The organism is Vallitalea guaymasensis, assembly GCF_018141425.1.
GTDB lineage: Bacteria > Bacillota > Clostridia > Lachnospirales > Vallitaleaceae > Vallitalea > Vallitalea guaymasensis.
This window is the reverse complement of the sequence record NZ_CP058561.1, coordinates 2018502-2249187: the sequence shown is the minus strand read 5'-3', so window position 1 is coordinate 2249187 and position 230686 is coordinate 2018502. Positions and strand designations below refer to the sequence as shown.

General features: G+C 30.9%; 177 protein-coding genes, 1 other RNA gene, 2 riboswitches and 1 other annotated feature (2 of these 181 only partly in view). Of the genes, 122 read left to right on the top strand and 56 right to left on the bottom strand.

Annotation, left to right across the window (positions count from 1 at the left end):
• Both HYG85_RS09970 and HYG85_RS09965 read left to right on the top strand, forming a co-directional pair.
• Positions 1–1342 carry the 3' portion of an ABC transporter transmembrane domain-containing protein gene (locus HYG85_RS09970; protein WP_212693334.1) on the top strand. The gene continues 248 nt to the left of window position 1, outside the view, so 1342 of the gene's 1590 nt are visible here — the last part of the coding sequence; its start codon lies off the left edge, out of view; its stop codon occupies positions 1340–1342.
• A gap of 62 nt (positions 1343–1404) precedes the next feature.
• Complete coding sequence (locus tag HYG85_RS09965; RefSeq protein WP_212693333.1) at positions 1405–2643, top strand: S41 family peptidase; 1239 nt, start codon at positions 1405–1407, stop codon at positions 2641–2643.
• Positions 2644–2885: 242 nt separating this feature from the next.
• On the opposite strand, the gene HYG85_RS09960 is transcribed toward HYG85_RS09965, so the two are convergent.
• The 5 genes from HYG85_RS09960 to HYG85_RS09940 form a co-directional block, all read right to left on the bottom strand.
• A complete protein-coding gene (locus tag HYG85_RS09960) occupies positions 2886–3446 on the bottom strand; it encodes a GNAT family N-acetyltransferase (RefSeq protein WP_212693332.1) in 561 nt (186 codons plus the stop codon).
• Between the two features lie 20 nt (positions 3447–3466).
• On the bottom strand, positions 3467–4249 hold the full coding sequence (locus HYG85_RS09955) for an ECF transporter S component (RefSeq protein WP_212693331.1): 783 nt from the start codon (positions 4247–4249) through the stop codon (positions 3467–3469).
• Between the two features lie 178 nt (positions 4250–4427).
• Positions 4428–4531: riboswitch (THF riboswitch) on the bottom strand.
• A gap of 49 nt (positions 4532–4580) precedes the next feature.
• Positions 4581–5753, bottom strand: a complete 1173-nt coding sequence (locus tag HYG85_RS09950) for a YibE/F family protein (protein WP_244971305.1) — start codon at positions 5751–5753, stop codon at positions 4581–4583.
• Between the two features lie 70 nt (positions 5754–5823).
• Positions 5824–7578 (bottom strand): 5'-nucleotidase C-terminal domain-containing protein, encoded by a 1755-nt coding sequence (locus tag HYG85_RS09945; protein WP_212693330.1) that lies wholly within the window; start codon positions 7576–7578, stop codon positions 5824–5826.
• Positions 7579–7755: 177 nt separating this feature from the next.
• Positions 7756–8061 carry a hypothetical protein gene (locus HYG85_RS09940; RefSeq protein ID WP_212693329.1) on the bottom strand — a complete coding sequence of 102 codons (306 nt, stop codon included), beginning with the start codon at positions 8059–8061 and terminating at the stop codon, positions 7756–7758.
• 368 nt (positions 8062–8429) lie between these two features.
• On the opposite strand from HYG85_RS09940, the gene HYG85_RS09935 reads away from it, so the two are divergent.
• The 3 genes from HYG85_RS09935 to HYG85_RS09925 all read left to right on the top strand — a co-directional run bounded on the left by HYG85_RS09935 (position 8430) and on the right by HYG85_RS09925 (position 17468).
• Positions 8430–11852, top strand: a complete 3423-nt coding sequence (locus tag HYG85_RS09935; protein ID WP_212693328.1) for a discoidin domain-containing protein — start codon at positions 8430–8432, stop codon at positions 11850–11852.
• 271 nt (positions 11853–12123) lie between these two features.
• The gene (locus tag HYG85_RS09930) at positions 12124–16398 is read left to right on the top strand and encodes an AAA domain-containing protein (RefSeq protein WP_212693327.1); all 4275 of its coding nucleotides are present in this window, start codon (positions 12124–12126) and stop codon (positions 16396–16398) included.
• Positions 16395–17468, top strand: coding sequence for a GNAT family N-acetyltransferase (locus HYG85_RS09925; protein WP_212693326.1), 1074 nt, complete (start codon positions 16395–16397; stop codon positions 17466–17468). The genes HYG85_RS09930 and HYG85_RS09925 overlap by 4 nt, the downstream gene beginning before the upstream one ends.
• Positions 17469–17535: 67 nt before the next feature.
• Here the strand turns inward: HYG85_RS09925 and HYG85_RS09920 are convergent, their stop codons facing one another.
• Genes HYG85_RS09920 through HYG85_RS09910 form a run of 3 tightly spaced genes read right to left on the bottom strand, consistent with a single transcriptional unit; the run spans position 17536 to position 19536 of the window.
• On the bottom strand, positions 17536–18396 hold the full coding sequence (locus tag HYG85_RS09920) for an AraC family transcriptional regulator (RefSeq protein WP_212693325.1): 861 nt from the start codon (positions 18394–18396) through the stop codon (positions 17536–17538).
• Entirely contained in the window at positions 18397–19089 is a 693-nt protein-coding gene (locus HYG85_RS09915; RefSeq protein WP_212693324.1) for an anaerobic ribonucleoside-triphosphate reductase activating protein, read from the bottom strand.
• Positions 19090–19110: 21 nt separating this feature from the next.
• Positions 19111–19536: a DivIVA domain-containing protein gene (locus tag HYG85_RS09910; protein WP_212693323.1), complete on the bottom strand. Its 426-nt coding sequence runs from the start codon at positions 19534–19536 to the stop codon at positions 19111–19113.
• A 169-nt stretch (positions 19537–19705) separates the two neighbouring features.
• Between HYG85_RS09910 and tadA the strand changes: the two genes are divergently transcribed.
• The 8 genes from tadA (at position 19706) to HYG85_RS09870 (ending at position 27416) form a co-directional block, all read left to right on the top strand.
• Complete coding sequence (gene tadA / locus HYG85_RS09905) at positions 19706–20173, top strand: tRNA adenosine(34) deaminase TadA (RefSeq protein ID WP_276515029.1); 468 nt, start codon at positions 19706–19708, stop codon at positions 20171–20173.
• A gap of 74 nt (positions 20174–20247) precedes the next feature.
• Positions 20248–21831 carry a beta-N-acetylhexosaminidase gene (locus HYG85_RS09900; RefSeq protein ID WP_212693322.1) on the top strand — a complete coding sequence of 528 codons (1584 nt, stop codon included), beginning with the start codon at positions 20248–20250 and terminating at the stop codon, positions 21829–21831.
• A 187-nt stretch (positions 21832–22018) separates the two neighbouring features.
• An RNA gene (gene ffs / locus HYG85_RS09895) (signal recognition particle sRNA large type) lies at positions 22019–22280 on the top strand.
• Between the two features lie 498 nt (positions 22281–22778).
• Positions 22779–24374: a DNA polymerase III subunit gamma/tau gene (dnaX, locus tag HYG85_RS09890; protein ID WP_212693321.1), complete on the top strand. Its 1596-nt coding sequence runs from the start codon at positions 22779–22781 to the stop codon at positions 24372–24374.
• Between the two features lie 89 nt (positions 24375–24463).
• Positions 24464–25531 (top strand): nicotinate-nucleotide--dimethylbenzimidazole phosphoribosyltransferase, encoded by a 1068-nt coding sequence (cobT, locus tag HYG85_RS09885; RefSeq protein ID WP_212693320.1) that lies wholly within the window; start codon positions 24464–24466, stop codon positions 25529–25531.
• A 364-nt stretch (positions 25532–25895) separates the two neighbouring features.
• Positions 25896–26240, top strand: a complete 345-nt coding sequence (locus HYG85_RS09880; RefSeq protein WP_113672807.1) for a YbaB/EbfC family nucleoid-associated protein — start codon at positions 25896–25898, stop codon at positions 26238–26240.
• Positions 26241–26252: 12 nt separating this feature from the next.
• Positions 26253–26852 (top strand): recombination mediator RecR, encoded by a 600-nt coding sequence (gene recR, locus HYG85_RS09875; protein WP_113672806.1) that lies wholly within the window; start codon positions 26253–26255, stop codon positions 26850–26852.
• 186 nt (positions 26853–27038) lie between these two features.
• Positions 27039–27416: a BlaI/MecI/CopY family transcriptional regulator gene (locus HYG85_RS09870; protein WP_113672805.1), complete on the top strand. Its 378-nt coding sequence runs from the start codon at positions 27039–27041 to the stop codon at positions 27414–27416.
• Positions 27417–27475: 59 nt separating this feature from the next.
• Here the strand turns inward: HYG85_RS09870 and HYG85_RS09865 are convergent, their stop codons facing one another.
• Together HYG85_RS09865 and HYG85_RS09860 are read right to left on the bottom strand one after the other, a co-directional pair.
• Positions 27476–28063, bottom strand: coding sequence for a hypothetical protein (locus HYG85_RS09865; RefSeq protein ID WP_212693319.1), 588 nt, complete (start codon positions 28061–28063; stop codon positions 27476–27478).
• A gap of 11 nt (positions 28064–28074) precedes the next feature.
• Positions 28075–29532, bottom strand: coding sequence for a M56 family metallopeptidase (locus HYG85_RS09860; protein WP_212693318.1), 1458 nt, complete (start codon positions 29530–29532; stop codon positions 28075–28077).
• A 696-nt stretch (positions 29533–30228) separates the two neighbouring features.
• Between HYG85_RS09860 and HYG85_RS09855 the strand changes: the two genes are divergently transcribed.
• The 5 genes from HYG85_RS09855 (at position 30229) to HYG85_RS09835 (ending at position 39302) form a co-directional block, all read left to right on the top strand.
• A complete protein-coding gene (locus tag HYG85_RS09855; RefSeq protein ID WP_212693317.1) occupies positions 30229–32280 on the top strand; it encodes a LysM peptidoglycan-binding domain-containing protein in 2052 nt (683 codons plus the stop codon).
• A gap of 168 nt (positions 32281–32448) precedes the next feature.
• Positions 32449–35841 (top strand): DUF6240 domain-containing protein, encoded by a 3393-nt coding sequence (locus HYG85_RS09850; RefSeq protein WP_212693316.1) that lies wholly within the window; start codon positions 32449–32451, stop codon positions 35839–35841.
• 412 nt (positions 35842–36253) lie between these two features.
• Entirely contained in the window at positions 36254–38026 is a 1773-nt protein-coding gene (locus HYG85_RS24510) for a flagellin N-terminal helical domain-containing protein (RefSeq protein ID WP_212693315.1), read from the top strand.
• A 52-nt stretch (positions 38027–38078) separates the two neighbouring features.
• Positions 38079–38555, top strand: a complete 477-nt coding sequence (locus HYG85_RS09840; RefSeq protein ID WP_212693314.1) for a flagellar export chaperone FliS — start codon at positions 38079–38081, stop codon at positions 38553–38555.
• Between the two features lie 168 nt (positions 38556–38723).
• Complete coding sequence (locus HYG85_RS09835; protein WP_212693313.1) at positions 38724–39302, top strand: MerR family transcriptional regulator; 579 nt, start codon at positions 38724–38726, stop codon at positions 39300–39302.
• A 62-nt stretch (positions 39303–39364) separates the two neighbouring features.
• Here the strand turns inward: HYG85_RS09835 and HYG85_RS09830 are convergent, their stop codons facing one another.
• The 3 genes from HYG85_RS09830 to pflB form a co-directional block, all read right to left on the bottom strand.
• A complete protein-coding gene (locus tag HYG85_RS09830; RefSeq protein ID WP_113672797.1) occupies positions 39365–39535 on the bottom strand; it encodes a DUF362 domain-containing protein in 171 nt (56 codons plus the stop codon).
• 144 nt (positions 39536–39679) lie between these two features.
• Positions 39680–40417, bottom strand: a complete 738-nt coding sequence (gene pflA, locus HYG85_RS09825; RefSeq protein WP_113672796.1) for a pyruvate formate-lyase-activating protein — start codon at positions 40415–40417, stop codon at positions 39680–39682.
• Between the two features lie 37 nt (positions 40418–40454).
• On the bottom strand, positions 40455–42686 hold the full coding sequence (gene pflB / locus HYG85_RS09820; protein WP_113672795.1) for a formate C-acetyltransferase: 2232 nt from the start codon (positions 42684–42686) through the stop codon (positions 40455–40457).
• 397 nt (positions 42687–43083) lie between these two features.
• Between pflB and HYG85_RS09815 the strand changes: the two genes are divergently transcribed.
• Both HYG85_RS09815 and HYG85_RS09810 read left to right on the top strand, forming a co-directional pair.
• Complete coding sequence (locus tag HYG85_RS09815; RefSeq protein ID WP_212693312.1) at positions 43084–43797, top strand: GntR family transcriptional regulator; 714 nt, start codon at positions 43084–43086, stop codon at positions 43795–43797.
• Between the two features lie 204 nt (positions 43798–44001).
• Positions 44002–44208: a DUF1858 domain-containing protein gene (locus HYG85_RS09810; RefSeq protein ID WP_113672793.1), complete on the top strand. Its 207-nt coding sequence runs from the start codon at positions 44002–44004 to the stop codon at positions 44206–44208.
• A 61-nt stretch (positions 44209–44269) separates the two neighbouring features.
• Here the strand turns inward: HYG85_RS09810 and HYG85_RS09805 are convergent, their stop codons facing one another.
• A complete protein-coding gene (locus HYG85_RS09805; protein WP_212693311.1) occupies positions 44270–44926 on the bottom strand; it encodes an adaptor protein MecA in 657 nt (218 codons plus the stop codon).
• A 653-nt stretch (positions 44927–45579) separates the two neighbouring features.
• Here HYG85_RS09805 and HYG85_RS09800 point away from each other — a divergent pair.
• Positions 45580–46854 (top strand): adenylosuccinate synthase, encoded by a 1275-nt coding sequence (locus HYG85_RS09800; protein WP_212693310.1) that lies wholly within the window; start codon positions 45580–45582, stop codon positions 46852–46854.
• Between the two features lie 87 nt (positions 46855–46941).
• Here HYG85_RS09800 and HYG85_RS09795 read toward each other — a convergent pair whose 3' ends face one another.
• The 3 genes from HYG85_RS09795 to HYG85_RS09785 form a co-directional block, all read right to left on the bottom strand.
• Complete coding sequence (locus HYG85_RS09795; protein ID WP_212693309.1) at positions 46942–52197, bottom strand: Athe_2463 domain-containing protein; 5256 nt, start codon at positions 52195–52197, stop codon at positions 46942–46944.
• Between the two features lie 234 nt (positions 52198–52431).
• A complete protein-coding gene (locus HYG85_RS09790) occupies positions 52432–53757 on the bottom strand; it encodes an S-layer homology domain-containing protein (protein WP_212693308.1) in 1326 nt (441 codons plus the stop codon).
• A gap of 52 nt (positions 53758–53809) precedes the next feature.
• Positions 53810–55522 carry an S-layer homology domain-containing protein gene (locus HYG85_RS09785; RefSeq protein ID WP_212693307.1) on the bottom strand — a complete coding sequence of 571 codons (1713 nt, stop codon included), beginning with the start codon at positions 55520–55522 and terminating at the stop codon, positions 53810–53812.
• A 489-nt stretch (positions 55523–56011) separates the two neighbouring features.
• Here HYG85_RS09785 and HYG85_RS09780 point away from each other — a divergent pair, with 489 nt between their 5' ends.
• The 17 genes from HYG85_RS09780 (at position 56012) to HYG85_RS09700 (ending at position 70652) form a co-directional block, all read left to right on the top strand.
• Positions 56012–57574, top strand: a complete 1563-nt coding sequence (locus tag HYG85_RS09780; protein ID WP_212693306.1) for a serine/threonine-protein kinase — start codon at positions 56012–56014, stop codon at positions 57572–57574.
• A gap of 34 nt (positions 57575–57608) precedes the next feature.
• Entirely contained in the window at positions 57609–58280 is a 672-nt protein-coding gene (locus HYG85_RS09775; RefSeq protein WP_212693305.1) for an SAF domain-containing protein, read from the top strand.
• A gap of 47 nt (positions 58281–58327) precedes the next feature.
• Positions 58328–59467: a P-loop NTPase family protein gene (locus tag HYG85_RS09770; protein ID WP_212693304.1), complete on the top strand. Its 1140-nt coding sequence runs from the start codon at positions 58328–58330 to the stop codon at positions 59465–59467.
• Between the two features lie 4 nt (positions 59468–59471).
• Complete coding sequence (locus HYG85_RS09765; RefSeq protein WP_212693303.1) at positions 59472–60959, top strand: ATPase, T2SS/T4P/T4SS family; 1488 nt, start codon at positions 59472–59474, stop codon at positions 60957–60959.
• Positions 60956–61900: a hypothetical protein gene (locus HYG85_RS09760; RefSeq protein WP_113672783.1), complete on the top strand. Its 945-nt coding sequence runs from the start codon at positions 60956–60958 to the stop codon at positions 61898–61900. Before HYG85_RS09765 ends, HYG85_RS09760 begins: the two co-directional genes overlap by 4 nt.
• 24 nt (positions 61901–61924) lie before the next feature.
• Positions 61925–62788, top strand: coding sequence for a hypothetical protein (locus HYG85_RS09755; RefSeq protein ID WP_212693302.1), 864 nt, complete (start codon positions 61925–61927; stop codon positions 62786–62788).
• A 56-nt stretch (positions 62789–62844) separates the two neighbouring features.
• Positions 62845–63024 (top strand): hypothetical protein, encoded by a 180-nt coding sequence (locus HYG85_RS09750; RefSeq protein WP_212693301.1) that lies wholly within the window; start codon positions 62845–62847, stop codon positions 63022–63024.
• A 19-nt stretch (positions 63025–63043) separates the two neighbouring features.
• Positions 63044–63205 (top strand): hypothetical protein, encoded by a 162-nt coding sequence (locus HYG85_RS09745; RefSeq protein WP_193774475.1) that lies wholly within the window; start codon positions 63044–63046, stop codon positions 63203–63205.
• A gap of 192 nt (positions 63206–63397) precedes the next feature.
• Complete coding sequence (locus tag HYG85_RS09740) at positions 63398–63808, top strand: hypothetical protein (RefSeq protein ID WP_212693300.1); 411 nt, start codon at positions 63398–63400, stop codon at positions 63806–63808.
• Positions 63808–64296, top strand: coding sequence for a hypothetical protein (locus tag HYG85_RS09735; protein WP_212693299.1), 489 nt, complete (start codon positions 63808–63810; stop codon positions 64294–64296). The genes HYG85_RS09740 and HYG85_RS09735 overlap by 1 nt, the downstream gene beginning before the upstream one ends.
• Before the next feature lie 171 nt (positions 64297–64467).
• Positions 64468–65046: a 2-oxoacid:acceptor oxidoreductase family protein gene (locus HYG85_RS09730; protein ID WP_113672778.1), complete on the top strand. Its 579-nt coding sequence runs from the start codon at positions 64468–64470 to the stop codon at positions 65044–65046.
• Positions 65043–65354: a 4Fe-4S binding protein gene (locus HYG85_RS09725; protein WP_113672777.1), complete on the top strand. Its 312-nt coding sequence runs from the start codon at positions 65043–65045 to the stop codon at positions 65352–65354. Before HYG85_RS09730 ends, HYG85_RS09725 begins: the two co-directional genes overlap by 4 nt.
• Before the next feature lie 22 nt (positions 65355–65376).
• On the top strand, positions 65377–66561 hold the full coding sequence (gene porA / locus HYG85_RS09720) for a pyruvate ferredoxin oxidoreductase (RefSeq protein WP_212693298.1): 1185 nt from the start codon (positions 65377–65379) through the stop codon (positions 66559–66561).
• A gap of 23 nt (positions 66562–66584) precedes the next feature.
• Entirely contained in the window at positions 66585–67517 is a 933-nt protein-coding gene (locus tag HYG85_RS09715) for a thiamine pyrophosphate-dependent enzyme (RefSeq protein WP_212693297.1), read from the top strand.
• A gap of 149 nt (positions 67518–67666) precedes the next feature.
• Positions 67667–68704, top strand: a complete 1038-nt coding sequence (locus HYG85_RS09710; protein WP_212693296.1) for a rhomboid family intramembrane serine protease — start codon at positions 67667–67669, stop codon at positions 68702–68704.
• Positions 68705–68803: 99 nt separating this feature from the next.
• Positions 68804–69562 (top strand): hypothetical protein, encoded by a 759-nt coding sequence (locus HYG85_RS09705; RefSeq protein WP_212693295.1) that lies wholly within the window; start codon positions 68804–68806, stop codon positions 69560–69562.
• A 55-nt stretch (positions 69563–69617) separates the two neighbouring features.
• The gene (locus HYG85_RS09700; RefSeq protein WP_212693294.1) at positions 69618–70652 is read left to right on the top strand and encodes an SCP2 sterol-binding domain-containing protein; all 1035 of its coding nucleotides are present in this window, start codon (positions 69618–69620) and stop codon (positions 70650–70652) included.
• Positions 70653–70789: 137 nt separating this feature from the next.
• Here HYG85_RS09700 and HYG85_RS09695 read toward each other — a convergent pair whose 3' ends face one another.
• Positions 70790–71536 carry a CAP domain-containing protein gene (locus HYG85_RS09695; RefSeq protein ID WP_212693293.1) on the bottom strand — a complete coding sequence of 249 codons (747 nt, stop codon included), beginning with the start codon at positions 71534–71536 and terminating at the stop codon, positions 70790–70792.
• Positions 71537–71766: 230 nt separating this feature from the next.
• Here HYG85_RS09695 and HYG85_RS09690 point away from each other — a divergent pair, with 230 nt between their 5' ends.
• Complete coding sequence (locus HYG85_RS09690) at positions 71767–72213, top strand: hypothetical protein (protein WP_212693292.1); 447 nt, start codon at positions 71767–71769, stop codon at positions 72211–72213.
• Here the strand turns inward: HYG85_RS09690 and HYG85_RS09685 are convergent.
• Complete coding sequence (locus tag HYG85_RS09685; protein ID WP_212693291.1) at positions 72160–72903, bottom strand: sensor histidine kinase; 744 nt, start codon at positions 72901–72903, stop codon at positions 72160–72162. The genes HYG85_RS09690 and HYG85_RS09685 overlap by 54 nt on opposite strands.
• A gap of 295 nt (positions 72904–73198) precedes the next feature.
• Between HYG85_RS09685 and HYG85_RS09680 the strand changes: the two genes are divergently transcribed.
• Positions 73199–73684 (top strand): HIT family protein, encoded by a 486-nt coding sequence (locus HYG85_RS09680; RefSeq protein ID WP_317133800.1) that lies wholly within the window; start codon positions 73199–73201, stop codon positions 73682–73684.
• A gap of 57 nt (positions 73685–73741) precedes the next feature.
• Here HYG85_RS09680 and HYG85_RS09675 read toward each other — a convergent pair whose 3' ends face one another.
• Positions 73742–74806, bottom strand: a complete 1065-nt coding sequence (locus HYG85_RS09675; protein ID WP_212693290.1) for an undecaprenyldiphospho-muramoylpentapeptide beta-N-acetylglucosaminyltransferase — start codon at positions 74804–74806, stop codon at positions 73742–73744.
• Positions 74807–75143: 337 nt separating this feature from the next.
• Between HYG85_RS09675 and HYG85_RS09670 the strand changes: the two genes are divergently transcribed.
• From HYG85_RS09670 to HYG85_RS09620, 11 genes are all read left to right on the top strand, one after another.
• Complete coding sequence (locus tag HYG85_RS09670) at positions 75144–75842, top strand: hypothetical protein (protein WP_212693289.1); 699 nt, start codon at positions 75144–75146, stop codon at positions 75840–75842.
• 261 nt (positions 75843–76103) lie between these two features.
• Entirely contained in the window at positions 76104–76493 is a 390-nt protein-coding gene (locus HYG85_RS09665) for a hypothetical protein (RefSeq protein ID WP_212693288.1), read from the top strand.
• Between the two features lie 136 nt (positions 76494–76629).
• Positions 76630–77664 (top strand): LacI family DNA-binding transcriptional regulator, encoded by a 1035-nt coding sequence (locus tag HYG85_RS09660; protein WP_212693287.1) that lies wholly within the window; start codon positions 76630–76632, stop codon positions 77662–77664.
• Between the two features lie 301 nt (positions 77665–77965).
• Complete coding sequence (locus HYG85_RS09655; RefSeq protein WP_212693286.1) at positions 77966–79126, top strand: galactokinase; 1161 nt, start codon at positions 77966–77968, stop codon at positions 79124–79126.
• A 39-nt stretch (positions 79127–79165) separates the two neighbouring features.
• Positions 79166–80158 carry a UDP-glucose 4-epimerase GalE gene (galE, locus tag HYG85_RS09650; RefSeq protein WP_212693285.1) on the top strand — a complete coding sequence of 331 codons (993 nt, stop codon included), beginning with the start codon at positions 79166–79168 and terminating at the stop codon, positions 80156–80158.
• 378 nt (positions 80159–80536) lie between these two features.
• Positions 80537–82057 (top strand): UDP-glucose--hexose-1-phosphate uridylyltransferase, encoded by a 1521-nt coding sequence (galT, locus tag HYG85_RS09645; RefSeq protein WP_212693284.1) that lies wholly within the window; start codon positions 80537–80539, stop codon positions 82055–82057.
• Between the two features lie 393 nt (positions 82058–82450).
• Positions 82451–86680 carry an Ig-like domain-containing protein gene (locus HYG85_RS09640; RefSeq protein WP_212693283.1) on the top strand — a complete coding sequence of 1410 codons (4230 nt, stop codon included), beginning with the start codon at positions 82451–82453 and terminating at the stop codon, positions 86678–86680.
• A gap of 91 nt (positions 86681–86771) precedes the next feature.
• Positions 86772–87599 carry a hypothetical protein gene (locus HYG85_RS09635; RefSeq protein ID WP_212693282.1) on the top strand — a complete coding sequence of 276 codons (828 nt, stop codon included), beginning with the start codon at positions 86772–86774 and terminating at the stop codon, positions 87597–87599.
• Positions 87600–87701: 102 nt separating this feature from the next.
• Entirely contained in the window at positions 87702–89954 is a 2253-nt protein-coding gene (locus HYG85_RS09630; RefSeq protein ID WP_212693281.1) for an S-layer homology domain-containing protein, read from the top strand.
• Between the two features lie 12 nt (positions 89955–89966).
• Positions 89967–92120: a hypothetical protein gene (locus HYG85_RS09625; RefSeq protein ID WP_212693280.1), complete on the top strand. Its 2154-nt coding sequence runs from the start codon at positions 89967–89969 to the stop codon at positions 92118–92120.
• Between the two features lie 154 nt (positions 92121–92274).
• A complete protein-coding gene (locus tag HYG85_RS09620) occupies positions 92275–94560 on the top strand; it encodes an S-layer homology domain-containing protein (protein ID WP_212693279.1) in 2286 nt (761 codons plus the stop codon).
• 130 nt (positions 94561–94690) lie between these two features.
• On the opposite strand, the gene HYG85_RS09615 is transcribed toward HYG85_RS09620, so the two are convergent.
• A complete protein-coding gene (locus HYG85_RS09615) occupies positions 94691–95623 on the bottom strand; it encodes a hypothetical protein (protein ID WP_212693278.1) in 933 nt (310 codons plus the stop codon).
• 316 nt (positions 95624–95939) lie between these two features.
• Positions 95940–96022, top strand: a riboswitch (cyclic di-GMP riboswitch).
• Between the two features lie 287 nt (positions 96023–96309).
• Between HYG85_RS09615 and HYG85_RS09610 the strand changes: the two genes are divergently transcribed.
• A complete protein-coding gene (locus HYG85_RS09610) occupies positions 96310–100671 on the top strand; it encodes an LPXTG cell wall anchor domain-containing protein (RefSeq protein ID WP_212693277.1) in 4362 nt (1453 codons plus the stop codon).
• Between the two features lie 89 nt (positions 100672–100760).
• Here the strand turns inward: HYG85_RS09610 and HYG85_RS09605 are convergent, their stop codons facing one another.
• Together HYG85_RS09605 and HYG85_RS09600 are read right to left on the bottom strand one after the other, a co-directional pair.
• Positions 100761–101585 carry a hypothetical protein gene (locus HYG85_RS09605; RefSeq protein WP_212693276.1) on the bottom strand — a complete coding sequence of 275 codons (825 nt, stop codon included), beginning with the start codon at positions 101583–101585 and terminating at the stop codon, positions 100761–100763.
• Positions 101586–101972: 387 nt separating this feature from the next.
• A complete protein-coding gene (locus tag HYG85_RS09600; RefSeq protein WP_212693275.1) occupies positions 101973–105374 on the bottom strand; it encodes a hypothetical protein in 3402 nt (1133 codons plus the stop codon).
• 573 nt (positions 105375–105947) lie between these two features.
• Here HYG85_RS09600 and HYG85_RS09595 point away from each other — a divergent pair.
• The 8 genes from HYG85_RS09595 (at position 105948) to rlmH (ending at position 115930) form a co-directional block, all read left to right on the top strand.
• A complete protein-coding gene (locus HYG85_RS09595) occupies positions 105948–107534 on the top strand; it encodes a peptidoglycan DD-metalloendopeptidase family protein (protein ID WP_212693274.1) in 1587 nt (528 codons plus the stop codon).
• 470 nt (positions 107535–108004) lie between these two features.
• The gene (gene yycF, locus HYG85_RS09590; protein ID WP_212693273.1) at positions 108005–108691 is read left to right on the top strand and encodes a response regulator YycF; all 687 of its coding nucleotides are present in this window, start codon (positions 108005–108007) and stop codon (positions 108689–108691) included.
• 24 nt (positions 108692–108715) lie between these two features.
• Positions 108716–110464, top strand: a complete 1749-nt coding sequence (locus tag HYG85_RS09585; protein ID WP_212693272.1) for an ATP-binding protein — start codon at positions 108716–108718, stop codon at positions 110462–110464.
• Positions 110465–110691: 227 nt separating this feature from the next.
• Positions 110692–111474 carry a hypothetical protein gene (locus tag HYG85_RS09580; protein ID WP_212693271.1) on the top strand — a complete coding sequence of 261 codons (783 nt, stop codon included), beginning with the start codon at positions 110692–110694 and terminating at the stop codon, positions 111472–111474.
• Positions 111475–111516: 42 nt separating this feature from the next.
• Positions 111517–112926, top strand: coding sequence for a hypothetical protein (locus tag HYG85_RS09575; RefSeq protein WP_212693270.1), 1410 nt, complete (start codon positions 111517–111519; stop codon positions 112924–112926).
• Between the two features lie 42 nt (positions 112927–112968).
• Entirely contained in the window at positions 112969–113871 is a 903-nt protein-coding gene (locus HYG85_RS09570) for a hypothetical protein (RefSeq protein WP_113672746.1), read from the top strand.
• A 195-nt stretch (positions 113872–114066) separates the two neighbouring features.
• The gene (locus HYG85_RS09565) at positions 114067–115353 is read left to right on the top strand and encodes a UDP-N-acetylglucosamine 1-carboxyvinyltransferase (protein ID WP_212693269.1); all 1287 of its coding nucleotides are present in this window, start codon (positions 114067–114069) and stop codon (positions 115351–115353) included.
• Positions 115354–115450: 97 nt separating this feature from the next.
• A complete protein-coding gene (gene rlmH, locus HYG85_RS09560; RefSeq protein ID WP_212693268.1) occupies positions 115451–115930 on the top strand; it encodes a 23S rRNA (pseudouridine(1915)-N(3))-methyltransferase RlmH in 480 nt (159 codons plus the stop codon).
• Positions 115931–116002: 72 nt separating this feature from the next.
• Here rlmH and HYG85_RS09555 read toward each other — a convergent pair whose 3' ends face one another.
• Positions 116003–116473 (bottom strand): hypothetical protein, encoded by a 471-nt coding sequence (locus HYG85_RS09555; RefSeq protein WP_212693267.1) that lies wholly within the window; start codon positions 116471–116473, stop codon positions 116003–116005.
• A gap of 185 nt (positions 116474–116658) precedes the next feature.
• Between HYG85_RS09555 and HYG85_RS09550 the strand changes: the two genes are divergently transcribed.
• The 8 genes from HYG85_RS09550 to HYG85_RS09515 all read left to right on the top strand — a co-directional run bounded on the left by HYG85_RS09550 (position 116659) and on the right by HYG85_RS09515 (position 124130).
• The gene (locus HYG85_RS09550) at positions 116659–117180 is read left to right on the top strand and encodes a TetR/AcrR family transcriptional regulator (RefSeq protein ID WP_212693266.1); all 522 of its coding nucleotides are present in this window, start codon (positions 116659–116661) and stop codon (positions 117178–117180) included.
• A 166-nt stretch (positions 117181–117346) separates the two neighbouring features.
• A complete protein-coding gene (locus HYG85_RS09545) occupies positions 117347–118378 on the top strand; it encodes a TRM11 family SAM-dependent methyltransferase (protein WP_212693265.1) in 1032 nt (343 codons plus the stop codon).
• A gap of 28 nt (positions 118379–118406) precedes the next feature.
• A complete protein-coding gene (locus HYG85_RS09540; RefSeq protein ID WP_212693264.1) occupies positions 118407–119597 on the top strand; it encodes a class I SAM-dependent rRNA methyltransferase in 1191 nt (396 codons plus the stop codon).
• A gap of 56 nt (positions 119598–119653) precedes the next feature.
• Positions 119654–120610, top strand: a complete 957-nt coding sequence (locus HYG85_RS09535) for a DUF4003 family protein (protein WP_212693263.1) — start codon at positions 119654–119656, stop codon at positions 120608–120610.
• 439 nt (positions 120611–121049) lie between these two features.
• A complete protein-coding gene (locus tag HYG85_RS09530) occupies positions 121050–121727 on the top strand; it encodes a response regulator transcription factor (protein WP_113672739.1) in 678 nt (225 codons plus the stop codon).
• Between the two features lie 155 nt (positions 121728–121882).
• On the top strand, positions 121883–123091 hold the full coding sequence (locus tag HYG85_RS09525; RefSeq protein WP_113672738.1) for an AI-2E family transporter: 1209 nt from the start codon (positions 121883–121885) through the stop codon (positions 123089–123091).
• Positions 123092–123217: 126 nt separating this feature from the next.
• Positions 123218–123922, top strand: a complete 705-nt coding sequence (locus tag HYG85_RS09520) for an HAD family hydrolase (protein WP_113672737.1) — start codon at positions 123218–123220, stop codon at positions 123920–123922.
• 28 nt (positions 123923–123950) lie between these two features.
• On the top strand, positions 123951–124130 hold the full coding sequence (locus tag HYG85_RS09515; protein WP_202975181.1) for a PspC domain-containing protein: 180 nt from the start codon (positions 123951–123953) through the stop codon (positions 124128–124130).
• 62 nt (positions 124131–124192) lie between these two features.
• Here HYG85_RS09515 and HYG85_RS09510 read toward each other — a convergent pair whose 3' ends face one another.
• From HYG85_RS09510 to HYG85_RS09375, 28 genes are all read right to left on the bottom strand, one after another.
• Positions 124193–124702, bottom strand: a complete 510-nt coding sequence (locus tag HYG85_RS09510) for a ferritin family protein (protein WP_113672736.1) — start codon at positions 124700–124702, stop codon at positions 124193–124195.
• Positions 124703–124836: 134 nt separating this feature from the next.
• The gene (locus HYG85_RS24360) at positions 124837–131565 is read right to left on the bottom strand and encodes a glycine-rich protein (RefSeq protein WP_244971304.1); all 6729 of its coding nucleotides are present in this window, start codon (positions 131563–131565) and stop codon (positions 124837–124839) included.
• A gap of 75 nt (positions 131566–131640) precedes the next feature.
• On the bottom strand, positions 131641–132783 hold the full coding sequence (locus HYG85_RS09500) for an S-layer homology domain-containing protein (RefSeq protein WP_212693262.1): 1143 nt from the start codon (positions 132781–132783) through the stop codon (positions 131641–131643).
• A 358-nt stretch (positions 132784–133141) separates the two neighbouring features.
• A complete protein-coding gene (locus HYG85_RS09495) occupies positions 133142–135148 on the bottom strand; it encodes a hypothetical protein (RefSeq protein WP_212693261.1) in 2007 nt (668 codons plus the stop codon).
• A gap of 79 nt (positions 135149–135227) precedes the next feature.
• Positions 135228–135581, bottom strand: coding sequence for a hypothetical protein (locus tag HYG85_RS09490; protein WP_113672731.1), 354 nt, complete (start codon positions 135579–135581; stop codon positions 135228–135230).
• A gap of 16 nt (positions 135582–135597) precedes the next feature.
• The gene (locus tag HYG85_RS09485) at positions 135598–135873 is read right to left on the bottom strand and encodes a hypothetical protein (RefSeq protein WP_212693260.1); all 276 of its coding nucleotides are present in this window, start codon (positions 135871–135873) and stop codon (positions 135598–135600) included.
• A 12-nt stretch (positions 135874–135885) separates the two neighbouring features.
• Positions 135886–136527, bottom strand: coding sequence for a hypothetical protein (locus HYG85_RS09480; RefSeq protein WP_113672729.1), 642 nt, complete (start codon positions 136525–136527; stop codon positions 135886–135888).
• Positions 136528–136575: 48 nt separating this feature from the next.
• Positions 136576–137523 carry a M23 family metallopeptidase gene (locus HYG85_RS09475; RefSeq protein ID WP_212693259.1) on the bottom strand — a complete coding sequence of 316 codons (948 nt, stop codon included), beginning with the start codon at positions 137521–137523 and terminating at the stop codon, positions 136576–136578.
• Between the two features lie 111 nt (positions 137524–137634).
• Positions 137635–144852 (bottom strand): glycine-rich protein, encoded by a 7218-nt coding sequence (locus tag HYG85_RS09470; RefSeq protein WP_212693258.1) that lies wholly within the window; start codon positions 144850–144852, stop codon positions 137635–137637.
• Between the two features lie 68 nt (positions 144853–144920).
• Positions 144921–146072, bottom strand: a complete 1152-nt coding sequence (locus tag HYG85_RS09465; protein WP_212693257.1) for an S-layer homology domain-containing protein — start codon at positions 146070–146072, stop codon at positions 144921–144923.
• Between the two features lie 210 nt (positions 146073–146282).
• Positions 146283–146798 (bottom strand): hypothetical protein, encoded by a 516-nt coding sequence (locus HYG85_RS09460; protein WP_212693256.1) that lies wholly within the window; start codon positions 146796–146798, stop codon positions 146283–146285.
• A 159-nt stretch (positions 146799–146957) separates the two neighbouring features.
• Positions 146958–147425: an S-layer homology domain-containing protein gene (locus HYG85_RS09455; protein WP_212693255.1), complete on the bottom strand. Its 468-nt coding sequence runs from the start codon at positions 147423–147425 to the stop codon at positions 146958–146960.
• Between the two features lie 217 nt (positions 147426–147642).
• Positions 147643–148791, bottom strand: coding sequence for an S-layer homology domain-containing protein (locus HYG85_RS09450; protein WP_212693254.1), 1149 nt, complete (start codon positions 148789–148791; stop codon positions 147643–147645).
• 77 nt (positions 148792–148868) lie between these two features.
• Complete coding sequence (locus HYG85_RS09445) at positions 148869–149828, bottom strand: hypothetical protein (RefSeq protein WP_212693253.1); 960 nt, start codon at positions 149826–149828, stop codon at positions 148869–148871.
• A 25-nt stretch (positions 149829–149853) separates the two neighbouring features.
• Positions 149854–150300 carry a hypothetical protein gene (locus tag HYG85_RS09440; RefSeq protein ID WP_212693252.1) on the bottom strand — a complete coding sequence of 149 codons (447 nt, stop codon included), beginning with the start codon at positions 150298–150300 and terminating at the stop codon, positions 149854–149856.
• Positions 150293–150700 carry a hypothetical protein gene (locus tag HYG85_RS09435; protein WP_212693251.1) on the bottom strand — a complete coding sequence of 136 codons (408 nt, stop codon included), beginning with the start codon at positions 150698–150700 and terminating at the stop codon, positions 150293–150295. The genes HYG85_RS09440 and HYG85_RS09435 overlap by 8 nt, the downstream gene beginning before the upstream one ends.
• Before the next feature lie 11 nt (positions 150701–150711).
• Complete coding sequence (locus HYG85_RS09430) at positions 150712–151086, bottom strand: hypothetical protein (RefSeq protein ID WP_212693250.1); 375 nt, start codon at positions 151084–151086, stop codon at positions 150712–150714.
• A complete protein-coding gene (locus HYG85_RS09425) occupies positions 151076–151522 on the bottom strand; it encodes a hypothetical protein (RefSeq protein ID WP_113672717.1) in 447 nt (148 codons plus the stop codon). The genes HYG85_RS09430 and HYG85_RS09425 overlap by 11 nt, the downstream gene beginning before the upstream one ends.
• A 64-nt stretch (positions 151523–151586) precedes the next feature.
• Positions 151587–152132 (bottom strand): hypothetical protein, encoded by a 546-nt coding sequence (locus tag HYG85_RS09420; RefSeq protein WP_113672716.1) that lies wholly within the window; start codon positions 152130–152132, stop codon positions 151587–151589.
• An 89-nt stretch (positions 152133–152221) separates the two neighbouring features.
• Positions 152222–152773: a hypothetical protein gene (locus tag HYG85_RS09415; RefSeq protein WP_212693249.1), complete on the bottom strand. Its 552-nt coding sequence runs from the start codon at positions 152771–152773 to the stop codon at positions 152222–152224.
• An 18-nt stretch (positions 152774–152791) separates the two neighbouring features.
• The gene (locus HYG85_RS09410) at positions 152792–154768 is read right to left on the bottom strand and encodes a hypothetical protein (protein WP_212693248.1); all 1977 of its coding nucleotides are present in this window, start codon (positions 154766–154768) and stop codon (positions 152792–152794) included.
• A gap of 5 nt (positions 154769–154773) precedes the next feature.
• Entirely contained in the window at positions 154774–156594 is a 1821-nt protein-coding gene (locus HYG85_RS09405) for an ATPase, T2SS/T4P/T4SS family (protein ID WP_212693247.1), read from the bottom strand.
• Complete coding sequence (locus tag HYG85_RS09400; protein WP_212693246.1) at positions 156591–157373, bottom strand: hypothetical protein; 783 nt, start codon at positions 157371–157373, stop codon at positions 156591–156593. The genes HYG85_RS09405 and HYG85_RS09400 overlap by 4 nt, the downstream gene beginning before the upstream one ends.
• Positions 157370–157948, bottom strand: a complete 579-nt coding sequence (locus HYG85_RS09395; RefSeq protein WP_113672711.1) for a hypothetical protein — start codon at positions 157946–157948, stop codon at positions 157370–157372. The genes HYG85_RS09400 and HYG85_RS09395 overlap by 4 nt, the downstream gene beginning before the upstream one ends.
• Entirely contained in the window at positions 157948–158934 is a 987-nt protein-coding gene (locus tag HYG85_RS09390; protein ID WP_212693245.1) for an SAF domain-containing protein, read from the bottom strand. The genes HYG85_RS09395 and HYG85_RS09390 overlap by 1 nt, the downstream gene beginning before the upstream one ends.
• A gap of 45 nt (positions 158935–158979) precedes the next feature.
• On the bottom strand, positions 158980–159510 hold the full coding sequence (locus HYG85_RS09385; RefSeq protein ID WP_212693244.1) for a hypothetical protein: 531 nt from the start codon (positions 159508–159510) through the stop codon (positions 158980–158982).
• Between the two features lie 3 nt (positions 159511–159513).
• Complete coding sequence (locus tag HYG85_RS09380) at positions 159514–160065, bottom strand: HD-GYP domain-containing protein (protein ID WP_330619283.1); 552 nt, start codon at positions 160063–160065, stop codon at positions 159514–159516.
• Between the two features lie 449 nt (positions 160066–160514).
• Entirely contained in the window at positions 160515–160937 is a 423-nt protein-coding gene (locus tag HYG85_RS09375; protein WP_212693243.1) for a sigma-70 family RNA polymerase sigma factor, read from the bottom strand.
• Between the two features lie 351 nt (positions 160938–161288).
• Between HYG85_RS09375 and HYG85_RS09370 the strand changes: the two genes are divergently transcribed.
• From HYG85_RS09370 to HYG85_RS09290, 17 genes are all read left to right on the top strand, one after another.
• Positions 161289–162629, top strand: coding sequence for a hypothetical protein (locus HYG85_RS09370; protein ID WP_212693242.1), 1341 nt, complete (start codon positions 161289–161291; stop codon positions 162627–162629).
• Positions 162630–162915: 286 nt separating this feature from the next.
• Positions 162916–167484: a type VII secretion protein EssC gene (gene essC / locus HYG85_RS09365; protein ID WP_212693241.1), complete on the top strand. Its 4569-nt coding sequence runs from the start codon at positions 162916–162918 to the stop codon at positions 167482–167484.
• A gap of 15 nt (positions 167485–167499) precedes the next feature.
• Positions 167500–168225: a response regulator transcription factor gene (locus tag HYG85_RS09360; protein WP_212693240.1), complete on the top strand. Its 726-nt coding sequence runs from the start codon at positions 167500–167502 to the stop codon at positions 168223–168225.
• Positions 168226–168243: 18 nt separating this feature from the next.
• Complete coding sequence (locus tag HYG85_RS09355; protein ID WP_212693239.1) at positions 168244–169059, top strand: hypothetical protein; 816 nt, start codon at positions 168244–168246, stop codon at positions 169057–169059.
• 20 nt (positions 169060–169079) lie between these two features.
• Entirely contained in the window at positions 169080–169328 is a 249-nt protein-coding gene (locus HYG85_RS09350; protein WP_212693238.1) for a hypothetical protein, read from the top strand.
• A 90-nt stretch (positions 169329–169418) separates the two neighbouring features.
• Positions 169419–171266, top strand: coding sequence for an autotransporter outer membrane beta-barrel domain-containing protein (locus tag HYG85_RS09345; protein WP_212693237.1), 1848 nt, complete (start codon positions 169419–169421; stop codon positions 171264–171266).
• Positions 171267–171294: 28 nt separating this feature from the next.
• Positions 171295–171936 (top strand): hypothetical protein, encoded by a 642-nt coding sequence (locus tag HYG85_RS09340; protein ID WP_212693236.1) that lies wholly within the window; start codon positions 171295–171297, stop codon positions 171934–171936.
• Between the two features lie 414 nt (positions 171937–172350).
• Complete coding sequence (locus HYG85_RS09335) at positions 172351–172677, top strand: WXG100 family type VII secretion target (RefSeq protein WP_212693235.1); 327 nt, start codon at positions 172351–172353, stop codon at positions 172675–172677.
• Positions 172678–172724: 47 nt separating this feature from the next.
• The gene (locus HYG85_RS09330) at positions 172725–173027 is read left to right on the top strand and encodes a WXG100 family type VII secretion target (protein ID WP_212693234.1); all 303 of its coding nucleotides are present in this window, start codon (positions 172725–172727) and stop codon (positions 173025–173027) included.
• Between the two features lie 38 nt (positions 173028–173065).
• Positions 173066–173365, top strand: a complete 300-nt coding sequence (locus HYG85_RS09325; protein WP_212693233.1) for a WXG100 family type VII secretion target — start codon at positions 173066–173068, stop codon at positions 173363–173365.
• 224 nt (positions 173366–173589) lie between these two features.
• Positions 173590–174078 carry a hypothetical protein gene (locus tag HYG85_RS09320; RefSeq protein ID WP_212693232.1) on the top strand — a complete coding sequence of 163 codons (489 nt, stop codon included), beginning with the start codon at positions 173590–173592 and terminating at the stop codon, positions 174076–174078.
• Between the two features lie 33 nt (positions 174079–174111).
• Entirely contained in the window at positions 174112–176232 is a 2121-nt protein-coding gene (locus tag HYG85_RS09315; RefSeq protein WP_244971330.1) for a CdiA family toxin C-terminal domain-containing protein, read from the top strand.
• A 14-nt stretch (positions 176233–176246) separates the two neighbouring features.
• A complete protein-coding gene (gene cdiI / locus HYG85_RS09310; RefSeq protein ID WP_212693230.1) occupies positions 176247–176609 on the top strand; it encodes a ribonuclease toxin immunity protein CdiI in 363 nt (120 codons plus the stop codon).
• Between the two features lie 145 nt (positions 176610–176754).
• On the top strand, positions 176755–177012 hold the full coding sequence (locus HYG85_RS09305) for a hypothetical protein (RefSeq protein WP_212693229.1): 258 nt from the start codon (positions 176755–176757) through the stop codon (positions 177010–177012).
• Positions 177013–177259: 247 nt separating this feature from the next.
• The gene (locus HYG85_RS09300; RefSeq protein ID WP_212693228.1) at positions 177260–177652 is read left to right on the top strand and encodes an immunoglobulin domain-containing family protein; all 393 of its coding nucleotides are present in this window, start codon (positions 177260–177262) and stop codon (positions 177650–177652) included.
• Positions 177653–177739: 87 nt separating this feature from the next.
• Positions 177740–179764 (top strand): peptidoglycan-binding protein, encoded by a 2025-nt coding sequence (locus HYG85_RS09295; protein ID WP_212693227.1) that lies wholly within the window; start codon positions 177740–177742, stop codon positions 179762–179764.
• 20 nt (positions 179765–179784) lie between these two features.
• The gene (locus HYG85_RS09290) at positions 179785–181038 is read left to right on the top strand and encodes a hypothetical protein (protein WP_212693226.1); all 1254 of its coding nucleotides are present in this window, start codon (positions 179785–179787) and stop codon (positions 181036–181038) included.
• 173 nt (positions 181039–181211) lie between these two features.
• Here HYG85_RS09290 and proS read toward each other — a convergent pair whose 3' ends face one another.
• The 3 genes from proS to HYG85_RS09275 all read right to left on the bottom strand — a co-directional run bounded on the left by proS (position 181212) and on the right by HYG85_RS09275 (position 185512).
• Positions 181212–182648 (bottom strand): proline--tRNA ligase, encoded by a 1437-nt coding sequence (gene proS / locus HYG85_RS09285; protein WP_212693225.1) that lies wholly within the window; start codon positions 182646–182648, stop codon positions 181212–181214.
• 46 nt (positions 182649–182694) lie between these two features.
• Positions 182695–182905, bottom strand: a binding site (T-box leader).
• Positions 182906–183223: 318 nt separating this feature from the next.
• Positions 183224–184312, bottom strand: coding sequence for a hypothetical protein (locus HYG85_RS09280; RefSeq protein WP_212693224.1), 1089 nt, complete (start codon positions 184310–184312; stop codon positions 183224–183226).
• 87 nt (positions 184313–184399) lie between these two features.
• Positions 184400–185512 (bottom strand): uroporphyrinogen decarboxylase family protein, encoded by a 1113-nt coding sequence (locus tag HYG85_RS09275; RefSeq protein ID WP_212693223.1) that lies wholly within the window; start codon positions 185510–185512, stop codon positions 184400–184402.
• Positions 185513–185627: 115 nt separating this feature from the next.
• On the opposite strand from HYG85_RS09275, the gene HYG85_RS09270 reads away from it, so the two are divergent.
• The 13 genes from HYG85_RS09270 (at position 185628) to HYG85_RS09210 (ending at position 199849) form a co-directional block, all read left to right on the top strand.
• Positions 185628–186461, top strand: a complete 834-nt coding sequence (locus HYG85_RS09270; RefSeq protein ID WP_212693222.1) for an AraC family transcriptional regulator — start codon at positions 185628–185630, stop codon at positions 186459–186461.
• 159 nt (positions 186462–186620) lie between these two features.
• Complete coding sequence (locus HYG85_RS09265) at positions 186621–187166, top strand: hypothetical protein (RefSeq protein WP_212693221.1); 546 nt, start codon at positions 186621–186623, stop codon at positions 187164–187166.
• A gap of 78 nt (positions 187167–187244) precedes the next feature.
• The gene (locus tag HYG85_RS09260; RefSeq protein WP_212693220.1) at positions 187245–187658 is read left to right on the top strand and encodes an acyl-CoA thioesterase; all 414 of its coding nucleotides are present in this window, start codon (positions 187245–187247) and stop codon (positions 187656–187658) included.
• A gap of 119 nt (positions 187659–187777) precedes the next feature.
• Positions 187778–189886, top strand: coding sequence for a glycan biosynthesis hexose transferase WsfD (gene wsfD, locus HYG85_RS09255; protein ID WP_212693219.1), 2109 nt, complete (start codon positions 187778–187780; stop codon positions 189884–189886).
• A 133-nt stretch (positions 189887–190019) separates the two neighbouring features.
• Positions 190020–190967 carry a glycosyltransferase family 2 protein gene (locus HYG85_RS09250; RefSeq protein WP_212693218.1) on the top strand — a complete coding sequence of 316 codons (948 nt, stop codon included), beginning with the start codon at positions 190020–190022 and terminating at the stop codon, positions 190965–190967.
• Complete coding sequence (locus HYG85_RS09245; RefSeq protein ID WP_212693217.1) at positions 190964–191392, top strand: GtrA family protein; 429 nt, start codon at positions 190964–190966, stop codon at positions 191390–191392. The genes HYG85_RS09250 and HYG85_RS09245 overlap by 4 nt, the downstream gene beginning before the upstream one ends.
• 24 nt (positions 191393–191416) lie before the next feature.
• A complete protein-coding gene (locus tag HYG85_RS09240; protein ID WP_212693216.1) occupies positions 191417–193063 on the top strand; it encodes a DUF6056 family protein in 1647 nt (548 codons plus the stop codon).
• 72 nt (positions 193064–193135) lie between these two features.
• On the top strand, positions 193136–193342 hold the full coding sequence (locus HYG85_RS09235; RefSeq protein ID WP_212693215.1) for a hypothetical protein: 207 nt from the start codon (positions 193136–193138) through the stop codon (positions 193340–193342).
• A 39-nt stretch (positions 193343–193381) separates the two neighbouring features.
• Positions 193382–194587 carry a peptidoglycan-binding protein gene (locus HYG85_RS09230; protein ID WP_212693214.1) on the top strand — a complete coding sequence of 402 codons (1206 nt, stop codon included), beginning with the start codon at positions 193382–193384 and terminating at the stop codon, positions 194585–194587.
• A 281-nt stretch (positions 194588–194868) separates the two neighbouring features.
• Positions 194869–195801, top strand: coding sequence for a glycosyltransferase family 2 protein (locus tag HYG85_RS09225; protein WP_212693213.1), 933 nt, complete (start codon positions 194869–194871; stop codon positions 195799–195801).
• Positions 195802–195824: 23 nt separating this feature from the next.
• Complete coding sequence (locus HYG85_RS09220; protein ID WP_212693212.1) at positions 195825–197231, top strand: ArnT family glycosyltransferase; 1407 nt, start codon at positions 195825–195827, stop codon at positions 197229–197231.
• Positions 197232–197263: 32 nt separating this feature from the next.
• The gene (locus tag HYG85_RS09215) at positions 197264–198379 is read left to right on the top strand and encodes a Card1-like endonuclease domain-containing protein (protein WP_212693211.1); all 1116 of its coding nucleotides are present in this window, start codon (positions 197264–197266) and stop codon (positions 198377–198379) included.
• A 192-nt stretch (positions 198380–198571) separates the two neighbouring features.
• Positions 198572–199849, top strand: a complete 1278-nt coding sequence (locus HYG85_RS09210) for an L-cysteine desulfidase family protein (RefSeq protein ID WP_212693210.1) — start codon at positions 198572–198574, stop codon at positions 199847–199849.
• Positions 199850–200065: 216 nt separating this feature from the next.
• On the opposite strand, the gene HYG85_RS09205 is transcribed toward HYG85_RS09210, so the two are convergent.
• The gene (locus HYG85_RS09205; protein ID WP_212693209.1) at positions 200066–201187 is read right to left on the bottom strand and encodes a GNAT family N-acetyltransferase; all 1122 of its coding nucleotides are present in this window, start codon (positions 201185–201187) and stop codon (positions 200066–200068) included.
• Positions 201188–201621: 434 nt separating this feature from the next.
• Between HYG85_RS09205 and HYG85_RS09200 the strand changes: the two genes are divergently transcribed.
• The 24 genes from HYG85_RS09200 to ispE form a co-directional block, all read left to right on the top strand.
• Positions 201622–202395: an ABC transporter ATP-binding protein gene (locus HYG85_RS09200; RefSeq protein ID WP_113672668.1), complete on the top strand. Its 774-nt coding sequence runs from the start codon at positions 201622–201624 to the stop codon at positions 202393–202395.
• 48 nt (positions 202396–202443) lie between these two features.
• Positions 202444–203661: an ABC transporter permease gene (locus tag HYG85_RS09195; protein ID WP_212693208.1), complete on the top strand. Its 1218-nt coding sequence runs from the start codon at positions 202444–202446 to the stop codon at positions 203659–203661.
• 587 nt (positions 203662–204248) lie between these two features.
• The gene (locus tag HYG85_RS09190) at positions 204249–205577 is read left to right on the top strand and encodes an IS4 family transposase (RefSeq protein ID WP_212691219.1); all 1329 of its coding nucleotides are present in this window, start codon (positions 204249–204251) and stop codon (positions 205575–205577) included.
• 470 nt (positions 205578–206047) lie between these two features.
• The gene (locus HYG85_RS09185) at positions 206048–206710 is read left to right on the top strand and encodes a polysaccharide deacetylase family protein (RefSeq protein WP_212693207.1); all 663 of its coding nucleotides are present in this window, start codon (positions 206048–206050) and stop codon (positions 206708–206710) included.
• An 86-nt stretch (positions 206711–206796) separates the two neighbouring features.
• The gene (gene manA / locus HYG85_RS09180) at positions 206797–207846 is read left to right on the top strand and encodes a mannose-6-phosphate isomerase, class I (protein ID WP_212693206.1); all 1050 of its coding nucleotides are present in this window, start codon (positions 206797–206799) and stop codon (positions 207844–207846) included.
• Between the two features lie 26 nt (positions 207847–207872).
• Positions 207873–209213, top strand: coding sequence for a CCA tRNA nucleotidyltransferase (locus HYG85_RS09175; protein ID WP_212693205.1), 1341 nt, complete (start codon positions 207873–207875; stop codon positions 209211–209213).
• 232 nt (positions 209214–209445) lie between these two features.
• Positions 209446–210447: a CotS family spore coat protein gene (locus tag HYG85_RS09170; RefSeq protein WP_212693204.1), complete on the top strand. Its 1002-nt coding sequence runs from the start codon at positions 209446–209448 to the stop codon at positions 210445–210447.
• A gap of 83 nt (positions 210448–210530) precedes the next feature.
• Positions 210531–211994, top strand: coding sequence for a spore germination protein (locus tag HYG85_RS09165; protein WP_212693203.1), 1464 nt, complete (start codon positions 210531–210533; stop codon positions 211992–211994).
• Positions 211991–213073 (top strand): GerAB/ArcD/ProY family transporter, encoded by a 1083-nt coding sequence (locus tag HYG85_RS09160; protein WP_212693202.1) that lies wholly within the window; start codon positions 211991–211993, stop codon positions 213071–213073. The genes HYG85_RS09165 and HYG85_RS09160 overlap by 4 nt, the downstream gene beginning before the upstream one ends.
• Entirely contained in the window at positions 213060–214226 is a 1167-nt protein-coding gene (locus HYG85_RS09155; RefSeq protein WP_212693201.1) for a Ger(x)C family spore germination protein, read from the top strand. The genes HYG85_RS09160 and HYG85_RS09155 overlap by 14 nt, the downstream gene beginning before the upstream one ends.
• A 226-nt stretch (positions 214227–214452) precedes the next feature.
• A complete protein-coding gene (locus tag HYG85_RS09150; protein ID WP_113672658.1) occupies positions 214453–215544 on the top strand; it encodes an ABC transporter substrate-binding protein in 1092 nt (363 codons plus the stop codon).
• Between the two features lie 139 nt (positions 215545–215683).
• Positions 215684–216763 carry an ABC transporter ATP-binding protein gene (locus HYG85_RS09145; protein ID WP_212693200.1) on the top strand — a complete coding sequence of 360 codons (1080 nt, stop codon included), beginning with the start codon at positions 215684–215686 and terminating at the stop codon, positions 216761–216763.
• Positions 216763–218415 (top strand): ABC transporter permease, encoded by a 1653-nt coding sequence (locus HYG85_RS09140; RefSeq protein ID WP_212693199.1) that lies wholly within the window; start codon positions 216763–216765, stop codon positions 218413–218415. Before HYG85_RS09145 ends, HYG85_RS09140 begins: the two co-directional genes overlap by 1 nt.
• A 244-nt stretch (positions 218416–218659) precedes the next feature.
• Positions 218660–219400, top strand: a complete 741-nt coding sequence (locus HYG85_RS09135; protein WP_212693198.1) for a PHP domain-containing protein — start codon at positions 218660–218662, stop codon at positions 219398–219400.
• A gap of 314 nt (positions 219401–219714) precedes the next feature.
• The gene (locus tag HYG85_RS09130) at positions 219715–221457 is read left to right on the top strand and encodes a sensor histidine kinase (RefSeq protein WP_212693197.1); all 1743 of its coding nucleotides are present in this window, start codon (positions 219715–219717) and stop codon (positions 221455–221457) included.
• 22 nt (positions 221458–221479) lie between these two features.
• On the top strand, positions 221480–222256 hold the full coding sequence (locus HYG85_RS09125) for a response regulator transcription factor (RefSeq protein WP_212693196.1): 777 nt from the start codon (positions 221480–221482) through the stop codon (positions 222254–222256).
• Between the two features lie 98 nt (positions 222257–222354).
• Positions 222355–224058 carry an O-antigen ligase family protein gene (locus HYG85_RS09120; RefSeq protein ID WP_212693195.1) on the top strand — a complete coding sequence of 568 codons (1704 nt, stop codon included), beginning with the start codon at positions 222355–222357 and terminating at the stop codon, positions 224056–224058.
• A 66-nt stretch (positions 224059–224124) separates the two neighbouring features.
• On the top strand, positions 224125–225552 hold the full coding sequence (locus HYG85_RS09115; protein WP_212693194.1) for a PEGA domain-containing protein: 1428 nt from the start codon (positions 224125–224127) through the stop codon (positions 225550–225552).
• A gap of 36 nt (positions 225553–225588) precedes the next feature.
• A complete protein-coding gene (locus tag HYG85_RS09110) occupies positions 225589–227289 on the top strand; it encodes a phospho-sugar mutase (protein ID WP_276515028.1) in 1701 nt (566 codons plus the stop codon).
• A 63-nt stretch (positions 227290–227352) separates the two neighbouring features.
• Complete coding sequence (locus tag HYG85_RS09105; RefSeq protein WP_113672649.1) at positions 227353–227766, top strand: protease complex subunit PrcB family protein; 414 nt, start codon at positions 227353–227355, stop codon at positions 227764–227766.
• 170 nt (positions 227767–227936) lie between these two features.
• The gene (lepB, locus tag HYG85_RS09100) at positions 227937–228422 is read left to right on the top strand and encodes a signal peptidase I (RefSeq protein WP_212693193.1); all 486 of its coding nucleotides are present in this window, start codon (positions 227937–227939) and stop codon (positions 228420–228422) included.
• 135 nt (positions 228423–228557) lie between these two features.
• A complete protein-coding gene (locus HYG85_RS09095; protein ID WP_242986416.1) occupies positions 228558–228821 on the top strand; it encodes a Veg family protein in 264 nt (87 codons plus the stop codon).
• 107 nt (positions 228822–228928) lie between these two features.
• Positions 228929–230506: a DUF3794 and LysM peptidoglycan-binding domain-containing protein gene (locus HYG85_RS09090; RefSeq protein WP_212693192.1), complete on the top strand. Its 1578-nt coding sequence runs from the start codon at positions 228929–228931 to the stop codon at positions 230504–230506.
• A gap of 118 nt (positions 230507–230624) precedes the next feature.
• Positions 230625–230686, top strand: the beginning of a protein-coding gene (ispE, locus tag HYG85_RS09085) for a 4-(cytidine 5'-diphospho)-2-C-methyl-D-erythritol kinase (protein WP_212693191.1). Its footprint extends 805 nt past the window's final position; the window shows 62 of its 867 coding nt (coding positions 1–62); it begins with the start codon at positions 230625–230627; the stop codon falls past the right edge of the window.

Genomic DNA, 230686 nt, shown 5'->3' with positions numbered 1-230686 from the left:
TGTAAATTTAAAAAAAGATATTTTTCTTCATCTTTTTAGGACCTCGAAAAGAGCTATTGATACTGGCAAATCCTCATATTATACAAAAAGAATTGATGAAGATACTAAACAAATAATTAATTTCTTGTTTAATGATACAATGACAATGTTTATAAATTTAATAAAGTTATTTATAATAATTATCTACCTATATAGGATAAATAGAAATATTACACTAATATTACTCGTATTAAGTATATTAAATATATGTGTTCATTATATTTTTAAAGATAAAATCTCAAAAAAATATCTTGTAAGCATAGAAAGTGAGAATGAGTTTTATTCTTTTCAAAATAAAAGTTTAGATAATAAAAATTCCATTTTAAGAAAATCATTGTTCACTGGTTTTACTAATAAATATCAAGAATTATTCAATTCTAATTTAAAAAATATGCTGGATTACGTAAGTGTAAGTACTTTGTATAATTCTTTATGTCAAGTTGTTAGATTTGTATGTTTAATAGTAATAATAATTATAGGAGGAGTAGAAATAATTAATGGTACTATGAGTATAGGAAATTTTACATTATTTAATAATTACTATAATAGACTATTAGATACTATAGCTTTTTTTACTGGTTATTTAAAAAGATATCAAGATTACAAAGTTTCATATACACGATTAAAAGAGATTTTGAAAATTCCTGAGTTACATAATGGAAATACCAAAATTAAAAACATTGATACTATAGATGTTATTAATTTATCAATGAAAATAAATGAAAAGAGATTATTTTATAATTTAAATCTTAGATTTAAAAAAGGTAATATTTATGTTATAAAAGGAAAGAATGGTATAGGTAAGAGTACATTTTTTGATGTTTTGTTAGGCATAGAACAAGATTATGAAGGTAATATATGTTATAATAATAAAGATATATCTACAATTGATTTATATGAGTTTAGAAAAAACAATGTTAGTTTTTGTGAGCAAAATCAAGATTTAATAATTGATAATATTTTAAAATATGATAATAATAATTTTGTTAGTAATTTTATTGACAGTGGAATAATCAATAAGATTATTAAAAACAATGAATTGATTGAAAAAGGCACAATCATTTCAGGTGGAGAAAAGCAAAAATTATCACTTCTGCAAGCAATATTAAAAGATTTAGATATACTTTTACTAGATGAACCTACTAATGCATTGGATAATAAGAGCATATCTTTATTAAAAAAACAACTTATTAAAATTAAGAATAATAAGATAGTTATTATTATATCACACAATAATGATTTGCTTGATATATGTGATTATACAATTAATTTTGACGACATTAATGAATTGAAATATTCTTGAGATAATTAGTGTTTAATTATAAAAAATATATTTATATGTTTGGTAAATAAATAGGTGGAAAAATGAAGAGAAAATACAGTATATTAATTATAGCAATAATAATTTTGATATTAGTGTATAAAGTTATTAATAATGAGAATTACATAGAGAAAGATAAAATGAGTAATGATTTAATGACTCTAAAAGAAACAATTATTGCTAATCATCCTTCTATGCAAGAAACAGACCAAATTAAATCGTATGTAAAATTTATTGATAAATTAATTAAAGAACTGCCTAGTAAACAAAAAATAAATCAATTTTATTTTATTGTAAGCAAAGCACTTGCATATTTAAATGATGGCCACACTACTATTGATTATTATCAAGATGATGGTGACTTCTTAGATTTAGATATAATATGGATTGGTGAGGATTTATATATTAATAAATCTACAGATATATTGCATAAAGGAGATAAAATAATTAAAATTGGTAACTATAATTGTAAAGATTTATTGAATAAAATGAAAGACATTATTCCTGCTGATAATAAAGGTTGGCTTAAATATAGGATAGAACAATTGTTGCCACAAAAAAAATACTTACAATATTTAGGGTTAATAGATCAAAATAATCAAATAGACTTGGTGATAAATCGTAAAAATAATACAATGGAAAAAGTATCAGTTAAATTAGATGTTATTGAAAGAAAATCTAAAGAATTTAAGAATTATTATACTATTGATTCTGAAAATAGTACTGCTATTATGTATTTGTATTATCTAGAGCATAATGATGAAACTAGAGAATTTTTAGAGGCTTTTTTTACACAAGTAAAAGATAATAATATTAACAAAGTTATACTGGATTTAAGAGAAAGTCCAGGGGGAGATTCGTTTTTTATCTCCGATTTAATTAAATATTATGATGTTGAATCGTATGTGGATTTGAATTATATTATGATGACTAATAAGAAAAAAGAAGAATTATTATTTATAGGAGATACATACATATTAATATCTAAGAAGACATTTAGCTCATCTTCAGCATTAGCAGCTGTTTACAAATATAATAAATTAGGTATTATAGTAGGAGAGCCTACAGGAACAAAAGTACATTCTTTTGGTAATTCTAAAAGTTATATGTTGTCCAATTCAAAGATAATATATAAAGTAGCTACAATGCCCGTGAAAAATCCATTATCTCAAAATAATCAGTTTAATGATGCTATTTATCCTGATATATATATAACACTAAGAAAAGAAGATTTGATTAATGAAACTGATTTTATTCTTGAAAGAATACTAAACAATGAGTAATTTAAAAAATGTTATAGTGCCTATATTGATAAATTAGGAATATAATGTTACAACAAAAAAAGCATTGATCCGAGGATTTAATCAATGCTTTTTTATTATATAAAGAATGAGGGGGGAGTTTCTTATGTAAGAGTTTTTTCTTACAATACCATCATAGTATATAATTGTGTATAATTCATGTTTCAAATGTAAATAATGTGTTAACATTTCTTATTATAAGATATATTTCTACATTTATTTTTCTATTCCATGTCTTCATTAAGCAATACCATATGATAGTGATCCTCCCATATATCATTGATCTTAAGATATTTCTTTGATAGTCCTTCGTTAGTGAATCCTAATTTTTTAACTAGATTAATTGAAGCTTCATTCCTAGGTATTATGTTAGCTTCTATGCGGTGAAGCTTATAGTCATGAAACATTACTTCTATTCCTTTTTCAAGAGCTTCTGACATATAACCTTTATTAATTTCATCTTTATCAAGCTTATATCCTAAGAAACATGATTGAAAACAGCCTCTAACAATGTTGGAGAAGGCTAAGGTTCCTATAATTCTTTCAAAACCAGTATCCTCTTTCTTGAAAATCCAAAGCCTGAGCATAGATAGATTATTAATTAGATCTTGTTCTCTTCGTAAAGTTTTTCTATGTGTCATAGGCTTATAAAAGTTTTGTTCACGTTTTGGTTCCCAAGGCATCAGAAAATCTTTGTTACGTGTATAATAGTCTAATACCCTTCTAGTGAAGGATGTATCAATAGTTCGTAGTACCAATCTATTTGTTGAATATATCTTCTTCATTTATCCATACCTCTAAGTGATTATTTGTTTTTAAATAAATTATTATATAAATATAGCAATAGCGACAACATATATGATATATAAACTGTTATGAATAACTCTTCTACAAGTCTAGGCAGTAGAAAAGCAATAAAGGCTTTTTTGGATAACACAGGAATAAACATTCTAAGAAGTTGAGTATTAATCGTAGTTACTAATAATCCTGGTATACCCACGGATATAATTAATTTCAAGAAATTATTATATATTTTAAGTTGATTATATCTTTTTTGGATTATGCGGTCTATCAACAGCAGTAAGAATCCTACTAGTGAAGTAGCTATTAATAAAACAGTTGCAAAAGTAGTGGTTTTGCCAATAGATGATATATATTTAGCCCAAGTACCAGTTTCATAGTAAGTAAGTTGAATATGATTAAATATACCAAGTAGACCGATTGCTGAAAAAACAATTATACATATAGTTTGCAGTTTTTTGATCTCAATATTCTTTAATCCTTTCCAGATGAGAGGAGTAAGAATACCACCTAATATAGCTGTTACGCCTAACCAAGGAATATAAGGTCCTTGAGGTTTAATAAGATAACCTATAATATCAGATAGACCAGCACTAATACCACCCACAACAGGACCAAACAAGATACCAGGCATTTTGGTAAAAGGACCTGAGAAACTAATTCTAATTGCTGGTGCTCCTGCAAAATAGATGTAAGTACTGAACATCTTAACAATCTGGGCGATTGCGATAAGTAGACCTGTCTGTACAATTACTTTTATATAATAACTTGATTTTGATTTATTCATTTATGTGCCTCCTATAATTTTATTGGATTATTAATTGTATTATTCCGAAAATAATCATAAAAGCATCACATAAACGGTTTTTGTATTATTTTGCATAAACAAAAAACCCCCTTTCTTTTTACATAGTATCTGTTACATAAAAAGAAAAAAGGTATTATCATACACTTATTCTCTATGTAACAGCGGAAACAATATCACACCGCAAACCTAACACCATGTAGGTTTTTCGTTTAGAGGAAACTTCCCATCCTCTAACACTTAACGCGTAATATCTGCTCTGCTACAGTACAAGTATATTATATAGAATAAAGTATTGGTTGTCTACAAAAACTTAATTTTTTCTTCCTATTGTGCCACCTATCCATGTAGTTAATGGAATAGCCGAAATGAGACCTATACTGCCTGCTACTGCCCTTACGATTTCTGAGGCAATCATATCCATATTCAAGATTTCAATTATAGTTATGTCATAAGCGATAAACAACAACAAGAGATGTATTGAACCGCCAACATAAGCTAATATCAACGTATTGGACATAGAACCCATTATATCTTTACCAATATTCATGCCTGATTTTATTAATCTTTTAGTCGATATCTTAGGTGTATTGTCTTCGATTTCCCACATAGCTGAAGCTATTGATAGTGAAACATCCATAACAGCTCCTAGAGCACCTATTATAATACCAGATAATAAGATTCCTTTAAAATCCAAGTGCCTATTTTGAGGAATATATGCTAACATTCTAGCCTGTTCATCACCAAGTCCAGTGAGCATGGCAACTCCACTGACAAGACCAGCAGCAAGAGCTGCTACTAGAACCCCGCCTACAGTACCTAAAATTGCTGTTCTTGTCTTTTTGTTCCACCCACTTATTATAAGCAATGTAAAGGTTGTAGTTATAGATATGATTCCCACTGTTACTACCAAAGGATTAAAACCTCTTAGAATAAGTGGTAACATAACAAAGGCTATGAGTATTATGGTGAAAGTAAGGGTAATTACTGATTTTAGTCCTTTGAATCCTCCTACGACAACTAATAGTATCAAGAAAGCTATCACAATGATAAAGATTGCACTGTCTCTACAGCGTTCATATATATGTATATTTCCAACTGTGCCTTTATCGGTTTCATAAACATAGATGTACATTTTATCTCCTGTCTTAAAAACCAGTCTATATGGATTGACCATCTCAACTGTGTTCCTGACAGAGTATTCTTCGCCTTTATGCTTACCTTGCAATAACCTAATATAAAGATGCTGATATCTAATGTCTTGTTCAATTGGAATGTCAGGACGATCAAGAGTAGTATCATCTCTATCTACTCTAATAACTTTTGCTTTGACCACGTCATATTCAGGTTTTTCCATATCTTCTTCATAATATGTAGCAAGACCACCATATTTTTCATCTTTAGTAATATCACCTTCAGGGTTGGAATTACAAGAGGTCAAGAACAATGAAGTAAGTATAATCAAAACTAATAATCTACATTTCATGTCATTTTTCTCCTTGTTCAGGGTTAAGAAAAGGGACTGTATCATGATACAGCCCCTTACTAAATACTAATTAGTTAGCGGGTACTAATAATGTTTTTCCGGTGTATATTTTATGAGGATTCTTTAAGTTGTTTAACTTAGCTAGTTCTTGATAGGTAGTATTATATACCTTAGCTATTTTCCATAAAACATCACCAGCTTTTATTTCATAAGTACCTATAGTTGACATTACGTCTACGGTAGGAGCTACTACTGTACCTTCTGCTTTTATTGCTTTAACAAGTTCATCTCTTATTGGAACAAATGTGTCTACAACATTTTCAGCACCTTCAAAGTTGTACTTATCTCCACCAGTAGCTACAAAATCATTAGTTACCAATGTATATTTTTTATCCATATCTAAAGGAGTACCATCTTCTAATGTAATGCTGACTACTCTTTTTTCATATTCTGCATTAGGGTCATATATAACCTTCAATCCAGCAAATTGACCGTCACCCATGTCAGCTGCATCAATTCCATGATCTACTAATGATTGAAGTAATGAACCAGATACTTCCATAGTGACTAAAGTATTATCAAAAGGTATTACCTCGTATAAATCGCCCATAGTAATATCGCCTTCTTCAAGACTTCTTCTAAGACCGCCACCATTAGTTAATCCTATTTGAGCATTAGCGGATTTTCTCATGATATCTGTAACATAATAGCCTAGTGGAGTAACGTTATTGGTATCATGTGCTAAACGTCCTTTTAACTGTCCTACCACTTCGTCAGCTATTGGAGCAAAATCTTCTTTGTATTTATCATATATTTCTTTGGTTTCTGAATCTTCAAGTAGGTCTTTAGAATTTTTATAAACAGAATCTACAGATGGAGTAATGGATTTTACTGTACCATCTTCATTTAGTTCTATAGATATTTTACCAACTGCTCTACCATATTTATATGCTTGAACAACAGGTTTATCATTGATATAACCAGCAACAGTTTTATGTGAATGACCTGTTATAACTGCGTCAAGTCCTTCAACTTGACATAGAGCATTGATTTCATCACCAGTTATAGGAGTTTCAGGATTTTCTCCATAGTTATCCTGCCATGTAGGAACATGAGTTAGGGCGATAATTATATCTGGAGTTCCTTCTTCAGCTTTACCAGCTTGTAGATAATCTACCCAAATCTTAGCAGCCTCGTCAGCTGATTTGAATTCTAGAGTAGCTACATTATCTACTTTAGTTTTATGAGCAGTTTCTATTGTTGATATACCAATAAATGCAATTTTTTTATTTGCTATTTCATGAATTAAATAAGGCTTGGCCCAAGTTACAGGTTCATTAGTTGTTTTATCGTAGATATTAGAAGCAAGGAAAGTAAAATTCCCATCTTTTGCCCATTGTTCAATTCTATCTACACCCCAGTCAAATTCATGGTTTCCTACTGCTGATGCAAGAACATCCATTCCTTTGAACATTTCATTAACAGGAGCACCATATGTTAGATTAGAAAGAGCTGTTCCTTGGTAGTTATCTCCACCAGAAACAACAATGGTATTAGGATTTACAGCTTTTTGTTCATTAATATAACGAACCATTTTAGACATTCCTATGTTTTTACCACTTTCTTTTACATTTCCGTGGAAGTCGTTGACAGTTAATATGTCAATTACATTTTCTAGCTGATTGACTGCTGGTAAGGTTGTGTCAGTAGTTGTTGGTGTTGAAGTGATAGTATCGTCACCTGCATACATGAATATAGTATGTAGATTAAATACTACGGTTAGAACTAGTAACATGCTTAATAACTTTCTTACTCTGTTTTTCATAACAATCCTCCCAATAATATTTAATTTTAGATACTTGAATATATTAAAAGCTATAAATTATAATATGTCCAAGTACTATAATTATAGTATAATTCCCGATTTCAGTCAATGGACATGAGTCCTTTATGGGGAAATAAAACGGGGCTGAAATTTAATGATTAAGCCCCTTGGTATATATTATTCATTGGTATTTTTTGAAAACAGTTTTCCAGGAGATTTATGATAATCAGTATGCTCATTTCCTATATAATTCAACTGAGCTTCTATCTCAATCATATTACTGGCTTCATGGTCATATATCTTGATGTCATGGGCTTCACCGTCATCATCTCTATGTTGTAGATAATCATTAATAATCTCAGTGGCATGTTGTTCATTGATATCATTTCCATATATGACTGTGTATTCTTCTTTTGGTATGGTCAATGAGATATGGTAACCTTCATCTAATCTTGTACGTGTTTCATAGATACTATTTAACATGATATGCTCCTTTCTAATATGTTATCAATATCTAGTTTAACCATATTATCTGTGAATATTACTTAGTATTATAGTGTAACTTATTCTCAAACAAATAATATTTAATAATAACAGATAAGTACTATATGTTGGGAATATCATATATCAAATATATACAATAATTAATATATATTATTTAATAAATTAAGCTATATTATTATAAAATATATTGTTTAAATGTGTTTAATCAGTAAATTTTACCAAAGAATTATTAATAATAATCATATATTTATATTTTTTGTGATATTTTATTATTGTTTGTTTGATTTAATCAAATATAATAAATATTGAGATTAACAATATTTTTAAGAAGGAGGATTTTTATTATTATGGGGATAAAAAAATATTCGCGTTTATTAATTGTCACAGTATTATGTTTTTATGTATTTACTAATCTATTTAATTTATCATTTAGTTATTTAACGGTACATGCAGAAGCGGTGAGTGAAAATTATGCATTAGGGAAAAATGTAGAGGCATCTTCATCTTACCCAGAGTATCCAGCAAGTGCTATTGTTGACGGAAGGAAAGACAGGGCATCAGTAGATGGTGTGGCAACATTTTGGGCACCATTTGAAGAGAACTATGTAGAACCTTATTGGGCAATTGTAGATTTGGGGCAGGAGAGATCCATAAATAAAGTGTTATTATACTTTAACAAGAATTCTAACAATGTTAATTTCGAGTGTGCACCAGTCCATATAAAATTAGAAGTAAGTAATGATAAAACAAACTGGACAACAGTATATGACCAGGATACGGGAATAGATCCGCCAAGTGCAAGTGGTATAAATAATAGTCCTGCATATTATGAGCCATATGAATGCAGCATATCCTATGACAGTACTGTACGTTATATTAAATTAACACCAAGTGATGATTGGGTACATATTGTTGAAATGGAAGTCTATGGAGAACCCATCAAGCTGACAAGCATAAGAAGTATTGATGATATAGTAGTGACAGAAGGAATAGCAAATGACAATCTTCCATTGCCACATCAAGCTATGTATGCAACACAAGAGAAGAATGACATTAGGGGTAGGATAGATATATATCCGTCAACAGACCCTAATAAAAGTTGGAAAGAAGACATAAACAATCCTTTTAATCCTAATCAGCCAGGTATCTATCATTTCACAGGAACTATTAATAATAATCTATTTACTTCACCACCTTATTTTTATAATCCTGACAATTTACAACCAGAAGTTGATGTGGTTGTTCAAAAAGCCGGTATAAAATCATTTGTTGTACCAAATCAGATAGGTTCAACTAGCATAGATTATACTAATCAGCAGATTAATATAAAAGTATTTAATGATACAGATCTAACTAAAGTCTATCCGATAATAACAACTACAGACTATACAACTTGTTCACCTGATAATAATCAAGCTATGGATTTTAGCAATGGATCTGTAGAATATACAGTCACTGCAAAAAATGGTAATAGCTATAAGTGGAACGTAACCATAACAAAACAAGATAATTATCAAGCTGAGTTATACGTATCACCCGATGGGAATGACAATAATCCTGGGACTATAGAAGCACCATTAAAAACTATTGCAGGAGCAAGAGATTTTGTAAGAACCATAAACAGCAATATGACAGGTGATATAATTGTATATCTTAGGGGGGGAACATATTTCATTGATGAACCTATAATACTAAACAAAACTGATTCAGGAACAAACGGGTACAATGTATTATATAAAGCATACCCTAACGAGACACCAGTAATCAGTGGTGGGAAAAAAGTTGAAGGATGGGAAGCGGCTCCAGATAAAGCAGGTGCTTATAGAGCTTTAGCACCTTCGGATGTAGACTATTCCAGAGAAATATATGTTAATGGAAGAAGAGCAGTAATCGCAAGAAATACAGGAACAGGAATCAATGGATGGAGTGGTTATGATAATCCAAATATGACATGGTACGATAATTCAGTTGATGGTTTCCCAAAATATTATGAAGATACTGCAAGAGATAGAACTCTAACTGTTCATCAAGGATATACAACAGACTCTTCTTATGAGTTCAATAATATGAATAATTGGAGAAATGTATCAGATATTGAAATGGTATACCTTGTAGGATGGACATTTCATATTATACCAGTTAAGAGTGCACTAACTAATTCTTCTGGTGGATTGAACATAGAAATGAAACCACAAGCTTTCTATGATGTACAAACTGGAATAGGAGGACCTCTTGCTATCCAAGACCCTAACTATGTACAAAATGCTTTTGAACTACTGGATGAACCAGGCGAAAGTTATTTTGACAGAAGTTCCAAGTATATCTATTATATACCAAGAAATGGTGAAGATATGCAGAGTGCCCAAGTTTATGTACCAAAAGTGGAAGATTTGATTTTAGGTTCTGGAGAAAGCAATGACCACATTAAGAATATTTCATTTACAGGAATCTCATTTGAATGTACAGGTTATAATAGTCCCAATAGCGAAGAAGGGGCTGTTACAGGACAGGCATCATTTTTGAAACGTAACGGTAACTGGACTAAAATGCCAGGGGCAATCAGATTTGATTATTCTAGTAACATTAGATTTGATGATTGTAAGTTCAAGATGATAGGTAAAGCTGGTGTTGATTTCCATAGAGAAAGCCAGAATAATACCGTAATTGGGAGTGAATTTGATGGTATAGGCTCTTCAGGAATTCAAATAGGACCTGAAAATACAGAAGAATCTAATTATGCTGCAGATACAAATGTCGTAAAAAATAACAAAATACTAGCCAATAAAATATATAACATCGGAGAAAGTTATAATGGAGCTATAGGTGTATGGTTAGGACTAACAAAAGGAACAATTGTAAGTTATAATGACCTTGATCACGTATCTTATACAGGAATAAGCAGTGGATGGAGCTGGGGATACGATTGTCCAACTATAGCTGGACAAAATGTAATAGAATACAATCATATAAGAAACTGCCTTGAAAAGCTGCATGATGGTGGTGGAATCTATATGCTTGGATATCAGCCTGGATCAAGAATAAAGGGTAATCATGTTCATGATAATGTTGTAGGAGCACCGGGAGGTATATATTTAGATGAAGGAAGTTCAGGATATACGGATATAAGCAGAAATGTAGTCTATAGAGTAGCATCATCACAGCCAGATACATTTTTCTTTAACCGCAATGTAGGTTACTGGTCGGAAATGTCAGATAGAGATATTATGGTTGGACATATGGATGCAGTAATGACAGAGAATTACCCTCATAATCATTTTACATATCCAGGTTCATCATCTAGACCTAACCCATCAGAACCAGATATGAGTATACCATATGTTGTTGATACAATCTCAAAAGCTGGAAATCATAAATCCTACAGTTATATTATTGATGATAATGATATAGAAAATATATATCAAGGTACATGGGTACAGTATACTCAAGATCCCAATAATTATTTAGATACGGAGCATTATAGTAATACACAGGATAGTTATATAGAATATGAATTCATTGGAACTGGGGTAGACTGGATAGGTGCAAAAAATTCTAATCTAGGTTATGCTGATATATATTTGGATGGACAGCTGGTACAAGAAAACCTAGATTGTTATGAATCATCTTCTAAACAGCATCAACAAGTTTTATACAGCGTAAGGGGGCTTGCCAATAATAAACATACAATAAAAATAGTTGTAAGTGGTGATAAGAATGCCAGTTCATCCAATACGTATATAGTACATGATGCGTTTAAAATTTGGCAATAAAGCCAATAATAATAGGAATATTAGAATAGAAAAATCTATAAGTTAACTCATTAATAATGGTAAAAGCGATGGTAGCGATATTTGATACTATCGCTTTTTATTATTGAATTATATTTATGATAGCTGAAAACTATTCTCAGAAAACAAAAGAAGAGACATCTTGGGGATAAAAATATATAAAATATTTGTAATAAGCTATAATTTTGATATAATAAAACCATTAGTAAGCAGTAAATATCAATTTATCTACTTTAGCAGGGGGTAATATTCGGTGAAAGATATTCTAAAAACATATAAAGATAGGTTAATTAACCTAAGCGGAAGAAATAGAAGTCTGGTTCTTAAGAAAATACATAAAAAAAGATCATTCGATATATCAAGGTTGATTGAATTAGATAAAAACATAAATGAAGAACTTACCAATTTTTTGATAAACAGGGAAAAAGGAAAGAAAATAATCATTGACGACCCTTATAAGATAAGAAATGAGGATTTAAAAGCTTCAGAAAAGCAAATTGCCAATAATAGAAAACAGGAATTATTAGCTCTCGAAGAGACAATAAAAGAATTGAATGATGTATCTGAAGAAGAAAAACTAGTACTCACTAAAAGAAAACAAGAAATCAATGATAAATATGATATGGAATTAGTTGCTGACAAGAATAAGATAGACGATAAGATTGAAAAGATGATAGGTTACTCTAACAACATCAACTATTTGCTTAGAGAGATTGATGCAGTAGAAAAAGAAACAGGAAAATATGAATTATATCTAAGCTATCCATTTGTTGAGGGAAGATTCAATGACTCAACCTTCGTTAGAGCTCCTCTTTTTATGTTCCCTGTAAAACTAGAAAAAGTTAGTAATAAATGGCAGATTTCCAATATTATCGACCAAGAGATATTAATAAATAAGGTATTCATATTTGCCTATTGCAAATTCAATGAATCCAAGATAACAGAATTAGAGATGGAATTCTCATCACTAGAACAATTCTCAGATGATGCAATCTCTGGACTAATAAAATATCTTGGTGAGAATAAAATCAATATACAAGATACTAATAAAAGAGATATTGAAAGATTTGTTGATTACACTAATGCAAAGTTGCCTAGCTATGAAGCAGGAGAATTGATATTGAAAAACTATATGGTATTAGGACAATTTCCATTATCTAACTCCATATATACTGACTATCAATATCTAGAGCAGGAAGAATTATACAACGAAGTACTTGAACTGTTATTGATGAATAAAGAAGACGAAAATGTATCTGATGAAATTGTTGAAAAGTCAGATGAAAAAGCAAAGCAGTTATCAGAAAAAGAAGTCTACTTCTTATCTTCACTAGATAATAGTCAAGAGAATGCAGTATTAAGTACTAATGAAAAAAGCAATCTTGTTATATATGGACCACCAGGAACAGGTAAATCCCAAACCATAGCAAATATCATATGTGATTCTCTAGCCAAAGGGAAAAAAGTATTGATGGTATCTCAAAAAAGAGCTGCCCTAGATGTAATATATAATAGATTAGCGGATATTAATCAAAAGATTGCCCTAGTACATGATGCCAACAAGAATAAGAGGGATTTCTATAGAAAAGTATGTGAATGTATTAGTACAGAAGCAATGGATTTCGATAATTCCCTTAATCTCAAGATTGATGATGATGCATCTGCAATTGACGAAAAGATAAGCTATCTGACTAATATGGCAGAAATACTTCATGAAGAAAGAGAATACGGTATAACTCTTCATGACATGTATGTCTGCTCAGAAGCTATAACCTCAACAGAAGATATAAGATATGAAAGCTATAGGAGTTTTCGTAAGGACAACCCTTTTGAAAATTATAAATATCAAGAGCTAAGAGAAGCTATGGATGGTATAGAATCCAATGACATCATTGCGCAAACTTATATTAGCTACAAAGAAATGTGTAAAGAAAACCCTATGATTGATACTTTTGTAAGGAAACTGGATTTTATTGAAATACAAGAATTACAAGATATCATCATTAGGATTACTGATAAAATCAACAGTGAAATACCAAAAATAGAGCTGGAGAATTTAGAAAAAGTAGGGAGATTGTATGCTGAAAATGATTTTGGGGTAACTAAACAGCAAGTAATCAATCATGCTCATATGATAAATCAACAGGCTAATGGTCAGTTGATAGAGCAGAGTGAAGACAATAAATGGTGGAGTCCCAACCATTGGTTAAAACATAAAAGTAAAAAAGAAGAATATGAAAAGAATATGCTGACTTTTGAAGAGAAAAAGACTGATCTTGAGAAGTTATTCATTAGGTATGGCATAATAATCAATGAAGTAATAGCTATGTTAAAAGAATTGAAACCAGTAATAAGAGAAGATATGTTCAACTCGTTATGTGAAAAATTCGTACTGGAATTTGACATTATCAGTGACTTGGAAAAAATAAAAGATGCAGCTGATAATATAGAAGTATTTTATGGATTAAAAAACAGAATAGACAACTTGTCCAATCTTCAAGTAAAAATACTGGATTATGCTGTAAATGCAGTAAAAGACCATGATGATATTAATGAAGTACTAAGCAATATTATTCCTTTTACAACCTTAATACATATTAATGATATAGAAAAAACAAAAGAATACAACGATTTCTACCTTCATTTTTCAATGTACCAAGAGACTATCCAAGAAATTGATAATCTCATGAAGGAAAAGAATGGTCTTACAGCTGACCTGATAAAAAGCAAATGGAATGATAAGTTGCAGCTGTTTGTTGATACACCTCTTTTCAAAGAGTTCAAGAGACAAGCTGAGAAAAAACGTAAGACATGGCCAATCAGAAAATATGTCATTGAATTTAGTGAACTTTTATTGACTGTTTTTCCATGCTGGCTTCTCAGTCCAGAAACTGTTTCTGATATATTGCCTCTAAAAGAGGGTATGTTCGATATGATAATATTTGATGAAGCGTCTCAAATGTACGTTGAAAATGCAATACCGACTATATATAGAGGAAAACAAGTTGTAGTAACTGGGGATGATAAGCAGTTAAAACCAAGCTCTACATTCATGGCAAGATATGATGATTTTGACGAAGAATTAGCAACAATAGAAACTGCAGCAGCATTTGAAGAAGAAAGTCTTCTAGACCTTGCTAAGATTAATTATCCTTCAGTACACCTTAACTATCACTATCGTTCCAGATATGAGGAACTCATTAACTTTTCTAACTATGCTTTTTATGGTGGTAATCTTAATATATCCCCTAACATAGTTAACATAAGAGGCAGTAAGCCTTCTCCAATAGAAAGAATAAAAGTCGATGGTAAGTGGATAGAGAGGAAAAATAATGCAGAAGCAAGTAAAGTAGTGGACTTGGTAGATTCAATATTGAAAACAAGAAAAAATAATGAGACTATAGGGATTATAACATTCAACGTAACCCAAAAAGATCTAATCAGTGATTTATTGGATACCAGAGGAAACTATGACAAAGAATTCAAGAAGCTATATAACCATGAAAAGAATCGTAAAAACGGAAATGAAGATGTAAGTATATTCGTTAAAAATATTGAAAATGTCCAAGGGGATGAAAGAGATATAGTCATATTCTCAATAGGTTATGCTCCTAATGAATCTGACAGAGTATCTGTGAATTTCGGTGCTCTATCACAAGATGGGGGAGAGAATAGACTTAACGTTGCTATTAGCCGTGCTAAGGAAAAAATATATGTGATAACTTCTATTGAACCAGAAGAATTGAAAGTAGAAGGAACAAAGAATATCGGAGCAAAATTATTTAAAAACTATCTTCAGTATGCTAGAGAAGTGTCCTCCAAAGAAAATGCTGAAGCAGAAAATGTCCTAAGAGAGTTGGTATACACAAAAGACAGGGATAAAAAAGCAGATGATATGGATGATATCGCATCCAAGTTATATGTCAGATTAAAAGACAAAGGCTATCTTGTAGAGAAAAACGTAGGAGTCTCAGATTATAAAATCGACTTGGCAGTATATGACAAAGATAGTTCTAGATATTTACTTGGAATTGAATGTGACGGTTATTCTTATTATAACCAGCCTTCTACAAGAGAACGTGATATCCATAGAAAGAGATTCTTAGAATCAAGAGGTTGGAATCTATATAGGATATGGAGCTTAGATTGGTGGAAGGATTCTGAGAAGGTTGTCAATGATGTCATTGATAGAATTGAATTCATCAAAGGTGAAATGAAAGATAATGATAGTGAACAAGTTATAGTTGAAAATGATGAACAAAAAGAAGAAAATGTTGAATTGCAAGGAGACTTCCATCCAGATCAGACAGTATGGTTTGGAGACAGAGTATATGTACAAGATAATATGTCCAAGGAAGTATTTGAAATAGATATTGAGTCCAACCCATATAATAAAAACACCATGAACGATTTCAGCAAAGATCTATTACAGAGGGGAATAGAGGAAAGATTCGTGTATCAAGATTTTGAATATAAAATAGTGGGAATAGACAAGAAAAATGATAATACCAGGAGGGTTAATGGATGAACAATAATTTAGATAAAAGCTTTGAAAAGTGTACACCTAAGGACTATGAAGAATTGTTATTGGTTATTAATGAGGCATTTATGAAAGAAGAGGATAATTGGTTTGTTAAACATCTTCCTCATATTTTTCCAGAGGTAGAACATGCTACCAGTAGGGAGATTGCTAATAATAGAATTCTTAAGATAGACAACAAGATAGTAGGCTGTATAGGAATATACCCTCTAGAGTTAGAAACTGCATACCAAGGAAGTAAAGTAAATCTAACTGTTGGTGGGATTGGAACTGTATGCATATTGAAAGATTACAGGAACAAAGGATTAATGTCTTTTATGTTAAAAGAAACAATAAAGATGATGTATGATGAAGGTTATGATATCTCATGGTTGATTGGTGACAGACTTCGTTACAAGAATTATGGATGGGATTATAGTGGTAGAACATGTAAGTTTGAAATAGAGTACAGACAGTTAGTTAAATTGGTTGATGATACAGAGAAAGATATCCATTTAGCTACTATCCAAGATATACCTATGTTAAGCTCATTATATGATAACTATGAAAACAGAGCATCAAGGTCTACAGATAATTGGGAGATAAATCTGGAAAGATCCAATATTGCTATCAAATGCTGTAATGATGATAGTAGCAAAGGTTATATGATATATGAAAAAGAAAATCCTAAATGTATATTGGAGATACAAGGTGATAGTGAACATATAGAGAGCTTATTGATGAAGCATATGCTAGATAATGAGTTAAAACAGATTACAGTTTTACATCCTTATGAAAATAGTGAAGTTCTAAGCTGTCTTAATAGGTTGGCTAGTAATCTATCAATCAATCACTGCGACCAGATGAATATAATTAATCCTGAAAAATTATGGGACAAATTATATCCTATGATAAAAGAACAATGTGATAAGCAAAACATAGATATTGCTAATTACGAAGAAAATGATAAAAGGCAATTGCTTGAGAAAATATTTGCATTTGATTTCTTTGATAGAAAAGATGGGGATATAAGGTTGGAGCCTATTAATTGGTGGATGTCATGTATTGATAAAGTATAGAAAATTACTGAATATGAATTCTGTAAAGATAAAGAAGGGGGGCTGTTTAATTCTACAGCCCCCTTCTTTATTCTTCTGTATCCTGTAATATCTTCCTGAATTGAGAAGGACTTATTCCAACAAATTCCTTGAAAGCTTTGCTGAAATATAATGCATTCTTGAATCCAACCATGGTTCCGATATCCCCAATATTAAGATTCGATTCTACAAGCATTTTCTTTGCATTTTCCATACGTATTCGTAATAAATATTTTTGTGGTGAATAACCAGACACTTTTTTGAATTTTCGTATAAAATAATAGGGAGATAGATTACACTTATTCGCCAGTTCTTCTATTGTATGTTGATGGTGGTAACTCTCATTCAGATAATTCATGATTTTATGTAATTCAGATTCACTGGCATGGGTATTGCCATGACAATTCTTTTTACATCTAGAGATAGATGTTAACAATTCAACAAGGTATCCACTACATATTATGATATATGATTTGCTTTTTATTTGAAGTTCTTTTATTATATTCATAAATAGGTTATCAATAACTGGACAATCTTCAACATAATAGATTTTTTCGCAAATTAGATTTAGTTGCTGTAATACATCAGTAACTCCATAGCCAGTAAAATTAACCCAAAAGACTTCGTGATATACTTTATCCGAATAATATATTTCATGGGATATGTCAGGATCTATAATAATTACTTCACCTTTATTAATCTTATATGGAGTACGATTGATATTACATGATAGAACACCTTTTTTAACATAGATTAGATAATAATCTTTTCTTCCGCTAAATCTTCTCTGCCAAAAACTAGTATTATAAAACTTGTCATTACCACAACTGTTGACAATGAAAAATTGATCATCAGATATGTAACCTAAAGGTTCTTGATTATTCTCAGAATAACCAGAATTACTAACCATCTAATCAACTCCTCGAATAGATACTGATTCAAAATAAGGTTCAACATGATTTTTGAAATTCATTAATGTTTCATGACTATGAGCATGAAAACCTTGTTTTATTTGTTTATCACTTTCAACATACTGTTGAATAAAAAATCTCTTACTACCATTCAACCATTCACCAATACTAACTATATCGTGGGTAGTATGGAATTCTTTTATGACAGTGGTTCGAAATTCATAATCTATACCACAGGTTTTTATATAATCTACAGATTCTTCAATATCATTAATGTTGATTTTTCTATCAACTGTAAGAGCATATTTGTCCTTACTATTTTTTATATCCATGGCTATGTAATCTATTAAATCCTTTTCGTAAGCTGATTTGATTAAACTAGGATTGGTTCCATTGGTATCAAGCTTTATTTTTATTGGATATTCTTTGATTTTCTGTAGAAAACTAATTAAATCCGGTTGTAATGTTGGCTCTCCGCCACTTATGCATATGTAGTTAATTATACCACAACGTTTTTTGATATGAGCAAGTATACGCTTCTCAGTAATATTATCCATGTCCTTATGAGCAGTAACTAAATCCCCATTATGACAATAGGGACAATTAAAATTACATCCACCAGTAAATATAGTGGATGCAATATGACCAGGATAATCTAATAGAGTTGTTTTTGTAAACCCTTTTATATTCATATATAAACTCCTAATCTTTAATTAAACTGCAGAGTCAATTACATCTTCATTAGGTTCTTCATTTCCAGATTGACTTACTTCCAAAGATGTATATATGGAATCTAAACTTGTAAGTAATTTATTAAGTTCATTTTCATTAAAGGAGGCTTCAAATCTCTTAGTAAAGTTTGCATATTCCTCTTCGAATTGATAAATCTTTTCCTTTGACTTTTCAATCTTTTCTTTAATGTGTTCAAGTTTGTGTTTTGCATCCTCTTCAATCTGTATTGCTTGGTCCTTAGCTTGTTCAACTACATTTTTGGCAGAAACTTGTGCTTCAACTAGAGCTCTTGAAATAAATTCTTCCTTATCTTTGTAAGTTGCTAATTCTTTTTCTAATAGTTGTATGTATTCTTGTACTTCTTTAGGGTCGTAACCTTTTTTAACCGTATTGAATGAAGTAGACATAATAACCTCCCTAGAATTAACCTTATTTTATGTTAAAATATTATAATAAAATGTTAAATTATATTATTGTTTTAATCGCACTGTTATTTTATAATAATGGTAGCATTATCTAAGGGAAAATGCAAGAAAATGTTTCAATAAATCAGGCAGAAGAAATGTAGGTGAGAGTGTGCAAAATAATAAAGACATAGAATATATGAATGAAGCACTTGAACAAGCCAAAAAGGCATTTGATATAGATGAAGTTCCTATAGGTGCAATAATAGTTAAAAATGATGAAATAATAGCAAAAGCTTTTAATAGAAGAAACACGGATAAAAATACTCTGGCTCATGCAGAGATATTAGCTATAAATGAAGCTTCCAAGGTAGTAGGAGATTGGAGACTGGATGATTGCACAATGTATATAACATTGGAGCCTTGTCCTATGTGTGCTGGAGCTATAGTACAAGCTAGGATACCAAGAGTTGTATTAGCAGCCAATAACAAAAAAGCTGGATGCGCAGGGTCAATAATAAATTTATTGGAAGAGGAAAGATTCAATCATCAAGTCCATGTAACTAGAGAAGTACTGGAAGAGAAAAGTAGTAAGTTATTAAAAGATTTTTTTAGGGAACTTAGAGAGAAGAACAAATAATTTTTTATAGGACTACTTAATACATCTTAAGGACAGACCCGAATTTATAATAATATAGAAAGAAGGAATTAGAAATGAGTATTAATATTATACCAAAACCTAATCATATTATTTTAAAAGATGGGGTATTCAACCTTAACAAGTCTACCAAGATATGCTTTGAAGATGAGATCAAACCTGTTATAAGATTTTTAAAACAATATTTAAATGAAGCAAGTAATCTGGAGTTACAGGTTATAAATGAACCAGTAGAGAATAATGTAATAAGATTAAGTCTTAATAATGCTCTGGAGAATCTAGGTAAGGAAGGTTATAAGCTTAGTATCGCTCATAGTAGAATACAGATGGAAGCTATGACTCTTCAGGGTATGTTCTATGGGATACAGACTCTTAGGCAGATAATTAATGATTATCCTAATGAGTTGCCATGTGTAGAGATTGAAGATAAACCAAGGTATGAATATAGGGGTTACATGCTTGACGTGTGCAGACACTTTTTTGATAAAAAAGTTGTTAAGCGAATGATTGACCTAGCAGCTCTCCATAAACTGAATATATTCCATTGGCATTTGACAGAAGACCAAGGTTTTAGAGTGGAGATAGAAAAATATAAGAAGTTAACGGAGATTGGTTCTAAGAGAAAAGAGACTATAATAGGTGGTAAGTCAGATAATACGCCTCATGGAGGTTATTATACAGCTAGTGATATAAAAGAAATTGTAGATTATGCCAATGAAAGATATATAACTATCATACCAGAATTTGATATGCCAGGTCATTTCTTGGCTGTTTTAGCATCCTATCCAGAATTAAGTTGCAGTGGCAAACAATTAGAGGTAGGTACTAAATTTGGTGTTATAAAAGATATTGCTTGTGCAGGTAAGGAAAGTACTTATGAATTCATATTTGATGTTCTAGGAGAAATAATAGGGTTATTCCCAGGAGAACTAATACATATCGGTGGAGATGAGGTTCCAAAGGAACAATGGATAGAATGTCCTCATTGTCAAAACAAAATAAATGAAGAAAAACTTAAGAATGAAGAAGAGTTACAAGGCTATTTTACTAATAGGATAGCTAAGTTTCTTAAGGAGAGAAATAAAAGAGCTATAACATGGAACGATGCATTGAAATCAGGTAATCTTGATGAATCAGTAGTTGTGCAACATTGGTTGGATGGAGATAATCATAAGAATACTGTAAAGGCTATTAATGAGAACAGAAAAGTTATTATGTCTGATGTTCATCATGTTTATCTGGATTATCCATATGGTCTTACTCCTTTAAAGAAAACCTATGAGTATAAACTTGTTTCTGCGGGTATACAAAAGGATAAAGAAAAAAATATATTAGGAGTAGAAGCGCCTTTATGGACAGAATATGTCAAGGATCTTGATAGAATAGACTATTTGACATTTCCAAGATTGTCAGCTTTATCTGAATTAGGATGGACTGATGAAAAACACAAAAATTATGATGATTTTACTACTAGATTAAAATCACTTAATAAGTTATTAGATAAATTAGATGTTAATTATGCAACTAAATCTCAAGCAGATGTCAAGGGTTTAAAGGCAAAGATAGAAGTCTATAAGCATGTTAAACAAGTTGATAATCTATTGAGTGTAATACGTCAACTTTTTATCAACAACAAGTAATGGACCAAACATAAGATTAAAATTTGATGAATTATATAATATTCCAGTTGACATATGAGCAAAAAACATATATACTATTCGATACAATATAAAGTATAATATTAACCTATTAGTTTATACTTATATTATAAAAGTGAATTATCATATTAGGGTCTTATAGGATTTTAGTATGAATAATATAAAGTTTCCGTGCAGCCGGGGAGTTAGCGGTGCCCTATACCTGCAATCCGCTATAGCAGGGGTGTTGCCAATCGGAGGCATTTATTTTGTAAGGCTGCCCTTTAAAAGTGGCGATGATGATTGGGTCTTACGCAACAGGAATCTATGAACCGTGTCAGGTCTGGAAGGAAGCAGCACTAAGTAGAACCTCCTGTGTGCCGTAAGGTTGCCTGATTTGAGCTAACTATAGAGGTAACGCTTATGAATATTTGTCGATGTGCGGTGCACGGTTTAATTATGTAATTTATGAGGCTGACTAGTAATTATTAGTAGCCTTTTTTGAATATTAAAAAATTGTAGTACAAGTAAGTCGGAAAAAGTGTTTTGTTCTGACGTGGTATTTGCAAAAGAGTATATGTATATGTTACGCCAGCTACTTGCTCGTCCTGAGCTCAATAAATAATAAAGGACATCGAGTCCATTATTATTTCTGACAGTCCAGTAGGGCTGTCAGATTAAATGCTGGGTTCGGCGTCCTGCCTCACTACTCCACATATACATATACTCTTTTGCACGAAGCAATCTTCAATATAGATCACAAAAAACTTTTTCTTCTGTTAATGCAACTACTGAATATTTTATTATGTTCTATAAAATTTAGAGAATCCTAAATTGTGTATTTGTTTAACAAGTGTGTTTTTTGTGATATAATTTAATATAAGTGTGCAGGTTGTTAAAAAAGTATTGATGAGAAATAATCTCTTAGATGTATAGAAGGAAGTGTAAGCATGTCATATACGGCTCTTTATAGGAAATGGCGTCCAAAAGGTTTTGAGGGCGTGATGGGACAAGAACATATAGTTAAGACATTGAGCAATCAGATAATGGCAAATAGGATAGCACATGCCTATTTATTTTGTGGTACAAGGGGTACTGGTAAGACTTCTACTGCTAAAATATTTGCGAAGGCTGTCAATTGTGAGACACCTGTAGAGGGAAGCCCTTGTAATGAATGTTCAGTTTGTAGAACCATCAATGAGAATCGAAGTATGAATATTATTGAAATAGATGCGGCTTCTAATAATGGTGTAGATAATATTAGAGAGATCAGAGAAGAAGTAAAATATACACCTACAGAAGGTAAATACAAAGTATATATCATTGATGAGGTCCATATGCTTTCAACTGGGGCATTCAATGCGCTTTTAAAGACACTGGAAGAACCTCCAGAGCATGTTATATTCATACTCGCAACAACAGAACCTCACAAGATACCTGCAACAATTCTATCAAGGTGTCAAAGATATGATTTCAAGAGAATATCCATACAGACAATATCAGATACACTTAATTTCTATATGAATGAAGAACATATTGATATAGAGGAAAAAGCAATCAGATATATAGCAAAGGTAGCAGATGGTTCCATGCGTGATGCACTGAGTATACTTGATCAATGTATAGCTTTCTATCTAGGACAGGAAATAACCATAGAAAAAGTATTAGAAGTTCTTGGAGCAGTTGATACAAGCATTTTCATAAACATGATAGATGCGGTAAAAACCAAAGATGCCAAGAAATGCATGGAATTGACTGAATCCGTAATAATGCAGGGAAGAGATATTAATCAGTTCATTATGGATTTGATTAATCACTTGAGAAACATATTAGTCTTGAAATCGGTAAAAGACGGTATGCAGATATTGGATATGTCCAAGGAGAATATAGATGAAATTAAGGTTCAGGCAGATAGAATTACAGAGGATGAGTTGATATACTATATAAAAGTATTCTCTGAACTAGAAGTGAAGATTAAATATTCATCTAGAAAAAGAATTCTATTGGAAGTTGAACTAATGAAGTTATGTCAACCTTCTATGGATAATTCGGCAATGGGCTTATTAGAACGTATCAAGGATCTGGAAGAGAAAATGGAAAAAGGTGTACAGATTGTACAGACACAGAGTACAGTAACTTCCAAGGGACCAGAGGAAAAGAATGTGCCTAAGATGAAACCTCTATCCAAGGCTGTTCCAGAAGATATTAAGAAGGCAATTAAAAACTGGGATAAATTCGTAGGACATTTTAGTGGTATTGGAAAAGCATTGATTCGTGATGCAAAACCTACATATATGGATGACGGACTATTATATATTGTTTGTAAAGATGATGTAGGTAAGAAGTACTTATCCCAAGATGAGATCATGAGTAAAATAAATGATGCGTTGCAGTCTATAGGTAATAAACAATTTGATCTTAAGATAATAGATGCAGATGAATATAAGATGTTAAGTGGTGGTGCTTCCGCTGTTAAAGAGGAAAAAGTAGAAAACGATTATGGGGAAATTGTAGCAAAAGTTAATTTGAATGTTGAGATTGTTTAAAAACAATAAGTAAAATGGACATAATAAATAGGGCTATTTCACATTAAAGTGGGTTAATGAGTTAGCCTTTCTACGAGGAGTGATAGGTGATGGAACTAAAACAAATGATGGAGTCTATTAATACGTTGGATAAAAAAGCTCTTAATAAAGCTCAAATAAGGGTGAATAGTCTGGCAAAACCTTTGGGGAGTTTAGGAAAACTTGAAGATATAGCTATACAAATAGCCGGTATCACAGGGGATATTAATAATGTAATAAAAAAGAAATGTACCATTGTCATGTCTGCAGATAACGGTATTGTTGAAGAAGGTGTAAGTTCAACGCCTCAGAATGTGACAGCTTTGCAAACCATAAATATGTTAGACGGGTTAACGGGTATTAGTGTGTTGAGTAAACAAGCTGGTGCAGAAATTAGAGTCATTGACGTAGGAATAAAAGCAGATCTAGAACATCCAAGACTCATCCAAAAAAAGATAATGTATGGAACACATAATTTTGCAAAAGGTCCTGCAATGGATAGAGAACAAGCAATGGAAGCTATTAGTATTGGTATAGAAACCGTGAAGCAATTAGTAGACCAAGGCTATAACCTGTTAGGTACAGGGGAAATGGGTATAGGCAATACCAGTACAAGCAGTGCTGTTCTCATGTCACTTACAGGGTGCAATGAGGACATAGCTGTTGGTAAAGGAGGGGGATTAACAGATGAGGCTTTGGAGAATAAAAAAAGAGTTATTCGTGAAGCCGTTGACTATCATAAGCCTAATCCGAATGACCCTATAGATGTATTAACAAAAGTTGGTGGTTTGGATATAGCTGGTCTTGTAGGCTGTTATATTGGAGCGGCATATTATCGTGTACCAATTGTAATAGATGGGTTTATATCGGCGGCGGCAGCATTACTTGCCTATAAATTGAATCCAGTGGTGAAAGAATATATGATACCTTCCCATTACTCTCTAGAACCTGGATATAAGTCTATGATGGATACTATAGGATTAGTACCATATTTACATATGAACATGCGATTAGGAGAGGGAACAGGTTGTCCTTTGATGTTTAATATAATTGAATCAGCCCTTGCTATGATGAATAATATGATTACCTTTGAATCAGCAAAGATAGATACGGATTACTTGGTTGATATACGTGCATAAGCATTTGTCAATGAATTTTAGTTTGATATATATTATATAACTTCTTTTTAGCAATTTTTTATGGATTATGTTTAGTTTTTTGTGATATAATTTAATAGATGATTGTTATTGGATTGAATTTTAAATAAGATATAATTCCCAGTTTTAGATGGAGTGTTATATATATTGTCTATGTTGATGATGTTATTAAAAAGTACTTGTCATAAGACGCTTTTATTAGTAAAATATACATTGGATTAGAAATCGTTAATGAGAACTATGAAGAAATTACGTCAAAAGATAACTTTGATGTTAAGATTCTATAAATCAAAATAAGAAATTATCAATTATTATTGAATTATCAATTTAAGGAGGATTTTTCACTATGGCAAAAAGAGGCGGTTTTGGAGGCGGAATGCCTAATAATATGAACAATCTAATGAAACAAGCACAAAAGATGCAAAAGAAAATGCAGGAAATGCAAGAAGACCTGGATAATCAAGTGTTTGAAGCTTCAGCAGGTGGTGGAGCAGTAAAAGTAACAGTAACTGGTAAGAAAGAAGTTACAAAAGTAAGCATTAACCCTGAAGTAGTTGATGAAGACGATGTAGAGATGTTAGAAGATCTAATTCTAGCTGCTGTTAACGAAGCTATGCGTACAGCTGATGAGAAGGTTAACCAGCAAATGTCAAAAGTTACTGGTGGATTAAACATGCCAGGAATATTCTAGAAGGATGATATAATGGACTATTTTGGAAATCAAATAGGAAAGTTAATAGAAGAACTATCAAGATTACCTGGTATTGGAAGTAAGACAGCTCAGAGATTAGCTTTTCATATAATAAATATGCCAGCAGAACAAGCAGAAAGATTATCAAGTGCAATAGTTGATGCTAAGAAACATGTTAAGTACTGCAGCAAGTGTTGTACAATTACAGATGCAGAGTTATGTCCTATTTGTAGCAGTCCAAAAAGAGATTTAGATACTATAATGGTAGTAGAAGATTCTAGGGATATGGCTGCCTATGAAAGAACAAAACAATACAAAGGAGTATATCATATACTTCATGGAGCAATTTCTCCTATGATTGGAATAGGACCATCGGACCTCAAGATCAAAGAACTGTTGACAAGACTGTCTTCTGATACTGTTAAAGAAGTTATACTTGCTACCAACTCAACAGTTGAAGGAGAAGCTACTGCAATGTATCTAAGCAAATTAATAAAACCCTTACAGATAAAGGTATCTAGAATCGCTAATGGCGTTCCTATTGGTGGAGACTTGGAATATGTTGATGAAGTAACTTTATCAAGGGCATTAGAAGGAAGAATAGAATTATAATAATATGTTTATATATGAAAATCATAGTTAAAAATTGTTTTAATTATGATTTTTGTTTTTATTAATACCAAAGTACTACTTTCTATTACACTTAAAATCTTATATGATGAAGTTAGTTATTAATATGAAAATAGTGTATAATAGTAACATAACTTAGTAAGATAAAATTAAAAGGGATGATAAATAATGAAAACAGACAATAGAATATCCGACGCCGAATGGGAAGTAATGGAGATAGTATGGGATAATAAGAAGATAAGAGCATATGACATCATCAAAAAATTAGAGATGAAGACTTCTTGGAGTGACAAGACAGTAAGGACTCTAATAAGAAGATTAGTGGATAAAAATGTATTAGGCGTTGAAAAGGAAAAATTCAATATGTACTATCCTCTATTATCAAAAGAGGAATGTGTCAAAGAAGCAACTAATAAATTTATCAATAAAGTATACAAAGGTTCAATAGGACTTTTAGTATCTAATTTCGTTAAGAACAATAAGCTGACACAGAAGGATATAGATGTATTGAAAGATCTACTCAATGAGGATGAAAATAAAAAATAAAACCCTATTTACGAGTTTTATTCTGCTTTATAATGTTATTCAAAATAAGGAAATGTTTATTAACTTATTATTGATAGGTAATTATGGAAGAAACGGGTATCATTACCATTTTTCATGAATAAAAAGGAACCTAAATCAGACGCGTATTGAATGTATATTGAATTACCTTGTGCTTCTTTTGGAATTAGTTGTTTGGTGGATACTCTTTTATCTAAACCTACCCATTTTTTATTATAAAATAGAATTGGTTCATTATCGGGATCATCATCTTTATAATAATACATTCTAATAATATATTTATTGTTGGAAACCCATTCACTAGTTTTTTGCAGTTTTGATTCAAACTCAATATGTACGTTATCTTTATTTTTTAACAATGCATGGTTGCTTGGAATTTTTATGGTTACATAGAAATTTTTATAATTAGCATCAGTATACATTCCAGTAGATATAGTACTCTTGGTTATTAAAGCATTATAAGAATCAACTACAAAGGGAGTTATATTTTCAAATAGATTATCACCTGATCTTTGATCCAATGGATTATCCTCATATTGTATGTGTATATCTTTTACCACGAAAATGTAAAATAATACGGATGCGTTTAAAAACAATAATATAATTAAAACCTTTTTCCTTAATCTCATCTTATTCCACCTTAATATAAAGTTATACTATACACTTTCTCATTATTCGAGTTAATGAGTATCATTACGTTACAGTCTGCGCCTTCATAAAAATATTTATGAAATGAATTGGTAAAATCTTTATTTATCAGTTTCATATTATTAACTTGGGCTATTTCAAGTGCTTTGGATTTAGACATACCCTGTTTTATATCCTTATATCCAGTAGTTGTTATTTCCAGTGTTTTTCTGGATGAACCATTTCCGTCAGTACCATCAAACCAAAATTGTACTTTTTCTCCAAGCACATTATAATAAACAATATAGTAAGGAATATCATTGGTCTTCAATAAAAAAGTATGTACAGGCTGAATACCATAACTTACGCAAACATCGTGTTCAGATACTTGTAAGTAAGTATATAAATCTTGTTTATGATAAGTAATTGAAGGTCTTGTACAAGTATCGTCATTAAGTCCTAGCAAGGCGATTATTAATATTATAATTGATGAAAAAATAATTACAGGTTTACTTTTTTGGTTAAAATTATTTATCTGAAGTATTCGTGCATTAGCTTCTGAACGATCATTTATAAGGGCTTTAGCTACAAGAGTGTTATTGATTTTTGTTGAAATAGTAAACTCCAGCATCTGTATCAGAGTAAGTCCGTAAGTTTTATGTTCATGTCTACCTAGATATTTCAATACGCTTTCATCACATGCCAATTCACAATCTTTTTTACTTCTAAAGAATACATACCACACTAAAGGATTAAACCAATGTAAGATACATACCAGCATACCTAAGATATTAAATAATACATCATATCTTTTTATATGAACCATTTCGTGAAGAAATATGAATTTTAACTCATTGTAGTCTAAACTAGTAATGATATTTTGTGGTACAATTATTTTGGGAAACATGATTCCATAAGTCATAGGTGAAGATATATTTGAAGAAACATATAGTTTAATATTTTTCTTTGTATTTATCTGAGACTTGCATTCTTTCATAATATTTAGCATATTTTCGTTGGCACATAAATTGGAATTTTTGAAAAGCATTGTTATGTTTATATTGATATAAATAAAAATCAACAAGAAAAATAGAATGCCTATTATCCATATGATTGCAAACAGATGTTTCCAATTCATGGAAAAAGCACTATTAACAAATGAGTCTACAGGTATGTTATCTCCAATAAACTCAAAGTTATCATAAGAAGTACCTAATCTACCTAACAAAACATTACCTTTATCAAAGCTTAATCTTTTGACTATTCCTAAGTTATAAAGAGATAATACATTTTCAAGAGGGCTGGTGGGTATCAGTAATCTAACTATAAGTACTGACCATAGAGTATAGACCCATCTAGATGTAAAGTTTCTCTTGAATATATGTTGCAGTGTTAGAATAATGAGAATAAGAATAATACCTTTGATTGAGGTTATCATACATACATTAAATAAATAATCTAGATTCAGCATACTAATCACCAATATATATTATATAAGAAATAGCTGAAGAATCAATAGGTTTGGAATAAATTGTTATAAAAATATGTATAAGGTATTCAAGTAAGTCAGAAAAAGAGTTTTGTTCTGACTTGGTTTTTGCAAAATAGTATATGTATATGTTACGCCAGCTACTTGCTCGTCCTGAGTTCAACAAATAATAATGGACATCGAGTCCATTATTATTTCTGACAGTCCAGTAGGGCTGTCAGATTAAAAGCTGGGTTCGGCGTCCTGCCTCACTACTTCACATATACATATACTATTTTGCTAAGAATACCCTTCAATATCATCACAAAACTCTTTTTCTTCTGAGTGAGCTGACTATTGGCTATTAATAGATATAATTTAAAACAGTATTTACATCTTTAACTATTTATGGTAGTATTTATAGGTAACTGAACATTTATTAAAGTCATAGTGACTACAAATGTAAGATGAATTCATTAAAAATAGATATTTGCTTTAATAATAATTTAGAAATCAATCTACCCAATAATTAATAAAAGATAGGATTCAGTATATCCATGGTTATTACAAATGTAATCACTTTTAAACAACAATAGCAAAATTTTGTTTTAGAATAAGAAATTTATTAATTGATATATTGTGATTAGTATAACTTCTTATTTTAAAATGTTATTTATAATTATCTAGAGGAGGAAATTTATGAAAAAGACTAAAAAAGTAATCAAGAAATCAGTTTCAGTAATGTTATTAACGACTCTATTACTATCTCAAAGTGTATCAGTACATGCTGGATTTTGGGATAAAGTAAAGGATACAGTAAAAGATACTGTAGAGGATGTAAAAGATACGGTAGAGGATACTGTAGATGATGCAAAGGATTGGACAGAAAACGCAATAGACGATGCAACAGACTGGACAGAGAACGCAGTAGATGATGCGACAGACTGGACAGAGAATGCAATAGATGATGCGACAGACTGGACAGAGAACGCAATAGATGATGCGACAGACTGGACAGAAAACGCAATAGATGATGCAACTGATTGGACAAAGAATGCAATATATGATGTATCAGAATTTATGGATGACGTATTAAAGGACAATCCTGAATTGAGTGAGCTTGATTTATTACCAGTATTGAATATGGATGTAACTACAGCAACAAATGTACTTACTTCAGAAACTGGGACTTTTACATACGGAGATAATGTTAAAGAAAAGAAATTACCATTTGAAGCAGAAAAGAATCTTAAGAAGGCTTTAAAAGATATAGGTCTTACTGAATATTGGAGTAAATTTGTAATCACAGAGGTTTCTGAAACATCAGGAGATATTAATATAGGTGAATATGTAGCTAATCTACTTCCTTATTCATTTATCTATGGGGATAAAGTAGCAGATGCTATCAATGATGAATTAAAAGAGTATACATTAGTTGATATAGACCCTTACAAAGATGGTATTGTACCAAGTGATACAGTGGATGGAATGAATTTTACATACACTATCAAAGGTGACAAAGCTAATCTACAAGGAAATTACATGTTAGTAATAACTGGACTAAAATATGGTGTTAGAGATGATTTTACTGTTACATTAAAACTTGGAGATAAAGAAATTCCTACAGAAAAAAGAGCTCTTAATAAAGAAGAAGTGGCATTTGTAGCTACTATCAACAATACAGATGCTAATGAACTTAAAGTAATTTATAAAAATGAATTTGAGAAACCAGCAGATATTGCTTTTGAGATTGCAGATGGAATACAAGATGGAATAAATTCATTAGTACCATTTGGAGATCCAATAAGTAATAGTTTTAGAGATAAGATAAAAGATAGCATCAATGATATTGTATTCTATATGGAAGATACAAAAAAAGATAAGAATGGTAATACAAAAACAAATAAAGACGGTTCAGAGAAAAAAGAAGTTAATGAAGTATCAATTAATGATGTTTTGGGTGATGGTGATGTTGGAGTAATTATCACTGATATGATTTATAAAATACCTGGACTAGGCAGTATTCTAAAGCCTATTTTGAAAATATCAGGTGGAGATGATAAGTTAGCTGAAATAATCAGAGATGCTATTGGTCAAGCTGAAGTTAAATCTTTTGCTAATCTGAAGGATGGAAAGATATATATCAAAACTTTTGATACTGTTGAAGCAATGGAAACAGAGATTCAAAACAGTACTTCAAAGTCAAATGTTGATTTACAAGATTATAAAAAAGAAGATACAGAGAATGTTGAAGTAGATGAAGGTATTGTTGATACTTTACCTCAAGATAATGAAGCTGATGAAAATACAGATGCTGATAATACAGGTTCAGATAAAGTTGAAGATGCAGATATGGAAACAGAACAACCTGTTGAAGAAAAGGTAATGCCGACTTCTCTTGTAATCAAGCAATATGACACAGTAGGTAATATCTCATTAAGATATTATGGAGATTATTCAATGAAACAAGCAATCTATAATGCTAATAAAGATTACTTCAAAAAAACAGGAAATAAACTGAATGTTGGTGACACATTAGTTCTTCCAGAACCAGCAAAATGCTTACCACCTATTGAAGACGAAGATACAAAAGTATATGTAGTCAAAGTAGGAGATACTTTAGCTAAGATAGCTAAACAATTCTACAAAGATGCCAGTGCTTTCGATAAGATAGTTGAAGCTAACCAAGATGTAATAAAGGATGTTAATAAAATATACGAAGGACAGGTATTAGCAATACCAGTAAAATAGTATTTCAGTACATTGCCATTAGGAGACAGAGAAATCTGTCTCTTTTACTTTTTTATATGAAAGTACAATTTTTTAAGCATATGAAATAGAATTTTTTTATCTCATTATTTGAGGATAAATGCCGATATATAAAATAACTATTGAATCAAAAACGGAGTTGATTAGGTTATGAATACTATATGGGATGTAACAAGTACTACCTTCAATATTGACGATTCTACCAAGAAAATGAACTATAATAAAGATAATGTTACAGGACTTGTGAAGGATAAAAATGAAGCTGGTACATTGATAGAAGTTATGGGTAGAGATATTATGGTTCCTAATAATATTGAGATAAAAGAAGATGTAGGTGAAACATGCAGCTTTCAGATAGAAGAAGCTAAAGGAGATAAGATTAGTTTGAAATATATTTCAAAAGAAAAAGAAATAACAAGAAGAAACAATAAAATGTCATCTTTTAGAGATATATGGAACAAAAATACGCCTATGAGCAAAGAAATGATGGATATAATCACATCCATGAAAAATAAAGATAAAAGTACCATAGATGAATACAAAGATATAATAAATAGTACTAAAAAACAACTAGAGATACTTCTATCAAAAGTTACTGATGATGATATAAAAGATATTATCAACAAAAGCTACAATCCGGAAAAAATGACTATAGATCTATTTGAAAAAATAGTATCCAAGAATAAATTGGCAGTTAAGAAAGATGATACAGAAAAAATAAAAAAAGAGGTTAATAAAGAAATTGAAAGATACGCCAAGATTTTTGGAAGCAAAGAAGAAATAAAATCAATAATAAATAAGCTAAAAGAAAAAAATCTTCCTGTTAATGAACACAATATAATGAAACTAAGAAGTGCACTCAATAAGTATGATGCCATCAAACAATTAAAAGAAGAAGCCATATTGAATGTCCTTAAAAACAATATAGAAATGACAGTTGAAAAGCTGTATGAGGCGAAATATACTAGCGGAAAATCTAATAGTGCTAATAGTTCATATGGTAATAACTCTAATAATCAAAGTGCACCTATTACAAATGATGAGTTAAAAGAATTAGAACCACAGATAAAAAATATACTTAAGAATAATGATATTGACCCTAATGAGAAAACTATTAAGGCTGCTAAAACCTTAATTCAAAATAATGTAGAAATAGATAAGGCGAATATAGAGAAATATCTATACCTAAAGGATATTGAAAATAATATTAAACCAGAACAGATTATAGATAAAGCTGTTGATAACATTATTAACAACAAGAAAATAGATGACATTGAATTGACCAACAATATAACCCAGCACAATAAGGTCATAAAAAATGATAAATCAGATAGATTAAAGGCTAAAAAAACCATAGACAATCTACCTAACATAAAAGATGAACATCTTAAGAAACTTATAATCAAGGGTAAAACAATTAACCTAGACAATCTAGAAAAAGAATATGAAGATAAGCCCATAAGTGAAGAAAGAGAAACTAACTTATCCGAAAATCAACAAGATAAATATATAACAGCAAAGAGACAGATTGAAGAGATTAGATTGAAGATGACCATAGAATCAGCCAACAGGATGCTTGATAATGGAATAAAAATTGATACAGCACCACTGAACCAACTTGTTGAAGAGCTTAAACAACTAGAAAGAGCTGACATAAAAAATGAACTGTCATCAGTAGGAGCTAAACCAACAGATTCTAATATTGATAAGATGAACAAAGTATTAGAGACAGTTGAGAAAGCAAGAAATACATCTACCAACATATTAGGACAAGTAATGAAAAAAGCAGTAGACTTTACGCTGAAAGCCATAACAAGCGATACCAATGATGTTACCAATAAGAGTAATATGCTACAGGAAATGTATGATAAATTGGGAACTAAGCCAAGAGCAGATCTGGGAGATAATATTAAAAAGACTTTTAATCAGTTAGAGAATATTCTAAAAGAGTTAAATATAGATATTAATACTGATAATATAAGGGCTGCTAAAATCTTGGTCCACAATGAAATGGAAATCTCAGAAAGTAATATTAATAATATAAAGCTTCTGGATCAACAAGTAAACATTGTGTTGAACAGACTTCATCCTAACATAGTTGCACATATGATAAAAGATAATCTGTCACCAGTAGAAATGAATATTAATGAAGTTATAGATTATATGCACAATTTTGATGAGCTAATAGGAGAAGACCTGACAGATAAAATTGCAGCATTCATAAATGAAATGGATAAAGACAATACTCTATCTGAAAAAGAGAGAAAAAGTATGATAGGTATATATAGAATGCTTCATACCATATCCAAATCAGAAGGAAGAGCAGTAGGATTCCTGGTAAAAAAAGATATGAAACTATCTCTCAACAACCTTATGGAAGCAGCAAAATATCTAAGAAAAACTGGTGGAAAACGTACAGATATCAATGTGAACATAGATGACAATTTTGGTGCATTAGAGAACTTGAAATATGATAGTGAATCCATTAGAAACCAAATACAAGAAGCATTTGAGAAAGCTGGTTTTGAGGTTAATAAAAGCAATATAAAGCTTATGGAAAGTATAGAAGAGTTTCAACTACAGATAACCAAAGATAATATAATTGATATGCAGTATCTTGAAAATAACATTAAAGAATTAATCAGAAAATCTTCTCCTGATAATCTAAAAAAATTATTAGAAAAAGATGGAATAATGGATAAACCCATTGAAGAAATATTAAATATGATAGATGAAAATGAAATACAAGAATTGGATACCCATAGAATAAGAGAACAGCTTAACCAAGTGAAGAATACATCCTCAGAATCAATTAAATTCTTACAAAAACTACAATTACCTGTTAACCTTAAAAATCTAACTACAATAAGTAATCTAATGCAGGATAACAATGAATTGAGTAATAAGCTGAAACACCTTATGGGAGAATTCAATGATACAGATATTAATAAGGAGATAACTAATACTTTTGGTGAAATACTTAATCGCCTTGCGGGTGGAGAAGAAATATCAAATATCTACAATGAAATACAAGAAGAATTAAAAGAGATCAAAGGAAAGTCATTTGAACTTAATCAAAATAAAAGACCTAATATAACTAATGATCTCACAGAGATAAATCGAATATTAGATATGAACAAAGAGATGGAAGACAAAGAAGATTATGTTCAAATACCTATTTTACTCAATGGAGAAATGACTCAACTTAATATATATTACATAGACAAAGACAAAACTGTTGATGAAAATTCAATGAAAGTGTTGTTATCTCTTAAAACCAAAAATCTTGGAATAGTCAATTCAATAGTAAAAATGAATGATAAAGATATTGAAATCGATATATCATCTACTAAGGTTAACGAGACAAAATATTTGATGGAATATAGTAAAGAACTAAAGTCGATGATAGAAGATATGGGTTATAATGTATCTTCAATTAAATATGATAATCCACAGATTGAAACACCACTGGATGTTAAACAGCAAGTGAATAACAATACATCCAATGATAATAAGATGGGTAATTTTGAAATGCTTATATAATAGTTTTACAAGAGGTATTAGGTAGTTAATGTTCAAAAAGGAGTGTTTATTATAGAAGATACAGGTGTGAATGAAAATAATAAGCAACAAGCTAAAAGTGACATTTATATATTGGCTAAGAAGCTAGCAGAATTTATAGGTAATTTAGATGAAAACAGGAATCATAGCAATGATGAATAATGCCTAAGGGTTTTATCGGGGTATGCCTAAATAAATTTTGAAATAAGTCGATAAAATATATGTAGTCTAGATAGATACAATAAAACAAAGGGCAGAGTTAATTATATAAAGTGTAGTAAATATAAATATTATATTAATTATTATAAGTAACAACAAGTAATAATAAGAACCATAAAAACTTTAGAAAAATGGAAAGTAGGACTTTCTTATATAATAAAAAAGGGGTGTCGCAATGAGAATTAATCACAACATACCAGCACTTAGAGCTTTACATCAATTAACAATGAACAATTCCAAATTAGATAAATCATTAGAGAGGTTATCATCAGGGCTTAGAATCAACCACTCTTCGGATGATGCGGCTGGACTTGCCATTACTCAAAAAATGGATACACAGGTAAGAGGATTGGAACAGGCAAAAAGAAATACCATGGACGGTATATCTCTTATACAAACTGCTGAGGGTGCACTAAATGAAGTACATTCCATGCTTCAAAGAATAAGAGAATTATCAGTACAAGCTTCTAATGGTACATATGATGACGAAGATAGAAAAGCTATTCAAGAAGAAGTAGGACAACTTCAAAAAGAGATTCAGAGAATATCTGAAAATATTGAATTCAATGAGAGAAAATTATTGAATGGTGAGATTGATAGAAGAGCGTTTCCAGACTTTGATAGTATTGCTAAGATAGTATCCTTATCAGATACTGTTGAACCAGGTGATTATAAGTTGAATATTATCTCTGATGCAACGAAAGCTAATATAACATCAACAGATACTTGTAAAGATATTACAAAGGATGGAATAATTAGTCTTAATGGGGAAGAAGTAAAAATATATTCGACCGATGATGCGGATATGGTATTTTCTAAGTTAAGAGGATTAGCTGAAAAAGTAGGAGTCAATCTGAAGTCAATAGATAGTTCGGGTGCTTCAACTGAATTTATGCTAAATGATACTGTAAAATTGCAATTTGAATCAAAACAATATGGTTCTGATTATAAATTAGATTTAAAAGGCTCGAATGATGTATTAGGCTTTCTTGGTTTAAGTTCACAGACTGTTACAGGGAAAGACGTAGAAGCTAGTATTGACAGTGACAATAGTGATTTTTCTCCAACAGCAACAGTATCTTGTAAAGGCAATATTGTAACTGTTAGTGATATTAATGGGTTTGAGATGAAATTTGAGGCTGTTGAAGGTAGAGTAGAAAATAATGAAGCATACAAAGCTGGCATAGGCGTTTCGGTAACAGGTGTAACGGCAGAGCAAAATGATATTTATGTAAAATCATTTATGAGTGCTTTAGGTAGTGGTAAGAGTTTAGCTGATGCACAGTCCTATGCTCATTCAATGAGTCTAATACCATCTACTAAGGATATGTCTAGTGTTAATGATGCAATATTAGCAAAAGCATGGGATGTTGCAGATAGTATATTAGGGTCTCCTGGATCAGATATTATCAAAAGTCATTTGGGTAAAACAGATAATGAAATTATTAATACTATAGCTACAGGAGCAATAACTACAAAAACTGCTAAAAAAGCATTAGATGCTTACAAAGCAGTATTATGTAATCAAACTAACATCAGCGTCCTAGACGCCGGTCCATTAGACCTCCAAATAGGTGCCAATGAAGGACAATTCATGGAAGTTAGAATACCTAACTTATCACCAAAAGCATTAGGAATACATACACTTAACCTCTCAACTGCTGATGGTGCACAGCTTGCAATAGGTACTGTAGATGATGCAATAAGCCAAGTATCAGGTATCAGAGCAAAACTTGGAGCTTATCAAAATAGATTAGAACATACTGTTAACAACTTAAGTGTAGCTTCAGAAAGTATGACAGAGGCTATGTCTCGTATTCAAGATGCAGATATGGCATTTGAGATGGCTCAATACACTCAAAGAAATGTTATAGCTCAAGCTGGAACTTCTATGTTAGCACAAGCTAACCAAAGACCACAATCTATCCTACAATTATTACAAGGATAAGAAAATAGATTATAGCAAATAGTTAATAATATATCCCGAAAGGAATGTTATAATGGTAGAAGATACAGTGAAAACATATCAGAATAAAATAATTAATGCAAATAGAGAACAACTGTTAATAATTACCTATGAACTATTTATGGGTGAGATTGATAATTCCATTGAAGCTATTAACAATGAGGATGAAGATACATTTAACCAATGTATGACCAAAGTTCACAAATTACATAGAGAATTAACGGATACTCTAGATATGTCCTATGAGATATCAAGGTATTTATTATCACTATATATTTACATGAATAAAAAGCTAATAGAAGCTTCAATCCAATTTAATATAGAACCTTTGACAGAAGTTAAGAAACTGGCTAATATACTATTAGAAGGTTTCAAAGAAGCCGCAAAAGGACAAAATAGTAAATCACTTATAAAAAATTCACAGAAATTATATGCTGGTCTTACATACGGAAAAGGTACTCTTAATGAAACAATAATAAATGAAGTTGAATCTAGAGGATTTAAAGCATAGAAATATAATAATAAAAGAGAGAAAGATGCTGACGTAATGGTTAAGTATCTTTTTTTTTTCTCAACCTATTAATATTATTTTCTTAAAATACCTAAAAGACTTGAACTATTGTAAATATATGGTATAATAGTAATCAAATGGAAATAATTTACAGATAGGAGGGGGAACATGGTGGAAGTACGTTATATTATATCGGATGCATCAAAACAATTAGATGTAGAACCCCATGTACTCAGATATTGGGAAGAAGAATTAGAGCTTAATATCCCTAGAAATGAACTTGGACATAGATACTTTCGAGCTGAGGACTTGAATATATTAAAAAGCGTTAAAAAACTAAAAGAACAAGGACTACAATTAAAAGCCATCAAAATGATGTTGCCAGGGATTCTTGAGGAGGACAAGCTGTGTGGGGAGGAAGATACCCCTAAACAGGAAATACAAGAAGTATCTAAAGCAGTTCCTATGGAAGTATCTAAATCGGGAAGCAGTAAGGTACAGCAATTCCAAGAGTTCCTCCAATGCGTTCTTGAAGATACATTAAAAGAGAATAACCAGATATTAAAAGAACAATTAACAAAAGAAGTATCAAGCGAAGTAAGATTCCTATTGGAAGAGCGTGAAGAGAAGGAAGAAAAAAGATATAAAAAGCTAGATGAAACTATAAGAGAAATGCAAAAAATGAGGCAAGAAACAGCAACTTCAACAAATAGAAGATTTTTTAGATCAAAAAAATCAAAGGGATAGGGTAGTATTTTAAATAAAAAAGGAGCAACAATTTGCTCCTTTTTAATATAAGTAATTATTTATTATTCTGGTTGTGGAGCGTCTACTGGACAGACACCTGCGCAAGCGCCACAATCAATACAAGTATCAGCGTCGATAACATATTTTGAATCGCCTTCTGAAATAGCGTCTACTGGACATTCTGATTCACAAGCCCCACATGAAATACACTCATCATTAATTACGTATGCCATATTAAAGCACCTCCTGATTTTATTTATAAAACTTACAGCTACATTTTAATATATTAATAGCTATAATACAAGCATTAAATTAAAAAATAACAATAATTTAATTTAATGCTTATTAACTTAATTAAATTACCAAAAAGTTATTAATCAACTTGTTACAACATTGAGATTATGTTCTTTTATAATACTCATTGCCTTAATAACTTCTTCCTTGGTAGGTTCTTTTGTGTCCCCAAGTTCATAAGTATAGCCTAATTCTTCCCATTTGAATTCACCCATTTTATGAAATGGTAGAAGTTCAATTCTTTCTATATTATTGAAATTACTCAAAAATATAGATAAGTTTTTGATATGTTCTTCATTATCACTTAGTCCTGGAACCAATACATACCTTATCCAGACAGGTTTATTAAGCTCACCTAGATAATTCATAAAGGATATAGTAGGGTCAAGGGACACACCTGTAATATACTTATATCTATCACTATCATAACACTTTATATCCAGAAGTACTAGATCAGTATAATCCAGTACTTCTTTTGTTGTGTCATTAAAGATATAACCGGAGGTATCAATTGCTGTGTGAATACCTTCTTCTTTACATCTTTTGAATAGTTCTTTAACGAATTTTCCTTGTAGGAGTGGTTCACCGCCTGTAACAGTGACCCCACCACCTGAAAATTTCATGTATGATTTATACTTTTTAATTTCTAGAATTAATTCTTCTACAGTCTTCTCTTCGCCATCACCTAGTTTCCAAGTGTCTGGATTATGGCAGTATTTACATCGCAAAGGGCAGCCTTGCATAAAGATCACGAATCTTATACCAGGTCCATCTACAGTACCACAAGTCTCAATAGAATGAATTTTCCCTATTACACTCATTGCAATAACCTCCTTAGGTATGGCTTAACACATTGTTTTACGCTCTTTCATGGAATGTTCTATGAATAACATCTAACTGTTGTTCTCTTGTTAATTTGATGAAGTTAACAGCATATCCAGAAACCCTTATTGTTAATTGTGGGTATTTTTCTGGATGATCCATAGCATCTATTAATGTTTCTCTATCAAATACGTTTACATTGATATGATGACCTTTATCATGGAAATAACCATCTAATAGACCTACTAAGTTACTTACTCTAGTTGTTTCATTCTTACCAAGTGCTTTTGGTACGATTGAGAAAGTATATGAAATACCATCTTCTGAATGCTCATATGGTAATTTGGCTACTGATGACATTGAAGCGATTGCTCCATTTTTGTCACGTCCATGCATTGGGTTAGCACCTGGAGCAAATGGATCTCCACCTTTTCTGCCATCTGGAGTGCTACCAGTTTTCTTACCATAAACAACATTGGAAGTAATTGTAAGGATTGACATAGTAGGAACTGAATCTCTATAAGTCTTATGTTTTCTTAGTTTGTTCATAAAGTTTTCAACTATTTCACTTGCAATATTGTCAACACGGTCATCGTTGTTACCGAATGCAGGATAGCTATCAGCTTCTACTTCGTAATCTATAGCTAGACCTTCTTCATTTCTGATAACTTTCACTTTTGAGTGTTTTATAGCTGATAATGAGTCGGCTACAACGGATAATCCAGCGATACCACAAGCAGAAGTTCTTAGTACATCTTTATCATGAAGTGCCATTTGTAATTTTTCATAGCAGTATTTATCATGCATATAGTGAATAATATTCAATGTATTAATATATAATTGAGCTAACCAATCAAGAATAGCATCAAATTTTCTTGTAACTTCATCATAATCAAGATACTCAGAAGTCACAGGAGCGAATTCTGGACCGATTTGGTCTCCAGATTTTTCATCTCTACCACCATTGATTGCATATAGTAATGCTTTTGCAAGGTTTGCTCTTGCTCCGAAGAACTGCATTTGCTTACCGATTTTCATAGCAGATACACAACAAGCAATACCGTAATCATCACCATACCATGCTCTCATCAAATCATCATTTTCATACTGGATTGAGCTTGTATCTATAGAAACTTTTGCACAGAATTTCTTGAAGTTCTCAGGTAATCTTTCAGACCATAAAACTGTTAAGTTAGGTTCTGGTGCTGGTCCTAGATTGTTTAATGTATGAAGAGTTCTGAAACTGTTTTTAGTTACTAGAGTTCTACCATCAATTCCCATTCCACCAATAACTTCTGTAACCCATGTTGGGTCTCCAGAGAATAATTCATTGTAAGAAGGAGTACGTAGGAATCTTACCATTCTAAGCTTCATTACAAACTGATCCATTAATTCTTGTGCTTCTTTTTCAGTTAGAACGCCTGTATTTAAGTCTCTCTCAATATATATATCTATGAAAGTAGAAACTCTACCTAATGACATTGCGGCTCCATCTTGTTCTTTTATAGCTCCAAGATATCCGTAATAAGTCCATTGAATAGCTTCTGCTGCATTAGAAGCAGGTTTGCTGATATCATGTCCATAAGTGGCAGCCATCTCTTTTAATTGTTTCAATGCAACGATTTGTTCTGAGATTTCTTCTCTAAGAACAATGACATTTGGTTCCATGAAATCCATTTCTAATTGCTTTTTCTCTTCTTGCTTACCAGCGATTAGAAAATCAGTACCATATAGAGCCACACGTCTATAGTCACCAATTATTCTACCTCTTCCGTAAGCATCTGGCAACCCTGTAATAATACCTGAATGTCTTGCTTGACGCATATTATCAGTATAAGCATCGAAAACTCCATCGTTATGAGTCTTTCTATACTTTGTGAAAATTTTATCAGTTTCTTTGTCAAGTTCATAGCCATAAGCATTTAAAGCGTTTCTTACAACTCTGATACCACCATTAGGCATTATACCTCTTTTTAAAGGCTTATCAGTTTGGAATCCAACAATTTTTTCTAAATCCTTGTTTACATAACCAGGACCGTGTGATGTCACTGATGAAGGAACTTTTGTTTCTGCATCTAAGATTCCTTTTTTATTTTCTTCTTTTGTTAGTTCGCATACTTCTTCCCAGAGTTTTTTTGTGTTTGCTGTAGGTCCCTCTAAGAAAGAATCGTCACCATCAAATGGTTTATAGTTTGTTTGGATAAAATCTCTTACATCAATATTTTTTTCCCAGTTTCCAGGTATAAAATTTTTCCAATAATCTTTCATGGTCAATGACCTCCTTCTAGATTTATATTAATATACAGTTACCAAAGTTATTAATTGCTATAGTTATTATTAGCTATATATATTGAACTTAAACATCTATAAAACCATATGGGTAAATTCAATATATCTCTTTTATAAGTTGAATAGCAAGATATAATTAGTAAATACATTTTTAAGTGATTTTATAACTAAGTGGTTAATAAATTATATTATGTAAAACATCATGTATAATTTATAGTTATATTATATATGGATACTGTATACACGTCAAGAGATTTTTACAAAATAATCATTCTTATTTAGTAAAAGATATTGATAAAAGATATTGAACTTAAAAAAATAGAATGTTAAAATGTATTATATAGTTTAAACATGAGAAGTAATAGGGGTGAAATTAATGGAGAAAATAGAAACTAAGTATCAAAAAATTAAAAAAGATATAGAAAATAAAATCAATACTGGAGAATTCAAATCAGGGGAAAAAATACCATCTGAGCGAAAATTATGTGAGTTGTATAATATAAGTAGGATGACAGCAAGGCAAGCCGTCAATGAACTGGTGAAAGACGGTATTGTCTATAGAGAAAAGGGAAGAGGTACGTTTGTTTCATCACCTAATTTTCTCCAAAGGAATGTTAAGAGTTTTACTGATACCTTAAGAGAAAGAGGATTTAATCCCAGCACTAATATCATTGAATTTTCAACGGTTTATAATCTTAGAGATATCAGTAATATAATGGAAGTACCCTATGAAACGAAATTCTATAAATTAAAGAGATTGAGATTAGGTAATGAACTTCCTATGGCGTTAGAAACAGTGTATATTCAAAAAGATAGATGTCTGGGACTCCACAAATATGATATCAGCAAATCCTTATACGAAGTCCTTGAAGAGCATTATGGCTATAAAGTGGAGAATATATCTTGTGATATTGATGCTTGTATTGCCAATAACATAATGATGAAAGTATTCAACATGAAAAAAGCTAGAGCATTACTCAAAATAACAGGTATAAGCTATACCAGTAATGGGGAAAAATTATTCTATGAAGAATCCTATTATAGACCAGACTTATATAAATATCGTGTTGACATTTTTAGAAGAACATAAATTATAACTACTAAATTGTTTTTTACCCAATGTATTATGATAACATGTGGAAAAGTTGGTTTAATTACAATAATTTTATTGTAAATAATTAGGATTTATATTATAATGAATTAAAATTTGATATTGTACTTCAAATTTTTAGCAACAAAATACTTCGGATTAGACGTTTATAACGACTAATACTATTAAAAGGAGGTAAATGCTATGGCAAAAGTAACTAAAGACATGATAATCGCTGATATTATTGCAGTAGATCAAAATATCATTCCTATTTTAATGGAAGCAGGTATGCATTGTATTGGGTGTCCATCTGCTCAAGGAGAAACATTAGAAGAAGCAGCATTTGTTCACGGAATGGATGTAGATGAATTAATTAACAAAATCAACACTTTTTTAGAAACTAAAGAATAAATAAAGATAGATATAAATTTAGGTACCCTCAACCGTATTAAGTAGGGTACCTTATTTTTGTTTATAAATTAGATAATATTTGAATTGCATTATTTTTTATGATAATTTCATGATGTTCTTCATAAAATATCTCCATTATATTGGTAGCTGGAACCTTATTTCCATATTCTGATAAGAAACCATTAAGACCTATAAATGCATCATTCTCATTATCGGATTTGTGAATAACAAGATAATACTCTTTTATAGTTTCGTCTTTATATAATGAATTAAGACCATCATAAAGTGGACTTATAATCTGGGTTACTTTAATCACTTCGTCAAGAGATTTAAAGGAATAAATAATCTGTTTTGTATTTAGATTGATTTCTTTGTTAACTGCTTGGTCATTATTATCTGCAACTTCTTTTTTCTTAAAATTACGTATGTTCTGCTGAGGAATAGAAGCTAATTTATCATCTAATTCATCAGGATTATCAACTTTAGTAATTATTAACATTATACTTTCTTTTGAAAGGGGTATTGCCTCAATCATTAAAGGTACATTATCTGCTTCAAAACCAAATTCAACAGAAGCTTGTGCCATCATATCTTTAAATAATTCTTGTGTCTTCTCGGTTCCATATGCGAGTTCGCTGATCTTTATCTGTCTTTTTGTCAAATCTGTTTTATTTAAAGTACATCTAATCTGAGCATTACTTATCTTTTCAATTTTCATATTATCACTTCCTTAATACTTGACCTATATATGCTTAAGTTTTAACCTAGCATATATCATTTAATCATTTATATATTGAATTTCATTAAACGGATAGTTATAAAACCCAATATATATTAATTGCCTGCCTACATATTAAAAAAGAAAGTTACAATTTGAGATTTCTTATGCAAATCACATATTACCTCTTATGTATAGTATAATAGAAAGTGGGGTAAAATGTAAAGAGGATATTGCTGTCATTTTATAAACGAATGTTTTTTAAAAAAAATAAATAAATGTTCGAAAAACTATTGATTTTATTTTCTTTTTCTGTTAAAATTTTAAAGGATTATGTTTATTTATTCCTATAAATTAGCTATATAAAATTTCCTTCTATTAAATATATGAAATATAACTATTTTCTTCTTATAGAAAAGTTCTATTAATTAATCATATGAAACAGAACCATTTTCATATGCGTTAATGGAAAAAATATTTTATAGAAGCTGATAGTATGGGTAATAATAGATATGATGTGATTGAATTAAAAGATGCCGTACCAGGTAATTTAATCTGGTACTTCCATATAGATTTATTATACGAGGTGAATTGAATTTTTATCACGTATAGAGTTAACTAACAATAATTCTCTCTAGAAAGGGGAAATAAATATGTCAGCAAAAGTAATTATAGGAGCCCAATGGGGCGATGAAGGAAAGGCTAAAATCATTGATATTCTATCAGAACAATCAGATGTAGTAGTACGTTCTCAAGGTGGAAACAATGCAGGTCATACAGTTACAGTTAATGGAGAAGTTTATAAATTTCATTTAGTGCCATCAGGTATTCTATACCCAGGAACTACATGTGTTGTTGGTAATGGTGTTGTTATTGACCCAAAAGGAATTCTAGAAGAAATAGCACTATTACATAACAAAGGTATTTCAACTGAAAATTTAAGAATAAGTCTTAGAGCTCATATCGTAATGCCTTATCACAAGACTCTTGATGGTATCAAAGAAGAGTATAGAGGTAATAGTGACATTGGAACTACCAAAAAAGGTATTGGACCATGTTATATGGATAAAGCAGAACGTTCAGGTATCAGAATGTGCGATTACCTTAATCCAGAAATATTCGAAGCAAAAGTTAGAGAAAATGTGGAATTAAAGAATTCTATTATAAAAAATGTATATAACGGTGACGTTCAATTTGATGCAGACCAAGTTTTAGAAGAATACAGAGGTTATTTAAAACAACTTGAACCATATTTTGCAGATACTACAGTTATCGTATATGATGCAATAAAAGAAGGTAAAAAAGTATTATTTGAAGGTGCTCAAGGTACATTACTTGATATAGACCTTGGAACATACCCATATGTTACTTCATCACACCCAGTTACTGGTGGTGTTTGTGTAGGAGCAGGAGTTGGACCTACTTTAATTGATGATTGTATCGGAGTTATGAAAGGTTATGTTACAAGAGTAGGAAAAGGACCTTTCCCAACAGAGTTATTCGACGAAATGGGAGAGCAAATCAGAAATGTTGGACATGAGTTTGGTACAACTACAGGAAGACCAAGAAGAACTGGATGGTTCGATGCTGTAATTGGTAAATTCGCAGTTAGAACAAGTGGACTTACAGCTATAGCACTTAATAAAATTGATGTATTAGCTGATATAGATAAAGTAAAGATTTGTGTTGCTTATAAAAAAGATGGCGAATTAGTAAAAGAATTCCCAGCAAGTCTTGAAGATTTAGCTAAATGTGAACCAGTATATGAAGAAATGGATGGTTGGGGAGATATCACTAACATTCGTTCATATAGTGAGTTACCAGAAACTGCAAAAGCTTATGTTAAGAGAGTTGAAGAGTTATGTGGTGCTAAGGTAACTATGGTTGGGGTAGGACCTAACAGAGATCAAAATATTTATGTAGATTAATTGTAATATTGCTATAACAATCCCATTATATTAGGCAGGAGATACTTGATTTGTAAGTATTTCCTGCCTAAATTTATTTGGGACTTATCACCATTTTCTATGATAGCGATAATAAGAATCTATATTATCCATTTTTACTTTTACATCATCTGTCTTGACAGTACCGTTGCTATAGTTAACTGTAAATCTGAAAGTGATGTAGATGGCTGCATCATTCCCCCATTTATTTATCATGGAATTGTCCCATAGTTCTCCATGCCAGTTGGTTTTATTGGCTGATTCTAGGTTCGTATCATAAGCTGTATCTAGAATTTCAGTTTCCACATTATCTGCAACAACATTACTATCCGCATGAATTACAGCTGTATCAGCACTTACAATAAAACGCTCCCCTGACCAATATGTATCGCTGTCTCTAGGATCATCATCAGTTTTTGACATTGCTCTATTGTATTTGACTCTATTTTCATCCCATTTCGGAGTATGATTCACATAGCCATCAATAGTTAATTCATACACTATAAATAGCATATTAGCATTTGCAACGCCTCCGTTACCATCATCTACATGTACTCTTATCTCATAATCACCAGATTCTATATTATTTATTAGATTCTGTTTGATTAAATCATAGGTTGTACCTTCAGGATTAGCTATTACTCTGTTACTGCTAAGTCGGTTACTACCCTTATATAAATCAATATCAAGTGTTAAAGTATCCAAATCAATATCATTAACTATAATATTAGCGAAGACATTATCTCCTTCGTATATATAACTTGGTTCAGTAGATTGAATACTTACTGTAGGTGGTGTATTATGAGTAAATTCAAAAATATTATCTTGGGTTTCCTGATTATTATTTGGTGTTCTAGCTGTAAATCTAGCTGTATAAAAATCATCTTCTATATATCTTCTTTCTTCTTTATAAGTCAAAGACCAATATTTCTTGTCACCTTCTGTTTTTATACAGGATAAATTTCTTGTGCGTTCATACATGGTATCCTTAAATAGGGTGATAGTGACAGTATTAACATATTTTGAGGTACTGGCTTCTATCAAAGTTTCCCTATCATAGGTTATTTTATCTTTTTGAATTGTTCCCTCTAGATCTACAGGAGTTTCCACTCTTACAGTAAAATCCTTACACCTTTTATTATTACTATTATTGCTATCAACTGCAAAAAGCTTGAATAGGTAATAGCCATCAGGTAATGTTGAAGGAATATTATAAGTGACATCATTCCAATTATAATCTTGGCCATTTTTAATTGCATATGATGTAATGGTTTTATTTGATGTTTTGATTGTGTTTCCATTGTACATAGCCATTTCTATGTGATGACTATATGGAAATCTAGTTTTTATATCATATGCTAAGAGATTTTCTGATGCAGGTATACTGTTAAGATTAAATTTATCTAGAACAGTTTTTAATTTTGCTTCTAATATCTGTGGTGGTGGAGCTGTCGGTAATGTAAATTCTTTTATACATGGTAAGCTCCATGTGTTTTCTAAGTCTTTTACAATGTATTCCACAGTATATGTTGCCCCTGGTTTCAGATTATCAGGAATTTTATAATATTTTTCTATAGGACGTGTTTTATCCCAATATACAATTTTACGTTCTATGATACCTTTTTGTGGATGGCTGTATTGATGGTCTAGATCATACGACCCGTCCTCCCATGTTGTTTCATATACTCTGGTAGCAGGATTGTATATCCAATCTAAGTTAAACTGTGCAATGGGTTTACGGTGTATATTGATTGAAGTCCTGAATATATTAGAATATAATTCATTATCTTCATAACCAGTAATACTGTCCTTTACCCTATGATAAATATCTAAGCGTCCAGTTTTATCAAGTATAGTTGGTTTGGTGGTTGTCCAATCTTCATCTTCATTAAATTCTGATTTACTGTAACTAAACATTCCTAGGGAGTTATCGTAGTAGTTTGGGTTGTGGATATATTGGAATCCGTTTTCTTTTAACTCGTCTCCTTCTGTTTCTAATTCTACCGTTTCAATGTTGACATTACTTCCTAGCTCTACTAAATAATCAGAAGAAAAAGGATTATCTTCAATAATATCATCTAAGGCTTTATTAATGCTATCTAAAATATCATCAGCACTATAGTAATGAGTGTACAAGCTGTACTGGCTCTTTATAGTACTGTTACCTATAAGTGTTACATTAAAATCATGCTCTTTAGCCAAGTCCTCAAATTCCTTAATTGGTGTTAACCTATTTTTATGTTCAGATGGTGAAGTTGTATTAATGCCATTTTCTGATACATAAATGATATACTTATCGGCTTCGCTCCTAAAATTTTCAACAGGCGGGTTTTGACGAACATATTTGTAGATATTACCACTGTAATATCCAGTATAATTATTAACTTTCCTGTTATCAGAATGCCATACATCAACGCTACTGCAAACATTCTTTGTACGTGTACGAAATTCAAAGTTTCCACAGTCCCAAGCACCGTACATTTCAACTAATTCATCATAAGAATAGTAATCACAGTGATAATATTTATATCGTTCAGTAACTGTATGGCATTCTTCCTCTGTAGTATAATAGCCAAAATCATGCCAATACCAGTTGTTAACTACATTAGTTTGGGTCAGTGTTCCTGAATAGCCACTACTAGAGTATGGTATAGAATTTTGAGGGTAAGTACTTCCAGTATTTCTACTGGTACTGGCAGGAGTAGAATATTCATAACATTTCATATCCCATATCTCAATAATAGGGTTAATACCTTGGGAACGTAAGTAATTGTTATAGTAAATTCTCTTGCTCTTAATATCAGCTTTTTTACTGTCTGTAAGATTCTTGTCTAAGGAAATAATAACGTCTACTTGGGGGAAGTTATAAGGTATATCTAAATGAACTTCGGTTAAAGGTCTTAGATTTTCTACAAAAAAATCTCTTATGACTTCATTAGTTCTTTTTTCTGTACCATCTAACCATTTAATAATGGTTTCTTCTCCGAAGCTTTCTTCGGCTGATATAATAGCTCTGTAGTGTCCAAGATCTGTTGGTGTATAACTAAAATCATCTGTTAAAGATGTGTTAAGTACCTCTTTTTCATAAGTACCATCTTTGTCCTGGTCTTTTAAAATCTTAATTCGCTTGTTAATTATGGTATCGCCATCTATAGATTCAGCACCAAACTCCATTGATAAAGCTTCACTTCTTGCTAGATAATTATTCCATATATCAAAATTCATAGCTGGTTTATGGTCTTTCATCACAACCAATGGAAGATTATAGGTACTGCTTCTACCTGACCTATTGGTAGCTGTACAACTAATCTGATAAACACCTTCCTTAGAACTTTGAAATATGTGATTTTCTCCTTGACGTTCATAATTTAACTTATCCATATCAGTATCATTCAAGGCTGTTATCTCATATGTATAGCTTGTAGGATAGTGTTGCAACAAGTAAGGATCATTAGCACTATCAGACGTGTTTAGTGTTTCAAATTTACGATTTTCTTTTTGTGTTCCTTGTAATGTAAGCTGTGCTTTGGGTTTAGTATTGTATACTGTTACCCACTTTTGAACATGACTTTCCACATCGTCCGAACTAGTTGCTGCTACTTCTATGAAGTGAACTTCTGTATTATTATCACTCTCTATTGCACCAAAAACAAAACCACCATTGAAAAAATCATTTACAGATACATTTATTGGTGTACCATCTATAGTCACCTTCAATAAGTTAATATCTTCTGCTTTCATATCACCTATGGTTGCACCATATGGTTCAATATCAAAAACCTTTCTTGGTAACTCTACATCAATCTCAACGGTCTTTTGGGGTGTGTATGCCTTCATAACATACACATTTTTATCATATTCAGCACTTCTATTACTATCATATACAGTTTGTTTTACATGTATTTTATATTTTTCTTTGTTTTTATCTTTTGCCATATCATATAACAGATTATTTATTGTTTGATTGTCTATAGAAGAATTATTATATTCTTTTACAACTTTTGTTCCATCTTCTCCAGTAAGTTCGAATTCGTATTTTTTAATGTCACCTAATGATAAGTCCTGATATTTGAAGTTATCAGCTTTTAAAGGGGTGGTATCATTCCAATTAACCACTGATGCCACACTGAATTTACATACTAAATCATCACTTTTATTGAACGGGATTACGAATTTATCAAGCTTGCTTTTATTAACTTTGTCGGTATCATTATCATAAGCATTGTCTGATTGTGGGTTTCTATAAGAAACGCTTGCTATTCCGCTAACCGTATAGTTTCCGTCATCAGAAATTATACTACGTGGTATATCAAGGGAAACAGTACCCTTATAGGTGTTGGTAGTGCTGTTTCCGTCAAATGTATATGTAGTGTCGTTTAATTGTAAATTGTAGTGACTAATATCCCTACGAGTATAATATATTTCACGTTCAATAACGTTATTGTAATAAGCTTCATCTTGTAAGGTTATTGTTACATCAACATTCACCTTGACTTCATCTTCTCCAGGATTAATGATGTACTTTCCTTTATCAAGTATATTAATATCTAACGTAATAGGAGTCTGCTTACGTCCTGTACGCTTTTTAAGGGTGAATGTCTGATACCAATAACCAGTACGGTTTTTGTGCCACATTTTGGCTTCACCATAGCTATACAAGGTGGAGGGTGTCAGCACGTTAGCGTAATCGTAGGCATTTTGACTTGATGGGTTGCTACCATTCTTTATTTCAAAGGGTAGTCCCTCATTAATCCATTCTTGGATTCCTTGCCTATTATTAATAATAGCTTCATCATTCCAACCACTTATCTCGCCATCTTGTTTTTTGGCTAAGATAGGATTCGCCCAGTAATGATACTGCCATGTCTTTTGCTCTGCCTTTCGGGTACTAGCTTCATCTACTGGAAAGGACTTGTTTGTATGACGGATGCCATCTACAGTGTATCCATGATAACGGTACTCTCCTTTTATTCCGTCCCTTGTATAGTAAGGTGTTGTAATACTTGGATCGGGATTTTCGGTGTAATTCTTAAAATCGTTGTCTGGTACATAACCATAGTGACCGTAAACACCAATATTTTTGTCAACCCATAATTCTGTATTAAACCATAGCTTTGTTTCTTTTCCACTTATATTGATTTTTATATAAGGTTTATTTTTATAATCAGGTGGCAAAGATAGGGTTTCAAAGGGTATTTGCCCCGACATATACTCATAACTCAATTGGTTGCTGTTCGTTATAGCGAATGTTTTATATCTAATACTTGTAAATAAGATACTAAATATAAAAATCATCAAGCCTATTTTTCTGAATGTATTTTTCAATTTCTTCACCTCTATTTATAGCTTTCAATTCTTTAGTGTGAAACTTGGCGATACAATCGTTAATACTTCAAATTTATTACTTGCATAGATAATTCATTGATTTTATCAAGTCCATTAACATAATGTAGACACCATAAAGACCAATACATTATATAAAGTTTTTTACCTTTAAAATCATCTAAATTAGATACTTTCCGTTTATATCTTACAATGAGAGTTTAAATGCTATTTATTTCACTTTTTTAGAAAATCAGGTGCATTTTCCTCTATAGGATAGAAATGCTCAACTTTTCCACCTTTTATTGTAATATCAAAGGATATTCTATGGTCTTTGTCAACTTCAATGTACATTTCTCTATCATTCATTTTTATGGTGTAACGGTATTTATCCACGTCCATATTTTCAGCTATTTGTAATATTTCCTTCATGGTGTCTTTCATGACTTGAAAGTTGTTTTCGTACAAGTAATAAAACATTGTATCAAACATTTTCTCGTATTTAGTAAAGCGTTCCATGTAGGTCATGTCATGTACTTTGTAATATAGTGAAATACCGTAAGCACTAGGGGTTTTATGTTTACTATGTTTGACACAAAAACCAACTTCTTTATTTTCTATAATGTCTATATCGTAATCGTCTACTGTTCTATCAACAGTATCTACGCAATCATAAATAATACCTAATGGGTGTTCATTTTTGCCTGATTGAGCCAAATATACATAACCTGTATTATCCTGATACACCTTATCCATTGCATACAATAGCTGTAGAGCTGTAACCTCCCCAGAAGGACATTCATAGACTCTATACTTATGCTTAACCTCTGTAGCTATACGCTCATCTTCATTTTTATAATCTCTATAACGTATTACATCAAAGTACATCTTTCCATCAGCATCTTTTTTAATATCCTTCTCTGTAATCATCGGTGGAATAAATATAGGCTTTCTACAAGATTCATCTAATAATCTTACTATAACCGTAACGGCTTCAGCTCTAGTAGCATTACCCTTAGGGTCAAAACCATTAGGTTTGCCAGTAATTAGACCAATACTATAACAGTCTACAACGTTCTGCTGATATTTATTGTCAATAATATTAAAGTCAAGAATACAACTTTTTATAAAATCCAAGTTTAGCTCTTTGTTTCCATTCTCCATTTCTTCAACCTGTCCAAGCGTCCTAGCAGTAATACTCGCCATTTCCTCACGACTAATAATTCTATTATAACTATCAAATTGTCCATACTGAATGATAGATAACTCCAATGCCTTATTTATATAATTAGTAGCCCAATAACCTTCTGCATTCTTAATATCCGTATAACCTAAACTAGTCACCACAAGTTTAATAAAAGCATCAACATTAATATTCTTATCTGGTTTAAAAGATCCATCTTCATACCCGTCAACAATACCTAATCCAACTAATTTTTCAATATTACCCTTAGCCCAATGACTATTAGGTACATCATTAAAAAAAACATCATCTACTGCTTTTACACACGTAGTATTTGAGATTATAAGTGCCATAGTAAGTACTAATATTACTTTTTTCATAAATTATCATCCTTTGTATGTTTGATTTTTTTATAACATAATTATTTATTTTTTACTCCATATTACTAAACGCTTTTATAATATTAGAGTTTGTTTCATGTCCTAAAACCCTTTTCACAATAAAACCATCTTTATTTATATAAACAGCAGTTGGATAAGCTGTTATATCATACGATTTAACAATTTCCCCATTTTCATCTAGTAGAACCGTCATGTTTTTATAATCTAAATTATTAAACCATGTTTTAAATTCTTCTTCCCTCTTTTCACCTTTATAGCCTGGAGAAACTATAGTTAATATTACAAAATCATTCTCTTTTTCCGATAATGTATCTATTTCATCAAGTCCATTTACACAGTGGGAACACCAAGATGACCAAAACTGAATAAAAACTTTTTTACCCTTATAATCTTTCAAATTATGAATCTTACCATTAATGTCTTTCAAAGAAAAATAAGGTGCTGGTTCACTTATTTGTTCATCATTAGTTGCATCATTTTCCTCAATATGCTCTATGTTTCCACCTTTAATTGTTACATCAATGGATACACTTTGCTCTTTATCAATGACAACGTACATTTCCCTATCATTTAGATTGATGATATAGCTGTATTTATCTACATCAATGTTATCTGCATAGGTCAATATCTCAAGAAATTTTTCTTTTATTACTGGAAACTTATCATCATATAGATATAAAAGCATGGTATCAAACATTTCTTGATATTTATAATATCTATCCATGTAAGACATAAGGTGTGTTTTATGATTCATAGAAATATTGTAAGAACTGATAGTATCATGTTTACTGTGTTTTATACAAAACTCAACTTCTGAATTATTAACCAAATCCACAAGGTCATAAGAGTTTTCAATTTCATCAATACAGTTATATTTGATTCCAATAGGATGTGAATCCTCTCCTAATTGTTGGAGATATACATAACCATCATTTTTCTGATAGACTTTATCCATAGCATACAATAGCTGTAATGCTGTAATTTCACCATTAGGACATTCTGATATTCTACAGATATCCTTTTTGCCCTTTTTACTAATTTTATAATTATTGTATCTAACAAAATCAAAATACATTTTATTGTTTTCGTCTTTCTTAATATCACTTTCAGCAATCACTGGCGGTATTAGAATCGGTCTACGAGACTCCTTATCCAACAATCGTAAAATTACTGTAACAGCATCAGCTCTGGTAGCATTGCTTTTAGGGTCAAATCCACTGGATTTTCCAGTAACTAATCCATAATAGTAACTTTCCACTACATCCTGTAAATACTTATCAGCTATATTATAAAAGTCGCGGATATTATTTTTAATGAACACAAAATCATTTTGAATATCATCTTTATCTTCAACGTATCCCAGTGCCTTGATTGTAATACTAGCCATTTCTTCCCTTGTTATACTTCGATCATAAGTGTCAAATTGTCCTTTATCAATAATCGATAACTCTAATGCTTTGTTTATGTAATTTGTTGCCCAATAACCATCAGCATTTTTAATATTTGAAAAACCAATAGCGGTAACAGTAAGTTTAATAAAAGCGTCAACATTGATATTATCCTTTGGTTTGAAAGTTCCGTCATTGAAGCCGTTTACAATACCTGATTCCACTAACTTTTCAATACTGTCTTTAGCCCAATAATCCTTAGGTACATCAGTAAATAATATCTGTTCTGTTGCCTTTGCATATGTATTGTTAACAAGCATAAATATTAATGTAATGAACAATACCGTTTTTTTCATATCCTTCATCCTTTGTCATTTTTTTATTTACTCCTTAATTAACTTCTGATTGATTAAACCTATTAATTATAAACTTGCAATTTTTTATGTTATTCATCATTATTAGACATAATGTACTGTTATTTTAATATATCTAACAAATCTTTTCAATGCAATATTTTAAAATTTTTAGAATTAGGCTAATAAAAACATATTGCAATGTACAAAAAGTAGTAAAAAGGCGAAAAAATACATTATTATTTAAAAAACACTAAAAATATATTGCAAAACTACATAATCTGATATATAATACCATTATGTTACAAAAGTATACAAAGAAATACAATTAATTTAATTAGTACAATAAATATAACTAATAAAATAAATAAAATACATAAATGTCATAGAGGGGAATATTTTATTTATTAGTAATAATGTCGTTGCAAATCTATTATATTTTAATATTGTGTCTATTGATCAATTATCTTTAAGATAAGGCAGGTAAATTATATGGTAGGAAGAATCTATTTTGACAAGTACCGTGTGATTAAAGAAATTGGCAAAGGCGGCATGAGCAATGTTTTCTTGGCAGAGAACATTAAGCTTGGTAATAGATGGGCTATTAAGAGAATCAAAAAAAGTGGTAGTCCCATTAATCTATTAGCTGAACCAAGCATATTAAAAGATCTAAATCATCCATTAATTCCACAAATAGTAGATATAGAGGAAGATACAGAGTATCTATATATTATTGAAGAATATGTAGAGGGTATTAATCTCCAAGAATATAAAAATCAGAATGGAGACATTAATGAAAACATTATTGTCGATTTTGCTGTCCAGATGTGTGACGTACTGGAATATCTACATTCAAGGAAACCTTACCCAATAATATATCGGGATATGAAACCAGGTAATATAATGCTTACTGAAGGAAACAAAATAAAATTTGTTGATTTCGGAATAGCCAGAGAATATAAATATAGCTCCAACACAGATACGGTATTAATAGGTACCAGGGGCTATGCAGCACCAGAACAATATGGATTGGGGCAGAGTGACATTCGAACTGACATCTATAGTTTTGGTGTAACGTTATATTATTTGATATCTGGTAATAACCTATCTTCGCCCTATAAAGTTTTATCTCTAAAAGAATACGGAAATTATTCAGATTCATTAGAAAATATAATTGAAAAATGTATAAGGATACAACCTGAAGAAAGGTATCAATCTGTCACTGAGATAAAAGATGAATTGGTTCACATGATAGATTCGAACAAATCACAGGTGCAAAGAGTATATTCAGTTATTAAGCAAAAGACTATAGGAGTTATGGCACTAACTAAAAGAGCAGGATCAACTTTTTTTGCAACTAACCTTGCAGCAGCATTAGGGGATAAAAATCTGCTTATATCACTAATAGAATTACCCTATGATAACCCTTATATATATGATCTGGTAGGAATTTCTAATTATAATGAATTAACATATTATTCTATTCTCAACGAAATTAATAACAATAAAAATGTTGAGAGGGATAGGATAACAACTATCAACAATATCATGTTTCTGGTAAGGGACCCTACTAGAGGTAAGATAGATAATTGGGACGATAACAAAACCATGAAGTTGATATATTCTGCAAAGGAATCCTTGATTTCCATAGTTGATATAGGTCATAACTATGACAAGATAGAAAGTCTTCTACCAGAATTTGATTTGATATATGTCATATATGATGCTATGCCACCAGACTTGATGGCTAACTATGGTGTACTGGAAAAGATAGAGACTCATAATAGAAAGTACAATAACATCAGGTATGTTCTTAATAATGACAATACTGGTATTAACAGAAGAAGTCTTAATAACTATCTTGGTATAAAACCTAATGTAACAATACCTAGATTACCAGCAGAATTAATGTATAGAAGTGCATATAAAAAGAAGTTTCCATATCAAGAGAAGAAACTCAAAAGTATATTTGATGATGAATTCGTATCAGTATATAGTGAACTGTTACCAAAAGAACTCAATAATAAAAAACATAGAAGAAAATTATTTGGGTAGTTATTAACTTACTTTTACTAGAAGGAGGACAGAAATGAAAAACTTTATGAAAGGTTTAATGGGGATTATTTTAATCGTAATTGCCATTGGCTCTATATTCTATTGGGAGGTGTATGGTAGAGAAAGTCTGTTATTCAAAGATATAGTAGTACTTACCAAAGATGTAAATAAGAATGAAGTAATAACAAAAGATATGGTTCAGATTCAAAAGAGAGAAGAAAATACGCTAATCGACAAAGTTATCTTAGACCCCAATAAAATAATAGGAAAAGCTGCAAACAATTATATTCCAAAAGGAGTTCAACTAGTAGAAAAATATTTTGAAAACCCTAACTTGGTTCTTGATGAAGATGAGTACATATTTAAGATTCCATTAGAATGGATAAAAGCTTTTCCTGATTCTCTTAGAAGGGGAGACGAGATTTATTTTTACGAAGTAGGTAAGGGAACTGAGAATTATAACTCTACTGAAGGAGAAATAGCTGTAAATAATAAAAAAGCTTTAGAAAAAGACCCTATAACTAATGCTACGGTTGCATATGTAAAAGACAGTGCTAACAGAGAGGTTATTACTCTTAGTGATGAAGAAAGATATAATGGGTCAAGCAAAATCAACGAGATAGAAATAATTACTGATCTAGAAACAGTTAATCTATTAAGGGATTCGGTTAATAATGATAAGGTATTCATTATTATGTACCAGTAGATTAGATTGTTCAATCTCTAATGTGTTACATAAAATGGGAGGCAGCTATGGCTACTAACAACTACAGAATACATTTAATATCCAACAACGAGAATTTACGAAGAAAATTATATAATGTCAATTACTTTGAAGAAGTATCTATGAGTACATCTCTAGATGAGATAGAGGAAGATATTGCTATCATAGACGATAGAATAATAGGTGTAAATGATCTACTAGAAGATAGAGGTAAGATATCCTCAAGATATATTTTCTACCAAGTATCAAATGACAACTTCAAGTTTTCAACCAAAAGCATTTTAGAGTCCAATGAGATTAAACTAATTCAGCCTTATATGACAGATGAGAATATAGTTGAATATGTATGCTCAGAAGTAATTAAAAAATATAGATTAACTGTTAATAAGAATATAGTTACTTTTTTTGGTGCTGATTCAAAAGTAGGAACAACTCAAATAGCTCAAAGTATATCAGAGAGGATAATAGATAAATCCTATGCAAGAGTTTGTCTTATATTTCTTGATGGAGAAGCAGGAACTGATTACATAGATATTAATTTCAGAAATAATATAGATACCATTAAGATAAAATTGATATCAGAGCTGGCAACAGTTGATGAGATATTTGATATTGCTGAAAAAGTAAAAAATAATCTATATATTATAGAAGGAACTAAATCCATATTGTACAGAAAAGAATATCAGCCAGAAAATATTTCCTACTTACTTAATATATTGTCATTAGCATGTGACCTTGTAGTAGTTGATGCAGGTAGCTGTATAGATAGAGCAATGCCAATAACTGCACTCACATCTACTAATCATAGATATCTAGTGACCACACAGCAGGCTAACAGTCTAAGGAGATATATGGAAAAGAAGCCTATTTTGGATAGATTATCCTTAGATGATTTCCAAGTCATAGTGAATAAGCATATGGCTGATGGTTCATTATTAACTACTTACGATGTTGCAAAAGCATATGGACACCCTTATCTGTCCAAGATCGAGTTCTCTAAGTATGCTTTGCAAGCTGAAAATGATAAGAAAGCTCTGATTCATTATAATGACAAAGAAGTCAACAAAGATTTTAATAAATTGGTTGATATCATTATAGAACAGCTTAATCTAAGTAAAAAGGAAACTCCTAGAAAAAGAAAATGGTTTGGCATGCAAGGAGTGGGATAACATTATGAATAGTTTAGTGACTGATAAGATAGATTTTTACAATAGAACACAAGTAAAAGAATTTGACTTAGAAGAATATATATATTCTGTTACAGGTGAAAAAAGAGAAGAGATAATAAATATTACCAGAGATGAATTAACAAGATTTCAAATACTATGTGATACAATCTTCGCATACTTTCATACAGGGTGGGAACGTGAAGGTTTAGAAACCAGTACTCTGATAAGACAGAAAAACGCTATTCTAGGTAAAGAACTGGAAGTTAAGTATTTTAAAGATAATATAGAGGATTATCTCAAGAGAAACAATAAACTCATGGAGTGGTATCCCAATTGGTATATGGACATAGTTGATGCCATTTATCAAGAATGTTGGGGATTAGGTGGTATCGCCCAGTGGAAATACAGTAAGAAATATGCTTTATCCCAATCTGCAAAAGTAATAGGCAACAAGATATATTTCATGGAAAATGGTAAGATGAAATTACAGCATCAGACCATATCAGACGATAGAAGAAAACAACTCATAAAAGCACTATTACTTAATGAAAAAAATATTCATTACAACGAAAAACATGCAGAAGTATCAATGCATGATGGAACCAGAATAACCATATACGGTGAGAAATTAGTCAAGGAAAATCTAGAAGTTATCATATTCAGAAAGTACATTATACCCAAGTTATCATTTGAAGAACAGGCTAAGAGAAATACTATACCTCATGAAGTCATACCTATGTTAAAAAATATGGTTGATATAGGATACAATGTAATATTTACTGGTGCTGTAAGAACTGGAAAAACAACTTTCTTAGAGACTTGGCAGATGTATGAAGATACTACTTTGGAAGGTGTTATGATTGAAACAGGAGCAGAGATTCCAGCACATAAGCTTCAACCCTACGCTCCAATCATTCAATTGATAGCAGATGATGATGAACTGGGAAGCATAATGAAGCAAGTACTTAGGTCTGATGCAGATTATATTATTTCAGCTGAAGCAAGGGATGGACGAGCTCTTAATGTATCAATGAGAGCAGCTAACAAGGGAACTAGAAGATGTAAGACTACATATCATACTACTGACCCGACTGATATCTGCTACGATATTGCAGATGAAATAGTCAAATTCTATGGTGGCGATCTGTATAATACCATATTTAAAGTAGCAAAATCTTTTCATTACGTTTTTCACTTCATCCAGTTAGCAGATAAAAGCAAAAAGAGATTAAAAGGTATATACGAAATAAGATTCAATCGTTATGACCATAAGATAAGCATTCATCAAATATGTAAATATGATTACAGCAGTGATAGCTGGCAGTTCAAATATGACATTGGCGATGATAAGAAAGAAATAGGTCATGAAGAAAATAAAAAGGCTTTAACTATTTTTGAAAATGAACTAAAAAAGATTGAACAAAAATATCCTTACAAAAACTATATGGTTTACGAACCTAGATATGACAGCTTAAGAGGTGTAGACAAATGATAAATACAGTGGTTACATTAATAAAAATATTTTTGTATTGTATGGTGATAGTGGGTATCTGGATGATCTCTTCTAATTATATACTGTATTTTCTCAAAGTAATCAAACCTAGAAAAACCTTTAGAAACAACACTCAGGTCTCTTCTTCCAATATGTACAAACATATTAAGAGACTTATATTAATCGTATATGGAAAAGATGATGATAAAAAAGTATCTACCTTCTATTTAATCAGTATACTATTGTTTTTCCTTACTTTTTTAGTGGTAATACAGAGAACATCACTAATCAGAAGCTTGGTTTTTGCAATTATTCTATCTCTTGTACCTTATCTATTTTTAAGATTGCAGTTAAAACAGATAAGGGTAGAAGGAAGTTATGAAGCAGATATATTGATTAATGAATTCTTGAATCAGTACAAATTGAATAATCAGAACATATATGATTCAATTGATGAAACAATCGTAAAAATGAAGGAAGCGCCGGTTATGAAACGACAACTCTTTATTATGTCGTTGAAGCTTAAGGAATACAGAAGAGATGAACAGTTGGAAGAGATAATAGAGAACTTCGTTTATGCTGTAGGAACAGAATGGATTATATTATTGGCGAACAATATATATATTGGCATAACCGATAACATTGATATTACTACAGGACTTGAAGATATTCAAAAAGAAATAAAACAAGCTATTGCTGATAAAGAAAGAGAAAAGAGAATAAATCTGGAAAGTGTCAGCATCGTAAGATATCTGACACCAGTATTATACATACTATCTATAATACTTGCTAACAGTGTATTCAATATTTCCTTTAGAGAGTTTTTGGATTATCAGATTAATACACGTACAGGTTTCAACTATTTCATGCTTATTGTAATAATGACTATATTCAATAGTAGTCTACTTATATTAATGAAGAAACAGAAATTTGATATATAAAAAGAACAGAGAATAGGAGCTAAAATGAAATTTAATATTACTATACTATATTATTGTTTTGTTCTTACCTTATTATATGTTGCTTGGATAGTATTTAAGAGTATGAGGAAAAAGAAGAATTACAACTATGCTTTTCGTCAACCTAAAATGAAATTTACCAAAAGCAATTATTCAAAAGAAGAAATAAATATCGCATTTACAGATGCTGGAATCAATATAACAACAGACAAATATAACAATTTGAGATTAATCATATTTTTGACCACTGTCATACTTACATGTATTTCTTATCATGGCAACAGATTGCCCATAGTCCTTGCATTATGGTTGACAGCCTATCTAATATCAGCACCAGTAATAAAGTTAGGGAAAAAAGACAGTCCATTTATGCTGGTCATCAAGATGATTAAAACTATGCAGAACAAGAAGAAGGATACAGAAATATACAGGATTCTTATTCAGCTAAAAAACATAGCCATAACTCAGCAAGATAAACCATATAGTGCTGACTATACTATCAATCAATTAATAAAATTTTCTAAGCTCACGAGAAATGCTTTAATAAATTTCTTGATGTACTATAACTTAGGAAAAGAAGATGAGGCTTATAAAAAGTTTACAAAAGATATAAATACCCAAATGGGAAATGATATAGGAATGATTCTATTGAAGTTGGATAAGCTCAACCCTACAGAGTTGGTAGAGCAGATAGATATTATAAAAGAAAGAAATAGGGAGAAACACATTACAGAAAAACATAGAAAGCAAAATGCCATATCAGATTTAATTTATCTTCCTATTATAATACCTGTATTTATATTATTTCTTAACTTTATAATGATAACCGTTTGGATTCCTAGGATAGAGAAAGTAATATTTTTGAATTAAATAAAATTCAACTTATATAAAAATGAAAATAAGTAATACGAAATGGAGGAAATATAATGAAAGATTTTTTGATCCTATGTGCAAAAGTAGCTTTAGGAATATTTATTGGATTTGTTTTGATATTTGGTGGAGCAAGTTCACTGAAAGATAAAGCAAATAGTGTTAATGGAGAAGCTGGTAAAGTAATTGATAGCATCTCACTTTCATCAACAACTACACCTAGTACTTCAGATTAATGAAAGGATTGTTAACTAATTGAAAGACTTCATAATAATGTGTGCCAAAATAGCCCTTGGAGTATTTATAGCTGGAGCATTGATATTAGGTACTATCAAAGGTTCTGCTAATAATAGTCTACTACACAAAACAAAGAATGTAATGCAACAGAATTTAGATTTCCAAAAGAATTACCCGTAAAAATAAATTAAGTAAAGATTATTGTATGAGTTATTATATTAACTCATACAATTACTATTATTATTAAAGAAAATAATATATAAACAACAGCTAATCATAATAAATATAAGAATAAATACTTAATAATTACTAATCATAAAAAAATAACCTATTAAATTACTAAAAATATGCAAAAAGGGGAAATGGATAAAAATGAAAGATTTTATAGTTTTGATTGCAGTTTTAATAATCCTATTACCATTCCCGCTGCAATACGCATTAGAAGAATATAACCATAATCAAAAATCAGAAATACAATCATATGTTTATACTGCAAAAGAAAAAGCTAAGCAAGAAGGGTATTTCACACCTGAGATAAAGGAACAATTAATTGATAACATTACTAAAACTTTCCATATAGAAGAAAGTGATGTACATATAACAACAGAGAAAGTACGTAAATATAGGCAAAGCAAATTCAATGAGGATAATCTTATATATTACAAAATTGAAGTGCCAATAAGAAAAATAATAGCTGTTCCTATACTATGGGGAATCGGTAATGACGAAAACAAAACAATGTATACCATAGAGGGGTATGCTGCGAGCGAGGCGATATTATAATGAAACCATTCATATTTACACTTGCCATGCTTATACTGTTTTCAATCTTTTTGACCTATCAAACGGATAATAATACCTACAACAGACAACTGGAAAAACTAAAGCAGGTAGCAGATGAATGTTCAGCGGCGGCAGGGCTTTTCTATGATGAAGAAGCTTTTTCAGCAGGATTAACCATCTATAATCAAGAAGAGGGCAAAAAAGCCATAGAGTATATAATAAAAAAGAATCTAGACTTAATAGATGAACACTCACCTTCAGACAAAAGTTATTGGAAAGATACTATTAATTATAAAGTAGTATTTTTTGACAACAGTAATACTGTTTTCCCACATTCCTATACAGATGACCTTAATAGATTCACCAAGCTTATAGCAGAACCTACTATAATAGTAGAGATAAATGCAGGAAAACCACCTTTTAGATTAAAATTCCTTCAATTAAGAAATGCTGTAAGATCATCTGCTTATGAATATTTGGAAAGGTGATTAATCGACAAAAAGGCTTATTAAGCTCTTTTATATTTGGTTAACATTGTTAAAAAAATAACCGTGCATACAATATACTTACTATTGACATTAGGTATATATTAGTGTTACACTAACAATGTTGAAAATTGTTTAAAAAAATTTAATTATATATAAGGAGGGAACTTGTCAATGGGTAATATGTTAGAAATTCGTTGGCATGGTCGAGGCGGACAAGGTGCTAAAACAGCATCATTATTGTTAGCTGAGGCTGCGTTCGACACAGGAAAATTCATCCAAGGCTTCCCAGAATACGGTCCAGAGCGTATGGGAGCACCTATCACTGCATACAATCGTATAAGTGATGAAAGATGTCCAATTCATTCAAACATTTATGAACCTGATTATGTAGTAGTTGTAGACGAAACATTAATCGATGTAGTTGATGTAACTGCAGGTCTAAAAGAAACTGGTGGTATCATCATTAATACATCAAAGACACCAGAAGAAGTAAAGTCCAAGTTAAAAGGTTACAAAGGTGGAGTATACACAATTGATGCTAGAGAAATTTCTATGGCAACTCTTGGAAGATATTTCCCTAATACACCTATGCTTGCAGCAGTAGTAAAAGTAGCAAAGATCATGGATGAAGATACATTGATTCAATCAATGGAAAAATCATTCCACCACAAATTTGCTAATAAGCCACATGTAATTGCTCCTAACATGGAAGCATTAAAGAAATCACTATCGGAGGTGAAAGGTGCATGAGTAAGAAATTCGAACATGATATAGTGCCAGCTTATACGCCTTGGCAAGATACAACTCCAGGTGGTGTAATAACTGAAGCAGGAAACGCTAATGAATTTAAAACAGGTGACTGGAGAGCTATGAAACCTATCTGGAATTCAGATAAATGTAAACAATGTTTACTATGTTTCCCAGTATGTCCAGATGCATCAATTATAGTTAAAGATAAAAAAATGACTGGAATAGATTACGATCATTGTAAAGGTTGCGGAGTTTGTGTTAAAACTTGTCCTTTCAATGCATTCGATTTTGTACCAGAAGGTGAATAATAGATAGGAGGGAAATGAAGATATGGCAATTCGTGATAAATTATCAGGTAACGAGGCTGTAGCCATTGCGATGAGACAAATTAATCCTGATGTAGTAGCAGCATTCCCAATTACTCCATCAACAGAAGTACCTCAATACTTCTCAGCATTTGTTGCAAATGGTCAAGTAGATACAGAATTCGTTCCTGTAGAATCAGAACATTCAGCTATGTCAGCTTGTATCGGAGCAGGAACTGCAGGTGCAAGAACAATGACAGCAACATCAGCCAATGGTTTAGCATTAATGTGGGAAATGTTATATATCGCTGCATCATGTAAATTACCAATGGTATTATCAGTAGTTAACCGTGCGTTATCAGGACCAATCAACATACATAATGATCATTCAGACTCTATGGGTGCTAGAGATTCAGGATGGATTCAAATATATGGAGAAAACAATCAAGAAGCATATGATAACTGTATCATGGCAGTTAGAATCAGTGAAGTAGAAGATGTTCAACTTCCTGTAATGAACTGTTATGATGGATTCATCACTTCTCATGCTGTTGAGAATATTGAACTTCTTGAAGATGAAAAAGTTAAAGATTTCGTTGGTAAATTTGAGCCAAAGAATTACTTATTAAACAAAGATGAAGCTATAGCTGTAGGTCCACTAGCTATTACAACTCATTACTTCGAGCACAAACGTCAACAAGCAGAAAGTATGAGAAATGCTAAGAAAGCTATCTTAGAAGTATCAGCTGACTTTGCTAAATTAACTGGTAGAGAGTATGGCTTATTCGAAGAATACAAAATGGAAGATGCTGAGAGAGCAATCGTTGTTATTGGTTCTACAGCAGGAACAGCTAAATTCGTAGTTGACGGACTTAGAGCTAAAGGCGAAAAAGTTGGTTTAATTAAGATTAGAGTATTCCGTCCATTCCCATCAGAAGAACTTGCAAAAGCTTTAGCAGGAGTTAAAGCAGTAGCTGTATTAGACAAATGTGATGGATTCAACGCTAAAGGTGCTCCATTATTCACTGAAACAGTTAGTGCATTATACTATGGTGAAGCAAAACCATTAGCAGTAAACTACATCTATGGTTTAGGTGGTCGTGACGTTAAGACTAATGATATAGATAAAGTATACGCTGATTTAACAGAAATCGTTAATGCTAACAAAGTAGACGATCCTTATCGTTACTTAGGCGTAGTAGAAGCTTAAAATAATTGGAGGTGAAATAGAAGATGGCATATAATTTAAAAGAAACAACACAAAAACCAGAAAGATTAACTGGTGGACATAGAATGTGTGCTGGATGTGGTGCTCCTGTAGTAGTACGTACTATCCTTAGAGCATTAAAAGAAGAAGATCATGCAGTAATTGGATCTGCAACAGGATGTTTAGAGGTTTCTACATTCCTTTATCCTTTTACAGCTTGGAAAGATTCTTTCATCCACTCAGCTTTTGAAAACGCTGGAGCAACAGTTGCCGGTGTAGAAGCTGCTTACACATCACTTAAAAAACAAGGTAAATTAGATGATACTTATAAATTCATAGCTTTTGGTGGAGACGGTGGAACATATGATATCGGAATCCAATCATTATCAGGTGCTATGGAAAGAGGTCATGACATGGTATACGTATGTTATGACAACGGAGCTTACATGAACACTGGTATTCAAAGATCATCAGCTACACCAAAATATGCTGATACAACAACTTCACCAGCAGGTACAGCAGTACCAGGTAAGCAACAATACAGAAAAGATTTAACTAGAGTTATGATTGCACATGGTATTCCATATGTAGCTCAATCAGCTCCTTTCAAAAATTTCAAAGATTTATATGAAAAAGCTGAAAAAGCTATCTATACTCCAGGTCCAGCATTCCTTAACGTATTAGCTCCATGTCCACGTGGATGGAGATACGAAAGTGAACGTTTAATGGAATTATGTGAAATCGCTGTAGATACTTGCTTCTGGCCATTATATGAAGTAATTAATGGTGAGTACAAGTTAACTTACAAGCCTAAAAACAAACGTCCAATCAGCGATTGGTTAGAAGCTCAAGGAAGATTCAAGCATGTAGCTAAGAATCCAGAAGTTGTAGCTGAAATCCAACAAGTTATTGACGAAAGATGGGAAACATTATTAAGACTTTGTGGAGAAGAAGCTTAATAGATTCTCTCTTATTATATAATTTAAGCACCAGTCATTTTATGGCTGGTGCTTTTAATATATATTTTATTAACAAATAATGGTTGACTTATTCTGTGTAATGGATACAATAATAATAAAAAACATAACTTTAAGGGTGGGCACATGAAATGAAGACTTTTACCAAAATATGTAATATTTTTGATAGCTATAATTATCAAATCATTCCAACAGACAGTAAAAAAGTTAAAATGTATGCAACATTCAATAATAGCAGCTTATATCTAGTGAACATAATATCTCTTGACAGTGCTTATACATTCAGTAAAGAAAAGTTTGAAGAGTATAAAGTCATAACTAAAGAGCAGTTTGGACATATGGATTCCAATAAGATCATTCTGCTGAATCTAATAATAACGGAAAATGCATTGGATATATATAAAGATGTCAATTATACGCCCGACTTTGATGAAGACCTTATAGATATTAATTGGATCATAGACGATAACGAAGGGAAGCTGATTATTCCCAATATGCAGGTTAACAATGTAATAGGTATTGAAAAAGACATAAGAAAATTATTAGAAGCTGATGATGAATCGTGGGGACCTAAGATTATACAAGAAAGCACAAGCATACCATATATTACTTATGGCCTTTTGGCAATCAATATTATTTTCTTCATATACATGGAGAAATCAGGAGGAACAACTAACATCCTCAATCTAGTAAAATTTGGAGCTATAGACTATTATTCCTTCTTTACAAAAGGTGAGTATTATAGAATAATCACCTCAATGTTTATCCATATTGGCGCACTTCATCTTTTATATAATATGTTTTCATTATTTATATTTGGAACCAGAATTGAAAGATATATGAAAAAATGGGAATATATATTACTATATGGATTATCTGGAATATCTGGAGGATTACTTAGCATAACAGTAGATTTAATCAACCAAAGACCAGTAATATCTGCTGGAGCTTCAGGTGCTATATATGGACTTATTGGAGCTATCTTAGTCTATTCAAGAGTTTATAAAAAACACATTGGTGGCCTTAACTCATATACGATACTAATAATGTTCATAGTTGGTATAGCTTTTGGTACTATGAATCCAGGAATAAGCAATCTGGCACATTTAGGCGGATTTATTGGTGGAGCACTTGTAGCTTATATACTAACACTTAGAAAGCAGGCCTAGTAACAGAATTATTTAATAATTAATCATAACACATGAATAAAACACCCACGCAAAGAGAAAAATAAATACTACAAAATAACTTTTTGCGGTGGTGAATTTATGTTTTTCAGTAAAGAAATTTTACAAAATGAAGCAAGCGTACTATATGATGACAAAGAAGTGCTTGAAGTACTAAATGACTATTATAACGACTCTTACAAATGGGAAGATAAGATAAATACTGATAGAGAACACGTATTTAAGATTATTACTAATTATTGTATGAAATTTTATAAAAACAGTCTTATATCAACTCTTGAAGAAGATTTTTACAATAAATTCATTCTATTGTTTATGCCAAGTTACAGCCTATCATTGACAGAACAAGAAATTAAACTCACTCTAACTGAACTTAGTAGATTCCTTGAATACATTAACAGCTGTCATGGAATCAATTTGCATAAAAGTTATAAGAAAAATTATACTACTAATCTTGATGAGATAACCAGAGTGTACTATATCTTAAGGAAAATACAGAAATATACAGAAGCACCGGTTCTTAGTTTTAACCCTATGATAATTGACATGAATTGTTACAAAAAGAGGAAGAAGCATGTAGAGGTATCTAAGAGAGAGATGTACGAACAAGGACACTTTGAGATTATAGACAAAATTGGTGGAATTATAATTTTGAAGAAAAGAAAATTGAAATCTAGCAATACTTATATTAAAATAAAAGTAGAAAGTTCTCTTGCATCTGACATGAGATGTGGGGATGTTATCAATATGAGAATCAAAAAAAGATTTTTCTACACGACTTGGGATATAATCGATGTAAAAGATTACTATTCAAGTAAGATAAGCAAATGTATTGAATAAAAGTAACCAAGGGGGCATTATATTTTTGTCCCCTTATCACTTAGAGGGAGGACATATGAAGATATTAATCATTTATGCGGGCAATGGGTTGGCTGATGATTTATCGTTGGCAGCAGTGAAACGAATACATACAGTACTTAATGAATTAGAAGTGAATGTAAAACAATGGAGTCTTGATTACCAAGATATAACAGAAGAGTTTTTAAGCGAATTATCAATAGCAGAAGGGGTTGTATTAGCAACAACCGTAGAATGGATTGGAATAGGGGGAAGAATGCAGACATTCCTTGATAGATGTTACCATTCTAATCAACAAGAGTTGTTTCAAGGGAAATACTTGATGTCTGTAGCATTTACTAAGACTAATGGGGATAGAGATGCTTCTAACTATCTTACAAAATGCTGGGATATGCTAGGAGGCTTAGAAGGTGTAAATGTCTGTGGTAGAATAGAAAACTCTGTAGAGCTTGAAACTAATGAAAGAACAATATCAATAATAGATAAAAAAACAGAGGATTTCTATAGGGTTCTTAATCAAAAACGTGATACGTTACCAACAGGTACTGGCTATTCACCAAAATATATATCTAATGAAATGGAACTTGATAGACCTGATACATTTACCAAGATGAATATCATTGATGAATATGTAGGAGAAAACAAAGCTAATAAAATTATCGAAGAAGACCCATTTATAGCCGAACAGAGAAAAGATATATTAGAGATATCCGATTTCTTGAAACAACAGTTGAATCAAAACGATAATTTATCAGGGAATAAATACATAGATAGATTTCTACAAACATTTATATGTGAAGACCCATCATTTAATTGTACATATAATATAATAATAACGGATCAAAAGAATAAAGACATAATCTTAAAGGTAAAAGATAAAAAATTAGCAGGATATATAGGAACTGACCCTTCAGCTGATGTTATAATCAATATTGATACTAATATCCTGGATGAGGTAATAAAGGGTAAGTTAACCATACAGAGAGGTTTTTTAACAGGTAAATTAAAAGCCAAGGGTAACTTTACATTACTATATGAATTTGATAATATATTCAAATTCACTGATTTCTGAGATTGATTCATAATAAGTAAACTAGTATCATTTATTATTGTTTTGTTGATTAATGGTTTTCAATAAATATGGTGAATTTCATTTAACTAAATTCTGTATATTAGAAACTAGTATAAAAGAAATTCACCATTTATATATTACTTCTGAATAAACATCTGAACGAACACTTTACCGTATCTTGAATCATTGTATATGCCTATACCCACATAATTAAAATTAGTACTGAGTATATTTGCTTTGTGGGATGGACTGCTCATAAGAGAATATTGAGCCGATTCTACAGTGCTATTACCAGCAATGTTTTCTCCAGCCATTTTATAATCCACAGAAAAATCCGAAAGCATTTTGAAAGGAGAACCGTAGATAGGCGAATCATGACTGAAATATTTGTTAGTTGATAGGTCCTCTGCTTTTATTCGGGCTACTCTCATAAGTTCCATATCTGGTTTATAGCCGGGGAGACCAGCACTCTTGCGTTCTGCATTTATTAAATTAATCATTAAGGTTTCTTCCGGTGTTAGATTACCGCTGTATTTATCAGGTTCTTTTGTAGTTGGAGGTGGATTATAATAAGAATGAACACGAGTATACGTGCTTGAAATCAGACCCACCGAACCATCTTTCATATGAATTACATACCAACTGCCAAGTGTGCCAAGAACATCTAGAACATCTCCACGAGATACTGCACCAATCTTCCTATATGAAGTACTTGGACCTATTCTGACATTAAGTCTATAGGCTGTAACTTCCACCTGTTTTACATTGGTCCATTTAAAAATCAGACCTTTTGCAGTAGATACATTGGTTGTAAAAAAACTAAGTAATAAGATAATAACTAACGATGCCATCATAATTTTAGGTTTATAGATTCGTCTTTTCATACTGTCACTTCCTTCCAATATTATTATGGAATGAACATAGAGAATATATACAACAGGGTGAGTGGAAATTTATTACAAAGCTAAAAAATTACTTGAATAAATAATATTTATGGAAAGTAATGAGTATATATATAAAATGAATTAAGTATTCAACTTATAAATTGGTTGGTTACACAATACAACAAAATATTTAATTCATCTTATATATAATAAAGGAAGATGGTATAGAAATGGATAAAAAAGCTTCAAGTGAATTTATAGAAAGAGAACAATTATTATTACTCTATGAAAATCTTATTGATGAAGGTTATAACTTATGTACTGGCTATAAAGCTATGCACAACAAAATTATCTCGCATATCAATAGAAATATCGTACAAGACATAATGAAATCTAAGATAAATCAATGTAATGAATTAATTAATCTATATGACAAATTGAGTTGCAGGAAATATGTAAACAAGAAGATGAATTATGATAAAAAATATAGGTTAGCTCAGATGTTCGCGAAAGAAAGTAATCATGGGGAAGTGCTTAATTACATATATGCCAATACTTTGGATTATGATATAAAACATATGATACAAAAAATTATCAATGATGAAAATCTAATCTTATTTAAATTATTGTACCTGCAAAGCTTGTTCGGTATTAATTGGGAGGCTGATAATAAATGAAGTGCCTTCGCCCTCTTTTGTTTCAACTTCAATAGTACCACAGTGCTGCTCAATTATTGATTTTACTATTGGTAATCCAAGACCTGTCCCATTTTCTTTATAGGTTACGAATGGCTTGAATATTTCATCTATCCTGTCTTCTCTGATACCTGAACCAGTATCGCTGACAGTAATCAATAAAAACGAATCCAAGTAATTGATGTCAACTGTAACAGTACCGTTTTCGTCAGTAGCCTCTATAGCATTCTTTATCAGATTCATAAAAGCCTCTTTTAGTCTTGTTTTATCACCTGATATGACAGGCAGATCTTTTGATTTGGTCATATATAAGTGGATATTCTTGCTATATGCTGACGAATAAAAGTATTTTGTCACAGAATCAAGTAAAGTAGATACATCAACACATGTCTTTTGTATATTGAATGAGTAATTCAAAGTATTAAAATCATTGAGCAATAAACAAATGTAATCAAGTTCTTCATATAAAGAACTCCAATGCATATTCTCTTTGACTTCTGGAGTCTGGACTTCAATAAGTTGTAAAGTACTTCTTATCAATGAAATCGGATTTTTGATTTCATGAACTATTTTTGCTATTATTTCAGGTTTTCTAGTTTGCTGATAGATATTTAACCAATCATCAAGTAGTACAGAAAAATTTTCAATAATACTTTTTTCATGATAATTCATTTATCCACCTCCTAACGTTTACTATTGTATCAAAGAAAATCGAATAATACAATGAATATTATATAAAAAAACGCAATATTTGATAAAATACTAACAAATAATATAATTTATACTAATTAAATATCATAATATTTATATATAATAATAACATAAAATTTGACCTTTATGATTATATATGCCTATAATAAATTATTACAAAATTATCCTTGAAAAAAATTAAAATATAGTTTAGTATAGTCTATACAGGCTTGGTATTTATTAACTTAGGTTTTTATCATCGAGGGATATATGTCTTATGAATAATATCTTAGATATAGGCGGATACTTAGATATTGAGAAAATAAGGCATTGGGAAGGAGAAATTATGATTAAACAAAATTGTTTATTCTGCAATGTTGCCAACGGTTCCATGGACTCAGCTACTATTTTCGAAAATAGTGAATTTAAAGTTGTACTTGATCCATATCCAGCAGCAAAAGGGCACACATTGATTATTCCAAAAGAACATATAGAAAACATATATGAACTAGATACTGAATCAGCATCAAGATTATTTGCTCTTGCAACACATATTGCAAAGGTATTGAAGAGTATCTACAATTGCGATGGACTAAACATATTACAGAATAATGGCGAGGCAGCTGGTCAAACAGTATTTCATTTTCATATGCATCTTATACCAAGATATAATAATGATAATGTAAAGATTAAATGGGAAACCATTAAGATTGAAAAAGAAGAGCTGGATGCTATTGCTAAAGAGATTGCAAGCAGGCTATAATATTACTAAGGGCATTTCTATAATAGAAATGCCCTTAATTTAACTAAAATATTATTTTTACTTCACTAATTCATTTATTAGAGTTAGAATATTTTCAATTCCGTTACTTGATTTACTATGGTTCATATGGTCAATATATTCATTCCTGTTGTTATATACAGAATCTATAGCTTTCATCACGTTCTTAGGAGTCATATCCTCTTCGTTCAGAACATAGCTATATCCGTGTTTCTCAAAAGAAGCAGCGTTAAGTATCTGGTCGCCTCTACTAGCATTAGCAGGTAATGGTACAAGTACATGAGGTTTCTTTAGAGCTAATAGTTCTGAGATTATGTTAGCACCAGATCTTGATATTACTACATCGCTCATTGCCAATATATCTGACATCTCTTCATTCACATATTCAAATTGTCTATAACCTTGTATCCCTACTAATTCTTCTTTTAGATTATTTTTACCACATAAATGCACTAGTTGATATTTTTCTAATATCATATCCAGAGATTCTCTAAGAACATCATTGATTCTCACAGCTCCTAGACTTCCACCTGTCATTAGTAATACAGGTTTTGAAGTACTGAATTCACATAGTGACAAACCTTTTGCTCTATCACCTTGTAATATCTCTTCTCTGATTGGTGTTCCAGTGAGAACTGCTTTATCTTCTGGAAGGTGTGTAAGGGTCTCCGCAAAAGTAGTACATACTTTTGTTGCGAAAGGGATACTTATTTTGTTGGCGAGTCCTGGAGTCATATCTGATTCGTGTATAATTGAAGGTACTCTATTTAACTTGGCACCTAGAATAACTGGAACTGTTACAAAACCACCTTTTGAAAATATTACGTCAGGTTTTAGTTTTCTTATTAATTTAGCTGCCTGACCCACGCCTTTTACAACTCTAAATGGGTCTGAAAGATTCTTAAGGTCAATATATCTTCTAAGCTTTCCAGATGAAATACCATGATATGGAATACCTTTTTTCTCTACTAATTCTTTTTCCATACCATTATAAGAACCTATATAATGAACATCGTAACCAAGTTTATCTAGATGGGGGATAAGGGCTAGATTAGGTGTTACATGTCCAGCGGTTCCTCCACCTGTTAATACAATTCGTTTCACTTTTTTTACCTCCAGTGTGAATCTAAGTCTGTTTGTATTATTATTATCCCTTTTGGTAAAATAAATGTCAATAGATTAATTATAAAACAATAATTAATTTCATTAACCGTTTTCTCTAATATACTTTACAAAATATGGTAATTAATGAAAAACAGCAAAAGAATATTAATTATATAAATTATTTGATAATTAAACAATATAAAATTAATAAAACCAAAAAATATTTTAATAAAACACAAAAATACATAATATGTATTGATAAATACTACCTAAACTATTAGAATATCCTATGTAGAAAATCAAATATAATAATAATTCAAAGGAGACGATGCAAGTTATGGAAAAAATTAGAAAAATTGGTTTAGGTTTTTTGGTGGCAGTACTTTTTTGTACTAATGTAGTTGCTTATGCTAGTACTAATGACTATGTAAAGACACGTATTTCAGACTTTAAGATTTTGAACGAAAACCAAGTACAGATTACATTTACTCGTGAGCTAGACAAAGAAATGGCTGAAGATATTACTAATTATTGTATTCATCCTTCTATTGGAGCAATATTTTATTATGTAGATATTATTTCAGCAGAACTAGATGAAACTAATACTGTTGTTACTCTTACTACTGGTGATATAAGTCATGATATGTTCATGCTTGGTATTAATAACAAAATCCAAGATGTAAATGGTGAAAATATTGATAATTGCTGGAGAGTATTTAGTTATGCTTCTAAAACTAATAATATCCATGTAAGAGTTGTTGGAGATAATAGACTAGAAGTTAATTTTAACCGTTTAGTAGATAAAGAAGCAGTTGAAAATGTCGCTAATTATAAAATAGCTGATGTATATTATCAATATGGATGCGAACTAAAAGGTAAAGTAGATGTTATTTCAGCAGAACTTGATGCTACTGGTACAAAAGCTATCCTTAATATTGGTGATCTAAGTACTGAATCTGTATATGCTATACTTATTGAAAATGTTATGGATATTGATGGTAATGGAATAAATGCTTCAATGTTATTTCAAAAATAGATTTACATATAAGCAATAATAAGTAATTAATAAATTAACATTTATAATTGAATAAGTAATAAATAAGGGTTATGTCTGTTAGGTATTAATGGATATAACTCTTTTTACGTAAATAAGTAAGTTTTTATATAAAGAATAATGTAATAACATATAAAACATTATATTAATAAAACATATTATTGACAATTATATAAAAAACGTTTAGAATAAAGTCGTAAAAAGTAGAAAAATATAGAAAAAGATATGGAGTGAGTTAAAATTATGAAAAGAATAAGTCTACTTAGTATGTGTTTTTTAATTACAGTTTTTTTATTTGGTGCTAACTATGTACATGCTAATGGTGATGATCAAGTAAAACCAGAAGTTGTTAAAGTTATAGCAGTCGGAGATAATATGGTAGAGATTACCTTTAACGAAGAGTTAGATGAAACTACAGCAGAAGATATATCTAATTATAGTATTGAGCAGCCATATGGTGCAAAGCTTAAATTAGATATTTATAGTGCAAAACTTAATGATGCTAAAAATAAAGTTATCATTACAACAAATGAACAGAATAATTATTCTGTATATATGCTTAGCATTAGTAATGTAGCAGATGTAGCTGGTAATGTTATAGATAATTGTCAATTTGCTTTTGTTGGTATGTAGTAAGAATATAAGAGGTATCCATTTTTTTGAATGGGTACTTTTTTTGTTTTTAAAATTAATATTAGTACTTGCAAATATTGATTATATATCATATAATGATTTTAGAAAACCTTTTCTATAATAGGAGGTGGGAGAAATGGATCAGCAAAAAAGAGCTACAATCGCTGATGTTGCTAAATTAGCAGGAGTTTCCATTACTACGGTATCAAGAGTAATGAATAAAAACTATCCAGTAAAAGAGGCAACGAGGAAAAAAGTTGAAAAAGCAATAGAAGAGCTTGAATTTAAGCCTAATTTACTGGCTAGAGGACTTATTCATAATAAGACACAGACTATAGGTATTCTTACGCCTAGCATAGAAAACCTTTTCTTTTCTGAGGTAGTTAAAGGTATTGATAGTGTTATTAAGAACAAGGGATATACTACGTTTTTATGTAATACAGAAGGAGACCCAGAGCAGGAAAAACTGATGATTGATAATATGAAGGATAGAAGCGTTGATGGTATTATTGCTATTAACCCTAGAACTAAGAATATAAAGTCTGGTTATTATGAGGGGATCAGTAAACAAATACCGTTGGTTATCATTAATGGATATAACAGGGGGATTCATTGTAATTATGTTCTTAATGATGGAGAGGTTGGAACTTATGAAGCGCTTAAGTATCTGTATGAGTTAGGTCATAGGGATATAGTTTTTCTAAGAGGGCGACATAGTTATTCTTATGATGTGAAAGAGGATATATATAGGAAGTTTTGTGAAGAGTTTAAGTTGGAGTTTGATGAAGATAATATATTGATTATTGAGGATGGTAATGGATTAGAAGCGGTTGAACAGTCAAAGGTGGTTGTTGAGAAGATAATTAGAGAGAATGATAAGGTTAGTTGTTTGTTTGCTTGTAATGATTGGATGGCTGTTGGGGCGTTGAAGGCGGCTAAGGCTCTTAGTATATCTGTGCCTGAGGAGTTTTCAATTATTGGGTTTGATAATACTATTATTAGTCAGATAACAGAACCTAGTCTTACAACGGTGGATCAGAATATGAGTGGACTTGGACAGATATCGGGTAATAGGATATGTGAGATTATTAAAGATAGGGATAAGGAGAATAAGAAGATTATTATTGAAACTAGGTTGATTCATAGGAATAGCGTAGCTGGTAGATTATAATTCTAGTGTGGCTACCGTAGGTAATATATATACAAAACAGCTTATGTTAAATAATTGAAGAAAAACTAAATTCGTTCCAATAAATATTACTAAACCTTGACAACTCCCGTTGGTCAAACAGTCAAGGTTCTTAACGTAATATTTATTTCCACTCATTAAGATTTTCTAACAAGTATTTAAAAATCGCTTTATTTGTATATATATTACCTACTGGGCTACGTTAAATATTGATAGAGATATATTAATTAGATAAATAAAAATAATATAAGAATTTAAAATTATAGAGAGGAATGAAATAGATATGGAGAGAGAGATTGTTGGTAAGTTTGTGGAGTTGTATGGTGGAGAAGTGAGTGGTGTAGATAAGTTTTTTGCGCCGGGGAGAGTTAATTTGATTGGGGAGCATATTGATTATAATGGTGGGTATGTTTTTCCTTGTGCTCTTGATTTTGGTACATATGCGGCTGCTAGGAAGAGGGATGATGGTAAGGTTAGGTTTGCTACTCTTAATTTTGATCTTAGGGTAGAGATTGATATTGAGGATATTAGGTATAGGAAAGAGGATGATTGGACTAATTATCCTAAGGGAGTTATTAAGGAGTTTATTGATATGGGTCATGAAGTTGGTGGTTTTGATATTTTGTATTATGGTAATATTCCTAATGGTTCGGGGTTATCTTCTTCTGCATCTCTTGAAGTGTTGACAGCTGTAGTTGTTAATGAGTTGTTTGATTGTAAGGAAGATATGGTTGAGATGGTTAAGATGAGTCAGAGAGCGGAGAACCAATTTGTAGGAGTTAATTGTGGTATTATGGATCAGTTTGCTTCTGGGATGGGTAAATTGAATCATGCAATATTGCTTGATTGTGAGACATTAGATTATGAGTATGCACCTCTTAAATTGGATGGGTATAAGATTGTTATAGGTAATACTAAGAAGAGAAGAGGGTTAGCAGATTCTAAGTATAATGAGAGACGTTCGGAGTGCCAATATGCTTTGGAGTGTATTCAGAAAGAGTTGGATATCAAGAATCTTTGTGAGATGGATGTAGAGACATTTGATAAATATAAGCATCTTATTGATAAGGATGTTCCTAGAGATAGGGCTAAGCATGCTGTTGAGGAAAATGTAAGGGTTAAGGAAGCGGTTGAGGCGCTTAATGAGGGAGATATTATTACTTTTGGTAAGTTGATGAATGCTTCTCATGAATCTTTGAGAGATTTGTATGAGGTTACAGGTGTTGAGCTTGATACTATGGTAGAGGAAGCTAGGAAGATAGAGGGGACTATTGGTTCACGTATGACTGGTGCTGGTTTTGGTGGTTGTACAGTTAGTATTGTGAAAGAGGATAGTGTTGATGAGTTTATTAGAGTAGTTGGTAAGAATTATGAGGATAGAATTGGGTTAGTGCCTGAGTTTTATGTGGCTAATGTTGGTGATGGAGCAGGAAGAATTAAATAGAAGAATTTGAAGAATCTTTAATAGAAGGGAGATATTAGTATGGCTATTTTAGTTTGTGGAGGAGCAGGATATATTGGGTCTCATACAGTGGCGAGACTTTTAGAGAAAGGTAAAGAGGTTATTGTATTTGATAATCTGCAAAAAGGACATAGAGAGGCAGTTCCAGAGAATGTCAAGTTATGTGTAGGTGATTTGAGGGATAAAGATGCGTTGGATAAAGTTTTTAGTGAGAATAAGATAGAAGCTATTATTGATTTTGCAGCTGATTCTCTTGTTGGTGAGAGTGTTACTGAGCCATTAAAGTATTATAACAACAATATGTATGGAACTATGTGTTTGTTGGAGAAGATGAAGGAGCATGGTATTAAGTATATTGTTTTTTCTTCTACTGCGGCTACTTATGGAGAGCCAGAGAGTATACCTATTATGGAAACAGATAGGACTATGCCTACTAATCCTTATGGGGAGACTAAGTTATCTGTTGAGAAGATGTTGAAGTGGTCTGATAATGCTTATGGGATTAAGTATACTGCACTTAGATATTTTAATGCGGCAGGAGCGCATATTGATGGACATATAGGGGAAGATCATAGTCCGGAGTCTCATCTTATTCCTATTATATTGGAAGTGGCACTTGGTAAGAGGGAGAAGATATTTATTTTTGGTAATGATTATCCTACAGAGGATGGAACTTGTGTTAGAGATTATATTCATGTAACTGATTTGGCTGATGCTCATATATTGGCTCTTGAGAGATTGCAAAATGGTGAAGAGAGTACTGTGTTTAATCTTGGTAATGGAAAGGGATTTTCTGTGAAAGAGGTTATTGAGGTGGCTAGAAAGGTTACTGGAAGGACTATTACTGTTGAGGAAGCTGAGAGGAGAGCAGGGGACCCTGCTGTGTTGATTGCTTCTTCTGAGAAGGCTGTTAAGGAATTGGGTTGGAAGCCTGAGTATAATTCTTTGGAAAGGATTATTGAGAGTGCTTGGAAGTGGCATGTTAATAATCCTGATGGATTTGGTGGTAAATAAGAAATAGTGCAGGAGGGCGCAGGGGTATATATATGTAAAACGCCTCTTGTTAAATTTCCCTAAGAAAAACTAAGTTCGTTCCAATAAATATTACTAAACCTTAACAACTCCCGTTGGTCAAACAGTTAAGGTTCTTAACGTAATATTTATTTCCACTCACTAAGATTTTCTAAGGGAAATTTAAAGGTCGGCTTATTTACATATATATACCCTGCTTGGCTCTTGAATGGTACTTAAGTTGTGTTTGGTGGTATAGGTTATATATTAATATTTAGTTGATAATTAAATGAAGTGCAAGATATAGAGAAATATTAGTTTGATAATATTATAGGATAGAAAGATGAATATTATTAGATAAACTGAGATGGAGGTAGACTAGTGGAGAGAGTTAAGATTAGTATCGAGAAGCTTATAAAGTTTGGTCTTAATAATAAAATGATAGAGAAGTGGGATGTTCAATTAGTGAGAAATTCCATTATGGATATATTGGAGATTTCGGAGCCTTATGAGGGAGAGTTGGATAGTTGTGGAGTGGATTCTCCTGTGGGGATATTGGAGAAATTATTACAGTATGCTGTGGATAATAATATAATAGAAGATACTGTTACATATAGAGATATGTTAGATGCTAGGATTATGGCTACACTTATGCCTAGACCTTCTGAGTTGGTTAATAGATTTTATGGGATTGCTGATGAAGAAGGTATAGAGAGTGCGACGGATTATTATTATAAGTTGTCTAAGGATTCTAATTATATAAGGATGGATAGGATAGCTAAGAATGAGTATTGGGTGGCTGATACTCAGGTAGGGGAATTGGAGATTACTATTAATCTTTCTAAACCGGAGAAAGATCCTAAGGAGATTGAGAAGGCTAGGAGTATGCCTAGCGCTAATTATCCTAAGTGTTTTCTTTGTATAGATAATGTTGGATATCCTGGGAGATTGAATCATCCGGCTAGGAATAATCATAGGGTGATTCCAGTTGAGTTAAGTAGTGAGAATTGGTATCTCCAGTATTCGCCTTATGTATATTATAATGAGCATTGCATAGTTTTCAATGAAAAGCATGTTCCTATGAAGATATCTAAGGATACTTTTGTTAGATTATTGTCATTTGTGGAGAAGTTTCCTCATTATTTTGTTGGATCTAATGCTGACCTGCCAATAGTTGGTGGCTCTATTCTTAGCCATGACCATTTTCAAGGTGGACATCATGTTTTCCCTATGGAAAAGGCATCTATTATTAAGGAGTTAAGGAAAGATGGTTATAAAGAGGTTAAGATAGGGTTGGTTAGATGGCCTTTATCAGTTGTCAGATTATCTTCTAGGGATAAGGATAAGTTAATTGAGCTTGCTGATAAGATTCTAGGTAAGTGGAGAGATTATTCCGATGAGAGTCTTGGTATATTGGCTTATACAGAGGAAGATGGTAAGAGAATTCCTCATAATACTATAACGCCTATAGCTAGGATTAATGGAGATGGAGATTATGAACTTGATTTAGTTCTTAGAAATAATAGAAGAAGTGAGGAACATCCAGATGGTATATTCCATCCTCATGCTCATCTGCATCATATTAAAAAAGAGAATATTGGACTTATTGAAGTTATGGGACTTGCTGTACTTCCTGCAAGACTTAAGAAAGAACTTTCTTTAATAGAAGATATTCTAGTAGGTAAGATAAAAGATAGAGCAGAATATGAAGAGTTAGAAAAGCATGGTGAGTGGATTAAGAGATTGGTTGAAGAGTATGGAACAGATATGAAGGCTGATGAAGCAAGAGAGTGTATAAGGAAAGAAGTAGGTAATATCTTTGCTCAGGTACTTGAGTGTGCTGGGGTTTATAAGATGGATGAGGAAGGTATTGCAGGGTTGGAGAGATTTATTAAGGCTTAAAAGAATATACTACACATTTATTGTCACCACGTTATTATAATAATGATGTGGTGATTTTTAATTTAGTGTATAAATTGAGGGTTTTATATATGATTTTAGTAGTATGATTTTATATACTTTTAATATAGTTGCAAAAAAATATTATTGTATATTACGGTAATATTACAATGTAGGAAAAAGCTTGTATTAATGGATAATAATGTTATATAATAGATTAAGTTACAGTATTATCCATATTATATAAGATTTTCATGTAAAAACTCTATTACAGATTTGTTACATATGAAGATATTATATTGACTGGAAAATAATGTAGTGCTATAATTTACCATGTGCTTGAAAGGTGGATAACCTTTCCAATTTAGAAGCAAATTAAAAGGAGGAGAAATATTAATGAAAAACTTAAAAAAAGTTTTTGCGTTAGTCCTTTCATTAGCAATGATCGTATCAACATTTACTGTATCATTTGCTGCTGAAGATACTAAGACTGATGCAGATATTTGTGAAGCCTTAGAATTAATCAAAGGCGATGGTGACGGAGTAACAGAAGAGTATCTTGGTACAGAAAGCCCAAGATGGAAACTTGCTCTTATGTCATTAAGATTAAGAGGATTAGAAGACGAAGCTTTAGCATTTGAAGGAACTGAAACATTTGCTGATGCAGAAGAAATGACTTGGGTTGCTGGAAGAGCAGCATTAGCTTATTTAAAAGCTAATCCAGAATTAGGATGGTTAGGTCGTGGAGAAGAATTTGATCCTAATGGTATGATGACAGTTCAAGAATATTACAAAGTAATGCTTGGAACATTAGGTTATACTCAAGGCGAAGACTTCGAATGGGAAGATGTTATGACATTCGCTGAAGAGAAAAACTTAGTAGCTGCAGCAGATGCTGAGAAATTAACTATGGCTGATGTAGCAGCAGTAACAGTTGAAACTTTAAAAGCTGAAACTAAAGATGGTGCTAAACTTATCCAAGTTTTAGTTGAAGATGGAGCAATTACTGATGTAGAAGTTGCTAAAGAATTAGGTTATGAAGAGCCTGTAATAGCTAATTTAGTTATTAAGTCAGCTCAAGCAATGAATGCTTCTTATGTAAAGTTAACTTTAAAAGAAGATACAGAAGTAGTTCCTGGTGTAGAAGCTTTTTCTATCGTAGATGAAAAAGATAATGCATTAGATATTGAAGACGTAGTTTTATATGGTGCAAAAGATGTTAGAATTAAAACAGCAGTTCATACTAAGAACTTAAAATATACTATCACATATGGTGATAAGAGTTTTGATTATGTTGGTTTAGCTGCAGATACAACTGCTCCAAAAGTTACAGCTACAGCTGTTGCTAAAGGATACAAAACTGCAGATATTTCTTTTGATGATGTAATGGATAAAGCTACAGCAGAAGTTGCTGCTAACTATACAATCAAAGATAGAAATAATAACGTTTTAGCTGTAGAAAATGCAGAATTAACTGCTGATAGTACAGTAAGACTTACAACTGCAGAGCAAAAAGCAGGAGAATTATATACAATAACAGTTTCTAATGTATATAACTTAGAAGGTTTAGCAGTAGGAACTAGTGATAATGTAGCTAGATTTGGTGGAGTTTCTAAATTAGCAGCAGCTAAAGTAACTCAAACAGCTATTGCTAAGTCAAATACTAAAGTTCAAGTATTATTTGACCAAGAATTAGATAAAGACACTGCAGAAGATATTTCTAACTATACTATTAAAGATAGAAGCGGAAATGCTTTAGTAGTACTTGAAGCAAAAGTTGTTACTAAAGATGAAGATGCTACTAACTATAACAAATCTGTATATTTAACAACTGCAGAGCAAAAAGCAGGAGAATTATATACAATAACAGTTGCAAATGTTAATAATATTGATGGTGTAGTTGTTGATTCTTCTAATAAAGAAGCTAAGTTCGGTGGAATGGCTAAAGATACAACTGCTCCTAAAGTTGAACAAACTGCAGTTGCTAAATCAAATTCTACTGTAGAAGTTATCTTTAAAGAAGAAATGGATGCAACTACAGCAAATGATGTAGCTAACTACACAATTAAAGATAGAGATGGAAAAGCTTTTACAGTTCTTGCTGCAGAATTACAAAAAGGTAACAAAATTGTAAGATTAACTACAGAAGCTCAAAAAGCAGGAATGTTATATACAATCACAATAACTAATGTAAAAGATATTTCAGGAAATACAATTGATTCAAGTTATGATGAAGCTAAATTCGGAGGTCTAGCTCTTGATACAGCTGCACCTAAAGTAGTAAGTTCATATGCTAAGATCGAAGATGGCGTTACTTATGTATATGTTGATTTTGATAAGAATGTAGATGCTGAAACTGCTACAGTTTTCGCTAATTACAAATTTGATAATGATTTAGGATATGGTTTATCAGCGGAAGTACAAACTGATGGAAGTATCGTAAAAGTTAAAACAAATGACCAAGGTTTCAACACTATGTACAAAGTTACCGTAACAGGTGTTAAATCAGCAGATGGTGTTGTTATTGGTTCAGATAACACAGCTTCATTTGCAGGTGTTGGTGCAGATGTTAAACCAGAAGTAAGCTATGCTGTTGCTACTAATATTAGAACAGTAGAAATATATTTAAATACTACAGTTGCGGATTCAGCTATTCAACCTAGTGATTTTACAATTGCTAAGAATACAAATTCATCAAGTACTGTAGCTGTAAATAGCGTAGTTCAAGATAAAAAAGCTAAAAAGTTAACTCTTTATTTAGGAACTGACTTAGTAAGTGGAACTCTATATGATGTAGAGATTTCAACAGCTTCTAATAACTTTACAAATGAAAGAGGAACAGCTCAAACAGATGCTAAAAAAGCTAAAACTCAATTTGCTGGTGTGACTACTTCTGCAGCATTCAAAGTAGATTATATTATGCCAATAGATAATAAAACTATTGATATTTATTTCAATGGTGTTTTAGCAGACCAAGCTAATCAAATAGTTACAGCAGCTAATGTAAGAATTACTGGTGGAACAGGTAGTGAATCATTTAATGCTTCAGCAGGAACTGCACCTGCAGGAACTCCTAGCTTGAGAGTATTACCAAATAATAAATCTGTATTAAGATTAACATTAGATTCAGATACATTAGTTGCAGGAAGAGTTTACCAATTATGGTTTAAAGATAATGCTCCAAAGAATGCTGGTAATGTAGCTATGGCATTAGTTGATGCTTCAAATAATATAGTTAAATCACAATTTGCAGGTAGCTCTGTAGCTCAAGGTAAACCATCTATTGACTATATCATGCCAAAAGATGATATGACTTTAACTGTTAAATTCAAGACTCCAGTTACTAATTTTGTTGGAACAGAATCAAGTACTAAACTTTCAACAACAACAACAGGAGATAATTTCTCTACAGCAACAGCAGTTCAATTAATTGAAGAAGTTAGCTCAGCTGATGGAAGTGAATATACAGTTTACTTAAATAAAGCTATGAAACAAGGTGTTGTTTATACACTTACTATTGCAAATGCAACAGCAAATGTAAGCAATGCTCAAGGCGCTCAAGATAATGATATCACTGCTACAGTTGCTGGAACTAATGCATCTCATGCAAAACCAGCTATTGCTACAGCAAGTGTTTCTAATGATAGAAAAGTTGTTACAGTTACAATGAATCAAGATATTGCTTCATTAACTACTACAACTCCAGTAGCTGATTTATCAGCAACAGCTGAATTAACTACAGCTCAGTTAGCAGAATTATTTGATATAGTTGGAATATTTGAAGATGGTTCTACATCAGCTAATATTGTTCAATTAACTTCAGGCGACTCAGAAGTTGTTGATGTTAAAACTATTAAATTTGAATTAAGTAAAGCTCTTAAGACAGCTACAACATTCAAAGTAAGAAGTAAAGATAACAAGTTTGTAGACAAAACTACTACAGCTAGTAAAGTATCATCAGAAGTAAAAGATTCAGATTATATCCAAGTATCAGTACCTAACGTTGATACAGCAGTAGCAACTCCAGGAGCAGGTTTAACTGCTAACGTAGTTGGTGTAAAAGCAACAAAGACTTTTGATTCTAATGGAATTACTGTAACAGCTAAAAATACTGGTACAGCTGGAAATAATATTCAGGTTGTATTTGAAGCTAATACTACTGATGATCTTGAGGTGTCAGAAGCTAATAATATAGTAACTATTAAATTAGCAAAAGATACTTCAAGCAAGAATACTGGTACTCTTATTGCAGGATTATCATATACATTAGTAGATGTTGTTGCTGCTGGTACTGGTAATACAGAGCTAGGTATTGCTAGTGCTGCTAATCTTGAAAATGGTGTTGATGCAGTATTAGGATCTATAGTACTAACATTTAACGAGCAAATGAATACAGCAAATGATACACTTGCTGAATTAGGGTTAGTTATTAAGTCTAATACAGACGCAACTCGTACTTTAAGTGGTACAACAATTTCTTGGAACTCTACAGGTACAGTATTAACTATTGGTTTAGATACTATTGCTAGTAGTGTAGTATCTACTGATAAAATTACTACATTAAATGTAAATGATTTAAATGGTAATGCTTTAGTAGTTCCAGCAGGTGGTATTGTACTACCATAATGCTCACACTCAATATAGCATGATTAATAACAGCCAATAAGTAATCTTATTGGCTGTTTTTTATAATAAAATGAATTAGGAGGATTGTGTAATGTATAAGAAAATTATACTAGTAATGTGTATTATTATTTTAAGTTTAATGCCCCAATATTCTTTTGCAACTGAAATAAATACAGATATAATGTGGTTAAGATTAATTAGGTTACAGGATGAAGCATTTAATTTTATAGGTACTGAAAATCTTAAAGATGATAAAGATGGATATGTAAAACCAGAATCCGATGATTATCTAAGAGTAATGCCAACTGCTGAGGTAAAAGAATATGATACAGTTGATATTACATTCAACATAGCTATAGACAAGATTTCAGCTGAAGTAAAGGATAACTATATTATTAAAGATATTAAAGGAAATTGCTTAGATGTAAAAGAAGTACATTTAATAACTGATAAGCTTGTAAGACTTATTACAGGACCACAAATATCAGGAGAGCTATATACTGTAACAGTAAAGGAAGTCCAGAGTATTGAAGGACTAGTAATCCAAGAGGGAAATAATATCACAAAATTTGGTGGTTTAGGAAGTGGAACTATAGTAAATAGATACGATTGTATACCAGTATCAAATACTAAAGTCCAAATTATTTTTAATGATGTACTAGATAAAGAAACAGCAGAAAACAACCAAAATTATATTATATATGATAGATTAGGTAATAATCTACAAGTATATGATGCTAAGGTAGTAAGTGTTGATGAAGATCAAGAGTACTATGATAAGTCAGTATATTTAATAACTAGTCAACAAACTCCAGGTGAGTTGTACACTATTTCAGCTACAAATGTGATGAATATTAATGGTGAGGATATAAGCTCTAATAAATCAATTATGTTCGGAGGAATCGGGAAAAAACGTTAAATTAATTAATTTTTTTGTATTAATTATGTAATATTATTATTGTATAAATATGGTATAATATTTGGTAAAGTATAATAAGCATTATTAAAAGGGGGAATAGAGTTGAAGAAAATAATAACAGTACTTTGTATAATGGTTTTATGTATTACTATTAATATACCAAGCTATTCACTTACAACAGTACAATCTAAAGCTGATTTACTAAATGAAATTAAGGTTATTAAAGGAAATAATTCAGGTTATAATCTTTCTGGAACCCTAACTAGGGCAGAAGCTACAACATTTATAGTAAGAATAATAGGTAAAGAGAATTTAGTATTAGATAATAATAAATCATACGTTAACACAGGCTTTTTAGATGTAAAACCAAAGGATTGGTATGCACCTTATGTAGGATATTGTGTTAAACAAGGAATAATTGATGGATTTAATGATGGAACATTTCGTCCAATGGAAGCAATAAGTGAAAGAGCATTTCTTAAACTCACTGCAGAGGCACTAGGGTATAAAAAGGATATTGATTTCACATGGAATAATCTATTTAATTTTGCATATAAAAAAGGTATTGTAATAGACATTTCATATAAAACTAAAACAAATGACAATACCAATTATAAACGAGAAGAAGTTGTCAATGTATTATACAATATATTAGATAAGAAAATAAAAGATGAAGATAGATCAGTGATAAAAAGATTAGTAGATAATAAAATAATTAGTGCAAATATAGCAGAGAAATATGGGTTTGTAATGGATACAAATCCTTCTATAATAACAGAAATAAATGTAATTTCTTCTACACAAATAGAGGTTATATTTAATGAAGAAATAACAGAAATAAAAGAAGAAAATATAATTATTTCAAAAACAACTGATAACGCAACTAGATTAAATTCTAACATAAAACAATTGGATAAAGATAAATTGATTCTTGATACAGATAAGCAAGAAAATAAGATATCATATAATATTATGATTAAAGATATAATTGATAAAGAAGGAAACATTAAAACAGTAGATAAAGATTTTGAAGGGTACAATTTAGTCGAATTTGAATCAGAGTATTTTCATTTAAGTAAGATTGTACCAATAAGTAAAAATCAGATAGACATATATTTTACACAACCTATTAATGCTGTTGCTACAATAGAAAATTATTATGCAATTAAACAAAATGGTAAAGTAATTATAAATGGAAGTCCTGTTAATATGGAAATAGCATTAAATCCAAAGGATAAAAAAAGTATATCTATGAGACTTAAAAATCATGAATTTGATTTAACTAAAAAATATGAACTCGTTGCAAAATCATCACTTTCTGATAGGATAGGAGCTCCCATCAATAATAGAAATAATGAAACACTAGAATTTTTTCCACTATTTAAAGAGAATAAAAAATTAGAATTTGTTTCAGCTACAGCTATAGATAAACAGACTATTGAAATTGTATTCAATAAACCATTAGATCGTGTTAGTGCAGAAGATATTACGAATTATTCTGTTAAAAGTCCAGAGGGGCATCCACAACCTATAATTAAAGCCAAATTATTAGGTGAACATGGAGGTAATATTGTTAGAATAGGAGTTCCTTTGCCTATGCGTGGAAATACAAATTATCCCATAAATATTAAAAACGTAAAAGATAGTTTAGGACAATATTCAATTAATGATACAGATTCATATGTTTATGTTATGGATGTGGAGCATCAAGAACTAACTGCAGATTTAGTATATCCACTTAATAATAGAGAAATTAGTGTATATTTTAATCAGCCAGTGGATGCTACAACTGCAATATTACCTTCTAATTATTTGATTGCTGGTGTAAATGACTTAGGATTTAATCCTATTCAACCTGTAGCTGTATATTTTAATGAAAAAGAAAATAATAGTATGGTAAAATTAATGTTACCAGTAGGTATTAAATATCAAAATGGATTTAAATATAGATTAACCCTTAATCAAAACATTAAAAGTGCTACATTTATTCCTAATACCAGTAGTAAAGATATAGAATTTGAAGGTATAGGATTTGATGGGTCGAAGCCAATGATAAATAACGCTAAAATGGTAACTGAGGACACGATTATTGTAGAATATAATACAGAAATAGCTAATGTAGCGCCTACAACAGTAGCTAGTAATTATATTTTAAGGCATAAAGAAGGTAGCAACGAAATTTCTCAAACACCTTCATCTGTTACTGTTATTGATAATAAATATGTTGTTTTATATTTTTCTAAGCTAAATAAATCCACTGTTTATACTATTGAAGCAAATACAATACAAGATTTTAGTAATATTGGTTATTCAGTATCTGGTGAAAAGACACAAGTAATAAATTACTACGAATAGGGAGTTAAAATAATGAAAAAACTAAAGAGAGTTATTGTTAGTATTATATCAATGACATTAATATTAACAAATATTACAACAGTATATGGAAAAGAAATTGATAAAGAAGTAGAGATAGCTGGAGAGTTAGGCATTTTAAAAGGTAGTACAGGTAAAATAACAGAAGATTATTTACAGCAACCTACAACAAGATTACAAGCAGCTATTGTTTTTTTAAGATTAAAAGGATTAGAGGAACAAGCTAAACAATTTTCTGGTGAAAAAACATTCTCTGATGCAAAACAGGTACACTGGATAGGTGGAAGAAATATATTAGCTTATCTTAAAGAAAATGGAGAATTAGGATGGATTGGCAATAATAATCAATTTAATCCTAATAAAACCATTAGCGCAAAAGAATATTATAAAGTATTACTTGAAACATTAGGATACGAAATTGGAAAAGACTATATGTGGGATAATGTATTAAGTTTTGCCAAAGAAAAAGGGTTAAGTAAAATATCTAATGTTAAGGAGCTTACAAATAAGGATATTGCTGTAGCAACAGTAGAAGCACTTGAATTGAAAACAAAAGAAGGTGTAGTATTAATTAATCTATTAGTTGAAAGTAATATTATTGATCCCATAAAAGCTGATAGAACAGGTTTATATAAAATATCTCCTAAAGGAAATATGATATCAGCAACATCTATAGATGCTACAACTATTTTGGTAGAATTTGATGAAGCTATTGAACCTATTGATAAAGATTTTAAATTAAATGGGTTAGATTCAAAAGAATATGATATTAAATCAATAGAGGTATTAAAAAGCGAAAAGTCAATTTTAATAAAAACTGAAGAACTTACATTAGGTAGTATATATACAATATCTTATAGAGATAAAAGTTTGGACATAGTACCTATAATGAAGAAACAAGAAATTAAACCCCAAATAGAATCAGCAACTGCTATAACAGGAGAAGTAGTTAGATTGGTATTTAATTCAAGAAATATTAGGAAAGATTCTTTAGTTCCTTCTAATTTTGAAATTAATAATATTGTAGATAATGATGTTGTTGTTACTAATGTTAGATTTGATGAATTTGAAATGAAGAAAAATGCTAATTATAGTAAAACTATAGTGTTACTTGATGTAACAGGAATCGACTCAGGATTAGTTTATACAGTTAAACCTTCAAATATTACATCATATACAGGAGCTGTTAATGACAATACCAAACAATCAACTTTTGCTGGTATTAGTACAGATACTAAAGCACCAAAGCTTAAAAGTGCTATATCTAAAGATGGGTATGGAATTGATGTAGTGTTTGAGGAAGATATGTTTTTAGATGAGACTACAGCTCTTGACTTAAATAATTATAAGATAACCCCTGAACTCAATATATTAAGCGCTAAAATTGAGAAGAACGAGTTGAACGATGACAATATTGTTCGTTTAACAACTACGAATCAAAAAGATATTATCTATACCATAGAGGTTAATAATATTTCTGATGGGAAAAATATTATGGTAAAATCTGAGGATACTGTAGTTGCTGGAATAGTAAAACCAGATAATCAAGTTGCAAAGGCAGTAAATTCTTTAACATCTACAACTATAGAAGTAATTTATAATTGTGAAGCTAATAGTACTGCATTAGATATTAGCAATTATAGTATTAATAATGGTCTTATGGTTGTTGATGCTGAATTTAAAATTAATGAGTTAAATAAAAAAGTTGACTATAGCAGAGTAATTCTGACAACTACACCTATGAAGTCTACTTCAATTTATGAAATAACGATTGATAAAAATGTACAAGATATATTAAATCAAGGTTTAAAAGAAACAACACATCTAGTATTTGCTGGTATCAGTGGAGATCAAGTTTTTGATAAAAATATATTAGCTTTAGCAATAGATACATATACAGTAAAGATAATCTTTAACGAAGAAGTAAATAAAGAATTAGCCACTGATATTAGGAATTATAATATAAAAGAATTAGGGTACCCAGCGAAAGCGATTTTAAATGATGACAATAAGACAGTCACACTAATAATTCCTGAACAAAAGGCAAGGGTATACAAATTAATCATTAATAATATTACAGACATATCAGGAAATATGATTGAAGCAAATACAGAGGTTATTTTTGGGGGAATAGCTAAACAAGAATAAAATTATATTTGTACATAAGTAGGGGAATATATAATTTTTTTGAAGGGAAGGGGAAAACATAGGGTAACCTATGTTTTTCTTTAGTATCTATTGTTGCAATTTCTAACTAATGTTATAATATTGCTAAAAATAATTAATTGAAAGGATGGTTATAATGAAATTAGGTAAAAGAATATGTACAGGATTTATTATTTTTTGTTTAATAATAGTTAATGTTAATTTTAGTTATGCACAAATGAGTAATACCAGTTTAAATACTAAAGCAAATATTTTAACTGAATTAAATATTTTAAAAGGTAATGGTGAAAGTTTGGATCTTGATGGGGAGTTATCAAGAAGTCAAGCTGCAGCATTTATTGTAAGATTATTATGTGAAGAAAAAGAAGTTCTAGATAACAAAGACAAGTATAATGACACTAATTTTTCAGATGTATCTAAAGGGGAATGGTTTACTCCATATATTAGTTATTGTGTTAAAAATAATATTATAGATGGATACTCTGATAATACATTTAGACCAAATGATAAATTAGGTGAGAAAGCCTTTTTGAAATTAGTTTTAACAGCATTAGGATATAAATATAATGAAGATTTTACTTGGAGTAATGTTTTCGAATTTGCTTATGGGGTTAATCTTGTTAAAGACATAAGTTATACATCAGGTCATAAAGAAGATACTAATTATACAAGAGGCAAAGTAGTAGATATATTATATACTTCACTACAATTGAAAAATACTAAAACTAAAACAAGAATGATACAAAAGTTTGTAGATAATATGATTATTACTAAAGAAAAAGCTCTAACTTATAATTTATTAGATGATAAACTGGAAACAGATATTACCAGTGTTGAGGCTACTAGTGAGATAACTATAGAAGTCACTTTTAATGAACCTGTTCAGAATTTAACACCAGAAAATATTTTATTATACGAGACAGTTAATGTTAAGACGTTAACTATTAATAATATTACAAGAAAAGAATCAACAAATACATATGTTATTCAAACATCTGAACCACAGAATATGGATGTAGAATATACGTTACTTATTGATAAAGTAATTGATAATAATGGAAATTCTTCTAATTCTTTTAATAGGACATTATTGGGATTTAGAGCTGATGAGGTAAAATCAGATTATTTTAAAATAAGTAAAATTGAACCTGTTAGTAAAAATATCGTTTATGTGTATTTCACACAGCCTATAAACGATAATGCATTACAAACATCTTTTTACACTATTTTACAAAATGATTCAAAATTAGTAGAAGGTAATAATAGTAATATGTTAATTAATAAACTATCTACATGCGATAATGGTATATCAATATATTTAAAAAACTATGTATTTTCGACACAAGAGTATTTTAAACTATCCATTGATGGAAATATGTCGAGTAATTACGGTGTTTTATTAAATGATGGCGAGGGGGATTCTGTTAAATTTAAATCTTCTGTGGAAGATAATGCAACTTTTGAGGCAGAGGGATGTATATCAATAAATAGCCGTACAATAGAATTAAAATTTAATAAAGAAGTTAATCCAGTTCTAGCAAAACAAATATATAATTATAGTATCACAGATGAGAATAAACGACAGATAAGAGTAACAAATGCAAATGTTATAAATGATGGTAATAATTCTGGAAGAGTAGTTCAATTAACAATAGATGAAAATTTAATGGTAAACAAGCAATACAATGTTTTGGTTAATTATCTTACTGACATAACTAGACAGTTTTCAATTATTGAGAAACAATACTCTTTTATATGTACTAATTATGGTAATAAAGATATAGATATTGATGCAGTTATTTCTACAGATGATAATACTTTAATCTTATATATCAGTGATCCAGTAGATCAACAATCAGCACAAATTGTATCTAATTACCAAATACAGGGTATTACTAATAGATCGTTTGTGGCAATACCATCTGGTGCATATTATAATAATATGGAAGACTCAAGTTTAATTAAGATTTATTTACCAAAAGATAAAAAATTAATTAAATCTCATATATATAACTTTAGAATATTAACATCCTTAAAAGATTCGATGGGGAATTATCAATCATCAATAAAAAATTATAGATTTACTCATAATGTATCTAAGTCAATGGATACTTATATATCAGAAGCAAAAGTTATTGGAGAAAATACTATTAAGTTAAGTTTTAATAGAGAGATTGCTTTTAATATTAATAATGTATTAAACACTAATTACTCATTAACATATACCGAAAATGGATTAGAATATAATAAAATACCTATTACAGCGAATTATATTGATCCAACTACAATTATATTGAAGTTTGATGTAATTGATAAAGAAAAAGAATATAATATAAGATATAAAAAATTAATTGATTATGGTAATAATGAAACAATAAATCTTAATAATAAATATTCTACTAAAGTTATATATGGAGAATAATAATATATTTTTATAGATTTAATTACTAATTTACATTTAGTAATTAAGCATACATTAAAAAAAAGACGGATAGTATTTTACTATCCGTTTTTGCTATATATGTTAATAACTATTTGTAGTTATTTATAGTTTATTCCGTACCAGCGAAGGCACATGTTATTGTACCATCATTACATATATTACTTATTACTAATTTATAAAGATGACCAGCATCTAGTCCAGAAGTTATCTTTAATATAATAGAGTTATCAACTTTATTATATTTAGCATTAAGTATCTCGGAAGGATTATCAATAATATAATAATTAGATATATTTTCTGCTTTTGAAATATCTAAATCACCTTCAAAAAATACTTTTAATTCAGTATTGGATAAAGCAATAGTTGAATTAACTGATACTTCCGGTTTACTAGTTGTACCAGCAAAATAATATGTTACGTTTCCTTCTGAACATATATTCTTTATATCAATTTTATATAACATACCTACTTCTAAATCAGTTACAGTGGTAATTAAAACAGCATTATCGTAGGTAATATATTTTATATTTGTGATACCTATATGGTCATTATTGTAAATATCATAGTTTGATAGATTTGTAACTGTATATTTATTAATATTTCCATCAAAGAAAATCATTACCTTATTTGTTGATATAGCAGTTACAGATTTTATTGATATTTCAGGTTTAGGTGCTATACCTGCAAAAATTTTAGTAACTGTATTTGAGCATATATTATTTACTTGAAGTTTATATAGTATACCAGCAGCAAAATCAGTTGATGTCTTTAATATAATTGCATTACCTTCTGAATTATATTTAGCATTTAATATGTCTATAGATGTATTAGAATTAAAGGGGTGTATGTCATAGTTAGCTATATCTTCAACACTATTTATATCTATAATACCATCAAAAAATACTTTTACTTCTGTACTAGATAGTGCTATGACTGATTTTATTGTTAAGTCAGTTGCATTTTGTTCTTCAGCTAAAACTGATAAACTAAAGATTGTTGTTAATGATGCGATTAATAAAATGATACTAATAAATTTTTTCATGTCATAATATCCTTTCTTTGAATAATTTTGAAATCTTGTGCACAGAAATTTCATTGATAATATAACATATATATTGAAAATAATTTGTCGAAAGTTGTCATTATATCCGTTTTTAATATTTTAATTTTTGTGTAACACAAACTAATAGAAGAAAAAATGTTATATAATACCTTAAATTTAGATTTAGATACTATTAATATAAATATTATATATAGATTAGTAAGTTGTATTTAACACATATGTTATAAAATTTTAATGTTATAAAAAAACATATATTGACTATTAATTTATTGCATGTTATTATTAATATATAAATTTTAATAAAAGGCAAACTTACTGAAAAGTAAGGACGCAAAGCTAGAGTCTAAAGTAAAATACTATGACAGTTCGGCTGCTTTGAATTACATATATATTCAAAGCAGCTTTTATTTTGCCAAAAACTAACAAATATATAATTTTATAATTATTAGATTCGGAAAATAATAAAGCAATATTGCTTTATTTGTAATATATTTTAATATTAACAACATAATAATAAATATCATCATGTTGACAATATTATATTCAAAATAAGACTGATAATGATTTTCCTAAGGTTAACCACGTTCCAAAAAAAACGAGGCTGAAAATAGAGAGCCTACCTCTATAAGAAAGAAGGACAGAAAACTATTATAAGAGGTGATTAGTTGAAAAAGAAGTTGTTAAAGAAATCGTTAGTGTTTTTGTTTGCCTTCATGTACTTAACGAGCAATTTAGTATATGCTCAAACAGAACAACAAGATTTAACTGGTAATATTATAATATCAGAAAATGAAACAGAAAATCCAGAAGAACCAGTGGAGAACCCAGGAGAGCCAGTGGAGAACCCAGGAGAGCCAGTGGAGAACCCAGGAGAACCAGTGGAGAACCCAGGAGAGCCAGTGGAGAACCCAGGAGAACCAGTGGAGAACCCAGGAGAGCCAGTGGAGAACCCAGGAGAACCAGTGGAGAATCCAGGAGAGCCAGTGGAGAATCCAGGAGAGCCAGTGGATAACCCAGAAGAGCCAGTAGAGAATCCAGGAGAGCCAGTGGATAACCCAGAAGAGCCAGTAGAGAATCCAGGAGAGCCAGTGGAGAATCCTGAAGAACCAGCTGAAAACCCAGAAGACCCAGGAGAAAATCCAAGTGAGTCAGAGGATAAACTAAAAGAATCCGAGAACTTAGATGAAATAGAAAGTGCTAGTAGAGATATGGATATGTTATCCACTATAATGCTAAATGAAAATGAGTATATTATTAGTTGGATAATTAATAAATCTGCTACATTAGCAGTAAATCAAGTAAGTGGTGCTGATGTCAGAGTTGAAAAAGAACAAAATTATAGATATAAGTTAACAGCTACAGCTAATGACGAAAGTCATAGAATTGTAGGTTGGAAAATAATAGACACTAGTAATGGTTCTAAATCAAGTTTTGGTAAAAGTGAAATACGTATAGGAAGAAGACCAACATTAATTAATACAGATGTTGATTATAAAGTTAACAAGAATAGAAGATATGAAGCTACTCCAATAGTTGAAACCATATATTCACTTAATGTAAATTATGATAATTCACTAGGAGAAGTATATATTGATGGTACCAAAGTAGATAATGGATATAGTGCAATATATGAAGAGGGTACTGCTGTTAATCTAAAGGCATATTCTTATCAAGGATATGAGCCACAAGATCAATTTAAAAATATGGATATTACTATTAACCAAAAAGAGATTATAGATGTTGTGTTTGAATCTAAAGATCAGGTATATGATAAAGACTACTATCCAGCCGATGGAAGTTTTGCAGGAATAGTAGGTCATGGACATGATCCGAAGGATAATCCATTAGATGCAGAGTTGAATATATCACCAAATAAAGATATGTATGAAGTAGGTGACAACGTTAATCTAGAATTCAGATACAATGTGATTAGTGGTGATAATGGCGGCAATAGTTTAAATGAGGTTAAGGTATATAGACATAATACTAATAGTCCATTATTTGCCGAGAATAATTTTCCTTCTACTGTTCAAGATATAATAACTATACCAAGTACTAAAACTGAGTTAGATAATAATTATGTATTTGATGTTAGTAGCAGAACTTATTCAAAAAATCTAGAGTTTGATTTAGTAGATCAATATAATGATGATCCTCAAACAATATTAGACTCGAATACACAAACCATAAAAGTGAGTGTGGCTAATGTATGGTTAGATGCTCCTGTACTTAATACAACAGATGTAACCATGAAGTCAGGAAAAGTATATTGGGAGAAATTAGCTAATGCAAATGATTATGATATAAAAGTATATGATGAGAATGGAGTTCTATTAAATCATAGTTTGGCTATTGAATTTGATGATGTAACTAATAGATATTATGTAATTGACAATAGTTTAACTCCAGGTACTAAATATATCTATAAAGTAACTGCAAGTAATTCATTTATGACTAGTGAAGAAGCTGAAACTGAATTAGTAACTAAAGAAGCTACTATAAAAGTATATCTTGATAATAACTTAGTTAATAGTACAGATGGAAATTATGATTTTGCTAAGATTATAACTTCAATAGTAGATGATAGATTTAATCTATCAGCTTACTCATATCGAGGATATGAATTTGACAGAATAGAAGGGGCAGCAAAAAATCACTTTGAAACAGGAATAGCAGATAATGTAAGTAGTGAAATATATTTTAATTCTAAAGAGGATATTTATGGCTATAAATTCTATTCACTAGATGGTACTGCTTATGGTGAAGAAGGAGAATTAATGGATGATGTAAGAACTGGTACTATTGAACTTGATAATCCTAGTACAGATGAAATTGATTACTCACATAGCCATACTATTACAGCAAAACCAGGTGAAAGTATCAATATTAATACTAGAATGACATGTATTGATGGAGATAATGAAGAGGCTAAATTATATGATTTATGGGTTTATGTTAATGGAGAAAAGTCAGATGATATAGGGCATATTGATATACCTTCAGATCCAGGTTTATCTGGCGTTCATACACTAACAATTCCTACATGGGATAAACTTACTGATCTAAATAATTTAACTTACAAATTTGACTTAATCGATATGCATAAATATACTTGGGCAGCAGGCTTAACAGATAGTTCAAGTCTAGAAGTAGAAATTGATATACCAGAATATCATAAGATTACTGTTGTTAAAAATAATGCTGTTGTTGGTATTTCTGGACAGAAAAAAGTTCCACAGATTATAGAAGATAATTATGGTACAGATTTATATTTAGCAGATAATGTACCAATCACATTTACTTCCAGTCCAATCAGTAGTGATTATGATAATCTAGTATGGACAGTTAATGGATTAAATGAAGACAATTATAGTATTAATGGAAATGTATTAACGATTAATACCTTTAATGCCGATGTTACAGTATTAGCATCATATAGCTTGAAACAATTTACTACAACAGTTAATTACACAGAAGGTGGTAATGCAGGTGTTGTTTCAGGTGATAACTTATTAGCTCAATTGACTAGTGATATTCATAGTAATATTACAATGAAAGCTGTACCAGAAAAAGATGGAACAGATGATATGTATTTAGTTAAATGGTATAGAGTAGTTGGTGAAAATAAAGAGTTTGTTTCAAACAATAAAGAAATAACAGTTTCAGTTACTAGCAATGAAACATACCTAGCTGAATTTAATATTAAGCAATTTAATATTGAGCCAAATTCCAAGATTAATAGTCTGCTTGGAGAGCTTCAAGTTGCGGTAATTCCACAAGAGTTATTAACAGATGAAATTAATAACACAATATCTTATATGAAGAAAAATAAAAACAATAAGATTACTGAGGAGTTAGCTAATAGGTGGCAGGAGTATGTTAATAACTTGGAAAGTAATTCACAAATTACTTTTGAAAAATGTGTAGTAGGAAATGATGTTAAATATGATTATGGTACTATAGTAGCGGTAAAAGGTGTACCTCATAATACATTTGATGAGTTTAAGAAATGGAATGTATTAACTAATTATCCTAACCCTAGGTTAGTTTATATGAATCAAAATAGGAGACCTTTACCTTTATTCGAAGATATAGTATCTTATATATTAACTGTAGATGTAGAGAATAATGGACACCTTAATGAATCCGAGTTATCTATTGATTCAGCAGTTAGTGGTAGATATACTGGTGAATTTATAGAAGACTATGTGACAACATTTAAAATTGTTCCCGATAAAGGATACTATCCAGTTGCTTATTTAGTTAATTCTTTAGAGAATACAAGTTCATCTATGGTAGAGTATCCTATTAGTGAAATAGATGGAGACTATTATGTAAATGTAGAAATGAATAACAATAAGAGTATGATTATAGAGTTTCGAAAAAGAGAATATAATATAAAAGCTGTGATAATGCCCGGTAAAGAAGATTGGGGTAGCATAAAACAAAATAGTGAATCATTTAAATATGTATATGGTGATAGTGTTGTGATAAAGGCTGAACAATCTAAAGATTATATTTTTGATGGTTGGTATATATTTAGTAAAGAAAATGGATATACAAGATTGAGTAGTGAACTAACTTATTCGTGTAATATGGAGTTTACTGCAGAAAGAAATTTAAATATATTTGCATCATTTTTATATGCACCTCCATATATACCAGGTAATCCAGAACCACAAGAACCAAAAAAAGATCCAGAGCCAGTAAAACCACAACCTATAGAATCAGAAGAACCTTCACCAGAAACACAACCTATAGAACAGCCAGCAACAGATGAGCCATTTATAGAAATACCAGAAGAACCAATTCCAGAAGGTAATTTAACTGATACTGATACAGATACAGATAATGACAAAGAAGAATTTATTGAGGGTGAAGAAATAATAGAAATTCTTGATGGAGACGTTCCTCTAGGAACAGCTAATAAACTCCCAAAAACAGGTGGAATACCAGCTCAGTTATTCTATTTATTTGGAACTACATTCATAGGGGCAGGTATTAAGGTTAAGAAAAAGAAAAAATAATATAACAACATACATTAAAAAAGGACATTTCTCTTAACGAGATTTGTCCTTTTTAATTATTTGTTTAGATTTTAACTCTAACAGTATAATTAATAATTTTGTATATAGTATTGTCTGTTGTTAGTACTGCTATCTGTACTAACTATTGCAACATAGTAGAGTCCATCTTTCACTGCATCATATTGAATGATATGTGATGATTGTCCATCACAGCTTATATTACCTTCATATATGTAATTTTGTCTAATAGCATCATATAAGAAAATAAAGTAATTTCCACTATTAAAAGGATGGAAAGCTAGTTTTGTAGTACCGCTTTTGTCAGGTGTAAAACGGAAATAATCGTGATCTTCTGAATTAGTGAATTTACCCATAACTAATGCAGTAGGGTTTTTTAAAATATTTGCGCATTCTAAATCACCATTAAATTCAACTTCTTGACCACTTATCCATACTGATTCTTTGATTCTTTCTCCGTATACAGCTAACTGATAAGGTAAGTTACTTCCACTGTTAGAGCTGACTTTCATAATATATTCATGGTTATATTGAAATTTAAATTCTTTTTGGTAAACACCACTAGTAGTAGCATAATCCACTATCTTATTGTTATCTGTTTTATCTAATATGTATAGATTGTAAGTGGTATTATTGTTATCTATAAAGATATAAGTTATTTTTTTGGTTTCATCTGGAGTATATGAAAAATAGTCTATATCATTACTGCTACTAACAGTGCCTTCAATAGGAGTTCCTAAAGTGATTACATTAGCGGTATCCCAAGTGTTATTACTTTCCTTTTCCTGACCAGTAATTTGTTCTCCAGCAGCATATACATTAAAATTACAAGAAATTACTACTAATAGCATTGCCAAACACAAACTTATTTTATTTTTTAATTTTGTTTTCATCATTTGTTAGATTCGCTCCTTATTTTTTATTTTAGTTATTTTATAGAGTTATACTCAATAACCGTATATGAATATTATTTTTATATTAAGCTGCAGCATTAATAACTATTTAATATATTTATGTAACTTTCATATGATAAGTAAAATTTGAACGTTTTTATGTTGCGTTTCGATAAAATAATAATAATATTATTCTTTTTACAATCAATTATACTCTTTAATATAAATATTTCAATTATTTTTTGCATTTTTTTAATATTTATTTTATATTGTAGCTATTAAACCTATTTTCAAACAATTTTCGCCAAAATACTACAAATAAAAAAAGGGCATCACGCCCTAGATTTTCATCTATGTGACGAGATGACCCTTTTAATTAAATGTATCTAATTATTTAGCAACAAACTTAACTGTTTCAGAAGTATTTACATTTCCAATACCAGCTTCGTCAGTGATTGAACCAGCTGATACAGAAACTGTAATCATATCACCAGTTTCAGTTGCTCCATGAGTTAAGATGAATGATTTACCATCTTCACAAGCTTCAACTTTAGTAACTGTTAATCCGCTAAGAGTGAACTCACCTGAAACATCTCCAACAGTTACACCAGCTACTATTTCACTAAATGTAACTTTTGTTTGAGTCTTAGAAAGTGCAACTGCACTAGCTAATTCTGGATCTTTGTTTTCAGTAGTTACTGTAGCAAATTTAGCACTATTGTCTGAAGAACTCATTACAGTACCATTTTTGTTTACAATTTTGCTATCTTCTAATTCTATATCATATACTTTGCTACTATCAAATGGAGTACCTGAGAAGAATACACGTAATTTGTTTCCTTCAGTTCCTTCTTCTCTAACTAGAGCGTCAGTTGCAGATACTACTTCATTATTGTACTTAATGATTATATCATCTGCATTAGATGATGATAAAGTAGATTCGATAACTTGGTCAAAGATTATGTCTATTGTATTTTCATCAACAGCGATTACACCAGAAATCTTAGGACTAGTTACATCACTATTAATTCCACCAAATACTGCTTCGTTTCTGTTATCAGTTGTATCTAGTGCATCAATATTAAGAGCATCTTTAATCTTATCAGCAGCAACAGTTACAGTATATAATTTGCCTGATTCAAAAGTATCACCAGTGTAGTATACTGTTACAGATTTTTTATCTGAGCTAACTACTACGTTATTTACTGTTCCAGTAAATTCTACATCACTATCAGATGGTTCGATACTGAAGTCACTGTTATCTAAGTCACCAGTTATAGTAAGTGCTTCACTGAAAGTAATTCTTAATGTTTGGTTATTGAATAATACAGCAGATGTTACTCTTGGAGCATCATTATCTACTGTAGTACCAGCAAATAATGCTGAGTCATTAGTACCAGTAATGATTGTATTACCAGTTGAATCATTAATATCAGCAGCAGTTACTTTGTAGATGACACCGGCTGACATAGTAGCTGTTGCAAATTGAAGAGTTACTGTTTTATTATCATCCGCTATAGATGCTTGTGTTGGATGAGCTGCGTCAGCTATTGTGTTGCTTGAACTTTCAGTACCTGATTCTACAGTGAAAGTAAAGTCACCAGGTTCAACTGTATCTTTATCAATTTCTTCGTTGAATTTAACAACAACAGTATTGTTATTAGTTGCTACAGCAGAGCTTAATTTTGGAGCAGTTCCGTCAGCAGAACCGATTCCTGCAAATTCAGCAGTATCATGGTCTTCGTCAACAACGTTTCCACTAAGATCATTTACGCCTGTAACATCAACAGTATATATTTTTGATGATTGAGCACCTGTTGTTAATACCCATACAGTACCATCAGTTACTACAGTATCTTTAACAACTTTTGTTGGGTAACCAAGTTCTGAACCAAAGTAGTAGTTGTATGGTAATTTTGCAGTAATTTCATCCATTGGCTCGTTGAATGTTACTTTAACAGTTTTGTTATCGATTGATACAGCACCTGATACTCTAGGAGCAGTAGTATCTTTTGCTAATCCAGCAAATAAGTACTCATCATGGTCTGAATCTATTTCATTATTTGATAAGTCTGTTACGTTATTTACTTTAACTTTGTATAACTTTCCAGCTTCATGCTCAGATGTTGTAATAACAACTTCATTCTCAGCAGTTTGTCTTTCTGCCTTAGTTATTACTAAACCTTCTACTTCATAGTTAGCTATATTTTCAGCAGTAACTTTTTCAACATCTTCGTTAAAAGTTAATTTAACAGAAGTGTTAGTTAAACTTACAGCAGAAGTTAATCTTGGGCTAGTTGTGTCTGGTGCAAGACCAGCGAATAAGAACTCATCATTATCAGAGTTAATCACATTACCAGAAACATCTTTAACGTTAGAAACAACAACTTTGTGGATAGTTCCAGAAGTTTGAGCTGTAGTTGTTAATATAACTTCGTTTTTAGCAGTTTGTCTCTCAGCTTTTAAGATGTTTATTCCTTCTATTTCATAGTTAGCTATGTTTTCAACAGATACTTCGTCCATATCTTCGTTAAAAGTTAATTTAACACTTGTATTAGATAAAGCAACAGCTGATTGTAATTCTGGTTTTGTTTCGTCAGGAGCTAAACCACCGAATTGGAAGCTATCATTGTCACTATCAACAACATTTCCTGATAAATCAGTTACGTTAGAAACTTCAACTTTGTAGATAGTTCCTTGAGTTTGTGAAGATGTAGTTAAAATCACAACTGTTTTGATTGGATTTTCATCTGCATCAACGTCATAAGCAGCTTTTAATACATTTAAGTCATTAATTTCGTAGTTAGATGTAATAAGAGCGTTAACATCTACTTCTTCATTAAAGTTTAATTTTACAGTAGTGTTTGTTAAAGCAACAGCTGATTGTAATTCTGGTTTTTCAGTATCAGCAGCTTTAGCAACGAATTTGTAAGATACACCATTATAAGTAAGAGTGTATAAAGCGTTCTCTTTTAATGGAGCAGTTGTAAGTCTTACCATTGTGTTATTAGCTCTTAATGAAGTACTAAGAACTTCAAAAGTTTCATTGTCTTCGTCAACTAGTGTAAATACATCAGTTGATGGAGCTATTGATATATCTTTGTTAAGAGATACATCTTGAGTAGTTGAATTCAATGATGAAACTGAGTTAATATCTAATGAAGTAGTAACAATAGGGTAACCAAGTTTTTCACCTAGTGTAACATTGTCACCTTTAGATACTAATGTTAATGAATCATAAGTAAGTGCTGCAAGGTTAAGAACGATGAATTCATCAGTTAAATTAATATCACTTGCAGAGTCTACCAAACCAATTTCTTCAGCTTTTGCAGCTACTGTTTCCCAAGTATAATCTTCAGGCTCAGTGTAGCTTAAAGCTTTTAATAAGATTTTTGCGTATTCTTGTGAGTTAACTTCTCTGTAAGGTCTGAAAGTTCCATCTGGATAACCAACAATACCTAACTCTGGAGTAGCTTTCACATATGCCATCAATCTTTGTTGATAACCATTTTGACCTTCTGCATCAGCAAAAGTGTCTTTTCCTTCGTAATCGAATGCTAACATTTCATCTTCAAGACCTAAAAGTCTAAGTAACATTACGATTGAACGATATCTAGTCATAGTTTTAGTACCGTCTATACCATGACCCTCACCTTTAATTACGTTTAGTTCTTCGAGTTTGTCCAGTTTCGCTTGATCAGAGATTGACGTAGCAGCAAAACTAGGAACAGTTGAAAATAATACGAATGCAGCAAGTGCAAACGCTATGACTTTTCTCATTGCTTTTTTCATTACTTCTTTTCCTCCTTATTAAATGAATTCTTAGTTTTATTGAATTTTTACTCTATAGTACCGATAGAGTTGTTCAGATTTTTTATCTTTGGTTTTATAAGTTGTTAGAGAGTAAAAAATGACAGTGCCATGTCATTAGATATGTACAACTTATATATGTGATTGCAAAAAAAATATACTTGCAATCTAAGTGTGGTTATTATGTAGACTGATTATGTTAACCATTACAATAATCATTGTATAAGACAAATTTTAAAATATCAACTCGCAAAATCTTCCAAAAAATATAAGAGGTGGTTAATATGGTTATAAATGAAATGTATTAAAACCATGTATTTATGGGAAAAATATAGGTTATGAGTGATAAAAAATGGAAAGGATTTGGTGATAATATTACAAAAATGTAATATAAGTTTTAATAATTAGAGCGATTTAGTTATACCAATATATGAGATATTTACCTAATTTTTATAAAAAGCTTTACATTTACCAATTTATTTGGTAAAATTAAATTACAAATATTACAGAAGTATTACAGGATGATTTAAAAAGTATTACTCGGAGGAAGTATTTATGAATGGAGCGTCAAAATATAAAGAAAATATTTTATTTAAATATAAAAAAGAAATAATATTGATATTTTGTTCCCTATTTATATTCTTTACAATAGGAAACGTATTTATTTCTAGTAAAATTGAAACTAAGGCAACAGCAACAGCTAATTCTTATAATGTTGTATATGATGGTAACAGTATGGGGATTGTATATGACAAATCTGTTGCAGATAGAGTTTATTCTATAGCCAAAGCCGAGATGAAAGATGCAAACGGCGAACATATGAAAGTTAATAAAGAACTCAAGTATTATCTTGAGTATGCTGACGATAAACAAATTACTGATGAAGATACATTACTTAATAATCTAAGAACTGCACTGGCAAATGATAAAGAATCATTCCAGATAAAAGGATATATTCTTAAGATAGGTGATGATTTTCAGGTAGCATTAAAAGATGAAGATGATGTTAAGGAAGTATTGAAAAGAGCACAGAGCATGTATATCAATGAAGCAGATAATTATGATATCGATTTAGTGCGTGTTCCTTATACAACTTCAGTTAGAATGCCTGTAATTACTAAGAACAATAATTATAATGAAATAGGAACAGCTGAAAGAATATTCAAGACAACTACTAATATAAGTGAAGAAAATGAATCTGATAAGAAGGATGCAGAAATTCCTATAGAAACTGTTGGTGTTTCTTTTGCAGAAGAGGTTCAGATAGTAAAAGGTTTTGTTGATAGAGCAGATATAGCTAATGTTGCTGATGCCACTGAACTTATTACAAAAGAGAACGAAGAAGAAAAAGTATATGCAGTTGCTAAAGGCGATACTTTATCAGAAATTGCTCAGAAAAATGATATGAAACTCTCTGAATTAATGAAACTTAATCCAGGGCTAGAGAAACAAAAATATATTAATATCGGACAGGAAATTACAGTAACTGTTCCAGAACCAGAATTATCAGTTGCTTGTGATGAAAAAATAATTTATACAAAGCCTATTCAATATACAGTTGAAAAGGTAGAGAATAAAAACAAATACAATGGTACAACTACAGTACTTGAGTATGGTGTTGAAGGTGAAATGCAAGTAACGGCTGTAGTAACAAAAGTTAATGGTTATGAGCAGTCAAGAACTGTAATAGATGAAAAAGTTATAAAAGAACCAAAAGCAAAAGTAATAGAAGTTGGTATAAAACCATTCCCATCAAAAGGTTCAACAGGTAATTTCATATATCCTGTTGTAGGAAGTATAATTACATCACCATTCGGATACAGACGTGGAGGTTTCCATCATGGTCTTGACCTAGGAGGTTTACCAGTAGGAACATCTATTAGAGCATCAGATGGTGGAACAGTAACTTTTGCAGGATGGAAAAGTTCAACTTATGGTTATACAGTAGATATCGACCATGGAAATGGCGTTATGACAAGATATGCTCATTGTAGCAAAGTAGTCGTGAAAAAAGGTCAAAAAGTATCTCAATATCAAGAGATAGCCAAACTAGGAAGTACCGGCAACAGCACCGGACCTCATGTACACTTTGAAATCAGATTCAACAATGTAGCAGCAAATCCAAAGAAATATCTTGATTAATAAATGATTATAATGTCTTAAATATGAAAACTCACCTTAGGGGTGAGTTTTTTGATGCAGAAATAGATGCGTTTACTTTATATGTAGCCGATAATTATTTAACTAAGAAGAAAAAGTGTTTTGTAAGAATATTGATGACCACTTCAAGCAAAATAGTATATGTATATGTGGAGTAGTGAGGCAGGACGCCGAACCCAGCATTTAATCTGACAGCCCTACTGGACTGTCAGGAATGATAATGGACTCGATGTCCATTATTATTCGTTGAGCTCAGGACGAGTAAGTAGCTGGCGTAACATATACATATACTATTTTGCAAAAACCAAGTCAGAACAAAACACTTTTTCTGACCGACTTGCACTAATAATACTTGCTTTTATTTACATCAACACTTTTATTTGATAGAATAATAGACATAGATAATTAATTAAATCGTAATTATGAAGGGAATATGTGAGAGGAGAGTTAACATGTCAAAAATACTTGTCGTAGACGACGAAAAAGCAATTGTTGATATTCTGAAATTTAATCTTCAAAGAGAGGGTTACAGTGTTATAACTGCATGTGATGGTGAAGAGGGATTACAGATATTTGAAAAAGAGAAACCAGACCTGGTTTTACTTGATATCATGATGCCTAAGGTGGATGGACTTCAAGTATGTAAGATGATAAGAAATAAATACGATACACCAATAATAATGTTGACAGCCAGAGCAGAAGAAGTAGACAAAGTTCTAGGACTTGAACTTGGGGCTGATGATTTTGTTACCAAACCATTTAGTGTAAGAGAACTAATGGCAAGAGTAAAAGCTAATCTAAGAAGAACTGTATTAGATAGTAAAGATACAAAAGATGTACATATAATGGCTTTTGATAATATGAGTATCAATACTGATCGCTATGAAGTTAAGATAGATGATGAAGCGATAGCTTTGACAGTAAGAGAATATGAATTACTAAAATTCTTAGCAACCAGAAAAGATCAAATATTCACGAGAGAACAACTCCTAGAAAAAGTATGGGGATATGAATATTATGGTGACGTAAGAACTGTAGATGTAACCATAAGAAGACTAAGAGAAAAAATAGAAGACGTACCTAGTAAACCAAAATTCATTTTGACAAAAAGAGGAATTGGGTACTATTTTAAAGGTTAATCTAGGGATTTAGGTGAGATGAGAATGAAAAGCTTAAAATGGAGAATGGTTACTATATATGTACTTCTTGTACTTATCGTAATGATAGCTTGTGGAACCATGATTGTTACACAAATTAGTAGTAATGCATATAGAGAGATAGAGAATAGCCTTAAAAAATCTATTTCAACAAGTATGGAAGCTATAGGTGAGAGCAGTACCAAAGAGGAAGCCATCACCAAATGGGAAAATGCTATCAAAGAATATAGAGACAGCGAAAGAAAATTATTTTTGCTTGATACCGATGGAAAAGTAATATATGCAGATAAAATAGTCCGAGAGACATATCTGACGCCTATGGTCATGGCAGCTATTGATGATAAGACCATGAAAGAATTTGATAAAGTATATGAGAAGAACAAAGATGATGACAAAGAATATCTAGGTTATGCAAGACCAATAAAAGTTAACGATGAAGTAGTAGCTGTTATCTATATGTTAGCACCTTCATGGCAGGTTAAAGTAAATTTATATAGTACAATCAAAATAATTATTTTAGCCATTTTCTTTGCCATAATCTTGTCCATTGCATTTGGATTCATGTTTTCCAATTTCTTGACAAAACCTATTATTGCTTTGTCCAACAAAGCTAGGGATATGTCAGAAGGAGAGTTAGATAATCCTATGGAAGTTCTATCTGATGATGAAATAGGAGAGCTAACCAAGAATTTTAATATTATGGCAAAAGAACTTAATCATAATATAACTGAGATATCCAGTGAAAAGAATAAACTAGAAACAGTTTTTGCTCATATGACAGACGGTATCCTGGTGTTTGATACTGATGGGCTACTGATACATAGTAATCCTGCAACTAGAAAGCTTATAGGATTAACAAACAAGAATACATTCTTAGAAATATTTGGAGATTATCTGGATACAACCTATGATAGACTTCTAACGCACATAAAGGGGGGAATAAGGCAGCATATCATAAGAATAAAGGAAAAGTATGTCAATCTGTGTTTTGCGCCTTATTTGGACCAGAATGAGAATATTATGGGTAGTATATGTGTTATCCAAGATATAACAAAACATAAGAAGCTGGAAGAAATGCAAAAAGAATTCGTGGCAAATGTTTCCCATGAGTTAAGGACTCCTCTTACAACTATTAAAAGCTATGCCGAAACATTAATCAATGGGGCATTAGATGATAGAGAGATAACAGTGGACTTTCTTAATGTAATTAATCATGAAAGTGATAGAATGACAGCTCTGGTACAAGACTTGTTAGAACTTTCAAGACTTGATAATAAGCAGACAAAATTCAGGATGCAGTCTATTAACCTATCACATATAGTAGAAGGAAGTATCAATAAATTCCAGATTCATGCTAAGAAGAAACATCAAACAATGGTCTATAATTCAACTGAAAGTGATTATAAGATTATTGGTGATGCCAATAGGATAGAACAGGTTATTAAGAATATCATATCAAATGCAGTAAAATATAGTAATGAAGGAGATTCTATAACAATAAATGTATTTGAAGAAAGTGATTACGTAGTAGTAATGATAGAAGATACAGGAATGGGTATTCCAAATGAAGATTTGACTAGGATATTTGACAGGTTCTATCGTGTTGATAAAGCTCGTTCTAGAGCTATGGGAGGAACTGGACTTGGACTTGCTATAGCAAAAGAGATTATGGATTATCATGGTGGACATATTAATGTTACCAGTGAAATCGGGGTTGGAACTTGCTTTTATCTATACTTTCCTTATGAAGGTTAGATGATTTTTAGAATATTGTTATGTAATAGTTAACTCATTGTAATAAAATTGTAATATTTATCTAGTATAATTGTATTAGATAATAGTTGGAATATAGTTCCTTGTGAGTATTCCTCTTATATTATCTATTATTAATTAGAGAAATGACCAATTATCTTTAATAATATAGGTTAATTAGAGATATAATTAATATAAGAAGAAATATTTTTGATGAAAGAGGTAAGCATATGTGTATGAAAACAATTAGAATAATTATAATAAGTGCATTTTTAGTTTTATGTATGCCCATAATTGCATGTGCAGCCCCAGATTTTAATGGAGAGAATACTCAAGAAACTGAAAAGTTAAGTTTCTTTGAAGAATTTCAATTAGATGAAGCTGAATTTATTTACAATGAAACTGAAGATAATATGGATAGTCATCCAATGACTGATTTATATATAGACCTTAATAAAGAAATTACCAATACTGACAAAGAAGATTCAGATGTAGTTAAGAAAGAGATAAATTCCTTTTCATATCTTAAGTTAAATAAGGGCTTTGATGTTAAGGACAGCCATGGAAATGCTTTAAAGTTAGATAGTAATTTCATTAATGTAGCACCAACATTTTCATCTACCAAAAAGATTTCTGGTAATGGTGAAGAAGGTGTAACTGTTGGTATCATGGTTTATGATAGTTGGACAGAAGAAGGAAAACTCAATATAACATATCAATCTGAATATCAGACAATAGGTCTTTCTAAGATATTTGATGAAACAATTGAACTTAATACTATAGGAATTAATTATATCTGTATTGCAGTTATGAAAGATGAGGATACAGAATATAGAGTTTATGTTCTTAATAGAAAAGAAGAAGAAACAAGAGAAAAACTTGAAAACATAGAAATTGAGTTTAAGGTTAATGATGATACGGAACAAGATTCTGATGAAAAAGTGGAAGAAGAATCTGTTGAAGATAGCGCATTTGATTTATTCAAGAATTTCAGTAGTGATTTAACTAATTAATAGGATTAAAGGATTATAGAAAAAAGTAATGGTGTGATTTCCATGAAAAATAATATGTTTAAAACAGTGATCTTAATAGCATTAATAGTGCTTAGTTTATATCAGACAACAAGGTTATGGTTTGATGATTTGTCGGACCTTAACCTTTTTTATGATATAATAAATTATAATACTCCTACAGAAGAAAGTAAAAAAGATAATGGATATTACTTTATTAAGCCTGATATAATGGCTTTATATTCACCTGAAGAAGAATATTCCCTTATTAAAAAAACCAATAAAAAATTCCAAGAACTGTTTAGTAATTCAATAAACTTCTTAAAAGTAATAGTAGCTTATGGAGAAATCGTAGAAGATGATATTCCTACGGATATCTTATGGAATAAAAGTAATCTGCTGTTAAAGTATCCATTCCTCATAAAATCTAATTTGTTGGTTAAAGACCTTAATATAAAGAATCTGGATTTTGAAAGTAATATTAATAATTTTAATGAGATTATTATTGTACCAACAGATGATTTGAATGAATATGTTTTCGTATATTTTATTAACGATAAATATTATAATGATATTCAGGCACTTAGAATAAAAAGAAAAGATATTGAAGTTGCTAATAATAGTCTTTCTCAATCAATGAAAGATATTGAAAAGAATCAAGTACTTCCTAGTTTTATGTCAACCAGAAATATGGGGCTAGATTTATTTACTAATAATGTATTACTGCCAGAAAAGGGTTCTCTATATACAGATGTAGTATATTTTAAAAAACCTTTCTATATTGAAGATAAGTTGGATAGTAATCTATTAGAAGACTATGTTAATGGCTTTTTCATGAACAATATTAAATGGAAATTAGCTAATGATGAAGATCCTGAGAAATTTACATATACAGATGAAAGTGTTTTTGTGTATTACGATACAAAAGGTGTAGTTGAATATATCAATAATGATATTCAAAACAGAAAAGATCTAACTATAATAGATTCCTACTACATAGCTGAAAAGTTTATAAATAAAAAAGACAAGATCATAAATAAACAAGAATATTCATTAACCAGTTATATCGTTTCAGGTAACGAAACTAAGTTTTATTTTTCCTATAAATATAATGATATTAATGTAAATGTTCCAAAAGATTATCTGGAAACACTTAATATGAATTATCCTATGGAGATAACTGTATTGGATGGACAAGTTATTAATTATAAGAGAATAATACTAGACTTGGATCTAGATGATTTTATAAAACCACCTGAAAAGTTCAGTGTAGATTATATTAGTGTTATAAATGGTATGTTGGAGAAGTACCCCCAAGAGCAAGGAAAGAAAATAAACAATATGTTTCTTGGTTATAAAATTAATTATTTGGAAGAAAACATGAAACTTAATTGGACAGTAATTACTGATAATATTATTTTTAACAATAGTGCAAGAACTGTTGACCAAGAGTAGTTATAAAAATCTTATACTATTTAGTAAGAAGTAGGTGTTGATATGAATTTTGGCAGGATACTTAATATTTTTATAATATTATTTCTGGTTGCTAACGTTGTGCTCTATGGAATGTATGAATATAAGAGTAAGAAAGATTATTCTATAACTGCTGAGAAAGAGGCACAACTTAGAGAAACATTAGGTGAGAATGATATTTACATATATTGTTTATTACCTGATTTTCGACCAAGGAAAAGAATAGAAGTAAAATTTCGGAATATAGATGAAGATAAAATAAGAAAACAATTATTTGGTAATGTAACTGTTACATATAAAAATCTAGATCATCGATATACCAAAGAAAATGAAGACCTCATTATATATCAAGGAACCAAGAAAGGTACTGTCTTTTATACTAACAGTTATGATAATCATTTAGCCGAGAATTTTGACAATTCTACAATAGAAAAGTATAGTAAGGATTTGATGAAAAAACTAACTATTGAAGGCAATATGAACTTGACCAGCTATCAGCCTGATGACAATTACAGTTATTACCAAATAGAGTATAATGACAGCTATAGAGATGAAACTATTTTCAGTAATACTGCAGGAATCATTTTTTATGAGAGCGGTAAAGTAATGGCAAGGGTAAAGAATCGTTATGAACCTATTAGATTTGTTGGTGATAGTGAAAGAATCTATCCCATAGATGAAGTTTTATATAAATTTATGCATAATATCAGGCAAAAGGATAATAATGAACTTATAAAAATAATGGGAATAGATATTGGTTATTATGTTGAAGAAGAAGATATTGCTGATGCAAACACTATCATGAAAGCAGAACCATGGTATAGAATAAGGCTTGGTAATAATGAAGTCCATTATATTAATGCGTATACCAATAAAGATACATTCTACACGAAGGGTATATTTGACCTAGAAGACGAAGAAAACTAGAGGTATCAAATTACTACTTTTACAAAATTAGTAAAGTGTGCTATAATTTATTTTGGTAAAAATAAAAATACGCAGATTAGACTAGATGGAATGAATTGTTGGTTCTATAACAATTATTTAATTCAACTTATATAGTAAGATAAATAATATTTTACCGCCCATTAGTGGGAAAGTTTACTTAAGAGAGGTGTAAAAGTGGAACAACTAGTGATAAAGGGCAATACGAGGTTAACTGGGGAAGTTTTTATTAGTGGTGCAAAGAATGCGGCTCTTGCAATATTACCAGCTGCGATTCTAGCAAATGATGTTTGTATAATTGAAAATGTACCATGTGTTAAAGACATTAAAGTTCTATTGCAGTCCATGGAACAACTAGGTGTACTAGTAGAATATATAGATGAGCATAAAATAAAAGTAGATACTAGAAATATTCACAATCTAAAAGTTGATTATGATTATATTAAGAAGATAAGAGCATCTTATTATTTATTAGGAGCTCTACTAGGTAAATATAGAGAAGCAGAAGTAGCACTACCAGGTGGATGTAATATTGGTAGTAGACCAATTGATCAGCATATCAAAGGTTTTGAAGCATTAGGAGCAAAAGTTGAGGTTAAGCATGGTATAATCGAAGCTTCAGCAGATGATTTAATAGGTACTAACATTTTCTTGGATATGAGTAGTGTTGGTGCTACAATAAATATAATGCTTGCAGCTGTTCTTGCAGAAGGAACAACTGTAATTGAGAATGCAGCAAAAGAGCCACACATTGTAGATGTAGCTAACTTTTTAAACAGTATGGGTGCTAAGATAAAAGGTGCTGGTACAGATGTGATTAAGATAGCTGGAGTAGATGAACTACATGGAACAGAATATATGATTATTCCAGATCAAATAGAAGCTGGAACATATATGATTGCGGGGGCTATAACTGGTGGAGATGTAACTGTAACTAATATAATACCTAAGCATATGGAAGCTATTTCAGCCAAGCTTATTGAAATGGGTGCAGTTATTGAAGAATATGATGAAGCTATACGTGTTACAGCTAATGAGCCATTAAAAAATATACATGTAAAAACACTGCCTTATCCAGGTTTTCCAACTGATATGCAGCCTCAAATGACTGCACTATTATCAAAGACATCTGGTACAAGTATTATGACAGAAAGTATATTTGAAAGTAGATTCTCCTACACTGACGAATTGAACAGAATGGGAGCTAATATAAAAGTAGAAGGAAATACTGCCGTTGTTGAAGGGGTCAAGCAATTGACTGGAGCAGAAGTTGCAGCACCTGATCTTCGTGCAGGAGCAGGACTTATCTTAGCCGCATTAGCAGCTAAAGGTGAAACAGTAATAACCAATGTTGAATATATTGATAGAGGTTATGAACATGTGGAACAGAAGTTAACCAACCTTGGTGCAGATATTTTTAGAGTAGCTGAGAAAACTGACAAATCAATGTTCAAGGTGGTATAGCAACTACTAAAATAATAATAAAAAAATGGACTTTTAATAAGTCCTTTTTTAAATTGTTTAAATAAATAATAATAAAACTTTATGAATGGATGATAGGATGAAAATAACTATAATTACTGTTGGAAAACTAAAAGAAAAATATCTTAAAATGGCAGTTGATGAATACAGTAAAAGATTAAGCAAATACTGTAAGTTAGAGATTATAGAAGTCATGGACGAAAAGACCCCAGATAAAATGTCTATTACCCAGGAAATATTAATAAAACAAAAAGAAGGACAAAAAATATTAAAGAATGTAAAAGATAGCTCTTATGTAATAGCTTTAGAGATTGAGGGGAAAATGTTAACCTCTGAGAAGATGGCAAAGAAAATAGGTAATCTAGGCTTAGAAGGAAAGAGTCATATTACATTTATTATCGGTGGTTCCATAGGTCTCTGGGAAAAGGTCTTAGATAGAGCTGATTATAGATTAAGTTTCTCTACAATGACTTTTCCACATCAATTGATGAGAGTTATATTGCTTGAGCAGATATATAGAAGTTTTAGAATCAATACTGGTGAACCATATCATAAATAACTTAAATTTTTTTGAAGTAACCCCCTTAACTAATGAATAGTTAAAGGGGCTTTTAAAAGTCTAGGTAGATTATCAGTCAATTCTTACTTTTGGTGTGAGTAATGAAAATATCAGCATAATAAGGCTTAACACAATAAGTGGTATATTACCTACTGCTCCTGGCGCTGTCCCAACTGTGGTAATGGGTTTAAACGCGGGAATATAAGTGGCGCGTACGAGATATTCAACAAACATAAGCAGATACATTAGTGGTATCAACGAACGATATCTTAAAGATGTAATTAGATATAGTATGCCAATAATTAATTGTGAAAGACCCCACAAGCTAAAAATACCTATTACAGTAGCTGCACCAGCTTTAGTAAAGGTGTCCAGAGGAATCGTAGCAATAGACTGTGCACCTCCATCTGCTGCAAACAAATGATGCTGACTTCGCCATAATGTCAAGGCTGTTAAGGCGTAAAAGAAATATTTCGCAAACTTGTAGCCAGTATAGTTATTATTGATGTTTCTTGGTAAAAGTTTATTCATTAATTTTTTCAAAATTGACATCCTTTCTTCAATAAAAAGTTATAAAATAATCTGAATCACGAAAGTTGAGTTTAGTAATGTAGATAAAATAATTTATTAAATGTTGCGTTGTAACTTTTGTGGTTATATTATATAATGTTGTAGAGCGATTTTCAATAGAAAGACATTATCTTATACACATGAAGGTGATATGTAACATGAAAAGAGAAAAACAGATTAAAGAATCAAAAGACATGATAAAAAATGCATTGTTTAGGTTATTGGAAGTTAAAGACCTAAAAGAAATTACTATGTCTGAAATTGCTGAAGAGGCTGGTTTGGTACGTATGACATTGTATCGGCATTTCAAGGAAAAGGAACAAATTATACTATATTGTTTTGAAACTTATTTGCAACAGGCTCTTATAGAGATTGGTAATCAAAAAGATCCAAGTGTTAATGATCTTCTAAGATTTCGCTTCAAGGTACTAAAAGAATCCCCATATACAAATCTGTTAATGAAATGCAATCAATTAGATAAGCTTTCTCAAAGAATCGGTAAGAAATTTTCAGATAATTTTAGAGATATAATGCCAAGTATAGATGATATATATGTAAAAGATTTTATTGGAGGAGGTATTGATGCCATAACAATACGATGGGTTGAAGGTGGCATGGAAGAGTCCTATGTAGTTATGGCAGACAAAGTAACTATGATACTACAATTATTATCTGATTAATATAATGGAGATAATAATGGTTAAAAACTATCTAGAATTAAGTAAAACAGAAAAAGTAATACATTAGCATATGCTATGTATAAGAGAAGAGGTTTTAAACAAAATAAATTGATTAGTGATTGGTTTGAATTAAAATAATAAGTACACGGAAGAAAGGATATTCTATATGAATAAATACGTAATACTTGCAAATCCAGGGCATAATCGTATTTATTTCGATTCAGCACTTAAAATTGCTGTTTCAGAGATTAAAGCGATTGCTGGAGCATATAATATGAAGATCAATAATATTGAAGAAGCAGACCTAGGGCTTCCAGCTTCAATAAGTTTTGCTACAGATAGAGAATTGACTGAGGAAGATTTTAGAGTTTTAGGATTTTCTTCTATTTATTACACTTTATTTGAACAAGTGGATGGTGGACTTTTAAGACCTATAAATGTTCCTGATTTCCATACTTTCCCTGAGAGTATGGTTCAGATTTTAAAATATAATGGAAAAACAAACGAACAATTTACAAGACTTATGGTTAATCTAGCTATTAGTTCATGTAATACAAACAGTAAAAGGATTACTTTGTTTGATCCTATGTGTGGTAAAGGGACCACTTTATATGAAGGACTCATCAGAGGTTATGATGTTAAAGGAATAGAGATAAATGGACAGTGGACGAAGGAAATTGAAACATATCTTGTCAGGTTCTTGAAAGAAGGAAGATATAAGCATAAGGTTATTAAGTCGAAGCAGTCAGATTCAAAAGGTAAAAAAATTGCAGATGTATTTACTCTTACATCAGCCGCTAATAAAGCAGATTATACTAATGGAAACACTCAAATGCTCCAATTATTTAATTCTGACACAACATTAGCTAATCTTCTTATAAAGAAAAAATCCTGTGATATTATCGTATCTGATTTACCTTATGGAGTTCAGCATGGAAGTAAAAACAATAAAGGTTCTAATATGTCAAGAAGCCCGCTAGAGCTTATTAAGACAGCTATACCTGCTTGGAATCATGCCTTGAAGACAAAAGGAAGTATGGTTTTATCTTATAATGAGTTTACAATGAAATATAGAGATATTTCAGAAGTATTACAGGAGAATGGATTTAAAGTGCTGGATGAATCACCTTATGATGATTACTTACATAGAGTTAATCAATCAATTAACAGAAACTTGATAGTTGCTGTCAAGGTATAATAAAATATATGAAGTTAGGATGAATCAGGTGAAAGAAACTACTATAAGACTAAAAAAGAATTTTATAAATAAGATAACTAAAGGATATCCACTAATTGAGAAAAATGCTGTAATTGATACTAATAAGCTCACTCATGAAGGAATGGTAATTAAACTTGTTGACAACAACAATAAGTTCATTGCAAAAGGATATTATGGTAAGCAGAATAAAGGCAATGGCTGGATATTAACGTATGATGAGCAAACCAAGATAGACTATGATTTCTTTAGAGATAGATTAAATAAGGCAATTAATCTAAGGAAGGAATTTTATAATAATCAGGATACAACAGCTTTTCGTATTTTCAATGGTGAAGGAGATAATATTGGTGGATTGACCATAGATTACTTTGATGGTTATTATTTAATCAATTGGTATAGTGAAGGAATCTACATGTTTAGAGAATACATCATCAAGGCGTTATCTGAGCTAACTGATTATAAAGGTATATATCAGAAAAAGAGATTTAATGATGGTGGTAAATATATAGATGATGATGATTTTGTGATTGGTGAAAGAGGTAATTTTCCTATTATTGTTAAAGAAAATGGAGTGAAATTTGCTGTATATCTTAATGAAGGGGCAATGGTAGGGTTCTTTATTGATCAGAGAGATGTTAGGAATATCATAAAAGAAAAATATGCAAAGAATAAAAATGTACTTAATACTTTTTCTTATACAGGTGCTTTTTCTGTTTTTGCTGCAAAAGGCGGAGCCAAGAAAACTACCAGTGTAGATTTAGCTAATAGAAGCAGAAAAAAAACTGTTGAGCAATTTGAGATTAATAACATAAATGCTGATGAGCAGGATATAATAGTAGAAGATGTTTTTAAATATTTTAAATATGCAGTTAAAAAACAGTTACTGTTCGATTTAGTTATTCTGGACCCACCTAGTTTTGCCAAATCTAAAAAGCATACCTTCAGTGCTTCAAAAGATTATACAAATTTATTAAAAGAAGCTATCTTAATAACTGAAAAAAGTGGTATAATAATAGCATCTACTAATTGTAGTTCTTTCGATATGAAAAGATTTAAAGAATTTGTAGATAAAGCATTCCATGAAACAAATACGCAATACAATATTGTAGAAGAATTTTATTTACCAACTGATTTTAAGATTAATACTAAATATAAAGAGAGTAACTATCTAAAAGTATTATTTATAAAAAAATCATAATATAATCTATAGAAACTAGGTAGCAGAATTATGATAATGGTAAGGGAGGATATAGTTTGAATACAAAAAATAAGAAGACAATAAATAATTATCTTAGTATCTATAATGAAATAAAATCTGAATTAGACAAAGATATATCTAATGAAACAATAAAAATAGTAGCTTTATTATATTCTATATCCAATAGACCTTTTCAATTAGAATTATTTGATGAAATGAGCGAGATGATTAAGAGCAAAGTTGGCTTTTCACCTCTTAGCGGTGAGTTAAGGTTCATAATTGCTACAATATTAATAATTAAATATGATTATCCATTTACTAAGATAAGCTTTTTATTAGATAATATCCAGCTGGTTAATGAATTTGATTTGTATTCCAAATATAGTTTGTTCATTGCATTCATTTTATTGGACGAGGATGATGTCAAGAAGCGTTTGGAGGCTTCAAGAGATATATTTTATGATATGCAGGACCATCATTCCTTCATTACTGGAGAAGAAGATTACACTTTCTCTGTACTTTTATCTGAAGCAGGAAAAGATACAGCAAAATTGATGGAAGAGATAGATTATTATTATAAGAATTTAGCTAAAGACTGTTTTAGAAGAGGTAACAATCTGCAATTACTATCTCATGTTCTTGCATTGGTTGTAACAGAAGACAAAAGGGATATAGTTATTGATAACTGTATTACTATCTATAAATCAATGAAACAAAAAGGAATGAAAATAAAAGGAGTCATTTTTGCACTTATAGGTTTGATGAGTGCTGTAGTCCTAGAAGATATTGAATTAGAGGTTATAGAAATAAACGAAGTATACCACCTATTGAATAGCACTAAGTACTTTAAGAAGAATAAAAATTTTAATTTGGTAGTATCAATTTTCACAGTCCTTGACCTGAAAGACAATAATAATCATACTCTATATTATATTGGTGATGACAAATTTCAGACCAATCTTCAGTATTCTTTATTGGTGGCTATTTTATCAAAAATTATTTCTACAGATTAATAGACTAGATTCAATAGTTTTTTTACCCTATAAATATCAATTATACAGTATTAATTATCTACCGAAAAATAATAAAATTTCCTTGATTTTTTCCTTCATATAATGTACAATTTTTGTGAAATAATAATTAAAATAACATATTTGATTTCATTTAAATTGCATATTACACACTATTGACCATGTAACGGATTTGATTTTGCAAAATTATAATGTATTTAACAAGTGGCTGAGTATAAATTTTTTGAAAGTTTGTATTGTAGCTGCTTATTTATGGACAAATTTATACTTGTGTTTATAATTTTCTTTAGTTGAAATATATTTTGATATAGTATATATTAGTATAAGTAAAAAATGACATAATTTATTTGATAATTAGAAAAATATAAATGAGATCCTAATTAAATGATTGATATATATTTCTTAAAAAGAAGGAGTAATTATGGAAAGAACTGTTTTAGTTATTGAAGACGAAATTATTATGAGAGATTTGATATCTGTTGCTTTCAGAGATAATGGATTTCAAGTATTACAAGCTGCTGATGGACAGGAGGCGCTAGAGATATTTGAAGAAAATTCTGTTGATCTGGTATTGCTTGATATTGTAATGCCCAAATTAGATGGTTGGTCGGTGTGTAGACGAATAAGGTCAAAATCTGATGTTGTAATTATAATGCTAACATCAAGAGACGATGATGAAGACCAATTATTAGGTTTTGAATTAGGGGTAGATGAGTATGTCATAAAACCCATCAATATTCAAGTTTTATTGGCTAGAAGTAAAAGATTATTGGATAGAGTTGCCAATAATGATGATAGATTAAAGAATATTATTGATAAATCAGGTATTACAATTGATAAAGCTGCATATTCTGTATTGTTGGATAATGAAAAGATAGAATTTGCCCCGAAGGAATATGAACTATTGGTATTTCTTATAGAAAATGAAGGAAGAGTACTTACGAGAGAAAAGATACTTGATACTATTTGGGGTTATGATTATTTTGGAGATTATAGAGTTGTAGATACTCATATCAAAAAAATCCGGAAAAAATTGAAATCAAAAGCGAAATACATACATACAGTTGTAAGGGTCGGATATAAATTCGATACTAATTAAGCCTAATTATATATAATACATAAAAATTCTTGTATAACAACTAAATATGTGAGATACTTTAATTAGTATGACTAAATAGGTTTAATTTGTAAAAAATATAATTAGTACTAACTTATTGGTTGTTATTATAATATGAAAGGATTGTATTAGATTAGATGAAGATTAAATTGGACCACGGTTATATGAAAAAGATCAAATACATAACGTTAGGTTTTGTAATCATTTATATCATTTATTTGGTCATGACTAATATTGGTGATGTGATAAATGGTGTTTCTGATGCATTTTCGTTTATTGTTAAGATACTTTCACCGTTTTTATGGGGATTGGTTATTGCTTATCTGCTGAATCCTATTGTAAGATATTTTGAAAAAATCATAAGTAAAATAAAAATAAACAAAAAATGGGAAAGAACTCATAGAAAACAAAAGAAAGCTATTGTAAGAGGTATAAGTCTTGTACTTACTCTTGTTTCTATAATCACTATACTAACGTTACTTGTTAATAGTGTTTTTGTTATGATAAATGGTAGTTTTAGAGATTTTAAGATTACTGAATTGATTAAAGAGATAACAGATACTTTTGAAAACTATTCCAAAGAATTAGGAGGAATAGAAGAATCCCTTAATAAAATGGGTATAGCTGCTAATATTACACAATTCTTAAAGGAATTATCTATAAGCATTATTAACCAAATAAAGGAAATTGCAACTTCTATTACAGCTAGAGTAACTACTATAGGTAGATATATAATTGACATTTCTTTTGGATTCGTATTTGCATTCAATTTTATAATGAACAAAGAATACTTCCATAATTTACTTGAAAATGCCCTTAGATTAACATTAAATGACAAGAGGAAAAACAGCCTAAAAGAAATCTTACATGAAATTAATATTGTATTCCTTAGTTTTATTCGTGGAAAAATCATTGACCTGACTTTATTAAGTTTTGTTACAGTTATTTCACTTATAATAATACAATTTGATTATGCATTTATTGTAGGTACATTCGCAGGATACACTAATATCATACCTTATCTGGGAACTTGGATCGGTATTATACCAGCAGTAATCATTGCATTGGTAAAAGACGGATGGCAGGAAGCTCTTTTTGTGGGAGCATATATCGTAATTATACAACAGGTATATTATGTCTTTGTAAGTCCTAAAATCCAAGGTAAGAGTATTGGTATGCACCCAGTTTTCATATTACTTGCAATGTTCGTATTTGGTAAGTTCTTTGGTTTGTTAGGTGTAATTTTATCTATACCTATGGGTGGAATTGTTAAGATATTCATTAACAGATGGACAAAAAGACGTCAAGACAAGAAAAATATAGTACTGATAGACCTAAAAAAATGACATTTGCATTTATTATAAAATAAAGGTAAAATGTATAAGTTGGGTAAAATAACATTCAACTTATGAAAACTAGGTAGTTATCATTTGCGATTATGTGTCGCTTCATTATTAGACGGAGGTCTTAAGATGTATAATAATTATGTTTTTAATTTATATGGTACTTTGATAGATATTGAAACCAATGAAGAGAAAGATGAGATTTGGGAAAAGTTTGCTATTTATTACGGTTATAATGGTGCTCATTATGAAAAGGAAGAACTTAAGGAAAAGTACCACAGTATAGTTAATAAACTCATTAAGATGAATAGTAAATATGAATGTCCAGATTATGAGATTGAAGATGTATTCTTCAAATTGTACAAGGATAAGGGAATAAAACCAAAGAAAAAAGCAAAACAAGCAGCTAAGACATTTAGATTATTATCAACAGAGTCAATTAGATTATACGATGGTGTTAAAGAGACTCTAGAAAGACTTGCTGCTGAAGATAAAAAAATATATTTATTGTCAAATGCACAGAAAGCATTTGCTAATTCAGAAATCAAATATCTAGGTATAAAAAAATACTTTGATGGTATATGTATATCGTCTGATGTAGGTATACGTAAACCTGATACCAAGTTCTACGAATACTTTTTAGAAAAAGAGCAACTAGAACCAAAAGATACTCTATTTATCGGTAATGATTATATTGACTTGAAAGGTGCCAATGACATGGGTATTGATTCCTTATATATACATTCTAATTTATCTAGTGAACAACCAGAAGATGTGACATCTAAATATAAGATTTTAGATGGTGATATACGTAAAATCTTTGATGTGATATAATAATAATATTACAGGGTAGGTGAGGATAATGAAGAAGCTTGTAAAATCTAGAAGAAATAGAAAAATTAATGGTGTCTGTGGAGGCATAGCGGAATATTTAGATGTGGATCCAACAATTATTAGATTATTATTTACTATTGGAATAATATTTGGTGGAGCTGGATTATGGGCTTACATTATTTGTGTATTCGTTATTCCAGACGAGTGATACCATATAAGCAAAGGGGACTGTAACACAATAAATTTATTGTGAACAGCCCCTTTTACTTTTTACAGGTGGGTTTTTATTCCAAAAGAAGTATCGTATTCTTTAATAGCGAAAGATAATTCTTCAAAATGTTCTTTTTCTTCATTTATGACTTCGTTGTATACTTCATATACATCTCTATATTTATTACTGGTTAGTACATATTCATATAAAATAACTGCTTCTAATTCTCCCTTAATATCGCTTCTTATAGAATTAGGTATGTTAATTCTTGTATCTGATTTCAATGAAAAACAGTTGCTGTAATCAATATTTACATGCCCTTTTGTCTCCTCAAACAGTTTTTGCTGCATAGGATCATATTTTCTAAGTAATTCAGAAAACATAGAAAAGTGACGTATCTCTTCATCCCTAATATGCATCCATAGTTTAACTAAGGATGGACAGGTACTATTATGTATATGATAATTATATTGGTTAATAGCAACAATCTCTGAAATCAATGACTCTCTTATACAATTGGTTAATTTATTGGCTATACCTTGAGGTTGACCTTCTGTTGTATAACTCATATAGTCACCTACTAATACTGTATTCTCTTAATTTTATTCATAGATGGTACAAATTATTCTAGTATTAAATAATTAATTATGATTCTTCTTTTATAATGATCACTGTGGATAGCTTTTTCTTTCTTTAATAATTATTAATGAGTTCCCGATGTATCCAAATCGTCAGAAGATGATTTTTCTGATGAGTAGACGGCGTATACATTGTATGGAATACTATCAAGGGAATGAGTTCTTCCAGCTAAGGTTATACTTCCATTTCCATTTGGGTGTTTGTACTCTAGAAAATAAGTATCTCCACCAACTATTATTTTAGCTGCGGCTATTATAACACTTCTATCGTTCATTATTATGTCCATGTTATCATTTGTAATCTTAGAACCATGAGGTATAAATATAGCTGATGATGGTAATTTAAATGAAAAATGCCATCTCTGAGCTTGCTGATTATAATCATACTCTCTTAGTATATCATCTGGATTTCTATTCATACCATAGGTATTGGAACTTCCTATAAATGTTCTATTTCTGCCAGTTAACAGCATTGATTGAGCATTACCAAAAGTATGATATTTTCCCAATGGTATAGGTAAAGGAATCTCATTTCCTTCTGTATCTACATTGTATGTATTGTCTCTAACAAATTCAGTGATATTTCGTTCTTGGGTATGATAATTTCTTCTTGGTGCTTCTTCTTCCCAATTTAGCGCTATAGGATAATCGTAAACAGGAGCTATATTACCATCTTTCTTAACATTATCAAATATATTGATGGGTTGATATTTATCATCAACATTCATATAAACATCAACAGGTGTTATTTTACCCGTAGTAATATCTAGTCCATAATAATAAGGGGTGATCTTCATTAGAGAGTAATAGTTCCCTATAGTTTGAATATCCATAAATATTGGATAGCCCACTCTTAGAGGTTGTCTTACTAAAGCCTCTATATTATTTTTTGAAGGAGAAAGAGGAAAACTTAAAGGTGATTTTTGTAAAAAATCAAGACAACCGTAAGTGTTGAGATAATTGGTCGTTGGTCCAACAGATTCCCCCCTTATGTCTATACTAGGTCCAAAATAGTTGTTTTGTTGATCTATTGATACTTTTGGAACTACGTTAGGTATATACCACTCTGTTGGAATAACAGATTGTTTGAATATATTAGAGAACCTAAAATCACCTGTATCCTCCATAACTAGATTACCTATTCTACCGATGATATCTATATTGTACATTTTGAAAGCAGAATGTTTAGCATTTCTATTAGGACCTCTTGGTTTATTAGTAGGGTATGAGTTATCTACTGTATTTCCATTATTTGCAATAGCATAAAATCTAGCACCTGCACTGATAGCTTCTTTGTTGGCTAGTGGAAGATAGAAATCATATGTATCTTCGTCTACAACAAGAGGTATTTCATAGCCAGCTGGATATAGTCTATTATTATAAATGACGTTATAATCAAATTTGGCTATTTTTTCTTTTGTCCATTCTGTAGTATTCATATAATCTTTAAAGCCCTTACCTCTTTGGTTAGTAGTTCTTGATAGACCGTGAGAACCATCACCATAGAAATCTCCTCTGTTAGGAAAATATACTTGAAAAGGATAATCAAGGGTTAAGTATTTACTTGCATGTATAATTTGATCATTAGGAAGTTTTATTTCAGAGGCAGGTATTTTAACAATAATTGTTTCATACCAGTCATCAGGTGGCTCAGCAATGGTTTTTGATATCTCTGAGGAGATAGTGATTTTCGGAGTACCTTTTGGAGGGATATATATTTTTTCTGGTTCACCATTACCAGGAATGTATACATCAGGTTCTGTAATTACAACAACACCATGACCACTATTACCTGTCTGATCTCCACCAGAATATTTTGGCATAGTTTGATTACCAGATTTCATCGAACCATTAGATACACCATCAGTATATCCAGAACCACCGCCACCACCAGAATCATCATTATCATTATAACGTGAATAATCATTACCTCCAGCACCGCCGCCATAGTAGCCACCGCCACCGCCACCGCCGCCGGAACTGGAACCACTGTTATTGGAACCGCCATAGCCAAGACCACCGCTATGACCACCATTGCTACCACCGGAACCGCCGCTAGACTGAGTACCTCCATAACCACGAGAACCACATCTGTCTCCGCCAGAACCACCTGAAGAACCACCGCCATATCCACCATAACCGCCGTTAGAGCCGCTATCTCTATCGCCTCGTCCGCCGCCACCGCCAGCGACTATAATACGATTATTTAATGCATTCCCATTTAATCTAATGTCTGAACCACCACCACCTACTTGGCTTGTACGTCCATGACCTGAGCCACCGCCATTCCATCCATTACTACCACCTGGATAGATATATAGTTGTTTATCTTTGGATAGAGTTATCTCTCCGTATGAATAACCCCCTTTACCACCAGAACCGTTTCCGCCTTCAGCTCCCCATACTTCTAACGTATATTTACCGTCAATAGGAACAGTATAAGTTGAATATGAACCATTATAAGTATAGATTTTACGCTCTCCATCATGTATAACAGGTGGTCTGTATTTGGGATTATCTACATAATGCCCTGGTACATAATCAGGATTATTGATTGAGGTTTCTTGGGAGATAGTATAGGATAGAGGTATCCACTCTGCAGAACTACCACCATTCATTGTCAGAGATAAGTCATCAGCAAAAATACAGTCTTTTAGGTTCGTAACGGAATTATGTGAAAGACCATTAACTATGGATACCTTTAATTTTTCAGTATCATTAGGTGTGGTAAAATTAATTGTTTTAGTAATGACAGAGCTATTATTGTGTTTGTCGGATGTCCACTTTCTTAATACATTTCCTAGATAGTCAAGTGCTTCAATTTCAAAATATCCCTCACATCTATGAGCACTTATTTTACCTGTAAAAGTATAATTAGTGTTTTCAATACCTGATGTTATAGTTACATATTTAGCTATTTTATTAGAGTTACCAGGGACGCTTATTTGAAAAGAACTTTTACCAGAAATAATATAAGATGGATGTATTGTTCTAGTAAATAAAATATCCTCGTTATAAGAGGGTTCACCTTTGAAATTTTGTAATGATCCATCGTTAGCTATTTTTTCAGCATCACCATTAACAATAAAATTCTGTTTTGGGTGATTATCTTTCAGTTTGGTTACATATTCTTCTATGTCTTTTTGAAGATTACCTCCCACGATAGATTCAGAAGTACGTTGGTCTGAAGCCTCTGAGGGGAGTACTACTGCATATTGTGCAGAAACAGGGTTGTGAATTACTATGTCATTAATTTTAGTATCTGATCTAGAGTAGGGAGCTGGTAAAACGTATCCACTAGCATTGAAATCATTATCGTAAGTATCAGTATATACCTGAGATTGACCTTTATGACTTAGTATGTTATCATATAAAACCTTTGCGTTACCAGTTAAGTATTCACCATTTTTTTTAGCATCTGGTATATCAAGGTTTTTTTGATATATTAGTAAATCAGATGGTCTTGGAGGTCTGGATATTGTTTTAGCAGGATCATTATCTAAAGCAGTAATTGTTTTATGTTTATCACCATTTCCTTTATATTTAGTCCTAGGATTGAAGAATTCACCGTTGTATGAGCCGATATTAACTTCTTCAGGAAGAATATGGCTGGCTGCTTCTGGGTTATCTTCCCACATTTCTTCAACAGTATTAACAACTTTTTCAAAGTTCTTTTGTGAGACTACAGGTTCTGAGTCTTTATCAAAGTATATGATTGATTGATCACCTGAAGAAGTCTGTAGAATTAAGAAATCAGATATAACAGTGGCGGTATTCTCTGTGTTACGTCGCTCATCAAATTTATTCCATTCAGGTGTTATTTTATCTTTAGCACCTGATTGAGATTTATGATAGTTTTCTATATTCTGATTTTTGTTATTAGTATAAAGGATACCATCTGCCCAATTATTGGCATGTCCACCTTTTGCGGGTGATTTACCACATCCATTATCTCCCATACCATTACATGCATTGGTTCTTACACCTTCATTCCATACTACGTTATCATGCTGTGTTGGTTCTAAAGAGTAGCGAAGTCTTCCAGCTTCTGATGATTCTTCAACAGCTATATTAAAGAAGATATTAGGATCTCCTTGTTTTACAGTCGCAGTTACTTCATCTGTATCAAGAAGTTTGACCATTCCGTCGGCAAATCCTCTTTCAATCTTCCATACATTTACTTGTTCTATTTTTTGAATATCATAGGTTATTTCTTGTGTCCAAGTATCTTCTATCCCAGGAAGCTCATGAGTACAACATGGACCGCATATTACATGTGGAGGATTACTCCATGTAACAGTTATAGTAAAATTACCAGGTCCTGATGGGGTGGCTGTTGCGGATGTAGGGTCAGCTACTTTTTTAGTAGTTTGATTTGGTGGAGTTCCAGATGTTTCTGTATGCCATGCTGAAGATTTTGCATCTGTAGTTTGTGGAAGTGTCTTAGAGGGAGATACAGATGCCCCCCAACTATTGAATTCTCTGATTTTTTTGTCGGAAACGGACTTGTGACTTACTGTTGTGTTATTTATATCCTCAGCAAAAGCTTCTGCTTCTTTTAAAGTAGCTTCATATTCTTTTAAATTAGGTTTAGCTGGGCATACAGCAGTTACATCACCTGAACCGTGTACAGTTACAGCTTTTGCATCATTAGGAATTGAACCTGTCCAAGTTTTGGAATAGTTTCCACCATCATGCATATTAGCTGATTGTTTTCCAACAGGTTTATTTGGAGCTGTATCACCAGCTTTGAATTCACAAGATGTACCTGAATACCAGCTTCTATAGTTTCTTGTTGCCTTTTGGTCTATGTAATATTTAGTTACGATATCGACTATAAATTCTGAACCACCAACAGCAAAGTACAGATCTCTTGTGGTAGGTGTGCCTGCCATTGCTTCAAAGTCTTCATGGTAAATCGAATCTTGTTTTAGTTCAGAAAAAGCTATAGGTTCTGATGTGAATTGTCTATACTCTTCAATTTTTATTTCTGGCACAATAAATATTTTTTTTGCTTTATTGTCTGGTATACCGTTTAACGTAATTAATCCTTGTTCATCATCGGATAATTTTATTTGTATATTAGCGGTATAATCAAATTCATATGTTGTTCCTGTTTCTATTTTAAAATCTGCTAGATTATGATTCCATTCAATGGAACCTCCTTTCAGGAACTTAAGTAATTTATTTTTATCAATAAATTCAAAATTTTTATTGCCTTTATATGGGTAACTTGTATCTAAAGAATAATTTGCTTCAGTGTCTGCTTGGCACGCTACTGCACCAGAAACAGACAAATCAATATTTATTTTTGGGAAGCCCGAACCAGCTTCTATGTTATCAAGTGCTTTCATCCAATCGGATTCTTCATCTCCTGATATTTTTCCTTTAATTGTCACAGTTACATTTTCTCCTAGAATTGTAGGCTTATATCTATCAATGGTAACTTTTTCAGTTGGGTTAGTCATTATTTCAAAGCCACCGGTAGGAGTGACTTCTTTACAAAAAACAACACCCGAAACACCAATAACAAAACCTCTAGCATCACCATAAAAGATTAATGATTCCATAATACCATTTTTAACTGAGGAATCTCTCCAATCAGGATAATTTCTATCTGTCAATAAATATTTATCTCCTGTAACTCCACCAAAACCCCAGGAGAATCCATTATTACGATAAGCATCTCCTCGTAAATCCGTGGTACGTTTACGATTAGGCATTTGATCTAAAGATTTTTGAACTAGATTACTTATTAGTTTGAAGGTATGATCTTTTTTGTAATTAGTACTGTTTAATACTTCAAATGCAGGAGCAGAGGGGTTATAGAAAGAGTTTTCTGGAGTAACTCCAGCAGCATACATAACATAATCGAATGATGGTAAAAAGATTCTTTGACTGGGGTATTTAGTATAATTAGGTGCAGATACTCTAACAACAGTATCTATTGCTATTAGGCTAGGGCATATTTCTTGTCCTTCAAATCGGATGAAACGTTCTATTTCATCATAATATATAGACTGCTGATTAGGTGGTGAAAGGTAATAAAGTGTCATAAGTAAATCAACATGTCCTGCCTCATTAGCCAATTTTTCAGCTAAAGTTATATTTGTTTTATAGGGTTCCACATAATTAGTATAATTTCTAATATTATCATCTATAGCTGTTCCGGTTCCATCCCAGTGTTCTAGAATATAATTCCAAACTTTTGTTGACTTTTCTTCCTTGTTTTCTATTGTATCTCCCAGTTCTTTCCATTTACCGTTTTTTAAAGGTTTTAGATCTTTTTTATCACCAATGCCTTCAATTAATTTTTTGTAAAAAATACCTGATGAAATTTTATTTGACTCTCCTTTTAAAAGTTTTCTATGTTTATAGGGCATATCAGCTTTATTTTCAATGTATTTTAGATCTCCTGAAGAGGCTTGATACCATCCAACTAAAGCTTTGCTAGGTTCTAACCACACACTTTTTTCATAGTCATTAGGATTATATGGAGAGAATATTATTGAATGTTTCATATTAGGCATATGGTTATAATAGTGAGCAATAATATCATTTTCGATATTTTCTTTATTTTCAAGAGATAGATCTAAAGGTTCATCAAATTTCTCTGATATGATACTTACCCTAAAAGAAGGAACGAGACTTATTCCTCCTGGTCCAGGTTTACCACCACAAGGAATAGACCCATTAGTACCAATCGTATCAGTTGCAAAAATTTCAGTTATAAATACTGATTGAAGTAGGATTGTGCAAATAAGTATTATAGTAAAAATTTTACGTTTAATCATTTTATAAACCTCCTTTATCATAATAAAAAAGACGCTTATAATTTTAGCGTCTTAAATGTTAATTTATGAAATTTATTAATTTTGTACACTTACTGTATATTGATTATCATCTCCATATAAAAGTCTTAGACCACCGCCACACATATAACCATAGCCATCTATTTTAGTTATAACAACAAGGTAATTATCAATATTGTGTTCTATAGTAAAGAGTTTATAATCATAAAAAGTCTGTTTGCCAGATAGAACTTTATCAAGATTCTCCTCTGTAGTCATATGACATCTTGCTAGACTAGGTTTTAGTAGAAGAGCTATTAATTGTTCTGTTGGATATTTATTAACATAATCTATTAAATTTGATTGAGTTCTCCAATATTCCTTTAGTTGACAGTATTTATAATCAAACCCAGTACTTTTCATTTTTATGGTATTTCCTTCTATATCGAAGCCAGAAAATAATGCATCCATACCAATTTCAACATAACCTCTCAATACTAGTTTATTAAGTATTTCTTTACCATCAATTCCTAGCCTTGATATAACTATTATGGCTTGTTCTCTGGTAAAAGTGGCTTTAGAATCAAAATGTCCTTTTTTTGTTACATTACCCCATTCATCTTCAATTGCTTTTACATTACCACGGAGATAACGGGCACCATAAGCTCTAGCCACGGCTTCTTTAGCCCATGGTGAAACAGAATCCAAATCATCTAAGTATTTAGGTGCTTCATTTGTATTATTTGAGTCAACAGTTTGAAAGTAATTGACAAACATGATAGCCGCTTGTTCTCTTGTGATAAGACCGTCTGGGTCAAATTTATTATCACCAATACCATTGACCATACCCAGTATATTAGCTACTTTTACATATTTATTATCAGTATCGGTAAATTTTTCTGTTGTTGATATTGCTTCTAAGAACATATCAATAGTTAATGTTGTAGTACCCCATGCTGCTTCTTCAGTCATGCCAGCATAACTTTGGATATATCTATTAAAATCCTTAAAAACAGCATTAACAAATAGTTCGGCAAATTCTTCTCGTGTAATAGGTTTTTGATAATTACTCTGTAATTGGGTTGGTACGTATTCATTTTTAATTGCAGATTCAACTTCTTCTTTTGCCCAAGAAGATGGTTCATCTGATAAAGCGAATATAGGTACATTGATACTAATAATAATTGTAAGAATCATCGTAAATGAGAATAATCTTTTCATTTGTATAACCTCCAATACTTTTATAAAATATATATATATAATAACATATAAAGTTATTATAATAAATATAATTTTCGGTCATATATAGTTAAAAAAATATATTTTAATTATTAGTGTAGATATATAGGTGTTTAGTTATAAGGGGTGATCTTCAAACAATAATCTATTAGTCATAGTGGTTACCATTAACATTGGATCTCAATGCTCATTGGTTGCCTTATTAAAGCCTCTATATTTTTTTGAAGGAGAAGAGGTAAACTTAAAGAAGATTTCTATGGAAATCAAGACAACCATAAGTATTGAGATAATTATTAGTTGGTCCGACAGATTCACCCCTTATATCTATATTTATTATTCTCTACCTAAAAGATTCTTCAAATATACTAGTAATGTCTCTATCATTAAATGGAGGTAGTGATTTTATACTACATGCTTTCATTTTAGACAGATGGGGTAGAGTAATAAGTTTAGTAACGAGAGGGTCCATGTTCAGTTCTTGTAATATAGACATTTCATCAGTTGGTGGATCAATGAGTACTATTTTTCTAGCAATGTTTTCAATAGTTATATTATCTATTGCATTTCCAAGTAATGTATTTCCTCTTGTAGTACAATCTGTAATATAGGTTACCGAAAGTGCATGTTCAGCTAGTGTTTTGATAAGAGAAGTTTGAGATGCCTCTAAAATTATATTTATATATGGATAATAATTAAGCCTTGTTTTAAGTTCTGCAATAACATCCTCTATTTTAGCTGAAGTTGAGAGTAAGTCACCTTCAACACATAAAAATTGTTCTTGGATTCTGTTATTAAGGAAATTTTCAAGGGTTACAGGTTCAATACCATATGACCTGAATTTGTTACTTCCAGTTAGATCAATGAGCAGTGAATTATGTCTTCTGGATAATATACCTGCCCATGTTATAGCTGTAGCTCTTGTACCTACTTCATATGGTCCTATATAAAGCCTTAAAGCATTTTTTAGTATTGTATCAACGATTACCACATCTTCTACATTATTTGCCTCAAGAAGCTTTATGAGCTTGTTTTGATGAAGTATAATGGTTTCATCTAATTCACATAGTTGAAATACCTTGGCTATGACTTCTTGAATGGTTTTTTCTAGAGCAGAAAGGGAGATTCTGTTTTTCTGAAGGTCACTCATTAATTTAGTTGCAAGCTGTGGTGCATTGATAGGGGTAAATATATTTTTTGAAGTTTTATATATCTCATTAATATATGTATTCTCAGAAGGTAATTCATTATCAAAGGATTTTATAATATCATTAACAGTTTCATCCATGGATTGATATACTGTAATTAGACTCTTAGATAGTTCATGCAGCTGAAATTGTAAGTCTAAGCGTTCTTTTATTAGTTTATCAAGTTTCTCTTTGTCTTCTTTATAGTATAATTTAGTATTAGAAGAGAATTTATCAAGTACAGAAGTTATTTCTCTTATACGAGAGTGGATAATTGACTCTGCCGATGTAGTCATGGTTGCTAATATGGACATTACTTTTTCTGTAATCATATTATTCCAAGAAGCTTTATAACCAGAGCGTTTTATTCCCAGTTCTCTAATTTCTTCAAATTTTTGCTCAGAAGTTTTGTTTTCATCTTTAAATATAGTTATAATTTCTTGTTCAACGTTACGGAGCATACTGATAGTTTCAGCAAATTGGTTATTCTCTGTCATTAAATCTCTTACAATGGTATCTTTATCTAATAAATTTTTGAATAGATTCCAATCTGAGAAGCTTGTACATTCTTTAATACGTTCTTCAAGAGTTTTGACTTTATGTAATTTTATAACTTCTACAGGTTCTTTTATAACGTCATCTTCAGGTTCTTGTATAGTTTCATCAGATGGAGTTGGTTCTTCTTTAGGTGTTTCTGGTTCAATTTGTGGTTCTTTTTTTATTTCTTTTTTACTGAGCTTTTTCTTTTTAGGTTTTTCTTCAGGTTCTTCAGTTTTCTTTTTCTTAACTTTAGTAATATCTTCTTTCTTTATTAATGCTTTATTTTCCAAAAGCTCTGTTACAGCTTCTTTGAAATTTTTAAGGTTAATTTTTCTATCTAATCTTTTGGCTATTATATTTTCACTTTCAAGATATTTAGCTTGTTTATCGTTGGTGTATAAATAGATTATGAGAATATCCTCATGTTTTTCTTTTAATGCAGATGTTAAAGCGTTCCTTGTTTGAGTTACAGAAAGGTCTTTTGGACCTAAAACTATGGTATCCATTCCTGTTATTTTGGGACTCAAGTGAATCTGCTCAATAATCTTATCCATCTTTGTTTGAAGTGTTTTATCTACAAATGTTTTTTTGCCAAAACCTGATAATGATGCTACATATATCATATTTTTTTACCTCCTAAGTTACAATCTGTTTTATTAAGGCTATTTCATAAAGTAGTTTAATCAATCAAAAATTAAGTGATTATCTTTTTAGAGTATGTTGTTCATGAATAGAATTTTTCCCATCTGTATTGTTTTGACCGTGTACTTCTTGTGTGTGACAAACTGTACCTTCTAAAGTACTATCTATATAATTAGCAGTGGTTTTCAAGAAATCAAGTAAATCTTCAAGTGATTGTTTGCTTGTCATAATAGATTCCATCAATTTCTCGTTTTCATCACTTTTTATATTGTGCATAAACATGGGGTCAGTGACTTTGTTGATTAGAACACGTATTTTATTTGATGTTTCTTCTGATTTACTTTTAAATTGTATACTTTCAATATAGAGACTTTCTAATAATTCAGGGTCTAATAATTTGGCTTTACCACCCATAGGTATATCTTCCTTTCTATTTGACTTCTGTATTTGGTTCTGGGTTATCAAGTTCAATAGGTATATTATTTCTTATATCTTTAAATTCTTGTTTCAATATTAGAGCGTCATGTTCTACTAATATTACTGAATCTAATAGACGTTTTAGAAATGCTAGTTCGACTTTATCGTATGTAGTTTCTATCTTGTTTCGAAAGCCTTTTGAAGAATCTATGATATCTCCTATAAGTTTGCTGATGGCTTCAAGAGTATTGTAGGCTTCTGTGTTAGTTGATAATAATTTTTCTGGCATATGATCCTCTCCTTATATATTCATATCATCAATTTGAAGAATGTTTCTTAGTTTCTCTTTTTCCATTTCCTTGGAAAATTCATCATCTACTTCTATGAGTTCATCAGTATTACTCTCAAAACCAGGAAGGGTAGTGTTTTCAATTTTTTCTTCAGAAGGGTTATTTATAAGCTCTTCTTGTATAGGTTGTGCTTGAGTATTGATTAGAGTATTTCTTTCTTCATATGGAATACTGGTCATAAAAAATCTTTCCCAAGCCATTTCATATTCTTCTTGGATATATAATGAAAATTCCAATGTCTTACGTAGTTCTGTATGTACCCTGGTAAAAGCCTTTACGTCTGTTGCAGCGGTTATTACATGTATAGCTCCAGTAAGTATTTCAATGTCTTCTGGTAAGCCTTCTACCACCAAACCTAGGAAAGGAGCTAGAATATTAATTGGAGCAGGAGAGTTTTCGTAAAAATAATGGATTGCTGATAAATTATTTTGGGGTTCTATGTTGCTGATGAGTTCATCTAGTGTAAAGCTATCATTTAATATGATAGCTTTGTCATAGACATCTCTATGGATATAGAAAAAATCATCATTTTTAGCTAAAACCAGAGTGTTGATAGTAGTAGGTAAATATCGTTTTTTTGAAGTTACTAGCATTTGATTGCCTCCTTATATATTTTTTGATGTGACTAATCTAAAAAGTAGTTATTTGAATACTTTACTAGGGTCAACAGCTTCACCGTTAATATAAAGCCCTAAGTGTAGATGAGGACCAGTACTTCTACTGCCAGAATTACCGGAACTTGCTATGACTTCATATTGGTTTACTTGTTGTCCTTGGCTTACGATATAATGATTTAGATGTCCGTATATAGTTCTAATTCCCTTACCATGATTGAGGATAATATAATAGCCTAGAGCATCACTATGTCCTGCTTTTTCAACAGTACCATTAAATAGAGCAGTTACTTCTGTTTTTAAAGCAGCTGATAAATCTATTCCATTATGAAACTGTATTTTATCTTTTTCTATAGGATCGGTTCTTGTACCAAATCCAGATGTAACATGGCTGGATTTATTCAAAGGATAATTAAGGTTATTTACATCTCCTAATTCGGGATATGTTATAGCTTTTTCATATGCCTTTTTTTGAGAGTTTAATTTACTCTTGAGTTGTTTAGATTTTTTTTCCATTTCCTGTGCATTTTTATTATCAAAAGATAATAATTCCAGTTGTTGTACTTGTATTTTTCTCTCCTTTAATAGATCTTGTATATGAAGTTGAATTGATTTGTATTCTGAATCTAACTCTAAAAGATACTCCACAGTGTTATTTCTGTTTTCATAAATAGTAGTTTTCAATTCTATTAATTGTTGTTTAAGGGTATTAATCTCAGAATCATATTCACTAAGGATGTTTTCATAATTGGTTGAATAAATATCTATAGCCTTTTCTACCATTTCATCTTTATTGATTTCTGTCTGCACACTATAATACTCTTTAGTTATGTCTTGTAACAATTTTTCTTCCGTTTCTACAGAAACTAGTTTTTCAATTCCATATAGATCCAACAGGGCAGAAGCATTTTCTGCATAGATTGATATAGGGCAGCAGATTATAAATATAATAACTGTAATAATTATTTTTTTCATATTTATGCCTCCTAAGCTATTTGATATGAATTAAAAAAGAGTAAATAGTATATATTTACTCTTTCTAAAATTTTATTATTCAAGATAATATTTTAAATAGCTTTTAGTTAGTTAATGGGTTCCAGAAGTACTTAAATCGTCTGATGAAGATTTTTCTGATGAATAAACAGCATATACACTATAAGGAATAGAATCTAAAGAATGTGTTTTACCAGCTAATGTTATGCTTCCATTGCCTCCATGATGTTTGTATTGTAAGCAGTAAGTATCTCCAATAGCTTTTATATTAGCAGCAGCTATAACAACTGTTGAATCATTCATCATCTGTTTTAAATTGCTGTTGGTTATTTTAGAGCCGTGAGGTACGAATATAGCTGATGATGGAAGCTTAAAGGTAAAATGCCACCTCTGAGCCTGTTGATTGTAGGCATAATCGGAGAGTAGATTACCTGGATTCCTATTCATACCATAAGTGTATGGAGTACCTATGAACGTTCTATTTCGTTCATTAAGCTGCATGAATTGTGCATTTCCGTATGTGTGGTATTTTCCTATAGGCATACCTATAGGTATTTCATTACCTTGTGAGTCAACATTATATGTATTGTCTCTAACAAATTCGGTAATATCTTGCTCTTCTTTAAGATAATTACGTCTAGCAGATTCTTCTTCCCAGTTAAGAGTAATTGGGTAGTCTAATATGGATTGCCCGCCACCAAATATATTAATAGGCTGATATTTTTTATCAACTTCCATATATACATCCAAAGGAGTTAATTCTCCTGTATTTAGATTGAGTCCATAATAATAAGGAATGATCTGCATATAGGAATAATAATTACCGATAGTTTGTATATCCATAAATATTGGATAACCTACTCTTAACGGTTGCCTTTTTAAAGCCTCTATATTATTTATTGAAGGTGATAGAGGAAAACTTAAAGGTGCTTTTTGAAGAAAATCAAGGCACCCGTAAGTATTAAGATAATTGGTAATTGGTGAAGCAGATTCGCCTCTTATATCTACTGAGTTACCTATATAATCGTTTTGTTGGTCTATTTGTACTTTTGGTACTACATTAGGTATATACCAATCAGTAGGAGTTACAGGTTTCTTGAATATATTCGAGAATCTAAAATCACCTGTGTCTTCAATAACAAGATTACCTATACGACCAACAATATCTATGTTATATTGCTTAAGTGCGGAATGTCTGGCATTTTTATTATTATACCTTTTTTTATTAGTTGGTTTAGTATTATCTATACCAGAACCGTTATTGGCAACGGCGTAGAATTTTACACCAGCACTTATGGCTTCTTTATTAGCTAATGGTAAATAAAAGTTATACCATTCTTGATCAATAGGGTATAATGAAATCTCAGAACCAGAAGGGTAGAGGACATCATTATATATTACATTGTAATCAAACTTAGCTATTTTTTCAGAAGTCCATTCAGTTGTATCCATATTGTCTATAAAACCTTTTCCTCTATATTCACTGGTTTCTGCAAGACCTAAAGCTCCATTTCCATAAAAATCGCCTTTATTAGGAAAATGTATTTTAAAAGGATAATCCAGCATTAACATATCTCCTGAAGAAGCATAATTACCATCTGGAAGTTGAACATTTGGATTAGCCGGTATCACTTCAAGTATGGTTTCATACCAGTCATCTGGAGGTTGGGATAAAGTCTTTTCAGTTTTAACAACGGATGTTAGTGTAGGGGACAGGTCAGGTATATATGGCGTTCCTTTTGCAGGCGTGATGACTCTAATTCCTGATGAAGTGGATATTATAACTTTACCGTGTCCAGTATTTCCTGTTGAATTAGATTGATTAGTTCCAGTATTATATGAACCACCGCCAAAGCCGCCGCCACTATCGTTACCGTTGCCACCATAGTAACCGCCACCGCCACCACCACCGTCAGAGCAACCACTTCCACCACCACCGAAACCACCGTGACTAGAATAACCGAAACCGCCGTTAGAGAAGCTGTTACCACCATAGGATAAATGAGCATTACCCATAAAACCACCGCCACCACCACCTTCTTCATTAGAGTGACCGTAATCATATGAACCACCATGAGTCTTGGTTACTGGTGCAACTGAGCAGGAGGCATCTTTTCCTTTATCATAAGGATTATCTCCAGCTCCGCCACCCCCGCCACCGGCAACTACTAGAGGTGTTTGGTCTATACTGGAAACTACATAAGTTCCACCACCACCACCAGCACCTTCGCCATGACGCTCACCTTGTTGCCCTACTAAGATTTCGATTATTTGACTTTTGGTAAGTTGAAAATCGCCTGTCATTATTGCACCTTTACCGCCTTCACGGGCACCAAAACCACCTTGTGCTCCATAAGCTGATATAGTGTATGTATTTGTAGTAGGTACTGTCCACAAATATTTACCACCGTTCATAGTAATAGTTTCATTTGATGTATTTATAGAATTATTTGTATTTGCCCCATAAGAACCAGTAGAAGTCGCGTTAAAAGTCATGTTACGAGTTTCATCAGTTACAACTGCGGGTTCATAGTTAGCATTATTTATTAGGATAGTAGGTTCTCCAACTGCAGGGATGGTAATATATTCTGGTTCTCCGTTTCCAGGCTGATTATAAGCAGGAACTGTAAAATAATTACTGCTAGAACCTGAGTAAGAGAAATTTGATAGAGCATAGTTAGAAACACTACCCCCATTATTTCTTGCTAATCTTTCTGCATCAGCACAAGAATCAGCACTACGTCCTGAGATAGTACCATATCTATAGCTTGCTATTATACTGTTGTTTTTATATAGATTAGTCCCATTCCATGATAAAATATCACCTGTATCTACGTATACGATACCATTTCCATATTGACTGTTAGTGTAATATTTTTCATGGTCTAAATGTTGATAGTAACCACCACCAGCACCATATAAATTAACTCTAACTGTTGCTGGATTTCTAAAAGTATAAGAACCTGAATAAATATTTTGTTGAGGTACGTTGATAGGTGGTACATAATTTGGATTATTTACTATCTTCTCAGGAATATATTCAGGGTTTGCAATAGTATATGGGTTTACATAATCAGGATTGTCCATTTCTCTTTCTTCATAGATTGTATATTTATTTGGTACCCATTCACATGTATCACCATTTTCTTTCGTAATGGAAAGATTATCAGCTATTACATATTCGTTGGTATTATCAGTGTTATTAGAGTTACCATTTATTATATTGACTTTTAATTTTGCAGTATTAGTTGGTGACCGGAAGGAGATATTCATAGTTTTAGTCTGTACATCTGAATAAGAGTCTGAGGACCATATATCCAAAATATTATCATTTGAATCAAGTGCTTCTATTAAAAATTTACCAAAGCAATTATGACATTTCATCATACCTGTAAAACTGTAATTAATGTTAGGTTCACCTAGAGATGTTGTAACATATTTTGCTACTCTATTAGATTTAGCCGGTACTTCAATATAATAAGAACCTTTTCCAGCTATTTTATCATTGCTTTCTATCCTTTTGAATGTTACACCATCTTTATTATTAACTTCACCTATCCAATTAACAATATTTCCATTAGGAGTAGTTTCTTCTGCATTACCATTATAAATAAAATTTTGATAAGGATGTATTTCTTTCAGTTTCGTAACATATTCAGTTATATCTGATTGTAGATTTCCGCCAATGTGATTATCATTGTCAAAAACACGTTGATCCATTGATGAATCTATAGGATATATTATGGCTGATTCAGCGGATACAGGATTATGTATAACTATATCATTTATCTTAGTGAAATTTTCTGAGTCTTGATATTTAGTTTCGTAAGTAAGACCTGATTCTCCATAATCAGGGTTATATTCATCTTTATAATGTGAGCTTTTTCCAGTGCTTAATATGTTTTTGTAGAATACTGAGGATGTACCTGTCATGTATTCACCATTACTTATAGTATCCTTAATGTCTAAACCTGTTTTTACAATACGTAGAGGTTGAGAAGGGCGGGTAGGTCGTATTATCGTATGAGCAGGATCATCATCTAATATGGTCATTGTTTTGTGTTTATCTCCTGTACCATTATATTTGGTCTTTGGTGAAAAGAATTCTCCATTATAAGATCCTACGTTAATTTCATAACCTAACCATTTAGCACATGATTCAGGATTATTAAGCCACATTTCATCAAAGGTGCTGGCTACTTTTTGAAACTGTTGTTGTGATTTTATTATCTCAGATTCTTTATCAAAATATAATAAGGATTGGTCTCCTGAAGATGTTTGCAATATAACAAAATCAGATATTACGGTAGCTTTGTTTTCCATATTTCTTCTGGAATCAAATTTATTATATTCTTCTGTTTGTTTGTCTATATTATCTGCATTTAACGTGTGATAATTTTCCTGAGTTGAATAACTATTATTGCTATAAAGAATACCTTTTGCATAATTTGAACCATGACCATTACCAGATACATATGGGCTAGAACCTCTTCCGTTACATTTATTGGTTCTTGTACCTTCATCCCATACGACTGTATCATGCTGCTGTGGTTCGAGACTGTATCTTATTCTTCCGTCTTTGGAGGATTCTGTTTTTGCTATGTTATAAAATATATTGGGATCTCCCTGAACGATGTCAGCAGTTACTTCATCCGTGCCTAGGAGAGTGATCATACCATTAACCATACTACGATGTATCTTCCATACATTAACATTAGTAATTTTTGCTGTATCATAAGTTAATTCTTGTTTCCATGTATCTTCTACAGCAGGTAATTCGTGAGTATGGCAAGGACCACATAGGATATGAGCAGGGATAGAACCAGTTACTGTTATTGTATAATTACCGGGACCTCCATCATGACCACTTGCTGCAACATAATCTTGACCATCATCACCACCTGTTGGTGGGTCTCCAGAAGGTGGAGTAGGGGCTATATATTCTTGTCCAGGGTCCGCATCACCAGATGGACCATCATTTCTACTATCTGTTGTTATATGTGCATTCCAGTTATTGAAGGTTCTTGTTTCTTTATTACTGGCAGCTGTATGAGATATTTCATAATTATTTATAGTAGATATCCAATCTTGAGCTTGAGATTTGGCGGCTTCGTAATTAGAGTAATCCCATGAGTTACTAACACTTGTGCCATGATCCCAGTAGGAGACCGAACCTGTCCAAGGTAGTGTACCTGTCCATGTTGCTGAAATAGTTAGATCTCCACCATGCACATTAACGCTAGTATCAGAACTGTTTGCACCTGATGGTGAAGGTACAGTATAGCTACCTGCTTGGTCTCCAGTCTGAAATTCGCAAGGAGTTCCAGAAAACTTTGATTTATAGGTTCTATTAACTTTCTGGTCTTTCAAATATTCAGAATGTATCTCAATAATAAATTCACTGCCTCCTGTTGCAAAATACAGGTCTCTTGTGGTTGGAGTACCAGCCATAGCTTCAAAAGTTTCTCCATAAGGATGACCTTGTTTTATTTCAGAAGCAAATGTAGGTATTGTGTTAATTACTGGTGTTGGACCATGGGTTTTAAATGTTTTCTCTGCAGTATTAGTGGGTATTGCATTTAAAGTAATTGATTTTTTCTTGGAACCTAATTGTACTTCAATGGACGATTTGTATTTAAAAGGATATAAAGAGAAAGGTTGAACTGGAAAATCCATAACTTCGTGAATATATTCCAAAGGAACTTTGCCTGTAATAAAATCCATTAAAACATCTTTATCTATATACTGCCAATTATTAGAGTAGGAACAGTTACTTGTCGTAGTCAATGGGTACTTAGAATTTAATATATCAGAGTAAGAACTATCTGATGGGTGCATAACCTCAAGACCTAGTTTGATTTTCGGGTATCCAGCTTCAAATTTATCATAACTCAACTGTTTGCTCCATGCAACCTGTTCTAGATTATTTAGGTTACCTTTTAAGGTTATTTTGATGACATCACCAATTACAGTGGCATTTTCTTCCTCTATGATTTCAGGTGAAGGTGTATCTGTTGTGATGGAATAACCTCCTGTTGGATTTTCATCAGGTGCAAAAGTTTGATATGCAGATACTAATACAAAGCCATAATGGGAATCTTTGAATTTTAGAGCTTCCATAATTCCTGTTATTTCATCCTGAGTTGTTTTCCATTTAGCTGAACCTGAACCGGTATATATTCTACTTGATTTACCAATGACACCAGCCTGACCCCAAGCAAAACCATTTTTTTCAAAAGCAGTACCATGGATATTAGTTATTCTTTTCCAGTTAGGGGCATTAATGATTGATTTATTGACTAAATTTTTAATTATCGTTCTTGTATGATCACTTCCATATTCCCATTCAGATTCAGGAGTATCAAAAGCTGGAGCAGTAGGGGATGTGAGATGATTGGTAGCTGTTACACCTGATACATACATCATATAATCTACAGATGGAACAAATACATATTTTGATGAGTAAGCAGGTACCGATACTCTTACGACAGTGTCTATTGCTACAAGTGGGGGATTTGAAAGAACATCATCCTTTCTAATATATCTTTCTATTTCGTCATATAAAATCCTTTTTCTATCAGGTGGGGATAATACATAAATTGACATAAGTAATTGAAGGTATCCTAGTTCATTTTTTAATTTATTATTATTATCAAGAGCTCCTTCTTGGAAGTGAATAAATGTATTCAGCTTATTATCTATAGATAATGGAGAATCATCTTCGACATTCCAGTCTTTTAGTAGATAATTCCATATTTTGATACAATTTAACTCAGAAGTTTCATCTAATACATCTAACCATTTACCACCTACTAGACTTTCAATTTTATTATCAATAACTATAGTTTTTAATTGATTATAAAATATATCACCTTCAATAATGTAATTTTTATCTATCTTTCTTAGCTTATATTCAATTAGTTTACTATCTACAGGATCAAGTGCTCCAGTGCTGGAATTATACCATTTAAGTAACGCATTATTCTTATCTTTGTAAACATTAGAAGGACAAAATACAATAGAATTGGACATTCTAGGAAAATGATTAATGTAATGGTGTTCTATCTGTTCGTTTATAGGCGTAGGATAATTATCATCATAATTTAATGGTTTTCTCAATTCTTCAGATATTATACCTATTCTAAAGCATGGTGTCCCACATATGCCGCCACCTTTACCAGGTGATCCACCTGCTGGAATAGAACCATTATCGCCAATTGTTCCACCATTATGAGTTGCATATACTCTAGAGGGAATAACTGTTGTTACTAAAGTTAATATAATAAAAAATGTTAATATTTTATGTTTCATTTTATGTTTATCTCCTTATAACTAAAAAAGTATAAGAAATTAATCTTATACTTTTTAATATTCTACAACTATTTAATAGATTGACATTTAATTAAAAAACTTTTACCGTTTAAATAATAGTATAAACTAAAACCTGTCCCAGCCCAATATCCATAACCTTCGTTTTTTCTAAATATAGCTAAAAAACTTGCTTCATTATATGTAACATTAAAGGTTGTATAGTCATAAGTAACTTCTTTACCTGATAGTACTCTCTCTATTTTTTCAATAGTATATATATTACGAAGAGAATCAGTTCCTAAAGGAAGTACGCTAAGGACATCAAGTTCTTCAGAATTATATTTATAAATATAGTTTTTTAAAGCATGTATATTTTTCAAATATTTCATTGTTAATGTAGATTTTGAGTTAAAACCAGATCTATTCATTTTAACGGTATTACCATCAATTTCAAAGCCAGACATTAGGTTATCCATTGATATATTTACATAACCTCTTAAGATTAAATGGTCTAATCTATTTGAACCTTTACCAATTCTATAAAGTATAATAATAGCTTGTTCTCTGGTTAGATTACCTTTTGTATCAAAGTAACCTTTATTAATAACTTCACCTGAATCGGTTAAAACTGGTTTTTTAGTTCCTTTTATATAGAATCTACTATATGCACAAATTACAGCTTCTCTTGCCCAACTTGAAGCTTCATCTAAATCAGATAATTGTTCAATTGCATCAGTTCTATTTCCACAACCTAAAGTGTGTAAATAATTCATAAACATCACAGCAGCCTGTTCTCTTGTTATTAGTTCATCAGGATGAAATTTATGATTACCATCACCATTAATTATACCAAGCATATTAGCAACTTTAATATAAGGATTATCTGTATCTGTAAAGTATTCAGTTGTAGTAACCTTGGAAAGAAAGGTTTCTGGAGTTAGTTTCTGAAAATCCCAGCTACTTTTAGTATCAAAGTAACAGCTACTATTTGAAATGTTTTTATCAGTAAAGATTGCAGTAACAAATAACTCAGCAAATTCTTCTCTAGTTATAGGTCTTTGATAATTACTTTGTAAATGTATAGGTACATAGTTACACTTTATCGCATCCATAACATCTTCTTTTGCCCAATCCGAGGGTTCATCTTCTGCTCCATATATCATTATATTAGTACTAAAAATCATACTAATAGTTAATAATAGCGACAATATTTTCTTCATATGTATCAATCTCCTTTGAAGTTTTGTATATTGCTAATAATATATCACACTAAATAGAATTTTACAAATTAAAAGATTTTATAATATAAGAATATAATGCAAAAGTTTTTAGTATTTAGTATATAAAATCATTTCGTTAGCTGTTTATATAATATCATTGATTTTATGAATATAAGAAAATAATCTTGTACTTTTTTGATGTTCTATTAATTATGTGATTGATTTACATTCAACTAAATGACTATCACCATTTAGATAATAGTATATACTGAAACCAGTTCCAGCCCAATATCCATAACCCTCTTTTTTTTCTAATACTGCCAGATAATTAGATTTGTTATATGTAACAGTAAAGATTTCATAATCATAAGTAACTTCTTTACCTGATAGTATTCTATCCATTTTTTCAATAGTATATATATTATGTAGAGAATCTGTTCCCAAAGGAAGTATACTAAGTACATCAAGTTCTTCAGAATTATAATTGTTAATGTATTTTTCTAATCCTTGACTCCTTAAATATTTCATACCTAATGTATATTTGGAGTCAAACCCAGACCTCTTCAATTTGATTGTGTTACCATCAATTTCAAACCCAGGCATTAAATCATCCATGGTTAAACGTAAATAACCTCTTATAAGTAAATTATTCAATAATAACCTGTCACCTATTCTTAAAATTATTGTAATAGCCTGTTCTCTACTTAGATTACTTTTTTGTATCAAAATAACCTTTCTCAATAACTATAGAATTATTTATTACTGGCTTTTTGGTACCTTTCATATAAAATCTACTGTAGGCACATATTACGGCTTCTCTTGCCCAACTTGAAGCCTCATCTAAGTCCGATAATTGTTCAACAGCATCATTTCTATTTGCACCATCTAATGAATGAAATAATTAAGGAACATCACAGCAGCCTGTTCTCTAGTTATAAGTTCATCAGGGTGGAATTTATGATTACCATCACCATTAATTATACCAAGTATATTAGCAACTCTTATATATGGGTTATCAGTATCGGTAAAGTATGCAGTAGTTGTTACTTTGGAAAGAACATTTTCAGGAGTCAACTTTTGAAAATCCCAGCCACTTTTAGTATCAAAGTGACAGCTATCAATTGATTCATTTCTATCAGTAAAAATAGCAGTAACAAATAACTCAGCAAATTCTTCTCTAGTTATAGGTTGTTGATAATTATTTTGTAGATGTTCGGGTACATACCCTCTATTGATAGCATCCATAACATCTTCTTTTGCCCAATCCGAGGGTTCATCTTCTGCTCCATATATCATTATATTAGTACTAAAAATCATACTAATAATTAATAATAGTGACAATATTTTCTTCATATGTATTAATCTCCTTTGAAGTTTTATATATTGCTAATAATATATCACACTAAATAAATTTTACAAATTAAAAACCTTTAATAGTATATTAATACCAAGACAGAGGTTTTTAGTATTTAGTATATAAAATTATTTCGTTAGCTGTATTTATAGAATCTCATTAATCTTGTTTTATAAACATAAGATGATAATCTTTAACGCTTTCAATATTTTTATATTATTTGATTGATTTGCATTCTAATAAATGCCATTTACCATTTGAATAATAATGTATACTAAAACCCGTTCCAGCCCAATATCCATAATGCTCGTTTTTTTCAAATACTGCCAGGTAACCCGATTTATTATATGTAATAGTAAAGATTTCATAATCATAAGTAACTTCTTTTCCAGAGAGTATTCTATCCATTTTTTCAATAGTATATATATTATGAAGAGAGTCAGTTCCCAAAGGAAGTACACTTAGTACATCAAGTTCTTGAGAGGTATATTGATTAATATAGTTTTCTAAACCTCGACTCCTTAAATATTTCATGCCCAATGTATATTTGGAGTCAAAGCCAGATTTTTTCATTTTTACTATATTACCATCAATTTCAAAACCAGACATAAGGTCATCCATAGTTATACGTACATAACCTCGCAGGAGTAAATCGTTCAATATATGTTTTTCGCTAATTCTTAATATTATTGTGATGGCTTGCTCTCTGCTTAGATTACTTTTGGTATCAAAGTATCCCTTTTCCATAACTTCCCATGAATCATCGAAGAATACTGGATTTTTAATGCCCTTTATATAGCATCTACCATAGGCACATATTACAGCTTCTCTAGCCCAGCTAGAGGCTTCATCTAAATCTGACAATTCTTCGACAGCATTCTTTCTATTTCCATTATCTAATGAGTGAAAATAATTCATAAACATAACAGCAGCCTGTTCTCTTGTTATTAATTCATCAGGGTGGAATTTATGGTTACCATCACCGTTAATTATACCAAGTATGTTAGCAACTCTTATATAAGGATTATCTGTATCTGTAAAATATTCAGTTGTAGTTACTTTGGAAAGAAAGTTTTCAGGAGTTAGTTTCTGAAAATCCCAGCCGCTTTTAGTATCAAAGTGAGCACTATCAATTGCATCTTGTCTAGCTGTAAAAATAGCAGTAACCATTATTTCGGCAAATTCTTCTCTAGTAATAGGCTGTTGATAATTATTCTGTAGATGTTCTGGTATATATCCTAAATCTATTGTTTTCATAACATCTTCTTTTGCCCAATCCGAGGGTTCATCTTCTGCTCCGTATATCATTATATTAGTACTAAAAATCATACTAATAGTTAATAATAGCGACAATATTTTCTTCATATGTATCAATCTCCTTTGAAGTTTTATGTATTGCTAATAATATATCACGCTAAATAGAATATTACAAATTAGAACTCTCATTCCATATACTTTATATCGCAATAATAACCTGCCCTAGCAGCTTCTTTTATAGTAGGGTACAGGTTTTCAGCATTAACAGAACTAGGTAATTTATCTGCATAGCAGTAATACTTTATTCCATCTCTTGTATAAGCTGCAACCATTCTAGCTTTTTGTATCTTAGAACCTGCGACACTAAAGGCGGAGATTGGTCTAGAAGTAGCTAAATCTACGTTTTGTACAAGAGCTAATACGGAAGGACCTTCAATACAATTAACACCGGTATAAGTAGTCAAATCTCTTGGAATGTAGAATGTATTAGCCCAGCGGGTATTTGTTTCATTCAATTTATTTATTGTGTAGGAGATATTAGAAGATATAATTCTACTGATTTCCCCTAGATTATCTTCTGTTGACGAGATACCAGGGGGTAATCCTTTATGTTTTGACAACATATTATTATTTAACTTTAAAGCATATTCACCACCCATATTAAGGGCATAGGTGGACCCATTATACTCATATTTATAAGGCAATTTTGGACCGAATTTCAGATCCCAGTCACCATCACTAAGTTCATTTTCTGGATAATTAGTTGCATTACTTATAAGTGTAGGGGTAGCCATATAGTAGCCATCGTACATAGCAACTACAAAAGCAGGAATAAAATTCATTTTTATGTGAGATTCATTTGTTTCATCAAAGTTCAAACCATAATTAGCTGAAAAAACATCTATAAAAGTTTCTAGAGCTAGATTAGGGTCAGCGCTTAGATAGTTGGTTTCTGAATAATCCATAGACAAATCTTTTGAATTAAGCAGCTCACATATAGCTGCATCAGAAGCATAGTCAACGGCAAAAGACAACTTTAGTTGTTCGAACTCTTGTATATCTTTTTGTATATAATTTGAAGAAAATACAATTAATCCTCCCAAATAGTATAGAGACACTAATAAAGCGATACCTGTTTTTTTCAAATAATAACCTCCTAACTATGAAAAATTATCGTATCATACCTGCAAGCTGAAAATCTAATTTAGGAGTAGAAACTTTGTTAAAGTATACAGCCAGTTTTTGAGCAGTAGTATGGTCAATAGCTTGTACATCAACTTCAATAATGTCACCTTGATCCCAATCAGTAATCTTATCAGTTAGGACGTAGGTACAATATGTGCTTCCATTTCCATCTGGATTAACAATTCTCATATAACGTTTGATTTTTATATCTACTACTGCACCATAAGAAGAACAGCCAACATAAAAATCAGTTTTATCTAGATCAGAGATATGACCAGTATCAGTAACTTTGTCAACAAAATTTGTCATTTCATTTAATATGGATCTTTTGATTGTTAAGTCTCTGCTTAGAGATTGAATAATAAGTGGTGCAATAACAAGTAGTATGAAAACTAAAAAAAGACCTATAATTCTATTAAAAAAATCACTCATTGGAAATCACCCATTTTCTTTGTATGTCTTTACCTACATATAATTGGATATTCATGTCCCTTACGGTAGGCATAGCTGCATAGGCAGATTGTAAAGCAGGAATTCTATTTGTAAAAAATACAGAATCTATGTTAATGACAGTGCCATTTATTTCAATAATCTTTGGTTCAGGGAAATACTCATCTGCTACAGCTAATAAAAGCATAGTATCATTAGAATTAAAATCTTTATTATTTGGTAATAACTCTCCCTGAGTTTTTAATGCGGTTTTTTCAATTTGTACACCAAAACCACCTAATTCATTTCTATAAAAAGGACGAGCAAGTGAAACTGTTATAGGTATCAAGATAGCTAATATTATTACTGTGGTGACAATATCAATCATATCATCAGTTTGCATGAGTCTACCTCCTATGGTTTTATTACGATATCATAAACTTCATTTTTTTTTGTTATATCACAGTTTATTTGGTATTTGAATAATAATTGTAGATCGTCAATGGAATTGATTCTAATTCCATGAGCCCCACCAGAAATACTTCTGATTGAATCACTATTTTTTAAGAGAGCTATGTAAATAGAAGAAGCAGGTAAGTCTTGTTGATAATCAATTATCGCTTCTATTTCTGAGGAGTAGGTACTAGATATACCATTAGTAATCATATTTGACATGGATCTATAGAGTTGTTGTCCACATGTTACAGTTATCCAGCATATACCTACAATAAAGGCTATAACTACTAATACTACTCCTTGTCTAAGAACGGAGTTAGCTTCATTTTCCATATGCAATCCTCCTGAATTCTATTCTATTAATATCTCCATTTATATTTTTTACTACAGTAGATTTATATCTTGATTTATAAGGCAGTATATTTTCTGATATATTTGTTAAATCCCACTTTGTGTCATTAGATGGAAGAGAAGTATTCCATTTATAATTGAATCCATCTTCATCTCCTATTGTTGTATCAACCCAGACCTCTGGATAACCTCTTGTTTCAAATATTATAGATATAATATCTTGAGGATATATTTTATCGTTTTCTTCATATCTAAAATATGTGCGAAATTCTTTTGTTATAGCTACTGCATCTATTTCACGCTGTTGAGCTCTGCCTGCCTCACCAGCCATTCTTACTAGTATAACTACGTTTACCAGTATAAGAGAAGCTATCATAAGTTCAACAAAAATCCATATGGCTTTACTCCATTCATCCAATATATATCGCCTCCTTAAGTATTAGAAAAAGTCCTTAGATAGTTATATCTAAGGACTTATGAAACTATTGTTGTGTAAAACAAATACCAACTATAGTTCCAGTTGTATCTTTCATAAGTTCTGCTAAGAATTTTGCAGTAGGTCGAATAAATGCATCTGTACCAGATTGCTTAGCTGGTAGGTAATTCATGTTATATGTCATTGTTCCATTAGCATCAGAGTCTAGATTCTTTACATACCATGAGTTATCACCAGTTTTTGTTAAAGCGTCTGAAACGAAATTCTCATCTGTGCCATCAAATTGAGCACCATAATTATGTCCGGTATCAGCAGATTTACCAATTTGTGCTTTTGTTCTTACTACTAGACCCACTGGTCTGCCTTCAAATAACTTTAATGCTGATAATACTTGAGTACCTGATTGTATTTGTTGGTCATAATCATCAAAAACAGCTAACTGCATTGATTCTAGTGAATTTTGAACTGTTGATATACCTTGATTAGTTGTGTTCCTTGTAAATCCTAAAATTGTGAATACTACTGATATTAGTACTCCTAAAACTATAAGTGCGATGGCAATTCTTGCACCAGTACCCATTTCGCCTTCCATGAGTTGTTTTCCTCCTTTAAGTTGGACTAAACTGTCCACTAGTTATTTTATTTTTACATATTTTGCTTTGTAAACTATGTGAGCTAGAATCAGCTGATTTTTAATTTATTATAAGCTTTATAAAAATCTACTTCTTCTACAAGTACTTCTAAAGTATTATGTTCTTTTTTGAATTTTCCTGTAACCTCGACGATATCACCTTTCTTCATTTTGGCGAGTTCTCTAGCTTTGGCTCCTTTTGCAACACAATGTGCTACATTGTAATTACCGTCATAAGATTTATATTTAACAATAAAAGGTAAAATTTCCATGCAGGTGTTATTCTTAATCAAGAGACCTTTTGTTTTTACAACATAGCCTCCAACTTGAATATAATTTCTTTCAGGTATATTGTTAATTACTTGTTTAGCAGTAATGATATACATAAAAGTAAACAGTTTATTATCAGCTGTTGTCTCTGAACGTAGATAATATTTTACCTCTACGCGTCCTTGCAGATTGCCTAGAATATATTCAGAACCAACGGCAGGTATCTCAATGCCTTCCACAATAACTTTAGAGACTAAGAAGTTTTCACCATTAACTTTTCTAAAGATCTCTCTGCTTGGAGTTAGTGTCACGATACTTGTGCTACATTTCATTTTTGTGCCTCCTTACAATTATAATTTCTGAAATTCTTGAATAGCGAAAAAGAATTCTTTCAATCCTAATATTCCCAATGGCATGATTATGTAACAGGCTGTAGTTAGTAGTAGGGGTGCCATTGATAATGGACTTACAAATGAACGCTTTTTCTTGAGTATTGATTGTTGTGTGATTTCTCTAATTCTTAATAAATGATCCCTCTCTGATATTAGATCGCTAAAAGCATCTGCTAGAGAAATCTGATGAATGGTTAATATTAATTTATCTACCATTCTTTTGAACTCTGGCAATGCAACTTTACTTTTCAATCTATGTAGTGCCAGTTCTGGGTCTGAGGGATATTCATGATAAGCATCAATAAGTATGTTTCTATGTACACGTGATTGACGTTGCAGCCAATATAATGTCTCCATAGTGTCTGCTGATGTATTCATCAATATGGTTATTATGGTCTGTAGTTGCAATACATCTTCTTCAGCTTCAGTTTTCAATAACCATATACGTGCTTTTAGCACTATTTCGGGAATTCTCCATGAGATAACTGCTATTATGTAACATATTAATAGCATCCACCATTTGAAATAAGTGTTATAGTAAGTTTTATATTTAGTTTGTAATCTATCTATTTGAGATTTCTTGTCAAATTCTTCTAAATGAGGTAGATAGGTATTAACAAAATCTTCTGTCCTATTACGAGTAAGCATAGGGTGAATATTCAAGTATATTTCATCCATCTGTTGTCTAGTTGCAATGTCTTCTGCATCAAGTTCTTCTCCGCCGACCAATGAGACTTCTCTGACATTGCTAAGAATAAAATCTTTCCCCAATTCAACTGAGAAATAAATAAAGAAAAGGCTTAAGGTAAAACCTAAGATGAAGCATATTACTTTATTTGCATATAAATAGACTATATCTTTACTGGACATAGACTTCTCTAAGTAATATTTTTTCTTTTTTATGACTCTAGGTTTTTTAGGTATTATATTCTTAATAAAACTCTCAAAGCTTTTATTGGAAACAAGCTTATTAATGAATGCATTTCTATCATCTTTTTTGACGACCATTGGGCTGTTAATTTTGGTAATAGTCATATATCCAACAATAGCTGATACAAAAATCACTACTTTGGATATATATCCAAGAGGACCATGATATATAATAGCAGTCCCTGGTATCTGTTTGATGAAAAAAGCTTCTATCAATCTAAGGGTTACAAGAGGTACAACCGGTAAGTATTCCAAAATACCAAACTTGGCTTTTTGTAACACCAATCTTTGTATCTCCATCTGTACTTCCGAGTGCATCATACCCATTGCTTGTATGAAGTTGGATGATCCATTTGATAATTTACTGTCACCTGCATTATTCAAAATAAAACAGACTCCAGAAAAAGTCTGTAAAAGTTTGAAAGGTGTAGAGGCATAGAATTCCTCAAGTCTTCTTTCGCCATCAACAGCTGTTAATATTAGATAGATATCTTCAAAAGCATGTTTCAACAAAGGACTTACTTCAGCTTCAGCGATTGCGTCAGGTATTACACCTAAACGAAGATAAGCTTGTCTTATAGAAGATAAAGCTTCTAGTAGCTGTTTTAGTAATTTGAAGTGAATCCTATCTATCTGTTTATCAACTAAAACATTCTTAGCCATATAGGCAAATATTAATAATAAAAGAGAGGTAAAGACATCTCTGAAAATTAGTATTCCAGCTATATTGATACCCCAAAAAGTACCAATGGATAGGGAATACAACTTAACAGCTGTAGCTTTTATCTCTCTTTTAGTATAAACAGATAGTCCTGCTATTCTATAATAAAGTTTTTCTATTCCATTTCTTGTCAAGAAAAAGTTATCATACTTCTGAAACATTTTGTTGTAATACTTATAATTCTTAGTTTTCTTGCTTCTGGATTTCTTGTCCTTTCGTATAACTATTATAATAGCTACTATACCAAGAACACATGTAAATATAAGAGGTAAAAACATCATCATAATAACTACACCTCCCAGTTTTCCTGGACAAATCTAGAAAAACTAATGCGTTTATCTTTTGGTATACAATTCATTATGTAATGAGTAAGTTCCGGAGTAAACCATTCTAGAGCCACATATGTATCAGTAGCCAAATCATATTTAAGAATATCTCTAGTAGTAAAAGTCTGTCTGTCAGTAATTCTTGTGTAATATTCTTTGGTTATTGCATTCATTGAATGTACTGGGTCCTGTTTTTTATAATTAGGATAGGGTACACCTTCATCCAATTTGACGATTTCTGAAATACGCTCAATATAACGCTTACCATCTGTAGTATAGTTCAAGTGAACATCAATACGTACAATGTCTATGACCTGTTGTTCAGCAGTAACCATAGAAGTAAATCCACCAGCATTAACGAGGGAGTTACGTAGAGCCCTAACTAAGTCAGGAGCTCTGTTGGCATGGTGGGAAAATATAGTGAATATAGAAGCAACTTGTCCCATTTGAATCATACGAGCAGCTATAGGGTCTGTTGCAACCTCACCAACTATGGATACGGCAGCGTCTGATTTCTTTAATGCATCTTGAAGTTCAGAAGCGCTAACAAATTCAGTTTCTTGTACCGATAGGATATTCCTTTCTGGATATAATTCACGAAGATACATCTCAGGAGCCATCTCTAGAACACGAATCGTATATTTGGGGTCAATGAATTCTATTAATGCAGTCATTAGAGTTGTTTTACCTGAACCTTGACGTCCGGTAACTCCGCATGTCACTTGTCCCATCATAAGATATTTTAGTAATTCAACCACTATTGAAGCATTATGTACATAAGGTTTCTCTATAAGACTTCGTAGAGATACATCATTAAGTGAAAATTTACGAACAAAAACTGCCCAGAATTCGGCAGCTGGTGGTCGTAAAGCAAGTACTCTAGATTTATCATACATTGTATTAACCAGATAACCTCTTTTTTCTGTAAGAGGTCCTGGATTATTGTATCTACAGATAAGCTGTATAACACGTCTTAGTTCTTGCTCAGTATTAAAAGTCATAAATCTTAGATGAATGTATTTACCTCTAAAATATAACCAAACTGATCTTGGGGCTTTTAAGACAGTATCATCTTTGTTTAGATTGGATAATATAGAACCAGATGTACCACAGTTAAAACCGTTTATATCCATTTCACGTAATGTATCAATGATACCAAAACCTTTGTATTTTTGATAAACTAGTACTGTAAGTAAATCAACAAGTACAGGGTAAGTCAATTTAAAATGCTTTGTTGCATATATCATATCTATATCTTCAGTAGTTATAGCATATGATGGTGAGGTCTTGCTTTCTATAATGTATCTTTCTCTATCTAGTTCGTATTCATCAATAAGTTTGGCTAAAGCTTCTTTTCCATATTTCTTTTTATAGAAGTACATTAGAACCTCGAATTTTATTCTAGTCTCTAGTGTTCTGGAATAAAAATCAAATACACCGTTGATATCAGAGATAGTAGGTAATTCATCCATGATAACGGAGCGTATCAAATCTTGGACAATAACTTTAGCGGAATCTATACCATAAACACAATTGTTCATAGCATCTTGAATACGTGCTTTCCTTTTGTAGAATGATTTAAAGTCTTCATCACTGAAGCCATTATAATTTTCTTCTTTTATAAGGTCTGCTAAAGTGTATTTTACGGTGTCAACAAGTTTTTCAAAAGTCATTACGTCTGAATGCTCAATATCGTGTTTTTCATGTTTACTCTTAAGATACCATATAACTAATACTATAAAACCCCCGAATAAGACAATCAGGGTTAAGGATAGATTGGTCATTTATTTTTCCCCCAATCTATCTTTATACCTAAATTGCTCATGACCAAATAGCATAGATCCCTTATATCTGCATGAAGATTGATTACCCTTATATCTTTGTTGTAAATATAGGGTAGAAGTTTATGTAAAGAACCAGTATTGGTCATTTTTTTTATGAATGGATTGGTAGTAATTTTCACTATTTTAGATGGCTTTATCCCCATTATCTTAGCCACGTCCCTTAATGCACTTACATTAGGGTCATAATAGTTCAATGCATATACTACCTTACTATAATCTGGAAATATGTCACTGTCTTTCCAATTCTTATATTTATTTATAACATCCATTCCTTGAGAAGCAAGTACTATGATAATATCAGCATTTGATAATATTTCTTTAGTACTTTCTTCATAAGGTTCAGAATTAATTTCTGTAATTATAAGATCATGTGTCAAGTTGTTCAATACGAATGTCAATAATTTGTCACTTTCTTCTGTAGTAATGTAATCGCTCGATGTCTGCATGATGTCCAGGTTATCAGTCAGAGGTGTAAGATAATCATTAATATCTTTACCAGTTATACTATTTGCTTCTAACATCCTTATGACTTGGGTAAGAGATTTTGTTCTATCTTCAACTTGATTTAGCCCAAGAGCAATATTGAAAGCATCTGATTCCGTTCCTGTATATGTTAAACATACTTTCATATTGGTTACTTGGGCTATTGCAGAACCAAGTAGAACGCTTAATGTTGTACAACCTTGTCTACGTACAGGTGAATAAACTACTACTTTCATGTCTGCCACCCCTTCTTAAGTATTTTTATAGCATCTTTCATTTTTATATCAATATTTGGTGATATAAGTTTTGCAATTGCTAGATTAATCTTTTTACTTGGTAGGGGTAATAGAAGGTTTTTGTTTTCTAAAACTTCAAGGGTTGAAATTAATTTCAAAGTGATAGGAATATTAATGGTGTCTTTTGATTTATCTTGTTTGCCATCATACATTAGCTTTATCTCTTTGTAATCATCAACGCATTCTAAAAATTCCTCTTCGCCATCTTCAAAATCGGACCCTTTTACATGAATATAGAATTGAATATCTTCATGTATTGTATCTCTTAAATCATATATGACATGGTCAAAATCATTTTGTTCCAATTCTATCTCTTCCCACACCTCATCAGGAGTAGCGTCTGTGACACAAATCATTATGTTACCTAGGTGACCCAATGAGGAATAATCTTCTATCAGCCTTTTGAAATGACGATCATCTGTTATGACTATTACATCTCCAGTAGCTTGTAGAAGTTTCATAAGTGGATAGAGTATAGGTCTTTTATCAGTAAAACCTAAAACACCTATTCTCACTATTTCATCATCCCCTTCTCCGAGTTTTGTCCATCTTGTGTATTTTGTTGCTCTTCATTTTTTTTCTGTTCATAGGCAGCTCTTTCAGCTTCTTTTTTTTCTTCTTCTAGTCGCTTTTCTAGAATTGTTTCATATTCTTTTCCAGCTCCGTTGATATCATTTACAATTTTACTTCTTCCACTAGATAGATTTGAAGAATCAAATTCTGATACTAGATTTATTCCTTTTTCGATGATATCACGTTTTTGGGTATTAAGATTAGTGTTGATTTTCTCAATTACGTTAGGATCTTCAGTTATTACTGAAAGGATATTATCAGGTACTGAATATGATACTTCAGAAGGCTTTTGTACTCCTGGTTCTACGTATTTTACTAGATTGACCGTAGCTCCATTCTCTTTTTGCAGGAAGTAATCAACTAATGCACCATTATATATATGACGTTGGACACTAGTCAAATAAGTTTTAATTGTTTTTTCGTTAATGGCTTCTACACGAATATGAGATAGAACTATATATTTTTCACCATATGGATAAGTGATTTCATAATCAATGTAATCGCCTATTTCTAAGCCTACTGACCATGTATCAGCTATAAGGTCTGTTTCTCTAATAGTATCATCCATTTCTTCTTTCATTAATAAATCATCGGTTATTAATGTACCAGGTGATATACTAACCTTATAGTATTTACCTAATAAATCTTCTGGTTCCTGGGCATAAGAGCCATTAATAATTGATTCTGGTACTTTAACTTTTACTAGATCCTCCAGGTTGATTTCTTTCCCTGGTTTCGTCTCTGTTCTAACAGAGTATACATATTTAAGTTTACCTATGTCTTCTAGGGTAGAGGATAGAATTTGTATTTCACTCTCATAGTCAGTTTTCATTTTGTCAATGTAGTGATTCCAAAAATACAACTGTCCACCATTTGTTAACAATGCTACAATAATAGTAACTATGAGATACTTAATCCAATTTCGCATTATTAAGCTCTCCTTTTTATACATAATTCTTGGTATTTATCATGTTTACTTATTTTCATTTATATATAACTGTGGGCTAGGCAATTCACCTCCTATTTCTTCAAAAATTTTTAGTTTATTTTCTAGAACTATTACTCTCATATACCTTTCATCTTTCTTAAAATACATATCTCTATATAGGTAATTAGCGTATTCAGCTACAATTGACCACCCATTTTTTTGTAATGCAAGTATATATTTTGCGGAAGATTCCAATGACATTTCATAAGTAAAGGGCGTTACTTCATCTTGCTTAATCAAATCTTCAGGATTTGGCAAATCAGTATTTTCATCAATTTCAGGTAATAAGAGAATTTCTTTTATTGTTTCTAAGCATTTCCTTAATACTTTTGTTGAATTATTTTTAACATCTTCATAATAAATATTTTTTCCATCTGTATAGATGGCATAATGTTCTTCTATAGTCCTTGCTTCTTTCATGACAATCTTTGTTGAGGTATCTTCTACTTCTTTGCTTTTACAACTGGTTAAAATCAGTATTGAACAAAATAGTATAAGTAATTGCTTAGCTTTCAATAATCACCAACTCCCTGCTTTGTATATTTGGCTGACTGTATTAAATGGTTTTGATATCATCATAGATTTAAAAACTGAATAAATATGATAATCAAGCTTACCATTATCACAGTCTTTATCCATCAAAGATAAAGCACTCTGACAGCTAAATCTAGGCCGATATACCCTATCTTCTGTTAATGCATCATAGACGTCACAGATTCTAAGAATTCTAGAAGGTAAGGGTATATCTTTTTTCGATAGACCAAAAGGATATCCTGAGCCGCAATAGTCTTCGTGATGATATAATATAGCTTTTTTTGTATACATTCCAAATCCACACATGTCAACTAAAGCATAAGAGTATATTGGATGTTTTTTCATTATTTCACACTCTACACTATTTAGTTTAGCAGGTTTGTTTAGAATATATATGGGTATTGCAAGCTTACCAAAATCATGCCATCGACCTGCAATATAATTTAAAAACCAGTATTTATCCGGTAATTCTAGTTGCTTTGATAAATTAAATGCTAAGATACCTACTCTTTTGCCATGTTGATTAATAAGATTAATCGTATTTTGTATTTCCTGTTTTTTATAGTTTATATTTATCCCCCCCTCAATAAAGGTATAAATATTATATTTGTTATCTAATTTGGTTTTTTAGGCTGTCTTTGGTTTCAAGACAACATAGGTTCAATACCTCCCCCTCTGCAGAGCGGGCTACCCTCTTTACGATGAGTTAAGACTGGATAGAAGTATCATTATACCTCTTCTTGGGTCATGGCGAATTTCTTGACCATAGAAACATTAAAGCACATATTGATCGCTATGGAATAATCCAATGATGGCGTATGGCTTAAACCGCTATTCCAATAAGAGTAACGTACCTAAAAATACCACATATATTTAATTGTCAATGTTCAGTAAATTTGCACATGGCTTATAAAAGGGTAAAAAACCCCCTTATAATATAGCCGTGAAAAAAGACAAAATCGGACAAACTTTTAAAAAAATTTATATTATTTTATATTTTTAGTTTTAAAAATATCTTTTCTGAGCTTATCTAATGCCCTTCTGTGCCTTTTTCCAACAGTATCCTCTTTCATGTTCAATTGTTCTGCAATTTCTTTAAAACTCAGTTGATTCACATATCTCATTTTGATAATTTCTATGTCACAAGACTTTAATTTTTTTAGAGCCTTATACAAATCAATGTTTTCTATAGTTTCTGAGAAATCTAATAATGAATTAATAATATCATCGTTTGTTTTGTATGTTTTTGTATTATAGTAAAAATGTTGTTCTTGTAAATGTTCATAAGATATATTATGTCTGTAATATCTTCTTTTCTGGTTCATTTCTTTTTTGTCCTCCAAGTCGATAATGTTTAATAGTTCCTTAGAAATACCTTCATTCTTGTCCATGTTCTTTCTTTGTAGCATGGTTAACACTCCTTTTATTGTTTTTTATTAATTGAAAATTGATATTTATATTATTCAATATACTTAATAGTATATATAAATGTCGCATTTTGTTGAATTATTAATTGTTTGTTTATATAATGAATATAGTAGAATTGTTATATGGAGTTATAAATTGTCTATTTTACCGTAGTAATAATATATTTGGTTTACAAAAAAACCATAATATGTTAAAATGACTTCATTAATTTGAAAAAACGCATGATAACAGATAAATTTCTGATTTTAGACATGCGATTTGTATTTTTAGGAGTTTTTTGTATTACAGAAAAGTTCTTTGTCAAATATTATTATTAGAAAGGGGTGATAGGTTTGGTTGCAGTTATTTCTAGTCCCAAATACTTGGAGGATATAGATAGGGCAGTAGAGCAATTATTCAAAGAAGTTGTATTCAAGAAGATTGATAGAGATATTGACATATTAGAAGAGAAAACCATAATAGATAAAATAGATATGGACATGCTGATATTGGATATCTCTTGTGTTGAAGACCCAAGAAAATTACCCCAATTCATTCGTGGGATTCAGATGAACAAAGAGAATATAAGGATAATTATTATTGCTCCTTATAGTTTTTCAGGTAATCTAATTATGAATGATCTTATATCAATGGGAATTTATGATATCATAGGGCAAGAAGATCAAGCTGATAGTCACATTTTATCAAGTATAATAGAATTATATGAAAACCCTTCAACTTATGCTAAAGCCATCAAATGGGATAAAGGAGCCGTCAATCGTAATAAAAGGGAACAGGAATTTATTAAGACTGGTGAAGGCAGATTTGGTAAAAAGAAAACAGGCGATGTAATAACAGTTGAAAAAGATAAAATCGTTGGTACCGTAGTAATTGCTGTTGCTGGTACTATCAGTAGAATAGGAACAACTCATACAGCTATATCCATAGGAAATTTTCTTTTAAGAAATAAGAACGGAGTTGCAGTTGTTGAGATGCAGCAGAGTGATGCATTTGAATCCATAAAGAACTCTTATGATAATGTTGAACTCAAAAAAGGTCTTTTCTCTCTTGCTGGAATAGACTTTTACCCATATGACCCAGCTTTTGCTGTTTCAGATCTTATATTGGGGGATTATGATTATGTTGTTTTAGATATGGGACCTTATGATATTTGTGATGTTGCAGAGTTCAAGAGAGCTCAAGAAAGAATCATTGTAAGTGGAGTAAAAGATTGGGAGTTAGATGAGTTAGATAAATTCCTTAAGACTGAGAATAAAATAAATGCTAATAAATATTTATTCAGTTTCTGTGGGGATAATATGTTCCAATTTGTAAAAGGAAGCATGGAACCACTGGATTGTTATCAAGCAGCTTATAATCCTCAGCCTTTTGATGATGAAGAAGCAGCTAATGAGGTATACGAAAAGATATTATGCAATGTGCTTCCTAGGATAAAAGAACAAGAAAAAGGATTATTGGATTCTTTATTAAAAAAAAAAGAAATAATTACTCATCATAAACCCATTCTACTGAAGAGAGTAGAAATAAAAACTACAGAAAAAGAAGAATTTCTAAAATATATGATATTCATTTTGCTAATTGTAATCCTTCTTGTTGTCTTTGGTTTCTTAGTAGTAACCAGCCCAATTTTTTCTGGCATCAAGAATTTTTTTAGTCAATTAGTAAAACATTAGAGAAATAATTATGACCACTATTTTTAGAGACATTTTTACTGGAAATAAAAAGTGATTGTTATTACAAAATAGTCAATTTTAAGAGAGATAAAATCACAAATTTATTATATAAGTAAATCGTAGAAGTGACACGGAAAGTATAAGAATATAAGTGACAACAGCATTGATATAACTACATGTGATAGTTATATTATTTGTACAGAACGAGGTGTAGCCTCTTTTTGTTGTGCCACAATTAAAAGAATATATAGAGTATATTCTGTACTTTGGAGGCGAAATTACTTCTATGAAAGAAATGATATTATACGTTTATTATAACGATACAGTAAAAGAATATATACTTTCAAATGAAAGTAGCATATGTAATATTGAGTTATCTTCATTACTACCTGTTGTTATAGTTAACGGAGAATGGTTTTTAGCACCTACTGAGGATATGGCTGTATCCAAAAAACAGATAAATGTAGGGGATAAAATAAGTGTTTCCATTACAGATACAGATGAAAAGGCAACAATCTATGTTGATAGGGAAACAAACATTGAGTTAACATACAAAAAATATAGTATTGAAGGCGAAAAACAAATTCTTATAGGCAATTCTGAAAAAAATACCATTGTTTATAATGGCTTTGATATGAAGCCTAATCATGCAGTAATAAGTATTGAAAATGGTAGAGCAACAATTAGTACAAAAGGGAATAAATGTTTATGTGTTAACGGTAAAATGACTGAATCTACAGTCTTATCTTATGGAGATTTCATCCATATTATGGGGCTTAAAATGTTTTACCTAGGTAAATCCCTTGCCATAAATGATTCAATACATCTGGGACAATGTAATCTTTCACCATATACTCCTATAAAACCTAGAGAAGATATTAAAGGTAAAAAGAAAAAGAAAACAAAAAAAGAAGATCTATATTTTCAGCGTTCTCCAAGAATCATAAAAAAGTTGGAAGAAGGCATGATGGATATTGATTCTCCTCCATCACCACCTGAGCAAAAAGAGCAGCCCCTTATATTAACTATAGGTCCTGCATTGACTATGGGTATGGCAATGATGGTGAGTATGATGTTTACTGTATATTCCAGTAGGAATAATCCTTTTATGGTTATACCTGGTATAGCTATGACAGGTTCCATGCTTCTTGGAGCAGTATTATGGCCTATTCTATCAAGAAGACATAAGAAGAAAAGTAAGCGAAAAGAAGAAAAGAAACGTATCAAACGTTATAGAAAATATATGCAGAATGAGTATTCTAGGCTTGAAGAAAAAATAGCCTATAACAAAAAAGTGCTGTTAGGTACATATCCAGAACCTACTGTATTGATAAGCAGAGCTCTCAACAGAGATAGAAGACTATGGGAACGTATGCCTTCTAATAAAGATTTTCTGGATATTAGATTAGGGACAGGAACTGTGCCATCAATGATAAATATTCAAAAGCCCAAAGATCGTTTTACAATGAGAGATGACAATCTAATGGGTGAATTAAAAGATATAGGTAACAATTTTGATGGAGTTTCAGGTATGCCTATAGCCTTTTCCATGATGGGAAACAACATGTTAGGTATGATAGGAAATAGAAAAACAACTATCGATACAGCCATGGCATCCATTGTACATATTAGTGCATTACATAGTTATGATGAAGTTAAGATTGTATGTGTATATAATGCTGAAGAATCTCATAAATGGGAATGGGTTAAACAACTGCCACATGTATGGGCACCTGAGAAAGCTCTGCGTTTTGTAGCTTCCTCCAGAGATGAGGTAAGAGATGTTTTCTTATATCTAAAAGAGGTATTAAGTGATAGGGATGAAACAAAAGACAATGGCTATGATAAGCAGGTAATGCATTTACCTCATTTTCTAGTATATATCGCTGATCCGGAATTAGTAGAAGATGAGCTTGTTATGAAGTATTTAACTAATCCTAACAAGCAGCTTGGGGTATCAACGATATTTATATATGATAAACTTAATCAACTTCCAAAAGAATGTAAAGCATTTATTCAATGCGAGGAAACAGAGAGCAGTCTATATAATAGAGATAAACCGGAGACAGGTTTAATTAAGTTTAATAATGATTCAGTGATAGGAAAAGATTTGGATTCATATTCACGAGCCCTAGCAGGAATTAAAATCAAAGAGATTGCATCTTCCGCTTCATTAACATCCATGCTTACTTTCTTGGAAATGTACAAGATAGGAAGAATAGAAAACCTATCAATAAAGAGCAGATGGAAAAACAATCTTTCATATAGGACTCTTGAAGCTCCATTAGGAATTAAAGCTGGAGGAACACAATTTTTATTGAACATTCATGAAAAATATCATGGACCTCATGGATTGATAGCAGGTATGACAGGTTCAGGTAAAAGTGAATTCATACAATCCTATATACTATCAATGGCAGTAAATTATCATCCACATGATGTAGCTTTTATTCTAATCGACTATAAAGGTGGAGGAATGGCCAACTGTTTTATAGGATTACCTCATATAACAGGAACTATAACTAACCTTGGAGGAAATCAGATCCGTCGTTCACTAGTATCATTGCAGAGTGAATTGAAAAGAAGACAAAGAGTTTTTGCAGAACATGGAGTTAACCATATTGATAAATACCAGCAGCTATACAAAGAAGGTAAAGCTGATTGTCCTTTGCCACATTTGGTTATTATATCAGACGAGTTTGCTGAACTTAAGGCTGGACAACCAGAATTTATGCAAGAGTTAGTAAGTGCAGCAAGAATAGGTAGAAGTCTTGGAGTACATCTAATACTTGCTACACAGAAACCATCAGGTGTTGTTGATGACCAGATATGGAGTAATACCAGATTCAGGATATGTCTCAAGGTTCTTGATAAATCTGATAGTAATGAAATGTTAAAAAGACCTGAAGCAGCTAATATCAAAGAGCCTGGTAGATGTTATGTACAAGTTGGTAATAATGAGATTTTTGAATTACTTCAATCTGGATGGAGTGGAGGTTCTTACATTCCAACGGATAAAATAGAAAATGATGAGGATAATCAAATTTCTCTAATAGATGGTTGTGGTAGAGCTATCCAGACAGTTTCGTGTAAACCTAAGCCTGTTAAGAGTTCTACAACTCAGCTTACAGCAATAGTAGATTATATATCCGATTTAGCTAAAGATGAAGGTATCAATCCGCTAAAATTGTGGCTTGACCCATTGGAGGAAGAAGTATTCATACAAGATATAGAGGATAGAAAAAATGGATGGAATGGTGATGATTGGCAGGAAGTTGACCATTGGTTATGTCCAACTATTGGTTTGATTGACGATCCAGCGAACCAGAACCAATTTCCTTTAAAACTTGATATAGGAAATATGGGACATGTTCTTTTAGTTGGAGCGCCAGGAACTGGAAAGACCACATTTTTACAAACAATGATATATTCTCTTGTTACATCATATACACCAGAATTAGTTAATCTATATCTTCTTGATTTTGGAGGAAGAACAATGGGTTACTATAAATATTTACCTCATACTGGAGGAGTTATATTCTCTGAAGAATCGGACAAATTAGATAAACTTTTTAAAATGCTAAAAAAAGAACTTGATAATAGAAAGAAAAAGTTCTCTGAATATGGTGTGGGTACATTAAAGGCATACATGGAAGCAACTAACGCCAAAATTCCAGCAATGATTGTAATACTTGATAACTACGAAGCATTTTATGAACTTTATTCAGATTACGAAGGAATCCTTACTACGTTTTCACGTGAAGGTGGTAATTATGGTATTTACATGGTCATTACAGCTAGTAATGCTAATTCAGTAAAATTCAAAATTACTCAAAGTATAAAATTGATGGTAGCCTTGCAGCTTAATGATAAATATGATTATGTTTCTATAGTAGGGCAAACAGGAGGATTAGAACCAGAGCAGGTAAAAGGACGTGGACTATTTAGAATAGAGACTCCTCTGGAATTCCAGACAGCATTAGCATGCAAATCTGTGAATGAAGCTGAAAGAGTTCAGAAGCTGAGAGACTTGTTCATGAAAATGGATGAAAGTTGGATAGGAAATAGAGCTAAACCTATTCCATTTGTTCCTGAAAAATTAACAATAGATCATCTTTTGGAACACGAGGATTCAAAAGAATTTATAGACAATAATTTGCTGCCTATAGGTTATGATACTGATGAAGCAGAAATAGTAGCAGTAGATTTGACAGGTCTAAGTTCATATTTGATATTAGGATATGAAATGACAGGCAAGACTAATCTTATAAAATCATTGATGAATACTATAGTAGATAAGTTGGATTGGAAAGTATTTGTTGTTGAAAAAGGAAAGAATCTGCAAAAAGCTTCGTCAAGATATCAGGTTGATGGATATATCAATACTACTGAGGATTTTGATAGCTTTATTGGTGGTTTGGTTGAAGAGATGAAGTTAAGATTCAAAGACCTGAAGCAGTTCCGTGAAGAAGATGAACAAGTTGTCAAAGAGCATGAGTACATGAAAAAATACCAACGAATAGTAGTGCTCGTAGATGATTATAATGAATTCTTTGAAATGATATCGGACGATTCCTCAAGATTAGTAGAAAATATTGTAAGAAGTGGTATGGGCTTAGAAGTATGTTTTGTGTTTACTGCTGATACTGATACACTATCACCACATATAGGAAGTCCATTATACAACAGTGTATTTAAAGGAATGAACGGTATCCTTCTTGGGGGTAAAATGGATTCTCAAAATATATTTGATGTTCAAATGGACTATAAGCAAAGAAGTGTAGCACTCAACCCAGGTTTTGGATATCTTATAAACAGAAGTGATTACATAACCATAAAGACACCTCAATTATGATGGGGGTGAATCTTTGTGGTGAAATTTGTCTTGTGTGATAGTTCAACATTATATATGGAGAAATTAAAAAAACAGATACAGAACATTATAGATCAAACGGGATATAACATGAAGATATCATTATTAACCACTAAATTAAAAAAGGTAATGGATTATCTTGAAGTAGATGATGGCATTTCTATCTATATCATTGACGTCGATTATGATAATAATCATTTAGTCGGTATCAAATTAGCAAAGCAGATAAGGGAAAAAGATAGAAATGCCTATATAGTTTTCAATACAATGCGTACAGATTCTGTATATAACGTAATGACAGGACTTATAAGACCATCAGGATTTTTTAAGAAACCTATACATAAAGAAGATATGCAGATATTGATGGGGGACATATATCGAGATTATTTAAATCTACAGGGGGAAAATGATGACTTATTTCATGTGAACATAGGGTCGAATATATATCACATTGAGTACAGACGTATTTTATATTTTGAAGCGTTCCAAAAGAAAGTTTATATTCATACACCTAATCAGAGGATAGGATATTATGATAGTCTTGCAGATTTGGTTAAGAGGCTTAACAATCAATTTGTACGTTGCCATAGAAGTTATCTTGTAAATGTGGACAATATCAAAAAAGTCTCTTTTACGGATATGATCCTAGAAATGAAGGATGGTAGAAAGATAGATATATCCCGTACTTATAAAAATGTGTTAAAGAAAAAATTAAATCTATAATTGTAAGGAGGAAAATTAATGCCCAAATTAGGTGAAGCAGGATTCGTATTAACATTACGGGAATTTACTTTTTTAGCTGCTCTAACAGGTGCAGAGAATGTATATGGAGTAGAAGATGATACATATAAATTGAGGCAAGAAGAGATACAGGAAGAGTGGGATAAAGTAAAAGAACAATTAGAGAATAAAAAATATATTGAAATAGATATTGACGGGAGTATAACAGTTGATAACGATTTATTTGAAATGATTAGCCACTGTTGTAGACCTAAGATATTTTTGAAATGTGATGGCAAAGGTATTGGGGATAAAATATTTTCAAGATGTTACTATATATCAAGGGAATATGCCGTAGAATTGGATGAAGACAGGTTGATGAAAAATACATATGCCCTGACACCAATGAAAAACATCAATAAGGTTATAGATAATATAATGGAATGTTACCATGTTAATGATAAATATGAATTAGAAGATTATTCTTTTAAAGTTACTTATGATGAATTTCAAGAGCTTGTCACACTGATAGAAGAGTCAAAAGAAAATACAATAGCTAAGATGATCTCAATAGGTTGTACAGAGGATAAAGCAACAGATTTTTGTAAAGCTTTTGGTAACAAGAAAAAGTACATTATGAGTTACCTGATAAAAATATCTAATAAAAAAGTGGATGGTATTTCAACTTTCTACGTTCTTGGAGGAGATAAATATCTGTGGAAAACTAGTGATATAACTTCAGATAAGGACAATATCATAATAAGCATTAGTAACCTAGATAGCATTAAGGAACAAGTTGAAAAACAGATAGCCCAGATTGAAGAAATCTATAAATAATTATTAAGGGGGTAATGTAATTGGATAAAATAAACGTAGAGGTTATAGTACCTGCTATTAATAAAAAATATGAGTTTTTATTACCTATTGTAATGAAAGTAAATGTTGCCAAACAATTGATGACTGGTATTGTATGTAATCTTGAAGGAATTAATTTTGATAATGAGAATTTGATGTTATGTTATATAGATAAAGGTGAAGAAATAGGTTCAAATCTGTCTATAGAAGAGGCTGGGATTAAGGATGGTAGTAAATTATTGATGGTTTGATTAATATTGATATAATATTCTAAAAAAAATAGTGGATTATTTATAATTATATGGTAATTAGGCAATTGTTATGATAAAATGGAGGTAAATATGAAGAATTTTGCCGTTGAGGTAGGGGAATTAGATAACCAAGAAAATCGTATAAAATTTATTGGAAATCAAATTTCTGAAATCAAAAGTCAGTTTGACCAAATACAAAATACTTTGGATTGGGACATAAAATGTAAAAAGAGTATTGATGATAATCTAAGGAATATCTATAGAGAATTAGATAGATTGGATGATAGATTATACCTCTTAGGAGATATTATACGTACTTCAAAACAAGCGTATAATCAGGCAGAAAAACAATTAAACTCTGAGTTACTCGGATTAAATAATGATTTAGCATCAAATACAAGTTTTAATACTTTAAAACCTACTTATTCAATAGGATATTATAATAGCATTCTCAATTATAGTAATATATATCAATTACAAGATAGGCAAAATATTGATCAATTTCAAAACTATGATGGTATTTTATATGGAGCATTAGGGACATCCAATAGTTTTATTAATGGTAATGTGAATCGTTATATGGCATATAGTCCCTCATACTTATACCCAAATAGAAATGTTGCAATAGATGCATTTATAGCTAAATATATAAGTTGGGATTTCAGTACATACGAATCTTTAAGTACACAAGTAGGAGTTATATCCACGAGCCTTGATTCAGTTACAGATCTTGGAATAAAATATTTGCCATCTATAATTAAAAATTCACCTAGACCCAATAATATTGGAATTGGCACATGGAATAGGATAGTTACAAATGATATAGATGATATTGTTGGAAAAATGAACATTTTTGGAAAAGGTGCCAAAATATTAGGTGTAGCAGGAGTAGGTATTGATGTTGGTACAAATATATATAACAATGTGAAAAATAATACTGACAATAAGCGAATTGTAACAGACGCCTATGTTGATTCAGTAGTTGGAATTGGTGGTCTTCTGGCATCAGCTAAAGCAGGGGCAGCTGCAGGCACTGCTGTTACACCTGGGTTTGGAACAGCAGTTGGATTCTGCGTTGGAATAGGCTTTGCAGTTCTAACCGATGTAATTAAGATTAATGGAGTAAGTATTAGAGAATATTTAAAAGAAGGGGTAGATGCTATAACAGATATAACTGTTGATACGATGAAGATTGTGTCTAATGCTGGAGTGGATACAATTGGAATAATGATTAATACATTATCTGATACTGCTGATATTATTTCAGATTCCGTGATAAATACAGCTAATGTTATTAATGACGCTGTTATTAATACGGCAGATATTGTTAGTGATGCTGTGATAGAGACAACTGATACTATTACTAATGCCGCTATGGATACAGTTGCTACAGTAACCTGTGCGCTGAATGATACTACCGAAATAGTTACTGAAGCAATTGCAGATACTGTTAATACGGTTAATGATACCCTTATAGAGACAAATAATATTATTGATGATGCGCTATCAGATGTAGAAGATGCAATAAGTACAGCTGATAATGTTGGGGAAGCTTTTCTTGATAGTTCATATATTGTTGCCCAAGCTGCGTCTGATACTTTAGATACTGTAAATGTTGCTTTAACTGATACAATTGATACAATTGGTAGTGCTTTAACTGATACTATGGATACTGTCTCAGTTGCATTATCCGATACTGCTGATATTATCAATACTGCTGTATCCGATACAATGGACACATTTACTAGTACTGTATCTGATACTTATGAGATTGTTGAAGAAGCTGTATCTGAAACAATAGATACAGTAGAAGAAGCTGTATCTGAAACGATGGATACAGTTGAGGAAGCTGTATCAGATACAATAGATACTGTTACTGGTGCTGTAGATGATATAGCTGATAGTATAACTGATAGGATAGGTAGCTGGTTTGATTAATAAATATTACATATAATTGGAGGTAAAGATGGATAATCAATTAATAATAGAAAAAAACATAAAAGATTTTATGAAAGAAAAACCTTATTCAATCAAAATGATCAAAGACGAGTGGTTTTTAATTATTTTCTTTGGTCTTTTACCAGCAGTTTTTGGTATTTATAATTATATTACATTCCCTCTATTTGCTATTACAATAGTTTATATGATTGTTTGGGGACATAAGATTATAAAAAACAATATTATACAGCAGTTTATATTATATATTGGTACTAGTCTACTCATAGTATCAATTGAATGCTTGTTAGGGGTTTTCAAAGTTTTTTCAATTAATAGAGTTATGACATTAATGGAAATTTTTCTTATCTTGATTATTTATATTACTTTTATAACAATATATTCTATTAGTTATATTAGAAAGGTGAATCAAGGTAATCCCAAAAAAAATAAAAGTGGATTGACTTTCATATTTGTAGCGCCTCTTATGGGTATACTTGTGGGAAGAAGTCTAAAAGATAATATATCCAACGACCAAGCTATTCTACTTCTTGGTCTTATATCATTGATATTGTCTATATTAATGGGTGTGGGTATAAAATATATTATTAATGATTATTACATAAAGAAATACCAAATTGAGATGATAACAGAAGATAGTGAACTATCCTAGCTGATTAGATGAGTGTATGTACGAATTTTCAAAAATGTAAAATTCATACATGCACTTATTTTATGTGTTCATTTATGAATTTAAATGTGGAATAAAGTAATAAAATAATCTTTTTACATTTAAGTTTTAGTTGAAAAATATCTTGGATCATCAAGTATATCATATGGATATCATCATATACCACTCTAAATATATTACAAAATATGACAATTTTTTATTGGCACTATTTCACAAAGAAAAGCATGTTTTTTTGGCTATATTTACTTTTGAATGCATTTTATCCCATAAAACATGTCGTTCGTCAGGATTTGTTGAAAATAAATCAAATATTCTATATCATATTACTTGTAAGAAAACATAATAAAAAACAAATCAATATATTGATAAGTAAAGTATTGCAAAGGGAGGAAAAAAATGGTCCGACCTAGAAGAAGAATCAATTATTCACATGTTATGAATCAAGTAAGAAAAATAAGACAATTGTCAAATGATTTAAGTAATGAGTCAAGAGATTTGAATAATATCATTAATGATATAGTGTACATATGGAAAGGTGAAGCATCCAGAGAATTTATTGGTCAAGGTGAGATGCTGGAAGGAGACATAAATTCTACATCCAAAAAAATGTCTGAGATAGCAACTAGAATATCTGATGTTGCATATGACATTAAAAGAGAGGATGATAGAAGACTTGATGCATATTACGATTGGTTAGAAAGACAATCGGACTATTATGATTAATATGAAAAAAATAAAGAAGTGTTTATAATTAGAAGGAGGTTCATATTATGTCAAAATCAATTAATGTTACACCAGAAACGTTAATAACCCAATCAAAAAATGTAACTACTAAAGTAGAGGAATATGAAACATTATATAAAAAATTAATTAGTGAAGTAGAAAGTCTATCTAGCCAATGGAAAGGTGAGGGTAATTCAGCTTATGTAACTCAAATTACTGCTTTTGAACCTAAATTTAGGAGTTTACAACAAGTTCTTAATAATTATGCAGAATTCTTATTGAAAGCTGCAAAGGTATATAGAGAAACTGAAGGTAATATTGTCAGTAATGCTAAAAGGTTAGCAAAATAAATAATAAAAAATAATTATATATGGAAGGAAGGATACATATGGCATCATTTCAAGTTACCACTCAATTATTAAATGATAAAGCAGGGACAATAGGAAATATTAATGAACGTTTTTTAAGTATTATGGCAGATATAACTAGGTTAATGCATAATTTGCAAGATGAATGGCAAAGCGAGGCTTCAAATCAATTCGTAGCAAAGTTTGATCAATTAAATAATGACTTCAAACAATATTCTGAAGTTATAGCTTCGTATCAGAAATTTTTAACAAATGCTGCTACAGATTATACTTCAGCAGATTCTGCTATTAAATCGGCAACTGCAGATTTATTCTCATAATAAAATGTTTATAAGGACTGCCTATTTATAATTTAGCTTATAATATATCCATATATTATATCTTTACACCCTTACCCGTTTATCCAGCTAAATTATAGGACTAATTGGCAGTCCTCTATTTTGCTTTTTTATAAAAGAAGATTTCTATACGAAAAGAGTCTTAATATTAGACTTTACTAGGAACATTTTCTAACACATAGAATAGTTTTAAGGTGGTGGCATGGTTGCAAATAACAGCTCAACTACAACACATGAGCATTCTAGCAGAAAAAATTAATGATATACAGAGAAAGATTAAGTCAGTAGCTTATGATTACGAAACAACTAAAAATAATCTAGATGAAGAAATTAAAGGTAGAGGTAATATCAATAATTTGATGAGGGAAGTAGATGAAAATCTTAGTAGAATAATTTTGACTACTAAGAATTATGAGGAGTTACTTGTATATTCATGTGACGAGTATAGAAAATCTGAAGAAAAGATTAACAAGTTGTATCAAATGTATCAACAGAATCAAACCCAAAATAAGCATAGTAAAGTATATTCATTAGTAGAAAAACATAAAGATACAATCAATAATATTAACCTAAACATTATAAAAACTGTAGAACCATGCCCTTTACCAAATAAAGAACAAATTACAATGTCGAGAGTGACTAAAGGGGTCATTGAAGAGGGGAAAAATATTTATATAAGAACATGGAAAAAATAAGATATGAATTATAGGTGATGGCTTTTGGGTAATATGTCGATAAAAACCAGGGATTTTGGTAAAAATGAACACACCTTGAGGAGATGCTCAAATAATATATCAGAAATTGAAGACTCATTTCGTTCCCTTAAATATTCTCTGGATAGTGATATAAAATATAGAGATAGTATAGGTAGTGAGATGCTGTACATTCAAAAAGATCTAGATAAAATTGCTAGAAATTTATATGAATTGAGTGATTTTGTTAGGAATACAAAAAATCAATATGAAAAAACAGAAAGAGAATTAGAATGTCTTGTATGTAATCTTAATAATATGACTCAACATAATAAAATAGAAAATGATAACAATAATGATAATCCTATTTTAAAAGGATTTAATTTCTTATCTAAAATAGGGCTCTTTGGAATCTTTGGAGGGCTTTTTACTACTATCAAGAATCTAAGTGACTTTTTCTCTAGTAAAAAGGTTATTAATAATACTGACAACTATAAATATATAAGTTATAATAAATTTGATTATGAAAAAACAGTTAAATTCCTTGATTTTGATGGATTAGTATTAGAGAAAAATATCTATCAAGGTAAAGTAGCAGAAGAGATTAAATCAAAAGACATTATAGGCTTGAAAAAATCACTAGAAAATATTCTAAAGAATTATAAAGGTTTTGAAGTAGATTTAACAGATCACAATGGTAATTATAATTCAAATATAGATGAAGATTTGGATGAAGCAGTTTACAAATTTTTACTTGGATTTGAAGAATACCATAGTGGGAATAATTTAATCTTTACTTACGAAGCTTTACCAAAGGAATATAAACTGAAGACTTTGTTACATTGGGTTAATATGACCGAAAATGACTATAGTACCTTTGAATTTGTTGCTAATCTTTTACCTGAAGAATACTATGAAAACATTCCTCCTATTCCACTTAAAGATGATGAACTTGGTATAATAACTAATGAAAATAAATACGAAAGTTCAGCTGCCTATGAATACTATGCTAAATACTATTATCCATTAGATGCCTTGAATGAAATTAATCATTGGAATTTTCCAGAAGAAGTAAAAAGAAATAACTTCTATACTTGGGCTAGACTTACATATGGTTCTAGTGCTAAAGAACAGGGACAAGAATTTCGAGTGGGGTTGTTTTGGGGAATATCTGTAGCGCCATTAAAAACAGTTATAGATACTATTGAAGGAATATATAGTATTATTAAAGATCCAGCTCAACTCAAGGTTTTTGCAGCATTTATGGCAAAAGCTATAGTATATGAAGAATATCGAGATGCATTAAAGATGATGATAACTCAGGCTATAGAAGAATGGAAGAATACATATAATGAAGCGGAACCTTTTGATAAAGGATGTATGATAGGTAGTTTGATAGGGGAAGTCCTATGTGCAGCAATTGAAGGTGGAGAAACTGCCGCAAGTATAGTAAAATTCGTTAAAAGTGGTGGATTTAAAAAAGCTATAAAAGGAGTAATGCAGACAACAAAACGACTAAATAAGATAATAGCTGCTAAGTTAGATGAATTACCAGACCTTATTAGAAGCATTACTAGAACAAAAGAGTATTTTGAAGTAGTGACACCAGAAGGAATTATATATAGAATAGACATTGATGATTTGCCTGATGAGAAGATTAAGAAATTTAATAAGTTAGTTAATGGTACAAGTAATCTATTTAGCAAAAAATCATTAACACACCTTACTGACAAAGTTGAATTTTTCAGCAAGAGAAATGGAGTGAGTGGTGGACATAATTATGACATGTTCAAGAAGTATTTTGATGATGTACAAATGCCGTATAAAGAGGTGAAGAAAACATCTCATTCGGGGATAGATGGTATTTATGATATTGAATACAAAGTTGGGGCAAAAAATTATCAAGGTGTATATGAAGCTGATAAATGGACTTCAACTACATATAAGAAGACAGTATATGACCCAAGTAAGATATCTAATGATGACATCATTAAATGGGCTGGAGAAGCATTAAATGATGTGACTCCAATTGTAACAGATGGTGGTCAAAAATATGTTAAAGGAACAGCTTTAAATGGTTTGAAATTTGAAGGTTGGGTAGATGATGCAACAGGAGAAATAAAATCATTTTACCCTGTGTTTGACTGGAATAAATAAGTTAGGAGGCATTTATGGAAGTTAATAAATATTATTCATATTTTCCCCAAATTAAGGAGAATTTTGTCCTTATAGATTTTTTCTACTTTATGTCCAAGAGTGATTTTGTGAAGGTTATTGGATATATTAGTGAAAGAACAGGATACTCTGATGGAATTAAAGGAATATTCTTTTCTAATTCGTTCGAAATTTGGGATGAAGAGTACTTTGAATCAGGAGTCATGGTTTATGTTAATGAAAAAGAAGTTATTGTAGATAACAAAGTCTTTCAAAACTATTTACGTATTGCTATCGATTTGTTTTTAGACAGATATGATGGTGACAAAAATACTATTCGTGTCTTAGGTGAGAAGATTAGTAAAATGTCTTTTGATTAATTAAAGGTTTTGATATTTTAAAGATAGTAAAATAGATGGTTATTACTCTTTAAAAGTTGATAAGAAAGATATAACTGACGCATATGAGCTTAAGACGTATGCATTTTTAGCTGATGATAGGGTTGAATGTGTTTAGGAGTTAATTATGACTAAAGCTGAATTTATAGAAAAATACAAAGGAAATCAATTAAATATAGGAAATTATAATATTGAGTTAAATTTAATTACAGATGCATCATTTGTAATGGGGTGTGTCCATGATGATGGAGTCTGGAAAATATTTAAAACTACAGAAAGAACAGGTCACTATATTATTAAAGAACTAAGCAATGAAGATGCCGCATTTGATTACTTTTATGAACTAGTACTAATACAACATAATACAGCAACTCAAAGTTATTGAAATATAAGAACTCCAATTACTAAAAAATAACAGTGATTGGAGTTCTTATATTAACAATATTATTATCGAATAAAACACAAAATAATTGATTTAATGCATTTCATCCCATAAAACATGCATTTCGTCAGGATTTGTTGAAAAAATCATAAAGAATATATACTATAAGGGTAAATACTCATTTACTATATCAATTACAATTTAGCTGTATTAATTATATGCAATTAATAAAAATTAGGAGGAATAAATTATGTCTAGTATAACAAAGCGTGTTGAAGACATAGATGAAAAAGTAATAGAATTAAAGCCTATGTCTCCCAAAATGAGTTATTCTGATGACGAAAAATTGACTGTAAATAATACTAATAATTGGACTATAGATAACATTAATAATGAAATTCATAAACTAAGCCAAGAAATTCTACAATTAGAAGATGATTTATACGTGACCAAAAAAATAGTAGAACAGACAGTAACAGCATATAAAGAAATTATAACTTCAAAGAATATAGTTAATAGTAATGATAAAAATCAATCAGATAATATTATTAATGAGTATGAGAACAAATTAAATGAATTAAATAGGAATCTAAATGAAAGCTTCATAACCATATGGGAAATCTATCAAGAAATATATTCATAATTAAATTTTAATACATCATATAAATCATTATTGGTTATTAAGATGTAGCAATAATTAAAAAAATTTGATAAAATGAAGGAGAAGAGTATGAATAATATAAGTGTAAATATGGAAGGTTTAGGAGATAAAATATCTAATATACAAAATATCTCTAACAGAGTTAGTGGTGTTGGTAATAAGTTAGCATCTATAAGAACTGGTTTAGATAGTGATGTTAAATATAGGCAAAATATAGATGGGAAACTTCGAAATCTATGTAGGGAGATAAATAATCTAGAGAAAAGTATAAACAGAACATCAGAATTTATCAACCAAGCTATAACAGCATATGCAGATGTTGAAAAAAAACTTATGGATAGTTTTAACGAAATAAATGAAGAACCAAAAGCTGATATAATTGATTTAACAGATAAAATTGAAGAATATTATTTAAGTTTAAGTAATAAAATTGCTGATATTTTTGGGGTAATTCAATCTACTATAAAATCGAGTATAGCGCATTTAATAGACTTTTTTGATAAAGACAGTGATGAAGTCATAACTAATAAACAGCCAAAACAAGAAGACGTGTTGATTTCCATGCCAAAACTTGAAGGTATTCTAACTTATGATAATAACAAATATAATGAATATGTAAAGCTTATGCAGCAAAGGTTAAATGAATTAGGTTATAGAGACTCAAGGGGAAAACCATTAGCTGAAGATGGTTATTTTGGAGATAGAACGTTAGAAGCAATAACTAAATTCAAAGAAAATAATAAGTTATGGAATTTTGGAGAATATGAAGGAAAAGTTGGAGAAACAACATGGGAATATTTATTTGTCAAAGCAGAACCCATAGTAGTTAATAAACCAGAAGAAGAAAAAGTGAAAGATAAAGTGCAAGATAAAGTGCAAGATAAAGTACAAGAAAAACCTAAAGTTGAAAACAGTACAAGAAAATATGGTAATCCTAGTTATGATGAGATTGTAAACTATATAGAACAGTACTGTGATGAAATAGGACTTCCAAAAGATATTGGGCTTGCAATAGCATGGACAGAAAGTAGAATGACTCAATATGAAGGGGATAACTTAGCTAATGCAAATGAAAATAAGAATAAAAATGGTAAAGTCACATCTACTGACTGGGGAATAATGCAGCTTAATGATAAATCTTGGAGTGATAAATATGATTTTGAACATATTAGAAATGATTGGGAGTACAATGTAAGATGTGGTCTAGATGTTGCTCTCAATAGATATAATGAAGCAGTAAAACGTAATGAATCCAATATTCCAAGAGCAACATATTCGGGATATAATACATGGAGTAATATTGACAGATATAGGACAGAAAAAGACCAAAGGGATATTAATTTTTATACGTATTATAAAACAAAACCTTGGGAATCTATGATTACCAACGAACAACACAATATAGATGATAATCATCATAATCAACAAGAAACTAAAATTAACACCAACTCCAATTATAATATGGTTGATACTACTTCATGGAATGCAGTAAAACCGAAATATACTTATAATTCAGGACCAAGAACACCTGAAGCATATAATAAATTGATAGATCAATTCAATGTAGAGTCTAATCCAAGGTATGTACCTAGAGGTGGTGCTACATATTGTAATATCTATGCTTGGGATATCTCTATAGCAATGGGTGTAGAATTACCTAGATTTGTAGAGATAAATCAAAAAGGGAATTTAGAAGATGCTACAGGAAAAGCTATAGGACGTAATTTGAAGAAAGGATATATCTTATATCAAGATGAAAAGAATGCTACAGCTACAGAGCTAAATGCTAATAGATTAGCCATTTGGTTAGATGCTCAAGGAGAAAACTATGGATGGAAAGAGATAACACCTGAAGAAGCTCAAAAAAGAGCTAATGAGGGATATACGACTATTTCATGTATTGATGAATCTCCTAGTATAGGACACGTACAAGTTGTTCGTCCTACACCTGACGGTAGCGATTATAATTCTGAAAAAGGAGTTTATCTAGCTCAAGCAGGAGGAAGTTCCTCAATAAGTAATGGTCTTTATTTTAAAGATAAATACGAGAGTGAGAAATATTATAATAGGTATAAATTTTATACCCATGATTAGATTTCTGAAAGGAGAGTAAAATGAAAAAGCAATATGTTGGGCTTATTAGTTGCATAGTTTTGGTTGTAATAATTGGAGCTATAGTGTATTTTTCAACAGAAAATAAAGGAGTAAATGGTACAGGGATAGAAGATTCTGATATATCTTTAGAGCAAAATAAGACTAATAACAATGATAATAAGAAGGATGAAGAAGAATCGGCTGATGAAAAGGTTGATTATAGCAGAATATTAATAGGTATGTGGCATGCAAGTAATCAATTAGGAGATGGATATAATGACATGTACACATTCAATGAAGATGGTACTTTTCGATTTCAGTATAGTCAATATGACAAAGATAGGGAAATTGTAGACTATTCTGGTAAATGGGTTATTTTTAATGATAACTTTCTTACTCTAACAATAGATACAAAACACATTTTAGATACAGAAGTACCATCTGGTGAAAACGAACAACAAGATAATAGAAAAGTTAAGGAAATCGTATTAGTCACTCCAGAAGAACTAAATTATTCTTTGAATGATTTAGAAGAGACAGAAGAATCAAGATTCCCTTTAACTATTAAAATTAATGGTATCAGCTATTGGAAATTAAGCGTACAACAATATAATGACAATATAAATGCCAGTGAAATAGAAAAGTTTACTAATGAAAAAATTAATGAATTCAATGAAGCAGCTTCAAAAGCAGAAAAGACGCCTACACATGAAAATATTATAAAAGCTCATATTATAGGTAAAGTTTTTGATAGTCTTGATATAGAAGAATCTGATAGAAAATGGATAGATGAGAAAAGACAATTTTTAGAAGACAACATAAGTAGTTTTTCTGTGATTTATTCAGGTGTTTCATCTGATAATATTCTGTTTATAGCTATAGTTCAACCACAAATGTCAAACAACTTTGATTTGGCTGATTTAGTTAATGATATAACTGGTACTAAAAATGAAATGGAAATATTAAGTAATATCATGACAATAGAACCTGATGGTTTTTATGCAATTGACTTATACGCAGAAGATTTATTAGGAACTAAGGAGATGATTGAAACTGATAGCCTAAAATTAAAATTTGATGATGAGTATGAATCATTTATAAATAAGGATAAAAAAGAAATTAATGCTTATTTAGAGGTGTATGATAGAAAGATTAAAACTGATTTAACATTAAGTGATAAGTCCTGGAATTTATTCCTATTTAACAATAAATATTTGGATCCGGATGAAATAAATATCCAAGTAAATGGAGAATTAGTTAAGTTAACAAAATAAAAATAAATATTAATATTAAGGTAGAATCATATATTAAGGATTCTACCTTATATATTAGTCAGCACAAAATAATTAAAAGGAAAAGGAATAACCAATCCTACGCTTAAAAGGATATTGGCTATTCCTTTAATACATATTTATAACTATATCAGATAGCCCATTAAAGAATTAAATTAATATGCCTTACCCCAATAAACCATTTTTTTAGCTGGTTTACCGCAGCAAATACACACATCCGAAATTTCTTCCTGTTCAAATGGGATACATCTAGATGTAGCACCTGTTTCTTCTTTTATCTTTTCTTCACAGGCAGTATCACCACACCACATTGCTTTTACAAAACCTGGATTATTGTTCATTATATCCGATAATTCATCCATAGTTGTTGCAGTGTAGGTATGTTTATCTCTATGGATTCTTGCTTTTTCAAGCATACTTTTTTGTACATCTTCTAAAAGCTCAGTTACTTTTGTTTCTAGTTCATCAAGAGATACAAAATATTTCTCTCTAGTATCTCTTCTTACAATTACAGCCTGATTTTTCTCTATATCTTTAGGTCCTAATTCGACTCTTAGAGGAATACCTTTCATTTCATGTTCACTAAATTTCCATCCAGGACTCTTATCAGAATCATCAATCTTAACTCTAGCAAATTTGCTAAGAGCTTCCTTCACTTCATTAGCTTTATCAAGTACCCCTTCTTTTTTCTGCATGATAGGTATGATAATAACTTGTGTTGGAGCAATCATTGGTGGAAGAATCAATCCGTTATCATCTCCATGAACCATTATTATACCACCAAGTAATCTTGTTGACACTCCCCATGATGTTTGATGAACATGAGATAATTTGTTGTCCCTATCTGTATAAGTAATATCAAAAGCCTTAGCGAATCCATCACCAAAATTATGAGATGTACCAGATTGAAGAGCTTTTCCATCGTGCATTAAACTTTCAATAGTATAAGTTGCTTTTGCTCCTGCAAATTTCTCTTTATCTGTTTTTTGCCCTTTGATCATTGGTATAGCAAGAACATCTTCACAGAATTTTGCATATAGATTAAGAATATTAATTGTCTCTTCCATTGCCTCATCAGCTGTAGCATGAGCTGTATGACCTTCCTGCCATAAGAATTCTAATGAACGTAGGAATGGTCTTGTAGTCTTTTCCCATCTAACTACAGAACACCATTGATTGTATAACTTAGGTAAATCCCTATAGGATTGAATCTCATTAGAATAATGTTCACAGAATAATGTTTCTGAAGTTGGTCTTACACATAATCTTTCAGTCAATTTTTCTGTTCCTCCATGTGTAACCCAAGCTACTTCTGGAGCAAAACCTTCTACATGGTCCTTTTCTTTTTCAAGTAAACTCTCTGGTATGAACATTGGCATATAAACATTCTCATGTCCAGTCGCCTTGAATCTGTCATCTAATTGTCTTTGAAGTAATTCCCATATGGCATAACCATAAGGCTTTATAACCATACATCCTCTAACACTTGAATAATCAACTAGCTCAGCTTTTTTAACTACATCAGTATACCATTTAGCAAAATCTTCATCCATTGATGTAATTGCTTCTACAAACTTATCTTTCTTAGCCATAGTTTCACTCTCCTTCTATATCTATATATTAAAAAAACTCCATCCCAAAAGGGACGAAGTTATATTCGTGGTACCACCCTAGTTAATAATCAAAAAATACAATTATTATCTCGTGACCTTATAACGTAAGGTAACCGCTGCATTTTCATACAGAATTCCAAGATAGGTTCAATATTGGTCTCATAGAAGTTTCCCAGCTATAACTCCCTCTCTGAAATGATACATCAATATCTACTAGTTCTCTTCAACATCAAATATCTATAATTAAATTTTAATTACTATTTATTATATGATTCTAATGTAGAATATCATTTTTGTCAAGGCGTGTAATTTTTATATTTCTATATAAATTATAATCTATAGTTATGTTAATTAAAAGAAAAAGTGTTTTGTGATTATACTTACGATTATTTGGAAGCAAAATAGTATATGTATATGTGAAGTAGTGAGGCAGGACGCCGAACCCAGCTTTTTGTTCAGGACGAACAAGTAGCTGGCGAAACATATACATATACTATTTTGCAAAAGCCAAGTCAGAACAAAATACTTTTTCTGACTTACTTGCAATATTACTACTATTCTTTAATAACATCTTTAACCTTTTTAATCAAATAATATATTAAAACTATAATCCATACAGTAACAAAAGGTATAAAAGCTGACAAGAAAATGTTGCTGACACTGAATTCAATACTACCAATAAATTTAATATCAATAAAATTGATACTTGAACAGTACCCTAAAGTTCCCATAAAAATACCTAGTGAAACTGAATATATAATAGCATTTCTTATTAACTTATCTTTATCCATTTTAAACACTATATAGGCAACAATCAAAGCAAAAATGATAATTGCTAAATATCTAATATACATATTATTCTCAAAAGTCAAATCAATATTAATATATTTACTCAATGCTTCTTGAAGTTTATCATTAAATTCCATTGTAAGACCTATCATATAAAAGAAACTGTAAGCAATCATATTAGGTAACATAAGTATTATAGCAATAATTATCAATATACCATGCTTACTATAGTTACCAAATCCCATTATAAGAGCTACTAATATGATAATAATTCCTATTAATCCCATTATTCTATAAGTATTCTTAAAAGCGTTAATTCCACCATTTTTAGAATCACTTTTATAATTAAGCTTTATAAAAAGTTGAATCAATAAACTTAAAATAAAAGTAGTAAACAGATTACTAAAAGTAGCAAAATTAATTGGTATACCTTCTACTAGATTTCCTTTTGTAATCAAGGAAATAAAAAATTGTAACAAAGCAAATATCAAGGAACTTATTACATAAACAATAACATTAGATGAATCAATATTTCCTTTTCTATTAATTTGCTTATTAGCTAACCAAAAAGCTATAACAGGTATAAAAATAAAAATTAGTATTCCAAATTTAATAGTACCTACAGTGTTAAATAATGAAAAGTTGAATATCATGACAGTTATTCTTACTATACTAGTTGCTGTAGCTCCTTTGTCGCCACCTAAATTACCGGACATAAGATTATTGAAATCTTCAAAAAAGGAGATATTAAAAATTATTGATATCACTAAAGAAAAACCTAAAGTAATTAAAAAAGCTATTAATGCAGACCTGACTCCATCAAGCAAAACACTATCTGATTTATTATTATCCATACTTTCCACCTCTCACTATGATAAAACTATATAGATACAATTTTACTTTATCATAAATGTGAAGTCAATATATACAGGTATATTTATTTAGTAGCGTCCGTAATTTTGAATGGCATACATGACAGCTCGCATACTGGTCAATAAACTTCCATTGTTGATGGAACCTGCAGTTAATAAGTTTAGACCTTTACATTCTTTTGCCATTATACAATCTCTTTTCACCTCTTCAATTATCTTATTTTCATCGTTACTCATGAATGTAAATGGAGCTAAACAACCATTGATTCTTGTTCGGGGCATATATTTTCTTATCTCATCAACTAGTACCGTTGGACCAAAATTACATCCAGTAAGATTTAATTTACTCAAAATAGGTAGTAAATGTGCCATTTCTGAGTCTGAATGCTGAAAGCGTTTATCCTTTTCATTAGGTGACCAATAATTAAAAACTCTTTTTAAAACTGGATAGCCAAAAAGTTCATACATTTCTGGAGTAAGTAAAGAACAATTATCATCAGCAAAAGAAAACCCATGAGGAGCTTCTCCAGGACCATAACCAGCTTCTTCATCCATGACTTTACCCATTTTAATGATTACATCACTAATAGTTTCACTAAACTTTTTTGCTAGATCTGGTATATCATAGATCAGATAAATCAGGTTAATATCCCCATAAATAGACATAGCTAAAGTAACTGGACCTCTAACATGGCGTAATAACTTGGGCTTTTTACCATAGGTCTCAAAAATTCTTTTCTTTTCACTCTCCCAATCAGGAGGTAACATGAATTCTCTTATATCCATCTTGTCTACTTTATCAAGAACTTTTTCCAGTTCTTGAGGTGTGGTGCAAGAACCATGAAGCCAAATACTATTATTATTATCCTCATAACGACCACCAAAAACTTCACCAATTTGCTTTATCTTAGGAAAGGTTTCATCTTTAGTGGGAAACTCTTCCTTTAACAACCTTTTTCCTACAATTTTTTCAGCTTTATCATTATATCGTTTGTTTAATTCTATTCTGAATTCTCTTGGTGTGTATCCCCAGGGATTGCCTTCTTCACCTAACTCAGCAAAAACACATTCATCACTCATTCTAATACCTAATGCGACTTGTGGAGAATCTGCATTAAAGCAATTATCCTTATGAGCTGACTCATCATCCTTCCAAAACATTTCTAAATCAACAGGTAGCATAATTATAACCTCCAATTTGTAATATTTGATAATTAAATTATAGGGATATTTACATAATTGAACAATGTAGTATATAATAGAATTTGTAATATCTTATTATAAAGTGAGGTGTCTTATGGAATCAGTTGATTACAATATTTTAAAAAATATTATGCCTGAATTGAAGTATAGTGTTCGTAGAGTGTGTACTCCAAGTTGGTCATTTAGAGGACCATTTTATAGGCATAATTTTATTTTAATCTATGAGGGTAGAGCGCATTTTGAGAAAAATAACAAAGAAGTATATGAAGGAAGTAAAGGGGATTTAATATATTTTCCTCCTTGTTCAGATAGATATGCGTATACTTATAAAGATGATTTGATGAAGTGTTATGCAATAGGATTTCAATATACATGCCCCAAATTCAATGATGAGTCTAATGAATGGGAGTTAAAGACTACACCTTTACCATTTGATTTAGGTCAAAAGATTAACGATGAATATTTTTTTGGTGCAATAAAAAAGACAATGAGTGAATTAAACAGCCTCTGGCTTTCAAGTAAACCTTTTAAAGAATTAAAAATGAAAGCCTATTTCATGGAATTAATGAATTATCTTATATCTTGGAAGACACAAGAAGGAGTAAACTATTATAATATAAAAAAAGTGGATACGATTATAGACTATATGTGTAAACATTATAAAGAAAAGATTACACTAGAGGAGTTAGCTTCAATGGTTAACATAAGTGTATCTTATCTAGGAAATATATTTAAAGAAGTAACCCAAAAATCACCTATAGATTATTTGATGGATATACGATTAACCAGAGCCAAACAATTAATAGATGATGGGTATAAAATATCAGAATGTGCTAAAAAAACAGGTTTCAGTGATATTTATTATTTTAGTAAATATTTTAAGAAACACGAGGGTATGACCCCCACAATGTATGCAAAAAGAATATAAGATTCATCTTTTCAAATCTAGAATATTGTGCTTTAGTAAAAACTGATATTAAACCAATGTACTGGGTAAGTAAATGGTCCTTGTTATATATACAGTTTTTATATATAATAAGATTTAATACGAATATAGTGATAATAATAAAAGATGGAGAAAATTAAAATGAAAAAATATATAATTATATTGATATTAGTCACAATAGGAATAGCTTTTTTTTGGTATAACGGTACATATAAGATTAACGAGGATGAAATAGACAAGAATATAACTCAATTCGTAAATAGGAAAAATGATAATGACTCATTAAAAATCAATATTGAAGAATCAGTGGATATTGGTTATAGAAGAATTGTTTGTTTTACAACGGATAATGGATTATTAGGAGAAGCTTTCTTAAAGAAGGGTATTAATAAAAGGTTCAAGATAGAGTGGACAGGTTATGGTAATAATATATACCGACATAAAGTTATAAAGATTGGGAATAAGAAATATTTTACTGTTATAGGTAGAAATTATGATTTGCAGATTGCAAAAATAATTGGAAATTTCAAGGATAAGACTTATGAATTAGAGGTTCCACAGCAAGAATATTTTATAATTTATTGTGAAGTAGAGAATAACTTTAGTGAACATCCTGCAATAAGACTTTTTGATAGTAATAATAATGATATTACAGATGATATTTATGAAGCTTATAGTTTGGATTAATATTCTTGTGATAGAGTTGGTATTTTATGGTAGTTAATGATTCATGATTTCAATAGCTGTCATTTAGGAGGTTTATTTATGTATATTCATGAAGCAAAATTAAAAGTAAGATATGTTGAAACAGACCAGATGGGGGTAGTACATCATTCAAAATATTACCCTTGGTTCGAGATGGCAAGAGGGGAATATATAACTAAAATAGGAATGACTTATGGAGGAATGGAAGAAGAAGGTATCATGATGCCTGTATTAGAATCATGGTGTAAATATATAGATGGCGCCAAATATGAGGATGAACTTATTATAAAGGTCTGGATAGAAGAAATGAATCCAGTCAAAATGGTTTTCAATTACCATGTGGTAAGAGAGGAAGATAATAAGATTATTGCAAAGGGCAGTACCAAGCATACTTTTGTAGACAAGAACTTCAAGATAGTCAACATAAAAAAGGTCAAGCCTGAAATGTGGGAGAAATTAGAAAAGATTTATTAAATTGGATATATTTTGGAAATAAATCTAATAAACATTTTTGTTATCATTAGGTTAATCCACAATAATTAAACTGTGTGGAATAATACTTGTATTAGCAAAAGAGAGTTAGGTAATTTCCAATGAAGAATAATAAATTATATTTGATGCTCATTATTATATTAGTAGTTATAGGATATCTCCTAATAAACTATCCTACAACAGTAGGTTTGGCTGATAACTCTGATTTTTATAGAGTCATACAGCCTGAAGGTTTATCTAGCTATGAAAATAATAAATTTTTTTATGCTCAACAAGATTTTGCATATGTAAAAGAATTCAGTAATGTATTAGATAATATGAAGTTTATAATTAAACCCAATATCAAGAATATAAGTGGGTATGAATCTACACATACGTTGCTAATTAAATGTGCTCAACTAATTAATGGATTCGTCAAATATTATAAATATGGAAAAATCATAGATTTTGATATAAGGGCTTTATCTATACTGTATTTAGTAATATTCAGTTTAGCTATAGTTTTATTTGTGAGAAGTTTTCCTGTGAAAAATATAATTTTAAAAAGTATCCTTTTCCTGCTCACTATATTTATCTATTTTGATAAAGGGTACTTGGTATATTTTAATTCATTTTATGGGGAGCCTTTAATACTTGTATCTATATTATTATATATTGGGAGCTTACTGCTGATTATTTATAATAATGAAGATAGAATTCTATTATATATTGTTAATCTTGTTTCAGGTTGTATCTTTATAGGTGCTAAAGTAGCTAATATACCTCTAGGTCTTATAATGATTATTTTCTCTGGGTTCCTATTCTATTATAAAAAAGATAATAAAATCAGATTAGTCATAATTATAGGTAGTTTGTGCATGTTAATCACTTCAATCTATTATTATGTGTCTGTGCCTCAGTGGATGTGTGATGTAAATAGATACCATTCGCTTTTTTATGGTGTTCTAAAAGACTCAGAAGAACCAGAGGAAGACTTGAAATATCTTGGCATAGATGAAGAATATCTAACCCTGCAAAATACCAATGGATATATGGATCACAAGGGTTATGATATGTATAGCGAAGATTTCAAAGAAGAAGTATATGAAAAAGCAACTCCACTAAAAATAACCTTTTATTACCTAACTCACTTAAATAGATTATTGGAAAAAACTAAATTATCTGCTGCTTCAAGTGCTGTATTAAGACCGCCGTACTTAGGTAATTATACTAAGAATGATTATAATGAGGCACTGAAATTTGATGAACGCTTCAGTTTATGGGAACGAATAAGAAAGTTAACCTATGATTTTGCTCTCTGGATAATAATTCTTATATTCTTGAGTTTTATAATAACAAGTCTAGTTTCATTAATAAAAAGTAAGAAAACAATGGATATCAGCCAGTTTAGACTTTTGATGCTATTTAGAATCATGATATTAATATTTTCAGGCAGCCAGTTCATTCTACCTGTTATAGGTAATGGAGAAGCTGACCTTATTAAACATATGTTTCTGTTCAATGTATTATTGGATATGATGATAATATTTATTTTTGTGGACTTATGTAAACTAATAGAGATAGGGGAAATTAAGATAGTTGTTGGAATTATCAGCACTCTAATATGCATCATAGTATTAATAATATCAATAAATATCAGTTATAAAAACAATAGGGTTGTTTTTGGACAATATAAAAATAAGGATATTGTTTGGGAGGTTCTTGAAGAAACAGATGAATACTACTTTGTAGCTTCTAAGGATATAATTGATTGTAGATATTTTGATGAAGATAATTCTAACCTATGGATGGATTCTGATATTAGAAAATGGCTTAATAAAGAAACTGATAATGGTTTTTTATCAGGATTCACTAATGAGCAAATAGATAAAATTAAGGAAATACCTTTAAAAACGATTCTATCACCAGATAAAAGTTCGTTGATTCAGACAGGAGAACAACCACACTATTGGTATTGTATACCAGCTTACGTAATCCAAAATGCTGACATAGCCTATGGAAATGTGAATAGGGAAAAGGTATTCATGTTAAGTGTGGAAGATTTTGACAAGTATGTAATAAATAAAAGGAAAGGTAACAGTTACTGGCTTAGAACACCATATACTAATCCTAGATTTGTTAGAGTAGTTGGTCAAGATGGATTTGTATATCATAAAGAGGCTGTAATAACTGATATAGGGGTTGTGCCTTGTATGTATATACAAAAATGAATAGTTTTGTTATAATATGTAGCAATATAAAAATATTGATAATTGATATATTAAAGTGTATACTAGTATTGGTTAAATATTGAAAAATATTTCAGCCATAGGGAGTATTTATATGTTTAAGGAGTGGTTATAAGTGGAGCTTGCAGTTGTTATACCTGTCTATAATGAAGCTCAGGCGATATGTAAGAATTTTGCTGTCATCTATGACACATTTTTACAAGATGATATTTCATGCCAATATATCATAGTTGATGATGGATCGTCAGATACGTCGTGGCTTGAAATAAGTAAGTTACAAAAAGAATACAGTAATGTATCAGCCATTAGATTTGCCAGAAATTTTGGTAAAGAGATGGCTATTTGTGCTGGTTTGGATAATATAGATGCAGAGAGATATCTTATTATGGATTCTGATTTGCAACATCCGCCAAAATGTGTAAAGGACATGCTTTTACTTATGGATAGGTCACAGGTAAATATTGTTGATGGAGTTAAGCAACAAAGAGGAAAAGAAAATTTTCTTTATAGATTCTTTGCAAAAGGATTCTATAAGATATTAAAGAATACTACAGGTCTTGACCTTAATGATTCTTCGGATTTTAAATTGATTGACCGTAGTGTAGTAGATACAATCAGACAGTTTAGAGAGAGCAATCTATTCTTTAGAGGGTTAATTGACTGGGTTGGTTTTGAAAGAACTAATTATTTCTTTACAGTGGAAGAGAGAGTGGAAGGAGAGTCAAGTTTTTCTCTTTTTAGACTAATGAAATTAGCTTTTAATGCTATACTTTCTCACACAAGCAAACCTTTGTACCTAACTTTTTTTGGTGGTGCTATTTTTCTATTGTTTGCTGTAATTTTAGGTATTCAAACCTTAGTTAATTATTTTTCAGGTAATGCTGTCAGTGGATTTTCAACAGTCATATTACTGATACTTTTTACTGGATCTGTGATTATGTTGTCATTAGGGATGATAGGAGTATATATATCACGTATTTACGATGAAGTAAAAGGTAGACCTAGATATATTGTATCTCAAAACCTTAGCAGAGGTATTAAGAAGGACAGGAAAATCATATGATAAAAAGACTAATTGATTATATAAAAGAAATAATGCATAATGAACAATTTCAGAAGATTTTCAGGTATGTATTTATTGGTGGCTTGACTACTTTTGTCAGCTTTGGAGTGTTCTGGCTTCTAGCCTATCCAGTTAAAATGAACCCTAATATAGCAAATATAATATCAGTTATATGTGCAGTTATATTTGCTTATGTTACCAACAAGATATTTGTTTTTAGGAGCAAATGCCGTACTACCAAGGAACTTGTAATTGAAGCGTTTAGTTTCTTTTCATCTAGGGGTATAACTATGTTAATTGAGATAGGTGGAGTATTTGTACTTACATCATTGAGAATAGAAGCTATGATATCAAAAATAATCATAAGCGTATTAGTACTTATACTTAATTACCTGTTTTCACAGTTTTTGGTATTCAGAACATGATTTCAAATAAGGGAGATAAATAAATTGAAGGATATTAATAAAAGTTTTTGGAATAAACACGGATTGATATTTATAACGTTATTAACTTTTATAGTAACTGCTATAGTTAATTTTAACGTTAGGTTATATGGAGATGATTTTTTCTATGCATGTTTTACCCGCATAGATTTTGACTATTTTATAACTAGACATTTAGACCATTACATGAGAGCCAATGGTAGAGCGATAGTACATTTATTTGTAACTGTTTTTTTAGGGATAAATCAATATTTTTGGGCTATTTGTAATTCTTTAATGCTTGCAGGGATAGTTTGCTTTGGAGCAAAGATTTGTATGGGAATGGAAGTAAAAGAAAAAAAATCACTGATAGGTTATTCAGCAGTTATTATGGCAGTAACTATTTTCTTCTTGGACCCTAATCTAACAAGACAAAGCGTTTACTGGCTTACAGGTTCATTTAATTATGTTTATCCTATTTTTATGCTGCTGGTTTATTGGTACTTGTTGAGTCGTTCTACATATAGTAACAAAATGAGATGGTATGTTCCAATAATAGGCTTTTTGGCTGCGGCAACTGTTGAGCAAGCAAGTGTCATGACTTTTGGATTGACTTTACTTATGTTATTGGAAAAAAGAATCATCAGAAAAAATAAAATTAACAAGATGGAAATATTGATGTTGATAATAGTGGCATTAGGTATGCTGTCTGTTATTTGTTCACCAGCTGTATTTTTACGTGCATCCATTGAAGATTCACCTGTAAAAGGATTCTTACCTTTGATTAAACATAATCTAATTAAACAAGGTGACTACTTCATGTTTTCAAAGATCATGTTACCTTATCATATGTTAGCCATAGTAGCTTCTTTTGGGGTTATAGGCAAATACGGAAAAAGCATATCGGACAAGTATAGGTGGACAAAAAATCTAGCTGTCATTTTAGGTGTTAGTGCATGTATAGGTTTATTATTACAGACACTAACAGGAAAAGTTCTTAATTATTATGGTATGTTAGGAAGATTTGGTATTGAAGCATTTATTGGTTTAGGTTATTTATATACATTGATATATGCAGGAATACTAGTATATAAAAATAAATTTATCACCAATAATGCACTTCCGATCATAGCAGTCATATTAGGTTTTGGTGCTCAATTTATGATGATTATATCACCTGTTTTTGGACCACGAAATCTTGTATATCCTATATTCATGCTGGCTTTATACAGTGCATGTATAATACCAAGGCTGAATAAGTATGGTATCTCAGCCATTTGTGGATGTCTAAGTTGTATAGTGTTCAATTTACCTTGGCTATTGCCTATTCCTATCACTGCATATATGTTGGTGACTGCTAATAAGGGTAAATACAACAAAGTGAAATATAAGAAGCTAGGTATTGCAACTGGTTATTTAACTGTTGCATTGGTTTCATTAACTATTTTGATACCTACTATAAAGGGATATGCTGATAATGCTGTAGTGTATGATAAAAATGTTCAAGATGCAAAGAAATTTATTGAAGAAAATAAAAAAGGACCTATTAATCAAAAGAAATTACCTAAAGAGATATATGGTTGGGTAATGCCTTACCATAATAGTTATTACTCTTCTTATTATGATTTATATCTTGGATTTGATAAAGATTATGAGGTTAATTGGTTGGAATAAAATAAAGAAGAAGAGAAGCTGTCTTATAAGAATGTAAGGCAGTTTTTTATTAGCTTAATTAGGGAGAGAATAATGAAAAAAAATATATATGAGAAATTACAGATTAAGACAATATATATAATCTTATGTTTTATGGGATTTGTTTTTATAGAATTAAATTATTATAGAAGATTGGGACATATATCTCCAGAAACATGTAAAGAATTGATGTTTAACATAATGATATATAGTATTCTTCTATGGTTAGTTTCCATACTAAGGGAACATTTTAAAAAGTAATAAATATAATATACTAAAAAATAATTTATAGGCGTAAATATGAATAATTGTTACTGTGTTGAAAACAATTCAACCAATGAAGGTTCCTTGATATTTCAGTCACGTACAAGAAATTTTGATAACACCATACTACCGATATCAGGTGCAACAATAACAATAAAAGATAAAGATGGAAATATTATTAGCGTAGAAGAAACAGATGAATTAGGTAAAACCAAAGAAATATTCTTAAAACCTTCCAACCAATATAATGCAGAAATAAAATATGGAGAGTACAAAATAAATCTTGAGAATATTAAGGTTTATGAAGAACAACCCAACATTGTTGAAACAAATTTGCCGCCTCAAGGTATTAGATTTGGTGCTCCTTTAAGAGGACCTATAAGAGAACCTATTATCATTAATAAGAAATTCAAACAACATAAAGAATTAGATACCTTAATGAAATCTGATATTAAATCCAGTGAATCTAATGAGATACACCCATTCAAGATACCTATGATATTTACTGTATATGATGTTATCAACAAGAAAAATCTTAAAGTCGCCTTTATCGACTATATAGCTAACGTTGCTGATAATGAAGTTGGCAAAGATTGGCACGATAATGCTATAAAAGCGAATATTTTAGCTATAATATCATTTGCATTATTTAAACATTATATTGAAAATAAAGATAAGGACTATGATATTACAAGTTCAACAGCTGACCAAGATTATGATCCAGAGATAATAGCCAGTCAATATAACCCAAGGGTAAGGCATATGGCATATGATTTATTTAGCGAATATTTAAGAAAACCATTACCTAATGAAATGCAGTTATATGAATATAGACCTTGGAGTTGTCCTAGTACAAGTAAATATTGTATGTTACAAAACAAAGCAAATGAAATGGCACAAAAAGGAGCAAGCCTTATGGAGATATTAAGAAGTTTTTATGGAAAAGATACTTTTGTTGAAAAAGGAGTAGCCCTTGATTATCCTGTGGGTGACTTAGTAGAAGGGATAACCACAAAACCTCGACCCCTTGTAAAAGAACTACAGCAAATGCTGAATATCATATCCAATAATTATCCCACAATCAACAAACTAGAAGAAGATGGAATATTCGGTAAGAAAACAGTAGAAGCTGTAAAAAACTTTCAGTATATTGCCAATCTCCCTATGACTGGAAAGGTAGATATGTCTACATGGATAAAATTACTTGATTTTTCGGGGAAATTACCATCTCCAATCGTATAAGACTATAATTTATTTATATATACAATGTTTTTGTACAGACCACTAATTTTAAATAGACTTTAGTGGTTTAATTTTTTCCTGTTTTCAAATTAGACATATCTTTCATATATCTTAGAAAAACCATCCCTCTATAATGTGAAACAAAGTATTAGCTAGAAAGCTTTACTAAAATGTATAATATTATCCATATTGAAAAATACTATTATGGACTTTATGAGCAATAACAAATATGAGCATTTTAAGTTCTGGTTTACATAAAATGGTGTTTAGGAGGCAGAGAATTGAAGACCATAACCATATTGGTACCATGTTATAACGAAGAAGAAGTAATTGACATTTTTTATGATGAAGTGGTAAAAGTAATTAATGATATAGATTATAGATTTGAACTTTTATTTATTAATGATGGGAGTAAAGATAGGACTCTAGCCAAAATAATATCCTTGAGATTACGTGATAGCAGGGTTTCATATGTAGACCTATCAAGAAATTACGGAAAAGAAATAGCTATGGCTGCGGGACTTGACTATGCTTCTGGGGATGCAGTCATCATAATGGATGCTGATTTACAAGATCCTCCAAGGCTTATACCAGTGATGATAAAAGAATGGGAAGCAGGATATGATGATGTCTATGCTAAGAGGTCCAGTAGAAAAGGTGAAAGCTTCACAAAAAAATTCACTGCTCATTGTTTTTATAGATTATTAGGAAAACTAGCAAAAGTTGAAATTCAAGAAGATACAGGTGATTTTCGTTTACTTAATCGCCAAGCCGTTGATGCTCTAAAGCAGTTTAAAGAAACTGGAAGATATACAAAGGGATTATTCAGTCTAATAGGATTCAATAAGAAAGAGATACTATTTGATAGAGATGAAAGGGTAGCAGGGAAAACCAAATGGAACTATTGCAAATTGATTGGACTAGCAATAGAGGGTATAACTACATTTACAATCATGCCTCTTAGAATAGCCACATTCATAGGAAGCATAACTGGTATTGGTGCATTCATCTATATGATATATATTGTACTTAGAACATTAATTATAGGGATTGCTTTACCTGGCTATGCGTCCCTTATTAGTATTATGTTATTTATAGGCAGTATTCAGTTGGTCAGCATAGGAGTATTAGGTGAATATGTTGGCAGGATTTTCAATGAAACCAAGAATAGACCTTTGTATTTTATCAATAAATATGAAAGTACTAAAGTATAACATAATATTAAGAGGTGTTAGATTTGAAAAGGTTACAGAAAATATTTGATGTATATATGATACTATTCTTTGGACTAGTTTTCGTTATAAATATATATTTTATCTATGTAGAGAAATTGAACATTCTCTATATTATACCTGTTTGTGTTCTATTTTTCATTCTTTATTTAATTATTAGACTAAGAATTCCTTATTTTGGTCTATTTCTATTTATATTTTCATTGGTAACTAAGATTGCTATGATTATAATTGTGAGAACTCCACCAATATCAGATTTTGAGGTAATGTTAAGAGCTGCTAGGTTATTTGCTATTGGTGATTACTCATTCAAAGAGTTTCAGTACTTCTCATTTTTTCCATATCAGACCATATTTGCAGTTTATCAAGGATTGATTATCAAGACATTCGGTGACAGCGTGTTTCTATTAAAGATTATCAATTGTTTTTTTATTGCTGTTACCAATTACTTGGTTTATAGAATAGGCAAGATCATATTCAATGAATTTGTAGGAAGGGTTGCTGGGGTTTTACATGCCGTCTATATTCCAATATTTTTTATGGCGCCAGTACTTACTAACCAGCATATAGCCACATTGTTTTATTATATAGGATTATACTGTATTGTTAAGTGCCAGAACAGTTATAAAAAATGGATTCTTGCAGGGCTGTTCATTGCAATAGGTAATTCACTACGTCCTATAGGGATAGTTTTCATACTGGCTATTTTCATCATGAGTATTTTCAGTTATTATAGGCAAACCAAAGAGATAAATCTCAAACATTTTGGAGTATGCCTTATATCCTATCTTATCATATTCTATAGTATTTGGAGTCTCAGCATTGTAACAGGAGTAACAGACAACGGACTTAAAAACAATAATCCTTATTGGAAATTCGTCACAGGATTGAATGAGAAGACATCAGGTCGTTTTTCTGAAGAAGATGCTAAGACATTGATGCTGTATGATGTTCCTATTGATGAAGAATTATTATCCAAGGAAAAAGAATTGATAAAAGAGCGTATATTAATATCTCCAACAAGAATGTTATCCTTGATGGTCAAAAAAGTCAGGTATATGTGGGGAGATTTTGAATTGGGTGTATTCACTTTTCCACATCTAATAGGTAAAGATATAAGAAAAGCAGGAATAAGCTTTGACTATATATATAGGCAGGTGCAGGAGTTCGAGAAAATCTTCTATACGTTAATAATAGGTTTTGTTTTATACGGACTGATAAGATATTATAGAGCTGATAAAACAGGCTATGTATATTTATTATATTATGCATTAACCATTTACACAGGGGTACACTTCTTGATTGAAATAAGTTTCAGATACAAATATGTAGTTATGCCCATGGTTTTTATTCTAGCTGGAAACGGTGTATTTATTATGGCTGATAGAATAAAAAGTAAAAAAATGATATAATAAGTAAAATAATATCAAAGGTTGTGAAAAACATGATATGTAATACGCTGATTAACATATTAGATGATTTTAATGATGATGTAGCCTATATTTCTAAATTCATGAAACCAGAAAAAGTTATTAATATTGCTAATGCAAATAAGGATTCGGTAGATGTGCTAACTGATATGGGAAGATTCTTGAGTGAGCAGTTAGAGGGTACTAGGATAATCAAAAAAAGTTATACTAATCCTTTACAGTTAAAAAAGATAATTGATAATCATGTTGAACATGACACAATAATCAATATTTCATCAGGAGATAATCTATCAGCTGTTATCGCACATCAAGCAATGATTGACCATGATATTACTTTGATATATATGGATATTGGAGAAGAAAAGATTTATAAACTAACTAAAAAAGGGATAAAAGTAATTAATTATGATAATATAAATTTCCGTGTGAAAGATTATGTTTCCATTACAGGAGGCAAAATCGTAACAGATGAGACTTTTGATTATATAATTGAAGATTATAACAATATGCTTGATATTATACTCGATAACTACGAATTGTGGATTAGAACCAGAGATTATATAAGAAATAATCTAGTCAGTCAGTCTGATGACAGTATAGTTACTAGGTCATCTGAAAATAATCAAGACATAGTGTATTTGTTCAACAAGTTTTCAAGTATTGATTGTGTTAGAAGTATAAGAGAGAATGGAAACAATATAATAATAGTATTTAAAAATGAAGATATCAGGAATTATATATTATCAGGAGTCTGGCTAGAACATTTTACTTATAATATTGTTAAAGAGAACAGTAAAGTGTGTGATGTAAGAACAGGGGTCAGATTCTTATGGGATGAGGATAGGATTGAAGTTGAGAACGAAATGGATGTCATAGCAGTTGCTGGATCATCTTTGATATGCATATCTTGTAAAGATACCAAAAGATATAATAGTGGAGCCCTTAACGAACTGGATATCTATGCAGAACAGCTAGGGGGTTCCACCGTCAAAAAGATTCTAGTAGCTACAAAACCATCAAAAGGTCAATATGTGGATGAAAGAGCCGAGAGAATGGGGATAAATCTTGTACTTTTTGATGGAGATGTGGATAAATTCAGAAAATGTCTATATGATATCATTGATGCATAGTTCAGCAATAACCATTAGTTTATTAGGTTTATAAGGGGCATAAGTGGAAATAATGCTTTACAATTTAACGATTTTATTGTATTTTGGTTTAATAAATAAGTTTATTAGCCTATCTAGTCTAAAAAACTGTAATTATTGTAGCTTCTATTGTACAATAATAATGATGATTATATGAAAGGTGAGGTCTAATTTATGTGCAATGTTCAATCGTTTATAGATTTAATAAATAAAGAAGTAAAACCAGCTACTGGTTGTACTGAACCAATAGCCATAGCACTTTGTGTTGCAAAAGCAAAAGAAGTATTAGATGAAGATGTAGAAAAAATTGAACTATTGTTAAGTCCTAATATCATTAAAAATGCCATGGGTGTAGGAATACCAGGAACAAGTCAAGTTGGTATACATATAGCTGCTGCTCTTGGTGCCATTGTGGGTGAATCAAAATTAGGGCTTGAAGTGTTATCTAAAGTAAAAGAAACCCATGTGAATCAGGCTAACAACATTATAAATGAAAATAGAATTAAAATAGAAGTAGCAGATAAAGACTGTAAATTGTATATTGATGCAACTGTTATCGGCAAAAATAATAAAGCTCATGTAATAATTCAAGGTGGTCATACTGATATAGTATTCATATCTTACAATGATGATGTTATTATGGATAAATTATCTGAAGTAGTTGAAGTAGAAGACTATAAAGTAGCCATTTGTATTGACAGCATTTATAGATTTGTACTGAATACACCATTTGATGAAATAAAGTTCATACTTGAAGGTGCCATAATGAATAAAAAAATAGCACTTGAAGGTTTGAACAAAGAATATGGACTGAAGGTAGGAAAAACCATAGAAAAAAATATCCAGAACAAGTTGATAGCTGATGATATGAAAAACTACGCCATCAGGTTATCAGCAGCAGCATCTGATGCTAGAATGGCAGGATGTCCACTCCCTGTTATGACTAATTCAGGAAGTGGTAATCAAGGAATAACTGCTACTTTACCAGTAGTAGCTGTAGCAGAATGGTTACATAAAAGCGAAGAAGAATTAGCTAGAGCATTAATTCTTAGTAACCTAGTAGCAATACATATTAAAACCAATCTAGGAAAACTATCTGCTCTATGTGGAGTAATTGTAGCAGGTATTGGAGCTGGCTGTGGTATGACATACCTTCTAGGCGGCGATATACATAATATCAAATCAACCATTAAAAATATGATTGGTGATGTAAGCGGGATGATATGCGACGGAGCAAAGACAGGTTGTGCCTTGAAAGTAGCTACTGTAGTAGAGGCTTCATTCAATTCAACCATACTATCTCTCGGAGATATTGAAATAACCAAAACCGAAGGTATCATCGATGAAAACATAGAAACCTGCATCAAAAATCTAACCTGCATAGGCTCAAAAGGAATGGAAGAAACAGACAAGATGATACTAGATATCATGATATCTAAAAGTAACAAATAATTATTATACGGTAAATAATTCTTAAACAAAGACATATATTGATAACCATCAAGCTAAAATAAGAACTAGCCAAGCAGAGAAGGTACAGGGTAATATGGAGCAACGAGCCATGGATGGCGAGTTCAGCAGTTTTAAACACGGACGTTTAATCTGCTGACGTAATATTACCCTGTACCTTCTCTGCGGAAATACGCCACTTATTCAATTATATTATTCTTATGCCAACTCTTTATAAAAAGATGTTCTAACCTTATGCTGTCTATGCTTGAATCTCTGCCATTGAGAACGAACTTTTTTATTACTTTCAAGTTGAGGATTAAGGTCAGCAGAATGTATACCTTTTTTATTACAAGATATAATAAGTTCCCTGAATAATATAGCATTAACTCCTCGATTCTGAAACTTAGGGTCAACTGCTATCTGAACAATTTCTAACCTTTTATTTAATTTAAGAGCTTTCAATAGATATATGAAACCAAAAGGTAAAATACGTCCTTTACCTTTTTTTATTGCTTTTGCAAGAGAAGGAAAACCTAAGACATAAGCAATTAATTCATCATTTTCATCTAAAACAAACTTCACGAAATTAGGGTTAATGAAACTTATGTACTGTTTTGTATATAACTTGATCTGTTTATCGGTTAAAGGAGTAAATTCATATAGTTCCTTGAATGCTGAATTGATTAGTGAGAATAGTTTAGGTACGTAAGGAATAATGTCTTTTTTACTTTTTGCTTCTAAAACTTTTAGATTATTAGTCTTAATTGAACGTTCTGCCACTATTTTAACAGGTTCAGGTACTTCGTCAGGAATTATTATTTCATATTCAAACCAATCCACATCCTTTGAATAACCTAGCTCTTTCAAGTAATCCACATAGTATGAGTGATTATATATGGTAGTCATGGTTCCTAAGTATTCAAAACCCTTAATAAGCATACCTTCCAAATCAAAATCACTAAACCCAAGAGGACCTTGAATCTTAGTCATTCCTTTTGAGATAAGCCATTCCTCTGCTGTTTCTAATAATAGTTTTGCAACTTCCATATCTTCAATGAAGTCGATATAGCCAAAACGACCAGCTTTTTCATTCCATAGATCAATTGCTGCGTAATTTATGATACCAGCAATTCTTCCAACAACTTTACCATCCTTATACGCTAGCCAATACTTGGATTCACAAAAATCCATAGCTGGATTTTTATCTTTTCTTAATGTATTAAGTTCATCTACCAGCAGTGATGGAATATAATTTCTGCATTTCTTATACAGCCTAGTAGGAAATTTTACAAAAACTTTTAAATCTTTTTTAGAAGTAACTTCAACGATTTCAATCACAAAAAGTCCCCCATTCATATAAAATAAGTTCAGTCCTTTGTTTAAATAATACAATAAGTACAAATAATATAAAATAATTCAAAGAAAATCACTTGTACTACATTTTATACCATACATAAAATTATTATATCATAATAGTTGCAAGTATAAAAACAATTTTCTATATTTTAATCTATGATAGTATTAATAATTTAATCATTAAATTTATTAAATGAGCTATAAAAGCAACAAAGAATAAGATAGCTATAATTTAGTGATTCCCAAAAAAATATTGCATTATTTTATTATAGATGTTAAGTCAAACTAATTCGTGAGTAATTGTTCTTTAATTTTACTCAAAAAAGATAAAGGGTATTGACAAAACAGTAACTTCTATATATACTGTGCATATACAAAATATACAGTATAATAATTACGTATAGGAGGTTCGTTACATGATAGAAGTGAAGAATTTAACCAAGATATATAAGCTTAACAGTAAACAGAAAAGAGAATTAAAAACTAAAGAGAGTACTAAAATAGCTGTTAACGATATTTCATTTTCTGCTAATCAAGGTGAGATATTCGGTCTTTTAGGACCTAATGGTGCAGGGAAGACTACAACCCTAAGGAGTATAGTTACCCTACTGAAACCAACTAAAGGTTCTATAAATGTTAATGGATATGATGTTGTAAAAGATAGTTCGGAAGTTAGAAAAAGGATAGGATTCCTGACTAATGAATTAAAATTAGATGAACATTTTACACCTGATTATACTATGGAGTTTTTTGGCAAACTTCATGGAATGACTAATGATCAAATAACATCAAGGAAAAAGGAGCTTTTTGATTACTTCAAGATAAATAAATTTGCTGATAAGAAGATAAGCGAATTGTCAACAGGTATGAAACAAAAGCTTTCAATAGCTGTCAGTGTAGTACATGACCCGGACATCGTTATATTTGATGAACCAACTAATGGATTGGATATAATTACAGCAAGAGCAGTTGAAGAGTATCTAGTAACTCTAAAAGAAAGAGGAAAACTAGTTATCATTTCAACACATATCATGACAGTAGCCAGCAAGCTGTGTGATAGAGTAGCCATTATCATAAATGGAAAAAAAGTTATTGATGGTACCATACAAAATGTTTTGAATGAAACAAAAACCGAAAATCTTGAAGATGCCTTCTTTGAATTATATAAAAAAGCAGTTAATCATGGCTAGAGGACTAATGTATTATAATTAAATATGTAGGGAAAGGACGTTAATATTATGTTAAGAGATATATTGAAAAAAGAATTAAAAAGAGTTTTTACTGATCGTAGATTAGTTTTTTCAGCATTCATTTTACCAGCTCTTAGTATCTTTATTGTTTATACAATAATGGGAAGTATGCTTTCTAATATGATGGATGATATAGAAGAACATACATCTACAGTATATATTCAAAATGCTCCAGTACAGTTTCAAAAAGTTGTAGATGAAAAAAAGCTGAATATGAGTATTACTTATATAGATATGACCGAGGATACTACATCAATAAAGGAACAAATCAAAAATGGAGAAGTTGACATGATGGTTAAATTCGAGGATGGGTTTTTAGATAAGGTCAATAATTATAAAAACCTAGAAATACCACCAGAAGTCAAAACATTTTATAATCCATCTGAAGAATATTCACGGGAATCAAGGAAAAGATTTATTGAAATTGCTTTGAATAAATATGAAACTCAGATTTTGACAGATAGATTTGGGGATATTAACAATGTTGTTGCATTTGATGTTGATAGAAATTCTGATGAATCAATCGTTGTTGACGAGAAAAAAGCATCTGGTCAAGGAATTTCTATGATATTGCCTATGCTTATAGCTATAATTTTGTTCTCTGGAGCAATGGGGATTGGTATGGATACTATTGCAGGGGAAAAAGAAAGAGGAACAATGGCTACATTGTTGTTGACACCTGTTAAGAGGGAGACAATAGCTCTTGGAAAGGTAATTGGTCTAGGGATAGTGGCTATTGTAAGTGCCATAGTGTCATTTGCTGCCATAATAGCTTCAATGCCGTTTTCATCAAAGATGTTGACTGGTGGGGCGGACATGAATCTTGGAGCTTTACAATTTTCAACATTCCAGTTGATACAGTTATTGATAATAATGATTACTCTTGTTGGTATATATGTAGGACTTATTTGTCTATTGTCTGTTAGAGCTAGAACAGTTAAAGAAGCTGGAACATATGTAACACCTGTATTCATGGTTGTTATGATTGCTGCGTTTTCAACTATGTTTGGTGGAGGAGCAACAGAACTTTACCACTATGCGATTCCTGTATATGGAAGTGTTTCTGCATTAAAAGCGGCTTTATCATTTGAATTGACGATGAATCAGTTTTTGGTTACTGCTATATCATCATTTGTTGTTAGTTTGATATTGGTTAGGTTGATAACTCTTACGTTTAATGATGAGAAAGTAATGTTGAATGCGTAATAAAGATTAGTTATTGAAGTTAGAAGCATCTGCTTATATTATTATTGGATATGGATAATAATTGGGTGGATGTTTTTTATTGGGATGAATAGGTTGATTTGTGTTGTGCAATCCGTGCGTGAATGTATAGGTATAGGAAATTCGTTCATGTTAAATAATGGAAGAAAATCACTCATTTCCTATACCTATACATCCACTTGGCTAGAAATTTAACTTTTGTCTCTTAGATTATAATTAAAAATAATCTGATGGATTTTGCTATCTAATCACTAAAAATAATCTTACTCTTGTATTATATTTAGCAATTGACATATCAGTCTTGTTATTGAATCAAGATGAGCCAAGGAAGTAGTAAATGCCGGCTCTCTAATATTTCAACGATCATATGGAAGTAAGGTCTTATAGGTGATGCGGTAAGCGTGCCAAGGACCAATGTCATTAAGTTAAGAAAATAGAGTTTCTGTATATTAATAATGCAGAGCTCTTTTTTTATACGATTTTATATTAATCTTTTAAAAAATGCTTGACATTTACCCGAAAATTTGTGGCGAAGCCTCTTAAATGAATTATTTAAAGGAGGTTTAGCTATGAATAATACTTATGCTAATACAATTAAAAATCATCTATATGACAGTATCTCTGAACTTGATACTATTTCATCTTTATTTCTTCAAAATCCTGAGAAAGATTTTACTCGTATTAGAAAACTTGATTTTAGGACAATGGTAGAAATTCTTCTAACTATGGGTGGTCAAAATTTGAAGCTTGAAATTATGAATTATTTTTCCTTTGGTATTAATACACCTACTGCTTCTGCATTTGTACAACAACGCCATAAGATTTTACCTGATGCTTTCAATTATCTTTTCCATGATTTTACTAAAAAGGCTATGAACTTTTCTAGAACTTTTAATGGATATAGACTTCTTGCCGTTGATGGTTCTAACTTAAGTATTTTCTATAATCCTGATGACACTGAAACTCATTTTCCAAATCGGGCTAATGCGAAAGGTTTTAATCACTTACAGATTAATGCTCTTTATGATATTTGTAATAAAATTTTTGTTGACGTTGAGATTTATCCTGGACGAAGACAAAATGAAAGAAAGGCATTGCTACAGATGATTGATCGTATGGAAGACATATCTGACAATACTATTATCATCGCTGACAGAGGATATGAGGGTTATCATGTTTTTGAGTATATAAAACAGAAGAACTTGAACTGTCTATTTAGAGTAAAAGATATAACTGGCAATGGAATAACATCCAGCCTGAAGCTTCCACATGAAGATTGCTTTGATGTTGATTATCGTATATTAGTCACAAGAAGACATACTAAAGAAATCAGGACCAATCCAGACAAATATAAGTGTATTAGAAAAGGAAATCGATTCGATTTTCTACCAGTAAATTCAAAAGATACATATCCTATAGAGTTTAGAATTGTAAGATTTCCTATTTCAGAAGATACCTATGAGATATTAATTACTAATCTAAATAGGAATGACTTTCCAATTGAAAAATTAAAAGAGATATATCATATGAGATGGGGAATAGAGACTGCTTTTAGAGAGTTGAAATACACTATCGGTCTTATTAATCTTCACTCCAAAAAAGTGGAATTTATAGTACAAGAAATATATGCTAGACTTATAATGTATAATTTTTGTGAACTAATTACATTAAACACTGTTATAAAGAAGACCAAAGGTACTACTAAACATATGTATCAAGTGAATTATACTATTGCGATAGCAATTTGTAGACATTTCATTAAATATAAGGGGCATGAGCCCCCCGATATTGAAGCACTAATTGCAAAAAATATTTTGCCAGTTAGACCTGGTAGAAAAGACCCTCGAAAAGTCAAAAAGCAGGCTACTGTAGTTAGCTTCTTATATAGAATAGCATAAGGAAACAAAATACTCAAATGTATTTTCTAAAGCAGAGATATCTCTGTTTATTAATAATGCCAAAAATAAAATCTTAACAAGAGGTAAAAGTAAAACTCATCTATTGGCAACCATGAAAGCATCAATAGATGAATTTTTATATCTGTCAAAGGCTTAACTTAATGACATTGTGCCAAGGACGGCTAAGCGCCTTTCCTCTAAACAGGACGTTTAGCGGAAAGGAATAGCATCACCTATAAGACCTTACAGATGGTAGTAGCCATAAGGAAATATTAGAGAGCCTGCATTTACGGAAACCAGACAACAGACTTCCGTACTCCAATAATAACGCACATAATTACTATCTTCTATATTTTGATACATTGATTTTTCTTTCATTATAATATAGAATATCTAAAAGATTAAAATTAATATGAATGAAGATGATGTAGAAAATACCGATATAATATAAGAAGAAAGAAGGAATCCTATTGTTGAAAAAAATATTAGTGATTATTGTTGCAGTACTTATGCTTGTTTCCTGTTCAGCCAGTAAAATGAATATTGTTAAAGATACATATTCAGAGGGTAAAGTAAGTATAAATTATCCTCAGTTTGAAAATAAGAATGATAAAGAAGAAATAAAAACGTTGAATAAGTTAATTGAAGATGAAGCATTAAAAATCATGAATCAGTATGATATCAATGATTTATCCGGTCTTGAGATTGATTATGAAATTTCATTTTGTAATGAAAAGATAATGAGTATAAAATATTCGGGGCTAGGTAATGTGAAGAAAGCGGTTTATCCAAATAATATCTTTTATACTAGTAATATAGATACCCAGAATCAGACTATATTGAAATTGTCAGATGTCGTTGATGTAGATGAGACTTTTTTGGACAAATTCAAAGGCGATAACTTTAGTGCGGTAAGAAGTGAACAAATTGGGTTTTTAGAAGATTTATCTACGGAGGAACTCAAAAACAAATTAGCATCCAATAATTTTTATATAAGTGAGAGTGCTTTAGGTATAAGTGTGGAGGTAATACATGTGTTAGGTGACCATGCTGAATATGAAATAGAGTATACTAATCTTGATGGTAATGTGAGATGGAAAAGTTTTTATGATAAGTATATTAATGAAATATAATATTTTTACAGCTATACAAAAAATATAAGCTTTGATATAATCTAATCGACAGATGAAAACAGTATAAGTTATGAGAGGAGAAGACTATGTTATATCCAATATTTTTTGAACCAGATTTTAAAGAAAGAGTTTGGGGAGGAACATTATTAAAAGATAAATTGAACAAATCAATTCCCTTTGAACATACAGGAGAGAGTTGGGAAGTTGCATGCCATGATAATGGAGATTCGGTAGTTAGAAATGGAGAATTAAAAGGTAAGACTCTAAAAGAGGTTTTAGATAATTACTCAAAAGAATTGGTTGGTTATAAAATAAGTAGTGATGACAAATTTCCGTTATTAATAAAATTCATTGATGCAAAAGATAAATTATCGGTTCAGGTGCATCCAGAAGATGAATATGCAATGAAATACGAAAATGGTGAGTTAGGTAAAAGTGAAGCATGGTATATCTTAGATGCACAACCAGGTGCAAAATTGATAGCAGGGTTAAAGGATAATGTATCAAAAGAAGATTTTACAAAAGCTCTTGAAGAGGGAAATCTTGAACAGGTTCTTAATGAAGTAGAGGTAGAAGCTGGAGATGTTATCAATATACCAGCTGGGTTTGTTCATGCGATAGAAGATGGTATTTTATTAGCTGAAATACAACAGAATTCAGATACTACATATAGAGTTTATGATTGGAATCGAGTTGGACTTGACGGTAACATGAGAGAGCTTCATGTTGAAAAATCATTGGATGTAATTGATTTTGAAGGTAAGCATAGTAAAGATGTAGTAACAGGGCTTGGTATAAAAGATGATGAAAGCGAAATAATCTATTATGTAGCTAATAAATATTTTTCATTAGAGAAGATAGGTTTAAAAGGAAAGCTGAAAGAAAGAACAAATAATAAATTTTATATATACATGTGTATATCAGGTAGCGGTAAAGTAGTATATAATAATATTGAATACGACTTTAGAGTAGGAGACTCTTTCATGATACCAGCTTCACTTGGTGATTATGAGTTAGAAGGAGACGCTTCGTTAGTTAAAACTTATCTACCTGATATAGAAAAAGATGTTGTTAGTAGATTAGAGAATGCTGGATATAGTAGAGAAGAAATAAAGAGTCGTGTAAGGATTAATTGATAAACCAGCTTAGAGGAATGATTTTTATGAATAAAGTTAAAATAGATATGCCTAATTATGCCAAGAAAATAATAGATAAACTGACTGACAATGGGTATGAGGCATATTTGGTTGGAGGATGCGTAAGAGATAGTATCATAGGTAAAAAACCTAATGATTGGGATATAACGACTTCCGCATTACCTAATCAAGTTAAGAAATTATTTACCAAAACCATAGATACAGGGTTGCAGCATGGTACTGTTACCATACTTATGGATAAACACCCTATTGAAGTTACAACATATAGAATTGATGGGGAATATGAAGATAATAGGAGACCTAACTCCGTTGAATTCACTAATAATCTGGTAGAAGACCTTAAAAGAAGAGATTTTACTATAAATGCTATGGCTTATAACCATATAACAGGATTAGTAGATGCTTTTAGTGGTATAGAAGATTTGGAAAAGGGTATTATCCGTTGTGTTGGTAATCCAATAGAAAGATTTAATGAAGATGCACTTAGAATGTTAAGAGCCATTAGATTTTCAGCTCAATTGGGTTATAAAATAGATAAAAAGACTAGAGATGCTATAACAGAGTGCTCATCACTTATTAAAAATGTCAGTATGGAACGGATACAAGTGGAACTTAACAAGACACTCATATCCAATAACCCTAATATGATTATGGAGATATATCATTGCAATCTAATGGAGTATATATTACCTGAGTTCATACCTTGTATAGGTAATTCCCAGAATCACCCTTATCATAGCTATGATATTCATGATCACATTCTTAGGTCTGTTAACGCTATAAAGGCTGATAAAGCACTTAGATGGACCATGTTGCTGCATGATATTGGAAAACCAAGAGTAAAGACTACTGACGAATCGGGTATAGATCATTTCTATGGACATGAAGGTATCAGTGCAAAGATGGCGAATGATATTCTCAAGAGATTAAAATTTGATAATAAGACTATTGATAAAGTTGTCAAGTTAATAGAATTCCATGATATCAGATTGGAAAATAGCTCAAAAAGTATAAGAAGACTATTAAAGAAGTTAGGACATGAGCTATTTCATGACTTCGTACTTGTTCAAAGAGCAGATATCAAGGCTCAAAACCCTGACAAGTTGGATGGTAGAATGTTGAAGCTCTACAATGCTGAAAAGAAATACGCAGAGATTAAAGAGAAAGAACAGTGTATAAGCATAAGAGAACTTAAGGTTGATGGAAGAGACTTGATGGAACATGGTATAAAAGAAGGTCGTCAGATAGGAATTATTCTTAATAAACTATTGGATATAGTCATTGAAGAACCAAATAGAAATGACAAAGAAGAGTTGTTAAGGATAGTGGATGAAATAAAAGAATAAAAATATTTATAATTTATTATAATTTTGAAACCCCAATATATTGTTGTTTGAAAAAAAGCAATACAATATATTGGGGTTTTTTGTTTTGCTTATACCAATATAGTAAAATATTAATTTCCTGTCCTCATAATCTGCTTGACTTCTTCATATATTTTAAAGTAGGGCATTAGGTATAGATGTCTAGGATACTGATAAAAAAATATTATAGTTAGGGCTAAGTTGGGGTGATTAGATGCTTGAGGAATACAATAACATTTTTGAACAATTTGATGTTAAAGTAAAAAACGGTTATAAAGGACGAGGAGCTTATATATTAGATACTAATAAGGGTTTGAAATTATTTAAGGAAATCCGAATGCATCGAGAAAAAATAAAATTTATGTATGAAATAGAAGAATATCTACATAACAAAGGATTCAGAAATATTGATAGGTTAGCACTAACGAAAGAGAATAATCCTTATTTTGAAGATGACGGTACCATGTACATAATGAAAAATTGGGTTAACGGAAGAGAAATCTTTTTCAATGATGAAGAAGAGATATTTGATTCTGTAAAGAATCTAGCTGTATTACATAAATGTGGTACTAACTTTTCAAGAGGTAACAGATATAAAAATTATGTAAAATTAGGTACATTACCGAATAAATTGGAAAGACATAATGTTGAGTTGGTTAGAATCAGGAATAAAATAAGAAAGATTGGTAAATGGTCTGAGTTTGATATCTGTTTTTTGAGTAGTTTCAATTACTATTACCAGAAGGCAGTGGAAGCACTTTCACTAATAGAATTATCAGAATACAATAATCTAGTAAATAAATATCACAGTAAAAATGTTATTATACATGGACAATACATACATCATAATATACTGGTAAGCAATAAGAAATTATATACCATGAACTTTGAATATTGTAATATTGATATCCCAGTTATAGATTTATATCGTTTGCTAAGAAAAGTATTAGAAAAAAATGATTGGAACATAAAATTGGGTATTAAAGCTATTGACAAATACATAAGTATCAACTCTTTAAGTAAAGAAGAATTAAACATACTTCTATACCTTATAATGTATCCAGAGAAATTCTGGAAAATAAGTAATTATTATTTTAACCTTAACAGGGCATGGAAGCCAAAACAAAGTTTGATTAAACTAAATAAGTTAATAAATCAGAAAGATAAAAAAGAAAAATTTGTTAAAGAATTAAAGAAAACTTTGGAAATAAGTTAACAGAACCTGATTATGTATAAAAAATAGAATAAAAAGGAAGAATAAATCAGTAGTACACAAAAAAATAATTAGGTGATAAACTAATGACGATCAAAAATCTGACTACTGATCTCAAAAAAAATAAACATCTTATATATTCATTCCTGGCATCTAATTATCATCTAAGGTGCAGAGATATAATTTTAAAAGGGAATGTTAATTGCTTGATAATATATATAGATGGAATAACTGATAAAGATTGTATAGAGGAACATATAATTGCACCACTTTTATTTAAGATTGATACAAAACTTGGAAATATATCATCTCTTGCCTATTATATTTCAAAAAGATATATTTCAATAAATTCAACAGAGATTTCAAAGGAAGTAAAGCATATATGCGAACGTTTAAAAAAAGGTCAAACGATAGTATTATTTGATAATGAAGATAATGCTATCATTTGTGATACCTTCAAAGATAGTTTCAGAAAAGTATCAGATGCTAAGATTGAAGAAAATATCAGGGGAGCAAAAAGTGCTTTCGTTGAAAACATAAAGATAAACATTTCCATGATACAAGAAAAACTGATTAACAATAATCTTAGAATAGAAAAATATGTGTTTGGCAAAGAAAACAATATTGAAGGTGCTTTAATATATCTAGAAGGTGTGATTGACAATAAGATACTAACAAAATTGAAGAGTAAACTAAAATCAGTAAAAGCAAACTATATTCCTGATACAGGAATGTTGATGCAATATATGGAAAAACACCCTTATAGTGTTTTTCCACAATATAAAACGGTTGAAAAACCTGATAAAGCGGTTTCTGATATAATCCAAGGCAAGGCAATAATCATTATTGATGGATGCTCCTATGCTGTTACTTTACCTGTAGTTTTCATTGAATTCTTTCAGGCTTTTGAAGATTATTCCAATAAAATTGTCTTAGCTAATTTCGACCGTTTCATAAGGCTTTTGGCATTAATTATAATATTATTAGCTTCGCCACTATATCTTGTGCTGATAAGTTATAATATTGATCTTATACCTCAGGATTTAATCTATATTATCTCTGAATCCAGAAAGGACATCCCTTTACCTCCTTTTATTGAAATACTTCTAATGGAAATAGTCATTGAGTTTCTTAGAGAAGGTGGTCTTAGATTACCATCAATGGTAGGACAAACATTGAGTATAGTGGGTGGTATCATCTTGGGACAAGCGGCAATCAACTCAGGTTTTGTAAGTCCTACAACTCTTGTAGTCATATCAGTTACAGTAATTTGTACTTTTCTTATTCCTAACTATGAGATGAGTCTAACCATAAGATTGTGTAGATTTTTTATATTGATACTTGCTCAGCTATTAGGACTCTTTGGCATTATGATAGGGTTATTCGCCATAATAGCTCACTTGATCAGTCTTGAAAGTCTAGGAGTTCCGTATTTTTCCCCTTTGGCTCCTGTCAGATATAATGACTTACAGGATACTTTAGTCAGAGGAAGGTTGAAAGATATAGGTAGAGTGCCTAAAAGCTTCAGAAGGAGGAAAAGGAGAAATTGAATAGAGATACGATAACCAGATACCAATATATGTTTATTATAGTTGGTACTATGATAGGAATAGGGATTGGATTCTTAGGATCATCTGGAGCGGCTGTGGCACATCAGGATTCATGGATTACTACCCTCATTTCAGGGATTTATCCATTAATAATTGTAATAACAGCATATATTATTGACAAAAAAGCCAATCATGATGATTTCTGGATAATACTAAAAAAAGTTTATGGTAAACTAATAGGTTTTATAATTCTGCTTATTTTCCTTATGTATTTTTTGACAATCATGTCAAGTGTAGTAGCAGGATTTTCCAATAATTTAACACAGACGATTAGTTCCTTTTTATCTCCTTACAGAATAATAATACCTTGTTTGCTGGTATCAACTGTTATTACAATGTCAGGGTTAAATACAGTGGGTAGAATATCTGAATTCTATTTTTACTTAACAATAGTTTTTATATTACCATTATTGTTTTTAATACCTGAAGGAACCATTCTTAATATTCAGCCTGTTTTTCACTCACCAAAGGAAATACCAAGAGGTATGCTTGAAAACCTGACACAGTATTCTTTGGTAGAGATAAGTTTCATAATAATTAGTAAGATATCTAATAGAAAACATGTACTAAGAGCTGGAATAATTGCTTGTACTATTACTACAGTCATATATACTTTTGTTAGTTTCGTGGTTATTTATTATCTTGGTTGGGAATTGGCATCACGTATTGACTTTCCTTTATTCTATATGATAGGAACAATATCATTTCCTATATTTTCTAATTTAACTTCTATATTTATTTTCTTTTGGGGATTGATAGTATTAAAAACAATAGTATGCTGTAATTATATGGTCTCTTATTGTATTTCAAGCTTTTCTGGATTGAGTGATAAAACATCAGCAATGATATCAAGTTGTATAGTCTTGGTCTACTCTTATTTTATGATATCTGAGCATAATAGATTGGATATTGTTGATTTCTATTTAAAGTATTTTATCCTCTTTTCTCTTGTTTTTGGAATAATGACAGCTATATTGGTTCAAGTAAGATATAGGAGTAAAAAAAATGAAAAGATATAAAAAAATTATTATAATAAGTGAATTAATAATCATGTCCATCATGTTAAGCGGTTGCTATGATGTATATCCCATAGAAGATCTGGGAGTATTGTTAGGAGTAGGATATGATATTGATATAGATGATAAAGTCACTTTTGTTGACCCAGCAGAAGTACCAATAATAGGTGAAGGTACAGTATCGTCTGTAGTATATATTGGCAGAGGACATACTATATTTGATTTGGTTGAGAATCGTATGACAAAAATGCCTTCCAGATTCTCTTTAGGTACAGAGTTAGTGGGAATCATTAGTGAGGAAAGAGCCAGATTTGGAATTGAAGATATAATTGATGGTATATTGAGAGATCCAAATGCAGGATTGAAAGCCCTTCTAGCAGTCAACGAAGGAAAATGTGTGAAATATTTCAGTGTTGATAGCGTAATTGATGAGACTAATTCAGATGTATTATACAATGAAATAAGATTTTCCCATCTTTCTAATTTCTTTACCAAAGACATTACTGTTGATAATATCATACGTATGTATTATCAAGAGGGCAGAAAAGTATGTCTTCCATATATGGAACTAATTGAGGATAAGCCACAAATAACAGGATTAGCATTATTTAGTGATGATAAGATGTTGTATAAACTAGATATGAGAGAAACAAAATTACTTAATCTTTTAAGGAATAATGATGCACATGGGTATTTGCATTTATCTGCCAAAGAGGATATAGATTTTTTTGATGTTGAGAAATTTGATGAGTATTCCAGTATATTATCAAATAAGTACATTAAATACTTGGATTTCAATGGAAAGACTACAAGAAAAGTAGAGGTATCAAAGATAGGAGAACAGCTAAAATATGATATAAAAATTGATATCTCCGGTTTTTTATTGATTAATACACTTATTGACCAAGATTTGGACAAGAAGACAATAAACTTGGTAGAGGAAACCTTTGTAAGAAAATTAGAGAAATTGCTTAATGAAGAAGTAAGAAAGGTACAAAAGGAATACAGGGAAGATTTTCTGGACATTACTCATTATGCAGTAGCAAAATATGGAAGACATAATAAATGTAGCAGCAATGAATATTTTGAGAATGCGTTAATTGATGTAAAGGTCAATTTTACAATAGAATCAGTAGGAAGAAACAGCAAAAACTAAATCAATATTATATACAAAACAAACAAATAACAACTTGGATTATTGGTTTTATTAACATAAAATATAAGATTGATAGCTTGATAATAGTGTAATCTCTAAAAATGTTCATGATTTTAAACAAAAGTTCATAATAATGGATTGTAGAAATTGTAGAATCTTTATATTATATATATAAACTTATATATGAGTATATTTCATCTAATAAAATGAAGGAGGACATATTATTATGAAAAAAATCATTACATTAATATTGGTTCTAGCATTAGGAGTTAGCACTTTAGTAGCTTGTGGAGATAAGGAGAAAGATACCAACAAAGATACTAGTAATGTGAAAGAATCAACTGAGGATAATAAAGCAAGTGATGAAAATGAAAAACAAGAAAAAGAAACTGATAGTTTAGTAGTATATAGCCCTCATAAAGCAGATATGATTAATCCTATTGTAAAGGAATTCCAAGAAACAACAGGAATCAAAGTAGAAGTTGTTGCAGCAGGTACTGGTGAATTATTAAAGAGAATCGAATCAGAGCAGAATAATGCACTTGGAGATGTTATGTGGGGTGGAGGAGCAGAATCACTAAATGCCTTCAAACAATATTTTGAACCATATGAAAGTGAAGAAGCCAAAATGATAGATGCTGCTTTTATTGATAGAGAAAATGCATGGACTGGTACAAGCCCATTACCAATGGTTATCATGTACAATAAAAAGCTAGTTAAGCCTGAAGATGTACCAGCTTCATGGGGTGATTTATTAGATGAAAAATACAAAGGTAAGATAGCATATGCGGATCCAACAAGATCTGGTTCATCATTTACAATTTTAGCAACAATGTTAACTGCATATAAGAACGAAGGAGATGAAGGATGGAAATTCATCAAAGATTTTTATACTAATCTAGATGGAAAACTAATCTCTGGTTCATCAGGAGTATACAAAGGTGTTGCTGACGGAGAGTATGCTGTTGGATTGACTCTTGAAAAAACAGCTATGGAATATGTAAATGCTGGAGCAGAAGTAGGAATTGTATATCCAAGCGAAGGTACATCATCAGTTCCAGATGGTATTGCCATCATAAAAGGAGCTAAGAACGAAGCTAATGCAAAGAAATTCATGGATTTTGTTCTTACTGCTAAGACTCAACAATTCATATTAGACAATTTTGCATCACGTCCAGTTCGTGACGACGTAAAGACTGCTGATAACTTAATGAAGATGTCAGATATGAAATTAGTAGATTATAATTTGGAATGGGTATCAGAAAACAAAGAAAACATCATCAAGCAATGGAAAGATATCGTAATAGGAAAATATTAATATAGATTGCACTGTTAAAATAAAAATATCATAGTTATGCTAATATTAATCCACAAAAAGCAAGAAGGTACAAATTACTTTTTGTGGATTAATCATACTAAACAAAAATACTAAAAAAGAATATTGGGAGGAAACAAATATGAGTCATCAAGTTGTCATAAAAAATGCCGTAAAAATATATGGTGACTACAAAGCAGTAAATAATGCTAATCTAACTATTAAGGAAGGCGAGCTATTTACACTACTTGGTCCATCAGGTTGTGGAAAAACAACACTACTTAGAATGATTGCAGGTTTCAATAGTATAGATGGGGGACATATCTCCTTTGGAGACAAAATAATAAATGATATTCCAGCTCATAAGAGAAACATAGGAATGGTTTTTCAGAACTATGCAATATTTCCACATATGTCTGTTTTCAACAATGTTGCATATGGTCTAAAAGCTAGAAAGATACATAAAGACGAAATTAACAAAAGAGTCATGGAAGCCTTGGAAATGGTACAAATGGCACAATTCAAAGATAGACAGCCATCACAATTAAGTGGTGGACAACAGCAAAGAATCGCACTGGCAAGAGCTATTGTCATTCATCCAGATGTATTATTGATGGACGAACCTCTTAGTAATCTTGATGCGAAATTACGTGTTCAGATGAGAACCATAATAAGAAAACTGCAAAAAGACCTTAAAATAACTACAATATACGTTACACATGACCAAGAAGAAGCATTAGCTATTTCTGATAGGATAGCAGTTATGAAATTAGGAGTAATTCAACAAGTAGGAACACCTGTTGAAATATATAAAGACCCACAGAATACTTTTATAGGTGATTTCATAGGTACTTCCAATTATCTAAAAGGTAAAGTGATAGAAAAAGATTCCAATGGTACTAGAATCAATATCAACAACAAGGTCATTAATATGAAATTGAAGAACGATTACAGTGGTGAAGTCATTGTTGGTGCTAGACCTGAAGAAATAATAATTGCAGATGCAAAAAAAGATGAGTTGAATGGAGAAATCGTCATCGGTACTTTTCTAGGTGATTTCATTAATTATGAAATCAGACTCACCAATGACCAGATTATTGAAGTCAATGAATACACAAAAGATGTATCCCATATAAGAAAATCTGGTGATAAAGTAAGTTTGATATTATCCACAGACAGAATACATATATATGACAGCACTGGCGAGGAGGTACTCCTATAATGAAACGAATAAGGAAATTCTTTAATTTCTGGAATGTAGTAAGAATCGTTGCATTCGCTACATTAGCTGTAGTATTGATATATCCTTTCTTCTCAATGCTTAGAGAGAGTTTTGTTTCACAAGAGACAGGTGGATTTACAATTGCCAATTACTTAGAATTTTTCAAATACCCATATTATTATAAAACACTTTTCAATAGTTTATCTGTTGTAATTACAGCAACTATTCTATCAACATTAATAGGTCTTCCAATGGCATACATAACAACACGTTATAATGTATGGGGTAAGCCATTAATTAATATAATGATTATTCTATCCCTATTATCACCACCATTCATTGGGGCATATTCTTGGATATTATTACTTGGTAGAAATGGATTCTTGACTAATATCTTTAGAAATATTGGAATAGAATTACCAACTATATATGGATGGACAGGTATAGTATTAGTATTCACATTGAAGTTCTTTCCTTATGTTTATCTCTTTGTTTCAGGAGCTCTCAAGAGTATGGACTCATCAATTGAAGAGGCAGCAGAAAACTTAGGGGTATCTGGAATCAAAAAACTATTTACTATTACTTTTCCACTAATACTACCTACTATAACAGCAGGAGCATTAATGGTATTCATGACATCTCTAGCTGATTTCGGTACACCTATGTTAATAGGTGAAGGATACAAAGTATTGCCTGTACTGATATATGAAGAATATATGAGTGAAATCGGCGGTAATGCTACAATAGCAAGTATGTTAAGTGTTATTATAATCATTTGTGCTGTAGCGATTTTACTAGTTCAGAAACTAGTAATTGCCAAAAAAAGCTATATGATGAGTTCACTTAGACCACCTAAAGTTGTAAAATTGACAAAAGGCAAAAGAATAGGATTAACAGCGTTCTGTTTAATTATAGCGGGTATTGCTATGATACAACAAGTTGTAGTTGTCATAACTTCATTTATCAAAACTAACGGACCTATCTTTGTAAAAGGTTTCAGCCTTGATAGTTATAAAATGATTATTAGTAAATTATCCACTAATATATCTAATACATTCCTATATTCAACAATAGCTATCATAATAATGGTTATTGCAGGATTACTATTATCTTATTTAATAGTAAGAAAGAAATCAAAAGTTAACAGCTTGCTTGATATATTGATTATGTTCCCTTATGTTATTCCAGGAGCGGTACTTGGTATCAGTCTTCTCGTAGCATTCAACAAGGGACCAGTTATGCTAGCTGGTACAGCATGGATTTTGATAATTGCATATGTTATCAGGAAACTGCCTTATACCATTAGGTCAAGTACAGCTATATTATATCAGATAGATCCTAGTATAGAAGAGGCTTCTATCAATCTAGGGGTTTCGCCTATGAAGACTTTCTTCAAGACTACTGCAAGGTTAATGGCACCTGGAGTATTATCTGGAGCTATACTTAGCTGGATTACTACTATAAATGAATTAAGTTCCAGTGTTATCCTGTATACTGGTAAAACGGCTACTATTTCAGTTGCTATCTATACAGAAGTTGTCAGAGCAAGTTTTGGTACTGCGGCGGCGTTAGCTTCTATATTGACTGTTACTACTATTGTATCTATTTTGATATTCAATAAGATATCTGGTGGTAAAGGAATAACTATGTAGATATTAGATTATAGTGGGATGGTGCGTGTAAATAATCCTTCATTTTACTTGCCTTACCCTGAGAAGCGGTCGGTCTGCGTAAAACGAAGGATTATTTACACTTGGCTAGAGTTTATTTTTCTAAATAATGGAGATATGCATAATTATATTGCGTGGCTAAAATATATTAGATATAATATAAAAAGAATTTAATTTATTAAAGAGATAACTTGAAAATGATATATATTTGAAAGGAACAGTGATTATGGACGTAATAGATTTACATACACATACCCTTTTTTCGGATGGAGATGCCACTGTTGAAGAAATACTTCAAGTAGCAGATGGATTAGGATACAAGATTGGCATCTCTGATCATGTTTTCTGCTCTAAAATGACTACCGAGAGTGCTATAGAGGAGTACCTTGACAAATTAGAACAATACAATGTTTACAAAGGCGTAGAAGCCAACATAGGAGACTACACTAAATGGTCCGATAAAATACTAGGCAAACTAGATTACGTAATATCAAGTGTACACACTTACAACGATACCATAAACCAACGTACTTGGTTAGCCGAATATTTCGGATATAGAGCAGGACACAGAGACAACTACAAACAAGACTACAAAACAACCGATTCCAGATACATACTAGAAGGCATACTTGAAACCATAACAAAAACCTTCCAAAGAACCAGAGTCGATATCCTAGGACATTGTACCGTACTACCATTCTACGAACAACTAATAGATACCGACTACATCAACACATGGGAAGAAGAACTACTAACTCTATGCGAAAAACACCAAGTAGCAATAGAAATAAGCGGTCTCTGGAAAGAACCAAACACCAATTTCCTTAAAAAAGCCTTGAAGAAAAACATTCTCTTTTCCCTAGGCAGCGACTGCCACAAAAAAAACGAAATATGCAACCTAAAATACCCCCTATCAACAATAAACAACCTCAACATCCCCGAAACAAAAATGTATACCATAAAATAATACAATAAAAAAAATAAAAAACCACAACCATAATAAACTAAACTATCATAAAAGTAATTATTATTAAATACTATACTTAAATTTAACAACCACACATAAGCAAGCACATATATAATTTTACACACCAAACGTAATGTTCGGCAATAAACCGTGTATAATAGTTGTATTTTACGCAGACCGACCGCTTCTCAGGGTAAGGCAAGTAAAATACAACTATTATACACCCTCTAGCCAAAAACAAAATCACCTACGAATTTTATTTACCATACCTATTCATTAAACTTACTACCTCCAACAGAAAGAGGGTTTGTCAAATGAAACCTAAAAGAACTTTGTTCCGCAAACTATTAATCATCTTCATTCTAATCGGTATCATACCACCCCTAGTCCTAACCCTTCTAGGATTCACTTTCTCGTCAAAAATTTTACAAGACGCAATATATGATGAAGCCTACGACAGCTTAATCAACATCAATAAAAATATAGATACCTTCCTTAATGAATATAAAACCATCGTTAACATGATAAGCACAGATTCTAAACTTCATAAAACTTTGTCAGGGAATGAAATATCAGACGACTACTACTACGAAATCAATCAAAAAATATACTTATTGTTAGCAAGTAAAAAGTATAAATTTCCAATATATATATTAGATACAAAAGGTAATGCAATATTTGAAACATCCCCACTACCCCAGATGTATAAAAATAATCTGCAAAATGGCTGGGGAGTCTTCAGAAAGATGGATGAAGACAAAGAAATAGTTTTATATCCAGAAAAATTCACTAACAATATGGGTGAAACCATTGTATTTTCCATGGGGAAAAAAATATACGACAACAATAATAACCCTGTAGGTTATATAATCATAGATATCAAGAGAAATGCCATAGTAGATATTATAAACACTATAGGAAACAGTAAATTAATAGATGTCATGTTATTGGATGAATTCTATTATATTATTACAGACGCTAATCATCCTGAAAAAGAAGGACTTTTTTGGGATTCACCATATAGAGATACAGTAGCCAAAAATAATAAGGGCAAAATAAATATAAGAGAAAATAATAAAATACCAAGTTTTATGGTCTATTACACATATGAACCTTCCACATTAAGAACGGTTGCCACTGTTCCACTGAATATAGTACAACAGAATAACAGCAATATACGGAAAACGATTATACAGAGTTTATTAATAAGCCTAACTCTTGCAGTGCTTATCTCGCTCATAGTGGCAAACTATATGATTAGACCTATTAAAAAACTCGTAAAAAGTATGAAAAGAGTTGAGGAAGGAGACTTGACAATCCAAATCAACCTTCATCGTAATGATGAGCTGGGTATGCTTGAAAACAGTTTTAACCAGATGGTAGTGAGATTAAAGGAATCTATAGATAATGCAATTGATAAACAACGTAGATTAAGAATTGCAGAAATAAATATACTTCAAGCACAGATTAAACCACATTTTCTATATAATACACTTGACGCTATAAAATGGATTGCAAAACTCAATAATGTAAAAGAAATAGGAGTTATTGCAACTCAACTGGGAAGTCTGTTGAGGAATAGTATCAACTGTGAACAAGAATTCTTGACAGTAAAAGACAACTTGGATTTGATAAACAATTATCTTGAAATACAGAAGATAAGATATAATGATGGGTTTGACGTCAATATAGCTACAGATGATGAAACTCTAGGATACTATATACCTAAGCTGATACTACAGCCAATAGTAGAAAATGCCATAGTTCATGGATTTGAGAATATAGATGAAAAAGGTATGCTGATAATAAGAGGATACAGAAAAGAGGATAATCTGTATTTTGAGGTATTGGATAATGGTATAGGTATGAATGAGGAACAGATAGAAGAAGCTCTGTCTAAGACAAATGATGATCATATAGGGTTGTACAATGTTGACCAAAGGGTAAAATTGTATTATGGAAGTTTGAGCGGGGTTACTATTGAGAGTAAACCTGATAAAGGGACAAAGGTGATTATAAAAATACCAATTAAAGCATATTACAAAGATAAATACTGATATATCTGAAAGGTTGGTTTTTATGGTAAAAGTTGTAGTTGTGGAAGATGAAATGTTAACAAGGAAAGGACTTGTGGTTACTACACCTTGGGATGAATTAGGCTGTAAAGTTGTAGGGGAAGCTTCTAATGGGCTGGAAGGTATAGAAATCATCTCAAAGGTAAAACCACATATTATAATTACAGATGTACGAATGCCAAAAATGGATGGGATTAAAATGATAAAAGAACTTCAGAATAAGACTAAGGCTGAATACATAATCATATCAGGCTATGATGAATTCAAGTATGCCCAACAAGCCATCTCTTTAGGTGTAAAAGAATATCTGCTGAAACCAGTTGAAGATGGTGAATTATTCAATGCACTAACGAAAATAGTCAATTCCATAGAAAACAAGAAAGAAGTTTATGAGCAGGATGTTGAAGAATTAGAAACTGTACTAGATTTTCGTGAATACGATAAAACCAGCAAAGTAGAAGGTAAGATAAAATATGTGGTGAAAGCTATAAAATGCATAGAAAATGATTATTACAACGACGTCAATATAAAGGATGTAGCAGAGAAATTATATATTACAGAAAGTTATCTCAGCAGATTGTTCAAAAAAGAGACGGGATATACATTCGTTGACTATTTGACGAGATATAGATGCAAAAAAGCAATCCAATTATTACAAGAGGAAAATATCAAGATATATCAAGTTGCGGAATTAGTAGGATTCAATGACTCAAGATATTTTAGTTCAATATTCAAAAAATATGTTGGTATAACACCTACTCAGTTAAAAGAGCAATTATAGAAATTTTATAAAAACCCTTGTTAATTACCTTGATAAACTATAAAATATAAACGAAAAGATAATATGAATGTCTATACTTGGGTTAAGGAAAGAAAAATATGGGTAAGAAACAGATTAACATAATATTGATGGGATTTGTAATGATATGTCCTTTTCTACAAGGAGCATATTTTTATCATGGGGCATATCTTGCTGGAGCCATTCTATTAATGATTCTTATGTATTACATTATTATTAATAGAAAATTGCGATTGGAACGAAGTCTTAATCACTTACTAATTTTAATAGGTATATTATTATATTTAGTATCTATTTTCCATGCTGTTGATAAAGGTATGGCTTATATGGGGTTCTTAAAAGTATTGGTCGTATATTTGTTCTATTTGGTTATCATGCAGACCAATATGGATAGAAAGGCTTTTACAGATGCCCTTTCTTTTTGTGGAATAATAATGTCAGCTATAAGTCTAACAGCTTTTTTCATACCTTGTTTAGGAGAAGAGTTGATACAGAAAGGAAGATTAGGTTCTTTTTTTCAATATCCAAATACTTTTGCTCTTTTTATCTTGGTATGTACCATACTGGTAGTTAACAGGGAAAAACTAAAAGCCTATCATATAATAGGCATAATAATTATGTGGGCTGCACTCTTATTAACTTTTAGCAGAAGCATGTATATAATAGCAATTGGTACATTACTGATTATTATTATCTATGATAGGAAAAAGATTAAATATTTGATACCAGCTGTATTATTAGGAACAGCAGTATGGTATATAATCATGACATTCGGTGATTTTACCCATATGTTTGATAGAATTGAAGAGACATCTACTCAAACTAGCGAATGGCTCACAAGACTGTTGTATTACAAGGACAGTATATCAATAATGAAGGATTATCCCTTTGGGAGTGGACACTTAGGTTATTTTTATATACAAAGAAAATATCAGACAGGAGCCACTTATTATGTAAAATATATACATAGTAATGTGTTACAGGTCGTTATGGATATTGGTATAGTAGGTTTTGCCCTAATGGGTATATACTTTGTCTATAATACATTAAGTAAGAGATTAACATTCTATGATAAACTAATTATATTCATCATATTTGGACATGGTGCCATTGATTTTGACTGGCAGTTTTTGGTTATTGGATTTTTGATATTAATCATAGTTTTTGTAGATGAGGCAAAAATAAAAGAAACAAATATTACAGGGATCAAAACGTTAGGTACATTTATCATTACCAGTGTCTTACTAATCAATTATATCTATATGGCGTTAAACTCCTATTTGGCTTATATAGGAGATTACGAGGATTCCTTAAGGTTATATCCATATAATACAGAAGCTAAGATTAATCTAGCTAGTGAATATAGAGATACAGATCCAATAAAGGCGTATAAACTAGCTGATGAAATAATTAGTCAGAATCCCTATTCAATAAACGGATACATCATTAAAAGAGATATAGATTATGAGAACTATGAATTAGAAAAAGCCTATGAATCTGCAAAAAAGATAGTTGACCTTAATCCTCTGAGCATCAAAAATCTAGAAAAATATAGTAGTATATTATTAGATATGGTGAGGGACAGTATAAAGAATGATAGAGAAAGAGAGGCTCTTAACAGACTGAAACTGATTTTTGAAATTCCTTATCATCTTAATAAACTTGCAAAAGAAAGGCTTACTGATTATAATGTTAAACATATACCTAGACTATATATGTCAAAAAAGCTAATAGGCAATAATGTAGAAGCAGAAAAACTATATGACAAAATTATACAGGATTAACATGTCAGAGGTTGATTAAACCCTTTGGTTCATGTTAATAATATAATTTGAATACGAGGTGGAATTATGAATAATGATAAGAAGAAAAAGAAAATGGATATTATCAGTAAAATGACTATTATCGGTGTTTTAGGACTTGCAGTTATTCTTATAGTTGTATTTGCTATGGTATTCGGTGGTGGTAAAAAGAAGAACACCAACAATAAAGTTGACCAGGAAACTGAAATACCTGTAGACAATAATGACGTTGGCAGGGATATTGAATATGAAAGAGCATTAGGGGTTGTACAAAAAGTTGATACAGTAAATGATACATTGACAATATTTAATATTGATAGTAACGAATCTGCCACATTGAACATGGATAGTGCTGTTGATATCCAAGATGAATACGGATCATTAATGACACTTGTTCAATTCAATAAAGGGGATATGATAGAAACAAAATACGACAAAGACAAAATGAGACCAGAATATGTTCACAAGACTGCAAAAACGTGGAAAAGAAATAAAATCAATGGTGCAGTTGTGGATAAAGAAAAAAGTACTATTACAATAGGTAATGACAAATATAACTATACAGGAGAATTGGTGACAATTTTCAATGGAAATCCATTTGATATTAACGATTTAACTGAAGAAGATGAAGTTACCTTATTAGGATACAAAGATATTGTTTGGACTATAATCATGGAAAACGGACATGGATATATTCAACTTAAGAACCATAGTAATTTCATAGGAGGAACATTACAGATTGGTACCAATAAAACAGTGGATATAAAAGATGTTACCCTAGTACCTGTACCTGTAGGTGTACATGATATTATTGTTACCAATGACCAAGCTACTTATGAAACAGAAGTTATGGTGGATAAAGACCAGAAAGTTGTTGTTAACGTAAAAGATGCTACTCCAAAAAAAGGTATGGTTCAATTCAGTGTAACACAAGAAGGAGTTTCATTTTCCATTAATGGTGAAGTCTACAGTGATTTTTCAGAGCCAATTCCTCTAGACTATGGTAATTATACCGTAAAAGTCGTGAAAGATAACTATGTTGATTGGGAAAAAGAACTTGTCGTGAATAAATCATTTACAACTTTTGAAATAAACTTGGAGAAAAAACCAACTTATATTCATGTAGATAGTCCTGTAGGAGTAGATATATATATAGATGGTAATTATATTGGTGAAATACCAATTACTACGCCAATAAATCCAGGTGAACATACAATAACCCTTAGAAAAGATGGATATTATTCTACAATGCATCAGTTAGTTATTGAAGATAATGGTGAAGACGCTTACTATACTTTACCTAAGTTGAGTAAAATTGATAAGGATTTAATTAATGACCCAAATAATGGAACTACTACACCTGACAACAATACTGATACTAATATAAATAATGGTAATAATAATGAATTAAATAATAATGGATCTAATGAAGAAGATAAAGATACGCCATCTTCTAATGATGTATATGATGATTAGATTCAAATAATATATAATAAATTTGGAGGTAGACTTGTGGATTATTTAAAAGAGTATAATATGTGGCTGGACAACGACTATTTTGATGAAGAAACAAAAAAAGAATTGAGAGAGATCAAAGACAATGATATGGAGATTCAAGAAAGATTCTATAAAGAGCTGGAATTCGGTACAGGTGGACTTAGAGGCATCATAGGTGCTGGTAATAATAGAATGAATATCTATACTGTCAGAAAAGCAACTCAAGGTTTAGCTAATTATATTAAGATAAATGGACAGGAAGCAATTGATAAAGGAGTTGTCATAGCTTATGACTCTAGGTATATGTCTCCTGAATTTGCAGATGAAGCAGCCCTTGTATTGAATGCTAATGGTATAAAAGCTTATGTTTTTGAAAGTCTTAGACCAACACCAGAATTATCTTTTGCAGTTAGAGAGCTAGGAGCTATAGCAGGAATTGTTGTAACTGCAAGTCATAATCCTGCAGAATACAATGGTTACAAAGTATATTGGGAAGATGGAGCTCAGATTACATCTCCAAAAGATGTTGAAATAATAGGTGAAGTAAAGAAAGTTACGGATTACAAAGATGTAAAATCAATGGATAAAGAAACTGCTTCAAAAGAAGGATTATATAATGTCATTGGAAAAGAAATTGACGATAGGTATATTGAAGAACTAAAAAAACAAATTATTAATCCTGATGCAATCAAAAAGGCTTCTGAAGATTTTTCTATAGTATATACTCCTCTTCATGGAACTGGAAATATACCTGTAAGAAGAATTTTAGACGAGATAGGTTTCAAAAATGTCAATGTTGTAGGAGAACAAGAATTACCTGACAGTAATTTCTCAACAGTAAGCTATCCTAATCCAGAAGATATAAAAGCCTTCAAACTTGCAATTAAGCTGGGAAAAGAGAAAAATGCAGATGTTATATTAGCCACAGACCCAGATGCAGATAGATTAGGTGTACTGGTTAAAAAAGATGATGATTATATTGCTCTAACTGGAAATATGATAGGTGTTTTATTACTGGACTATATATTATCCCAGAAAAAAGCAAATAATAAACTACCTGAGAATGGTGCTGTCATTGAAACCATTGTGTCAACTGATATGGCAAGTGTAATAGCAGATAGCTATAATGTAAAACTATTCAAGGTTCTAACAGGATTCAAATATATTGGTGAAAAAATTAAAGAATTCAAGGAAGAAGATACCTATGAATATCTATTCGGTTTTGAAGAAAGTTATGGTTGCTTAATTGGTACACATGCTAGAGATAAAGATGCTGTTGTAGCAACAATGACGGTTTGTGAACTGGGAGCATACTACAAATTAAAAGGATTAACTCTTTATGATGCATTAATAGAAGTATATGAAAAATACGGTTACTACAAAGAAACACTTGAATCTGTAACTTTGAAAGGTATTGAAGGAGTTAACAAAATAAAACATATATTAAGTACACTAAGGAATGAGCCTCCTAAGGACATTAATGGTATCAAAGTAATAGAAGCAGTAGATTACTTGGAAGATACAGATCTGCCAAAATCCAATGTACTATACTATACTTTAGAAGATGGATCATGGTTCTGCGTAAGACCATCAGGAACAGAACCAAAAATCAAATTCTATTTTGGTATAAAAGATTCAAGTAATGATGAAGCAGACAAACACTTAAAAGAATTCTCTAAAGGAGTAATGAAAATTATTAACGATATTATTCAATAATTAGGGTATAATTTCAACAAGGAAACAATAAAATAATATAAATAGAAATTTTATGGTGAAAGCATGAAAAAAATTATTTTTATTTTGTGTTTACTTATAGTGTTTGCATTTACAGCATGTGGTAACAAGGCTGAAGAACAGGAAGATGAAGATAAAATAAGAGATCTTGAATTCACAGTTGTAGAAGATAAAGATGTACCAGATGTCATAAAACAAAAGATAGAAGAGTCCAAGATGGAACCATTCAAGTTTAGTTTCAGTGATGGGCAGTATTTATACATAGTTGTTGGATATGGAGAACAGCCAACAGGTGGATATAGTATACAAGTAAAAGAAGTATACGAATCCAAGGATTATGTTGTAATCTTGACTGAGTTGCTAGGACCATCAAAAGATGATACAGTCACTATGAGCTTATCGTATCCATATGTAGTAGTAAAAACAGAAGACTTGTCATTACCAGTTTACTATAAGTAGAAATGAAGGGGAAAAGATAACTTTTCCCCTAAAATATTGTAAAGCTACCAATAATTAGTAATAACGACTTTCGTTTTCAGTAAAATACTTTTAAATACTAAAGAACCATTAGAGGTGATTAATAATAGAATAGTAATACAGTGAATAAAAATTCTAGGGGTCGTATAAAAATGAAGAAATTGGATAAACTAATAGTTAGAGAATGGATTACAGCATTAATATATTCAATAGTGATTGTAGGTGTTATTTCTTTAATAATTTGGCCTATGAAAGTAAAAGGCAGATCTATGGAGAACACTTTATATGATAACGACTATATATTAGTATCTAAAGCCATTACACTAATAACAGAATATAAGAAAGGCGATCTAATTATACTTTGTTATGAAGAGAATGGAAAAGTCAATAGGATAGTCAAGAGAATTATTGGACTTGAAGGAGATCATATTCAGATAATAGATAATAAAGTTATAAGAAATGGCCAAATTCTAGAAGAAAATTATGTAAAAGGAACCACCATAGGAAATATAGACCTATATGTACCCAAAGGAAATGTATTTTTTCTGGGAGATAATAGAAGTTTAAGTAAGGATAGTCGCATTCTAGGATGTTTTAACAAGAGCAAAATTAAGGGAAAAGTTATAATAAAGTTGTAGCTTCCCAAATAAAAAAACCATAAAATAGTAAAAAAGTCTCTTAATTCTATTGACATTTATGGTGTAATTTGATATAATTTAAAAATTTATTGACCTGCTTATAGTATTATGATATACTAGTAGTAGTTGTTAAAGATGAGGTGGTTAAAAATGATTGCAAAAGAAGATATTACCGAGGTAAGAAAACGCGTAGACGGTTATGTCGGTAGTAAAGTTTTAGTTAAAGCTAATAAGGGACGAAAAAGAATTGTCATTAAACAGGGTGTATTACAGAGCACATATCCAAGCATTTTTGTAGTCAAAGTCCAAAACGAACTACAAAATACTTATAGAACTGTTTCATATAGTTATACAGATATATTGACTAATAACGTTGAATTATCGTTATGTCAGGAATAAATTTGCAGGTAATTTTTAGGTATTGTATCTAACAATTAAAAAATAGTCATAAAATCCTTCCTAACCTTAATATAATAATATAGACAAAGGTTTTAGGAGGGATTTTTTTGAGTTTAGAACTGGAGCAAAGAAATATAGCGTTAATTAAACCGAAAGGTAGCCGAGTTCTTCAGATGACAATAGATGAAGATATTAATGTGCCAGATATCAAGCCTGACATTGATAAGATCTTGCAGAGCAATTCGGTGGTAAACATTACAGGTACTGATGTTTATGATTCTAAAGTTTTAGTTAAAGGTGAATTTGGTTGTAAGGTGCTGTATGTACCTCTTAATGATTCAAAGCCTGTACATAATATGATAAGTCTTATTCCTATAGAGGAGACCATTAATATTGATGATGTATCCAAAAGCGATAGTATTAAGACAGAATATGTCATAGAAGAGATGAAGATAACACCAATCAACACTAGAAAAATCAATGTCAAGTCAATCGTACAAGTCAAGGTTATGGTTGATGAGAAAAAAGAAATGTATGTTCCTACAGACATTTGTGGTGCCCAGGATATCCAAAGCAGATGGGATGACATTACAATGTGTAAAATGCATACATCCAAAAAAGAGACTTATAAAATAAAAGATGAATTAGCCATTCCAAGCAGTAAACCAAATATCATGGAGATATTGTGGTATGATAGGACTATTAAGAACAAGGAATTTAGACTATTGGATGATAAGATCAATATCAAGGGAATTGTTGCACTTGATACTCTATATCTAGGAGAATCAGGGGAAAACAATCTTGAATTCGTTGAACATGAGATGCCTTTTAACGGTGTAATTGAATGTAATGGTGTCAACGAGGATATGTATTATGATATTGATATAAAAATTGTAGATGATAAGATTCAGATAAGACCGGACCTTGATGGAGAAGAGAGAGTATTCTCTGTAGATATAGTGACCCAGTTGGATATCAAGGTATACTCTGAAGAAAAAAATAGTATCCTTACAGATGTCTATTCCCTATCCAAAGAAATTGAGTTGGAAAAAGAAAATGTGAGCTATGAAACATTGCTTTGCAAGAATCAAAGCCAGTGTAAAATAAAAGAAACCATTGAAATGGATGCGAATGATCCTGATATCATGCAGATATACTATGCAACAGGTGATGTCAATATTGATAATGTAGATGTGTTTGAAGATAAAGTAGAAGTTGAAGGCGTTGTATTTGGTAAAATATTGTATGTAGCAGCAGATGATAATAACCCTATTAACGTTTATAACGCTGTTTTACCATTTAATCAGGTTATAGATACAGAAGGTATCAGAAACGACAGTAGAATGTCTATAAGGCCATCTATAAGCTATATTAACTGTAGTATGTTAGGAGAAAAGGAAGTTGAAGTGAAATGCGGAGTTAATCTAGATACGATTGTATTTGATAATCAAGAATTGGATATAATCAATGGGTTGACAGAAGCTGAAATAGATATGAAAAAACTTCAAAACACTCCAAGTGTAGTTGGATATATTGTCAAAGACAATGAATCATTATGGGATATAGCAAAAACATATTCAACTAAGGTAGATGACATAAAAGCTGTTAATAATTTAGATACAGTGGATGTAAAAAGAGGGGATAAATTAATAATAGTCAAAAACATTGATAGCCTTGAAATTTAAGAACGCTTAGCGTTCTTTTTTTCTCTTTTTCTTGATTTATAAATATACATTGTATATAATATTAAGTATACAAGGTACAAGCTAGTTGGGAAAAGATTAAAAAGCTGAAAGGGTCATTATGTATAGAATTAATATTAAGGCTAGAGCCAAGATTAATATATCCCTTGATGTAATAGGGAA

Excerpts from the sequence above, each read along its gene's own strand:
- HYG85_RS09965 (WP_212693333.1), top strand. The coding sequence starts at position 1,405 with ATGAAGAGAAAATACAGTATATTAATTATAGCAATAATAATTTTGATA.
- HYG85_RS09960 (WP_212693332.1), bottom strand. The coding sequence starts at position 3,446 with ATGAAGAAGATATATTCAACAAATAGATTGGTACTACGAACTATTGAT.
- HYG85_RS09955 (WP_212693331.1), bottom strand. The coding sequence starts at position 4,249 with ATGAATAAATCAAAATCAAGTTATTATATAAAAGTAATTGTACAGACA.
- HYG85_RS09950 (WP_244971305.1), bottom strand. The coding sequence starts at position 5,753 with ATGAAATGTAGATTATTAGTTTTGATTATACTTACTTCATTGTTCTTG.
- HYG85_RS09945 (WP_212693330.1), bottom strand. The coding sequence starts at position 7,578 with ATGAAAAACAGAGTAAGAAAGTTATTAAGCATGTTACTAGTTCTAACC.
- HYG85_RS09940 (WP_212693329.1), bottom strand. The coding sequence starts at position 8,061 with ATGTTAAATAGTATCTATGAAACACGTACAAGATTAGATGAAGGTTAC.
- HYG85_RS09935 (WP_212693328.1), top strand. The coding sequence starts at position 8,430 with ATGGGGATAAAAAAATATTCGCGTTTATTAATTGTCACAGTATTATGT.
- HYG85_RS09925 (WP_212693326.1), top strand. The coding sequence starts at position 16,395 with ATGAACAATAATTTAGATAAAAGCTTTGAAAAGTGTACACCTAAGGAC.
- HYG85_RS09920 (WP_212693325.1), bottom strand. The coding sequence starts at position 18,396 with ATGGTTAGTAATTCTGGTTATTCTGAGAATAATCAAGAACCTTTAGGT.
- HYG85_RS09915 (WP_212693324.1), bottom strand. The coding sequence starts at position 19,089 with ATGAATATAAAAGGGTTTACAAAAACAACTCTATTAGATTATCCTGGT.
- HYG85_RS09910 (WP_212693323.1), bottom strand. The coding sequence starts at position 19,536 with ATGTCTACTTCATTCAATACGGTTAAAAAAGGTTACGACCCTAAAGAA.
- HYG85_RS09900 (WP_212693322.1), top strand. The coding sequence starts at position 20,248 with ATGAGTATTAATATTATACCAAAACCTAATCATATTATTTTAAAAGAT.
- dnaX (WP_212693321.1), top strand. The coding sequence starts at position 22,779 with ATGTCATATACGGCTCTTTATAGGAAATGGCGTCCAAAAGGTTTTGAG.
- cobT (WP_212693320.1), top strand. The coding sequence starts at position 24,464 with ATGGAACTAAAACAAATGATGGAGTCTATTAATACGTTGGATAAAAAA.
- HYG85_RS09880 (WP_113672807.1), top strand. The coding sequence starts at position 25,896 with ATGGCAAAAAGAGGCGGTTTTGGAGGCGGAATGCCTAATAATATGAAC.
- recR (WP_113672806.1), top strand. The coding sequence starts at position 26,253 with ATGGACTATTTTGGAAATCAAATAGGAAAGTTAATAGAAGAACTATCA.
- HYG85_RS09870 (WP_113672805.1), top strand. The coding sequence starts at position 27,039 with ATGAAAACAGACAATAGAATATCCGACGCCGAATGGGAAGTAATGGAG.
- HYG85_RS09865 (WP_212693319.1), bottom strand. The coding sequence starts at position 28,063 with ATGAGATTAAGGAAAAAGGTTTTAATTATATTATTGTTTTTAAACGCA.
- HYG85_RS09860 (WP_212693318.1), bottom strand. The coding sequence starts at position 29,532 with ATGCTGAATCTAGATTATTTATTTAATGTATGTATGATAACCTCAATC.
- HYG85_RS09855 (WP_212693317.1), top strand. The coding sequence starts at position 30,229 with ATGAAAAAGACTAAAAAAGTAATCAAGAAATCAGTTTCAGTAATGTTA.
- HYG85_RS09850 (WP_212693316.1), top strand. The coding sequence starts at position 32,449 with ATGAATACTATATGGGATGTAACAAGTACTACCTTCAATATTGACGAT.
- HYG85_RS24510 (WP_212693315.1), top strand. The coding sequence starts at position 36,254 with ATGAGAATTAATCACAACATACCAGCACTTAGAGCTTTACATCAATTA.
- HYG85_RS09840 (WP_212693314.1), top strand. The coding sequence starts at position 38,079 with ATGGTAGAAGATACAGTGAAAACATATCAGAATAAAATAATTAATGCA.
- HYG85_RS09835 (WP_212693313.1), top strand. The coding sequence starts at position 38,724 with ATGGTGGAAGTACGTTATATTATATCGGATGCATCAAAACAATTAGAT.
- HYG85_RS09830 (WP_113672797.1), bottom strand. The coding sequence starts at position 39,535 with ATGGCATACGTAATTAATGATGAGTGTATTTCATGTGGGGCTTGTGAA.
- pflA (WP_113672796.1), bottom strand. The coding sequence starts at position 40,417 with ATGAGTGTAATAGGGAAAATTCATTCTATTGAGACTTGTGGTACTGTA.
- pflB (WP_113672795.1), bottom strand. The coding sequence starts at position 42,686 with ATGAAAGATTATTGGAAAAATTTTATACCTGGAAACTGGGAAAAAAAT.
- HYG85_RS09815 (WP_212693312.1), top strand. The coding sequence starts at position 43,084 with ATGGAGAAAATAGAAACTAAGTATCAAAAAATTAAAAAAGATATAGAA.
- HYG85_RS09810 (WP_113672793.1), top strand. The coding sequence starts at position 44,002 with ATGGCAAAAGTAACTAAAGACATGATAATCGCTGATATTATTGCAGTA.
- HYG85_RS09805 (WP_212693311.1), bottom strand. The coding sequence starts at position 44,926 with ATGAAAATTGAAAAGATAAGTAATGCTCAGATTAGATGTACTTTAAAT.
- HYG85_RS09800 (WP_212693310.1), top strand. The coding sequence starts at position 45,580 with ATGTCAGCAAAAGTAATTATAGGAGCCCAATGGGGCGATGAAGGAAAG.
- HYG85_RS09790 (WP_212693308.1), bottom strand. The coding sequence starts at position 53,757 with ATGAAAAAAGTAATATTAGTACTTACTATGGCACTTATAATCTCAAAT.
- HYG85_RS09785 (WP_212693307.1), bottom strand. The coding sequence starts at position 55,522 with ATGAAAAAAACGGTATTGTTCATTACATTAATATTTATGCTTGTTAAC.
- HYG85_RS09780 (WP_212693306.1), top strand. The coding sequence starts at position 56,012 with ATGGTAGGAAGAATCTATTTTGACAAGTACCGTGTGATTAAAGAAATT.
- HYG85_RS09775 (WP_212693305.1), top strand. The coding sequence starts at position 57,609 with ATGAAAAACTTTATGAAAGGTTTAATGGGGATTATTTTAATCGTAATT.
- HYG85_RS09770 (WP_212693304.1), top strand. The coding sequence starts at position 58,328 with ATGGCTACTAACAACTACAGAATACATTTAATATCCAACAACGAGAAT.
- HYG85_RS09765 (WP_212693303.1), top strand. The coding sequence starts at position 59,472 with ATGAATAGTTTAGTGACTGATAAGATAGATTTTTACAATAGAACACAA.
- HYG85_RS09760 (WP_113672783.1), top strand. The coding sequence starts at position 60,956 with ATGATAAATACAGTGGTTACATTAATAAAAATATTTTTGTATTGTATG.
- HYG85_RS09755 (WP_212693302.1), top strand. The coding sequence starts at position 61,925 with ATGAAATTTAATATTACTATACTATATTATTGTTTTGTTCTTACCTTA.
- HYG85_RS09750 (WP_212693301.1), top strand. The coding sequence starts at position 62,845 with ATGAAAGATTTTTTGATCCTATGTGCAAAAGTAGCTTTAGGAATATTT.
- HYG85_RS09740 (WP_212693300.1), top strand. The coding sequence starts at position 63,398 with ATGAAAGATTTTATAGTTTTGATTGCAGTTTTAATAATCCTATTACCA.
- HYG85_RS09735 (WP_212693299.1), top strand. The coding sequence starts at position 63,808 with ATGAAACCATTCATATTTACACTTGCCATGCTTATACTGTTTTCAATC.
- HYG85_RS09730 (WP_113672778.1), top strand. The coding sequence starts at position 64,468 with ATGGGTAATATGTTAGAAATTCGTTGGCATGGTCGAGGCGGACAAGGT.
- HYG85_RS09725 (WP_113672777.1), top strand. The coding sequence starts at position 65,043 with ATGAGTAAGAAATTCGAACATGATATAGTGCCAGCTTATACGCCTTGG.
- porA (WP_212693298.1), top strand. The coding sequence starts at position 65,377 with ATGGCAATTCGTGATAAATTATCAGGTAACGAGGCTGTAGCCATTGCG.
- HYG85_RS09715 (WP_212693297.1), top strand. The coding sequence starts at position 66,585 with ATGGCATATAATTTAAAAGAAACAACACAAAAACCAGAAAGATTAACT.
- HYG85_RS09710 (WP_212693296.1), top strand. The coding sequence starts at position 67,667 with ATGAAGACTTTTACCAAAATATGTAATATTTTTGATAGCTATAATTAT.
- HYG85_RS09705 (WP_212693295.1), top strand. The coding sequence starts at position 68,804 with ATGTTTTTCAGTAAAGAAATTTTACAAAATGAAGCAAGCGTACTATAT.
- HYG85_RS09700 (WP_212693294.1), top strand. The coding sequence starts at position 69,618 with ATGAAGATATTAATCATTTATGCGGGCAATGGGTTGGCTGATGATTTA.
- HYG85_RS09695 (WP_212693293.1), bottom strand. The coding sequence starts at position 71,536 with ATGAAAAGACGAATCTATAAACCTAAAATTATGATGGCATCGTTAGTT.
- HYG85_RS09690 (WP_212693292.1), top strand. The coding sequence starts at position 71,767 with ATGGATAAAAAAGCTTCAAGTGAATTTATAGAAAGAGAACAATTATTA.
- HYG85_RS09685 (WP_212693291.1), bottom strand. The coding sequence starts at position 72,903 with ATGAATTATCATGAAAAAAGTATTATTGAAAATTTTTCTGTACTACTT.
- HYG85_RS09680 (WP_317133800.1), top strand. The coding sequence starts at position 73,199 with ATGAATAATATCTTAGATATAGGCGGATACTTAGATATTGAGAAAATA.
- HYG85_RS09670 (WP_212693289.1), top strand. The coding sequence starts at position 75,144 with ATGGAAAAAATTAGAAAAATTGGTTTAGGTTTTTTGGTGGCAGTACTT.
- HYG85_RS09665 (WP_212693288.1), top strand. The coding sequence starts at position 76,104 with ATGAAAAGAATAAGTCTACTTAGTATGTGTTTTTTAATTACAGTTTTT.
- HYG85_RS09660 (WP_212693287.1), top strand. The coding sequence starts at position 76,630 with ATGGATCAGCAAAAAAGAGCTACAATCGCTGATGTTGCTAAATTAGCA.
- HYG85_RS09655 (WP_212693286.1), top strand. The coding sequence starts at position 77,966 with ATGGAGAGAGAGATTGTTGGTAAGTTTGTGGAGTTGTATGGTGGAGAA.
- galE (WP_212693285.1), top strand. The coding sequence starts at position 79,166 with ATGGCTATTTTAGTTTGTGGAGGAGCAGGATATATTGGGTCTCATACA.
- HYG85_RS09640 (WP_212693283.1), top strand. The coding sequence starts at position 82,451 with ATGAAAAACTTAAAAAAAGTTTTTGCGTTAGTCCTTTCATTAGCAATG.
- HYG85_RS09635 (WP_212693282.1), top strand. The coding sequence starts at position 86,772 with ATGTATAAGAAAATTATACTAGTAATGTGTATTATTATTTTAAGTTTA.
- HYG85_RS09625 (WP_212693280.1), top strand. The coding sequence starts at position 89,967 with ATGAAAAAACTAAAGAGAGTTATTGTTAGTATTATATCAATGACATTA.
- HYG85_RS09620 (WP_212693279.1), top strand. The coding sequence starts at position 92,275 with ATGAAATTAGGTAAAAGAATATGTACAGGATTTATTATTTTTTGTTTA.
- HYG85_RS09615 (WP_212693278.1), bottom strand. The coding sequence starts at position 95,623 with ATGAAAAAATTTATTAGTATCATTTTATTAATCGCATCATTAACAACA.
- HYG85_RS09605 (WP_212693276.1), bottom strand. The coding sequence starts at position 101,585 with ATGATGAAAACAAAATTAAAAAATAAAATAAGTTTGTGTTTGGCAATG.
- HYG85_RS09600 (WP_212693275.1), bottom strand. The coding sequence starts at position 105,374 with ATGAAAAAAGCAATGAGAAAAGTCATAGCGTTTGCACTTGCTGCATTC.
- HYG85_RS09595 (WP_212693274.1), top strand. The coding sequence starts at position 105,948 with ATGAATGGAGCGTCAAAATATAAAGAAAATATTTTATTTAAATATAAA.
- yycF (WP_212693273.1), top strand. The coding sequence starts at position 108,005 with ATGTCAAAAATACTTGTCGTAGACGACGAAAAAGCAATTGTTGATATT.
- HYG85_RS09585 (WP_212693272.1), top strand. The coding sequence starts at position 108,716 with ATGAAAAGCTTAAAATGGAGAATGGTTACTATATATGTACTTCTTGTA.
- HYG85_RS09580 (WP_212693271.1), top strand. The coding sequence starts at position 110,692 with ATGTGTATGAAAACAATTAGAATAATTATAATAAGTGCATTTTTAGTT.
- HYG85_RS09575 (WP_212693270.1), top strand. The coding sequence starts at position 111,517 with ATGAAAAATAATATGTTTAAAACAGTGATCTTAATAGCATTAATAGTG.
- HYG85_RS09570 (WP_113672746.1), top strand. The coding sequence starts at position 112,969 with ATGAATTTTGGCAGGATACTTAATATTTTTATAATATTATTTCTGGTT.
- rlmH (WP_212693268.1), top strand. The coding sequence starts at position 115,451 with ATGAAAATAACTATAATTACTGTTGGAAAACTAAAAGAAAAATATCTT.
- HYG85_RS09550 (WP_212693266.1), top strand. The coding sequence starts at position 116,659 with ATGAAAAGAGAAAAACAGATTAAAGAATCAAAAGACATGATAAAAAAT.
- HYG85_RS09545 (WP_212693265.1), top strand. The coding sequence starts at position 117,347 with ATGAATAAATACGTAATACTTGCAAATCCAGGGCATAATCGTATTTAT.
- HYG85_RS09530 (WP_113672739.1), top strand. The coding sequence starts at position 121,050 with ATGGAAAGAACTGTTTTAGTTATTGAAGACGAAATTATTATGAGAGAT.
- HYG85_RS09525 (WP_113672738.1), top strand. The coding sequence starts at position 121,883 with ATGAAGATTAAATTGGACCACGGTTATATGAAAAAGATCAAATACATA.
- HYG85_RS09520 (WP_113672737.1), top strand. The coding sequence starts at position 123,218 with ATGTATAATAATTATGTTTTTAATTTATATGGTACTTTGATAGATATT.
- HYG85_RS09515 (WP_202975181.1), top strand. The coding sequence starts at position 123,951 with ATGAAGAAGCTTGTAAAATCTAGAAGAAATAGAAAAATTAATGGTGTC.
- HYG85_RS09510 (WP_113672736.1), bottom strand. The coding sequence starts at position 124,702 with ATGAGTTATACAACAGAAGGTCAACCTCAAGGTATAGCCAATAAATTA.
- HYG85_RS24360 (WP_244971304.1), bottom strand. The coding sequence starts at position 131,565 with ATGATTAAACGTAAAATTTTTACTATAATACTTATTTGCACAATCCTA.
- HYG85_RS09500 (WP_212693262.1), bottom strand. The coding sequence starts at position 132,783 with ATGAAAAGATTATTCTCATTTACGATGATTCTTACAATTATTATTAGT.
- HYG85_RS09495 (WP_212693261.1), bottom strand. The coding sequence starts at position 135,148 with ATGATATATGTAGCATCATTATCAGGTTTTGGCAAAAAAACATTTGTA.
- HYG85_RS09490 (WP_113672731.1), bottom strand. The coding sequence starts at position 135,581 with ATGGGTGGTAAAGCCAAATTATTAGACCCTGAATTATTAGAAAGTCTC.
- HYG85_RS09485 (WP_212693260.1), bottom strand. The coding sequence starts at position 135,873 with ATGCCAGAAAAATTATTATCAACTAACACAGAAGCCTACAATACTCTT.
- HYG85_RS09480 (WP_113672729.1), bottom strand. The coding sequence starts at position 136,527 with ATGCTAGTAACTTCAAAAAAACGATATTTACCTACTACTATCAACACT.
- HYG85_RS09475 (WP_212693259.1), bottom strand. The coding sequence starts at position 137,523 with ATGAAAAAAATAATTATTACAGTTATTATATTTATAATCTGCTGCCCT.
- HYG85_RS09470 (WP_212693258.1), bottom strand. The coding sequence starts at position 144,852 with ATGAAACATAAAATATTAACATTTTTTATTATATTAACTTTAGTAACA.
- HYG85_RS09465 (WP_212693257.1), bottom strand. The coding sequence starts at position 146,072 with ATGAAGAAAATATTGTCGCTATTATTAACTATTAGTATGATTTTTAGT.
- HYG85_RS09455 (WP_212693255.1), bottom strand. The coding sequence starts at position 147,425 with ATGAAGAAAATATTGTCACTATTATTAATTATTAGTATGATTTTTAGT.
- HYG85_RS09450 (WP_212693254.1), bottom strand. The coding sequence starts at position 148,791 with ATGAAGAAAATATTGTCGCTATTATTAACTATTAGTATGATTTTTAGT.
- HYG85_RS09440 (WP_212693252.1), bottom strand. The coding sequence starts at position 150,300 with ATGAGTGATTTTTTTAATAGAATTATAGGTCTTTTTTTAGTTTTCATA.
- HYG85_RS09435 (WP_212693251.1), bottom strand. The coding sequence starts at position 150,700 with ATGCAAACTGATGATATGATTGATATTGTCACCACAGTAATAATATTA.
- HYG85_RS09430 (WP_212693250.1), bottom strand. The coding sequence starts at position 151,086 with ATGGAAAATGAAGCTAACTCCGTTCTTAGACAAGGAGTAGTATTAGTA.
- HYG85_RS09420 (WP_113672716.1), bottom strand. The coding sequence starts at position 152,132 with ATGGAAGGCGAAATGGGTACTGGTGCAAGAATTGCCATCGCACTTATA.
- HYG85_RS09415 (WP_212693249.1), bottom strand. The coding sequence starts at position 152,773 with ATGAAATGTAGCACAAGTATCGTGACACTAACTCCAAGCAGAGAGATC.
- HYG85_RS09410 (WP_212693248.1), bottom strand. The coding sequence starts at position 154,768 with ATGATGATGTTTTTACCTCTTATATTTACATGTGTTCTTGGTATAGTA.
- HYG85_RS09405 (WP_212693247.1), bottom strand. The coding sequence starts at position 156,594 with ATGACCAATCTATCCTTAACCCTGATTGTCTTATTCGGGGGTTTTATA.
- HYG85_RS09400 (WP_212693246.1), bottom strand. The coding sequence starts at position 157,373 with ATGAAAGTAGTAGTTTATTCACCTGTACGTAGACAAGGTTGTACAACA.
- HYG85_RS09390 (WP_212693245.1), bottom strand. The coding sequence starts at position 158,934 with ATGCGAAATTGGATTAAGTATCTCATAGTTACTATTATTGTAGCATTG.
- HYG85_RS09375 (WP_212693243.1), bottom strand. The coding sequence starts at position 160,937 with ATGCTACAAAGAAAGAACATGGACAAGAATGAAGGTATTTCTAAGGAA.
- essC (WP_212693241.1), top strand. The coding sequence starts at position 162,916 with ATGAAAGAAATGATATTATACGTTTATTATAACGATACAGTAAAAGAA.
- HYG85_RS09355 (WP_212693239.1), top strand. The coding sequence starts at position 168,244 with ATGCCCAAATTAGGTGAAGCAGGATTCGTATTAACATTACGGGAATTT.
- HYG85_RS09345 (WP_212693237.1), top strand. The coding sequence starts at position 169,419 with ATGAAGAATTTTGCCGTTGAGGTAGGGGAATTAGATAACCAAGAAAAT.
- HYG85_RS09340 (WP_212693236.1), top strand. The coding sequence starts at position 171,295 with ATGGATAATCAATTAATAATAGAAAAAAACATAAAAGATTTTATGAAA.
- HYG85_RS09335 (WP_212693235.1), top strand. The coding sequence starts at position 172,351 with ATGGTCCGACCTAGAAGAAGAATCAATTATTCACATGTTATGAATCAA.
- HYG85_RS09330 (WP_212693234.1), top strand. The coding sequence starts at position 172,725 with ATGTCAAAATCAATTAATGTTACACCAGAAACGTTAATAACCCAATCA.
- HYG85_RS09325 (WP_212693233.1), top strand. The coding sequence starts at position 173,066 with ATGGCATCATTTCAAGTTACCACTCAATTATTAAATGATAAAGCAGGG.
- HYG85_RS09315 (WP_244971330.1), top strand. The coding sequence starts at position 174,112 with ATGTCGATAAAAACCAGGGATTTTGGTAAAAATGAACACACCTTGAGG.
- cdiI (WP_212693230.1), top strand. The coding sequence starts at position 176,247 with ATGGAAGTTAATAAATATTATTCATATTTTCCCCAAATTAAGGAGAAT.
- HYG85_RS09305 (WP_212693229.1), top strand. The coding sequence starts at position 176,755 with ATGACTAAAGCTGAATTTATAGAAAAATACAAAGGAAATCAATTAAAT.
- HYG85_RS09300 (WP_212693228.1), top strand. The coding sequence starts at position 177,260 with ATGTCTAGTATAACAAAGCGTGTTGAAGACATAGATGAAAAAGTAATA.
- HYG85_RS09295 (WP_212693227.1), top strand. The coding sequence starts at position 177,740 with ATGAATAATATAAGTGTAAATATGGAAGGTTTAGGAGATAAAATATCT.
- HYG85_RS09290 (WP_212693226.1), top strand. The coding sequence starts at position 179,785 with ATGAAAAAGCAATATGTTGGGCTTATTAGTTGCATAGTTTTGGTTGTA.
- proS (WP_212693225.1), bottom strand. The coding sequence starts at position 182,648 with ATGGCTAAGAAAGATAAGTTTGTAGAAGCAATTACATCAATGGATGAA.
- HYG85_RS09280 (WP_212693224.1), bottom strand. The coding sequence starts at position 184,312 with ATGGATAATAATAAATCAGATAGTGTTTTGCTTGATGGAGTCAGGTCT.
- HYG85_RS09275 (WP_212693223.1), bottom strand. The coding sequence starts at position 185,512 with ATGCTACCTGTTGATTTAGAAATGTTTTGGAAGGATGATGAGTCAGCT.
- HYG85_RS09270 (WP_212693222.1), top strand. The coding sequence starts at position 185,628 with ATGGAATCAGTTGATTACAATATTTTAAAAAATATTATGCCTGAATTG.
- HYG85_RS09265 (WP_212693221.1), top strand. The coding sequence starts at position 186,621 with ATGAAAAAATATATAATTATATTGATATTAGTCACAATAGGAATAGCT.
- HYG85_RS09260 (WP_212693220.1), top strand. The coding sequence starts at position 187,245 with ATGTATATTCATGAAGCAAAATTAAAAGTAAGATATGTTGAAACAGAC.
- wsfD (WP_212693219.1), top strand. The coding sequence starts at position 187,778 with ATGAAGAATAATAAATTATATTTGATGCTCATTATTATATTAGTAGTT.
- HYG85_RS09245 (WP_212693217.1), top strand. The coding sequence starts at position 190,964 with ATGATAAAAAGACTAATTGATTATATAAAAGAAATAATGCATAATGAA.
- HYG85_RS09235 (WP_212693215.1), top strand. The coding sequence starts at position 193,136 with ATGAAAAAAAATATATATGAGAAATTACAGATTAAGACAATATATATA.
- HYG85_RS09230 (WP_212693214.1), top strand. The coding sequence starts at position 193,382 with ATGAATAATTGTTACTGTGTTGAAAACAATTCAACCAATGAAGGTTCC.
- HYG85_RS09215 (WP_212693211.1), top strand. The coding sequence starts at position 197,264 with ATGATATGTAATACGCTGATTAACATATTAGATGATTTTAATGATGAT.
- HYG85_RS09210 (WP_212693210.1), top strand. The coding sequence starts at position 198,572 with ATGTGCAATGTTCAATCGTTTATAGATTTAATAAATAAAGAAGTAAAA.
- HYG85_RS09200 (WP_113672668.1), top strand. The coding sequence starts at position 201,622 with ATGATAGAAGTGAAGAATTTAACCAAGATATATAAGCTTAACAGTAAA.
- HYG85_RS09195 (WP_212693208.1), top strand. The coding sequence starts at position 202,444 with ATGTTAAGAGATATATTGAAAAAAGAATTAAAAAGAGTTTTTACTGAT.
- HYG85_RS09190 (WP_212691219.1), top strand. The coding sequence starts at position 204,249 with ATGAATAATACTTATGCTAATACAATTAAAAATCATCTATATGACAGT.
- manA (WP_212693206.1), top strand. The coding sequence starts at position 206,797 with ATGTTATATCCAATATTTTTTGAACCAGATTTTAAAGAAAGAGTTTGG.
- HYG85_RS09175 (WP_212693205.1), top strand. The coding sequence starts at position 207,873 with ATGAATAAAGTTAAAATAGATATGCCTAATTATGCCAAGAAAATAATA.
- HYG85_RS09170 (WP_212693204.1), top strand. The coding sequence starts at position 209,446 with ATGCTTGAGGAATACAATAACATTTTTGAACAATTTGATGTTAAAGTA.
- HYG85_RS09165 (WP_212693203.1), top strand. The coding sequence starts at position 210,531 with ATGACGATCAAAAATCTGACTACTGATCTCAAAAAAAATAAACATCTT.
- HYG85_RS09155 (WP_212693201.1), top strand. The coding sequence starts at position 213,060 with ATGAAAAGATATAAAAAAATTATTATAATAAGTGAATTAATAATCATG.
- HYG85_RS09150 (WP_113672658.1), top strand. The coding sequence starts at position 214,453 with ATGAAAAAAATCATTACATTAATATTGGTTCTAGCATTAGGAGTTAGC.
- HYG85_RS09145 (WP_212693200.1), top strand. The coding sequence starts at position 215,684 with ATGAGTCATCAAGTTGTCATAAAAAATGCCGTAAAAATATATGGTGAC.
- HYG85_RS09140 (WP_212693199.1), top strand. The coding sequence starts at position 216,763 with ATGAAACGAATAAGGAAATTCTTTAATTTCTGGAATGTAGTAAGAATC.
- HYG85_RS09135 (WP_212693198.1), top strand. The coding sequence starts at position 218,660 with ATGGACGTAATAGATTTACATACACATACCCTTTTTTCGGATGGAGAT.
- HYG85_RS09130 (WP_212693197.1), top strand. The coding sequence starts at position 219,715 with ATGAAACCTAAAAGAACTTTGTTCCGCAAACTATTAATCATCTTCATT.
- HYG85_RS09125 (WP_212693196.1), top strand. The coding sequence starts at position 221,480 with ATGGTAAAAGTTGTAGTTGTGGAAGATGAAATGTTAACAAGGAAAGGA.
- HYG85_RS09120 (WP_212693195.1), top strand. The coding sequence starts at position 222,355 with ATGGGTAAGAAACAGATTAACATAATATTGATGGGATTTGTAATGATA.
- HYG85_RS09115 (WP_212693194.1), top strand. The coding sequence starts at position 224,125 with ATGAATAATGATAAGAAGAAAAAGAAAATGGATATTATCAGTAAAATG.
- HYG85_RS09105 (WP_113672649.1), top strand. The coding sequence starts at position 227,353 with ATGAAAAAAATTATTTTTATTTTGTGTTTACTTATAGTGTTTGCATTT.
- lepB (WP_212693193.1), top strand. The coding sequence starts at position 227,937 with ATGAAGAAATTGGATAAACTAATAGTTAGAGAATGGATTACAGCATTA.
- HYG85_RS09095 (WP_242986416.1), top strand. The coding sequence starts at position 228,558 with ATGAGGTGGTTAAAAATGATTGCAAAAGAAGATATTACCGAGGTAAGA.